Source organism: Rhodococcus sp. MS16, assembly GCF_013277795.1.
Taxonomy (GTDB): Bacteria; Actinomycetota; Actinomycetes; order Mycobacteriales; family Mycobacteriaceae; genus Rhodococcus_F; species Rhodococcus_F globerula.
This window is the reverse complement of record NZ_VBTM01000014.1, coordinates 172,400-344,384: the sequence shown is the minus strand read 5'-3', so window position 1 is coordinate 344,384 and position 171,985 is coordinate 172,400. Positions and strand designations below refer to the sequence as shown.

153 protein-coding genes (1 of these 153 only partly in view) are annotated in these 171,985 nt (G+C 62.5%); 66 read left to right on the top strand and 87 right to left on the bottom strand.

Annotation, left to right across the window (positions count from 1 at the left end; genetic code table 11):
• Positions 1 to 295 precede the first annotated feature (295 nt).
• Positions 296 to 703: a VOC family protein gene (locus FEZ60_RS26860; protein ID WP_033236742.1), complete on the top strand. Its 408-nt coding sequence runs from the start codon at positions 296 to 298 to the stop codon at positions 701 to 703.
• A 69-nt stretch (positions 704 to 772) separates the two neighbouring features.
• Here the strand turns inward: FEZ60_RS26860 and FEZ60_RS26855 are convergent, their stop codons facing one another.
• Positions 773 to 1,747: a sigma-70 family RNA polymerase sigma factor gene (locus FEZ60_RS26855; protein WP_172937466.1), complete on the bottom strand. Its 975-nt coding sequence runs from the start codon at positions 1,745 to 1,747 to the stop codon at positions 773 to 775.
• Between the two features lie 174 nt (positions 1,748 to 1,921).
• Here FEZ60_RS26855 and FEZ60_RS26850 point away from each other — a divergent pair, with 174 nt between their 5' ends.
• A complete protein-coding gene (locus FEZ60_RS26850; RefSeq protein WP_172937465.1) occupies positions 1,922 to 2,623 on the top strand; it encodes an HD domain-containing protein in 702 nt (233 codons plus the stop codon).
• Between the two features lie 683 nt (positions 2,624 to 3,306).
• Positions 3,307 to 8,793 (top strand): carboxyl transferase domain-containing protein, encoded by a 5,487-nt coding sequence (locus tag FEZ60_RS26845; protein WP_172937486.1) that lies wholly within the window; start codon positions 3,307 to 3,309, stop codon positions 8,791 to 8,793.
• 54 nt (positions 8,794 to 8,847) lie between these two features.
• Here the strand turns inward: FEZ60_RS26845 and FEZ60_RS26840 are convergent, their stop codons facing one another.
• Together FEZ60_RS26840 and FEZ60_RS26835 are read right to left on the bottom strand one after the other, a co-directional pair.
• Positions 8,848 to 12,711, bottom strand: a complete 3,864-nt coding sequence (locus tag FEZ60_RS26840) for a cation-translocating P-type ATPase (RefSeq protein ID WP_172937485.1) — start codon at positions 12,709 to 12,711, stop codon at positions 8,848 to 8,850.
• Between the two features lie 2 nt (positions 12,712 to 12,713).
• Entirely contained in the window at positions 12,714 to 13,151 is a 438-nt protein-coding gene (locus FEZ60_RS26835) for a hypothetical protein (protein WP_141486220.1), read from the bottom strand.
• Positions 13,152 to 13,345: 194 nt separating this feature from the next.
• On the opposite strand from FEZ60_RS26835, the gene FEZ60_RS26830 reads away from it, so the two are divergent.
• Positions 13,346 to 14,293, top strand: coding sequence for an aldo/keto reductase (locus tag FEZ60_RS26830; protein WP_084702989.1), 948 nt, complete (start codon positions 13,346 to 13,348; stop codon positions 14,291 to 14,293).
• Between the two features lie 16 nt (positions 14,294 to 14,309).
• Here the strand turns inward: FEZ60_RS26830 and FEZ60_RS26825 are convergent, their stop codons facing one another.
• On the bottom strand, positions 14,310 to 15,086 hold the full coding sequence (locus tag FEZ60_RS26825; protein WP_172937464.1) for a hypothetical protein: 777 nt from the start codon (positions 15,084 to 15,086) through the stop codon (positions 14,310 to 14,312).
• 148 nt (positions 15,087 to 15,234) lie between these two features.
• Positions 15,235 to 16,482, bottom strand: coding sequence for a hypothetical protein (locus FEZ60_RS26820; protein ID WP_242484835.1), 1,248 nt, complete (start codon positions 16,480 to 16,482; stop codon positions 15,235 to 15,237).
• Positions 16,483 to 16,582: 100 nt separating this feature from the next.
• Between FEZ60_RS26820 and FEZ60_RS26815 the strand changes: the two genes are divergently transcribed.
• A complete protein-coding gene (locus FEZ60_RS26815; RefSeq protein WP_346343418.1) occupies positions 16,583 to 17,896 on the top strand; it encodes a DUF5691 domain-containing protein in 1,314 nt (437 codons plus the stop codon).
• A 60-nt stretch (positions 17,897 to 17,956) separates the two neighbouring features.
• Here the strand turns inward: FEZ60_RS26815 and FEZ60_RS26810 are convergent, their stop codons facing one another.
• The 5 genes from FEZ60_RS26810 to FEZ60_RS26790 all read right to left on the bottom strand — a co-directional run bounded on the left by FEZ60_RS26810 (position 17,957) and on the right by FEZ60_RS26790 (position 24,207).
• A complete protein-coding gene (locus FEZ60_RS26810) occupies positions 17,957 to 19,087 on the bottom strand; it encodes an acyl-CoA dehydrogenase family protein (protein ID WP_172937463.1) in 1,131 nt (376 codons plus the stop codon).
• Positions 19,088 to 19,095: 8 nt separating this feature from the next.
• A complete protein-coding gene (locus FEZ60_RS26805; RefSeq protein WP_033236736.1) occupies positions 19,096 to 20,271 on the bottom strand; it encodes an acyl-CoA dehydrogenase family protein in 1,176 nt (391 codons plus the stop codon).
• 104 nt (positions 20,272 to 20,375) lie between these two features.
• On the bottom strand, positions 20,376 to 20,822 hold the full coding sequence (locus FEZ60_RS26800) for a hypothetical protein (protein ID WP_045069580.1): 447 nt from the start codon (positions 20,820 to 20,822) through the stop codon (positions 20,376 to 20,378).
• Positions 20,823 to 20,894: 72 nt separating this feature from the next.
• On the bottom strand, positions 20,895 to 23,429 hold the full coding sequence (locus tag FEZ60_RS26795; protein WP_033236734.1) for an FtsX-like permease family protein: 2,535 nt from the start codon (positions 23,427 to 23,429) through the stop codon (positions 20,895 to 20,897).
• Between the two features lie 4 nt (positions 23,430 to 23,433).
• Complete coding sequence (locus FEZ60_RS26790; RefSeq protein ID WP_033236733.1) at positions 23,434 to 24,207, bottom strand: ABC transporter ATP-binding protein; 774 nt, start codon at positions 24,205 to 24,207, stop codon at positions 23,434 to 23,436.
• Positions 24,208 to 24,478: 271 nt separating this feature from the next.
• On the opposite strand from FEZ60_RS26790, the gene FEZ60_RS26785 reads away from it, so the two are divergent.
• The 4 genes from FEZ60_RS26785 (at position 24,479) to FEZ60_RS26770 (ending at position 29,096) form a co-directional block, all read left to right on the top strand.
• The gene (locus tag FEZ60_RS26785; protein WP_172937462.1) at positions 24,479 to 26,041 is read left to right on the top strand and encodes a long-chain-fatty-acid--CoA ligase; all 1,563 of its coding nucleotides are present in this window, start codon (positions 24,479 to 24,481) and stop codon (positions 26,039 to 26,041) included.
• 22 nt (positions 26,042 to 26,063) lie between these two features.
• Positions 26,064 to 26,465 (top strand): YchJ family protein, encoded by a 402-nt coding sequence (locus FEZ60_RS26780; protein WP_033236749.1) that lies wholly within the window; start codon positions 26,064 to 26,066, stop codon positions 26,463 to 26,465.
• Positions 26,466 to 26,520: 55 nt separating this feature from the next.
• On the top strand, positions 26,521 to 27,108 hold the full coding sequence (locus FEZ60_RS26775) for a hypothetical protein (RefSeq protein ID WP_033236731.1): 588 nt from the start codon (positions 26,521 to 26,523) through the stop codon (positions 27,106 to 27,108).
• An 89-nt stretch (positions 27,109 to 27,197) separates the two neighbouring features.
• The gene (locus FEZ60_RS26770; protein ID WP_172937461.1) at positions 27,198 to 29,096 is read left to right on the top strand and encodes an ABC transporter ATP-binding protein; all 1,899 of its coding nucleotides are present in this window, start codon (positions 27,198 to 27,200) and stop codon (positions 29,094 to 29,096) included.
• Between the two features lie 77 nt (positions 29,097 to 29,173).
• Here the strand turns inward: FEZ60_RS26770 and FEZ60_RS26765 are convergent, their stop codons facing one another.
• Positions 29,174 to 30,937: a DEAD/DEAH box helicase gene (locus FEZ60_RS26765; protein WP_172937460.1), complete on the bottom strand. Its 1,764-nt coding sequence runs from the start codon at positions 30,935 to 30,937 to the stop codon at positions 29,174 to 29,176.
• Positions 30,938 to 31,039: 102 nt separating this feature from the next.
• Between FEZ60_RS26765 and FEZ60_RS26760 the strand changes: the two genes are divergently transcribed.
• The 4 genes from FEZ60_RS26760 to FEZ60_RS26745 all read left to right on the top strand — a co-directional run bounded on the left by FEZ60_RS26760 (position 31,040) and on the right by FEZ60_RS26745 (position 35,297).
• Positions 31,040 to 31,867, top strand: a complete 828-nt coding sequence (locus tag FEZ60_RS26760; protein ID WP_092807304.1) for a carbon-nitrogen hydrolase family protein — start codon at positions 31,040 to 31,042, stop codon at positions 31,865 to 31,867.
• Between the two features lie 55 nt (positions 31,868 to 31,922).
• On the top strand, positions 31,923 to 32,564 hold the full coding sequence (locus FEZ60_RS26755; protein WP_045069571.1) for a phosphoribosyltransferase family protein: 642 nt from the start codon (positions 31,923 to 31,925) through the stop codon (positions 32,562 to 32,564).
• A 108-nt stretch (positions 32,565 to 32,672) separates the two neighbouring features.
• Positions 32,673 to 33,371 (top strand): hypothetical protein, encoded by a 699-nt coding sequence (locus FEZ60_RS26750; RefSeq protein WP_033236748.1) that lies wholly within the window; start codon positions 32,673 to 32,675, stop codon positions 33,369 to 33,371.
• A 138-nt stretch (positions 33,372 to 33,509) separates the two neighbouring features.
• On the top strand, positions 33,510 to 35,297 hold the full coding sequence (locus FEZ60_RS26745; protein ID WP_045069568.1) for a long-chain fatty acid--CoA ligase: 1,788 nt from the start codon (positions 33,510 to 33,512) through the stop codon (positions 35,295 to 35,297).
• 75 nt (positions 35,298 to 35,372) lie between these two features.
• On the opposite strand, the gene FEZ60_RS26740 is transcribed toward FEZ60_RS26745, so the two are convergent.
• Both FEZ60_RS26740 and FEZ60_RS26735 read right to left on the bottom strand, forming a co-directional pair.
• Complete coding sequence (locus tag FEZ60_RS26740; RefSeq protein WP_141486228.1) at positions 35,373 to 36,743, bottom strand: FAD-linked oxidase C-terminal domain-containing protein; 1,371 nt, start codon at positions 36,741 to 36,743, stop codon at positions 35,373 to 35,375.
• Positions 36,740 to 37,441, bottom strand: a complete 702-nt coding sequence (locus tag FEZ60_RS26735; protein WP_045069564.1) for a GntR family transcriptional regulator — start codon at positions 37,439 to 37,441, stop codon at positions 36,740 to 36,742. The genes FEZ60_RS26740 and FEZ60_RS26735 overlap by 4 nt, the downstream gene beginning before the upstream one ends.
• A gap of 82 nt (positions 37,442 to 37,523) precedes the next feature.
• Here FEZ60_RS26735 and FEZ60_RS26730 point away from each other — a divergent pair, with 82 nt between their 5' ends.
• Positions 37,524 to 38,141: an isochorismatase family cysteine hydrolase gene (locus FEZ60_RS26730; RefSeq protein WP_141486230.1), complete on the top strand. Its 618-nt coding sequence runs from the start codon at positions 37,524 to 37,526 to the stop codon at positions 38,139 to 38,141.
• A gap of 1 nt (position 38,142) precedes the next feature.
• Here the strand turns inward: FEZ60_RS26730 and FEZ60_RS26725 are convergent, their stop codons facing one another.
• Positions 38,143 to 38,784: an alpha/beta fold hydrolase gene (locus FEZ60_RS26725; protein ID WP_033236722.1), complete on the bottom strand. Its 642-nt coding sequence runs from the start codon at positions 38,782 to 38,784 to the stop codon at positions 38,143 to 38,145.
• A gap of 82 nt (positions 38,785 to 38,866) precedes the next feature.
• Here FEZ60_RS26725 and FEZ60_RS26720 point away from each other — a divergent pair, with 82 nt between their 5' ends.
• Complete coding sequence (locus FEZ60_RS26720) at positions 38,867 to 42,310, top strand: TM0106 family RecB-like putative nuclease (RefSeq protein ID WP_172937459.1); 3,444 nt, start codon at positions 38,867 to 38,869, stop codon at positions 42,308 to 42,310.
• On the opposite strand, the gene FEZ60_RS26715 is transcribed toward FEZ60_RS26720, so the two are convergent.
• Positions 42,307 to 43,482 (bottom strand): amino acid deaminase/aldolase, encoded by a 1,176-nt coding sequence (locus tag FEZ60_RS26715; RefSeq protein WP_172937458.1) that lies wholly within the window; start codon positions 43,480 to 43,482, stop codon positions 42,307 to 42,309. The two genes, FEZ60_RS26720 and FEZ60_RS26715, sit on opposite strands and share 4 nt — an antisense overlap.
• Before the next feature lie 67 nt (positions 43,483 to 43,549).
• Positions 43,550 to 44,197 (bottom strand): TetR/AcrR family transcriptional regulator, encoded by a 648-nt coding sequence (locus tag FEZ60_RS26710; protein WP_033236720.1) that lies wholly within the window; start codon positions 44,195 to 44,197, stop codon positions 43,550 to 43,552.
• 78 nt (positions 44,198 to 44,275) lie between these two features.
• On the opposite strand from FEZ60_RS26710, the gene FEZ60_RS26705 reads away from it, so the two are divergent.
• Entirely contained in the window at positions 44,276 to 45,589 is a 1,314-nt protein-coding gene (locus tag FEZ60_RS26705) for a D-arabinono-1,4-lactone oxidase (RefSeq protein ID WP_172937457.1), read from the top strand.
• Positions 45,590 to 45,599: 10 nt separating this feature from the next.
• Here FEZ60_RS26705 and FEZ60_RS26700 read toward each other — a convergent pair whose 3' ends face one another.
• From FEZ60_RS26700 to FEZ60_RS26685, 4 genes are all read right to left on the bottom strand, one after another.
• Complete coding sequence (locus tag FEZ60_RS26700) at positions 45,600 to 46,562, bottom strand: adenosine deaminase (protein ID WP_045069556.1); 963 nt, start codon at positions 46,560 to 46,562, stop codon at positions 45,600 to 45,602.
• Positions 46,563 to 46,568: 6 nt separating this feature from the next.
• Positions 46,569 to 47,330, bottom strand: a complete 762-nt coding sequence (locus FEZ60_RS26695) for a crotonase/enoyl-CoA hydratase family protein (RefSeq protein WP_045069554.1) — start codon at positions 47,328 to 47,330, stop codon at positions 46,569 to 46,571.
• A 37-nt stretch (positions 47,331 to 47,367) separates the two neighbouring features.
• A complete protein-coding gene (locus FEZ60_RS26690) occupies positions 47,368 to 48,561 on the bottom strand; it encodes an AMP-binding protein (RefSeq protein WP_033236716.1) in 1,194 nt (397 codons plus the stop codon).
• Positions 48,562 to 48,657: 96 nt separating this feature from the next.
• The gene (locus tag FEZ60_RS26685; RefSeq protein ID WP_172937456.1) at positions 48,658 to 49,458 is read right to left on the bottom strand and encodes an enoyl-CoA hydratase/isomerase family protein; all 801 of its coding nucleotides are present in this window, start codon (positions 49,456 to 49,458) and stop codon (positions 48,658 to 48,660) included.
• Positions 49,459 to 49,500: 42 nt separating this feature from the next.
• Here FEZ60_RS26685 and FEZ60_RS26680 point away from each other — a divergent pair, with 42 nt between their 5' ends.
• The gene (locus tag FEZ60_RS26680; RefSeq protein WP_172937455.1) at positions 49,501 to 50,859 is read left to right on the top strand and encodes an FAD-linked oxidase C-terminal domain-containing protein; all 1,359 of its coding nucleotides are present in this window, start codon (positions 49,501 to 49,503) and stop codon (positions 50,857 to 50,859) included.
• 164 nt (positions 50,860 to 51,023) lie between these two features.
• On the opposite strand, the gene FEZ60_RS26675 is transcribed toward FEZ60_RS26680, so the two are convergent.
• On the bottom strand, positions 51,024 to 51,767 hold the full coding sequence (locus FEZ60_RS26675) for a hypothetical protein (RefSeq protein ID WP_172937454.1): 744 nt from the start codon (positions 51,765 to 51,767) through the stop codon (positions 51,024 to 51,026).
• 149 nt (positions 51,768 to 51,916) lie between these two features.
• Between FEZ60_RS26675 and FEZ60_RS26670 the strand changes: the two genes are divergently transcribed.
• The 4 genes from FEZ60_RS26670 to FEZ60_RS26655 all read left to right on the top strand — a co-directional run bounded on the left by FEZ60_RS26670 (position 51,917) and on the right by FEZ60_RS26655 (position 55,423).
• The gene (locus FEZ60_RS26670) at positions 51,917 to 52,063 is read left to right on the top strand and encodes a hypothetical protein (RefSeq protein ID WP_172937453.1); all 147 of its coding nucleotides are present in this window, start codon (positions 51,917 to 51,919) and stop codon (positions 52,061 to 52,063) included.
• 10 nt (positions 52,064 to 52,073) lie between these two features.
• On the top strand, positions 52,074 to 53,504 hold the full coding sequence (locus FEZ60_RS26665; RefSeq protein WP_045069544.1) for an MFS transporter: 1,431 nt from the start codon (positions 52,074 to 52,076) through the stop codon (positions 53,502 to 53,504).
• A gap of 73 nt (positions 53,505 to 53,577) precedes the next feature.
• Positions 53,578 to 54,105 (top strand): carboxymuconolactone decarboxylase family protein, encoded by a 528-nt coding sequence (locus FEZ60_RS26660; RefSeq protein ID WP_045069541.1) that lies wholly within the window; start codon positions 53,578 to 53,580, stop codon positions 54,103 to 54,105.
• Complete coding sequence (locus FEZ60_RS26655; protein WP_172937452.1) at positions 54,089 to 55,423, top strand: MFS transporter; 1,335 nt, start codon at positions 54,089 to 54,091, stop codon at positions 55,421 to 55,423. The genes FEZ60_RS26660 and FEZ60_RS26655 overlap by 17 nt, the downstream gene beginning before the upstream one ends.
• Positions 55,424 to 55,438: 15 nt before the next feature.
• Here the strand turns inward: FEZ60_RS26655 and FEZ60_RS26650 are convergent, their stop codons facing one another.
• Positions 55,439 to 56,923: a DHA2 family efflux MFS transporter permease subunit gene (locus FEZ60_RS26650; RefSeq protein ID WP_033236711.1), complete on the bottom strand. Its 1,485-nt coding sequence runs from the start codon at positions 56,921 to 56,923 to the stop codon at positions 55,439 to 55,441.
• 2 nt (positions 56,924 to 56,925) lie between these two features.
• A complete protein-coding gene (locus FEZ60_RS26645) occupies positions 56,926 to 57,549 on the bottom strand; it encodes a PadR family transcriptional regulator (protein ID WP_172937451.1) in 624 nt (207 codons plus the stop codon).
• Positions 57,550 to 57,676: 127 nt separating this feature from the next.
• Here FEZ60_RS26645 and FEZ60_RS26640 point away from each other — a divergent pair, with 127 nt between their 5' ends.
• A complete protein-coding gene (locus FEZ60_RS26640; protein WP_172937450.1) occupies positions 57,677 to 58,378 on the top strand; it encodes a GNAT family acetyltransferase in 702 nt (233 codons plus the stop codon).
• 25 nt (positions 58,379 to 58,403) lie between these two features.
• Entirely contained in the window at positions 58,404 to 59,429 is a 1,026-nt protein-coding gene (locus tag FEZ60_RS26635) for a glutathione S-transferase C-terminal domain-containing protein (RefSeq protein ID WP_033236708.1), read from the top strand.
• A gap of 19 nt (positions 59,430 to 59,448) precedes the next feature.
• Here the strand turns inward: FEZ60_RS26635 and FEZ60_RS26630 are convergent, their stop codons facing one another.
• Positions 59,449 to 59,817 (bottom strand): VOC family protein, encoded by a 369-nt coding sequence (locus tag FEZ60_RS26630; RefSeq protein ID WP_172937482.1) that lies wholly within the window; start codon positions 59,815 to 59,817, stop codon positions 59,449 to 59,451.
• Positions 59,818 to 59,963: 146 nt separating this feature from the next.
• Here FEZ60_RS26630 and FEZ60_RS26625 point away from each other — a divergent pair, with 146 nt between their 5' ends.
• The 5 genes from FEZ60_RS26625 to FEZ60_RS26605 all read left to right on the top strand — a co-directional run bounded on the left by FEZ60_RS26625 (position 59,964) and on the right by FEZ60_RS26605 (position 70,300).
• The gene (locus FEZ60_RS26625) at positions 59,964 to 60,722 is read left to right on the top strand and encodes a hypothetical protein (protein ID WP_045069533.1); all 759 of its coding nucleotides are present in this window, start codon (positions 59,964 to 59,966) and stop codon (positions 60,720 to 60,722) included.
• Between the two features lie 54 nt (positions 60,723 to 60,776).
• Complete coding sequence (locus FEZ60_RS26620; RefSeq protein WP_172937449.1) at positions 60,777 to 61,817, top strand: ATP-binding cassette domain-containing protein; 1,041 nt, start codon at positions 60,777 to 60,779, stop codon at positions 61,815 to 61,817.
• A complete protein-coding gene (locus tag FEZ60_RS26615) occupies positions 61,814 to 62,587 on the top strand; it encodes an ABC transporter permease (RefSeq protein WP_172937448.1) in 774 nt (257 codons plus the stop codon). Before FEZ60_RS26620 ends, FEZ60_RS26615 begins: the two co-directional genes overlap by 4 nt.
• 41 nt (positions 62,588 to 62,628) lie before the next feature.
• Positions 62,629 to 66,378 (top strand): ABC transporter ATP-binding protein, encoded by a 3,750-nt coding sequence (locus tag FEZ60_RS26610; protein ID WP_172937447.1) that lies wholly within the window; start codon positions 62,629 to 62,631, stop codon positions 66,376 to 66,378.
• 169 nt (positions 66,379 to 66,547) lie between these two features.
• Complete coding sequence (locus FEZ60_RS26605) at positions 66,548 to 70,300, top strand: multifunctional oxoglutarate decarboxylase/oxoglutarate dehydrogenase thiamine pyrophosphate-binding subunit/dihydrolipoyllysine-residue succinyltransferase subunit (protein WP_033236703.1); 3,753 nt, start codon at positions 66,548 to 66,550, stop codon at positions 70,298 to 70,300.
• A 73-nt stretch (positions 70,301 to 70,373) separates the two neighbouring features.
• On the opposite strand, the gene FEZ60_RS26600 is transcribed toward FEZ60_RS26605, so the two are convergent.
• On the bottom strand, positions 70,374 to 70,991 hold the full coding sequence (locus FEZ60_RS26600; RefSeq protein ID WP_033236702.1) for a TetR/AcrR family transcriptional regulator: 618 nt from the start codon (positions 70,989 to 70,991) through the stop codon (positions 70,374 to 70,376).
• A 71-nt stretch (positions 70,992 to 71,062) separates the two neighbouring features.
• Between FEZ60_RS26600 and FEZ60_RS26595 the strand changes: the two genes are divergently transcribed.
• From FEZ60_RS26595 to FEZ60_RS26585, 3 genes are read left to right on the top strand one after another with little or no spacing between them, the layout of a single operon-like run.
• Positions 71,063 to 72,637 (top strand): NAD(P)/FAD-dependent oxidoreductase, encoded by a 1,575-nt coding sequence (locus FEZ60_RS26595; RefSeq protein ID WP_172937446.1) that lies wholly within the window; start codon positions 71,063 to 71,065, stop codon positions 72,635 to 72,637.
• Complete coding sequence (locus tag FEZ60_RS26590) at positions 72,634 to 73,464, top strand: SDR family NAD(P)-dependent oxidoreductase (RefSeq protein ID WP_045069520.1); 831 nt, start codon at positions 72,634 to 72,636, stop codon at positions 73,462 to 73,464. Before FEZ60_RS26595 ends, FEZ60_RS26590 begins: the two co-directional genes overlap by 4 nt.
• A 34-nt stretch (positions 73,465 to 73,498) precedes the next feature.
• Complete coding sequence (locus FEZ60_RS26585; protein ID WP_172937445.1) at positions 73,499 to 74,431, top strand: alpha/beta hydrolase fold domain-containing protein; 933 nt, start codon at positions 73,499 to 73,501, stop codon at positions 74,429 to 74,431.
• Here FEZ60_RS26585 and FEZ60_RS26580 read toward each other — a convergent pair.
• Positions 74,425 to 75,321 (bottom strand): glycine betaine ABC transporter substrate-binding protein, encoded by an 897-nt coding sequence (locus FEZ60_RS26580; protein ID WP_172937444.1) that lies wholly within the window; start codon positions 75,319 to 75,321, stop codon positions 74,425 to 74,427. The genes FEZ60_RS26585 and FEZ60_RS26580 overlap by 7 nt on opposite strands.
• Positions 75,322 to 75,474: 153 nt before the next feature.
• Here FEZ60_RS26580 and FEZ60_RS26575 point away from each other — a divergent pair, with 153 nt between their 5' ends.
• Genes FEZ60_RS26575 through FEZ60_RS26560 form a run of 4 tightly spaced genes read left to right on the top strand, consistent with a single transcriptional unit; the run spans position 75,475 to position 78,941 of the window.
• Positions 75,475 to 76,416 (top strand): ABC transporter substrate-binding protein, encoded by a 942-nt coding sequence (locus tag FEZ60_RS26575; RefSeq protein ID WP_141486246.1) that lies wholly within the window; start codon positions 75,475 to 75,477, stop codon positions 76,414 to 76,416.
• 5 nt (positions 76,417 to 76,421) lie between these two features.
• On the top strand, positions 76,422 to 77,567 hold the full coding sequence (locus tag FEZ60_RS26570) for an ATP-binding cassette domain-containing protein (RefSeq protein WP_045069515.1): 1,146 nt from the start codon (positions 76,422 to 76,424) through the stop codon (positions 77,565 to 77,567).
• A gap of 4 nt (positions 77,568 to 77,571) precedes the next feature.
• Positions 77,572 to 78,255 (top strand): ABC transporter permease subunit, encoded by a 684-nt coding sequence (locus tag FEZ60_RS26565; protein WP_033236696.1) that lies wholly within the window; start codon positions 77,572 to 77,574, stop codon positions 78,253 to 78,255.
• Positions 78,252 to 78,941, top strand: coding sequence for an ABC transporter permease (locus tag FEZ60_RS26560; RefSeq protein WP_172937443.1), 690 nt, complete (start codon positions 78,252 to 78,254; stop codon positions 78,939 to 78,941). Before FEZ60_RS26565 ends, FEZ60_RS26560 begins: the two co-directional genes overlap by 4 nt.
• Positions 78,942 to 79,010: 69 nt before the next feature.
• Here FEZ60_RS26560 and FEZ60_RS26555 read toward each other — a convergent pair whose 3' ends face one another.
• The 4 genes from FEZ60_RS26555 to FEZ60_RS26540 all read right to left on the bottom strand — a co-directional run bounded on the left by FEZ60_RS26555 (position 79,011) and on the right by FEZ60_RS26540 (position 82,375).
• On the bottom strand, positions 79,011 to 80,204 hold the full coding sequence (locus FEZ60_RS26555; protein WP_045069512.1) for an NADP-dependent malic enzyme: 1,194 nt from the start codon (positions 80,202 to 80,204) through the stop codon (positions 79,011 to 79,013).
• Between the two features lie 297 nt (positions 80,205 to 80,501).
• A complete protein-coding gene (locus tag FEZ60_RS26550) occupies positions 80,502 to 80,906 on the bottom strand; it encodes a hypothetical protein (RefSeq protein WP_033234421.1) in 405 nt (134 codons plus the stop codon).
• Between the two features lie 3 nt (positions 80,907 to 80,909).
• Positions 80,910 to 81,521 (bottom strand): MarC family protein, encoded by a 612-nt coding sequence (locus FEZ60_RS26545; protein ID WP_045069511.1) that lies wholly within the window; start codon positions 81,519 to 81,521, stop codon positions 80,910 to 80,912.
• On the bottom strand, positions 81,521 to 82,375 hold the full coding sequence (locus FEZ60_RS26540; protein WP_033234423.1) for a PHP domain-containing protein: 855 nt from the start codon (positions 82,373 to 82,375) through the stop codon (positions 81,521 to 81,523). The genes FEZ60_RS26545 and FEZ60_RS26540 overlap by 1 nt, the downstream gene beginning before the upstream one ends.
• Positions 82,376 to 82,495: 120 nt before the next feature.
• Here FEZ60_RS26540 and FEZ60_RS26535 point away from each other — a divergent pair, with 120 nt between their 5' ends.
• A complete protein-coding gene (locus FEZ60_RS26535) occupies positions 82,496 to 83,566 on the top strand; it encodes a magnesium and cobalt transport protein CorA (RefSeq protein WP_045069510.1) in 1,071 nt (356 codons plus the stop codon).
• 136 nt (positions 83,567 to 83,702) lie between these two features.
• Entirely contained in the window at positions 83,703 to 84,155 is a 453-nt protein-coding gene (locus tag FEZ60_RS26530) for an SRPBCC family protein (RefSeq protein WP_033234597.1), read from the top strand.
• Between the two features lie 19 nt (positions 84,156 to 84,174).
• Here FEZ60_RS26530 and FEZ60_RS26525 read toward each other — a convergent pair whose 3' ends face one another.
• From FEZ60_RS26525 to FEZ60_RS26510, 4 genes are all read right to left on the bottom strand, one after another.
• A complete protein-coding gene (locus FEZ60_RS26525) occupies positions 84,175 to 84,759 on the bottom strand; it encodes a suppressor of fused domain protein (protein WP_033234425.1) in 585 nt (194 codons plus the stop codon).
• Positions 84,760 to 84,830: 71 nt separating this feature from the next.
• Positions 84,831 to 85,937 (bottom strand): crosslink repair DNA glycosylase YcaQ family protein, encoded by a 1,107-nt coding sequence (locus FEZ60_RS26520; RefSeq protein ID WP_172937442.1) that lies wholly within the window; start codon positions 85,935 to 85,937, stop codon positions 84,831 to 84,833.
• A gap of 32 nt (positions 85,938 to 85,969) precedes the next feature.
• Entirely contained in the window at positions 85,970 to 86,464 is a 495-nt protein-coding gene (locus FEZ60_RS26515; protein ID WP_033234426.1) for a general stress protein, read from the bottom strand.
• Positions 86,465 to 86,570: 106 nt separating this feature from the next.
• The gene (locus FEZ60_RS26510) at positions 86,571 to 87,533 is read right to left on the bottom strand and encodes a CoA ester lyase (RefSeq protein ID WP_033234427.1); all 963 of its coding nucleotides are present in this window, start codon (positions 87,531 to 87,533) and stop codon (positions 86,571 to 86,573) included.
• 90 nt (positions 87,534 to 87,623) lie between these two features.
• Between FEZ60_RS26510 and FEZ60_RS26505 the strand changes: the two genes are divergently transcribed.
• The 5 genes from FEZ60_RS26505 to FEZ60_RS26485 all read left to right on the top strand — a co-directional run bounded on the left by FEZ60_RS26505 (position 87,624) and on the right by FEZ60_RS26485 (position 93,223).
• On the top strand, positions 87,624 to 88,910 hold the full coding sequence (locus tag FEZ60_RS26505) for a CBS domain-containing protein (protein ID WP_033234428.1): 1,287 nt from the start codon (positions 87,624 to 87,626) through the stop codon (positions 88,908 to 88,910).
• A complete protein-coding gene (locus FEZ60_RS26500) occupies positions 88,907 to 89,455 on the top strand; it encodes a DUF1003 domain-containing protein (RefSeq protein ID WP_045069506.1) in 549 nt (182 codons plus the stop codon). The genes FEZ60_RS26505 and FEZ60_RS26500 overlap by 4 nt, the downstream gene beginning before the upstream one ends.
• 114 nt (positions 89,456 to 89,569) lie before the next feature.
• Positions 89,570 to 91,030 carry a lytic murein transglycosylase gene (locus FEZ60_RS26495; protein WP_346343417.1) on the top strand — a complete coding sequence of 487 codons (1,461 nt, stop codon included), beginning with the start codon at positions 89,570 to 89,572 and terminating at the stop codon, positions 91,028 to 91,030.
• 171 nt (positions 91,031 to 91,201) lie between these two features.
• Entirely contained in the window at positions 91,202 to 92,062 is an 861-nt protein-coding gene (locus FEZ60_RS26490; protein WP_092807244.1) for a lytic murein transglycosylase, read from the top strand.
• 24 nt (positions 92,063 to 92,086) lie between these two features.
• The gene (locus FEZ60_RS26485; RefSeq protein ID WP_033234431.1) at positions 92,087 to 93,223 is read left to right on the top strand and encodes an Mrp/NBP35 family ATP-binding protein; all 1,137 of its coding nucleotides are present in this window, start codon (positions 92,087 to 92,089) and stop codon (positions 93,221 to 93,223) included.
• Positions 93,224 to 93,233: 10 nt separating this feature from the next.
• Here the strand turns inward: FEZ60_RS26485 and tatB are convergent, their stop codons facing one another.
• The 4 genes from tatB to sigE form a co-directional block, all read right to left on the bottom strand.
• The gene (tatB, locus tag FEZ60_RS26480) at positions 93,234 to 93,668 is read right to left on the bottom strand and encodes a Sec-independent protein translocase protein TatB (protein ID WP_033234432.1); all 435 of its coding nucleotides are present in this window, start codon (positions 93,666 to 93,668) and stop codon (positions 93,234 to 93,236) included.
• A gap of 73 nt (positions 93,669 to 93,741) precedes the next feature.
• Positions 93,742 to 95,241, bottom strand: coding sequence for a trypsin-like peptidase domain-containing protein (locus tag FEZ60_RS26475; protein WP_095888539.1), 1,500 nt, complete (start codon positions 95,239 to 95,241; stop codon positions 93,742 to 93,744).
• Between the two features lie 90 nt (positions 95,242 to 95,331).
• Positions 95,332 to 95,667: an RNA polymerase subunit sigma-70 gene (locus FEZ60_RS26470; protein ID WP_172937440.1), complete on the bottom strand. Its 336-nt coding sequence runs from the start codon at positions 95,665 to 95,667 to the stop codon at positions 95,332 to 95,334.
• A 34-nt stretch (positions 95,668 to 95,701) separates the two neighbouring features.
• Positions 95,702 to 96,301: an RNA polymerase sigma factor SigE gene (gene sigE, locus FEZ60_RS26465; RefSeq protein ID WP_033234434.1), complete on the bottom strand. Its 600-nt coding sequence runs from the start codon at positions 96,299 to 96,301 to the stop codon at positions 95,702 to 95,704.
• A 300-nt stretch (positions 96,302 to 96,601) separates the two neighbouring features.
• Between sigE and FEZ60_RS26460 the strand changes: the two genes are divergently transcribed.
• Entirely contained in the window at positions 96,602 to 97,237 is a 636-nt protein-coding gene (locus FEZ60_RS26460; RefSeq protein ID WP_045069498.1) for an O-methyltransferase, read from the top strand.
• Positions 97,238 to 97,244: 7 nt separating this feature from the next.
• Here the strand turns inward: FEZ60_RS26460 and glgC are convergent, their stop codons facing one another.
• Entirely contained in the window at positions 97,245 to 98,459 is a 1,215-nt protein-coding gene (gene glgC, locus FEZ60_RS26455; protein ID WP_033234436.1) for a glucose-1-phosphate adenylyltransferase, read from the bottom strand.
• A gap of 109 nt (positions 98,460 to 98,568) precedes the next feature.
• On the opposite strand from glgC, the gene glgA reads away from it, so the two are divergent.
• The gene (glgA, locus tag FEZ60_RS26450) at positions 98,569 to 99,744 is read left to right on the top strand and encodes a glycogen synthase (RefSeq protein ID WP_172937439.1); all 1,176 of its coding nucleotides are present in this window, start codon (positions 98,569 to 98,571) and stop codon (positions 99,742 to 99,744) included.
• Here the strand turns inward: glgA and FEZ60_RS26445 are convergent.
• From FEZ60_RS26445 to dapE, 10 genes are all read right to left on the bottom strand, one after another.
• Positions 99,728 to 100,597, bottom strand: a complete 870-nt coding sequence (locus FEZ60_RS26445) for a putative RNA methyltransferase (RefSeq protein WP_095888538.1) — start codon at positions 100,595 to 100,597, stop codon at positions 99,728 to 99,730. The genes glgA and FEZ60_RS26445 overlap by 17 nt on opposite strands.
• 110 nt (positions 100,598 to 100,707) lie before the next feature.
• The gene (locus FEZ60_RS26440) at positions 100,708 to 100,875 is read right to left on the bottom strand and encodes a DUF3117 domain-containing protein (RefSeq protein WP_003945169.1); all 168 of its coding nucleotides are present in this window, start codon (positions 100,873 to 100,875) and stop codon (positions 100,708 to 100,710) included.
• Between the two features lie 149 nt (positions 100,876 to 101,024).
• Positions 101,025 to 101,597, bottom strand: coding sequence for a DNA-3-methyladenine glycosylase I (locus FEZ60_RS26435; RefSeq protein ID WP_095888537.1), 573 nt, complete (start codon positions 101,595 to 101,597; stop codon positions 101,025 to 101,027).
• A complete protein-coding gene (locus FEZ60_RS26430) occupies positions 101,590 to 101,958 on the bottom strand; it encodes a DivIVA domain-containing protein (RefSeq protein ID WP_172937438.1) in 369 nt (122 codons plus the stop codon). The genes FEZ60_RS26435 and FEZ60_RS26430 overlap by 8 nt, the downstream gene beginning before the upstream one ends.
• A 32-nt stretch (positions 101,959 to 101,990) precedes the next feature.
• Positions 101,991 to 102,932 (bottom strand): glucosyl-3-phosphoglycerate synthase, encoded by a 942-nt coding sequence (locus FEZ60_RS26425; protein WP_033234441.1) that lies wholly within the window; start codon positions 102,930 to 102,932, stop codon positions 101,991 to 101,993.
• The gene (gene folP / locus FEZ60_RS26420; protein ID WP_051730498.1) at positions 102,929 to 103,828 is read right to left on the bottom strand and encodes a dihydropteroate synthase; all 900 of its coding nucleotides are present in this window, start codon (positions 103,826 to 103,828) and stop codon (positions 102,929 to 102,931) included. Before folP ends, FEZ60_RS26425 begins: the two co-directional genes overlap by 4 nt.
• A 30-nt stretch (positions 103,829 to 103,858) precedes the next feature.
• A complete protein-coding gene (locus FEZ60_RS26415) occupies positions 103,859 to 105,631 on the bottom strand; it encodes a long-chain-acyl-CoA synthetase (protein WP_033234442.1) in 1,773 nt (590 codons plus the stop codon).
• Between the two features lie 85 nt (positions 105,632 to 105,716).
• A complete protein-coding gene (locus tag FEZ60_RS26410; RefSeq protein WP_033234443.1) occupies positions 105,717 to 106,274 on the bottom strand; it encodes a TIGR00730 family Rossman fold protein in 558 nt (185 codons plus the stop codon).
• Entirely contained in the window at positions 106,268 to 107,071 is an 804-nt protein-coding gene (locus FEZ60_RS26405; protein ID WP_033234444.1) for a TIGR00730 family Rossman fold protein, read from the bottom strand. The genes FEZ60_RS26410 and FEZ60_RS26405 overlap by 7 nt, the downstream gene beginning before the upstream one ends.
• Positions 107,072 to 107,088: 17 nt before the next feature.
• A complete protein-coding gene (dapE, locus tag FEZ60_RS26400; RefSeq protein WP_230590146.1) occupies positions 107,089 to 108,159 on the bottom strand; it encodes a succinyl-diaminopimelate desuccinylase in 1,071 nt (356 codons plus the stop codon).
• 49 nt (positions 108,160 to 108,208) lie between these two features.
• Here dapE and dapD point away from each other — a divergent pair, with 49 nt between their 5' ends.
• Both dapD and FEZ60_RS26390 read left to right on the top strand, forming a co-directional pair.
• Positions 108,209 to 109,162, top strand: coding sequence for a 2,3,4,5-tetrahydropyridine-2,6-dicarboxylate N-succinyltransferase (gene dapD / locus FEZ60_RS26395; protein WP_033234446.1), 954 nt, complete (start codon positions 108,209 to 108,211; stop codon positions 109,160 to 109,162).
• Complete coding sequence (locus FEZ60_RS26390) at positions 109,162 to 110,574, top strand: amino acid permease (protein WP_172937437.1); 1,413 nt, start codon at positions 109,162 to 109,164, stop codon at positions 110,572 to 110,574. Before dapD ends, FEZ60_RS26390 begins: the two co-directional genes overlap by 1 nt.
• Before the next feature lie 22 nt (positions 110,575 to 110,596).
• Here the strand turns inward: FEZ60_RS26390 and FEZ60_RS26385 are convergent, their stop codons facing one another.
• Positions 110,597 to 111,436 (bottom strand): hypothetical protein, encoded by an 840-nt coding sequence (locus tag FEZ60_RS26385; protein ID WP_172937436.1) that lies wholly within the window; start codon positions 111,434 to 111,436, stop codon positions 110,597 to 110,599.
• A complete protein-coding gene (locus tag FEZ60_RS26380; RefSeq protein WP_202026520.1) occupies positions 111,433 to 114,654 on the bottom strand; it encodes a hypothetical protein in 3,222 nt (1,073 codons plus the stop codon). Before FEZ60_RS26380 ends, FEZ60_RS26385 begins: the two co-directional genes overlap by 4 nt.
• A 361-nt stretch (positions 114,655 to 115,015) precedes the next feature.
• Here FEZ60_RS26380 and FEZ60_RS26375 point away from each other — a divergent pair, with 361 nt between their 5' ends.
• Positions 115,016 to 116,284 carry an HNH endonuclease signature motif containing protein gene (locus FEZ60_RS26375; protein WP_242484834.1) on the top strand — a complete coding sequence of 423 codons (1,269 nt, stop codon included), beginning with the start codon at positions 115,016 to 115,018 and terminating at the stop codon, positions 116,282 to 116,284.
• Here FEZ60_RS26375 and FEZ60_RS26370 read toward each other — a convergent pair.
• Complete coding sequence (locus FEZ60_RS26370; RefSeq protein ID WP_045069480.1) at positions 116,281 to 116,535, bottom strand: helix-turn-helix transcriptional regulator; 255 nt, start codon at positions 116,533 to 116,535, stop codon at positions 116,281 to 116,283. The genes FEZ60_RS26375 and FEZ60_RS26370 overlap by 4 nt on opposite strands.
• A gap of 54 nt (positions 116,536 to 116,589) precedes the next feature.
• Between FEZ60_RS26370 and map the strand changes: the two genes are divergently transcribed.
• Positions 116,590 to 117,351, top strand: coding sequence for a type I methionyl aminopeptidase (gene map, locus FEZ60_RS26365; protein ID WP_033234450.1), 762 nt, complete (start codon positions 116,590 to 116,592; stop codon positions 117,349 to 117,351).
• On the opposite strand, the gene FEZ60_RS26360 is transcribed toward map, so the two are convergent.
• From FEZ60_RS26360 to pruA, 4 genes are all read right to left on the bottom strand, one after another.
• The gene (locus tag FEZ60_RS26360) at positions 117,348 to 118,943 is read right to left on the bottom strand and encodes a substrate-binding domain-containing protein (RefSeq protein ID WP_045069479.1); all 1,596 of its coding nucleotides are present in this window, start codon (positions 118,941 to 118,943) and stop codon (positions 117,348 to 117,350) included. The genes map and FEZ60_RS26360 overlap by 4 nt on opposite strands.
• Positions 118,944 to 119,040: 97 nt before the next feature.
• Positions 119,041 to 120,459, bottom strand: a complete 1,419-nt coding sequence (locus FEZ60_RS26355) for an acyl-CoA synthetase (RefSeq protein ID WP_172937435.1) — start codon at positions 120,457 to 120,459, stop codon at positions 119,041 to 119,043.
• A gap of 44 nt (positions 120,460 to 120,503) precedes the next feature.
• A complete protein-coding gene (locus tag FEZ60_RS26350; RefSeq protein WP_172937434.1) occupies positions 120,504 to 121,445 on the bottom strand; it encodes a proline dehydrogenase family protein in 942 nt (313 codons plus the stop codon).
• Positions 121,442 to 123,076, bottom strand: a complete 1,635-nt coding sequence (gene pruA, locus FEZ60_RS26345; protein ID WP_172937433.1) for an L-glutamate gamma-semialdehyde dehydrogenase — start codon at positions 123,074 to 123,076, stop codon at positions 121,442 to 121,444. Before pruA ends, FEZ60_RS26350 begins: the two co-directional genes overlap by 4 nt.
• 102 nt (positions 123,077 to 123,178) lie before the next feature.
• Between pruA and FEZ60_RS26340 the strand changes: the two genes are divergently transcribed.
• Both FEZ60_RS26340 and FEZ60_RS26335 read left to right on the top strand, forming a co-directional pair.
• A complete protein-coding gene (locus tag FEZ60_RS26340) occupies positions 123,179 to 123,955 on the top strand; it encodes a cyclase family protein (RefSeq protein WP_172937432.1) in 777 nt (258 codons plus the stop codon).
• Positions 123,952 to 125,604, top strand: a complete 1,653-nt coding sequence (locus FEZ60_RS26335) for a thiamine pyrophosphate-binding protein (protein WP_172937431.1) — start codon at positions 123,952 to 123,954, stop codon at positions 125,602 to 125,604. The genes FEZ60_RS26340 and FEZ60_RS26335 overlap by 4 nt, the downstream gene beginning before the upstream one ends.
• Here FEZ60_RS26335 and dapC read toward each other — a convergent pair.
• The 5 genes from dapC to FEZ60_RS26310 form a co-directional block, all read right to left on the bottom strand.
• Positions 125,601 to 126,710, bottom strand: coding sequence for a succinyldiaminopimelate transaminase (gene dapC / locus FEZ60_RS26330; protein ID WP_033234455.1), 1,110 nt, complete (start codon positions 126,708 to 126,710; stop codon positions 125,601 to 125,603). The two genes, FEZ60_RS26335 and dapC, sit on opposite strands and share 4 nt — an antisense overlap.
• Positions 126,711 to 126,715: 5 nt before the next feature.
• Positions 126,716 to 127,039, bottom strand: coding sequence for a ferredoxin (gene fdxA / locus FEZ60_RS26325; protein WP_033234456.1), 324 nt, complete (start codon positions 127,037 to 127,039; stop codon positions 126,716 to 126,718).
• 59 nt (positions 127,040 to 127,098) lie between these two features.
• Positions 127,099 to 127,857 (bottom strand): hypothetical protein, encoded by a 759-nt coding sequence (locus tag FEZ60_RS26320; RefSeq protein ID WP_172937430.1) that lies wholly within the window; start codon positions 127,855 to 127,857, stop codon positions 127,099 to 127,101.
• The gene (locus FEZ60_RS26315) at positions 127,857 to 130,409 is read right to left on the bottom strand and encodes a bifunctional FO biosynthesis protein CofGH (protein WP_172937478.1); all 2,553 of its coding nucleotides are present in this window, start codon (positions 130,407 to 130,409) and stop codon (positions 127,857 to 127,859) included. The genes FEZ60_RS26320 and FEZ60_RS26315 overlap by 1 nt, the downstream gene beginning before the upstream one ends.
• A 95-nt stretch (positions 130,410 to 130,504) precedes the next feature.
• Complete coding sequence (locus tag FEZ60_RS26310) at positions 130,505 to 130,693, bottom strand: hypothetical protein (RefSeq protein WP_172937429.1); 189 nt, start codon at positions 130,691 to 130,693, stop codon at positions 130,505 to 130,507.
• An 81-nt stretch (positions 130,694 to 130,774) separates the two neighbouring features.
• On the opposite strand from FEZ60_RS26310, the gene FEZ60_RS26305 reads away from it, so the two are divergent.
• Together FEZ60_RS26305 and FEZ60_RS26300 are read left to right on the top strand one after the other, a co-directional pair.
• Complete coding sequence (locus tag FEZ60_RS26305; RefSeq protein ID WP_172937428.1) at positions 130,775 to 131,278, top strand: PH domain-containing protein; 504 nt, start codon at positions 130,775 to 130,777, stop codon at positions 131,276 to 131,278.
• On the top strand, positions 131,275 to 132,822 hold the full coding sequence (locus FEZ60_RS26300; protein ID WP_172937427.1) for a PH domain-containing protein: 1,548 nt from the start codon (positions 131,275 to 131,277) through the stop codon (positions 132,820 to 132,822). The genes FEZ60_RS26305 and FEZ60_RS26300 overlap by 4 nt, the downstream gene beginning before the upstream one ends.
• On the opposite strand, the gene FEZ60_RS26295 is transcribed toward FEZ60_RS26300, so the two are convergent.
• From FEZ60_RS26295 to typA, 5 genes are all read right to left on the bottom strand, one after another.
• A complete protein-coding gene (locus FEZ60_RS26295) occupies positions 132,782 to 133,627 on the bottom strand; it encodes a uroporphyrinogen-III synthase (protein ID WP_033234462.1) in 846 nt (281 codons plus the stop codon). The genes FEZ60_RS26300 and FEZ60_RS26295 overlap by 41 nt on opposite strands.
• A 14-nt stretch (positions 133,628 to 133,641) precedes the next feature.
• On the bottom strand, positions 133,642 to 134,067 hold the full coding sequence (locus tag FEZ60_RS26290) for a hypothetical protein (protein WP_172937426.1): 426 nt from the start codon (positions 134,065 to 134,067) through the stop codon (positions 133,642 to 133,644).
• A complete protein-coding gene (mshB, locus tag FEZ60_RS26285) occupies positions 134,064 to 134,945 on the bottom strand; it encodes an N-acetyl-1-D-myo-inositol-2-amino-2-deoxy-alpha-D-glucopyranoside deacetylase (RefSeq protein ID WP_172937425.1) in 882 nt (293 codons plus the stop codon). The genes FEZ60_RS26290 and mshB overlap by 4 nt, the downstream gene beginning before the upstream one ends.
• Positions 134,942 to 136,729 (bottom strand): ABC transporter family substrate-binding protein, encoded by a 1,788-nt coding sequence (locus tag FEZ60_RS26280; protein WP_033234465.1) that lies wholly within the window; start codon positions 136,727 to 136,729, stop codon positions 134,942 to 134,944. Before FEZ60_RS26280 ends, mshB begins: the two co-directional genes overlap by 4 nt.
• Positions 136,730 to 136,883: 154 nt before the next feature.
• Positions 136,884 to 138,791 carry a translational GTPase TypA gene (gene typA / locus FEZ60_RS26275; RefSeq protein WP_033234466.1) on the bottom strand — a complete coding sequence of 636 codons (1,908 nt, stop codon included), beginning with the start codon at positions 138,789 to 138,791 and terminating at the stop codon, positions 136,884 to 136,886.
• Between the two features lie 336 nt (positions 138,792 to 139,127).
• Here typA and FEZ60_RS26270 point away from each other — a divergent pair, with 336 nt between their 5' ends.
• On the top strand, positions 139,128 to 139,304 hold the full coding sequence (locus tag FEZ60_RS26270) for a hypothetical protein (RefSeq protein WP_092807195.1): 177 nt from the start codon (positions 139,128 to 139,130) through the stop codon (positions 139,302 to 139,304).
• Here FEZ60_RS26270 and FEZ60_RS26265 read toward each other — a convergent pair.
• Positions 139,282 to 139,725 (bottom strand): (deoxy)nucleoside triphosphate pyrophosphohydrolase, encoded by a 444-nt coding sequence (locus FEZ60_RS26265; protein WP_051730499.1) that lies wholly within the window; start codon positions 139,723 to 139,725, stop codon positions 139,282 to 139,284. The two genes, FEZ60_RS26270 and FEZ60_RS26265, sit on opposite strands and share 23 nt — an antisense overlap.
• 16 nt (positions 139,726 to 139,741) lie before the next feature.
• On the opposite strand from FEZ60_RS26265, the gene FEZ60_RS26260 reads away from it, so the two are divergent.
• From FEZ60_RS26260 to FEZ60_RS26250, 3 genes are all read left to right on the top strand, one after another.
• Complete coding sequence (locus FEZ60_RS26260) at positions 139,742 to 140,041, top strand: 4a-hydroxytetrahydrobiopterin dehydratase (protein ID WP_172937424.1); 300 nt, start codon at positions 139,742 to 139,744, stop codon at positions 140,039 to 140,041.
• A 262-nt stretch (positions 140,042 to 140,303) separates the two neighbouring features.
• Positions 140,304 to 141,065: a hypothetical protein gene (locus FEZ60_RS26255; RefSeq protein WP_033234469.1), complete on the top strand. Its 762-nt coding sequence runs from the start codon at positions 140,304 to 140,306 to the stop codon at positions 141,063 to 141,065.
• A 79-nt stretch (positions 141,066 to 141,144) separates the two neighbouring features.
• Positions 141,145 to 141,444, top strand: a complete 300-nt coding sequence (locus FEZ60_RS26250; RefSeq protein WP_045069448.1) for a hypothetical protein — start codon at positions 141,145 to 141,147, stop codon at positions 141,442 to 141,444.
• Here the strand turns inward: FEZ60_RS26250 and FEZ60_RS26245 are convergent.
• Positions 141,435 to 141,926, bottom strand: a complete 492-nt coding sequence (locus FEZ60_RS26245) for a MarR family winged helix-turn-helix transcriptional regulator (protein ID WP_045069445.1) — start codon at positions 141,924 to 141,926, stop codon at positions 141,435 to 141,437. The two genes, FEZ60_RS26250 and FEZ60_RS26245, sit on opposite strands and share 10 nt — an antisense overlap.
• A gap of 75 nt (positions 141,927 to 142,001) precedes the next feature.
• Between FEZ60_RS26245 and FEZ60_RS26240 the strand changes: the two genes are divergently transcribed.
• Together FEZ60_RS26240 and FEZ60_RS26235 are read left to right on the top strand one after the other, a co-directional pair.
• On the top strand, positions 142,002 to 143,465 hold the full coding sequence (locus tag FEZ60_RS26240) for an MFS transporter (RefSeq protein WP_051730500.1): 1,464 nt from the start codon (positions 142,002 to 142,004) through the stop codon (positions 143,463 to 143,465).
• A gap of 246 nt (positions 143,466 to 143,711) precedes the next feature.
• Positions 143,712 to 144,212 (top strand): nuclear transport factor 2 family protein, encoded by a 501-nt coding sequence (locus FEZ60_RS26235; RefSeq protein ID WP_033234471.1) that lies wholly within the window; start codon positions 143,712 to 143,714, stop codon positions 144,210 to 144,212.
• On the opposite strand, the gene FEZ60_RS26230 is transcribed toward FEZ60_RS26235, so the two are convergent.
• Positions 144,199 to 144,963 carry a DUF1906 domain-containing protein gene (locus tag FEZ60_RS26230; protein WP_033234472.1) on the bottom strand — a complete coding sequence of 255 codons (765 nt, stop codon included), beginning with the start codon at positions 144,961 to 144,963 and terminating at the stop codon, positions 144,199 to 144,201. The genes FEZ60_RS26235 and FEZ60_RS26230 overlap by 14 nt on opposite strands.
• Positions 144,964 to 145,804: 841 nt before the next feature.
• On the opposite strand from FEZ60_RS26230, the gene FEZ60_RS26225 reads away from it, so the two are divergent.
• A complete protein-coding gene (locus FEZ60_RS26225) occupies positions 145,805 to 146,032 on the top strand; it encodes a PLDc N-terminal domain-containing protein (RefSeq protein ID WP_172937423.1) in 228 nt (75 codons plus the stop codon).
• On the opposite strand, the gene FEZ60_RS26220 is transcribed toward FEZ60_RS26225, so the two are convergent.
• The 6 genes from FEZ60_RS26220 to FEZ60_RS26195 all read right to left on the bottom strand — a co-directional run bounded on the left by FEZ60_RS26220 (position 146,020) and on the right by FEZ60_RS26195 (position 151,888).
• Positions 146,020 to 146,979 carry an antibiotic biosynthesis monooxygenase gene (locus FEZ60_RS26220; protein ID WP_172937422.1) on the bottom strand — a complete coding sequence of 320 codons (960 nt, stop codon included), beginning with the start codon at positions 146,977 to 146,979 and terminating at the stop codon, positions 146,020 to 146,022. The genes FEZ60_RS26225 and FEZ60_RS26220 overlap by 13 nt on opposite strands.
• Position 146,980: 1 nt before the next feature.
• Positions 146,981 to 148,381, bottom strand: coding sequence for an amidohydrolase family protein (locus FEZ60_RS26215; RefSeq protein WP_172937421.1), 1,401 nt, complete (start codon positions 148,379 to 148,381; stop codon positions 146,981 to 146,983).
• A 51-nt stretch (positions 148,382 to 148,432) separates the two neighbouring features.
• Positions 148,433 to 149,182 carry a type II CAAX endopeptidase family protein gene (locus FEZ60_RS26210; RefSeq protein ID WP_287159992.1) on the bottom strand — a complete coding sequence of 250 codons (750 nt, stop codon included), beginning with the start codon at positions 149,180 to 149,182 and terminating at the stop codon, positions 148,433 to 148,435.
• A gap of 121 nt (positions 149,183 to 149,303) precedes the next feature.
• Positions 149,304 to 149,777, bottom strand: a complete 474-nt coding sequence (locus tag FEZ60_RS26205) for a VOC family protein (protein WP_033234476.1) — start codon at positions 149,775 to 149,777, stop codon at positions 149,304 to 149,306.
• Positions 149,778 to 149,847: 70 nt separating this feature from the next.
• The gene (locus FEZ60_RS26200) at positions 149,848 to 150,855 is read right to left on the bottom strand and encodes an alpha/beta hydrolase family protein (RefSeq protein WP_045069438.1); all 1,008 of its coding nucleotides are present in this window, start codon (positions 150,853 to 150,855) and stop codon (positions 149,848 to 149,850) included.
• Between the two features lie 10 nt (positions 150,856 to 150,865).
• A complete protein-coding gene (locus tag FEZ60_RS26195) occupies positions 150,866 to 151,888 on the bottom strand; it encodes an alpha/beta hydrolase family protein (RefSeq protein WP_092807379.1) in 1,023 nt (340 codons plus the stop codon).
• A gap of 172 nt (positions 151,889 to 152,060) precedes the next feature.
• Between FEZ60_RS26195 and FEZ60_RS26190 the strand changes: the two genes are divergently transcribed.
• A complete protein-coding gene (locus FEZ60_RS26190; RefSeq protein WP_033234479.1) occupies positions 152,061 to 153,758 on the top strand; it encodes a fumarate hydratase in 1,698 nt (565 codons plus the stop codon).
• A 60-nt stretch (positions 153,759 to 153,818) separates the two neighbouring features.
• On the opposite strand, the gene FEZ60_RS26185 is transcribed toward FEZ60_RS26190, so the two are convergent.
• From FEZ60_RS26185 to FEZ60_RS26155, 7 genes are all read right to left on the bottom strand, one after another.
• A complete protein-coding gene (locus FEZ60_RS26185) occupies positions 153,819 to 154,169 on the bottom strand; it encodes a hypothetical protein (protein WP_172937420.1) in 351 nt (116 codons plus the stop codon).
• Positions 154,170 to 154,221: 52 nt separating this feature from the next.
• Entirely contained in the window at positions 154,222 to 154,785 is a 564-nt protein-coding gene (locus FEZ60_RS26180) for a mismatch-specific DNA-glycosylase (protein WP_172937419.1), read from the bottom strand.
• Between the two features lie 12 nt (positions 154,786 to 154,797).
• Positions 154,798 to 156,135, bottom strand: coding sequence for a WS/DGAT domain-containing protein (locus tag FEZ60_RS26175; RefSeq protein ID WP_172937418.1), 1,338 nt, complete (start codon positions 156,133 to 156,135; stop codon positions 154,798 to 154,800).
• A 32-nt stretch (positions 156,136 to 156,167) separates the two neighbouring features.
• On the bottom strand, positions 156,168 to 156,644 hold the full coding sequence (locus FEZ60_RS26170) for an SRPBCC family protein (RefSeq protein WP_092807175.1): 477 nt from the start codon (positions 156,642 to 156,644) through the stop codon (positions 156,168 to 156,170).
• A 79-nt stretch (positions 156,645 to 156,723) separates the two neighbouring features.
• Complete coding sequence (locus FEZ60_RS26165; RefSeq protein ID WP_172937417.1) at positions 156,724 to 157,086, bottom strand: VOC family protein; 363 nt, start codon at positions 157,084 to 157,086, stop codon at positions 156,724 to 156,726.
• Positions 157,087 to 157,088: 2 nt separating this feature from the next.
• On the bottom strand, positions 157,089 to 157,472 hold the full coding sequence (locus tag FEZ60_RS26160; protein WP_033234484.1) for a phage holin family protein: 384 nt from the start codon (positions 157,470 to 157,472) through the stop codon (positions 157,089 to 157,091).
• A 40-nt stretch (positions 157,473 to 157,512) separates the two neighbouring features.
• A complete protein-coding gene (locus FEZ60_RS26155) occupies positions 157,513 to 158,478 on the bottom strand; it encodes an L-lactate dehydrogenase (RefSeq protein WP_033234485.1) in 966 nt (321 codons plus the stop codon).
• A gap of 109 nt (positions 158,479 to 158,587) precedes the next feature.
• Between FEZ60_RS26155 and FEZ60_RS26150 the strand changes: the two genes are divergently transcribed.
• Entirely contained in the window at positions 158,588 to 159,430 is an 843-nt protein-coding gene (locus FEZ60_RS26150; RefSeq protein WP_033234611.1) for a PE-PPE domain-containing protein, read from the top strand.
• Between the two features lie 26 nt (positions 159,431 to 159,456).
• On the opposite strand, the gene FEZ60_RS26145 is transcribed toward FEZ60_RS26150, so the two are convergent.
• The gene (locus tag FEZ60_RS26145; RefSeq protein ID WP_172937477.1) at positions 159,457 to 160,383 is read right to left on the bottom strand and encodes a glycoside hydrolase family 43 protein; all 927 of its coding nucleotides are present in this window, start codon (positions 160,381 to 160,383) and stop codon (positions 159,457 to 159,459) included.
• Between the two features lie 518 nt (positions 160,384 to 160,901).
• Between FEZ60_RS26145 and FEZ60_RS26140 the strand changes: the two genes are divergently transcribed.
• The gene (locus FEZ60_RS26140) at positions 160,902 to 161,873 is read left to right on the top strand and encodes a pseudouridine synthase (protein ID WP_172937416.1); all 972 of its coding nucleotides are present in this window, start codon (positions 160,902 to 160,904) and stop codon (positions 161,871 to 161,873) included.
• A gap of 85 nt (positions 161,874 to 161,958) precedes the next feature.
• Here FEZ60_RS26140 and ychF read toward each other — a convergent pair whose 3' ends face one another.
• Positions 161,959 to 163,038 carry a redox-regulated ATPase YchF gene (gene ychF / locus FEZ60_RS26135; protein ID WP_033234488.1) on the bottom strand — a complete coding sequence of 360 codons (1,080 nt, stop codon included), beginning with the start codon at positions 163,036 to 163,038 and terminating at the stop codon, positions 161,959 to 161,961.
• A gap of 70 nt (positions 163,039 to 163,108) precedes the next feature.
• The gene (locus FEZ60_RS26130; RefSeq protein WP_033234489.1) at positions 163,109 to 163,552 is read right to left on the bottom strand and encodes a CD225/dispanin family protein; all 444 of its coding nucleotides are present in this window, start codon (positions 163,550 to 163,552) and stop codon (positions 163,109 to 163,111) included.
• A gap of 91 nt (positions 163,553 to 163,643) precedes the next feature.
• Here FEZ60_RS26130 and FEZ60_RS26125 point away from each other — a divergent pair, with 91 nt between their 5' ends.
• The 3 genes from FEZ60_RS26125 (at position 163,644) to FEZ60_RS26115 (ending at position 167,803) form a co-directional block, all read left to right on the top strand.
• Positions 163,644 to 165,221: a glutamate synthase-related protein gene (locus FEZ60_RS26125; protein ID WP_172937415.1), complete on the top strand. Its 1,578-nt coding sequence runs from the start codon at positions 163,644 to 163,646 to the stop codon at positions 165,219 to 165,221.
• A gap of 102 nt (positions 165,222 to 165,323) precedes the next feature.
• The gene (locus FEZ60_RS26120) at positions 165,324 to 167,606 is read left to right on the top strand and encodes a carbon starvation CstA family protein (RefSeq protein WP_033234490.1); all 2,283 of its coding nucleotides are present in this window, start codon (positions 165,324 to 165,326) and stop codon (positions 167,604 to 167,606) included.
• Between the two features lie 2 nt (positions 167,607 to 167,608).
• Positions 167,609 to 167,803, top strand: coding sequence for a YbdD/YjiX family protein (locus tag FEZ60_RS26115; protein WP_045069418.1), 195 nt, complete (start codon positions 167,609 to 167,611; stop codon positions 167,801 to 167,803).
• Positions 167,804 to 167,810: 7 nt separating this feature from the next.
• On the opposite strand, the gene FEZ60_RS26110 is transcribed toward FEZ60_RS26115, so the two are convergent.
• Positions 167,811 to 168,215 (bottom strand): hypothetical protein, encoded by a 405-nt coding sequence (locus FEZ60_RS26110; RefSeq protein ID WP_045069408.1) that lies wholly within the window; start codon positions 168,213 to 168,215, stop codon positions 167,811 to 167,813.
• Between the two features lie 156 nt (positions 168,216 to 168,371).
• Between FEZ60_RS26110 and FEZ60_RS26105 the strand changes: the two genes are divergently transcribed.
• Positions 168,372 to 169,568: an AI-2E family transporter gene (locus FEZ60_RS26105; protein ID WP_045069406.1), complete on the top strand. Its 1,197-nt coding sequence runs from the start codon at positions 168,372 to 168,374 to the stop codon at positions 169,566 to 169,568.
• Here FEZ60_RS26105 and FEZ60_RS26100 read toward each other — a convergent pair whose 3' ends face one another.
• A protein-coding gene (locus FEZ60_RS26100; protein WP_172937414.1) for an AAA family ATPase crosses the window boundary here: on the bottom strand, positions 169,569 to 171,985 show its 3' portion. Its footprint extends 562 nt past the window's final position; 2,417 of the gene's 2,979 nt are visible here — the last part of the coding sequence; its start codon lies beyond the right edge, outside the window — the gene reads right to left on this strand; its stop codon occupies positions 169,569 to 169,571.

Sequence of the window (171,985 nt, the reverse complement as noted above, 5' to 3'; positions counted from 1 at the left end):
GGCGCAAACCGGGCTGATCTTCATCAACTAACTGGAGTGTTCGCCAGGCACTTCGTACAACCTCGTGTCACTCGCTGTGAAGCGGGAGTCGGTGTCCGTGTCGCTCTGACCTGGAATAAGTTACGCGAAGATCAACACAACACCAAATCGCCTGGTCACAGCGCTGCGAATAGTTAACAGAGGGAAATACTCAGCAAGATCCCCGCTCCCCCGATGATTTTCTGCGTCTCGGATGGTCTGCATCTGTGAAAGGAACCAAACAACAGCGGTTCCACCCGACAGCAAGGAGTACCTGATGTCCCGACTGCTCTTCGTCAACATGCCTGTGAAGGATGTTTCCGCCACCCGCTCTTTCTTTGCCGGGCTCGGCTTCGAGTTCAACGACATGTTCAGTGACGAGAACACCGTGTCGATGATCGTCAGCGATGCGGCGACTGTCATGTTCCTGAACGAGCCCCGATTCGGCGACTTCATCGCGGACGACATCTGTGACACGTCGAAAGCCCGCGAAGCCCTCATGTGCATCTCTGCAGAGAGCAGAGAAGAGGTGGACAGCTTTGTCGATGCAGCCATCGCGGCCGGCGGCACCAAGTGGATGGAGCCTCAGGATCACGGCTTCATGTACGGACGTGCATTCCGCGACCTCGACAATCACGTCTGGGAGGTCATGTGGATGGACCCGGCTGCGGCAAATCCCCAGTAGTGGCGAATCCGCAGTAAGACTGCAACCGTCAGGGGTTGTGCGCGGGTTTCGCGTGCAACCCCTGATTTATTACAGCTCGGCCGGTAGACCGAACCTGGGAAACAGGCTGAGATCGAAGAAGCAGGTCACATGCGATATCCCCGACTCGGTGACGTCGAGAACATGCAGCTGGAAGGCATGGTGAATGCCGTCGTCCTGACGCATGTAGAGCCCGAACGCCGGCTGACCGTTGGCCGATGTAGGTAGTAGACGCATTGCCCCTGGCCCGTCGGCCGGGCATTTGTCCCCGATGAGCTGGCCGATCGCCTCGGGGCCGCGGTACCAACCCTCGAACGGCGGCATTTCCCAGACCGCGTCGCGCGTGAACAGCGCGACGATGGCGTCGACGTCGTAGCTCTCGAAGCTACGGACGTATTCACGCAGCAATGTTCGCGCTTCCCCGGAACTGGGTTCGATGAGAGTGTCTTCGGTAGGCGCGATATTGCTGATCTGTGCGCGCGCTCGTTGTAGAACGCTGTTGACCGCGGTCGTGGTGGTATCGAGGGCTTCGGCTACCTCTGCCGCTTTCCACTGCAACACGTCGCGCAACACCAATACCGCTCGCTGCCTCGGAGAGAGATGCTGCAGCGCCGCGATCAATGCCAACCGCACCGAATCTCGCTGCACCACCATGACGGCCGGATCGTTCACATCACCCAGCGACGAGTCGGCGATAGGTTCGAGCCAGGCGATCTCATTGCGCTCGATCAACTCGTCGGATGGATCCGAACTGGGCGCACCCAACCCTGTCGGAAGTGGTCGCTTGGCGCGCCCTTCCAAGGCGGTCAAACACGTATTCGTCGCGATACGATAAAGCCAGGTTCGAAACGACGATTGGCCGCGGAAACCGTCGAACCCCCGCCACGCGCGGATGAATGTTTCCTGGACCTGGTCCTCAGCATCATGGATGGAACCCATCATGCGATAGCAGTGCGCCAGAAGCTCTCGCCGATACGGATCGGCAAGTGTCAGAAAATCGCTGTCCAACGCCTGATCGACTGTCATTTCCTCAGACTAGTTGCCAAAGCCGAGATACACAGGAGGACTCGAGGCAACAACACATGTCATTTCCTGCCCCACAAACGAGAGGTTCCTATGCACGACACCACATCGATCAGCCGCACTTTCGACGCTATCGCTCTCAAAGAGATGGACCCAGCACTCCTTGCGCTCGCAGTCTTGGAGGCAGCGGAGCGGGCGTCCATTTCCGTCGAAGCCTTGCAGCAAGCGATGAATGTAGCCGCGCTCGCTCACATCGACCAGAACCGCAAGAACGGAATCAAAAACCCGGAGGACCCCTATATCGTCCACCCGTTGCGCAATGTTCTCAGGCTCCTCCGATACGGATGCGTCGATGCCGACGTTCTGGCGGCCACGGCTCTCCACGACACGGTGGAAGATCAACCCCGCGCCGTTATCGAACTGTTGTCCGGCCACCCGACCTCCGAAGAGGACAAATCCTTACTCCAACAGTTAGCGTCACAGGCCATTTCGAATACCTTCGGCAGTCGAGTAGCGAATATCGTTGCAGCCGTTACTAATCCGATCAACGACAGTCAAGATGGAAATACTGTCAGTTATCAGGATCATGTCGTGGCGGCAATTGAAGATCCCGCCGTATTTCTCGTCAAATTCAGCGATTTCGTCGACAACGCGGGCAGCGTGAAGCATCTCGGCGAGCCGACGCGAACAAGGCTGTCCGCCAAGTACGCCCCCCTGGTCCGGTATTTCCGCACGGGGGCAAGCACACTCGGTAACCAGTTGAATCTTCCCCAGTCCGGACTTGACGACATCACTCACCATCTCGACGAACTGGAGGCTCGACTTCCGGTTGAGAGCTCAGATCCCCGCGAGCCCGAAAGCACTTCTACAGCAACGTAACTGGCAGTCATCGCAGTGAGGCCTGGGTTGAACCCTTGCCGCGAGTCACTCGGGGCCGCGCCGGGGTAGATCCGATTAAACCTGTGAGACGCAATTTCCTTGCTCTGCATTTGCGTGGCGTTAACGTACTCGCCAGTAGTACCGACGGGTAACACTGGCCAGTAGCATAGGGCAAATTCAAAACTACTGCGCCAGAATCGAATTTGTTACCCACGAGTATTCGTTTTCGGCCCCGACTCGGCGCTCCGTGATCCGCATCACAACGCCGAAAGTGTCTGTGGCACAGCCAATTAAACGATAAGCGTTACCGCAGTTCACGTTGACTAATATTCTTGAATTCGCCCAGGTGACATGTGGGCGCACATACTGCATCCTTAGATAAACCAGGGACTCCCTGGAGGCAGAAACACTATGTTGCTATTTCGTGATTGGAGCGGTTCTGAGTCCATGCCACAGGCGTGACGCGTGCACTCGGCGTCACCGGACTCACGAACCCACATGGCAAACACCTGCAGATGCGTATCCGGGGGCTAGCAATTCGCATCACCGCAGTTTTTGTCACAGCAGCAGTGCCCACAACCCGGAGCAAGTCAAAACCACAGCATGACGGTATGTGACGCACGATCAGCCCATATCGCGTCGTACGCGACGTATGAATCTCATCAAGGACGGTGGCAGTGACAATGTTCAAACGAATCGCAGTGGTCAATCGAGGTGAGGCCGCAGTCCGCCTGATCAGGGCAGTACGCGAACTGAATGCTGAACACGACTACGGCATTCGCGTCATTGCACTGCACACAGAGGCCGAGCGTCGGGCCATGTTCGTTCGCCAGGCAGACGAGGGCGTAACGCTGCGCAGCACCGGAACCGGCAGTCCGTATCTCGACTACGTCGAACTCGAACGGGCGTTGCTTGCAGCCAAGGCCGACGCAGTCTGGGTCGGCTGGGGCTTTGTCGCCGAAGATCCGGCCTTCGCGGAGATCGTGGCAAAACTTGGCATCACGTTCATCGGCCCCAGCGCCGACGCCATGCGACTGCTCGGCGACAAGGTTGCCGCGAAGATCCTCGCCGAGAAGGTCGGCGTCCCCGTCGCGCCGTGGAGCGGTGGGCCGGTCGACACGCGCGCCGACGCTCGTCGTCACGCACAGGCCATCGGCTACCCGCTGATCATCAAGGCTCGCAGTGGTGGTGGTGGACGAGGAATCCGCAAGGTCTGGGCCGAGGACGAACTCGAAGTTGCACTCGAGCGCACGCAGGGTGAGGCCGAACGTTCCTTCGGCGATCCCGTCGTATTCCTCGAACGCCTGGTCACCGACGCACGCCACGTCGAGGTGCAGATCATCGCCGACAACCACGGCAATGTCTGGGCCCCCGGCGTCCGCGACTGCTCGATTCAGCGTCGCAACCAGAAGGTCATCGAGGAATCTGCCTCCCCCGTCCTGACCGAAGAGCAGTCGGATCACCTCAAAGAGGTGTCGGCAGAACTCGTCAAGGCTGCGGGATACCAGGGCGCAGGCACTGTCGAGTACCTGTACCAGCCCGAGAACAAGCTGTTCACGTTCCTCGAGGTCAACACACGCCTGCAGGTCGAGCACCCCATCACCGAGGTCACCACGGGCATCGACCTGGTCAAGCTGCAGATCCTTGTTGCCAGCGGTGAGGAATTGGTCGGCGATTGCCCGCCCGCATTCGGTCACGCCGTCGAGGCTCGTCTCAACGCCGAAGACGCCGACAACGATTTTGCGCCGGCACCCGGCACCGTCCAGTTGCTGAAGTTCCCCCTCGGCTCGGGCATCCGCGTCGACACCGGAATCGCGGCTGGCGACGTCATTCCTCCCGACTACGACTCGATGGTCGCCAAGGTCATCGCCTGGGGACGCACCCGCCCGGAAGCCCTCGCACGCCTGCGCACGGCGTTGCGGGAAACCACCGTCGTACTCGACGGCGGCACCACTACCAAGTCGTTCCTCCTCGATCTTCTCGATCGTGACGAGGTCATCTCGGCGTCCGCCGACACCGGTTGGCTGGACCGCACCGGCGCTCTGGATTCCACGACGCGTCGCGCCGATGTCGCGCTTGTCGCCACCGCGATCGACGCCTACGACGCCGAGGAATCGCTCGAGCGCGCAGCATTCCTCGCGTCCGCCCGTGGTGGCCGTCCCCGCGCCAACCACGCGATCGGCCGCACGGTCGAGCTGAACTACCAGGGTCAGGCGTACAAGCTGACCGTCGGCCGTACCGGTCCGCACAGCTATCGCGTCGACGGCGATGCCGGTGATGTCGAGGTGGACGTCGATCGGCTCGGCGACTTCGAGTCACGCCTTGTCATCGGTGATCGACGTTTTCACATCGTCTCCGTCGCAAGCCCGTCGCGCTACCTCGTCGAGGTCGACGGCATCAGCCACCAGATCAGCCAGGACGACGCCGGTGTGGTCCGCGCGCCCGCTCCCGCTGTGGTTGTCGCAGTGCCGGTTTCCGTCGGTGACGACGTCGAAGCCGGTTCTACCCTTGTGGTTCTCGAATCCATGAAGATGGAAACCGCGGTTCGCGCGCCGTATGCCGGAAAGGTCCGCGAGGTCCTTGCGACGGTCAACTCGCAGGTCGACGCGGGAGCACCGCTGCTGCGTGTCGATCAGGTAGGCGACGAAGCTGTCACCGAGAAGGCTCCGCGCGTCGAATTCGATCTGTCCGCTTCGACTTCCGGTTCGGACACCCGCTCCGACGCTCTGGCCCAGCTCGAAGCCCTGACCGCGATGATCAGCGGTTACGACGTCAGCGGCAAGCATGCCAATGCGGTTCTCGCCGAGTACGACGCACTGCGCAGCGCTCTCGAGTCTGAAGATCGCGAACTGGTGCAGGCGGAACTTGCCGTTCTGACCACGTTTGCCGATATCTGCGAGCTCTCCCGCAACAAGCCCACGTCAGGCGAGACGGAGAAGGACGAGTCCGTCCACAGCCCGCGCGAGCATTTCCACACGTTCCTGCATTCGCTGGACGTCGAACGTGAGGGCGTCCCGGCGTCGTTCCGCACTCGCCTCGAGCGCGCCCTGCGCCACTACGACGTCACCGATCTCGACGATCGCGTCGCCGTCGAGGAAGCTGTCTACAGACTCTTCCTCGCGTTGCAGCGCATGGAAGCCCAGATCCCGGTCATCGCAGCACTTCTCGAAGGCTGGCTCGCAGGCGACAAGGCACCCGGTTGCTCGGCGCAGGAACTGAACGAGGTCCTCGACCGGCTGATCGTGGCAACGCAGGTGCGCTTCCCGGTTATCGGTGACGTCGCCCGCAACCTTCGTTTCCGGTTCTTCGACGAGCCGCGCATCCGCAAGGTTCGCGAAGACGTGTACGACGGTGTGCGCGGAAACATCGCGTACCTCGAAGAGCAGCCGGACGCCGCGGACCGCGACCAGCGGATCGCCAATCTCGTGGCAACACCGGAACCGCTGCTCGATCTCTTGGGCCGCAAGATCGGTCTGGGTAGCCGTGACGGCGGACCGTTGGTCGAGGTCATCACGCGTCGGTACTACAAGATTCACTCCTTCGAGGACGTGCGCGCATTCGAGCATGTCGACCGCCGCTTTGTCACCGGTAACTTCGACCTCAAGGGTGACGGTCTCCATCTGGTCTCGACCGTAGCCGAATTCGACGCTCTCGGAACCGCTCTCGACGACGTCACCACGATCGCGCAGGACGCCCCGGCCGGTCGCGGTCTGGTGATCGACATCTACCTCGACTGGCCGAATCAGCCGGCCGACGGTGACACTCTTGTCGAGACACTCCGAACTGCGCTCTCTCGCAACGAAACCGTCAACCGCTCACGCCGCGTGACGGTCATCGTCTGCAACCCGAACGGTGATCCGGTCCGCTGGGTCACGTTCCGTCCCGTTGACGGAGAACTGGTCGAGGACCAGATCATTCGCGACATGCACCCGTTGACCGGTCAGCGTCTCGACATGTGGCGTCTGAAGAACTTCAACGGCAAGCGCCTTCCCGCCCCGGAGAACACCTACCTGTTCCACCTCTCCGCCAAGGAAAACCCGTCGGACGAGCGTCTGATCGCGCTGGCCGAGATTCGCGACGTGACACCGCAACTCGACGACGAAGGCCGGATGGTTGCGCTTCCCGCAATCGAACGCACCCTCGCCGCGTGCCTCGACGGTATCCGCCGCGCCCAGAGCCAACGCGGCGACAAGCGTCGTCTTGCCGCCAACCGGGTTGTTCTCTACGTGTGGCCACTTGCCGACGTTCCCGCTGATCGATTCTCCGTGATCGCACAGAACGCCGCCCGCCTGACCGTCGGCGCCGGAATCGAAGAGATCACCTTGATCACGCGTCTCAAGGATCCCAAGGGCGGAGCGCCCGAAGAAGTTGCGTTGCGCTTCTCGTACCGCGCCGGCGCCGGAGTGGTCATCAACAAGACCACCCCGCCCACCGAGCCGCTGCTCCCCCTCGACTCCTACGCCCAGAAGGTGCAGAGCTCACGCGCTCGCGGCACCGTCTACCCGTACGAACTGGTGCCACTCCTCACCGGCAACAAGGGCACGTTTGTCGAGCACGATTTCGACGACGCCGGAGTTCTGGCTCCCGTCGACCGCCCGTTCGGCCTCAACAAGGCCGGAATTGTTGTCGGACTTGTCAACACGCCGACGCCTCGTTACCCCGAGGGCATGACCCGCGTCGCGCTGTTCGGTGATCCCACGAAAGCACTGGGAACTGTTGCCGAGGCCGAGTGCTCCCGCGTTGTCGCTGCCATCGACCTGGCGGAAAAGCTGAACGTGCCCGTCGAGTGGTTTGCACTGTCCTCCGGTGCCACCATCTCCATGGACAGCGGCACCGAGAACATGGACTGGGTCTCCCGCGGCCTGCGCCGGATCATCACGTTCACGCAGAACGGCGGCGAGATCAACATCGTTGTCACCGGCATCAACGTCGGCGCGCAGCCGTACTGGAACGCCGAAGCCACGATGCTCATGCACACCAAGGGCATTCTGGTGATGACCCCGGACAGCGCCATGGTTCTGACCGGCAAGCAGTCACTGGACTACTCCGGTGGTGTCTCGGCTGAAGACAACTTCGGCATCGGCGGCTACGACCGCGTCATGGGCCCCAACGGCCAGGCACAGTACTGGGCACCCGACCTCACGGCCGCGTGCGAAATCCTGTTCCGCCACTACGCGCACTCGTACCTCGCTCCCGGAGAACGCTTCCCGCGTCGGGCGAACACAGCCGACCCGGTCGACCGTGACGTGCGTAGTTTCCCGCACACCCACCCGTCGAGCGACTTCGAGACCGTCGGCGACGTCTTCTCGTCCGTCAAGAACCCGGATCGCAAGAAGCCCTTCGACATTCGGACGGTCATGCGTTCGGTGGTCGACCAGGACCACTCCGTGCTCGAGCGGTGGGCCGACATGGCCGGCGCAGACACCTCCGTGGTGATCGACGCGCACCTCTCCGGATACCCGGTCACCGTTGTCGGCATCGAGTCTCGCGCAATTCCGCGTAAGGGACACTTCCCCGCCGACGGTCCGGACACCTGGACGTCGGGAACGCTGTTCCCGAACTCGTCGAAGAAGACGGCCCGCGCCATCAACGCTGCAAGTGGCAACCGTCCGATCGTGGTGCTGGCCAACCTGTCCGGCTTCGACGGCTCCCCCGAGTCGCTGCGCAACATTCAGCTGGAATACGGCGCCGAGATCGGCCGGGCCATCGTCAACTTCGACGGCCCGATCGTGTTCTGCGTCGTCTCCCGCTACCACGGTGGCGCGTTTGTGGTGTTCTCCGGAGCACTCAACGACAACATGGAAGTTCTGGCCGTGGAAGGATCGTTTGCGTCCGTCCTCGGCGGCGCACCCGCCGCAGCGGTGGTGTTCACTCGCGACGTGAACACCCGCACCAACAAGGACCCGAAGGTTCAGCAGCTGGAATCGGATCTTGCCGCAGCGAAGGACGACACCGAAAAGGCACGCCTGCGAGTCGAACTGAGTGCCCAGCGCATCGCAGTGCGCTCCGACAAGCTCGGCGAGGTGGCATCGGAGTTCGAGGCCATCCACAACATCCAGCGCGCCCGTGAGGTCGGATCGGTGGATGCGATCGTGCCTGCCGCCGAACTGCGTCCGCAGATCATCGCGGCCGTCGAGCGTGGCATGAAGCGCGCAGTCGCGCAGCAGTAATCACAGCAGACAGATGGCCCCCGTCGGATAATTCCGGCGGGGGCCATCTGTGTTTCAGCTCTTGTTCTCGGGCAGCACCAACCGCTCGATGACGGGCGAGGCGACGGCCGCTAGAGTCGTTGCGCCGCACGCACATCCGATTGCCTGTGCCCAGGCAAGCGGACCGAGTGGAGTGCAACCGAGGAACTGGCTCACGACCGGGGTACTGACAAGAATGCTGAGCACCCCAACAGACCCCACAGCCGTCGCGACTACCAGTGGACTTCTCGATTCGATCAAGGTTTGACCGAGCTGAGTACCCACCAACGCCACCAGAGCCACCGTCGACGCACGCCGCGCTCGACCGGTCATCCGGGCAAGAATCCACGCGGACAGAGCACCGGCCGCGGTTGCGCCGCCGCGGACGGCAATGGTGCGCCACAAAGCGTCTGCGTCCGTGGCCGGCGTATCGCTGCGGCCCTCGGCAGTCGGCGTACTCACTGCCAATGCCGCGGCGGGCAACGCATCGGTCATAAGATTGACCAGCAACATCTGCCGCGCATTGAGCGGAGATATCCCGGACAAAGCGCTACCCATCAAGGCAAACGCCACTTCACCCGCGTTACCGCCGAGCAGGACACCCACCGCGGAGCGCACCCGCTGCCATAACTGCGCTCCTTCGTCGAGCGCGTCGATCAGTCCACTGACCCGACCTTCCAGAAGGACGATGTCCGCGGCGCCCCTGGCAGGATCGCTTCCGCTGGACGCAACTCCGATACCCACGCTGGCAGCGCGGATCGCTGCAGCGTCGTTAGCGCCGTCACCCACCATCGCGCACACCGAGCCACTGGACTCCAGAGCATGGACAACCTGCACCTTGTGCTCAGGTGTCATCCGCGCGAACACGGTTCGTTCCGCGACCGCTGCCTCCTTTTCGGTGTGGGACATGTTCTCCCACTCCGAACCGGTGAGCACGTCATCCGGGTCCACGTCCAACCCCAACTCCCCCGCAACCGCTGCCGCGGTCAGTGGATGATCGCCGGTAATGACCCGCACGCCCAGTCCCCGATCGCGAAGTTCCGCGACAAGTTGCCCGGCATCGGAGCGGAGGGTGTCGGAAAGCCCGAGCAGTCCCACCGGCTCCAGATCATGTGCGCAGCACTCTTCCAGAAACTCGGGATCGTGCGCAGCACGCTGCGCGGCCGACTCGGACAGCTCACGCTGAGCCACCGCGATGACCCGGAGTCCGCGCTTTGCCATCTTCTTGACATGCCCTGAGGACACACGCTTTTTCGATGCGGCTGCATGCGAAACGAACTCGGGTGAACCTTTGAGGGCAATCCGATGCCCGATCAGCGCGGCAGAATACGGCCGGCCGGATCGGAACGGCACCATCGCCGACGCTTCCGCATCCTCGAATACAAGTGGATGCGCCAAAACGTCGTCGGCTGCACTGACAACAGCCGCGTCGGTCGAGTGAAAGACCTGATCTCCACTGTTACTCAAGGCACTTCGCGCGGCAACTTCCAGAATCCGATTTCCCCGCCATCCGTCGACCCGCTCTACTGCCGCGACGTGCAGATGGTTCTCGCTCAGCGTTCCGGTTTTGTCGAAGCACACCACGTCCACACGACCCAGCGCTTCGATCGAACGCGGTGAACGTACCAGCGCTCCCACCGAGGTCAGTCTGCGCGCAGCGGCCTGCTGCGCCAGCGTGGCAACCAACGGCAGACCTTCCGGCACAGCGGCAACGGCAACAGCGACGCCACCGGTCACCGCCTGCCGTAGCGCTGTGCCACGTAGCAGTCCTAGCGCGGTCACCAACGCCCCGCCGCCGAGACTGACGGGGAGCGTTTTTCGGGTGAGATCTCGGAGTCTGTGCGTCAATCCCACTTCGGGGCCACGCTGCGGTGCCCGGACATCGACTTTGCGCGCTTCGGTCTGCGAGCCCACGGCGGTCACCACTGCGCGAGCCGCGCCGGCAACGACGGTTGTGCCAGCGTAGATCATGCAGCTTCGCTCGGCCACCGGCACTCCTGGAGTGGGGTCGGTCTGTTTCTCGACCGGCATGGATTCTCCGGTCAAAGAGGATTCGTCGACCTCGAGCGAATCGACGTCGAGAAGCCGAGCGTCGGCAGGCACCACATCTCCGGATTCGAGAACGAGGATATTGCCGATTCTCAATTGATCTGCCGGAACCCGCTCAGGCTCCGACCCGTTCGATACCCGTCGCGCCAACGGCTCCTGCACCCGAAGTAGTTCACGAACAACATGTTCCGAGTGCAGTCGCTGGATCGCAGACAGAGTGGCATTGCCGGTCAATACGGAGCCCACCAGAAATGCATCGATCGGCGAGCCCAGAATTGCACTGGCCGCCGATCCCGTCGCCAGCACCGGCGTCAAGGGATCCGACAACTCGGATCGGACCGCATCCAGAACGTCACGGCCCACCCGGACCGGCGCAGCGACGCGCGCCAAGCTTCCGGATCGTGTTTCAGCCGGCGCCTTCTCGTCGGGCGACGGTAGTTCGTGTAGCACTTCGTCGGTACCCAGTTCATGCCAGTCGTTACGCGAGGAACCTTCGGGTCCTTCGACACCGACTGCCGAGCGCGCCAACCTGAACCCGGTCCACAGCGCGGCGCCGGCCCCGACCGTAATCGGCCCCGGCCCGCGTCCGCGTACGCCGGGAAGCATGACCAATGCACCCAGGACCGAAGCACCGCTGGATAATTCGACGCCGCGTCTCGTCGCCGCCCGCGCCGCCGGCAGAGCATGCAGCACGCGCCATACTCCGGCAAGGTCGTGTTCGAGGATATCCGCCGACGGCGGCGCCCGATCAGGCTCGGCCACACCGATCCTGAGCACAGCGGGCCCGGAGAGGCGGACTGAACTGACCACGCAGACATGTGCGCGGGCTTCCGACAGCGTCGTCAGCGCCGATTCCAAAGCCCGGTCGACCTCTCGGTCGCTGTCGCCGGGAACCTCGAGGAGTTCGTCGAAACCGCCGCGCAGAGACCCGAGAGTGTCGACATCGAGGCTGACGGCGCGCACCCCAGCAATCCGCAATTCCGCTACTACGGCTTGTGCCAACGGTTTGCGGGTGGGACGCACAAGCACATCCGCGCCGCCGATCCGATGCCAGCCAACAGTAAGCTTGTCGTTTCCCAGTTTTCGCCGCGAACGGTTCCAGATATGAACCCGGTCCGAGTCCGCGACACCGCGGATGTCTGCCACCCGAAGCTCCTGTGTGAGGAGTACACGCGGATCGATCAGAACTGTGTCGACCCGGTCGAGCCGCCGAGCGGCACCGGGGTCGACAACCAGCGATCCCTCGCGCTGCCACAGCTCCCTCGTCAGTACTGCGGCAAACGCCTCTCGGGAAATCCGCAACGCCCTCGGCGCCGCAACGCGCACTGCCGTCGATGCGATCTCGGAATTCTGTGTGACAGCACCGATCACAGCACCACTTGCCAACTGGGCCAGCGCTACTCGCTCCGCGTGACGCTCACCTTGCCCGCGGCTCTCACCGTCCGGCACCTCCGACGACACGGCAACACCCCACTCCTGCGATGCATTACGCAGGCTCCAGGCCTCGCCGAGCAGCAGCGACCGCATGCCGAGATCAACCGTCAACGCCGCAGGGGCCTGTGTCACCACGTCGGTCACCGACTTGGCCGATTCGAGGATCAGATCGGTCAATTCGCGCCCGAGCATACGTTCCAACTGCTGACGCAGAGCCGGTTGATGATGCAGGACCGAGACGCCGGCCGCGAGCAACGACGATCCAGGCAGGTTCGGTACCCGCGTCACCGAACCTGCCAGTGCCGGAACAATTCCCGCGGCCGCAATGGCCGTACTGAAGGCCCGTCCGATCAATTGGCGCTCGGCCGTGGATCGAAACGGCGTGGACAGAAGCCCGGTGAGTCCGGCTGGGAACATACTCACGCCACCGGTCCCGGTTTGGTCGTATATTTTTCCGGCGTGCCCACACCTGCCACCTGCGCAGAACCAGGCGTCTGGGCGGCACCCAGTTCCGCTCTCGCAGTCTTTTCGATTTTCTTCGGCTCACCTTCTCTCTCACCGTGACGATCCCGCTCACCGTCGGGACGATCCCACTGCCGTAGCACGACGGCCGCGCCGCCCACGCCCAGTAGGATCGGCCACTCGACCAAACCGGCAGCACCCATCGCCGCGAGCGTGAGAACAGCCGTCGGCGTCGACTTGCTACCCGCTCGCATACCGTTGCGCATGCCACCAACCGCGCCCCGGATTCCGCCGTTCACTCCTCCGACAACGCCACCACCCACGGCTCCCACCGCACTGGTGGTCACGCTCGCCGCGCCCGTTACTACCCGCGTCGCTTCACTGACCATCGACATCGGACTCTCCTTCTCACAGTCCGTCGAACAAGGTTCATTACCAATTGGCCATACCCCACACCGCCAGAGGCAATCACGAACAGCAACGATTTCGACCCGCTCTCCGGACGCCACACCCCCTACGGGACTGCTACGCGGTACGGTTCGAACGTCGGCGAATGGCGTCGACGTTGCATTGACGGGAGTTCTGCGCAGTGGCGAAAATCGGCAGCTCGGATATCGACATTTTTCGGTTGTCCTTGGGCGGCAACCCCTTCGGGTGGACCGCCGACGAGGCGACGTCCTTCGAGATACTCGACGCCTTTGCCGAATCCGGCGCGAACTTCATCGACACCTCGGACTCGTACACCGCCTCCGCTCCGGGTAACTCCGGCGGAGAATCCGAAACCATCATCGGAAAGTGGATCACCGATCGTGGCCTCCGGGACGACATAGTCGTTGCCACCAAGGTCGGCAGCCACCCCGATTTCAAGGGGTTGAAGGCAGAAACCATCGCCGCGGCAGCGGACGCGTCACTTCGCCGCCTCCAAGCCGACCGCATCGATCTGTACTACGCACACTTCGACGATCCGAGTACACCGCTCGAGGAAACTCTCGAAGCGCTCAACGCACTGGTCGAGAGCGGCAAGGTTCGATACCTCGGAATCTCGAACTACACCCCCGAACGCGTGCGCGAATGGTTGCGAATCACCGAGGAGAACGGGTACGCGCGACCCATAGCGCTGCAGCCCCACTACAACCTGGTGCACCGGAAATCGTACGAACCGGAGCTCGCGAAGATCGCCACCGACAACAACATCAGCGTCTTTCCCTACTTTGCACTCGCGTCCGGGTTCCTCACCGGAAAGTACCGAACCCGCGCGGATATCGACGGAAGTCCCCGCGAACGCATCACGGCAAGTTACTTCAGCGACGCAGGCCTGGCGGTGGTCGACGCGATTGCCGAGATCGCCGAAAATCACACCTGTGAAATGTCGACCGTCGCTTTGGCCTGGCTGCTGACCCGGCCCGGTATCACCGCGCCCATTGCCAGCGTCAGCCGAGTGGAACAGCTTCCGGCGCTACTCGACGCACCGGATCTGGTGCTCACGTCGGATGAGCTCGACCTGCTCGAACAAGTGTCTGCAGCAGTGGGAGCTTAGGCGCAGTGACGGGAGCTTAGGCGCTTCGGCGGTGCCGCGAACCCAACGCGGCGCCGTCGACAGTCCAGAACACCCAACCGTCGTAGCTCTCGACATCTCCGGAAATATGTCCGGTGACAGCATTAGCAGCAGCTGTCGGGTTGGGGAACCTTCGTCCCTCCATGGGGCCACGCATGATTTCGAGTACACCGCTCGTTTCGTCGAATCGACCGATCCAGCGGTACCCGTGGCAATCGGCGCTCACTTCGACGCGCAGATCGATCACCGGGATCTCGTCGTCGGCGGCGCTCGCACGACGCTTCTTGACGACAACCGCTGCCTTCGCGCGCTTCGGTGCTACCGGCGCTGCAACCTGGATGCTCGGATCCTTGACCGCAGCGACGCCCAGAACGTCCCAGCGGTCATGACCGTGGGCAACTCGTCCACGCGCAATTGCGTGATGCCCCGTCCGGGTGCGACCAGGGGTGTCCATCATCCACAGATCGACCTCGGACCGGATATCGTCCGCCACCTCCACCGACGGCAGCATGAAGAACTGGTGAGGCGTAATCGCAAGATCGACAAAAACCCAGAACTCGGAGCGAGTGTCGTCGCTCTCGATCGACTCGTCCTGGCGCCTGGCCTGCCAATCACCATCGAGCTTGGACCGAACCCGGACGATGCGGGTACTGCCGTCATTGCCCGTCACCTGCACCGGGTTGCGGCGCGAATGCGTCAACCGCACGGCCTGGCCCCCACGCTGGGTTACTTCGGAAATGAACGCGTTGATGCCACGACTTGCGGTGTCTTCCATGGTCGACTTTCTTGAAGCTGTTGCGCCCGGTATCGCCAGATCGGCCTGCGGGTGAGGCGCCAGCGAACAATTGTCGCGTCCAACGCCCGGCGAATCCGGCTCACGGCCGGCTACTTACCTCGACCTTACCGCGCCCTCGCTTCAACACCTAAGGTGCGGGCCGCTCGTTCCCAGAGGTCAGAAGTGCGATGTCGCCGTACAGCGCCGCACGGTGGGCGAACATCAACTCCTCGACACCGTCGAATTGATCCCCGACATAGTGCGTGTTGGCTGCCGACAACTCCCGCGATCCGGACCGCGCGAGCAGGTCGTCGATGCGGCTGTCCAAGCTCGCGGCATGTGCAACCGCGCGCTGCGAACTCAGCTGATCTTCGGCCCGGGAGACCAGGTCACCGATCCGCGCCAATGCCGCAACTCGCTCGACCAACTGATCCCACACTGCGCCGAGGGCCCGTATTCGCGAGTCGATCGACGCTCGGGTTGCCTCGTCGCGCGCAAGGTCAGCGGCCTCGTCGAGTTCGGCGAGAATCGACCGCAACGCAACCGTATCCACGGATATCTGGGTGATCTCGTCGGCAAGGTCAAGTTGATTGCGTTGGACGACAAAATGATCGGAATGCCAGGCATTCGATGACTCGATGCGGTCGTACACGTTGCCGGCCAGATAGAGCAGCGCGTCATATTTCCCGGCCAGGCCGCCGTCGTCGTGTGGCGCCAAGCCGTCGAGCACCTCGGCCACACGACGGCCGGCATCGGCGAGGACTCCGGAACCCTCGATACTTCCCAACCGTCCGGCGAGTTTGTCGAGTGCCGCGCTTCCGCTACCGGCAACGGAGCCCAGTCCAGTAGTCGACTTCGCCGGAACCGGCGTACGCGTGAGTCCGACGAACAGGGCTTCGCGCTGCTCCACGTCGAGATGTAATCCGTCACGCCGATCCTTGCGAATAGCGCGGACGCTGCTGGCAAAATGGCGATTGGACCGAACGACCGCCGAGCGCGCGGTGTTGACGCGTTTCTCCAGGGCCTGCACACGTCGTTCCAGAACAACCTGCACCGGACCGATTCGGGCAGCGCTCAGCCGTCGACATGTTCGCGTGTACTCGTCCGTCAGGTACCTCAGTTCGGACCAACCACCGATATCCGGGAACGACCGTCCGACCGCGCGGCGATCGGCCATGATCGCCCGGGTCTCGTCGTCGACGTAGCCACCGGCCAACAACAGCGCGACTTCGGTGGACAACTCAGGGCGATTCGATTCGACGATTCCTGCTTCACACCAGGTTCGAACATGGCTGGAAATCAGGGCACGACGTTCGGTGACCGACACATCTGCACCACTGTTAACTTCCGCCCCACTGGTTCCATCACCCACCGTGACGCCGTGAATTTCTGCCATGTCAAGCCTCCCAGGTGCCGAGGTCCACTCTCCCAGAATCTCGACATCCGCGCCGATACCCCGAGTGAAAGTCGACACACCCCTGCCTTACCGTAGGCAAGTGACCTCGCTGCGATCCGCCGGAACGGCAGAGCGTCCGACGCTCCCCGCGTCGGCGATCACGCACATGACGTCACTGCTCGAGACACGGTCACCGTCATTACCCGAGTGGTTCGAGGTTGCCGAGACCTACCGATACGTTGCCCCCGCACCAACTGTTCCCGCGCTCATGGAAGCGGCGCGCACCCACCTCGAACATCGCGAGGCACTCCTTCGGCTCGCCGGCCCGCGCGGACAGTATCTTGCAGACCACAATCCTGCTTGGGCGCAATTGCGTCGGGTCGGATCACGCCGCGACGAACTGTGGCTCTCACCCGACCCGGACGACCGCCTTGCCTGGTTCGACTACATCCGAACAGTTGACCCCGCACTCGCAACGGAAGAACTCGACATCGCGTGGGACAACGAACCCGCAGATTTACGGCGTGAGTTCCTGAGCCGGTTGAGCGTCGGCCTGGGCGAGCACGACTACGACATTCTCGAACGCGGACTCGACGATCCGTCGCCGCCGGTCCGTGAGCGTTCGATCCAACTGCTCCGCCAACTTCCCGAGTCCCCGTTTGCCGAACGTATGGCTACCCGGGCTCACACCTGGGTGCGGCTCGAGACCAAACCCCTGCGGCCTCGCCTCGTCATTCGGCTGCCCGGTTCACTCGACGACAAAGCCCCACGCGACGGTATCGAAGATGTCGGGGCCCAGTACAAGGGAATCGGCAAATGGTGGCTGCGGCAAGTGGTCACGGCTACTCCCTTGGCATTATGGGAAGCGATGATCGGTTCACCAGACGACGTTCTTCGCATTCCCATCGAGAAACAATGGCACGAAGTGATGACCGAATCGTGGACCGCCGCAACAGTTCTGCAGAAGAACCCGGCCTGGGCATCGGCTTTACTCGAGCGGGACGGCCGAAACACCGACCGCCGCGTCGTCGCAATTGCACATCCCCGCGAACGGATCGCGTACATCCTTGCCGGCCATGCCGACAGCTACCTTCTCGGCGTCGACGGCAGTGCCCTGCTGGACGGCATCGACCGCCCCTGGCCTCTGGCGATTGCCCACAAACTTGTCAGCGCCCTCGAATGCGAAGCCGCCAAACACGCTGCCTCCGGCGAAGAACTGGGCATCCACTCTCGCCACAGCCATTACTCGACGCTGCGAAGCGCGCAAGCCAGGTTCCCCCTCGAGGCCGGTGCACTACTGCTGGACGCGGCCGAGCGCACTGCGTCCACCGACTGGCAACGGGCGTTCACCGAGACCGCCGCACACATCGAAGCGCGCCGAATCCGGTTGGACGTGCTGCGGGCCGGACAGTGACAAAATCGGGGCCGCACCCCGCGACTGCGGAATGCGACCCCGATCAGCTCTCGTGAAAGATCAGACCGCAGTGACCATTTCATGGTCGGCAACGCCCGCAGCCAACACACGCAAGTGATCCTCGGTGCTGCCGAGAGTGTGTTCGATGGCAACAAGCCTGCTGACGTAATGACCCACCGGATACTCCGCCGTCATACCGATGCCGCCGTGCATCTGAATTGCTTCCTGACCGATCAGCCGCGCCGATCGCCCGATCTGCAACTTGACCCGAGACGCGATGACCGGATCGACCACACCGTCGGCCAGCGACATAGTCGCGTACAAACTCATGCTGCGCGCCAACTCGAGTGACACGTACAGGTCTGCTGCGCGATGCGTCAGCGTCTGGAACTTGGCCAGCGGAACCCCGAACTGCTTGCGGGTCTTGAGGTATTCGGTGGTCAGGCGCAGTGCCTCTTCCATCGCCCCGACAGCCTCGGCACACAAGGCGGCCTGCTCACGGATCTGAGCGGCCTGGATCAGAGCCGAAGCGTCGCCGCCCTCACCGAGCGCCTCGGCGGGAGTATCGGTGAACTCGACCTGCGCACCACGCAAACCGTCGTGAGTTGCGTACGACTTGCGCTCCAGACCCGATGCGTCACTCTTGACCAGGAACAGGCCCACTCCGCCGCTCGGCAAGCTCGCGCTCACAACCAGGATGTCCGCAGTCCCACCGTGGCCGACCGGATTCTTGATGCCGGTGATGATCCAGCCGTCACCTGCTGGCGTTGCCGTCGTCGCGCGCTGCGTTGCAGGCCAACGAATTCCAGGTTCCTGATCGGCAAACGCCAGGAACGTGACACCTTCGGCGACTCCAGGAAGGATGGACGATCGCTGCTCGGCGCTGCCGCCTTCGGAGATCAGGCCACCCGGCGTCACGACTGCGTCCAGAACCGGCTCGGGCGCAAGTCTGCGACCGATCTCGGTCATGACGGCACCGATCTCGACGGGACCCGCGTCCATTCCGCCGTCGTCCTCCGAGAACGTCAGACCAAGTAGTCCGACCTCCGCCAACTGCTTCCACACCTGCGGGCTCCACCCAGGGGCTGCGTCGGTAGTGGCATTTCGCTTTTCCGCGTCGTAGCTACGTGCGAGAAGATCCTTGGTGGTGTCACGAAGAAGCTTCTGTTCGTCATTGAGTTCGAAGTCCATGCCACGCCTCACAATCCGAGGATCGAGGAGGCGATGATGCTGCGCTGCACTTCGCTCGATCCGCTGTAGATGGATACCTTGCGGTAGTTCAGGTAAGCCGGGGCCGAGTGCTGTGCCCAGCCCGCCGACGCGATGTCGGTGCCCGCGTCGAACGGCAGCGAATCGGGGCCGGCGACGTCCATCAGCAACTCGGTGCTGGCCTGCTGTAATTCGGAGCCACGCAACTTCAACAAGGAGGAAGCCGGGTTCGGCTTACCGTCCGCGGACCCGGCGACAACACGCAGTTGGGTGAGCTCCAGCGCAAGCAACTCGTTTTCGAGCTCGGCCAGGCGCGCGGCGAACAAGGGGTCTTCGAGAAGCGTCCCGTTCCCGACCTTGACTTCGGCTGCACGCGCTTTTGCCTGAGCCACACGAACTTTGGAGAAACCGACGCGGGTGACGCCGGTGCGCTCATTGCCGAGCAGGAACTTGGCGTAGCCCCAGCCCTGATTCTCCTCGCCGACCAGATTCTCGCCCGGAACGCGGACGTCCTCGAAAAAGACCTCGTTGACCTCGTAGCCACCGTCGATCAGTTTGATCGGACGGACCGTCACACCCGGCGTCTTCAGATCGACCAGGATGAACGAGATTCCCGCTTGCCGCTTGGGCGCATCGGGATTGGTGCGAACGAGGCAGAAGATCCAGTCTGCGTGCTGACCGAGCGTGGTCCAGGTTTTCTGGCCGTTGATCACCCAGTCGTTACCGTCACGGACTGCGCGGGTCTTGAGCGACGCGAGATCGGAACCTGCCTCTGGCTCCGAAAATCCTTGGCACCACCAGATATCGAGGTTGGCCGTCGCGGGGAGGAACTTCTCTTTCTGTTCCTGCGAACCGAAAGCCGCGATGACCGGTCCGACCATGTTCGCGTTGAACGCAAGTGGCTCCGGAACAGACGCCAACTGCAGCTCGTCGAGCCAGATGTTGTGCTGAACCGGAGTCCAATCCTTTCCGCCCCACTCGACCGGCCAGTGCGGCACGGCCAGGCCGTGGGCGTTGAGGATTTGCTGCGACTCGACCATCCGGTCGCGCCCCAGCTCTTCCCCGTGTGCGTACGCGTTCCTGGTCGATTCAGGAATCTGTGTGCGGAAGAAAGTCCGCATTTCGTCCCGGAACGCCAGTTCCTCGTCGGTCAACGCCAGATTCATCGTGATTCCTTCGCACTCGAAACCGGATTCATGTTCGACTCGACCGTACCCCGATCGCTCACGACAAGGCTAGGACACCCGGAGAAAAGGCGGACCGAATCCGACTACACGGTTTTCAAAACCAAAAGGAACCCACCACCAGCTGGGTCGATGCTCGTTTCGACGTTCAGATCCGGGGCCAATCGCGAGAGCCGATCGAGCAACCACTCCGACGCGTCCTGGGCGTCGTCCTTGCCGGGGCAACGTGCAACCGCGACCCGGCCACCTTTACGTTCGAGTTGCTCCACAACACCGATGATCGGCGCGGGATCAACCACGAACAACCGATCCGGCCACGCCACAACAGGTTTGACAGCACCCTTCTTGGTGTTGCACGCGCGGTGTGCGAGTCGCTCCACACCGCCCTTGGACTTGCCGCCCTTCTTGGCGGTGTTGATGCTGTCGACACTCGGGCCACGAGGATCGTTCACCGACATATCGGGGTCGACGGGCTCGTCACACAGCCAGCAGCGCCAGGATTCACGATCGCCGACTTCTTGAAGAGTAATCATGGGTAGCAACGCTACCCGTGCGCACTTTTGGCAGCGTGAACAGCCAAAAGTGCGCACGTGCGGCTCCGCCGCCTAGAGGTCTGCGATCGCCTCCAGCGGCTTCGTCTTGGCCGCTCGATTGGCCGGCCACAGTGCCGCGAGCACACCGACGATGCCGGAACCGACCAGCATCAACGCAACCTGACCCCACGGAATCGTGATCTCGCCCAGGCCCTGGTCCCGGAGCGTGCTGACGAATCCCCAACCGAATCCGATGCCGAGCACCACGCCGACGGCCGCGCCGTAGACCGCGATGAGAACGGATTCGAGGTAGATCGTGCGCCGCATCTGAGCCCGCTGCATACCGACCGCCCGCAGCATGCCGATCTCTCGACGGCGTTCCACAACCGAAAGAGCCAAGGTGTTGATGATGCCCAGAATCGCGATCACCACCGCCAGCGCCAGGAGTCCGTACAAAATCGCAAGCAACGTATTGATCTGCTGCCCTTGGGTTCCCTTGAACTCCTCACGATCCTGAACCTGGACAACCACGTACTTTTCCGTGGCCTGCTCGAGTTCGCCGCGCAAGGCCGTCACATCGGCACCCGGCTTCGCTTTCACCAGAACCGCAAAATCAGGCAGGCTGGTTACCGGCATCAAGGCCTGATACGCCTCGTCCGAGACGATCCACGAACCGATCAGCTGGTTGTCCTCGAACACTCCCGCAACAACAACCGGGTACTGGGTCCCGTCCGCGCCGACCAACGTCTGCGTCGATCCGACTGTCCACCCGTTGTCGGTCGACGTGGTCTGCGAGACCATCATGTTGTTTCCGGACAGGTCGGCTGTTCCGTCGACGATGTTGTAGTCGAGCACCCCGTCGATCGGACCGTCCAACGACGCACCCTGCTCGTCCTGCCCGTTCACGGTCGCCCGAACCCCGTGCAGCGACGTTGCACTCTGCACATCCGGGAGCGCGCGCACTGCGTCGGCTGCGCCTCGCGGCACGCCCACCGCATTGGGACCCGTCAGGATGTAATCCGCGGTCACGCCCACGTCGATCAGTGCATTGATACTCGCCTTGGCCGAAGAACCGAACACGCCGATGACTGTCACCAGCATCAAGCCCAAAGTCAGGGCAAAGGCCGTGGCCGCGGTACGACGAGGATTGCGGACCGCATTGGTACGCGCCAGACGGCCCACCGAGCCGAACGGTTTCGCGAAGACAACACCGAGCGCACCCACGATGGGCTGCGACAGCGCAGGAGAACCGAGCAGAACTGCGATGATCAGCGCAAAGGCTCCGCCGCCGACGGTCAGCGCCGCACCCTGACCGGTGCCCCTCGAACCGACAACCACCAGGACGACGCCGAGAACACCGAGAATTGCGCCGATCAGCGTCCGGACACGGAGCGAGTCACCGGTAGAAGCGAACTCCTCGCGCATCGCGGCAACCGGCGGAACCTTGGACGCCCGCCGCGCAGGCGCATAGGCACTGAGCGTCGTCACGACAACGCCGACAACCAGCGCGACAACAACCGTCCGTGGGCTGACCTGCAGCGAGCCCTCCGGCAATCCGACGTCGAAGGCATTGAGCAACCCGCGCAACCCGTAGGCCAGTCCGATACCGGCCAGCAATCCGATGACGCTGCCGATCAATCCGACGATCAGCGCTTCGGTGACGACGGATCGGCCGACCTGAGCCCGGCTCGCACCCACGGCACGCAACAGTGCCAATTCACGCAGCCGCTGCGCCACGATCATCGAGAAGGTGTTGTAGATGATGAACGTGCCGACCAAGAGAGCAATAGCGCCGAACGCCAGCAGGAAGTAGTTGATGAAGCTGAGCGCGGTATCGACCTCGGCCTTGGTCTCCTCACGGACCTCGTCTCCGGTCTGCACCTGCAAGTCCGGGAAGACCTGCTCCACCCGTTGCTGCATCTCGGTCTGCGACAGACCGGTACCGGCTACGTCGATGTAGTCGACATGCTTACCGTCCGTGAACAGGCTGCGTGCCTGCTCGTCGGTGAACAACGCTCCGATGAAACCTCCGGTGTCACTACCGGACCCCTCGTAGATACCTGTCACCGTGACATCGACGATTCCTCTTGCCGGCACCAGTATCCGAGCCTGGTCGCCGACCGACAAACCCGCCTTCTCCATCGCACTCGCATTCAATGCGATATCCCCGGCAGCCTCAGGTGGGCCACCTTCCGAGTACGGATCGGGCGGTGTGATCGCCCGCTCTGCCGGCAGGTACGACGTACCGATGCTCGGAGCGCCGCCTGTTTGCACGGCACCACCGTCTGCGTTGATCAGAACGATCTGTCCACTCACCGCAGGTGCCACGGCACGAACTCCGTCGATGGCTGCCAGCTTGTCGACATCCTCGATCGGAACGCCACTGGTGTTGCGATCCGGCATCGACACCCGGACGTCGACGCCCTGAGCGGTGTTCTCGAAAATCGAGTCGAACGTCTTCTGCAACGTATCCGTGAACACAAACGACCCGGCGACAAACGCCGTACCAAGCACCACCGACAACACGGTGAGCGCCAACCGCACCTTGTGCGCCGCCAGGTTACGCAACGACACCTTGCGCATCGGCGAATTGGTTATCGAAGCCATATCGTCAAGCTCCGGCTTCTACGTTGACCGGAACCTGCGGAGCATCCAGACGCTTCATCCGATCCAGAACGGAATCGGCCGTCGGCTCACGCAGTTCGTCGACAATCTTGCCGTCCGCCAGAAATACGACGCGATCCGCATACGCAGCAGCGCGCGGATCATGCGTCACGATCACCACGGTCTGACCGAACTCGTCCACCGCGGACCGCAGAATCGACAGAACCTCACCGGAGGAACGCGAATCGAGATTGCCCGTTGGCTCATCACCGAAAATGATCTCGGGCTGACCGGCTAGAGCCCGCGCACACGCAACACGCTGTTGCTGCCCACCCGACAACTCACCCGGCCGGTGATCCAGGCGGTCCTTCAAACCGAGCTTCGTCAGTACATTGTCCAACCACGCCGGATCGGCCTTGCGCCCCGCGATATCGAGCGGCAACGTGATGTTCTCGAGTGCCGTCAGCGTCGGCACCAGATTGAACGCCTGAAAAACGAATCCGATGCGGTCGCGTCGTAGCGCCGTCATCTGTTTGTCCGACAGTCCGGTCAATTCGGTGTCACCGATGAGCACCGAACCGGAACTCGCCGAATCCAGACCGGCCAGGCAATGCATCAGCGTCGACTTCCCCGAACCCGACGGGCCCATGATCGCCGTGAACTCACCCCGAGCAAAATCGGCGGATACAGCGCTGAGTGCATGCACCTGGGTATCCCCGGTGCCGTACGTCTTGGACAGGCCGACAGCGCGGGCCGCGACATCTTGGGCGTGCGAACTCATGATCGCCTTTCGTCTTCACTTCGGTGGGTCTTCGTCGGTGGAACTTCTTCGATGGAACTTCTTCGATGGAACTTCTTCGATGGATCCAGCACCCCACAGCACGCGGGCGCCAACTGGCACTGCTCCATCCTGTCGTCTACTCGGCGCCACCGCTATCAGGGACCACCCTGATTTCCACAGGGACTCCCCTGAGTTGTCAACGGAAAACACACATGCGGACGCCAACCGCCCACTAGCCTTGTGACACACATCACTCGAGAAAGGTGGTCCGATGTCCGACGCCGCCACTGCAATCATCTTCGATCAACTCGAACACTGGGCGAGCGTCAAACCCGAAGAACCGGCCGTGACGTTCCAGGAAACCACCTATACGTGGGCCCAGTGGCACGGTCGCATCCTGCGCATCGCGGGCGCACTCGCCGAATCCGGGATCGGACCGGGAGACACCGTCGCCTTCCTGGACAAGAACCATCTCTCCTGTCTCGAAATCACTTATGCCGCTTCACTACTCGGGGCCGCAAATGCCATTCCGAACTGGCGGCTCGCCGGCGAGGAACTCGACTACATCCTTGGCGACTGCGGGGCACGCATCCTATTTGTCGGTAACGAACTCCTCCCTCAGGTCGTTGCCATGCGCGATCGCCTCACCGCCGTCGAACTGATCATCGCCGTCGGTAGCGAGAACGACGAATTCGAACCGTGGCTCGACGAAGCCCCGCCGTTGGCAACTCGTCCCGTAGTCACCGCCGACAGCACAGCCCTGATCCTCTACAGCTCCGGAACGACCGGACGCCCCAAGGGAGTTCAACTAACCCACCGAAACCTGTTCGCGCACAGCAACAATGTCCTCGAACTCCTACCGAAACACGATGACGACATATTCCTGGTCGCCATGCCGATGTTCCACGTCGGAGGAACCTGCTACGCCATCATGGCAATTCACGCAGGCGGACGCTGTTATTTCACCCGCGAAGCTGACGGACCGTCGATCTTCGCCGGCCTCGCCGCAGGCGCAAACATCGCATTCCTGGTGCCACCCGTCATCGCCGGAGTCCTGGCAGCAGGCGATCAGGCCGTCGCCGCCTTCCGCGCCTTCAAACGCATCACCTACGGCGCGGCACCTATGCCTCTGCCTTTGCTGCGAGGAGCGCTGGCGGCCTGGCCGGACACCGAGTTCGTCCAGGTCTACGGCATGACCGAAATGGCCGGTGTTGTCACCGCTCTCATGCCTGACGTCCACCGCGACGAATCGCAAGTCGAACGCATGGCATCGGCGGGCACTGCCATTCCGGGGGTCGAGATGCGCATCGTCGATCCCGTCACTCTCGAGGACACCCCCGCCGGAACCGTCGGAGAACTCTGGTGGCGATCGGAGCAATGCACGCCGGGATATCTCAACAAGCCCGAAGCCACTGCTGAAACAATCACACCGGACGGTTGGCTGCGCAGCGGCGACATGGGCCGCGCCGATTCCGAGGGATTTGTCTTCATCGAAGATCGCCTCAAAGACATGATCATCACCGGCGGAGAGAACGTCTACTCACCCGAAATCGAACGAGTCCTCGTCGAGCACCCCGCCGTCGCCGAAGTCGCCGTAATCGGCGTACCGGACAACCGGTGGGGCGAAACCGTCAAAGCCGTGGTCGTCCTGCATGCCGACACCCAGATCGCCGAAGCCGAACTGATCACGTACACCCAGGGGCGTCTCGCAAAGTTCAAGTGCCCCACCAGTATCGATATTGTCGAGATACTCCCGAGGAATCCGACGGGCAAGATCCTCAAACGAGATCTTCGTAAGCCGTACTGGGACAACCACGAAAGCAAGCTGGTCTGAGCTCGCGTGCTGTAATGGGGTGGTGACCTCACGCCGCCCCATTACCGCCCAACTCTGCCCGTGTGGCACCGGCAATTCCGTCGCCGACTGCTGCGGCAAATATCTCGAGGGTGGTGCGTCCGCACCGACCGCTGAAACTCTCATGCGCTCGAGGTACACGGCATTTGCCCTCATGGACACCGACTATCTGAAACGGACCTGGCATCCCGATCACCGTCCCGCCACATTGGATCTGGACCCGCACCAGCGTTGGACCGGGCTCGAGATTCTTTCCACCGAGCGCGGAAGCCTGTTCGATTCCGACGGCACAGTCGAATTCCGCGCCCACTACTCCTACGGGACCGAACGCGGAAACCTCCACGAGCGCAGCAGATTTGCTCGAATCGACGGCCGCTGGCTCTACGTCGACGGCGATATCGGTTAGGTAACTCCGCGCACGCCGTCGCAGAGCCACGGACTGAGAGTCCTACGATCGAACCATGACAACGAACCGGACTAAATCAGTTGCCGCCATCGCTGCCATCATCGTGGGGGCCGGCCTGACCGCGTGCTCACAGACCGCAGAGACCACACCGACCGCCGTCACCACCTCGGTCTCCGCGACCACGAGCGCCGCAGCCGCAGAACCCGCGCCAACCGACAGCTCGGACAAAACCGCCGCAGCCGTCGCAGAATCGAAGCTGACCGTCACCGACGTCCGGATCGGCTCGCACGAGAACTTCGACCGCGTCGTGTACGAGATGGGTGGAACCGGAACCCCCGGATGGCGCGTCAAGTACGTCGACGCGGCTGTTCAAGAAGGCAGCGGCAAGCCCATGGAGATTGCCGGCGGCGCAATAATCCAGGTGCTGATCGACGGTTCCGCCTACCCGTTCGACAGCGGCGTGGAACAGTACTCCGGCCCGAACCCCGTCCCCGGAATCGCTGGTGGAGTTGTCACCGAAGTCAACGGGTCGTCGGTCTTCGAAGGTGTCACACAGTCGTTCGTCGGCGTAACGGAAAAGCAGCCATTCTCGGTGACGCTGCTGACGAACCCCACGCGTGTGGTGGTAGACGTAGCCAAGTAGTGGGCTTGACCTCAAGCACACTCGAGGTTTTACCTTCGTGTCGTACCGGCCGCGTAATCTTCGTGGCCGGCGACCGAAGGGCCTGACACATGAGTATGGAAGTCACCGCGTGGAACGCTATGTACAACGCGATGCACGCGCAAGACGACAAGCGGCCTTTTTCGAAGGCGACGCTGAAAAGAATCGCGACGTTCGCGATTCCGCAGAAACGCAACCTCAGCTGGTACCTCCTTCTGAGCGTGGTGACGGCGGCACTCGCCGTCGCAACACCGGTCCTGGCAGGCCGGGTGGTCAACGCGATAGTCGGCGGCGACGCCGTCAAGGTTGTGGTCATCCTGGCGGTGTTGATCGCGATTGTGGCGATTCTCGAAGCCGCACTCGGACTGCTGACACGCTGGCTCTCCGCGAGTATCGGCGAAGACCTGATCTTGCTCCTGCGGACCACGGTGTTCGACCACGTCCAGAAAATGCCTATCGCGTTCTTCACCCGCACGCGCACGGGAGCTTTGGTCAGCCGCCTCAACAACGACGTCATCGGCGCCCAACGCGCGTTCAGTGACACCTTGTCCGGAGTGGTCAGCAATCTGGTCACGCTGGTGATCACGCTGATCGTCATGCTCGGCATCTCCTGGCAGATCACCGTCCTCGCACTACTGCTCCTGCCGATCTTCGTGATTCCGGCCAGGCGCATGGGTGCCCGGCTAGCGGCTCTCAATCGTGAAGCCGCCAACCATAATTCGGTGATGAGCACCCAGATGACCGAGCGTTTCTCGGCGCCGGGCGCAACGCTGGTCAAACTGTTCGGACGCCCGACACAAGAGTCGGTCGAGTTCGCGGTGCGTGCCCGACGCGTGCGCAACATCGGCGTGCGGACGGCCATGCTTCAGTCCGTTTTTGTCACGGCCCTGACACTCGTCTCAGCCTTGGCTCTAGCCCTCGTCTACGGTCTCGGCGGCTACTACGCCTTGCGCGGGCAGTTGGACGCCGGTGCCGTTGTCTCGATGGCGTTGCTGCTGACTCGGCTGTACTCCCCGCTGACGGCTCTCGCGAGCGCCCGAATGGACGTCATGAGCGCCCTCGTCAGTTTCGAGCGAGTCTTCGAAATACTCGATTTCGCGCCGTTGATCACCGAGAAGCCCAACGCCGTCGCTGTACCGGACGGGCCCGTGTCCGTCGAGTTCAAGAACGTGAAGTTCGCGTATCCGTCGGCGGACAAAGTATCCCTCGCATCGCTCGAGGAAGTGGCGATCCTCGACAGTCGCGGCGGCGAGAACGTGCTCCATGACCTGTCCTTCCGCACCGAAGCCGGCCAGATGGTTGCGCTCGTCGGAACATCCGGCGCCGGTAAATCCACCATCGCCCAAATGATTCCGCGCCTCTACGACGTGGATTCGGGTTCCGTCGAACTTGCCGGCGTCGACGTCCGCGACCTCAGCTCCGATTCCATTCGCGAAACCGTCGGTATGGTCACCCAGGACGGACACCTGTTCCACGAGAGTCTCCGGTCCAACCTGCTACTCGCACGACCTGGTGCATCCGAGACCGAACTCCGCGAGGTCCTCGAGCGAGCGCGCCTCACCGCTCTGGTCGCGTCACTGCCGGAAGGACTCGACACGGTTGTCGGCGAGCGCGGCTATCGACTATCCGGCGGTGAGCGTCAACGCCTGACCATCGCGCGGTTGTTGCTCGCCCAACCTCGCGTTGTCATCCTCGACGAAGCCACCGCCCATCTGGATTCGACCTCCGAAGCTGCGGTTCAGGAAGCACTCGGTGAAGCTCTTGCCGGCCGGACAGCAGTCGTGATCGCGCACCGCCTGTCCACCATTCGCGCGGCCGATCTCATCCTGGTTGTCGAAGCGGGCCGCATCATCGAGCGCGGAACGCACACCGAACTGCTCGCTCACAGCGGTCGGTACGCCGAGCTGTACCGAACCCAATTCAACACCGGCAGTAAAGATTCCCACGATCTCGAGCCCAGCACCCTCTGATACAGAAACAGGCTACAAAAAACAGGCGCTGCTCCCCTTGAACGGGGAGCAGCGCCTGTTAGTTTTCGAGAAGAAGATCAGCTGTCGTAGCGATCGCGTCCGCCACCACGACTGTCGCGTCCACCACGGTCGTCACGACCACCGCGGCCGCTCGGGCGTCCCTGCGGCGGGCCGAAGTCAGGCTGCAACTGGATCAGGACGCCGGAGATACGCGTCCGTCGCAGAGCCTCGAGGGTCTCGTTGGACAGATCTGCCGGCAACTCCACGATGGAGTGATCGGGACGAATGCTGATGTGTCCGAAGTCGCTGCGACGCAAGCCGCCCTCGTTGGCGATGGCACCGACGATGGCACCCGGCACTACGCGATGACGCTTACCGACCGCGATGCGGTACGCCGCCAACTCCTGGCCCTCGGGTCCACGCGAACGCGGAGCCGGACCGTCGTCGAATCGGCGCGGCGGACGCGGTTCGCGCGGCTCACGCTCACGACGCGGCGGTGCCGGCGGCTCGGGAGCGAGCAGGAAGGCGTCGCCGTCACGCGACTGCACTGCCAAGGCGGCAGCGATGTCGATGAGCGGAACATCGTGTTCCTGGTCGTAGTCCTCGATCATCTTGCGGAACAGCGCCAGGTTCTCGGATGCCAGGCTCTCGGTGATGGAGTCACCGAACTTGGAAACACGCTGCGCGTTCACGTCGTCGACGCTGGGCAACTGCATCTCGGCCAGCGGCTGGCGGGTTGCCTTTTCGATGGACTTGAGCAGATGACGCTCACGCGGAGCGACGAACAGCAGAGCGTCACCCTGGCGTCCGGCGCGACCCGTACGGCCGATGCGGTGGACGTAGGACTCGGTGTCGTGCGGGATGTCGTAGTTCACGACGTGCGAGATGCGGTCGACGTCCAGACCACGCGCAGCGACGTCGGTGGCCACGAGGATGTCGAGTGCACCGTTCTTGAGCTGACCGATGGTCCGCTCACGCTGCGTCTGCACGATGTCACCGTTGATGGCGGCAGCGGAGTGCCCGCGAGCGCGCAGCTTTTCTGCCAGCTCTTCGGTGGCCTGCTTGGTGCGGACGAAGATGATCATCGCCTCGAAGTCCTCGACCTCGAGGACACGGGTCAACGCGTCTAGCTTGCGCTGGTGCGCGACCTGGATGTATCGCTGCGTGATGTTCGACGCCGTCGAGGTCTTGGACTTGACCGTGATCTCGACCGGGTTGTTCAGGTACTGCTTCGAGATGCGACGGATGGAACCGGGCATCGTCGCGGAGAACAGGGCAACCTGCTTCTCGCTGGGGGTGTCGCGGAGGATGCGCTCGACGTCCTCCTGGAAACCCATCTTGAGCATCTCGTCGGCCTCGTCGAGAACGAGGTACTTGAGGTTGGTCAGGTCCAGAGTGCCCTTTTCGAGGTGGTCGATGACACGACCGGGCGTACCGACCACAACGTGCGCGCCGCGCCGCAGGCCGGACAGCTGGACACCGTAGCTCTGGCCGCCGTAGATCGGCAGGACGTTGAGGCCGGGGATGTGCGCGGAGTACTTGCCGAATGCCTCGGCAACCTGCAACGCGAGCTCACGTGTCGGAGCCAGCACCAGTGCCTGCGTCTGCTTGATCGACGTGTCGATCCGCGACAGGACGGGAACCGCGAAGGCCGCGGTCTTACCGGTACCGGTCTGGGCAAGTCCGACGACGTCCTTGCCTTCGAGCAGCGGCGGAATGGTGGCAGCCTGGATCGGCGAGGGCGACTCGTAGCCCACGTCAGACAGTGCCTTCAGTACCCGATCATCGATGTCGAGGTCGGCAAATGTTGGGGGTTCGGGGTCACGCTCAATATCACTCATTTGACCAGCAGTTTAGCCGAAGGAGTATAGACACGAGAACCGACCTGCTGAACTATTCCGGTGTATCCGCGTTCACCGGGCGTTTCGCCTAGCGTAAGAAGCATGACTGAAGACGCCGCCAACAGCCCCTCTCGGACCGTCGTTGCCGTTGCCCAGTTCGCCCCCGACATGAACAAGGAGGCGAACCTGAAGTCACTGCGCACTCTGGCGTCCGATGCCGCTGGTCAGGGTGCAAAAGTACTGGTCGCTCCCGAGTACTCGATGTTCACGCCGCCGCGCAGCGACGAGCGCCTGATCGAGTCCGCCGAGGACCTCGGCGGAGACTTCGGAACCGGGCTGTCCGCCATTGCCGCGGAGTTCGGGATCTTCGTCGTCGCCGGAATGAACGAACGTCTGCCCAACGTGAGCAGGATCTCCAACACGCTTGTCGCGATGGACCCGCGCGGCGAATTGGTTGCCACGTATCGCAAGCTTCACCTCTACGACGCGTTCGGCTACCTCGAATCGGCAGTGATCGCGCCTGGCGAGATCGAGGACCCACAGACCTTTCAGTGCGACGGCTTCACATTCGGTCTCCAGACCTGCTACGACCTCCGGTTCCCCGAAGTCACCCGCAGGATCGTCGACGCCGGCGCTGACGTCCTGCTCCTACCGGCGCAGTGGGTACCCGGGCCGTTGAAGGAAGACCACTGGACCACGCTGATCCGAGCGCGCGCGATCGAGAACACCATGTACATCGCCGCAGCGGATCAAAGCGCCCGCGGCGGCGCCGGTGCCAGCATGATCGTCGACCCCATGGGTGTGGTGCTGTGCTCTCTCGGCGAGCAGGTGGGTGTGGCGACCGCGCAGGTCAGCCGCAGGCGAATCGACGAGGTACGCGAAAAGAATCCCGCCCTCTCACTGCGTCGGTTCACAGTTACCGAACGGTGACGGGAGAACCGAGTAGCGTCGGAAGTATCGGGGTCACACCTCAATCAGGACAGCTATGGCACAGTACCGAGACCGATTTGCCGCAGGCCGGGCCCTTGCTGCGATGTTCGCCCGGTCGCTGGACGCCGCGCGACTCCACGATCCCGTCGTTCTCGGACTGCCGCGCGGCGGCGTTCCTGTCGCGATCGAGGTCGCGTCGGCGCTGGATGCACCGCTCGACATCCTCGTAGTACGCAAACTCGGCTCCCCCCGAAATCCCGAACTGGCTCTCGGTGCCATCGGCGAAGGTGACACCCGCGTACTCAACCACGACGTGATTGCCGCCGAGCGGGTATCACCGCAAGCGCTGGCCCGGGTCGAAGAGTCCGAGCGAGCAGAACTCGAGCGTCGGGCACACCTCCTCCGGGCCGGCCGCCCGGCAGTTCCGCTCAGCGGGCGAACGGCCGTCATCGTCGACGACGGAATGGCGACGGGAGCGAGTGCCGCTGTGGCGTCGGCATGTGCCAGGGCGCAGGGTGCAACGGGAGTGATCGTTGCCGTCCCCGTCGCATCACCGGAATCGATCCGCCTGCTTGCCGATTCGGCCGACCGCGTCATATGTCCCTTCGTTCCGGCGATACTCGGTGGGGTCGGCGCGGCCTTCGACGACTTCCATCAGCTGACCGACTCCGAGGTCGTTGACCTGCTCGAAGGATGAACTTCTCGACTTTTCAGAAAACTTGTGTGATGTGTGCAACATTTTGCGCCTCGGTGCCGATAGCCCGTGTGGAGCAGAAACGACACAGGCAGTTTTCTGGAGGACATCGTGAGCATCTCGACCGATACCGTCGACGTAGTCGCAGCAGCATGCCGCGACCGATTAGGCGACCCCTCTGCATGGGTGGCTTCCGACGCCTACCGCGCGAGCCTGGCCCTGTGCATCATCGAGTCCGTGCAGTCCAGTTGCGGCCACAGCGAAGTTGCCGTCGTCGACCGGTACCTCGCCTACCGGCAAGCTCGTGAATCCTTACCAGTGACCGACGGCGCACGTGAACTCCTCCGAACCTTCGAAGAAGCGGGCAGTTCCGACCAATGGGCCGGCAAGATCGGCTCGTACAAGCGTCGATACACCGCGACCGGCGTTCCGATCGAGGCACGACACATCCAGCAGGTCGCCGAGCGCTTGCATCACCTGCACATCAACTCTGTCGAAGATCTTCTCGCCGCCGCTGATTCCGATCACTCACTCGACGCCGTCCGGCAAGCGTGGACCGAAGCGTGCGGCGACGACGCGGAAGTCACCTGGGCACATCTGCTGATGCTGGCAGGTATCCCCCACACCGATCTGGGCACCGCCGCCGACACGTTCATCAGCACAACACTCGGCACGACGGAACCTCTGACGGACGCGGCCGAGATACTCGCAGCAACCGCGGAGCAACTGGGAGTGGATTCAGACAGATTGGACTACGCAATCAGGCGCTGGCTGTCGATCCACGGGCGGTCGTTGGAGCGCGCCGCATAAGTAAACCGCAACATCGAGTAACACTAATTCCCTGGTCGGGGCCCAACTGGATCTACCGAATAGTAACGACAGTGCAAAATAACGACTAATGTGATGCAATGCACATCGAAGTTATCGGTAGTCACTGGAGGGGTCAAAGTGCGTGAGTTTTCAGTTCCACAGACGTTCACAATTCCGGAGAACGCGTCAATGGCGGATTCGGTGTTCCGGCACGCCAGCGAAGACCCCACATTCGTGCCGTTCCAGCGACTCGTCAACGGCGCGTGGGTCGATGTCACAGCAGCCGAATTCGCCAAGCAGGTCTCGGCCGTAGCGAAGGGGCTGATCGCGTCCGGAGTCGAGCTCGGCGACCGCGTCGCTATCCTCTCGGCAACACGCTACGAGTGGGTTGTCACCGACTACGCGATCTGGACAGCCGGCGGCTGCACCGTCGCCATTTACGAAACCTCTTCCCCCGATCAGGCGCAGTGGATCCTCGAGGATTCGGCTACGTCTCTGCTGATCGTCGAGACTGCCGATCACGCCAAAAACATCAAGGACGTCACCGAAGCCGCCGCGGCGCTTCGTGAGGTCCTCGTCATCGAATCAGGCGCTCTCGAAGACCTGACGAGTCGCGGTGCCGCAATCACCGACGAAGAACTCGAAACCCGTCGTCACCAGGTCACGGCCGCATCGCCGGCAACGTTGATCTACACCTCCGGCACCACTGGCCGCCCCAAGGGCGTCCAGCTGACACACGCCAACTTCTACGCAGAGTCCGCCGCGTGCCGCCTGGCCATGCCGGAATCCATGGTTCCCGGCAAGAAGACCCTGATGTTCCTGCCGCTCGCTCACGTCTTCGCGCGGGCAATCTCCTTCGGCGCCTTCGACTCCAAGGTCACCGTTGGCCACACGTCGGACCTCACGACACTCCTCGAGCAGTTTGCCGTGTTCAAGCCGACCTTCATTCTCTCGGTTCCGCGAGTATTCGAGAAGGTGTTCAACTCGGCACGCCAGAAGGCAGTCGACGGCGGCAAGGGCAGCATCTTCGACAAGGCAGCAGCAACGGCCATCGAGTACAGCGAAGCGCTCGAAAAGGGCGGCCCCGGCATCGCACTCAAGCTCAAGCACGCTGTGTTCGACAAGCTTGTGTACTCGAAGCTGCGTGCGGCCCTCGGCGGCGACTGCGAACGTGCGGTCTCCGGCGGCGCTGCACTCGGAGCCCGCCTGGGTCACTTCTTCCGTGGCGTCGGCATCCCGATCTACGAGGGCTACGGCCTCACCGAGACCAGCGCCGCCATCACGGTCAACACCTCCGCCGCGCAGCGCGTCGGAACCGTGGGCAAGCCGATCAACGGTCATGCCGCTCGCATCGCAGACGACGGTGAACTCCTGGTGCAGGGTCCGGTGGTCTTTGCCGGCTACTGGCACAACGAGAAGGCCACTGCAGAGTCGATCATCGACGGCTGGTTCCACACCGGTGACCTCGGATCGATCGACAACGAAGGCTACGTCTCGATCACCGGGCGCAAGAAAGAAATCATCGTCACCGCAGGCGGAAAGAACGTCGCACCGGCCGGTCTCGAGGATTCACTCCGCGCTCACGCTCTGATCAGCCAGTGCCTCGTGGTCGGTGACGGCCAACCATTCATCGGCGCACTGATCACACTCGACCTGGAAACCCTGCCCGGTTGGGTCGAGCGCAACGGCCTGCCGGCCGGAAGCCCCATCGCCGATCTGATCAAGAATGCCGATCTGATCGCCGAAATCGACTCCGCGGTCGCGGACGCGAACAAGAAGGTCTCGAACCCGGAGCAGATCAAGAAGTACACGATCCTCGAGGTCGACTTCACCCAGGAGGGCGGCGAACTGACCCCGACGCTCAAACTCAAGCGAAACATCATTCACGAAGCACACAAGGGTGCGATCACGGATCTGTACGCCTGATCTCACAGCAAGCATGTGGCCCGGTTCGCCAATGATTCACATCGTTGGCGAACCGGGCCATTTCTGTATGACTGCTCAGATACCGCGACCGGGGTTCAGGATGTTCCTCGGGTCGAAGGCGGCTTTCACCGAGAGCATCAACTCACGTTCGACCGAACCGATCATGTCGGACATGTACGGCGCCTTGAGAACTCCGATGCCGTGCTCACCGCTGATCGTGCCGTCCAGTTCGAGTGCCGCGTGCACGATGTCGTCGAACGCCCCACGCGCGCGATCCTGCGCGCCCACTTCCCCGGCGTCGAACACGATGGTGGGATGGAGATTTCCGTCTGCCGCATGACCGAAGGTTCCGATGGTCACCGAGTGCCGCTCAGCCGCGTCCTGGATACGTTCGAGCATTCGGGGCAACGCCGGTACCGGGACGGCAACGTCGTCGAGTAGCACGGTTCCCATCGCCTCGAGCGCCGGCAACGCCATGCGACGCGCGGCGGTGAACGCGTCACCTTCCTCGGGATCGTCGGTGTGGAACACCTCGGTTGCGCCGACGCGCGTGCAGGCCGCCGCGCAGTCTGCCGCTTCCTGCACGGCAGATCTACCGTCGCACTGAATGAGAAGCATCGCCCCTGCCGATTCGTCGAGACCCATTCTCGTGAAGCGGTTTACAGCGTCGATGGTCACTGCGTCCATCAACTCCAACTGACACGGTTCGGCAACCGCGGCGACGGCCAGGACCGCCTCGATCGCTTTCTCCGCCGAGTCGAAGAACGCAACAACCGTGGTTGCAGCCGTGGGCGCGGTCCGCAGCCGCATCGTGGCTTCGACGATGACGGCAAGCGTCCCCTCGGAACCAACCAGGAGATGGGTCAGGTCCAGACCTGCCACATTCTTGCGAGTCTTTGCTCCGGTGCGGATCACGCGACCGTCGGCGAGAACTGCGGTGAGCGCCGCGACATGGTCGCCGGTGACTCCGTATTTGGCGCAACAGATACCACCGGCATTGGTGGCCAAGTTACCGCCGATACTCGAGATTGCCCGGCTACCGGGGTCCGGAACATACCAAAGTCCTTGTGCGCGAGCCGCCTCCGCAAGATCGCCGTTGATCACACCAGGCTCCACTGTTGCCGTGCGGGCCGCGGCATCTATGTCGAGAATGCGATTCATACCCGCAACGCTGAGCACAATGCACCCGTCGAGAGCATTGGCAGCACCGGCCAAACCGGTTCCCGCGCCGCGGGTCACGACCGGAATGGAGAGTTCGTGGGCAACCGTCATCGTCGCGGCGACATCATCGACGGACGTTGCCTTGACCAGAGCCGCCGGAACACCGGCGGTGGTCAGCAAGGATTGGTCCCGGGTATAGGCGCCCATCCGATCGGGATCCGTGGTCGCCTTCTCCCCCAGCACTTCCCGCAGTCGGTCTCCCAACATGTCCACCGTTGTCGTCATTTCGAGTGTCCTTCGTAGAAACCTCGCACATGCTTCTCGACAAGCTGTGCCGCATAATCGGATTCACCGGCCGCAATCGCATCGGCGATCGCTTCGTGCTCCGCGAGCAGTACCCCGAGAGTGGCCGCCGAGTCCTCGACCGCCTCGAGTTCACTCATCAGATAGCCGGCGATAGACTCGCGCAGAACCGTCATCACCAGCGCAAAGGCGCGGTTCCCACCGGCACCCGCCAAGGCGACGTGAAAGTCGACATCCGCGTCGTGGAACGCGGACGCGTTGTTGTTCTCGGTGGCGCGACGCATCTCCTCGATGGCAACGCGCGCAGCACCAGGAACCTCACGGACACCGCGCAGTGCCGCGGCTTCGAGGAGCACCCGCAATTCGACCAGGTCCGGAAGCGGAACGGCACCCACCTGCACAGCCGTGCTCAACGCCGTGGCTGCAGAATCGGCTGTGTTCTCGTGCGTCACCTTGGGACGCGCTGTCGACACGGTGTCGGCACCGGTCACCAACCCTTGCGCCTGAAGTACGCGCAGCGCTTCGCGGACGGTGGAGCGGCCCACCGAAAAAGCCTGTGCCAGTTCCTGCTCCGTTGGCAAGGACTCGCCGACCGGTAGAGACCCGTCGAGAATCGCGTCTCGGAGCCTGCCGGACACCGCAAGGCTCAGCGGGATACGCGAGAGCGGAGTTATGTCCATGTCGTCGACGCTACCTCTTGCCTGCTTGTCAGACAAACTGTTTAATGGAAGTGGCCCGAAACACACAACCAAAGGTGTCGACATGACCGAAAAGCTCGAGTTGGACCCCGCAACCACCGCAGTCGTGCTCATCGAATACCAGAACGACTTCACCACCGAAGGCGGCGTCCTTCATGACGCTGTCGCCCCCGTGATGGAATCGACCGGACTACTGGCGAACACCACGGCACTGGTCGAGGCCGCTCGCTCCGCCGGCGTCACAGTTATGCACGCGCCGATCACGTTTGCCGAGGGATACAACGAGATCACCTCGCACCCGTACGGAATCCTCAAGGGCGTCGTGGACGGAAAGGCATTTGTCAAAGGCAGTTGGGGAGCCGCAATCGTCGACGAACTGACTCCACAGGACGGCGATATCCTCGTCGAGGGCAAGCGCGGCCTCGACACTTTTGCAAGCACCAATCTCGATTTCATCCTGCGCAGCAAGGGAATCCGCACGATCATCCTCGGCGGATTCCTGACCAACTGCTGTGTCGAGTCCACCATGCGCACCGGCTACGAAAACGGTTACCGCGTCATCACTCTCACCGACTGCGTCGCTGGAACCTCAGCAGCAGAACACGAGAACGCCATCACCTACGACTACCCGATGTTCTCGCACCCGGTGACGTCCAAGGATGTGCTCGACGCACTCGCCTGATTCAACGACTGTGCGCGAGAAGGAAATCGCGGCTCACGGCAGTGACGCTGGTGTGTACCTTCTCGTGCAACAGGTCGTGGCCCGCATCCTCGAATTCCCGCATCTCCACATTCGGCAGTGCCGACGCCCAGGTGCGCACCGGCTCGATCGGTGCCATCCGGTCGTCGACGCCGTGCACCACCAGAACCGGGATCCCGGAATCGGCCAAGTCCGCCCACCCGCTCTGGGCAACCGCGTTGCGCGGGATTCCACACAGGACAGCCGACACAAAATGATGATCCTGATGCGTCAGCATCGACAGCGCGGTCACGGCGCCGAGGGAATGCCCCATGACCGCCTGTGGGATACCTGGTAGCGCTTCGCGGGCGATATCCGCCAAGGTCGCGGCATCAGCCGCGAGATCGGACAACGGCGCCGCCACGCCCGGTTCCCCTTCGGACAGTCCGTGCCCGGTGTGGTCGATCGCCCAGACCTCGATGCCGGAAGACGTGAGAGCGTCCGCAAATCGGTGGTACTGACCGCTGTGTTGCCCCAGCCCGTGCAGGAACACCAGTGACATCGCCAGCGACTCGTCGCAGGAAGCGGGCCACCGCCGAAAATGGACCTGACCGCGTCGACCGTCAAAAAAGGGCATGGTGGACATTCTGCCTGGCTCACGGGCATTGCGACGTGCCTGACATGTCCAACCCGCCGTTTTGTCGGTCATCGCTGGCACAATCGCCCCTGTGTTCCTCCTCGATGATCAGATCATCTACAGCGCCAGTGACCTCTCGGCGGCCGCTACATGCGAATTCGGCCTACTGCGGCGACTCGACGCGCGGACCGGGCTGATCAAGGCGGAGGGCGTCGACGCCGATCCGATGCTGGAACGAACGTCCACGCTCGGTCAACACCACGAGCGCGAACAGTTGGAGCGGTTCATCGCCGAACACGGCGACGGTGTGGTTGTCATGGAACGGCCCGAACACACCCGCGCCGGGCTTACCGAAGCAGCACTCGCCACCGTCGAAGCCCTACGCTCCGGTGCCCCCGTCATCTACCAGGGAACATTCTTCGACGGCCGGTTCCTGGGGTTCTGTGATTTCCTGGTGCGCGAGGGCGATCGGTACGCGGTGTACGACAGCAAGCTGTCGCGGCACGCGAAGGTATCGGCACTCCTGCAGTTGGCCGCCTATGCGGACGCGCTGGGCCGCAACGCAATCGCCGCCTCCGACCAGGTGCATCTGATGCTCGGCGACGGCAGCACGTCGTCCCACGACATCGGTGACATCGCGCCGGTGTTCTCGGCAAGCCGAGCCAAGCTAGAGCAGGTTCTCGACGAACATCACGCCGAGGGAACACCCGCCGAGTGGCTCGACGGCCGGTACCTGCGCTGCGGACGGTGCGATACGTGCAGCGTGGAAGTCGAGAACTATCGTGACCTGCTCCTGGTCGCTGGTCTCCGTGGCAATCAGCGGATGCAGTTGATTGCCGCCGGCATCGGGTCGATCGATCAACTGGCCGTCAGCACCGAACCCGTCGACGGTATCCGCCGCGACACTCTGGACAAGTTGCGCGCGCAGGCTGCGTTGCAGTTGCGCCAGGAACAATCCGGCGAGGCCGAGTTCCACATCTACAACGCGTCCGTGCTCGGGGGGCTACCCGTGCCGGACGACGGAGACATCTTCTTCGACTTCGAGGGTGATCCCCTGTGGGCGGAGGACGGTTCCACCGACTGGGGGCTGGAGTACCTGTTCGGCGTCGTCGAAGGTCCGGCGGAGAACTACGTGTTCAAGCCGTTCTGGGCACACGACCGCGCCGGTGAACGCCAAGCGCTCGTCGACTTTCTCGACTACGTGACCGCGCGGCGCGAGGCTCATCCGGGCATGCACGTCTATCACTACGCGGCCTACGAGAAGTCCGCACTTTTGCGACTCGCCGCGCGTCACGGCGTGGGCGAGCAGGTAGTGGACACGCTGCTGCGCGAGAGTGTGCTCGTGGATCTGTATCCGCTCGTTCGCTCGGCCATGCGAATCGGAGCTCGCTCGTACAGCATCAAGAAACTCGAACCGCTGTACATGGGGGAACACGGCCGCGACGGCGACGTCGTCAATGCCGCGGCGTCCGTGGTTGCGTACTCCGACTACTGCGAGCTACGCGAGCGTGGCAAGGACGACGAAGCCAGTGAACTGCTGCAAGGTATCTCCGACTACAACGAGTACGACTGCGAATCGACTCTCCGACTGCGCAATTGGTTGGTCGATCGCGCAGCCGAACACGACATCACCTTGCGTCAGCCAACAGGACAGATCGCCCTGCCGGTCGAAGACCTCACCGAAACCGAAATCGCATTGCGTGAATTCGCCGGGCACAAAGCCGGCCCGACGCGAACCGCCGAGCAACACGCCGCAGCCCTCCTCGCTGCGGCGGTCGGGTACCACAGCCGAGAGAAAAAGCCGCACTGGTGGGCGCACTTCGATCGCTTGTCGGCCCCCATCGAAGATCTTGTCGATGTCCGTGACGTGATGGTGGTCGACGTGCCAGACATTCAAGCAGACTGGCACAAGAACACCGCCAGGCAGAAGCCGCGACGACACATCCAGTTGACGGGCACCCTGGGCACCGGCACGACGTTGAGCCCCGGCACCGACATGTTCGCGCTGTACGACGTTCCCTCTCCCGACGCCGTTGCCGGCGACAATCCGGCGCAGCGCGGCACCAACGGCGTGAAGATAGTCTCGGTCGAAAAATCCGGCAATCTCGACGTTGTCACCATCGAGGAACTACTCCGAGGTGACGAGTTCTCCGAGACTCCCGTTGCGTTGGCTCCCGGACGCCCTATTCCGACGGTGCCGATGGAAAAGTCCATCGCTGCAGCGGCATCAGAAGCCTGCGACGGATTGCCCGGGTTGCCGCGCCGCGCGGCGGTCGACATTCTGCGTCGACTCACGCCTCGAACCCTGTCCGGCGACGCGCTTCCACCGGTCGGCGAAGGCAACGACTACGCGTCCGCGATCACGGCTGCCGTCCTCGATCTGGACGACTCCTATGTTGCGGTGCAGGGCCCACCCGGCACCGGTAAGACGTACACCGGGGCGCGAGTGGTCAAGGCTCTGGTGGAGCAGCACCAGTGGCGTATCGGTGTTGTTGCGCAATCGCATTCGGTGGTGGAGAACATGCTGGGCGGCATAGTCAAGGCCGGCCTCGATCCGGCGCTGGTCGCGAAGAAGGGCAGCCGGAGCCGAATTGCGGAGTGGACCGACATCACGCCCCAGGAGTTCCCCCGCTTCCTGTCCGAAGCGGAATCCACTGGCTGCGTCATCGGTGGCACCGCGTGGGATTTTGCGAACACCGATCGAGTGCCCCCTGGCAGCCTCGATCTCCTTGTCGTCGACGAAGCCGGACAGTTCGCGCTGGCCAACACCGTTGCCGTTGCCGTCTCCGCTCGGAATCTGCTGCTGCTCGGCGATCCGCAACAACTGCCGCAGGTCAGCCAGGGAACTCATCCCGAACCTGTTGACGAATCCGCTCTCGGCTGGCTGGCCGAAGGGCACGGCGCCCTGCCGCCGGAGTTGGGATACTTCCTCGAAAAGACGTGGCGGATGCACCCCGACCTGTGCGCGCCGGTGTCGGCGCTGTCCTACGAGGGCAAGCTGCTGTCCCAGGAATCGGTAAGCGCTGCACGGAAACTCGACGGTCTGGCAGCGGGCGTACACACGGTGTACGTCGACCATTCCGGCAACTCGACGTATTCACCCGAAGAGTCTGCCGTCATCGTGACGCAGATCCGCGAACTCCTCGGCACGCCATGGACCGATCCCAGCGAGTTCGACGGCACCCGGCCCCTGACCGAGGCGGACATTCTGGTGGTCGCGCCCTACAACGCCCAAGTGGGCACCATCGAGCGCGATCTCACCGAAGCGGGATTCACCGATGTCGAGGTGGGTACCGTCGACAAGTTCCAGGGACGTGAAGCGGCAGTCGCCATTGTGTCGATGGCAGCGTCCGCAATCGAGGACGTTCCACGAGGCATGTCATTCCTACTTTCGCGCAACCGCCTCAATGTTGCTGTCTCACGCGGAAAATGGTGCGCCATCATCGTCCGGTCGTATGCACTGACGCAGTACATGCCGACCACGCCGGCGGGACTGGTGGAACTCGGCGCTTTCATGCGCCTGACAGCCGGCTAGCCGAAGCACTGCCCGTCGCCGCGATACGTCGGTACCGCGGTGGCGGTGCCGTCGGCATCGACCAGATTCACGTGGTCGAAACGCTCACACAATTCGCCGGCCTTTGCGTGGCGGAACCACACTCGGTCACCGATCGCGATGTCGCCGGCAACCCGTCCTGTGACCGGCGTCTGCACCTCGCCTGCGCCTTCGTTGCGGAGCAATTTCAGACCAAGTGGGCGCATCGGTTTCGGAACCCTCGCGGCGCCGGCGGGGCCGGAAGCTATGTATCCACCGCCGAAGAGGGTGGTGACCTTCGGGGTCGGCTTGCGAACCGCGGAGAGTGCGAAGAACAGAGCGGGGTCCGGCCGGAAGGCGCGGTATCTGTCGAAGAGTGTTGGCACATACAGCCCCGAACCCGCCGTCACCTCGGTGACCACCGGATCGGCAGAACTGACTTCGAGTGATCCGGTACCGCCACTGTTCACGATCTCGAGGGTGCCCACCGCATCCGTGACCGCAGAAACGACAGCACCTCGCCGGTGCGACAGTTCCCGGGCGGAGGCCTTCTTGACCCAGCCGATCGGCGCGCTGGTGTCCGGTAGTCCGGCGATCTGCGCTTCGTAGAACATGACACCGACGACGGAAAATCCACGGGACCGCGCACGCACAGCCAGTGCGGCAACATCATTCGGTTCGCGGAGCGGAGAGCGTCGTACCCCCAGGTGAATCGGCCCGATCCGCAGGGACGCGTCCACGTCGAGGCACACCCGAATCGGCGCAGCGCCGGGCGCAGCTGATCTGATGACATCGAACTGAGCGTCGTCGTCGATCATCAGCGTGATCGCCGTTATCGCAACCGGATCACCGGCGAGTTCGGCCAACGCTCCACGATCCACGGTGGGATATCCCATCAGGATGTCGCGGGCGCCGAGACCGACCAACCACAATGCCTCCCGCAGTGAGTAGGCCATGATTCCGCGAAAGCCACCCTGCTCGGTGAGCCCACCGCCCAGTGTTTCCTCGAGAACGGCGCGGCACCGGACCGACTTACTCGCAATGCGCACTGGTGTTCCCCCGGCCCGGCGAATCAGATCGGCGGCATTGCTGCGCAGAGTTGTCAGGTCGAGAGCGGCCAGGGGCGGGTCGAAATCAGCAGTAGCGGATGTCAGTCGATCCAGTGTTGTGGTCACGTGTGTCCCATCGTCGCGGCGTCGCGGTCAAGTCAACACCTGAATTGGACGCATGTCCATGACGGGGTCAGTGCTGCGCCTCGATCGCCTTGCCGGCGATGACCTGAACCATTTCGCCGAATTCCGCAATGGTGGCGTCGGAATCACGATCAACCAGCCAGCGCAAGACCAATCCGTCGATCATCGCCAGACTCCATCTCGCCAACGACTGCAAAGACTCTGTCCAGACAGTTCCGGAAATCGTGGCGCATTCTTCGAGAAATGCAATGGCATGCTCGTCCATGATCCGGTACTGATCGCTGGCGACGGCACCGGCACGCTCGGCCCCGAGGTTGCGGCTACGCAGAGCTTGCGCGGTGATTTCGTAGGTCAGCAACTGCCGATCAGGCGTCACCTCGATGAGCGGCCACATCCCGGTCAACCCGATGTGCAGCAGTTCCTTCAGCCCTTGGATCCCGGTCAGATCAGGCGCGTGGCGAACCTGCCCGAAGGCATGCTGGAGCGATTCGCTGAGCTGAACAATCAACGTCTCGCCCATCGCGGCGATGAGCTCCTCTTTGCTCTCGAAACAGTAGTGAACTACGCCGAGCGATACGCCCGCCTCTTCGGCTACAGCACGGACCGTCACTGAACTCACGCCGCGCTGTTCGGCAATGGAAATGGCGGATTCGATCAATTGTGTGCGGCGCTCGTCCGCCGGAAGCCTGTTGAGCATCCCATGATGTTAGAACGGAGATCGGAAAAACTAGGCACAATGCTTGCTTGGACGAACGTCCAAGTACATGATTGTCCAATGGCTTCGGATATCTGGCAGAACTGGGCGGGCACTCAGAGGGCTTCACCACGACAATGGGCAACCCCGCGGAACACCCGTGAACTCGCAGCACTTGTCGTCGAAGCCGCAACACGAGGGTGGCACGTGAAGCCAGTCGGAGCGGGCCATTCCTTTACCGGTGCGGCGGTCACAGACGGAGTTCTTGTCAGCCTCGACAACTTCTCCGGGATCGAATCGATCACCCCCACCGACGACGGGGCGCTGGTCACGGTTCTCGCAGGCACGCGCCTGCGCGCCCTCAACGAGGCGTTATGGCAACGCGGGTACGCCATGACCAACCTCGGCGACATCGACGCCCAATCTCTCGCGGGAGCCCTTGGCACCGGAACCCATGGAACCGGCGCCGCGTTCGGAGGACTTGCGACGCAGATTCACGGCCTCGAAATCGTGACAGCCGACGGAGCAATCGTCACCGCGTCCGCGGATCAAAATCCGGAACTGTTCGAAGCTGCCCGCATCGGCCTTGGCGCGATCGGCATCATCACCAAGGTCACCCTCGCGTGTTCGCCTCGGTTCACATTGCGCGCCATCGAAAAACCCGACACGCTGTCCCACATTTTGGACACCCTGGACGACGAGTGCAGGACCGTCGACCACTTCGAGTTCTACTGGTTCCCCCACACTGATCGGGTCCTCACCAAACGGAACACACGCCTGCCCGGCGACACACCGTTGAAGCCCGTCAGCGCGATCCGAACCTTTGTCGAGGACGAATTCATGTCGAACACGCTCTTCGAGGGCGTCAACCGCATCGCCACCCTGGCGCCGGCCGCGATACCCACCATCAACCAGATATCGTCACGCCTGCTCGGCGCCCGGGAATTCACCGACCGCAGCTATCGGGTCTTTGCATCGCCGCGTCGCGTGAAGTTCAAGGAAATGGAATACGCCGTCCCGGTCGAACACGTCAAAGGTCTACTCCACGAGATCAATCAGTGGCTGGAGCGAACCCGAACCAACGTCGCGTTCCCCGTCGAGGTTCGTTTTGCCGCCGCTGACGACCTCTGGCTTTCCACCGCCAACGGACGCGATACCGCATACGTCGCCGTGCACCAGTATCACCGCCGGTCCGAGACCGAGTACTTTGCCGCAGTCGAAGCGATGGCAAAGGCCGTCGACGGCCGGCCGCACTGGGGGAAAATGCACAACCGGACCGTCGACGACCTACGCCCCACGTACGCAAAACTCGACAACTTCATTGCTGTGCGAGACAAGTACGACGCGGATCGTGTGTTCGACAACGACTACCTACGCCAAGTGCTCGGCGCCTGAGTTCGCTTCGCTAACGCAGCAATTCCGCTTTCCTCGATTCGCTGGCAAACGACGCCTTGATGGAATTGCGGGCCAACGTCTCACGTTCGGACTCGGTCAGCCCGATTGCTCGACCGAGTTCGGCGAAGTTGTCGTCGACGTACCCGCCAAAATATGCCGGATCGTCGGAGTTGACCGTCACGATCAGCCCGAGGTCGAGCATCGTCCGCAACGGATGATCCTCGAGCTTGTCGAACACCCGAAGACGAACGTTCGACAACGGGCAGACCGTCAGCGGTATCTCCTCGTCTACCAACCGCTCGACCAGCGCCGGATCTTCGAGCGCGCGGACGCCATGGTCGATACGTTCTGCACCGAGGATGTCGAGCGCCTGCCAGATGTACTCCGGCGGGCCTTCCTCACCGGCGTGGGCAACCACGTGAAGCCCCTCGGCGCGAGCCCGCGCAAACACGTCCTCGAAGAGTGACGGCGGGTTACCCACCTCCGCAGAATCGAGGCCCAGACCGACAATCGGGGCCTGCAACCGGATGATCTCCGAGAAGATCTCCTCGGCATCTCTGACGGGTTGATCGCGCAGAATCGCGGCAATCGCGCTGCTGCTGAGTCCGAACTCCCGCTCGCTCGATGCAACGGCGTCCATGATTCCGTCGAGAACCTCGGTCAACGGAACACCCCGGACCACGTGCGCTTGCGGGTTGAAGAAGAACTCGGCGTGCGAGACCCCCGCAGCGGCAGCACGGCGGAAGTACGCCCGCGTGAGATCCGCAAAATCCTCGGCTGTGCGCAGAACGGCCATGTTGGCAAAGTACAGATCGAGGAACGACTGCAGATCCGAGAACTCGTACCGGGACTTCAGATCTTCGATGTCCTTGTACGGCAAGTCCATTCGATTTCGCTCGGCGAGGCGGTAGATCTGCTCGGGCTCTAGAGAACCCTCGATGTGCATGTGCAATTCGGCAACTGGTGTAGCCATGTCGTGTTACCGACCCTTCCATACCGGCGCGCGCTTCTCGGCAAAAGCCGTCGCGCCTTCACGTGCGTCCTCGGATACGAAAATCGGTGCCAACAACTGCATCTGGTTGGCAAATGCCTCGTCGTCCGACCATCCGGCGGCCTTGACCATGATCTCTTTGGTGACCGTGACGGCGAGCGGACCGTTACGGCTGATGCGGTCGGCGAGATCCAGCGCACCGTCCAACGCCTGACCTGGTTCTGTCAGTGTGTTCACCAAACCGTACGAGTGCGCTTCCTCCGCCGTGAAAGCGTCTCCGGTCAAGGCGTATTCCAGGGCCTTCTGATACGGAATGCGCTTGGGTAGACGGAACAATCCGCCGGCGCCTGCGACCAGACCCCGCTTGACCTCGGGGATACCGAACTTGGCTTCGCGAGAGGCAACCACCAGATCGGTGGCCAGCACCAACTCGGTGCCGCCTGCCAAGGCAAAGCCCTCGACCGCCGAAATGATCGGCTTTCGCGGCGGCCCCTCGGTGAAACCGAGACCGCGGCCCGGAACCAGCACGTTCTCGCCGGCCACAAACGCCTTGAGATCCATACCGGCACAGAAATTTCCGCCCGCACCGGTCAGCACTGCCAACGACAACTCGTCGTTACCGTCGAGTTCTTCGACAGCTGCTGCCAATCCGTGGCTGACCGCGGCGTTGATCGCGTTTCGTGCCTCGGGCCGGTTGATCGTGATGATCAGCGTCCGCCCACGCCGCTCGGTGAGAACCTCGTCTGCCATGCATCTCCCTCTCGTAGTCTTTCGACACCGCGCATGCTCATGCTGCGTTTCGTTCGACAATACGGACGAAGCCCTCCGCATCGATCTGTGCGGTGTCATGGGTGCAGAACCAGCCCTGCATGAAACGCGACGACGTCACTTCCGGCGAATTCCAGTACCGACGCGCGACACTCGGCCCGCGGCACCACAGTTCGCCGTATCCCCCCGGTGCGTCGGGGCCGTACAACGCGACTTCCATTCCGCCAAAAGCGATTCCCACGCTCCCCAAATGTGTCGAAGCCGATTCGATCGGCAAGATCAGACCTCCGCCACACGTCTCGGTCTTTCCCCAACCCATCACATGCTGAGCGGCCGGAAACGCCGCCAGTAGCTTGTCTTCCTGCTCGGCCGTTACCGGAGACCCACTGCAGTCCACCCACTTCACCGATCGCGAGGCTGCTCGCGCCGCCGGACCCACCGCAAGCAATCGTGGTTCGAGGAGATCCTCGGGGCGCCCGGTGAGAATGTCGACGGTATGGGCGGACTCACGCCAAAAATCACCCGCCACAACAACGGTGCCGCCGATCACCAACGTGGCGAGCACATGAACAAGCTCCCGGACGGATCGAAAATCGCTGTCCACCAGAAGATTCCGCACACCCTCGACGCCGTAGTCACGCGAATGCAGAAGCCCTTCGATTGTCGAGAGCACATTCTCGTTGCTCAATTCGACGCCAAGCATCGCGCCGGACGGATCCGCCGTGTACGCCAGAACCGCCAACTCGTCCGGCGCAGCACCGTCGTCGATGAACGGAACCCCGTGCGGCAATTCCCCATCGAGCACCAACACCGATCCACTATCCGCAATCACCGCGGAAACCTCCGCGTCGCCCCACGCCATGCCGAGAGACACCGGAACCCCACCGGCCAGAATGACTCCGAGGCACGCTTCCAGCCACCGAACGCCGGCCGCAAACCGGATGGCCACCCGATCGCCGATCTCGATTCCCCGCGACTTCAACCCGCCGGCCACCCGAGACGCTTCAGCCCACAGTTCGGCGTAGGTGACCTGTTCTCCGTGTACTTCCTCGACTGCCGTTCGCCCGGCGAACCGGTGCACCGCAACGTCGAGTAACTCCGACAACGACGGATCCAACTGCCGGTAACGCAGCAGACCGTCCGTCGCCCGACTGACCCGCGTATCCGTGAGCAGCCCATTCGAACAGTGATACTCCACAAGCCTCGACCGCATCTGTACCTCCACAGACCGTGACAAACCCACACCCGCGCCATTCGACTATATGACGTGAGTCACAGGTAGTGGAGCACTCTGGCGATACCCGTGTGCTTACTTGCCTGTGTAGACGGCCTTTCCTGGACCTACATCGAGGAAGCTGCGCACAGCGCCGCGAAGGTCCTCGGTCTCGAACAGCGCCCCCGACACTGTCGGTGTCACCGCATCGGCATGAGCGATACCGCCGGAACGCCACGCCGACACGATCTGCTTGGTCGCATCATGTGCCCGCGTCGGCCCGTCAGCCAACCGCGCAACCAATTCCCGCGCCGCCGCGTCGACATCGTCGTGAACGGCATTGACCACACCCCATGATGCAAGCGTCGCCGCGTCGTACAGATCGCCCGTCATCACCAGTTCGCGAGCGCGTCCGGAACCCGCACGCTCGGCCAGGCGTTGCGGCCCACCCATCGACGGCGTCAACCCGACCACTGTCTCCACCAAACCGAACTTCGCCTTGGGCGCGGCGAGAATGATGTCGCAGGCCAGCGAAATCTCGAACGCAGCCGTCAGCGTCAACCCATGCGCGGCGTAGACCACCGGACACGGCAGTGCCTCGAGTGGATGGCAGATCTGCGCAAAAAGCTCGCGCCATAACTCGGCGCCCTGCTCGGCAGTCAAACCGTCGAAAACATGGACGTCGACGCCGGCCGAGTTGACTTTGCCCTCGGCCCGCAGCAACACCGCGCGCGGCGGCGCAGCCGTCAACGACGCGATATCCGCGATCACTGCGTCGAACATCGCCTGATCGAACAAATTGAGCGGTCCGTGAGCAAACGTAAGCACGGCAACCTCGGCACCGCCATCGGTGATGATTCGCTCGAGACGGGTGGGATGCGTTTCGGAAGCAGTCATGGCCGTCACCTTGCCACACCGTGAGCGACATACGATCAGGGAGTGGACGGTCTGAGAAAAGCGCTTGCCGACGTTGTGGGACAACGGTTCGTCACCGACGATCCCGATGTTCTGCGCTCCCGCTCGGTCGATCACACGGGCAGATACAGTGGACGTGCCCAGGCCCTGGTCCGCCCGGCCGACACCGCCGAAGTAGCCGCAGCACTGAACGTCTGCCGACAATTCGGCGCACCCGTCACCGTGCAGGGTGGACGCACCGGACTTGTCGCCGGAACCGTGCCCGAACACGACGACGTCCTGCTCTCCACCGAGCGCCTCACGACGATCGGCGAGGTCGACGCCGCCGCGGGGAGGATCACCGTCGACGCGGGAGTGACACTCGCACAAGTACATTCCGCTGCTGCCCATGCCGGACTGAAGTTCGGCGTCGATATCGCGTCGCGTGATACCGCGACAATCGGCGGTATGGCTGCCACCAACGCTGGTGGGCTGCACACGGTTCGATACGGCAACATGGCCGAGCAGGTCACCGGACTCGAAGTTGTTCTTCCAGACGGCACCACCGTGCGCCGTGAGGTTGCCGTCCGCGTCGACAACTCCGGCTACAACCTGCCGGCGCTCTGGGTGGGCAGCGAGGGAACTCTCGGGGTGATCACACGCGTCGACCTGGCACTTCACCCCGTGCCGAGACACCGCGTCACAACACTCACCGGGTTCGATTCACTGGGCGCCGTTGTCGACGCGGGACGCATTCTGCGCACCGTCGGCGGCGTCGACGCGCTTGAACTACTCGACGGCCGCGGATTGGAACTTGCTGCGAACCGACTTGGCGCCGGCGTTCCGACGGGACGCCGATGGTATCTGCTGGCAGAGGTATCCGGCGCCCACGACCCTTCCGAAGACGTGAGCGCAATCATGGACCGGATCAATCCACCGGATGCGCCCGCCGTAGCGCTCGACACGGCCGGTTCGGCCCGATTATGGTCTGCACGTGAATGTTTCGCAGAAGTCGTAGGATTGTTCGGACCACCTCTCAAGTTCGACGCGGCACTCCCCCTTGACACACTGGCGGCATTCGCGGACTCGGCGGTCGACGTTGTCGCAGAATACGCACCGGAAGCGATCCCGATCCTGTTCGGTCATGTGGCCGAAGGAAACATCCATCTGAACGTCCTGAATTGCCCCGACGCCGACGCCGTCTACCTCCGTATTCTCGAACTGGTGCGTCACTACGGCGGAAATATCAGTTCCGAACACGGAGTCGGCTCGCTCAAACGCAATTACCTCGACATGGCGCTCACGCCGGAGGACATCGGCGCGATGTGGGCAATCAAGCGAGCCTTCGATCCGGACGACTTTCTCAATCGTGCAGTGATGTTTCCCGACTCCCTTCGGCGCTGACAACTAGACGCTGTGAACCTTTCGGCTTTGGTTGTCCTGCAGGGCAGTCAGCGCGCACCTTGCCGCACAGCGTGCCGCGGCGAGAACCACAGGATGCCTGGCTACCGTCCACGCCCGTCTGGCAATTGACGGGGCAGTCTCATTCTGCATGTCGGCGTTCGAGTTCAGTGCCCGTGGTGAGCGTGTGCGTGCTCTGACACGGGCGCGGTCGCATTGTCGGCAGTCAGAGTGAATTCGGCCGTACGCACCACTCCGTCGTGTTTGAAGTCCAAGAACAATCGGTAATCCTCAGCGCTCGACATGGTGGCGTAGAAGGTGATTGCCGGTCCGGCCGGGGTAACACCGTCACCGGGATGGCCGTCCGGGTGGACGTGGAGATACGCGAGGTCGGAGGCTCGCAGCGCAACCAGATGCCCATAGGCGGCAAGGTAGGGCTGCAAGTCTGTGACCGGGTGACCGCCTCGGCTGACCGAGAGCGTGAGCTTCGATGTCTGGCCGGCGTGGGCTGCGCCGTCGAGGGAGACGATGTAGCCGTCGACCGTCGTGGTGGCGGCCGCAGCAGGCAACGGCCGGGGGTCATAGGCGCCGGAAACGTGTACATCCGCACTCAGCGTGATTCCGTCGCCACCGTCAGGAGTGAAGTCAGCGAAGACCCGATACTCCCCTGCATGCGCGAAATCTACTGAAACATGCCAGGTTCCAGACGCGTCCAGTTCGGGATGCACGTGCTGGAATCCGGTCAGGTCGCGGCCGACCACGATCAGATGTAGCTGCTTGTCGTGAGTATCCGTGTACCGGATCAACGGAGATCCGGTCGCATCCACGATCCGGAACTGCAGGGGTACGCGACTGCCGACGGCCGCCTCCGACGTTGCCAATTCCAATGTGTAGCCGTTTTCGCTGAACATCTTGCCCTCCAAAGGTTGGGTCGACAGCACTTCCGTTGCCGTCTGTGCAAGGTTCCGCTCTCGCCGAACCTATTGCAATTTTTACCATACCCCCCTAGGGTATGCAACGAACAAAACAAATCACCCCGAATTCACTCGAAGGAGATCCGATGCGCACCTACGCCGAGCGCCGGCCGATCGAGTTCGAAAAGCGCATTATTTCCGGGCATTTCATCGATCCGCAGCCCCGATGTCGCGACGCCTCGACTATGACACTCCCAGACCTCGCAAACATCACATATACCCCGTACCCGTAAGGAAACTAGAATGTCCACACAACCTAGATCCACCCGTAAGTGGTGGGCGTTGGCGTTGATCGCCGCCGCTCAGTTCATGGTCATCATGGACACCTCGATCATCGGTGTCGCTCTCCCCCAGATGCAGAGCGATCTCGGCTTCTCCCAGGAAGGCCTGACCTGGGTCTTCAATGCCTACGTCATCGCCTTCGGCGGGCTGCTCCTCCTCGGCGGGCGTCTGTCGGATCTGTTCGGCGCGCGCCGAGTGTTCACCGCCGGTTGGCTGATCCTGCTGATCGGTTCCGTCGTCGCCGGTGCCGCCGGCAACGTCGCCGTCGAACTTGCCGGTCGCGCAGTTCAGGGTGCCGGAGCAGCACTCATCGCGCCGTCGGCGCTCACCTTGCTGATGATGCTGTTCGGCAGCACGCAAAAGGAGATGACCAAGGCGCTGTCCATCTACGGTGCCGCGGCGCCGGCCGGCGGTACTGCCGGAGTGTTCCTCGGCGGCGCCATAACCGAATACGCCAGCTGGCCTTGGGTTTTCTATCTGAACATCCCCATCGCAGTCATCGCATTGATCGCTACGCCCATCCTGATGCCGAATGCACCGGCACGCACCGGATCGATCGACTTCCTCGGCGCACTGGCGGTCACCGCAGGCCTCGCCGTCGGAGTCTTCGGCATCGTCAGAGCACCTGACGTCGGTTGGGGATCCGGGCAGACGTGGCTTGCGCTCGCCGTCTCGGCCGCATTGTTGGGCGCATTCGTGTTGATCCAGTCCAAGCGTCGGGAACCACTGGTGCGGCTGGGAATCTTCAAGGCGCCCAACCTCGGTGCCGCGAACGTCGCTCAGCTCGTCCTCGGCGCGGCCTGGATACCGATGTGGTTCTTCCTGAACCTGTACCTGCAGCAAGTGCTCGGATACAGCGCCTTCCCCGCCGGCGCGGCTCTGCTGCCGATGACGATCTTCGTCATGCTCGGCATGATCGTCGTCGCGCCACGGGCCATGGCGCGGTTCGGTGCAAAAGCAATGATCGTCGCCGGTTTGCTGGTGCTGGGAATCGGATTGGGGTGGATGTCGTTGATCCGGCCCACCGGTAACTTCTGGGTCGACGTGCTGCCGGCATCGTTGGTGGCCGCGGCCGGTATGACGCTGGCGTTCATTCCTTCACTGGGTACGGCGATTTCGGCCGCGCGCCCGGAAGAAGGCGGATTGGCTTCGGGCATCGTCAATGTCAGTTACCAGGTCGGCTCGGCTGTCGGTCTCGCGGTGATGACTGCGATTGCAGCGGTGTTCGGCGCCGATCAACTCGGCAATCCGACCGAGCTGACGAACGGGTTCTCCGCAGTGTTCTTCGGTGCCGCCGTCATCGCAGTGGTGGGCGCAGCAATCACCGCGGTCGTGATGCGGTCGACCAAGGTCGAAGAGCCTGAAACCGTTCACTCCACCGTCAATTCTTGACCAACTCCGGTGGTGGGTTCGGCCGGCGATCACCGGCCGAACCCACCACCGGCGGAACGACTTAGGACTCATTATGTCGCGCCTTGCATCTCTCACACCGGCCACCGCTGTCGGTGCATCGAAAGACCTTCTCGCCGAACTCGTCAACCGTCACGGACAGGTCGGTGACATGGTCGCCGCGATGGCTCATTCGCCCGCCGTACTGGGTGGCTATCTGCAACTCAGCCGGGCAATGAAGCGAGCGAAACTCAGCCGCAAGATCACCGAGCGAATCTCGATCGCCGTGCAGGTCCAGCAAGGTTGCGCTGTTTGCCTCGAAGCCCACGTTGCCGCCGCCCACGCCAACGGCGTCGAATGGGACGAGATCGAGCGTGCCCGCACGGGCACATCGGCCGATCCCGCCATCACGGCAATGATCGACCTCGGACTTCGCGTCTATCGGGAGCCTGCCTCGATTTCCGATGAACACATCGCGGGCCTTCGGGCGTACGGCTACGGTGATCGCGAGATCGCCGATGTAGTCGGGATCGTCGCCCTCAACGTCCTGACCGGAGCTTTCAATCTTGTCGCGGGAGTGAAACCAGATGAACCGGACCGCTAGAACCGCACCGGAACGGAACAGCCTGCGTCTGTTCGCGATTCGCGACTACCGCCTACTCTTCAGCGCCCAGATCATCGCACTGTTCGGCACTGGGTTGGCGACGGTGGCACTCGGCCTGCTCGCGTATGACTTGGCGGGACCGTCCGCAGGGGCGGTGCTCGCCACCGCGTTGACGATCAAGATGTCCCTGTACGTCCTGATCGCCCCACTCGCGGCGGCGTACGTCGACCGATTGCCGAGACGGGCTTTCCTCGTCGCACTCGATGTCATTCGCGCGTCGGTGGTGATCGCGTTGCCCTTCGTCAGCGAGATCTGGCACATCTACGTGCTGGTGGGTGTTCTCCAAGCTGCGTCGGCAGCGTTCACACCCACATTCCAGGCGGTCATCCCGGACATCGTGACCGACGAGGCCGATTTCACCCGCGCACTGTCGGCATCGCAGGTCGCTTACACGATGGAAAGCCTGCTCAGCCCTGTTCTCGCAGCGGTAGCGCTGTCCTTCATGACGTTCAACCTGCTCTTTGTCGCCACCGCCGTGGGCTTTGCCGTCTCCGCGCTGCTCGTGCTGGCCACCCGAATCCCCAACGCCCGTCCCAGCACTCACCGAAACGCGTGGGACCGGATCGCGTCGGGAGTGCGGATCTTCGTGACCACGCCGCGACTGCGCGGCATCATGGCACTCAATCTCGTGGTGGCAGCAGCGGGCTCGATCGTCGTGGTCAACACCGTCAACTACGTCCGCGACCAACTCGGCGGAACCCAATCCGACGTGGCCTGGATGCTGGCCGCATCGGGTAGCGGTACGTTGCTGACCGCGCTGGCTCTTCCCCGCGTCCTCGACCGAACCGCCGAACGCACCGTGATGACAGCAGGTTCCGTCGTCCTGGTCTTCAGCGCAAGTGCGGCAGCGTCCCTCGCCGTTGCCGGTGTGTTCACGTGGATTCTCACCGCCGCGGTGTGGGCGCTCATCGGCGCCGGGATGGCCATGATCGTCACCCCGACCGGAAAGGTGCTTCGACGGTCAGTAGACCCCGCAGGTATTCCGGAAGTGTTCGCAGCCCAATTCTCCCTGTCGCACCTCGCCTGGCTGTTCACCTATCCGATTGCCGGATGGGTTGGCACCAGCGCGGGATTCGCGCTCACCTGGAGCATCCTCGCAGCCCTTGCCGCGGTGGGAGCCGCCTCGGGATGGGTGCTGTGGCCTCGCGAGGCGAGCACCGAAATGCCCGCCCCGTCGACCGCCGGTGCAACGCACGACGCTACACAAGGAGAATGCACCTTGGCCGCAACCCAGTGCGCCTGCGCTCGCCCCATCTGAGCCGGGACGACTTTCTCAATCCTTCAGTGATGTTTCCCGACTCGCTTCGGCGCTGACAGCCATCGCCGTGTCATGAGCGTCGCCGCGCTGCGGCCGTTCGAAGCACACCGACGCCACGAATCCGACGAGGAGTACCGCGGCCGGGAGCCACACGGACTGCGACATCGCGGTGCTGAACGGTTCGCGGACTACCTCGGGCAGATGTCCGACGCCGGCTTCGGAACTGCCGCCGGTGAGGCCCTGTGCAGCCAACCTCGCGGTGATCAACGCGCCGATCGCGGCGCTACCGAGAACCGCACCCACCTGGCGTGTGGTGTTGTAGACACCGGCTCCGGCACCCGCTTGCAGGGGCGGCAGATTGTGCGTGGCTGTGGCGGCCAGCGGCGACCAGATGCACGCATTCGCGAATCCGATGAGGCCGATCGGCAGCAACAGCTCCCAAATCGCGACATCGGGGGTCATCACCATCGCCAGCCAACCCAGTGCGATGGCAAACAACGCGAAGCCGGTTCCGGCAATGTAGCGAGGGTGCGTCTTGTCGACGAGTTTGCCGACGATCGGCGCAAAAATACCCGTCAGCACGGCCATCGGAACGAGCAGCAGTGCCGATTGTGTCGGCGAGAGTCCGCGTACCGCCTGGGTGTAGAACATCAGCGGCAGCACCATCGACGTGATGGCAAAGCCCATTGCTGTGATGGCGACGTTGGCGAGTGAGAAGTTGCGATCCTTGAAGAGTCCGAGCGGCAGCAGTGGTTCGTTCTTGTTGCGTGACTGGTAGAAGACGAACACGACGAGCAGCAGCACGCCCGCGCCGATCAGGCTCCACACAAATCCGTTCCAGTCGTACGAGCTTCCCTCCTGGATTCCGAACACCAGCAGGAACATGCCCGCTGCACTGAGAATCACCCCGGGGATGTCGAATTTGTGTTCGCTCGTGGGCAGCGACGGAACCAGCTTCCACGCCAGCAGGAAGGCAATCACACCAACCGGGACGTTGACGATGAAGATCCATTCCCAGCCGAGATTGTCGACCAGAACGCCACCGGCGAGCGGTCCGACCAGGGTGGCAACACCGGCAACGGCGCCCCACAGACCCATGGCCGCGCCGCGCTTGTTCGGCGCAAAGGTACGGGTGATGACGGCCATCGTCTGCGGCGTCATCATCGCGGCACCAAAGCCCTGGAAAGCCCTTGCAACGATGAGAAGTTCGACGCTGCCGGACAAACCGCACCACAATGAAGCGGCGGTGAACAGGACGAGTCCGATCATGTACAGGTTCTTGGGCCCGAACCGATCACCCAGTCGGCCCGTAACCAGTAGCGGCACAGCGTAAGCCAGAAGGTAGGCGCTCGTTACCCAGACCACCTTGTTGATGTCGGTTCCGAGGTCCTCCATGATCGCCGGATTGGCCACCGCAACGATCGTGCTGTCCACGAGAATCATGAAGAACCCGATACACAGCGCCCATAGCGCGTGCCAGGGATTGACCTGCTTTTCCATCTTCAGTCCTTAGATAGTGTGGACGAGCCTGCTGAGCCGGCCAGCCGGTCGAGAAGTTCTTGTGAGAGCCAGGGCATTTCGCCGCTCTCGATGTCTGTCACCAACACGCCGATCCACTCTCGTTCGGCGACGGTCAGTGCGTGGGCGTAATCGGCGCCCACCGTGAAGATTCGTGGCTTTTCCGCGGCCTTCAACGCTTCGTAGTCGGCCTCGAATTTCGCGATCGTCTCGTCGAGATGCGCGAGACGTATCCGGAGCATCTGACACGCAGTTGCGGCGGACAGGTTATGCATTTCTGCGAGCGCAAGAGGCAGGCGCGGATACTCCCGGACCGGAACCGCCAACATCTCACGCAATTGGTGCTCGAGGGCGCTCCGGCCTCGATCGGTGATCTCGTACGTCGTCCGCTCCGGCCGATTGCCTTCACGATCCGTCCCGATCGAAGCGAGCAGTTCCTGCTTTTCCAGCCTGGAAACCGTGTGATAAAGCGAGCCCGGCTTGATTTTCACCAACTGGTCCCCTCGGCGGACCGAGGCGAGTTGATACATCTCGTACGGGTGCATCGAACGCTCGGACAGCAGGCCCAGAACGGTGATTCCCAAGGGCGTCAATGAGACGTCACCCATGAGATCCCCCTTCCTGACAAGCCGCAATTGACGATTTCTTGACTATTCCACCCGAAATAGTCCACATGGAATATACGACGCGGGGCCATCTCGATCAACCCACCCGAGCCGGACTAGCGTGTAGCGAGTGGACGACCATCATCTCGACATCATCCGACTCGCGTGGGCCCGAGAACTGGGCTTGGGCGACTCCGCATTGCGTCCGGCGCATACCGCGCGAGTCGACGACGATCACAACGATCTGATCCACGTACTGCAACTCGCCGAGGCAGCAGCCGTCGTCGGACCTCGATGGTTCACGCTGCGCACCGCGAACGAGGACGCCGCCTCACTGCTCGAACCGACCCGACTTCTCGAACTCACCAAGGATCACGGCGGCCGACTCACATCGCATACCGAGCTCGCATTCCTTCCCGACTACACGGATCACACACCCGCAGAACAACTTCTGATCAGCCGCGAGCGATCCGACGCAATGAGCGTGGCCAGATCCTGCCCACCCGACGACGTCACAGTTGCCGATCTGAGCGCCATGGACCAGTGGTTCACAGCACTCGGGGATGATCACCAACCCCTCGCTTGCGCGGCCTACCGCGAGTTCCAAGGATTCGTCGCGGATCTCACGGTGCTCACCGATCCCGCGCAGCGGCGGCGCGGTTTGGCTTGCGGAACAGTCTTTCTCGCCGCCGAAGACGCTCTCGACGCCGGATTGATACCGCAACTCCGCATCCCGAGCGGACATCTCGGCGGCGCTGCAATCGCACGCGCACTCGATTTCACCGTCCTGGGAATACACACCACGGCGCAGGTCCAACGACGTATTGTGTAGAGACACGCGATCGAGAGGAATCTCCATGAACGCGGATAATTCTGCAACATTTGTCGAAGAAGGCCGCGAATTCACTCGCGACACCAACTACATCGCCGCACGTATCACCGAGGACGGCCGCGACGGATATCCCGTCGAACCGAATCGCTATCGATTAATTGTCGCGCGCGCCTGCCCATGGGCGAACCGCGCCATCATTGTCCGCCGGCTCCTCGGTCTGGAAGACGTTCTGTCGATGGGAATCTGCGGACCGGTCCACGACAAACGCAGTTGGACTTTTGATCTCGACCCCGGCGGCGTCGATCCGGTTCTGAAAATCCCCCGACTCCAGGACGCATATTTTGCCCGCGACCCCAATTACTCGCGCGGCATCACGGTGCCGGCGATGGTGGAGATCGCGACCGGCAAGGTCGTCACAAACAACTTCCCGCAGATCACACTGGATCTGTCCACCGAGTGGAAGAAGTACCACCGAGAAGGGGCACCGGATCTGTATCCGGAGGCTCTCCGCACCGAAATCGACGATGTTGCAGAACAAGTGTTCCGCGACGTCAACAACGGTGTCTATCGCTGCGGCTTTGCCGGATCCCAGGAAGCCTACGACAAGGCATACGACCAACTGTTCGCGCGACTGGACTGGCTGACGGAACGCCTTGCACGGCAACGTTTCCTAGTCGGCGACACCATTACCGAAGCGGACGTCCGACTGTTCACTACGCTAGCCCGATTCGATCCCGTCTACCACGGCCACTTCAAGTGCAACAGAAGCAAACTCACCGAGATGCCGGTGCTGTGGGACTATGCCCGTGACCTCTTCCAGACCCCCGGGTTCGGCGACACCATCGACTTCACCCAGATCAAGCAGCACTATTACATCGTCCATTCCGACGTCAATCCCAGCCAGATCGTTCCCAAGGGACCCGAACTGACGCACTGGCTCGAACCACATGGCCGCGAACAACTCGGCGGCCGGCCGTTCGGAGACGGCACACCGCCACATCCCCCGATCCCGAGCGAAGTAGTGCCGCAAGAACATTGGGCGACACGGTAACCCGAGATCGGGTAAAGAACTACTCCCCGCCGTACGTTCCGAAACTCCAGAACACGCCCTCAGGATCACGACAGGTGAAACCGCGCGAACCGTAATCTTCGTCGCGAAGACCCTGCGTGATCACGGCACCGGCGGCAACAGCCCGATCGTGGAGGCCGTCGGCATCGTCGACAACGATGTACACAGAACCCACTCCCGGCGGTAGACCGGCAATCGACGAATCGGCACGGGGCGAACCCAGCATGATCCCACCACCACCGGGCCAGTCGAGCTGAGCATGCGCAACGACGTCACCGTCGGCGTACAGCGCTTTCTCCACAAAGCCGAAGGCCTTCACAAGAAAATCGACAGCCGCTCGGGCATCGGCATACACCAGCGTCGGCCACACTACGGTTCCCACAGCAGTCCCCTTCCCTCTAGTACTACACAGCACAAGCCTATGGCGCAGGCCGCCTGCTCCGCTGTAAAACTTCACCTATCCTCGACAGCGAAGTTCACCGATTGCAGAGTGGACACCTGTGGAGGGGCAGAGCGATGGCCAAGTCGATCGACAACGCAAGCAGCAACGACGCCGGGCGGGTCGAGAAAATCCTCATCTCGGTACTCGACAACGGCAGCCGCCTCCAGGCGCCGGCCGTCGCCAAATACGTGGAGCACGTCAGGCACTCGCATCCGGACGAGTCTCCGGCCCAGATCATCGATCGACTCGAGAAGATGTTTCTCCTGGCCGTCACAGGAAGCGGCAGCGCGGTCGGCGCCACAGCCGCAATCCCCGGCGTCGGAACTGTGGCATCGATCGCCGCGGTCGGCGCGGAGTCGGCATTCTTCCTCGAAGCATCGGCACTTCTCACTCTGGCAGTCGCGTCGGTCCACGGAATCTCCATCGAGAACCACCAACAACGACGCGCCCTCGTCCTCGCTGTCGCCCTCGGCGAATCCGGCATGGAAATCGTCCAGAAGGTCACCGGGGTCACCGCCAAGAACTGGGGCACCGCGATCACCAGCAAAATCCCGAGTTCCACGATGCGCGGAATGAACAGCACGCTGGTCCGCAAGTTCGTGATGAAATACGCCGCAAAGCGAAGCGCACTCATACTCGGCAAGCTGGTCCCCGCCGGGATCGGCGCGGTCATCGGTGGCGCAGGCAACCGCGTCATCGGTAAGGGCGTCGTCAAGAATGCGCGCGACGCCTTTGGCCCGGCCCCGGTGCGCTGGACCGATCACCTCGTCATACTCCCCGAGGACGACTTCGCGCCCGATCCCGCCACCACCACTCGGGTACTCCGCGGATAACAGCCGAGAACGTAGGCTCGACACAACACAACGTCCGTCGACGCGGGAGCATCTTTGACCAGTAGTGCACCGGGGCGGGTCTCCGCGCCCATCGAAGTTCGCGGTTTGACCAAGACGTTCAAAGCGGCACGGGCGGTCAACGACCTGAGCTTCGACGTCCACGCCGGCTCGATCACCGGCTTGCTCGGCCCCTCAGGCGCCGGAAAAACCACGACTCTGCGCATGCTGCTCGGTTTAGTGACGCCCAGCGATGGATCCGCGACGATCAACGGTCTCCCCATCTCGAAATTGGCATCGCCCGCCCGGACTGTGGGTGCCGTCCTCGACACACGTGGCCTCCATCCAGCGCGGACGGCGCGCGCTCACCTCGACATCTACGCTGCCGCGATCGGCCTGCCCGCCCAGCGAGCGACACAGGTTCTCGCGGCAGTCGGACTCAGTTCGGCGTCCGACCGGAGAACCGGACTTTTCTCATTGGGAATGCAGCAACGGCTCGCACTTGCCACCGCGCTGCTCGGGAACCCGGAAATCCTGGTGCTCGACCAACCCACCCACGGACTCGACCCCGAAGGCACGGCCTGGTTACAGCAGTTCTTGACGACGTTTGCCGAGTCCGGGCGGACCGTGCTGATCACGGGCCAGGCGCTGCGCGAGGTGGAACCCGTCGTGGACAACCTGGTGCTTCTGAGCGCCGGTTCTCTGGTCTACGACGGCAGTGTCGAGGCCCTCCGCGCATCACATCGGAGTCGACTGATGGTCTCGTGCTCCAACCCCGCGCTGTTCGCGACGGCGCTGGCCGCCCGCGGGATCACGGCGGCCACGATCGCACCGGACGGCCGACTCGCCGTCAGCGGTACCGACAGCGACGCACTTGCTCCGGTTGCGGCAGCCTCCGGCGTCACGATCTTCAGTGTCGTCGCTGATCACGCGGATCTCGAGCAACTGTTCGTGGCCATGACCACACCGCACTATGCCACCGGCCATCCCGGATACGGTCCGCCATCCAGCCATTACGGCCCGCCATCCGGTCACTACAGTCCACCGTCGGGCTACTACGGTCCCACCGCCTACGGACCGTCGGGAGGCCACCGGTGACGACGCTCGCACAAGCAGAAATCAAGAAGGTCCTCTCGCTGCGCTATTGGTGGGCACTCGCTGTGGCACCAGTCGTTGTTGCGCTCGCGGCCGCGTCGTTCACTCGTCCGATTGTCGAGGCCATTGCCGAGCGAGCCGACACCGCGTTCGACGTGAATCTCGTGTCCACTGCCATCGCGGTTGGCGGACCCACCACCATCGCCCTCGTCTTTGCGGCGTTGTTCGGTGCAACCGCCGCGGGCAACGAATTCACCTACGCCACATTCACCACGACATTCCTCACCGCCCGCGGACGCGACGCGGTGTTGGCCGCCAAATTGGGTGTTGTTGCCGCATTCGCGGTCGGATACGCACTGGTAGTGCAGGTCGTTGCCGTCGGCGCGATGATCCTGTTCACTCGCGACTTCAGCTTCACCGCGGATCTGTTTGCGATCTGCGGCGTCGGAATAGTCGCCTGCGCGCTGTGGGCACTGATCGGTGCAGGCGTCACACTGCTCGCCGGCTCACAAGTGGTCGGCATGCTGTCCGTGGTCGGCTGGTTCGTCTTCGGTGAATGGATTCTGCGAGCCTTGGCCTTTGCCGTCGGTGCCGACGGTATCGGCAAGGCACTGCCGGTGTCGGCCACCCTCGGAGTGCTGGTCAATGCCGCGCCTTCGATCGACATCGACGTGTTGAGTTCCTGGCCGGGTGCAGCGATGATCCTCGCCGCATGGGTCGTCGCACTCGTCGGGGGCGGCTGGCTGCGCACCAGGATGCGCGACATCACCTGAGTGATCAAGCGTGTCTGCCCCCGGGTCTACCGTGGATCGAGATGAACACGATCGCTGACAACCCGGGGTGGATACGCCGACTGGTCCATGCCTGCTGGCTGCACCGCCGGCTGGCAATCGGCGCGCTCACCGTGACGGTGGTCGCCGCAACCATCGACATTTCCTTCCCACTGCTCACCCGCTATGCCCTCGATGCGGCCGGTGAGCAGAACGCCGGCACCGTCATCACACTCACCGCACTTGCCATCGCCGGCTTGGCGATCGTGCGCTTCGCCTGCCAGTACGGCCGACGAATGCTGGCCGGTCGTCTCTCACTCGACGTCCAGCACGACTTGCGACTCGCGTTGCTCGGTTCCTTGCAGCGACTCGACGGCCGCGGGCAGGACGACATCCGCACCGGGCAGGTCGTCTCGCGCTCGATCTCCGATCTGCAACTCGTGCAGGGTCTGCTCGCGATGGTCCCGATGTCCGCCGGCGCCCTGCTGCAATTTGTGCTGGCCATCGGCATCATGACGTGGCTCTCGCCCCTGCTCACCCTCATCGCGCTGGCGATCATCCCCGCTGTCGGGCTTGTGGTCTTCCTGATGCGACCGACCCTCTACGCCGCCACCTGGTCGGCGCAGCAGCGCGCCGCCGACCTCGCCCAGCACGTCGAGGAAACCGTCACCGGGGTTCGGGTGGTGAAGGGATTCGGGCAAGAAGAACGAGCAATCGATCAACTCGAGAAACACGGCCGAACGCTCTATGGCGAACGGATGCGCGTCGCCCGGATCAACTCCCGTTTCACGCCGACGATGGCCGCACTACCCCAACTGGGACAGGTGGCAGTGATCGCTGTCGGTGGCTATCTTGCACTCCACGGCCAGATCACCATCGGTACTTTCCTCGCGTTCGCGACCTACATCGTGACGATGACCGCGGTCACGCGCACGCTGTCCTCCGTCGTGGTGATGGCACAACTCGCCCGCGCTGCCGTCGAACGCGTCTACGACGTAATCGGCGCGGGGCCCGACATCGCCGAACCCGACCATCCGCTCGATCTCCCCGACGGACCGCTCGGGGTCACGTTCGACGACGTCACTTTCGGCTTCGATTCCGACCGCCGTGTCTTGTCCGGTCTCGACCTGCAGATCAAACCAGGCGAGACCGTCGCCGTCGTCGGACCAGCCGGTTCGGGAAAAACAGCACTGTCGCTGCTGCTCCCCCGCTTCTACGCGCCCGAGTCCGGGACCATCAGTCTCGACAGCGCCGACGCGTCGCTGCCGATCAGCGAACTTCGCAGCGAGCAACTCCGCGCTGCAATCGGCCTGGCCTTCGACGAGCCGTTCCTGTTCTCCGACACCGTCGCCGCCAACATCGCCCTAGGCCGCGCGGACGCGTCCGCCGACGACATCCGCGCAGCGGCCGCAATGGCCCACGCCGACGAGTTCATCGAGGCGCTTCCGGACGGTTACGACACCGTTGTCGGTGAACGCGGTCTGACGCTCTCAGGCGGGCAACGTCAGCGCATCGCGCTCGCGCGCGCCCTACTCGTGAACCCTCGAATCCTCATCCTCGACGACGCCACCTCGGCCGTCGATGCTGCCACCGAAGCGGTGATCTTCGACGCGTTCCGGGCCAGGCGGAGGCAGACAACTCTCATCCTTGCGCACCGCCGATCGACCCTGACCCTGGCTGATCGAATTGCCGTCCTCGACCAGGGGCGGATCATCGACTCCGGGACGGTCGACGAGTTGGAAGCGCGGTGCCCACTGTTTCGGGCCCTTTTCGCCACCTCGAGCGATGAGCCGGCAGCCATCGACCCTGCACTTACCGACATCGAACCATTCGATCCAGACCACTCCGAACCCACTGCCGAGCAACTGTGGCCTGCGGTATCGCCTGCCGATTCGGCAGGTGCGGCCGGTGCTCTGGCCATCACGCCGTCGTTGGAGGCTGCGCTCGACGCGTTGCCACCGCTGCGCGAGGCTCCGACCACCGACACCGCACAACTTCGCGAGTCCGATCCGCAGTTCTCACTTCTACGGATACTCCGTCCAGTTCGCTGGATTCTGGCGGCAGTCGTCGTGTGCCTGACTCTTGATTCCGCTGCGACGATTGCCTTCCCGTCACTGGTTCGGTACGCCATCGACCACGGGGTTGTCGACAAGAACTCAGGGACTCTCACCGTCGCGGCGATACTGGGCGCGCTGCTGGTGGTGGCGGGCTGGGCGATAGTCGCTGTGATGACGGTCCTCACCGCCCGAGCGGGCGAGCGGGTCCTGTTCGGGCTACGTATCCGCAGCTACGCACACCTGCAGAGGCTTGGTCTCGACTACTACGAGCGCGAACTGTCCGGGCGGATCATGACCCGGATGACCACGGACGTCGACGCACTGTCGTCATTCATCCAGACCGGAATGTCGACCGCAATCGTGAGTGTCCTGACGATAGGCGGCATCGCGATCGCCCTCCTCGTCACCGATGTGACCCTGGCGTTGGTGGCGCTCGCCGTCATTCCGCCGCTCATCATCTCGACCCTGATCTTCCGAAAGTTCTCCGCAGTGGCGTACAGCCAGTCCCGCGAGCGGATCTCCATGGTCAACGCGGATTTCCAGGAGAACATCACCGGGTTGCGGGCAGCGCAGGCCTACCGCCGGGAAGAGGGCGCGGCACGCCGATTTGCCGAGCGCGCCGAAAGCTACCGCCGGTCACGGATGCGTTCACAGCGGGCAATTTCGCTGTACTTCCCGTTCATCGCGTTTCTCTCCGATCTCGCGCTTGCGGGTGTGGTCTTCGTCGGAGCCCGTCAGGTGTCCGACGGCTCGACGTCCGCGGGTGTTCTGATCGCCTTTGTTCTGTACCTCGGCTTGTTGTTCGGACCGATTCAGCAACTCTCACAGGTGTTCGACGGTTACCAACAGGCAAACGTCGGGCTCAAGCGAATCGGGGATCTTCTCCGGACGCCCAGTTCCATCGAAACAGCCGACTCCGCGGACCTGATCTCCCTCGACGGACACCTGGACGGCGACGTTCATCTGCGGGATGTCGGCTTTCGATATTCCGGCGCCGAGGTCGACGCCCTCACCGATATCGACCTACACATCCCTGCCGGAACAACCGTGGCGCTGGTCGGACGGACGGGCGCCGGGAAGTCGACGGTGGTCAAACTTCTGGCCAGATTCTACGATCCGACCAGCGGATCAGTGCAGGTCGACGGCACCGACATCCGTGATTTTCACCTATCGCAGTACCGCCACAGGTTGGGCGTCGTACCGCAGGAAGCGCATCTGTTCACCGGCAGCGTCGCGGAGAACATCGCCTTCGGTAGACCTGACGCGTCGAATGTCGATATCGAGCAGGCCGCACGCGCCGTCGGTGCACTGCGCGCGATCGCCGACATGCGCGGCGGCATGAATCATCCGGTCGGGGAACGCGGGCAAGGACTGTCGGCCGGACAGCGACAGCTCATCGCACTCGCGCGCGCCGAGTTGGTCGACCCGGACCTCCTGCTGCTCGACGAAGCGACCGCGACGCTTGATCCCGCGACCGAGAAAATGGTCCTCGAAGCAAGTCGGTCGGTCACCCGGAAAAGGACCTCGATCGTTGTTGCACACCGCCTCGCGACGGCCGCACGTGCCGACCTGATTGTCGTAGTTGACCGGGGACGTATCGTTGAATACGGCCCGCACGCGCTCCTGCGGTATGCCAATGGTCACTACTCGAGACTCTGGGATGCATCTAGGGCGCGCGAAGGGAATAATCTGTCAGCGAGAACTGTCGTCGAAGGTAACCCCGTCGCACGGCAGTAGTGACAGATTTGTACCGCCGAGTGGCGTCGCGAAGTCGAAAGATTACGCGCCGCCGTGAGACAGATCACAAATTGTGTGCCGCACAATTGCTGGTCACACGCTCGGGCTAATCTCATGTATATAGGCGCTCTGATCGGGTACCGAAATAGAAACGAGGCGAACACCTGCCGTGAGCAGCAGTTCTACATCCCAATTCGGACAGAACCAGTGGCTGGTTGACGAGATGTACCAACGCTTCCAGGACGATCCGTCGTCCGTGGATCCGAGTTGGCACGAATTCTTGACCGATTACTCGCCGGAGTCGGCGAACACGGGGGGTGGAAACGGAACTGCCACGAACGGCAACGCAGCCGCCCCCGCCGCTGTGCGCACTCCGCCTGCTGCTCCTAAGGCCGCTCCGCCCGCACCCCCGGCTCCACCGAAGGCCGCTGCGCCCGCGGCCAAGCCCGCCGCAGCGCCCGCGGCCAAGCCCGCCGCAGCGCCTGCGGCCAAGCCCGCCCCGGCCGCCAAGGCCGCTCCCGCGAAGCCGGCTCCGGCCGGCGGCGCGGAAGAGACGAAGGTTCTTCGCGGCGCGGCAGCCGCAGTAGTCAAGAACATGTCGGCCTCGCTCGAGATCCCGACCGCTACCAGCGTTCGCGCGATCCCCGCGAAGCTGATGTTCGACAACCGCATCGTCATCAACAACCACCTCGCGCGCACTCGCGGCGGCAAGATCTCGTTCACCCACCTGCTGGGCTACGCGATCATCCAGGCCGTCAACGCGTTCCCCAACATGAACCGCCACTTCGCCGAGATCAACGGCAAGCCGCATGCGGTCACCCCCGAGCACACCAATCTCGGACTGGCGATCGATCTTCCCGGTAAGGACGGCAACCGCTCACTGGTCGTCGCCGCTATCCGGAACACCGAGGCGATGAACTTCGTCCAGTTCCACGCCGCGTACGAGGACATCGTCCGCCGCGCCCGTGAAGGCAAGCTCACCGGCGAAGACTTCACCGGCGTCACCATCTCGTTGACCAACCCGGGCGGCATCGGCACGGTTCACTCCGTCCCCCGCCTGATGAAGGGCCAGGGTGCCATCATCGGTGCCGGCGCGATGGAGTACCCCGCCGAGTTCCAGGGCGCAAGCGACGAGAAGCTGGCCGAGATGGGCGTCGGCAAGCTGATGACGCTCACGTCGACGTACGACCACCGCATCATCCAGGGTGCCGAATCGGGCGATTTCCTTCGCACGATCCACAACCTGCTGATCAGCGACGAGTTCTACGACGAGATCTTCCACGCACTCGGCAACCCGTACGAGCCGGTTCGCTGGCGCAAGGACGTGCCGGAAGGCGCGGTCGACAAGAACACCCGCGTTCTCGAACTGATCGCGGCCTACCGTGACCGCGGCCACCTCATGGCCGATACGGACCCCTTGCAGTTCGTCAAGGACAAGTTCCACAGCCACCCCGACCTCGACGTCATCAGCCACGGCTTGACGCTGTGGGATCTGGACCGTGAGTTCAAGGTCGGCGGCTTCCACGGCAAAGAGAAGATGAAGCTGCGCGACGTGCTCAGCGTGCTTCGCGACGCGTACTGCCGCCACGTCGGTGTCGAGTACACGCACATCCTCGAGACGGATCAGCGTCAGTGGATCCAGGATCGCGTCGAAGGACATCACGCTAAGCCGACGGTTGCTCAGCAGAAGTACATCCTGAGCAAGCTCAACGCTGCCGAGGCTTTCGAGACCTTCCTGCAGACCAAGTACGTCGGTCAGAAGCGCTTCTCGCTCGAGGGTGCCGAGACCGTCATTCCGATGATGGACGCCGTCATCGACCAGGCTGCCGAGCATCAGCTCGACGAGGTTGTCATCGGCATGCCGCACCGCGGTCGCCTCAACGTGCTGGCCAACATCGTCGGCAAGCCGTACTCGAAGATCTTCACCGAGTTCGAGGGCAACATGAACCCGGCCGCCGCTCACGGCTCCGGCGACGTGAAGTACCACCTCGGCGCTTCGGGCACCTACATCCAGATGTTCGGTGACAACGACATCGCCGTGTCCCTGACGGCCAACCCGTCGCACCTCGAGGCCGTCGACCCGGTTCTCGAAGGCCTGGTTCGCGCCAAGCAGGACATCCTCGACAAGGGCGAAGAGGGCTTCACCGTTCTCCCGCTCATGCTTCACGGTGACGCGGCATTTGCCGGTCAGGGTGTTGTCGCGGAAACGTTGAACCTCTCGCTGCTGCGCGGATACCGCACCGGCGGCACCGTGCACATCGTCGTGAACAACCAGGTCGGTTTCACCACCGCACCGGAGCACTCACGCTCGTCCGAGTACTGCACGGACGTCGCGAAGATGATCGCCGCACCGGTATTCCACGTCAACGGCGACGACCCCGAGGCATGTGTCTGGGTTGCTCAGCTGGCTGTCGACTTCCGTGAGAAGTTCGGCAAGGACGTTGTCATCGACCTCATCTGCTACCGCCGCCGCGGTCACAACGAGGGCGACGACCCGTCGATGACCCAGCCGGCGATGTACGACGTCATCGACACCAAGCGCAGCGTTCGTAAGAGCTACACCGAGTCCCTCATCGGTCGCGGTGACATCTCGCTCAAGGAAGCCGAAGACGCACTTCGCGACTACCAGGGCCAGCTCGAACGGGTCTTCAACGAGGTCCGTGAGCTCGAGAAGTTCCAGCCCGAACCGTCGGAGTCCGTCGAACTCGACCAGACTCCCCCGGCTCGCCTCACGACGGCTGTTGCTCCCGACGTTCTCGAGCGCATCGGCGACGCGTTTGTCAACGTTCCGGAGGGCTTCACCACCCACCCGCGTGTCAAGCCTGTCGCGGAGAAGCGACGCGAAATGGCCCGCGAGGGTCACGTCGACTGGGCGTTCGCCGAGTTGCTCGCGTTCGGTTCGCTGGCCGAGCAGGGCGCACTGATTCGCCTTGCGGGTCAGGACTCCAAGCGTGGAACGTTCACGCAGCGTCACTCTGTGCTGATCGACCGGAAGACCGGCAACGAGTACAGCCCGATCGCCGAGATCGCTGCCAACGCCGGCAACGGTGGCAAGTTCATGGTCTACGACTCCGCACTCACCGAGTACGCGGGTCTGGGCTTCGAATACGGCTACTCCGTGGGCAACCCGGACGCTCTTGTGCTGTGGGAAGCGCAGTTCGGTGACTTCGTCAACGGCGCGCAGACCATCATCGACGAGTTCATCAGCTCGGGTGAAGCCAAGTGGGGTCAGCTCTCCGACGTCGTGCTGCTTCTGCCGCACGGCCACGAAGGACAGGGCCCCGACCACACGTCCGGCCGCATCGAGCGTTTCCTCCAGCTGTGCGCCGAGGGTTCGATGACGGTTGCCGTTCCGTCCACCCCGGCAAGCTACTTCCACTTGCTGCGTCGCCATCACCTCGACGGCATCCGCCGCCCGCTGGTGGTCTTCACGCCCAAGTCGATGCTGCGTAACAAGGCTGCGGTCAGCAACGTCGAAGACTTCACCACCGGCAAGTTCCGGTCTGTCTTCGAAGAGCCGAACATCGAGAGCGGCGAAGAGTCGCGCGATCAGGTCAAGCGCGTTCTGCTGGTCAGCGGCAAGCTGTACTGGGAGCTCCTGGCGAAGAAGCACAAGGACAACCGCAACGACGTCGCCATCGTGCGCGTCGAGCAGCTGTACCCGGTGCCGAAGCGTCGCCTGCAGGAAACCTTGGACCGGTACCCGAATGCAACCGAGTACCGCTGGGTTCAGGAAGAGCCGGCCAACCAGGGCGCATGGCCGTTCCTCGGCCTGGCTCTGCCGGAACTCCTGCCCGGCACGTTGAGCGGTATCCGTCGCATCTCGCGTCGTTCGATGTCTGCACCTTCCTCGGGTTCGAGCAAGGTTCACGCCGTCGAGCAGCAGGAAATCCTCGACGAGGCATTCCTGCCGACCAACTGATTTCTTGAAGTAGGGGCCGGGCCTCACATTCCGTACGGAGTGTGAGGCCCGGCCTTTTCTCTGTTCGCCGGTGCTATCGCAGCAGTTCCGGCGTGACGGTCAGCCCTGCGGCAGCGGACGCAAGAGCGGGCAGAGCGTTCACCGTGAGCTCGATGAGTTCTTCGCGGCTGATTGCCGGGGATCGGAGCCAGCTGATGGTTGCTTCCTCGACAAACGCGATCCAGCCTCGTACTGCCAGCTCGACCTGCGGTGTTCTCGGCAACCCGATGGTGGGTAGCTGATCGAGAGTTCGCGCCGCCATGACGTCGCGGGTCTGTTCGAACACTTCTCGCATGTGCGGATCTCCGCTGGCGGTTCCCCGCAACAACGAGACATACGTAGTGCGATTTTCAGTGACGTAATCGACGTACGATGCCAGAACCGACCGTAATGTCGCGATCGGATCATCGGTTTCGATTGGCTCGGTTCGGGCGAGCATCTGTTGGCTGGTGTGCCGGACTATCGCTAGGTGGAACTCGCTTTTGGACGCGAAGTAGTGGAACAGCAAGCCTCGGGAGACACCGGCTTGATCGGCAATGTCTTCGACCGATATCTGTTCGAGTGGCCGTTCGGCGAGCATGCGAGCGCCGAGGTCGATCAGTTGCGCTCGGCGTTCGTCCGGACTCAGTCGCGTGCGCTTGGCTCCGTCCATAATCGACAGACTACTGAATAAACGTCAATAAGCTATTGACCGTTCGTCAACAACGGCATATCGTTCCATACATGAGTCTCCCAGTTACAGATACTTCAGCATCTGCCGCGGATACGCGCTACGTGAACACGCTGATCATCGGCAGCGGTTTTGCCGGTCTCGGCGCTGCCATCAAACTGGCGCAGGCCGGGATCACCGACTACGTAGTTGTCGAGCGAGGCAACGACGTCGGCGGAACCTGGCGTGACAACAGCTACCCGGGCGCTGCGTGCGACGTGCCGTCGCATTTGTACTCGTACTCGTTTGCACTCAACCCCGAGTGGACGCGTTCCTTCTCCACTCAGCCCGAGATCTACAAGTACATCCAGTCCGTCGCAAACCGTCACAAGGTACTGGACAAGCACATCTTCGGCTGCGACGTTCTCTCCGCGCACTGGGACAACGATCGCGCACACTGGAAGGTCTCCACCACCAAGGGCGAGTTTGTCGCCAAGATCGTCGTGTCGGCTGTAGGCGCTCTGTGCGAGCCCGCCCTCCCCGACATCAAGGGCATCGACGGCTTCAAGGGCGAGATCTTCCACTCCTCACGCTGGAACCACGACGCCGACCTGACCGGCAAGCGCGTCGCCGTTATCGGCACCGGAGCGTCGGCCATCCAGATCGTCCCGGCCATCGGCAAGAAGGTGTCACAGCTCGACGTGTACCAGCGCACCGCGCCGTGGATTCTGCCCCGCGCAGATCGCGAGTACACCAAGATCGAGCACCTCGCGTTCAAGTACCTCCCCGGTTTCCAGAAGCTGTGCCGCACCGGCATCTACTGGATGCGCGAGACCCAGGTTGTCGGCCTGGCAAAGGCGCCGATCTTCATGAAGCCCCTGCAGTTTGCCGCCGAGCGTCATCTCAAGGCCCAGATCAAGGACAAGGCCCTTCGCAAGAAGGTCACCCCCAACTTCCAGATCGGCTGCAAGCGCATGCTGATCTCCAACAACTACTTCCCCACCCTTGCCCAGGACAACGTCGACCTGGTGACAGAAGGAGTCGAGGAAGTTACCGCCACCGGCATCGTGTCGAAGACGGGAACCACGCGTGAGATCGACGCCATCGTCGTGGCCACGGGTTTTCACGTCACCGACTCCCCCACCTTTGCGGGAATCTTCGGCAAGGACGGACGCTCGCTCGCCGAGGTCTTCGAGGACACCGGCATGCAGGGATACAAGGGCGCAGCCGTTGCCAACTTCCCCAACATGTTCTTCCTCGTCGGCCCCAACACCGGTCTCGGCCACTCGTCCATGGTGTTCATGATCGAATCGCAGCTCAACTACCTCGTCGACGCGATCGCCACCATCGACAAGTACGACATCGGCACCATCGAGGTTCGCAGCGACAAGCAGGAAAAGTACAACAATGACCTGCAGGCAGCGATGTCCAAGAGCGTCTGGAACAACGGCGGTTGCGCCAGCTGGTACATGGACAAGCACGGAAACAACACCACCCTGTGGCCCGGTTTCACCTTCCAGTTCCGCAATGCCACCAAGCATTTCGACCTCGCGGCGTACCGTAGCGTCGCCACGTCCGATCTCGGCGCAGTCGGCACCGGAACCACATCACAGATCGACCTCGACGACGAGAAAGCAGTAGCACAATGAGTGATTTTGTTGGCAAGGTTGTTGTCATCACCGGAGCGGGATCGGGTATCGGCCGCGCACTCGCACTGAACCTGGCCGGGCAGGGTGCGAAGTTGGCGATCTCCGACGTCGACACCGTCGGCCTCACCGAGACCACCCGCCTCGTGGAAGCTCTTGGTGCCCAGGTAAAGTCGGACCACCTCGACGTCACCCAGCGCGAAGCGGTTCTCGAGTACGCCGACGCGGTTGCCGCCCACTTCGGCAAGATCAACCAGATCTACAACAATGCGGGTATCGCGTACCACGGCACTTTCGAGAAGTCCGAATTCAAGGACTTCGAACGCGTCATGGATGTCGATTTCTGGGGAGTTGTCAACGGCACCAAAGCATTCCTGCCGCATGTCATCGCATCCGGCGACGGCCACATCATCAACATCTCGAGCCTGTTCGGCTTGCTGTCGATGCCCGGTCAGAGTGCATACAACTCGGCAAAGTTTGCAGTTCGCGGCTTCACCGAGTCACTGCGCCAGGAGATGCTGATCGCCAAGAGCCCGGTGAAGGTGACCTGCGTGCACCCCGGCGGAATCAAGACGGCCATCGCGCGCAACGCCACTGCCGGACCTGGCGAGGACCTCGCGTCATTCTCCGAGTTCTTCGATCGTAAGTTGGCGCGCACCACTCCTGAGGATGCAGCCAAGACCATCGTGAACGGGGTTCGCAAGGGTAAGCCACGCGTCCTCATCGGCATGGACGCCATCGCACTCGACGCCTGGGTCCGCCTGGTCGGTTCGGGATACCAACGCGTCGTGGCCACCATCGCCGGCCGCGTGATGCCCAAGTCCCACTGAGCTTTCCACTTTCACACAGTCAGGAGCCCTGCCGGTGAGCACGTTCACCCTTCCGCTACCCGTTGTCGCTTTCTTGTTGAAGCCGTACTTCCGTCTGGCCTTCAACTCGCGACTGCCGTATCGGGTTCAGCGTTTACTGCTCGAGGCCGGAGCTCCCCTGCAGCAGATTCCAGCGGGCGCCGTTGTGCGTCCGCTGGAACTCGCCTGCCGACCCGCCGAGCGGATCACGGTCGGAGCAACCGAACGCCCGTCGGCAGTGCTCTACTTGCACGGCGGCGCCTACACGCTGGGCTCGCTGAGCACACACCGCAGCCTGGCAGCACATCTGGCACGCGAATCTTCCCGCGCTGTCTTCACGTTGGATTACCGGCTCGCTCCCGAGAATCCTTATCCCGCAGCGCTCGACGACGCCGCAGCGGCGTACATGCAACTGATCACAGAATTCGACTACCGGCCCGAGCAGGTTGCCATTGCCGGTGACAGCGCCGGCGGCGGTTTGGCGGTCGCAACGGCACTTCGCCTCATCGAGCGTCACGGCGTACAGCCCGGGGCGTTGGCACTGATCTCACCCTGGGTGGATCCCGGGGATCGCAGCGCCGGGAAGAAAGCCGATCTGGTCGTCAACACCGGCTGGTCGTTCGACGCCGCCGACGCCTACCTCGGACACGGCAACCGCACAGATCCCGGCTACGCACCCATACATGGAAACCTCGAAACACTGCCGCCCACAAGGATTCACATCGGATCGGGCGAAGTCCTCTACCCTCAGGTCGTGGAGTTCGCAGACAAACTCACCGCGGCCGGCGTCGACGTGTCACTGGTCGAATACGCACGGTTGTGGCATGTCGCGCACGCCCAGGCGTCGCTGGTCACCGAAGCCGCCGACGCGGTAGCCGATCTGGGGCAATTCCTGGAATCACACGGAGCCAGGGCAGCGGACAATTCAGCCGATGCGGCCAGTCATTGACGGGTGTCCCACCAGGATCGCGCCACCGCTGACGGCGTCGCCTGCCCGCGTCGGACCTGGTCGATCATCGCGGCAAGGTCTGTCGTGGACAGTTCACCCGCAACAACACTGAGCGCTTTGACTGCGGGATCACTCAATGCACCGGTCCGAAACAGTGGAACGACGTTCTGCGCAGCCAGGATGTGATCCGGATCGGCCAGCACTGTGACAGCGGTTGACTGAGCCAGAGGCGAGAGCGTCGTAGTTCCGAAGGCGGTGGGTTCGGTCGCAGCAGTGTCCGATATGTCGGCTGCCGATTGCTCGACGCGCGCAAAAGTACAGTCAGCGCCTTCCGCTAATTGTTCCAGTGCACCATCTTCGATAAACCGTGGTGATACAACGGCAACGGTCAAAGCGCACGAGGGTGCAAATGCCCCGAGGGTGCGCGACTGAGTCCCCGATGCGGAATCGCGTCCCAACGCCACGACGGCCCGGTCTTCTGCGGTTGCATAGTCTGCAACCGAAAGACCCTCAGGCAGAGAACGACTCAACGCTTCGAAGACGTCGTCGGCGGCGCGGGCCGGATTCTGCGGTTCGTAGTAAGTCAGTAGCGAACCGGTGAACTCGGGTACCAACGTCACACGCGCGGCATCGAGCGCAGCAAGTGCGTCCGACCGTCCGCCGGTGAGTTCCTCGACTCGACTTGGCACCCCCGACGACGCCAACACGGTTGCGTACACTTCGGCCAGGACCGAACCCTCCACCGACTCCCCCGACGCCACGACTACCTGCTCGGTCGGGGCACCGGCGTCGTTCCCTATCACCGAATCGCTGGTGCTGCATCCGGTCAGAACGGGCAGGACCAGCACTGCTGCAACAACTGTCGAATACCTCGCGCGTGCAGATAGCACCGAACCCTCACATTCCGTTCCCACTGATCGAATACCGTGCCTTGTCGGTACCTATCGTTACACTTGCCTGGCGATGCGCGGTAACCAGTCCTACTCGAGTGACACTCGGGTGACGGGAATGGTTGTCGACGCCCGAAACACGGAAGGACGCACATGCGCACCTCACGATTTCGTTCCAGCCGTCTGCTCGTAGCAGCGGCAACTGTCCTCTCACTCGCTGCGCTCACTGCGTGTGGCAGCAGTGACAACAGCGACAGCAGTTCGGACCCCAACACCGTCGTCGTGGGTTCGGCAAACTTCACCGAGTCCGAGATCATTGCCAACATCTATGCGGAAGCACTTCGCGTCAACGGTTTCGACGTGTCCACTTCGTTCAACATCGGTAGCCGCGAGGCCTACATTCCGGCGTTGAAGGACGGCTCGATCACCCTCATCCCCGACTACACGGGCAATCTTCTGCAGTATCTCGATCCCGCTGCCACCGCGACCAGTTCCGAGGACGTCCTGGCGGCTCTGCCGGCGGCATTGGGTAGCGAATTGGCCATCACCACGCCCGCGTCGGCGGAGGACAAAGATGCCGTAGTCGTCACCAAGGAAACGGCCGACAAGTGGAACCTGAAGACCATCGCCGACCTGGCGCCGCATTCCGCCGAGGTCAAGTTCGGCGCGCCGGCCGAATTCCAGGAGCGCCCCGTCGGCCTGCCCGGGTTGAAGGCAAACTACGGACTCGACATCTCGGCCTCCAATTTTGTCCCGATCGCGGACGGCGGTGGCCCGGCAACGGTCAAGGCACTCGCATCCGGTGACATCACCGCCGCAAACATTTTCACGACGTCGGCGTCGATTCCGGCCAACAACTTTGTTGTCCTCGAAGACCCGAAGAACAATTTCCCCGCCCAGAACGTCGTGCCGGTGCTGCGCGCATCGGCATCGTCCGACAAGCTCGCAGCCGTCCTCGACGCGGTCTCGGCAAAGCTGACCACCGAGGAACTGCTCGATCTCAACGTGGCGGTGTCCGGCGACGCCAAGACGGAACCGGCCGCAGCAGCCAAGGCGTGGATCTCGGCGCAGGGCCTCGACAAGCCGGTCTCGTAACCCACGTGATCACCTTCGAGGGAGTCACCAAGCAGTTCCCGGACGGCACCACCGCAGTTGATCGACTCGATCTCACCATCGAGGCCGAGTCGTTCACGGTGTTCGTCGGTCCGTCCGGGTGTGGCAAAACAACGTCGATGCGGATGATCAACCGGATGATCACGCCCACGTCGGGCACAATCCGCGTCGACGGCCGCGACATCTCGCAGACCGACGCGGTGACCTTGCGACTCGGTATCGGCTACGTCATCCAGAATGCCGGGCTGTTGCCGCACCGGACCGTCGTCGACAACGTCGCAACGGTTCCGGTGCTGCGGGGTGAATCTCGCCGCGCCGCACGTAAAGCCGCACTGGGTGTTCTCGAACGCGTGGGTCTCGATCCGTCACTGGCGACGCGCTACCCGGCGCAGTTGTCCGGCGGGCAGCAGCAGCGAGTGGGTGTCGCCCGCGCGCTGGCTGCCGATCCGCCGATTCTGTTGATGGACGAACCCTTCAGCGCCGTCGATCCGGTGGTTCGTGAGGACCTGCAAACCGAAATGCTGCGCCTGCAAAGCGAACTGAAGAAGACCATCGTCTTTGTCACGCACGATATCGACGAAGCCGTCAAACTGGGCGACCACATCGCGGTCTTCGGCCCGGGCGGTCGACTGCAGCAGGTGGCGGCGCCGCGCGACGTATTGGCCGCGCCGGCTACGGATTTCGTGGCCGGTTTTGTCGGACGTGATCGCGGATATCGAGGACTGTCCTTCCGCAGCGCGGACGAGGTGCCGCTGCACTCCATCCGGACGGCCACCGAGTTGGAACTGACATCCCTGAGACTCGAATTGGGTGAATGGGTGCTCGTTGTCAGCGAGTCCGGTTCACCCCTAGGCTGGATCGATGTCACCGGTGTCGAGGGCATACGCGCCGGACACACTCTGGCACAGTCGACGTCAGCCGGCGGCTCTCTCTTCGGCCCGGGCGGCGATCTTCGGCAGGCGCTCGACGCGGCCATCTCGTCACCGTCCGGAATCGGTGTTGCCGTGGATGCCGAAGGTGCGGTGATCGGCGGCATTCTGGGCTCCGAGGTTGTGGCCAAATTGGCCGAGCAACGTCGGCGCGAGGACCAGGAACGCAATCGACTCGCCTTCACCGAAGGATTCGGGGTGTAGCGGCGTGCGCTGGCTCATCGACAATTTCTCGACGGTTCTGGATTACACACGAACACACCTGTATCTCGCACTGGTGCCGTTGGCGGTGGGCTTGGTCATTGCCCTTCCCGTCGGCACGGCAATTCGGAATATCCGATGGCTGCGCCGAATCACGTTGACCTTGGCCAGCATTGCGTTCACCATTCCGTCATTGGCACTGTTTGTCACCATCCCGCAGATTTTCGGACTCAAGACACTCGATCCGCTCAATGTCATCATCGCGCTCAGTGTGTACTCCACCGCACTGCTCGTCCGCGCGGTCCCGGAAGCATTGGATTCGGTACCCGCCAACGTCATCGATGCCTCGACGGCCATCGGCTTCACCGCGCTGCGCCGGGCGTTGACCGTCGAACTTCCCCTTGCGCTGCCGGTTCTGATCGCAAATGTCAGAGTGATTGCGGTGACCAACATTTCGCTGGTGTCGGTGGGCTCGCTGATCGGAATCGGCGGTCTGGGAGTTCTCTTCAAACAGGGCTACGACCGGGACTACCCCGACCAGATCGTGGCCGGCATCATCGCCATCGTGGTCCTGGCACTGGCCCTCGATTTGATCCTGTATCTGCTCGGCAGGTTCCTGACCCCGTGGACCAGAACTCCGTCCGCATCGAAGGTCCCCGCGATCGTCACGGCCGAAGGTGAGCCGGTATGAGTATCTTCACCGGCGCCTGGGAGTACCTCACCAATCCCGACAACTGGAGCGGCGACACCGGAATCGGCACCCGAATCCTGCAGCACCTTTGGTACAGCCTGCTGGCCGTCGCCTTCGCCGCGGTGATCGCGGTCCCGATCGGCCTGATCATCGGGCATCTACGACGCGGTCAGATCGTGGTGGTCAGTCTTGTCAACGCACTGCGCTCACTACCCACGCTCGGCTTGCTGACGTTCCTCGTCCTGCTCATGGGACTGGGAGTGATGCCCCCGATCCTCGCACTGGTCATCCTCGGCATTCCGCCATTGCTAGCCGGAACGTATGCCGGCATCGCCAGTGTCGACCGTGACGTCGTCGACGCGGCGCGCGCAATGGGGATGACCGAGACGCAAGTACTGCTACGCGTCGAGGTTCCCAATGCGCTTCCGCTCATTCTGGGTGGGCTCCGAAACGCCACACTGCAAGTCATCGCGACCGCGACTGTTGCCGCCTACGTCAATCTGGGCGGCATCGGACGGTACATCTTCGACGGAATCGCGCTGTACAAGTACGACCGCGTTGTTGTCGGCGCAATCTTGGTCGCGGTGGTTGCGCTTGTCGTGGACGGCGTACTTGCACTGGTCGTGTGGGCTTCCGTCCCGGGAACCGGCAGACTGCGACGCACCCCGAACCTCGCACGCGTGTAGCTGCCCACGCAAAAACCCCGACCGAAACCTTGTGTGCGGGTTTCGATCGGGGCTTTCGAGGAGTCCCTCTTAGCTGGTCACGCCCTCAGCGTGCGCTGCGGCCGCGACGGCTTCCGCAACTGCGGTCGCCACGCGAGGGTCGAGTGGGCTCGGAACAATCTTGTCCACGGCCAACTCGTCGCCGACCACCGACAGGATCGCCTCGGCGGCAGCGAGCTTCATACCTTCGGTGATGCGACGGGCGCCGGCGTCGAGCGCGCCCTTGAACACACCGGGGAAGGCAAGCACATTGTTGATCTGGTTCGGGAAGTCACTGCGGCCGGTAGCCACGATCGCCGCGTACTTCGACGCGGTCTCCGGGTGAATCTCCGGATCCGGGTTCGAGAGCGCAAACACGATCGACTCGGGAGCCATCGACGCGATGAGCTCCTCGGGGATCTTGCCCGCCGAGACACCGAGGAAGACGTCCGCTCCGGCCAAAGCCTCGACGGCACCGCCGTGGACACTGCGCGGGTTGGTGCGCGACGCCAGCTCTACCTTGATCTCGTTGAGGTCGCTGCGCTCGCTCGAGATGATGCCCTTCGAGTCGAGCACGACGACATCGCTGATACCGGCGGCGAGCAGAATGTTCGCACACGCGACACCCGCTGCACCCGCACCGGAGATGACAACCTTGAGCGTGGTGATGTCGCGGCTCTGCACCTTCACGGCGCCCTTGAGCGCAGCAAGAACCACAATCGCGGTGCCGTGCTGATCGTCGTGCATGACGGGGCAGTCAAGTGCCTCGATGACCCGCTTTTCGATCTCGAAGCAGCGCGGCGCCGAGATGTCCTCGAGGTTGACCGCGCCGAAGCTCGGACGCAGACGGATCAGGGTCTCGACAATCGCGTCGGGATCGGTGGTGTCGAGCACCAGCGGGATGGAGTTCAGTCCGGCAAAGCTCTTGAAGAGAGCGGACTTGCCCTCCATGACGGGCAACGATGCGCGGGGTCCGATATCGCCCAGACCGAGAACCGCCGTGCCGTCACTGACGACGACAACCAGTCGGTTGGTCCACGTGTAGCGATCGGCAAGGGTCTCGTCAGCGGCGATGGCGCGGCTCACCTGAGCCACACCCGGCGTGTACGCGATCGACAGAGCGCGCTGCGTATCGAGCGGCGCGGTGGTCTCGACCGACAGTTTGCCACCGACGTGAGCGGCAAAGATTTCTTCGTCGGTCAGCTCGACCTTGGGTACGTTGATGGCTTCAGTCACAAGGGACACAATGACACTCCTGATATGACCAGCCGCACTCGGGGCTGGGTTACTGGGAAGTAGTGATCTGACGGCCGAAACAGAACGTTAGCAACGGTCAGAGTCTTTTCTTCCGTGAACAACTGCAGAGAAGAAGAGCATTCGGGTGCGCAAGAAAGTTGGCCGCAATACATCCGAAGCGTCATGGTGTTGGGCGGGTGAGCCCTGGCAGATCCATGCAATTTCTTCATGGCCGGGCTGTGGCGCCGCCTACGAAGTCCCTCCAGTTTGCCACCTGCGCGCGATCACAATCAAATCCTTCGGTCCCTAACCCCACCACTGCGTCACCAGCAGCACCCCGGCAGTTACGAGCACAACCACGGACGCGGCTATTGCGGCAACGCCGCGGCGACGGTCACAGAAGATCTGTGCGACCAGCGCCACTACCGACGCCACGATGTGCGCGGTGATCGATGTGGTGCCCGGTCCGGGAAAGCCCCGATTGCCTCCCAGATACGCCGACGCGATCACCACGACTGTGAGAACAACGATTCCAGCCGCGACGGTCCCACTGAGCGCACGCAGACCACGAATCAACGCCCACTGCTTGGTGTCCGGAGCATCGTAGTAATCGTCATAGCGGTCGTCGTAGTCGTACGAGTTGTCGTAGGCATTGTCGTCCCGGTATGCGTCGTAGCTGTTGTTGTCGTAACCGTTGTTGTCGTAAGTCACGATCTACGCTCCCGTGATGAATCCGCGGACGGACTCCGCGATGAGTTGAACGGCGATGGCGGCAAGCAGCAAACCTGCGATGCGGGCCAGCAGCGAGATTCCGCCAACACCGAGCACACGGATCAATGCGGTCGAGAATCGCAGCACTATGAACAGAACGAGATGAATCGAGATGATCGCCAAGGCGATCGCAAAGTACGACGCCGCGTCACCGTCTGCCTGGGCGACAAAGACGATGACCGCGGCGATCGCGCCGGGGCCGGCCATCATGGGCGTACCCAGCGGAACCAGGGCCACGTTGACGTCGTCGGCGCCCTGCGGACGGTTGGACGTCTTGCCGGTGAGTAGTTCGAGAGCGATCAGCAGAAGGAGCAATCCGCCGGCGCCCTGCAACGCGGGTATTCCGATGTGCAGATAGTTGAGGATTGCCTGCCCGCCGACCGCGAAGACGGAAATAACGGCGAGTGACACTGCCGGGGCCTGCCACGCCGCGCGATTACGGTCGGCACGGTCCTTGCGGCCGACCAGGGACAGGAACACCGGAATGACTCCGGGCGGGTCCATGATGACAAAGAGAGTGATGAAAACCGTGAGGTAGAGCGTCGTGTCCAACATCAGTGTTTCAGCACCTCGACGCCTGTTGCCGCCGACATCAATTCCTCGAAGTCGGCGGGGTCGGTGAGCTCGTCGCCGAGGTCGATCGTCTTGTTGTCTCCGTGGTAGTCCGATGATCCGGTCACCGCGAGGCCGAGTTCGCCGGCCAGTCCGCGAAGGAGAGTCCGATCTGCGGGCGCATGATCCGGGTGATCGACTTCGAGTCCGCCGAGTCCGGAGGCCGCCAGATCGCGAATGTGGCCTAGAGCGAGAACACGACCACGGGTGCGCGCACGACCGTGAGCGATCACCGTCACTCCCCCGGCCGCTGCGACCAGTTCAACGGCGTAGTCGATCGGCGTGTCGTATTTCGGGACGTCGTAGCGCCCGCGGGTTGCCAACAAGTCCTTGAAGGCTTCACCGATGCTCGAGACCACGCCGGCCCGCAGCAGAGCCGCTGCGATGTGCGGACGCCCCACAGAAGGACCAGCCGACGCGAGGATTTCGTCCGGGTCGATCGGCAGCCCGTCGCGGGCCATCAGAGTCGCCATCGTGCGGATTCTTTCGACCCGTTCGCCGCGTAGCCGCTCGCGTTCCTTGGCGAACTCGGGGTGGTCCGGGTCGAACAGGTACGCCAGGAGGTGCACCGCGACCGGCCACCCGTCCTCACCTTCGCCTTCGCACGACATTTCCATGCCACGGACGAGTCCGAGCCCGGCAGGCAGTGCGCGCTCCGCCTCCGCCCAGCCGGCGGTGGTGTCGTGATCGGTGAGCGCGACAACGTCGAGTCCGGAGTGGGCAGCAGCGCGCACCAGTTCGGCGGGGGTGTCCGTGCCATCTGATGCGTTTGAGTGGGTGTGAAGGTCTATTCGCACCGCTCCAGTCTGTCAGCAATCCGCAAGACCATCTCGCTCCGGTCGATTGCCTGAGATCCTGACGTACGATTGCGCGGCAGCAATAGTGCGCTTCGCCTATCTGCGGAGGGAGTAGACACAGTGCCGTCACTACCGAACTGGTCGAACGGCAAATCAGCTCCGCCACCGTTGCCGAGGATTCCCGTCCCCGCAGCTCGTGCCATTGTGGATTGTGCTGTGTACGTGGACGGCACCAGGCTCCCGGGAAAGTTCACTCACAACGCCGCTCTCGATGAAGTGCGCCGACGCGGAAAGGGATTCGTCTGGGTTGGGATCCATGCTCCCGACGAATCCCAAATGCAGGACGTGGCAAAGACTTTCGGCCTACACGAGTTGATGGTCGAGGATGCCGTCCACGCACACGAGCGACCCAAACTCGAACGCTACGACGACGTCATGTTTCTCGTCCTTCGAACCGTTGTCTACGTTCCGCACGATTCCGTGGAGACGGCTAACGAAATCGTGGAGACCGGCGAGATCATGGTGTTCGTCGGTCCGGACTTTGTCGTCACTGTTCGGCACGGTGACCATTCCGAACTGGCGAGTGTCCGCAAAGCCCTCGAACAGCTACCCGAGCGTCTCGCCATGGGACCGTGGTCCGTTCTCCATGCCATCACCGACCACGTCGTCGACACGTACCTGTCGGTGACACAACTGGTGGAGCAGGACGTCGACAACATGGAAGAGTTGGTGTTCAACCCACGTAATAGTGTGGCGGTTGAGCACATCTACCTGCTGAAACGGGAAATCGTCGAACTTCGACGGTCGGTCACCCCGCTCGGCATGCCACTCCTGCAACTGACACAACCCGCAGGCGGGTTGGTCCCCAAGGAGATCAGACGCTATTTCCGCGACGTCCGAGACCATCACACCATCGTCTCCGAACGCATCTCCGAGTACGACGAAGTACTGAGTTCGCTCGTGGACGCTGCTCTGGCAAAGATCGCGGTGCAGCAGAACACCGACATGCGCAAGATTTCGGCATGGGTGGCTATCGCGGCCGTACCGACCGGAATTGCCGGCATCTACGGCATGAATTTCGAGAACATGCCGGAACTGGGTTCGCAATACGGATATCCGATGGTGATGGTGTTCATCGCGTCGGTATGCGTCGGGTTGTTCTTTCTGTTCCGCCGAAACAACTGGCTCTGACTCTGTACTTAGCCACAGTGCAAGCGGACAATGAGTTGTGGGTACCAACACGTATCACGTGTACCCGCGGGTCCCTCGCATCGAAATCACCGCACCCGAAAAATACCTTGCCACAAGCAAATTCGGAGGAGCTACGATGCCTACAGTTGAGCAGTCAGTAATCGTTTCGCGCCCGGTTCCAGAAGTCTTTCAGTACCTCAGCACCGCTGAGAATTGGCCGAACTGGGACAACTCGATTGTCGAATCCCGGCAGATCACGGACGGCCCGATAGGAGTGGGGACCCGCTGGCAGGGAGCCAGCCGAATACTCGGCAAGCGCATCGACTGGACCGCCGAGTTCACGGAATACGATGCGCCCAAGCGAAGTTCGGCAAAGTCTGTCAAAAGCCCCGTCGCTTTCACGCTGACCACAACGTGCGAGGAAGTCGAGAAGGGCACGCGCGTCACCTATCGACTCGACAGCGAAAGTGGCCTTGGCGGAGTGTTCGGCAGAATGGCAGACCCGCTTGTCACCAAGGCATTCGGCCGATCCCAGCAGGCCAGCCTGGAGAATCTGGCCGACCTTCTCGATAACGAAGCCGCACAATAAGATCGGAGCGACGCGGCAGTTAGAGCGACGCCGCCGCTCGGTGCGGATCTCGAACGTCGATGCCCGCCTCAGCCCAGGCTTCACGTAGTGCACCTGCACCGCGCAAACGGACCCAGGCTGCTTCGGTTCCGGTTATGGGGACCACGGCGAGGAACCGAACCGGATCCATCGGCTCGGGGAGCGTCAGATCTTCAATCCCGCTGTCACTGAGAAGGACTGCAGTAAAAGCTGCGCCCTTCCACAGGGGCTCCCCGAGGTCGAGCAGCGCATCGTCGAGCAACACGATGCCCTCGACCGACGGGGCCGCCGCCAGAACAGCCAAGGTGCGCGCGATTCCCGACGCAATACCGGTGCCGCCGCGCAGCGAGAGCACCAGTTCCGCCCGAGGTCCGCGTGTGGGATCGGCGACCAGATCACCCGGATCGCCCATGGGGTGCCGCGAGCACCCCAGTGTTGCGTAGTGCACCACTGAGTCGGGAGATTCGAATCTGAGCACGTCCAGCGGCTCGACACCCAGGAACGTCACCGAGGCCGCAGCCGGCTCCGGCCCCTCGATATTGGCAACGAGGTGCGCGCGGACGGAGGACACAACACTGTCAGACACGCGTCCATCTAAGCACCATCACGGCGCTGATCGCAGCGCAGAGGCCGGGGCGCTTCAGAACGCCTGTTTTGCTAGGTGAGAATTTCGACGGATATCTCGTGCTTGGAGATCGCCGGATGCAGAAATCGCAGCAATGAACGCGCTTCCCTCTCGATGGATGACATGGCGGTTTTCGACTGCTGCGAAAACAGTGACACCGTCAATCGCGCGGTATCACCTTTCGCGGATTCTGCGGCGAATCCCACAACCTTCCCTCGTACCAGCACGGCGGGTTTGATTATTCCGTTCACCGTGAAGACCCGAGTTCGGTACTGCTCATCCATGATTCGCGAGCGATCCGCATGCGAGAGCAAAATGTTGTCGAACGGAGCCAAGATCCGGACGGGTGGTGTGCCGTCGTCCGGGCGTGGAGCGCCTGGCAGGTCGAACAGTTCCGTCCCCTTCTCGTTCACGAACGTCATCAGGTTCGGACGTAGTCGCTCGAAAACCTCTGCCAGCCTGGTTAATCCCGACCACGCCTGGGCGTCCTTCACACTCGCCGGACCGAAGGCAGCGAGATAGCGCAACACCAGGGCGTCTGGAACAGGAGTCGAATCCAGCTCTGTGCCCAGCCAACTCTCCAGCGTGGTCAACGCGGGCGGTCCCGATCTACCCCACAACCCGCGAGGCGGTACCTGGACCATCGGCAAGAGTCCCCTGATCCCGTGCGCGAGTCCTTCCGGAGAGCGCCCTGGAAAGCGTTCGGCCAGAAGCGGCCTCATCTGCATCTGCGTAAGTGGCCCCTCGGAAACAAGTTCGCGGCCGGCCTGCGCAAGAGCGGCCAGATCCATTCCGCTCAGCGCCGCCCGGTGCGCGGTGTTGGTGTGCAGATCACGGTCCATAATCGACTGAACCGTGCCACGGAAGGATGCGGCATCAGCGGCCGACATCACAAATACCGTTCCGCGCATCGCAACCAGACGCACCACCTGCCGACGCTCGATCAGTGTCGACAACTCTTCTGCCGCAAAGTTTTTGACACGGGCCCACAGAGCAAGGTACGGCGGCGTCGGGGCCTGCGCCTGCAGACCGGCCAGGTGTTCGACGGCTTCGAGGGCAGTGACGTCAGCCCGCTCCAGCAGGAACTGACGCGCAAGGGTCGCCCGACCGAGGGCGCGATCGGTCAGTACACGCGTCACGGTTCCCTCGCGCTCACCGTGCACTGAACCGATCAGATCGCGAGCTTCGCGAGGAGATCGCGGGCAGCCTCGGCGGTCTTCGGCTCACACAGCACGTCGTACCGACCGGCCACCAACTGCATGGTCGAGGCAAAATCTCGCTGGCCGCGCGTCGCTGCGTACGGGATGGTTGTTGTGATCACGCCGAAGATGATGCCGCCGACGATGCCCGTGATCAGTGGCCCGATGAAGCTGGTCGTGAAAAGACCCAGGAGAAGGCCGAAGAACACGCCCAGCCACGCGCCGGACACCAGACCGCCGCCGATCACCTTGGGCCACGTGAGCCGGCCGAGAACCCGTTCGACCTGCATCAGATTCACACCGACGATGGTGACGTCCTGGACCGAGAATTCCTGATCGGACAGGTAATCGACGGCGCGCTGCGCCTCCGCGTAGGTGGGGTACGACCCGATCGGCCAGCCCGAAGGTGGTGTCGGCAACGCTCCACGGCGCGACCCATTCGGCGATTGTGCGAGCGGATTGGACATGGGTGATCGTGCTCCTTGTTTCGGGCGCGTCATCCGTGACTGAACAACGCGAGACATACAAACCTATTGTGCCCTTTACCTACCCGATTTGTTCGACCACGGCTGATCAGGCGTGTTCTGGTGGAGTGAATTCCGTTGTCCGGGCCATACCCGCTGCCCGGCCTTTCGCGGAAATCACCAGCGCCATCTTGCGACTTGCCTCGTCGATCATCTCGTCGCCGAGCATCACGGCTCCCCGCCCACCGCCGGCCGCGGAGGTGTGGAATGCGTAGGCGTCCAAGATCAATTCAGCGCGATCGTAATCTGATTGCCTCGGGCTGAACACCTCGTTGGCCGCTTCGATCTGAGTCGGGTGCAGTACCCATTTGCCGTCGAAACCCAATGCTGCAGTGCGGGCAGCGCTGCGCGTGAACGCCTCGACGTCACGAATCTGGAGGTACGGACCGTCGATGGCCTGAACCCCGTGCGCCCGCGCAGCCATCAGAATGGTCATCAGGATGTGGTGATAGGCGTCACCACGGTCGTAGCCGTCCGGCTGCTCTCCGACCACCAGGGTGCGCATGTTCAAGCTCGCCATGAAATCTGCCGGCCCGAAGACCAACGCCTCGACCCGCGGGCTGGCCGTGGCAATCGCATCGATGTTGGTCAGGCCGATCGCGTTCTCGATCTGGGGTTCGATGCCGATTCGTCCCACTTCGAGGCCGTTGGCCTTTTCCACCTGAGTCAACAACAGATCAAGTGCCTGCACGTGGCTCGCATCGGGAACTTTGGGCAGCAGAATCGCGTCGAGGTGAGCACCCGCCCGGCCGACAACCTCGACAACATCGGCGTACGTCCATTCGGTGGTCCAGTCGTTCACCCGAACCACCTTGACCTGCTTGCCCCATCCGTCCTCGGCCAGCGCGTCACCGACGGCTTCGCGTGCGGCCTGCTTCGCCAACGGTGCGACCGCGTCTTCGAGGTCGAGGAAGATCTCGTCGGCCGGCAGTCCCTTTGCCTTGTCGATCATCTTGCGACTGCTGCCGGGAACGGCGAGAACTGATCGGCGGGATCGGTTACGTGATGTCATCTCTTTTGAGTGCCCTTCAGAGGTATCGACTCGTACGTTTTCGGCGTCTCTGTTGCAGATAATGACGCGTGAGGAATTAGCCTTGCAATCATGGCAGCAGCAGGCAAGGTATTTGCAGCCAGGCTGGCCGGCCTGGTTGTCCTCGGCCCCGACGGTGAGTCGATCGGGCGAGTGCGCGATGTCGTGATCACGGTCCGCATCGGTCGCCAGCAACCGCGGGTGCTCGGTTTGGTGATCGAAATGTTCACGCGCAAACGCATTTTCGTGCCGATGTTGCGTGTCACCGCGATCGAACCGAGTGCCGTCACACTGACGACCGGCAATGTCAGTATCCGGAGATTCACCCAGCGCCCCGGCGAAGTTCTCGCTCTTGCACAGGTACTCGATTCACATGTGCGAGTGGACGACCCGGAGTTGACCGAACTCCACGGCGTCGACGCCGTTGTTGTCGATCTGGGTATCGAATCGAGGCGCACCCGCGATTGGGTGGTGTCGAAGGTGGCGGTCCGTGGCCATCGCGGACGCCTGGGCCGCCGGGCCGCGATCCACATCGTGGACTGGCAGCACGTTGCCGGCCTTACCCAGAGTGACCTGTCACTGCCGGGGCAGGGCGTCGCCCACCTGCTGCTGCAGTACGAGGGCATGCGTCCGGCCGACGTCGCCAACGCGATGCGTGAACTTCCGGAAAAGCGCCGACACGAGCTAGCCGTAGCTCTCGACGACGAGCGTCTCGCCGACGTCGTGCAGGAACTGCCTGCCGACGATCAGACCGATCTCCTCATGCACCTCGAAGTGGAACGCGCGGCCGACCTCCTCGAGGCGATGGACCCGGACGACGCCGCCGACCTCCTGGGCGAGTTGCCCGAAACCGAGGCGGAATCGTTGCTGCAGTTGATGGACCCGCAGGACTCGGAACCGGTGCGCCGACTCCTCGAACACTCCCCCGATACGGCTGGTGGTTTGATGACGCCGGAACCAGTGGTGCTGACGGCGTCGACCACGGTGGCGGAAGCTCTCGCCCGGGCCCGCAATTACGACGTCACGCCCGCGTTGTCCAGCATGGTATTTGTCGTGCGCCCGCCGACGGCCACGCCGACCGGACGCTACCTCGGGTGTGTTCATCTGCAGAAGTTGTTACGTGAACCGCCGGCAAGCCTGGTCGGCGGAATTCTGGACAGCGACCTACCCAGTCTCGGCGCCGACGATTCGCTTGCTGTCGTGACGCGATACTTCGCGACGTACAACCTGGTGTGCGGACCGGTGGTGGACGACGAGAACCACCTGATCGGCGCGGTCACCGTCGACGACGTTCTCGATCACCTTCTGCCCGAGGACTGGCGCGAAGACGATTCCGACGACGAGGGGTTGGTCCGATGAGCGATCGGTCTTCCAGCGCCCGTCAGCGCCTAGAGACTCCCCGTGGGAGTCGGCGGTTCCACATCGACTTCGATGTCGAAGCGGTGGGCCGGGTCAGCGAGCGTATTGCGCGTTTCCTCGGCACGGGTCGCTACCTGGCGATTCAGACGATCATCGTCATCGTTTGGATCGCACTCAATGTCTTTGCGGTCAGCTTGCAGTGGGATCCCTATCCGTTCATCCTGCTCAACCTGGCGTTCTCGACGCAGGCCGCGTATGCGGCACCGTTGATCCTCCTGGCCCAGAATCGGCAGGAGAACCGAGACAAGGTCTCGCTCGAAGAGGACCGGATTCGCGCCGAACAGACCAAAGCCGACACAGAGTTCCTCGCCCGGGAACTCGCTGCTCTGCGTATCTCCCTCGGCGAAGTCGCGACTCGTGACTATCTGCGACGCGAACTCGACGAGATCAAATTGCTCCTCACCGCCGAACACGAACCGCCCCAGAAGAAGAAGCATCGCGAATCAGGTTCCTCGAAAAAGAGTCTCGACAGCCGGGATTCTTAGCTGAGGGTTTACTGAGTTTTGCTGCATAGACCGAGACCGATATGTAACGTAAGTCACAGACTCTTATATATATCGGTGGGTACTCCGAACCCGGGCTACCAGCAAAGGGGAATCGTGCGCGTACGAGGATTGATCGCAGCGTCCACGCTACTGGGGGGCCTACTCGCGGCCACCGGACCGGCAGCCCTTACCGCAGGTAGTGCCCCTGCAACGGGATCACCGATACCCATTGCGCTCGCAGGTAACGCCGTGAACGCAGCGGACAGCCCCGATTTCCTTCCGACACCTCGCACGGTGCGAACGCAACGATCGGCACCACCGAGCACTACCGCAACAACCACCGCACTGGACCCCGCAGCCGCAACAGTTGTCCTGACCTCACTGGGCATCCCCGAGATCGTCCTCAACGCCTACCGCTCCGCGGAACTGGTGATGATGACGGAGGCACCAGGCTGCGGCGTCCCGTGGCATCTTCTGGCCGGTATCGGCCGAATCGAATCGGGCCATGCCAACGGTGGACGCACCACCCCTGTCGGCACCACTGTGACGCCGATCTTCGGCCCGGTGCTGGACGGCCGCCTGGCCGGCAACCAGATCATCACCGACACCGACAAGGGCCTGATCGACGGCGACCCGACCCACGACCGCGCCGTCGGCCCCATGCAGTTCATTCCGTCGACGTGGGCGCACTACGCCAGTGACGGCAACGGCGACGGTGTTACCGATCCCAACAACGTGTTCGACGCGGCACTCTCGGCGGCCAAATATCTCTGCAGCGGCGGGCTCGATCTCCGCAACCTCGATCAGGAGACCAAAGCCGTTCTCCGATACAACAATTCCGCGGCGTACGCCGCAAACGTGATCATGTGGTCGACGGCGTACAAGAGTGGAGTCCTCCCGTCCGGATCGCTGCCGTACACCGGCGGAATCAACACCGGGAGCATCAACGCCGGTAGCTCCGACGCCACGTCCACTGCGGCCATTCTCGCTGCTGCGGCGGCAGTCGATCCGACGGCCGAGAAGAAGGACGGCGATCAGGCAACGTCCGCAGCTACTCCCGCGCCACTACTCCCCGGCCTGCCTGACATGCCGGCACTCTCGCCGGATCTCCAAGCGCTGATCCCACCCGGAGTACTCCCCACCACACCGAACCCGTCAGCACCCGGGCTGGCCTCACCCGCCGCGCCCGGTCCTGCCACCAACCCACAGGCTCCGACCGGACCGATCATCCCACTGCCCGTACTCACGTCACGCGGCCTCGTGTGGCCGATTCTGACGCCGACAGGCTGGACGTGGCCAGACGACATGTGCGTGATCCTCCCGGATCCCGTAGCACTCGCGCAGTTGCAGCCCGGAATCCACCTGCCGTGCGCCATGCCGACCGCTGAGGCGTCGACCACCGGGCCGGCCCCCGCCACCGACGCCACGACAACATCTCCGTCGTCCGTCCCGGCGACTACATCCGACGCCGCGCCCGCTGCCGTGGCGCCCTCACCCGCTGCCGCACCGGCACCCGCGCCCGCACCCGCACCCGCACCACTGCTGCCGGGTTTGCCGTTCATGCCCGTCGCATAACGGTCACGTCGCGATAACGCTCGCGCCGGAAAAATCACGATTGAACTGCGTCGACGGCACAGATCTGCCCACTTAGATCACGGTTGAGTAACGGAAGTGCAACAAATCAGGTAGCCTCGATTCCGTCATTGAACGGAAAACCCCGATTTCGGGGTCCAGGAGGCAGTAACAGTGGGTCGGCACAACAAGAAGACAGATTCGCACATCCGTCGCAACTCGGTCATCGCGCTTTCCGGCCTCATTCCTATCGGTTTGGTTACAGCAGCGAACTCCGCCGGAGCGGCATCCGATATGCCTTTCGTCAATGCCGCCAGCGCCGAAACCGCCGTAGGGTCACTCGAGACCCCGGCCACGCAGGAGCCGCAAGCTCAGATCCTTCCCGTCGCCGACCTGGCCGCAGCGCCGGTAGTTGCCGAGCCCGCCCCGCTCGCACCGGTCCAGGCCACACCCCCACTGCCCGCTTCGATGGCCGAAGGCGCCCTCGGCATCCCCAGCGTGAGCGTCGCCGCCTATCAGAACGCCGAGCGCATCCTCGCTGTCGAGAACCCCACCTGCAACATGCAGTGGACCCTGATGGCCGGAATCGGCCGCGTCGAATCCGGCCACGCCCACGACGGCAAGGACGCCGACGCAAACGGCAACCTGTTCGAGCCTGTCATCGGACTGCCCCTCAACGGCAGCCTCCCCGGCCAGGCCGTGATCATGGACACCGACGGCGGCGCACTCGACGGCGACACCGTCTACGACCGCGCAGTCGGCCCGATGCAGTTCATCCCGTCCACGTGGACGCAGTACGCCGGCGACGGCAACGGTGACGGCATCTCCGATCCGCAGAACCTCTTCGACTCGGCACTGACCACCGGAAAGTACCTGTGCGACGGCGGATTGAACATGCAGGACCTCACCCAGGCTGCCAAAGCAATCCATCGCTACAACAACTCGGCTGCCTATGTCGCCAACGTCCTGGCCTGGACTGCCGGTTACTCCACCGGCATCGTGCCCGCCGCATCGGACCTGCCTCGCATTCACTGATCTGCCGACACCTACCATGGAGTCATGTCCGCACTGACCGAGTCCGACGTTCGCTCCGCGCTCGCGCGAGTTCTCGACCCTGAGATCCGCAAACCCATCACCGAATTGGGGATGGTCAGGAACATCACGCTCGCGCAAGACAACAGCGTCGACATCGGGATCTACCTCACCACCGCAGGGTGCCCGATGCGCACCGAGATCACCGAGCGCGTCACCAAGGCAGTTGCCGACGTCGCCGGTGTTGGTGCCATTCGCGTCGAACTCGACGTGATGGACGACGCGCAGCGCACGGAACTTCGCAAGTCGCTGCGCGGCGACTCCGCCGAACCGGTGATCCCCTTCGCCCAGCCCGGCTCCCTCACCCGTGTGTACGCCGTGGCCTCCGGCAAGGGTGGCGTCGGAAAGTCCAGTGTGACAGTCAATCTCGCGGCGGCACTAGCAGCACGCGGCCTGTCCGTCGGTGTTCTCGACGCCGATATCTACGGTCATTCCATCCCTCGTATGCTCGGTACCGACGCCAAGCCAACGCAGGTCGAGAAGATGATCATGCCGCCCGTCGCGCATGACGTGAAGATGATTTCCATCGCCCAGTTCACTCAGGGCAACACCCCGGTCGTGTGGCGTGGCCCGATGCTGCACCGCGCGCTTCAGCAGTTCCTGGCCGATGTCTTCTGGGGCGATCTGGACATCCTTCTGCTTGACCTTCCGCCCGGAACGGGTGACATCGCCATCTCGGTGGCCCAGCTCATCCCGAGCGCCGAGATTCTGGTGGTCACCACTCCGCAGCAAGCAGCCGCCGAGGTTGCCGAGCGCGCCGGTGCCATCGCACTACAGACCCGTCAGCGTGTTGCCGGCGTCGTCGAGAACATGTCGTGGCTCGAACTGCCGGACGGCACCCGCATGGATGTCTTCGGAACGGGCGGCGGCCAGACGGTATCCGATCGCCTCACCAAGGCAGTCGGCGCGAAGGTTCCGCTGCTCGGCCAGATTCCGCTCGATCCGTCGGTTCGTGAAGCCGGTGACGCCGGCACGCCGATCGTGCTGAGTGCACCGGAGAGCGCTGCCGCGAAGGCATTGACGGAGATCGCGGACAAGTTGGCCGTCCGTCAGCGCGGACTCGCCGGAATGTCGCTCGGCATCAACACTGTGCGCAATATGTAGCGGGTTGCGCTCAGGTTGCGTCGAGGTCGACCGGTGGTCGCTCTCCGGCTGCGAGAGGCTTGTCCTTCGTGAGTGACATCGGTTCCTGAGCGCCACTCTGGGGCTTCACACCGCTGCCGCCCTGGGGCTTGACACCGCTTTGGGACTTCTTGTCGAAGTCTCCGGTGAAGAGGGAGTCGTCTCCGTCGAGAAGATGCTGGGTGATCACAGCGCGCGGGGTCATCCCGCGCAGCTTGTTCAGATCTGCGAGTGGTTTACGCAGATCCTCGAAGTCGGTGCCCAGTTCTTCCTTGAGCTGATTCTGGGCTCCGGAAGCATATTCACGTACCTGCCTCAGTGATCGTGTAACCCAGGAGACCGCGCCCGGAAGCCGCTCAGGTCCCAAAATGACCAGAGCCGCTACGAGGAGGATCATGAACTCGCCCCAACCGATGTTGCCAAACACAGGGCAAGCCTACTGTGTGTCCGGTTGTTGCGCGCAGGTCCGGATCAACCTCACAGCAACCTCGTAGGTTCCCTCAGTCCGAAACCGGCGTGACCGATATGTCTACCTGGCGTCCCTCGCGGATCAACGCGACGTTGACCGGCTGACCGATCGACGCGGCGTTGACCGCCACAACAAATTCGTCGGCGCCTGTCACTTGCCTGTCCCCGACCTTGACGATGACGTCACCCTCGACGATTCCGGCTTGTTGCGCCGGGCTTCCGTCACGGACGTTGGCGACCGCAGCACCACTGGTGGCGTCGTTGACGACGGTGCGAACATTGACGCCGATATCCGGGTGGCGTACCGAACCGTCACGGATGATGGCCTGCGCCACCTCGGTGACCGTGTCGATCGGGATCGCAAAACCGAGACCGACGGAACCGCCCGATTCGCTGAGCATCGCGGTGTTGATACCGATGACGCGGGCTTCCGCATCCACCAGAGCGCCACCGGAATTGCCGTGGTTGATGGCTGCATCCGTCTGGACGGCGTCGATCACCGCGTTGGTATCGGTGCCCTCTCCGGACAACCGCAACGGGCGATTCAGGGCGCTGACGATTCCGCGTGTCACAGTCTTGCTCAAACCCAACGGGGAACCGACGGCCACGACGTCGTCACCTACCTGGACGTCTTCGGAGCGCCCGAGTTGTGCAACCGTCAGATTGCTCGCCGACACCTTCAGCACCGCGAGGTCCGTCTTCACGTCGCGGCCGACAATCTGAGCGTCGGTCTTGGTGCCGTCGGAAAAGATGACCTGGATCCGAGCGTTCTGGGCCGGCGGAGCGGCCGAAGAGATCACGTGGTTGTTGGTGACAATGTATCCCTTGTCGTCGATCACGACGCCCGAACCGGTGCTTCCCTGATCGCCGACGGCAACTTGGATGGAGACAACGGACGGCAGCACCGCGTCGGCGACCTTCGCGACGTCGGATTGCGGCTGTTCACCACCACCGGATTGCACCAACGTGACGTGCGAACTGGTGAGGGAACTTCGGTCGGCAGTGATCACCGTCGCGAGCAGTCCGCCCACCAGGGCAATCACAAGTGCCATTCCGGCGAGTGCAGCCAGCGCGGATGGCGCGACCTTACGCCCGAACAGTACGTCTCGGACATCCAGTTTCGGTGCGGGAGGCAAACTTTCGGGTTGGGTTTCCTGCGCGGGCGAACCAAGAGCCACCGACGACGCCGGATCACGCCACGGGTCGTTCGGGACTTCGTCTTCGGGTTCGGATTCCGTGTCGGCTTCGGGATCACGACCGATGGATTCCGTGGCGCCCTCGGGGCGACCGAACGCCTCTGCGAGAACCGGATCGGGCGAACCGACTACAACACCGGGCGTCTGCACGCTCCGGGCAGCGGCCTGGGAGAAGGAACCGTCGACGCCGCTCGGCCTACTGAATGCCTGCTGCGACGCCGGATCGATCTGCGGCCGATACACCGGGCGGGGTTCCAGAACAGGCGCGTCTGCCGGTCGATCCACCGAACCGTTTGCCGAAGTAACCGAACCGTTCGCCGAAGTATCGGTATCCACGCCGGAATGCCCCCTCTGTCCGTCAGTCACGCGTTCCAGTATCACTGATCGGCGGATGCACGGCGTCGCTGACTGGGCCGAAAGGACAGGTCATTTACGCCAGCGGCGTGAAAGGCGTTTGCCGATAGCGCCGAAACCGGCGTCCGATCCCGGTGAGGTATCGGCAGTATTGGTGGTGCAGGTCGGAATTGCGCTGAGCAGTCCGACAAGCGACAGTGGCATCGTCATCTCGCCGCTCCGCCGGAGCGCACCACGGGCCTGTTGCTGTGCATCGACTGCAGCCGCGCATTCAGCACACAGGGAGATGTGGTGTGAGGCCCGAAGGTAGGCCTGCATGCGAAGTTCTCCGTCGACGTAGGCGGCAATTGCCTCACTTGCCAGGTGTTCGGTCGAACCGAACTGGCGGGGTGCCCGCGCCTCCGTCATTCGTCCCTCCAGATGATTGACCAACGTTCCCCCGTCAGACGCCGACACGTTCGGAATCACCGGCGCGTTGTGCTGCTGCCAGATGATCGCGAATCGCTTGTCGTCCACGGTGGATACGGCTCCGAACCGTTCCGAGCTTGACTCCCAGTGTGGCACCGATTTCTTCGTACGACAGACCTTCGATGTCACACAGCACAACAGCGGCCCGGAAATCCGGTGCCAAGGAGTCCAGTGCGGCCTGAAGATCGGCGTCGAGACGGGCGTCGTGGTAAATCTGCTCGGGGTCCGGACCGGCCGACGGTACGCGGTCGTAGTCCTCCGGGAGCGCTTCCATGCGGATGCGGTTGCGTCGGCGAACCATGTCGAGGAACAGGTTGGTCGTGATGCGGTGCAGCCAGCCTTCGAACGTGCCCGGCTGGTAGTCGGAGAGGGAACGGAACACACGAATGAACGTGTCCTGGGTCAGATCTTCTGCGTCCTGCGCGTCGCCTGACAGGCGGTACGCAAGGCGGTACACGCGGTCACCGTGTTGGCGGACGAGTTCGTCCCACGACGGCATGGCCGACTTCTCACCCGTTGCGTCGAAAACAGCAGTACCGATCAATTCGGAATCCACAGCCGATTCCGTCGTCATTACTTCCGACTCTCGAGGGCGAGGCTCGTCGTTGATCTGGAAAATAAGTGGATCCTCCTGGTCTTTTCGCACCGCGCGGTCAGCTAACGTGATGATTCGAACAACCGAACACCGAGGTGTTTTGTTCCCGGATCACCTTTGATCAGCTCATCCATCGCCGCCGGATGTTCCGTGCACTTCCGGCGATGTACATACCCTCTCGTACCGCGGTGTGCATGCCATATGAAGAGGCTGAGGGATTCCTGAGAATCTGTCAGGGTGCGCGCCTTGCAGCGTCAATGCGACCGGCCCGATAACCTCATGAGCGTGACCCACGCCGAACAGATACTCCGCCACGTCGAGGACGTTGTTTCCGAGGACGAGATTTTTACCGCGGCGCGGGACCGAGCGTTGGACCTCGGCACCGCACCCGTGACGCCCGCAGTCGGCGCGACACTGGCGATGTTCGCCCGCATGCTCGGCGCGAGGACGGCGGTCGAGGTCGGTACAGGAGCCGGTGTGAGCAGCCTGTGGTTGCTGCACGGTATGCGCGACGACGGTGTCCTGACCACTATCGACAGCGAGCCCGAGCATCAGCGCGCAGCCAAATTGACGTTCCGTGAAAGTGGAATCGCTCCCGCTCGCACCCGGTTGATCAACGGCAATGCACTCGACGTGTTGCCGCGCCTCGCCGACGGTGGATACGACTTGGTCTTCGTCGATTGCACCCCGGTCGATCAGCCGCACTACGTGCGTGAAGGTATCCGGTTGCTGCGTCCGGGCGGTGTGATCGTGCTGCACGACGCTCTTGCGGGTGGTCGCGTCGCCGACCCGTCGGCCCGTGATGCCACGACGGTGGCCGTCCGCGAAGCCGCCAAGGCCATCGCGGACGACAAGCGTCTGGTTCGGGTGTTGCTTCCGCTCGGTGAAGGACTGCTCTGCGCCAGCAAGATCTAGCCTCTAGCTAGATCCAGACACCCTTACCGATTGCGACGACTCCACCGGAGCTGATCGCAAATCGTTCGCGGTCTCGTTCGAGGTCGACGCCGATGATTTCGCCGTCACCGACAACAACGTTCTTGTCGAGGATGGCTCGGCGCACGACTGCTCCCTTACCGATGCGCACTCCTGGCATCAGGACGCTTCCTTCGACGGTGGCGCCGTCCTCGATCATCACGTTCGAGCTGAGAACCGAGTTGCGCACCGTGGCGGCGGACAGGATCGATCCGGCGCCGACTATCGACTCCTGAGCGAGGCCGCCCTTCACGAACTTGGCCGGTGCCAGGTTCTCGGTGGCGCCGCGGATGGGCCAGCGGCGGTTGTACAGGTTGAAGATGGGGTGGACGGAGACGAGGTCCATGTGTGCGTCGTAGAAGGCGTCGAGGGTACCGACGTCGCGCCAGTAGCCGCGGTCGCGGTCGGTTGCTCCTGGAACGACGTTGTCCTTGAAGTCGTATACCGAGGCTTCGCCGGCTGCGACGAGGGCGGGGATGATGTCGCCGCCCATGTCGTGATCGGAATCGGAGTTCTCGGAGTCTGCGCGGATGGCGTCGACCAATACCTTCGTGGTGAACACGTAGTTACCCATGGAGGCAAAGGTGGAATTGGGGTCGTCGGGGGTGCCGGGCGGATGAGCCGGCTTCTCGAGGAACTGCGTGATGCGCCCCGACTCGTCGCTGTCGATGCAACCGAAGGCAAACGCCTCACTGCGCGGCACCCGGATACCGGCGACGGTCACTCCCGCACCGGAGTCGATGTGGTGCTGCACCATCTGCTCGGGGTCCATGCGGTACACGTGGTCGGCGCCGAACACCACGATGTACTCGGGGTCTTCGTCGTAAACGAGGTTGAGCGACTGCAGGATTGCGTCGGCGCTGCCGGTGTACCAGCGCGGCCCGAGTCGCTGCTGCGCCGGGACCGGGGTGATGTACTCACCCGCAAACCCGGACAACCGCCACGTCTGCGATATATGTCGGTCGAGTGAATGCGACTTGTATTGCGTGAGCACACAGAGACGCAGATAGCCCGCGTTCACCAGGTTGCTCAACACGAAGTCGATCAGTCGATAGGCGCCGCCGAACGGCACCGCTGGTTTAGCTCTATCCGCCGTCAGCGGATAGAGACGTTTGCCCTCGCCCCCGGCGAGCACGATTCCAAGCACATGCGGCTGGCTTCTCACACGCTTAACCTATCCGCACTCCGGTAGTCCCGCTAGCGAAGCGGTCCGCGACACTCTCGAAGTGCGCCGGCCGGTAGCCGGATCGACCACGGGCGGTTAGGTTTAGCCGGTGCGAGTCGCGATGATGACCAAGGAATACCCACCGGAGATCTACGGCGGTGCAGGCGTGCACGTCACCGAGCTGGTCGCTCAGTTGAAACGGCTCGTCGACGTCGACGTTCACTGCATGGGAGCGCCGCGCGACGACGCGATCGTCCACTCCCCCGATCCCGCGTTGGACGGCGCCAACCCCGCGTTGACAACGCTGTCCACCGAGCTTCGGATGGCTGCGGCCGCAAGCGGTGTCGATATTGTCCATTCCCATACCTGGTACACCGGACTGGCCGGGCATCTGGCGTCGGCGCTCTACGACGTCCCCCACATTCTGACCGCGCATTCGCTCGAACCCCGGCGTCCGTGGAAGGCCGAGCAGTTGGGCGGCGGCTACCGCGTCTCGTCGTGGTCCGAGCGCACGGCCGTGGAGCATGCCGACGCTGTCATCGCGGTCAGTGCCGGGATGCGCGCCGACGTCCTCGACGCGTACCCGTCGCTCGATCCGAGCCGTATCCATGTGGTTCGCAACGGGATCGACACGAGTGTGTGGCATCCCGGTCCGGCCGGAACCGGCGAAGCGTCTGCGTTGACGGCGATCGGCGTCGATGTCAGCCAACCGATCGTGGCGTTCGTCGGCCGCATCACACGTCAGAAGGGCGTCGGCCACCTGATCGCGGCGGCACACGATTTCGACCCGTCCATCCAGCTTGTCCTGTGTGCTGGCGCTCCCGATACACCGGAAATAGCGGCCGAGACGGAGCAGGCAGTAGCGGCCCTCGCCGCGCACCGCGGCAACGTGTTCTGGGTTCGCGAGATGCTGCCCACCGAACAGATCCGCGAAATACTTTCGGCCGCAACAGTCTTCGTTTGCCCGTCGATGTACGAGCCGTTGGGGATCGTCAACCTCGAAGCCATGGCCTGCGAAACCGCTGTTGTCGCTTCGGATGTGGGCGGAATCCCCGAGGTGGTCGACGACGGCGTGACCGGGCGACTCGTCCACTACAACGCGTACGAGCCTGCTGCCTTCGAGGAATCCTTGGCCGCGACGGTCAACGAGGTTGTTGCCGACAAAACGGGTGCCGACGCGATGGGGCGGGCCGGCCGGGTCCGCGCGATCGAGCATTTCTCGTGGGCCGAGATCGCCAGACAAACCATCGACGTCTACGACGACGCGATCAGACGCCGTGGTTGACCTTGCGGTAACTGGAGATCGTCGCAGACGCGGTGATCGGTGTGAGTTCGGGCAGTTCCGCTACCGAGGCTTCGAGTTGCTGCGCCGTAAGATGCCGCGCGGAAGGCCCCATGCCCACCAGATCGAGAACCTCGTCGTGCGTGAGGTGCATGGTGAACTCGACGCCCTCGGAGTGTTCACGCTCGAACAGTCCGGCCATGGACGATCCGAGCCGTTCCACTTTCTTGTCGTCGACGCGAACCATGCCGAGCAACTCGATCAGCTCACGCAGATGCCTGTCCGTGGGCGTCAGAACCACGAGAACGCCCTCGTCGGCCAGAACGCGGTGGGACTGCTCACCGTTGCGCGGAGCGAACACACAGAGCACGTGAGAGAGCACGCCGTCACGAATCGGCAGGGGCTGCCACACGTCCGCGACGATCGACCCGATTCTGTCGTGGACCTTGGCTGCTCGCCGGGCCGCGAATTTCGAGACGTCGAGGGCAATTCCCCGAGAATCCGGGAGTCCGCTGATCACATGCTCGAGATATTGTCCTGTGCCGGAACCGATTTCGACAATCCGCGCCGGGTCGACACCCCCTGAGCGAGCACACGCCGCCGTAACCGCTTCCATCAGCGGATCAAAATGCCCACTACCGAGCAGCCTGGATCTGGCCGCAATCATCTCGGCGCTGTCGCCGGTGAATTTGGTGGACCCACCGCTGATCAGGGAAACGTAGCCCTGCCTGGCGATGTCGAATCGGTGGCCTCGGGCACATTCGAGGGCGCGGTCGATCAGATCGAGTTCAAGACTGCACTGCTGGTCCACATAGCACTGCGGGCACGCCAGCAGATCGATCACTTCGGCAAGCACACAACTGCCCTTCCGGCTCGACTCGTACACGCGCCCAGACCAACACACACTTCAGGCCCCGCACCGAAGATCGGTTGCGGAGCCTGGGTGCATTTCCTACCTGGACCCGACTAGCTGGTGACGTTTGTAAGTTCCACACCCAGCGCAGCAGCTTCATCCGGGGTCAGCTCGACGACAAGGCGTCCGCCACCCTCGAGTGGAACCCGCATGACGATTCCTCGTCCCTCTTTGGTTGCTTCGAGGGGACCGTCCCCGGTCCGGGGCTTCATGGCCGCCATCCTCTGCTCCCTCCAGATCTGCGCTGCACTTCACTGCGCGTCGACAAAACGGTGCGCCCCGCCAACGATCAGCGAGGCTCGTAGCCTCCATTGTTCCCTATCCGCCCCCGAACCGGGAATCTGAGTCACATTTACGCGTGTCCGCACTACTACGGCACTACCGGTGGAACCCAACATTCGGCAATGTGATCGTCAACCATTCCGGTGGCCTGCATGAGCGCATATGCCGTGGTAGGGCCGATAAACTTGAAGCCAAGCCGTTTGAGTTCCTTGGCCATGGCGGTTGATTCTTCGGTGATAGCGGGAACGTCTGCAATTGAAGCGAGTCGTGCGGTGCGGCGGGGCGGTGCAAACGACCAGAGCAACGCATCGAGATCCAATTCCGGTGAATTCACGAGAACTCGCGCATTGGAAATTGTTGCCTCGATTTTGGCCCGATTGCGAATTATCGAGGAATCCGCGAGCAAGCGGTCAACGTCCGCTTGGCCGTATTCGGCGACTTTCCCGGGAACAAATCCGTCGAACGCCGATCGGAAAGCCTCACGCTTTCGCAAAATCGTGATCCACGACAATCCTGATTGAAATGCTTCGAGTGCGAGTCGCTCGAACAGGGCGTCACGACCGTGGAGGGGTTGCCCCCATTCCTGGTCGTGGTAATCGCGGTACAGCGTGTCTCCAGGTGATTCGATCACCCAGTCGCAGCGAACAATTCCGTCAGACATCGTCCGGGCGCTCACTCACGGTCGCCGCCGCCGAGTCACTCACGGCCGCCACCTCCTGGTCCTCCACTTCTGGGGCAGCATCCGATCTTGCTTCCAATTGCGCACGGAGAGAGTCGATTTCCATCCCGAGCCGGTGCAGGGCCCAATCCACTTCACTGGCCTTGTACCCGCGCAGAACCTGCTGAAATCGTAATGCGTCGACGTCGGCGCTTGTCACACCTTCCGCGGGAAGCACAGCCGCTGTGGTGCCGGGAGGAAGCGGCGGCAGTTCTTCCGAGCGCCCGAATACTGCACTCGCGGCAAGGAAAATCATCCCGCCGACAAGCGCCATGACAATCAGGTACAGGAGGATCGTCAACATGCCCCGATACTCCCATACACGTTCCGCTGCGGTCAGACCCCCGCGCTGCGGATAATCGAATTCATCGGCGGTCGGTCGAGCAACGACACCTCGGTGGTAGCCGGTGCAAACGAATCACCGTCGACCAGGAACTGCGTCAATCCGGCGCCGGAATCCTCGATGCCACAGCGCCGCAGCATCGTCCCGATGATCTGCCGACTCATCACGCCCAGATCGGCAAGCGGCCGATTGCGATGTTTCCGGACACCGAGATTGACCTGACCGATCGCGCTGAGCCCCAGGGTGTCGTATGTATCGAGCAACAGCCCGATCTCGACTCCGTAGCCGGGTGCGAACGGCACGGCGGAGAGCAGCTCCCGGGTTCCGGCGTACTCACCGCCCAGTGGTTGCAGAACGGCCGTGAGTTCTGGTCGCAAGGCAGCCAGCATCGGCCGCGCCACCAACTCGGTGACCCGCCCACCACCGTTGGCGTCTTCTGTCCCGCTGACGCGCAACGGACGCCGGTAATACCCCTTCACCAGGTGAATACCGTCGACGGTGAGCAATGGACCCAACAGCTTCGGAACAAACGCCGGGTCCGGATTGATGAGATCGGAATCCACGAACGCGATCAGATCACCCGTGGTGGCCGCGATGGAACGCCACAGGACTTCGCCTTTGCCGGCGGCGGGAGGGAGCGACGGCACCGCGGACTCGCGGCTGATCACCCGTGCGCCTGCGGCCCGTGCCCGCTTCGCGGTGCGGTCGGTAGACCCGGAATCTAGGACGACAAGTTCGTCCACCAACCCGCCGAGCAACGGATGAATGGTGTCGACCACCGATGCGACGGTCTCCTCCTCGTTGAGCGCCGGAAGCACCACGGAGACGGTGCGGCCTGCTTTGGCTCGCTCGAGTTCCTCGACCGTCCAACTGGGGTGATCCCAACTGTTGGCTTCGGACCACGTGCGCGTGGACCCAGTGCCGGTAATGCTCATGCCAGCCCCCGAACTGTTCGAACAGGGGCGCGTCGGCCCTGAATTGCCGCCACCATGTCGACCACGCGGCGCGTAGATGCCACCTCGTGCACCCGGAACACTCGGGCACCGCCCGCCGCGGCCATTGCTGTCGCTGCCAATGTTCCCTCCAGCCTCTCGGAAAGCTCTACCCCCAGAGTCTCCCCGATAAAGTCCTTATTGCTCAGCGCCATCAGCACTGGCCACCCGGTGTTTACAAGAATGTCCACTTTTCGCAACAACTCGAGCCCGTGAAAGGTGTTCTTGCCGAAGTCGTGGGTCGGATCGATCAGAATCGCATCGCGTGGCACGCCTAATGCAAGGGCTCGTTCGGCGGCGGTGACAACCTCGCTCACCACATCGGCAACCACATCGGTGTATCGGACGCGGTGCGGACGCGTCCGCGGCACCGCACCGCCGGTGTGTGAACACACGATGCCCGCACCGGTTTCAGCAGCGACCATCACCAATTCCGGATCGGCGCCGGCCCAGGTGTCGTTGATCAGATCGGCACCTTCCTTACGCGCGAGACGGGCGACGTCGCTGCGCCACGTGTCGATGCTGATCAACAAATCCGGGAACTTGTCCCGGATCGCCGCGACAAAGGGAATGACGCGCCTGACCTCCTCGTCGGTGTCGACCAGATCGCCGGGGCCGGCCTTCACTCCCCCGATATCGACCAGATCGGCGCCTTCGTCGACCGCCCGATCCACCGCAGCCATCGCGGCAGAATCCGAGAACGTCGCACCTTTGTCGTAGAACGAGTCGGGTGTTCGGTTGACGATCGCCATGACCAATGCACGGTCGACCGCGACCGGTCGACCGCACAGAGTGGGCGCCGGATCTGACTGCGCGGATGAACCGGCCAATGAAGACATGCCTTTCATACTGGCATGACGGAACGCGGTCTAGCCCTTGGGTACCGAGCCTGCGGCCACCTCGTCGACGTAACCGTCGTACGAATCGCTGTAGCCGCTCTCACGGCCGGCGAGGACGTGCAGGGTGTCTGCGCCGACGTCGTATCCGTCGTTGCGCAACTCCACCTTGCGCGATTTGAACGTGCTGGTGTGTTCGAGGGAGTCGACGATGCGAACGAACAGCGGCACGGCGTAGCTGGGGAGCTTTCCGTACAAATGGGTGGCGATGTCACCGCCGTCGAAGGAATGACCGTCGCGCAGGGTCACTGCTGCCATACCGGCCCGCCCGTCGGTACCCGGGATCTCGACGCCGTAGACAACGGCCTCTTCGATCACCGGATGTGAACTGAGCGCACCCTCGACCTCGGTGGTTGCGACGTTCTCACCCTTCCACCGGAATGTGTCACCGAGTCGATCGACAAAGGCCACATGGCTCCACCCCTGCTTGCGCACGAGGTCGCCGGTGTCGAACCAGGTGTCACCGTCCTTGAAACCACCCCGCACCAATTTGCTGTTGGTCGCGGCTTCATCGGTGTACCCGTCGAACGGAGCTCGGTCGGTGATTTTGGAAAGCAGTAGTCCAACGGACCCCGTCGAGACTTTGCGCAACCGTCCGTCCGGACCACGCAACGCCTTACCGGTTTCCTCGTCGAATTCGACGACGGCATGCGGCAACGGGCAGATTCCGGCCGTCCGATCGACGTTGAGCGCGTTCACAAAGGCGATATTGCATTCGCTTGCACCGTAGAACTCGGCGACTCGCGCAATACCGAAACGCTCCGTGAACTCCTTCCAGATTTCCGGCCGCAGCCCGTTTCCGACCATCAGTTGAACGGAATTGTCACGGTCGGTGGGCTTCTCGGGCTGATTGAGCAGGTACCGGCACAATTCTCCGATGTAGGTGAAGGCCGTGGCTTTGTTGAGCGCGATATCGTCCCAGAATCTCGACGCCGAGAACTGCCGGCCGATGGCAAGCGTCGCACCCGAAGCCAGCACCGAAGACAACGACACCGTCAAAGCATTGTTGTGATAGAGCGGCAAGCAGCAGTACAGCGTGTCGGACGGACGTAACCGGACACCCATGAGCCCGAGACCGGACATGGACTTGAGCCAGCGGAAGTGAGTCATCAAGCTGGCCTTGGGCATTCCGGTAGTACCCGAGGTGAAGATGTAGAACGCTTTTTCCTTCGCAAGAATCTGGGCCGTCACAGCCGGATTGGTTGCGTCGGCCGTTTTTGCCAGGTCGTCGAGCTCGCTGACCAGAAGTTGCGGCGGTCCGGTAAACCCTTCCGGCAATGATTCGAGCGCTTCTTCGCTCGCATCGGCGACAACGAGCACGCGTGCGCCGAGCAGCGTAAGACTGTGTGCAAGAACGTCATCACGCTGGTTGTAATTCAGCATTCCCGCTGCCGCACCGAGTTTGACGGCAGCCAAGGCGATCAGCAGCGATTCCGGAGTGTTCTTGCCGAGGATCGCCACGACGTCGCCGCGTTGGACGCCGCGCGTGCGCAACACGTCGGCATATCGGTTGACCTGCGCGTTGGCGTCGTCGTAACTTGTTGCATGGCCCTCGAACCGGATAAACGGACGAGTCGGATGTGCTGCGGCGTTCTGCTGGAGAATGAGTCCGATGGACATCGCGGCCGAAGGCTTGCGCAGCAGGCCGGACGCCCCCTTCAGGAGTATCGGCACCTCGGTGATCATCGACGGGAGTTTCACCGCCAGATCCAGCATGCCAACTTTGTCGCGTGCTTCCGAACTCATGTCTCCCCAATCACGTATCCGGCGACTCGACGGCCACCCCCGGGGCCACCTTACTCCACGGTAAGGTGGCCCGTCACGCACTTGGTCAGGAGTTCACACAAGCGTCGAGCGCAGCCTCGACATCAGTCCTGACCAGCAACGTATCCAAAGCTTTCCGGCCCACAAACCCCGTGCCGTCCAATTTGTCCAACCATTCGAGCAGTCCGGTGTAGTGCCCCACCGGATCAAGCAGGACCACAGGCTTGCTGTGCATCCCGAGGTAGCCGGCGGTCCACGTTTCGAACAACTCCTCCAACGTCCCGATACCGCCGGGCAAGGTGATGAACGCGTCCGCGTTGTCTTCCATCAACTGCTTGCGCTGACGCATCGTGTCGGTGACGATCAACTCGTCCGCGTCGACGTCCGCAACTTCCTTGTGCACCAACGCCTTCGGGATGACGCCGACGGTCCACGCGCCCGCAGCCCGAGCCGACTCCGCGACAGCACCCATCATCGAGACGTTGCCACCACCCGAAACCAACTGCCACCCACGTCGACCGATCGCGGTGCCCACCTCGGCGGCCAAAGCCAGGAACGACTCGTCCACCGGACCCGACGCACAGTAGACGCAGATCGAGTACTTCTTGTCGGAATCGGTCACCATTCTTCTTCTTTCCCCAGATCGGCGGCCTCGTCGACGCCTAGATTGGCTTCGGCGACTATCCGGACTGCTTCTTCCACACTGTCAGTGACGTGCAGCAGATTCACATCACCTTCGGAGATCTTTCCGTCATGCTCGAGTGTGTTTCGGATCCACTCGACCAATCCGGACCAGTACTCCGTGCCGAACAGGACAATCGGGAAGCGCGTGACCTTATGGGTCTGCACCAAAGTAAGAGCTTCGAACAATTCGTCCAGCGTTCCGAAGCCGCCAGGCAAGCAGATGAAAGCCTGCGAGTACTTCACGAACATCGTCTTGCGGGCAAAGAAGTACCGGAAGTTGATGCCGAGGTCGACCCACTCGTTGAGCCCCTGCTCGAACGGCAACTCGATGCCGAGTCCGATCGAGTAGCCACCGGCCTCGCTGCAACCGCGGTTGGCGGCTTCCATGACTCCCGGCCCACCACCGGTGATGACGGCGTACCCGGCTTCGGCCAACGCCGTTCCCAGCTCACGGCCGGCCTGGTATTCGGGATGATCGAGAGCGGTGCGTGCCGAACCGAACACGGTGACCGCACGAGGGACCTCAGCGAGCGCCCCGAAACCTTCGATGAATTCGCTCTGGATGCGCAGCACACGCCACGGATCGGTATGGACCCAGTCGGTGGGGCCGCGTTTGTCGAGCAGACGCTGGTCCGTGGTGGTTTTCTCATCCTTGCGTTTGCGTCGGAGTTGAACAGGACCGCGGTGCTTGATCGACGAACTGTGCTTCTTGGAGGCTGAATTCTTCTCTGGTGCCATGCACGCAAGGCTAACGCTCAGGCCGACAAATACTTCCTCAGCACGGCCGCGACGTCGGTGATCTGCTGCACCGGGACGTGCTCGTCACGCTTGTGCGCCAGGTTCGGATCGCCGGGGCCGTAATTCACCGCGGGAATGCCGAGAGCCGAGAATCTGGACACATCGGTCCAGCCGTACTTGGCCCGGAACTGTCCGCCCGCAGCCTCGATCAACGCGGCCGCCGACGGGTTCGCCAGGCCAGGCAGAGCGCCGGGCGACGAGTCCGTGATCTCGAATCCGAGATCCAAGCCGTCGAAGACTTCCCGCACGTGAGCCTCGGCCTGCGCCTCACTGCGATCGGGTGCGAACCGAAAGTTGACGTCCATCTCGGCTGCGTCCGGCACCACGTTCCCCGCGACGCCGCCGGAGATCCGCACGGCTGAGAGCCCCTCGCGGTAGACACAACCGTCGATATCCACCGAACGCGGCGAATAGGCCGACATCCGCTCCAACGCAGTACCGAACTTGTGAATCGCGTTGTCCCCCAACCAGGACCGGGCCGAATGCGCCCTGGTACCTGACGCGGTCAAGCGCACGCGCATCGTTCCCTGACACCCGGCCTCAATGAACCCGGCCGTCGGCTCGCCCAGAATCGCGACATCCGCCGCAAGCCATTGCGGGATCTCGCGTTCGATCCGTCCGAGGCCGTTGTAGGCGGCGGCGATTTCCTCGCAGTCGTAGAACACCAGCGTCAGGTCGTGGGCCAAATTCTCGATCGTCGCCGCGAGATGCAGGAACACTGCGTCGCCGGATTTCATGTCCACGGTGCCGCACCCGTGCAAGATGTCACCCTCACGACGAGACGGAACATTGTCCGCAATCGGAACTGTGTCGAGATGACCGGCAAGCATCACCCGACTCGGCAATCCGCGCGACGTCCGGGCCAGAACCGCATTGCCGTTGCGAATGATCTCGAAGCCGCTGGTCTGCTCGCGCAACGCAACCTCGACGGCGTCCGCGATAGCGGATTCGTCGTGGGAAACGCTGGGAATGTCGACCAGAGCGGCCGTCAGATCGATGGGGTCGGAGGCAAGATCGAGGATGCTCACGGCCACCAGCCTAAGCCCGCAGCCAGCGCACCCAGTAATCTCTAGTCCTGTGAGCGCACACGGAGCATCAGCAGTAGGTATCGCCAACGTGACCGCGGACGGTACCGTCCTCGACACCTGGTTCCCCGCACCGGAGCTGGGAACATTCGAGACGACCGGTACCGAGAACGTCGAGGGAACTGACATTCCTTCCGATCTCGCACTGCTGGCGGGAACCGACGAGGCACGCGAGGTTTCGCAGGTCATCGTCCGCACCACCATCGCTGACCTCTCCAAGGCTCCCGTCGACGCGTACGACGTCTACCTGCGCCTTCACCTGCTTTCCCACCGCCTCGTTGCGCCGCACGGCGTCAACCTCGACGGCCAGTTCGGCCTCCTCGCCAACGTTGTGTGGACCAACTTCGGGCCCTGCGCTGTCGAAGGCTTCGAGCAGGTCCGCTCGCGTCTGCGCATCCGCGGCGTTGTCACCGTCTTCAGCGTCGACAAGTTCCCCCGCATGGTCGACTACGTCGTCCCCTCGGGTGTCCGTATCGCCGACGCCGACCGTGTCCGCCTGGGCGCACACCTTGCCTCGGGCACCACTGTCATGCACGAAGGCTTCGTGAACTTCAACGCCGGCACACTCGGTAACTCCATGGTCGAAGGCCGCATCTCCGCAGGCGTTGTCGTCGACGACGGTTCCGATGTGGGTGGCGGCGCGTCCATCATGGGCACCCTGTCCGGTGGCGGCAAGGAAACGATCTCCGTCGGCAAGCGTTGCCTCCTCGGCGCCAACGCCGGACTCGGCATCTCCCTCGGGGACGACTGCGTCCTCGAAGCCGGTCTGTACGTCACCGCAGGCACCAAGGTCACCGGCCCCGACGGAACCGTCGTCAAGGCATTGGCTCTGAGCGGCAAGTCCAACCTGCTGTTCCGTCGCAACTCCGTTTCTGGTGCCGTCGAGGTCGTGCCGTGGAAGGGCACCGGCGTCGAATTGAATGCCGCACTTCACGCCAACGACTGATGAGTAATACCGACGCCCCCGAAGAAACGACCACCGCTCTCGGCCAGGGTCTCAAGGTCCGCCATCTGACGATGATGGGCCTGGGCTCGGCCATCGGCGCCGGCCTGTTTCTCGGAACGGGCGTCGGTATCGCGACGGCCGGTCCCGCGGTCCTACTGTCCTACATCATCGCGGGCGCCGTAGTCGTCTTCGTGATGCGAATGCTCGGCGAGATGGGTGCTGCGATTCCCGCCAGTGGTTCGTTCTCGCATTACGCGCGCCTCGGGATCGGCGAGTGGGCCGGTTTCGTGATGGGCTGGCTCTACTGGTTCATGCTCATCATGGTTCTGGGCGCCGAGATCACCGGGGCGTCCGCCATCGTCAACGAATGGCTGCCGTCGATACCGCAATGGATGATCGCGCTGGTCTTCGTGGTGTTCTTTGCCATCGTGAACCTGGCCAAGGTCAGTAACTTCGGCGAGTTCGAATTCTGGTTCGCGGCAATCAAAGTCACCGTCATCATCGGCTTCCTGATCATCGGTGTACTGCTGGTGTTCGGCCTGCTTCCCGATACTGACCCGGTGGGAACCTCGAACCTCTTCGGCCAGGGCGGGTTCATGCCCAACGGGTTCTCGGGTGTCGCTGCCGGCCTTCTTGTTGTTGCCTTCGCGTTCGGCGGTATCGAAATCGTCACCATCGCCGCGGCGGAATCGGAGAATCCGGAACGCTCCATCGCGCTCGCCGTCCGCAGCGTCGTCTGGCGTATCAGCGTCTTCTACATCGGCGCTATCTCGATCATGGTGTTGGTTCTGCCGTGGAACGATCCCGATCTCGAGACAAGTCCCTTTGTCTCCGTCCTCAATCTGGCCAACATCCCCGGTGTTGCCGGCTTCATGGAACTTGTTGTGGTTGTTGCCTTGCTGTCGGCTTTCAACGCCAACATCTACGGCACCTCACGCATGGCCTTCTCTCTGTCACGACGCGGCGACGGCCCCGCATTCATGGCCAAACTCTCGAGCACGGGAGTTCCGACCAATGCGGTATTGCTGTCCGTGTTCTTCGGCTTCGTCTCCGTCATGCTCAACTGGCTTCTGCCAGACGACCTCCTCGGCATCCTGCTCAATGCAGTCGGCGCCGCTTTGCTCGTCATCTGGATTTTCATCGTGATCTCCCACCTTCGGCTGCGGAAGCAACTCGAAGCCGAAGGCAAACTGACCATCCGCATGTGGCTGTTCCCGTACCTGAGTTACGCCACACTGGCGATGCTCGGAGCGTTTGTTGTCCTCATGCTGTTCGACGAAGACGCCCGGGATCAGTTGATCTCGACGGCAGTCCTTTTTGCGGTGATCGCCGCGCTTGGATACGCAAACTCGCGGTGGCGCAAGGATCAACATCAACCCGACTGTTCTCACAAGCGGAGATCCGCACGCTAGAGAATTCTTCGCACCCATCTGATCAACGAGATGGCCGGACAGTTTGACGGACTACATCCGCTCGGTCATGGACAGCTCCAAATCGCGAAGTCGCCACTTTCCAAGTCTCCTCCACTCTGAGGAGGAACTCATCGCCTGTAAGGTTAGTGGATGCCTGGACCGAGTAAGCCATCAGCAACGCCGCCGATGCGTTGCTCGCGCCGATGAGGCCGAGTCTGTCTAGAATTTCGACATACGGTACAGGCAATGAAATGGACTGAGCGACAATCTCCTCGACGCAGAAACCCTCTGTAGCAACACGTGTGTCTACATCTGCGCGCAGACGCTGAACACGGTTCGTCACATTACGAATCAGCCTCTTCTTGTTAGCTACAGAGAAGCGAACCTTGAGGTCGTCACATACGGCCTCGAATATCGACGCGGGTTCGATGGATGCCCGACTTTTCCACGCCTCGGTAAGTTCCGAATCTCGCCGCACAAGGTTGCTCACTACCACCAGTTGCAAAAGCGCATTTGTAAAGCAAACAGCCAAGGCTTCGGCCGCAGTTTGAAATGTCCTAGTGCCGGTCCAACTATCATAGAAGGCAGTTGCTTTCGGATTGTCTGTATGCTGCTTCGCCGTGCGCAGTAGATATACTGCGTTGTCAAACTCGACGACTTCACGCTTTCTCTCAATTGACAAGAGAAAGGCGACATCCCCGCGCATATTTTCGCGAAACAGCGTGTAGTACTCCGTAACCAAGGCATCAAAGTCAGCTACGGTCGGCCGTTTCGGGTTCAGATCGGGCGGCTTGTGGTATTCCAATTCCACACCGCAGCAGAGCAGCTTGTTTCTGGCGACTACGCTGAACGGATCGGTCATCGCTGCCGCTCATCTCGATACATATTACGTGGTTCGGCGACAGGTCCGCGTGTCAGTTTGAAACCAATAATGAAGGCTGGTAGTTGTTGGTTTCTTGCGAACTCCTGTGAGGCGGAAAATAGACGTGGCTCAAAAGCAACACTCGTTCCGAGTTCGTTTACCCAAACTTCGCCACGACGAGTATCCGCCCATTGAACCCGACCTGTGAAAATCCTTGGCACACCCGACGGTTCAGCTAGGAGTACTTGCGTGTTAATGCGTTTGGCGAGCTGCTGAGTCAGCCGGTTTACTTCCCGAAACGTGCCGGTCGCATCCGAATAGTAGCCTAGCGTGAACTGTACTAGTGCCTGTACGAAGAGCAGCTTGTATCGATCCGGCAGATCTGCGTCACTGAGTTCGACAGTTAGCTGCATCAAAGTTTGAAGGTCCACGTCTGAAAGATGGACCGGTACACGCTCACCACCCAGCAGCCGTTTTCCGGTGATTCTGCGCCACGTCAATTCCAGAAGCATCTGCGCGCAGCGCCAGTCAAGGCGTGTGATTAACGGCGCGCTCTGCAGGCGGTTGAGCGCGGCAACCTCCCCTGCAAGACCGCTCTCCGCTTCGAACTTCGCTAAGAAGTAGGTCGCCGCTGGGTCCGTATTGCTCTCCAAGCGGCTGAGATGCGCCCAAACCGCATCGTCATCACTCAGAAGTGTATTGAGTTCTGCGCCACGTCTATCTAATTTGGCCCGCTGCCGTTCGCTAATCGATTCCCGGTCGATTGAGTCAAGGGTAGCAACGGCGTTCGCGAGACGGTTAAGTCGATCACGCGGCGACAGCGCCTCAGTCCTGATCGCATCACGCGTCGACCACGCCAATACGTCGACGGGGTGCAAATTTCCTGGATCGATTGCCCTCGCCCGGAGAACTGCCGTAAGTATGTCGTCAAGGCGGCCTACAAGACCTGACGTTCTCGCGGGAGCGGAGTCCTTAGAAATCTCGTGCATTATTGCGCCCAGGGTCGAAGCCAGTTCGACAGTGAGCGATAGGCGCATCATGGCAGAGAACGTGCTGTCCGACAGAACCTCGTCAAGCAGATCACGGTTGTGCTCAAGGTCGGCAATGCGGTCATCAGACGTGCCGTCACCAACCTCATTTCGCCAATGGACATAACCCCGTGCAAAATTCGATTCTTGGAGAACCAAACGTGGGTGGACAGCACCCGTCTGCTCTCGTCGCACACACAACGCCTCAGATATCGCACCGTAGTAGGGCCTATACTGTGCGGCCTGCGCATTCGGACTGATTCGATCCAGCAATGAAACAACGAATTGAACCTCGTCGGCTGCGCCGCCGTGAACCTCGTGCACTCGAACGTTCCGTATCGCCTCAGTGATGACCTCGATCTCGACCTCAAGAGAGATCTCGTGGCGAGCGAGAAGTTCTGCCTCCAGGTGCGACCGAGCACTCAAGAAATATTCGCCATTATCGTCGTCAATATCGCGGATGATATCGAACGAATGAAGTGCATCCCGGATACTCTGCGAACCCTCCCGACCGAGTATGCGCAGTGCAAGGTCGATCGGAACCGGCACTCCGTGACGGCCAGCCACGAGCACCAACGTAGTCACTTTTTGGATCGAACTTCGCTCCCCAAAAGCCTGTTCCCTTAGGGGCTTGTCACCATCCGCGGTGCTGGGAAAGAGAGTGTCAAGTTGGAGCCCTGCTGCCTGGAGCGCTGCAGCCATAGTTGTAAGTCGGTCGCCGGGCGAAACATTCGCACCACGCTCACGAACGAGTACCTCCATCCCTACTTCTGCAGCACGCATCTCGTGAGCTAGACCCCTGCGGAGAGTGAAATGCGACTCAGGGAGGGCGTGGTACAGAAAGGCAAGGAAGCTAGTGTCCAACCGAAACTTGGGCGTTGGTACATCCACGTCAAAAGTCTTCAGAAGCGCTCGCAGTTGGGTCGATTCGCTTTCGGTGAGCTCCGCCGAAGCGTCGATTGGAATTGAGCTGTCAAACTTAGCGAGATACGCCGAACCAACTATCAAAACCTTGCGACCCCGACTGCGTAGCTGACGCCAAAGAGCGGAATACTCATCCGGGTGTACCATCCCGTCCCACACGAGCACTGTCGCTTTCGCGCCCCGCGCCTCCGCCCATGACGCGTAAGAGTCGATATCATCGAGTGTAGGCCTCGCGGTATGACGAGATTGGTGCAAAACGGCTAGGTTGCCTGTTCGCGCTAAATCCATTGCCAACGCTGCTAGAGCAACGCTCTTTCCTGTCGCGGTCTGTCCACGTACAACAATTGGCGGTGTGAGATCCCGTTCTTTCAATGCCTCGGCGACTTTGGCCGCCAAAACTCTCTCGAAGTCCCGACGAATATTCATACCTGCCGCGATACCACGCCATCGAGGCAGTCCTTCCGTAGCACCCGCGAAGCTGCGAAACTCGTGGTAACGCGCCGCTTGTGAGCTGAAAACCGGTGGCGTAAGTAACTCAAGATCGATTGGACGTGCCGACCTGCGGATCTGGTTCCATGTGTGAATATCGATCTGAACGAAACCATCACCGAGGGCAATAACGTGTTGTGCGCCACGGGTGGACCCTGTCGTGGCCACAGTTGAGATCGCACCCGCTTCAGCGAGCTCGGTAAAGGCCTCATCGAGCGACTCTCGATGCAACACCAACTGGCCAGCCTTCACGAGGCTCACGACAAACGGGTCGCCAGACCACACTGCTCCCGAAAAGAGATGAACCTGTTCGGGGCCGAGATCACGCAGACTCGGTATCAAGTCACTATTTGCAAGTCGATCGCCGGGGGTCCAGCCATCGATTACAATTACGCCCCTAGGCGTAACAGTCTCGCTAACTAGGCGTGACAATTCATGGATGCAGCGCATACGCGCGTCCGCTTCTTCGAGCGGATCTGACGGCGGCCGCTCACCTTCAGGTAGGTGTCGCCCGCCAAATAGATAGCGAATCTGCAAATCAGTCTGGCTACGCGACGGTGGGGATGACATTGCACCTACGGAGGTTGCCGTCCGCCACTCCGCCCGGAACTCGGCTGCAATTGCCTCATCGACTTGCGAAGTGTAGACGCCGCTCCAACTGTAGTTAATGCCGAGACTCTCAGGGTGCAACTCCGAGCTTTCACCGATAATCAGGAAAGCTGGCCCCTGGGCAAGTCGAGCCGCGAACTCCCTCAGATTGGGCACGGGCTCCGTCATCAGACTCCTCCACTCAGGTTTATTTCCAGCTCGCCTACATTAGCCTGAAATACACCAATCACATGGAATTAAGTCTCAGTACCCCGAGAACTCACCCACACCAAAAATTAGGCACGGAGAACAAACCGTGACATCGTCGCAACGCGGGGCATTAAGAATCTTCTAACACGATGCAGTTTCGCTCGGAGTTAGATCGGCGCGGGATACAAAACCCCTGAGGGAGTCGCAAAATGTACGTGCGCGCAAGCGGCATGATCGCGCGCCCACTTTGATCCAAACAGATCAGCAAGCCAAAACTATTGCGCAGGTGGATGTTCGACGGTAAGATCGAATGCACGTTCGACATTACCGGGGGGCAATGATGACGACCGCAGTTTCCGACCACACGATTACACAGTTTCGTTCAGTACTGATCGACATGGATCGTTCCGTCGACAATGCAGCACGAGTTGACTTGCTGCGTGCACTCGAGGAACTGAAAGCCAGTTGTGCAGGCGCACAAGCATTGCTAGCTGCTGATCTGGATGCTTCCACTCGCAAAGACCGTGGCGAACGCGGCGTTCCAGTTGCACATCAGGGTCGCGGAATCAACGCCCAAGTTGCTCTCGCTAGACGCGAATCAGTCTGGTCGGGCACTCAACACCTGAGCCTTGCACGCGCACTGAACGACGAGATGCCCTACACACTCAGACTCCTGATCTACGGCGCCATCAACGAGCAGCGGGCCACCATCCTCATGCGCGAAACCGCCTGCCTCACAGTCCAAGATCGCGCCGCACTCGATCGCGAGTTCTGCTGCGACGCAGATAACCTGGCCGGCTGCGGAGACCAACAATTGACCGCCAGAATCCGCGCACGCACCGCCGAGGTAGATGCCGAAAGCGTAGTCCGGCGCGCCCGCAAAGCCGTGGGTGACCGCCGGGTGACATCACGCCCGGCGCCCGACACTATGTGCTACCTCAGTGTTCTGCTCCCGGTCTCGGAAGGGGTTGCCGTTCACGCCACATTAATGCGAGATGCAGATTCCATCCTCGCGCGTGGCGATGATCGCACTCGCGCTCAGATCATGGCGGATCTCCTCGTCGAGCGAGTCACCGGAATCGGGCGCGCAACGCCCACACCCGTCACCGTGAATCTTGTGATTTCCGACCAAACACTCTTCGGCGATGCCACAGACCCCGCACACGTCAACGGCTACGGGCCTATCCCCGCCGGCATTGCCCGAGAGTGGATTGCGCAGTCCGGCAAAGACATCCGGAGGCTCTATGCCTGCCCCTCCACGGGAGAGCTGACAGCTATGGAGTCCAAGTCCAGAATCTTCCCGAAGGGACTGGCGCAGTTGATCGACCTCCGCGATCGAAGCTGCCGCACACCGTGGTGCGACGCACCCGTTCGTCATCGCGACCACATTCGCGACCACCAGAGAGGCGGCGCCACCAGCGCAGTCAACGGTGCAGGACTGTGCGCGGCATGCAATTACGCCAAACAGGGATTGGACTGGTACGCCGAAACCGACGATCACGCACCCGGCACCAGGCACTCCTTCACGACCACAACGCCTACCGGCCACCGGTATTCGTCGGTCGCCCCGCCACTTCCGATACCGTGGGTCAGCCCCGAAGCCGCCTAAACAGTCACGCGGGCGAGGCAGATCCGGGCAAGCTCATCGAGTGGCACCGAGAGCACATCGGCGAGTGCGGCAATCGTGACAAACGCCGGCGTCGGCATGCGCCCGGTCTCGATCTTGCGCAGTGTTTCCGGCGAAATCGCGGCGGCCTCCGCCACATCGACAAGCGTGCGACCACCGCGGGCCTGACGCAGATAGGCGCCCAACTGCTGACCGACAGCAAGCTGGGCCGGAGTTAACGGAAGTCGCACCATGCGACCAGAGTACCGTATGGTGGTATTTTAATACCGGCCCGAAAGGAAATTCCTGTGGTGGAACTGAAAACAACCAACGAGATCGAAGCAATGCGCGTCACCGGCGCGTTCATCGCCGAACTACTCGCCGATCTCGCTGCTCGCGCCAAGCCCGGAGTCAATCTCCTCGACCTCGAGCACCGCGCCCGCCACCTGATCGAAGAACGCGGCGCCGTGTCCTGCTACTGGGACTACTCACCGTCCTTCGGACGTGGACCCTTCCGCAACGTCATCTGCCTTTCCGTCAACGACGCAGTGCTGCACGGACTTCCGCACGACTACGTGCTACAGGACGGCGATCTGCTGACCATGGACATCGCGGTCTCCATCGACGGGTGGGTTGCAGACTCGGCGCGCAGTCTCATCGTCGGCGTTCCCCGCGCCGAGGACCAACGCCTCATCGAAGCCACCGAACGTGCCCTCACCGCAGCTATTGCAGTCGCCCGGCCAGGCAATCGCCTCGGCGACATCTCCGCTGCGATCGGCGCTGTCGCAGCCGATTACGGCTACCCGGTGAACACCGAATTCGGTGGACACGGACTCGGCCGCACCATGCACGAAGATCCGCACATCCCCAACATCGGACGCGCAGGTCGCGGCATGAAACTGCGACGCGGACTGACCCTCGCGATCGAACCGTGGTTCGCTCTCACAACCGACAAGATCATCTTCGACGACGACGGATGGACCATCCGCTCGGCCGACGGATCACGCACAGCGCACAGCGAACACACCATTGCCGTCACCGACGGTGATGCGCTCGTCCTGACGCGCTAAGCGCCGCGGTGAGCCAATGCGTTGACAAACACGCCGGAAATTTCCGACGGATCACGGGCGATGTAGGTGGACCCGCCGGTCACCCGTGAAATGTCTGCCAGCGCAGCCGCATCGGCGTCGTCGGTGATTCCGATGGTCACGATGATCACCGGTCGCGCTGGGTCCTGCTCCCGTTCGAGCACGTCGAGCAACTGCTCGCGCGTGATGCTGTCGGGATCCTCGTTGGCACCGTCGGTCAGGATGATCACACTGTTGACCGCGCGCGGGTCGTACGATTCCTGAACCTTCCGAAACGCCGCGAGTGTGGTGTCGTAGAGGCCCGTTGCGCCGCGCTTGAGTTTCGTCAAGGTCTTGGTCTGCTCTGCCATGAGGCTTCGCTGCGTTAATCCACCAACCATGGTGTCGTAGCGGCGAATCGGAACCAGTTCCTGGTAGTCCTGGGTTCCGTTCATGCCCTGGGAGAAGGCCCAGAGTCCGGCTGCGACACTGTCCGGGAACACCTGGTTGCCGGTGAGCGCGGCAGCTGTCGTGAGGTCCATGCGGGTCTTCCCACCGGCGGCCGGGAAGTCCATCGACGACGACACGTCGATCGCGACGAGAGTACGGATCGGTTTAGCCAACAATGCCCAGGATCCGAGCGTCTTGTCGAGTGCGGCTTGGTCCGGCACCGGCAAGGCCTGGACAGCTCCGACGCCCCCATCTACCTGTCCCTGGCCGGACGGGTCGCGAAAACCGTTGCGAGCCAGTATTTCCTGTGACTCCGGGCTCTCGAAGAGCGTCGCGAGGACTTTTGCTTTCTGCGCCGCGGCGTAATGACGATCGGGCGCCGAGGCACTTACCACCAACGGATAGTCCATCAGCACAGTTCCGGTGGACGGTACCGTCGCGCTGATGGCGGTGTTTGCGAACTGGGTGACCTGCTGTTCGGTCGACACCCCTACCTTGCCGGTAGTGACAAGTTCGGTCAGCATCTTCGCGCCGACAGGCTGGTCCTCGGCGCGCACACTTTCGGCCTGGGCGTGCGGCACCAAAGCCGTGCGAACAGCATCCGCGCCGCTCCCGCTCTCGGCCAGTGCAGCCTGGATCGGAGCGGACGCGATTCCGGTGGACAGCGGATTGCCGAGCGCAAGATCGGGCACTTGGAGCACCGACAGCCAGTCGGCAAACTCCTCACCTCCGGATGCCAGCACCACTGGAGACGTCGCGATGGAACCGCCGGCGGCGGCAACCGGACCGGCCGCAGTGAGAGCTGCTTTGCTGATCCACGACGTGGAGTCCGGAATCCACAGATCCGGTGCATCGGCGCCCTTACCCAATCGTCCGACCACGTCGCCTGGCAGTGCTGCTTCGACAACGACGTGCATGCAGTCCGTCTGCTCCGGGGTGGTTCCGGCCAACACCTCGGATATCGACGGCGCTATGGACGGGTCTGCTGCCAGGGTGAAGTCTTCGACGCTGTCGCAGGTATCGGGTTGCACGGACTTGAAGACGACAATTCCGGTGGCAACGAGCGCCAGCGCAACCATCCCGCCGACTGCGTAAAAACCGAATGATCGCCCGCTGTCAGCGCTCGAATGCCGTCCGCCCGCCATGAAACCTGTCCCTCCGATGCCAGTTGCGCACGCAACTGGAGCAAGTCTTACCGGCGGGTAGTGTAGCGAAAAACACAGAAAAACCAACCAAACAAGATTATTCGGGCAGTAACAAGCGCTTTTGCACCTTGCCCATCGCGTTCCGCGGCAGGGTGTCGACAAACCGAATTTCGCGTGGACGCTTGTGCGCGGACAACTGCGCACCCACCAGATCCACGAGGTCCGGTTCTGTGACCTCGGGTGTTGAGGGCCGCCGAACAACCCATGCCACGATCCGCTGACCGAGGTCAGGATCGGGAACGCCGACAACCGCGACCTCAGCGACACCGGGATGCCCCAGGATGGCCGTCTCGATCTCGCCGGCCCCCACTCGGAAGCCGCCCGTCTTGATCAGATCGATGGATTCACGGCCCACGATGCGGTGGAATCCCCCCTCGTCGACGACCGCGACGTCACCGGTCTTGAAGAAACCGTCCTCGGTCCACGATTCGGCAGTGGCATCAGGGCGATTGAGGTAGCCGTCGAACAGCATGGGTCCACGAACCTGAAGTCCACCGATGCTCTCGCCGTCGTGAGGCACGTCGTTGCCGGCCTCGTCGCGCAACCGGGTCTCGACCCCGCGCACCGGTAAACCCACCCAGCCTGGCCGACGCTCGCCGTCCGCACGGGTGCTGAGGGTCAGCATGGTCTCGCTCATTCCGTACCGCTCGATAGGCGCGTGGCCGGTGAGGGCGCGCAGCTTCTCGAATACCGGCACGGGCAGCGGTGCGCTACCGGAGACGAGCAGCCGGGCCGAAGCCAACGCCCGCGCCGACGCTTCGTCGTCGGCAATTCGCGACCACACCGTCGGCACCCCGAAATAGAGGGAGCCGCCGGCGTCCGCGTAAGCCTGCGGTGTCGGTTTCACAGTGTGGACCAACCGGCTGCCCACTCGTAGTGGTCCGAGCACGCCCAGGATCAGTCCGTGGACGTGAAAAAGAGGCAATCCGTGGACAACGGTGTCTCGGTGTGTCCACTGCCAGGCCTCCGCCAAGGCATCGAGACCTGCGGCAATTGCCCGCCGACTCAGCAACACACCCTTCGGCGGTCCGGTCGTTCCCGAGGTGTAGAGGACAAATGCAGTGGACTGCGGCGCCGGTTCCGGGTAGCTGTGCCACGAACGGGCGTGCAGGCGAACCGGAACTACCGGCAGGCCGACGCACAATTCGTCGGTCTCCCCCAGCCACGCCTGGGCGCCGGAGTCCTTCAGTATGTGTTCACGTTCGGCTGTTCCCGAATCCGGTGGCACAGGCACAACAGTGACGCCTGCGATGAGCGCTCCGACTACCGCCAGAATGGTCTTTGCCGTGGGAGTCGCCAGCACCGCAACACGCTCGGCCTGCGCAACCCGCTCTGCAACCGACGTGGCAGCGCCGAGAATATGGCTGCGCGAGAGAACCGTATCCCCGATGGTGATCGCGTCGTCGACGTCGTCGCCGCGGGCGATGGCAAGGGGATTCAGTGATCGAAGCAGCATTTTGACAGCATCTCACAACGCAGAAATCCCACTGCGTCGCAGCATCACTGTCTGGCCACGACCGAGCGCAGGAAGAACGCAAGATTCGCCGGCCGTTCCGCGAGCCTGCGCATGAAATACGGGTACCACGCGGAGCCGTACGGAACATATGTCCGGACATGCTGCCCCTCGGCAACCAGCCGTGCTTGCTCGGGTTCCCGGATACCGAACAACATCTGGTACTCGAATCGCTCGACACCACAAAACATCCGCGCCGCCGCCGCGATCACCACCGGATCATGCGACGCCACCATCGGGTATCCCGTTCCCCGGCACAGGATATCGAGACACCGCAGGTACGACGCCGTCACATCCTCGCGCCGGATATAGGCCACCGCCTCGGGCTCGTTGTACGCACCCTTGCACAGCCGGATCCGCGCATCATCGAAAGTGAGGCAATCCGATTCGGTGCGCCGCAGGTAGGCCTGCAGGACAGTGCCCAGCCACGGGAAATCGGCGCGCAACGATCGCACGGTCGCGAGCGTCGCATCGGTGGTGGTGTGGTCCTCCGCGTCCACGGTCACCCACACCCCGGCGGACTGCGCTGCCGCGCAAATAGTTCGAGCGTTTTCGGCGGCTACGTCGGTATTCAACTCTGCGCCCAACGACGACAGTTTCACCGACACCTCGACCCGCGGTACCGGAGCAAGCGCGCCGGAAAACTTCCCCAATTCCTCGATCAGCGACAGATATTCGTGCACGGTTGCCCGCGCCGACCCTGCGTCCGTCACGTTCTCTCCCAGGAAGTCGACGGAGACGTACCGGCCGTCGTCGAGTAATCGGCTCACCACCGCTATCGCGTCGCTGCGCTCGCGGCCAGCGACAAACCGGTTCACCACTTGACAGCTGAGCGGCGCCCGGGTAATCGCATGCTCGCATCGAGGAGAACGAGCGGCCGCCAGGATGACGGGGCGTAGCGAATTGGTAAGCACAGCAGACGGTTTCACGTCTCGTTCCCCTGGTGCGGATATCGGTAGTCCGTCGGAGCGACAAAGGTTTCCTTGACCGTACGGGCCGACACCCAGCGCAACAGGTTGATGGGCGAACCCGCCTTGTCGTTGGTGCCGGATCCGCGGGCGCCACCAAAAGGTTGTTGCCCCACTACCGCTCCGCTCGGCTTGTCGTTGACGTAGAAATTGCCGGCCGTGAATCGCAATGCGGCGGTTGCCTGAGCTACTGCCGCTCGGTCGGTGGCAAAAATCGATCCCGTCAACGCGTATGGCGTCGCAGCATCCACCTCTTCCAGGATCTGGGCAAAGGAATCGTCGTCGTAGACGTGAATCGAGAGGATCGGACCGAAATACTCGTCGGTCATGGCCTGGTCACGTGGATCGTCCACCAGCAGGACCGTCGGCCGCACGAAGTATCCGACGCTGTCGTCGGACTTGCCGCCGACCGCGATCGTGATACCGGCGGTGGCCCCCGCCCGTTCGATTGCCGCCGCACTCTTGTCGAACGCCCGACGGTCGATGACGGCGCCGCCGAAGTTCTCGAGATCGTTGACGTCGCCGTAGCTGATTGCGTCGACCTGCCCGAGAAAGCCGTCCCGCATCGATGTCCACAGACTTCGGGGGATGTAGGCGCGTGAGGCCGCCGAACACTTCTGACCTTGGTATTCGTAGGCACCTCGGATCAGCGCAGTCGTGAGGATCTCCGGGTCCGCCGAGGAATGCGCGACAACAAAGTCCTTGCCGCCGGTCTCGCCGACCAGACGCGGATAACCTGCATATTTGTCGATGTTCGCACCTACCTGCGCCCACAGTGACTTGAATGTTCGGGTCGAACCTGTGAAGTGAATTCCCGCGAGACGTCGATCCTGCAGTGCCACTGCGGAAATGTCCGGGCCGTCGCCGGTCACCAGATTGATCACGCCAGGAGGCAGACCCGCTTCTTCGAGCAGTTGCAGCGTCAGATACGCCGCCACGCTCTGAGTTGGTGACGGCTTCCAGAGAACGGTGTTGCCCATCAGCGCCGGGGCGGTCGGAAGATTGCCGGCAATCGCGGTGAAATTGAACGGCGTGACTGCGTAGACAAACCCCTCGAGCGGCCGGTAGTCCATCCGATTCCAGACGCCCGGCGACGACTGCGGCTGTTCCTCCAGGATCTGACGCGCGAAGTGCACGTTGAATCGCCAGAAGTCCACCAACTCGCAAGGAGCGTCAATCTCGGCCTGCTGCACCGACTTCGACTGACCCAACATCGTTGCCGCCGCGATCCGCTCGCGCCAGGGCCCGGACAGAAGGTCGGCAGCTCTCAAAAGCACGGCAGCTCGGTCGTCGAACGACAGTTCGCGCCAACCCGGCGCTGCTGCGGACGCGGCCTCGATCGCCCGGGCAGCGTCTTCGCCGGTGCCGTTCTGAAACGTGCCGAGGACGTGGGCGCGGCGGTGCGGTTCGACAACATCAACCGACGCACCCGAGCCGCGCACCTCCACTCCACCGATCACATGCGGTATCTCGAGGTGCTCGTCGGACACAGTCCGCAAAGCCGATCGGAGCCTTTTCCGCTCGGGGCTGCCGGGCGCATAGGAATGAACCGGCTCGTTGGCCGGAATCGGAACTGCGGTAACGCCGTCCATATCGCCCTCCGTAACCGAAAAACGCCTACCTTCAGTATCTCCCCTGGAATGCCCTCGATAGTGTGCGAATACACCCGCAGCGCTCGAATCGAAGGATGGCTCATGACCACACTGAACGACCTGCTCACAAAAATCGGTTCACAGTCCATCCAGATCGTCGACCTCACCGCCCCCTTGAGTTCCACCACCCCGGTCCTGTCGCTGCCCGAGCCGTTTGCCAACACCATCCCCGCCAGCCTCGAACCCGTCAGCAATTTCGACGACGCCGGACCGATGTGGAGCTGGAACAATCTGCATACCGGTGAGCACACCGGAACCCACCTCGATGCGCCGACGCACTGGGTGAGCGGCCGCGACGGCCTGAGCGTCGATCAGATCCCGCCGAACCGGTTGATCGGCCCCATCGCCGTCATCGACGTCACCGCCGAGGTCGAGAAGAACGCGGACTTCGTGCTCGAACCCGAGCACATCGAAGCCTGGGAATCAGCGAACGGGCCCCTTCCCGAGGGCGCGTGGCTGATCCTGCGCACCGGATGGGGTTCGCGGGTGGGCGACCCGGAGCGCTTTGCCAACGCCGACGCCGACGGCCCGCACACACCGGGTATCTCGGCAGCGGCAGCGAAGTGGCTGGCCGAATCGAGTCCGATCAGCGGTTTCGGAGTGGAGACGGTGGGAATCGATGCCGGCGCCGCAGGCGGTTTCGAGCCGATGTTTCCGGCGCACTACTACCTGTTGGGCAACAACAAATACGGACTCACCCAGTTGCTGAATGTCGACAAGCTGCCGACACTCGGCGCCGTGCTGGTTGTCTCACCCCTGCCGATCGTCGGGGGAACCGGCAGTCCGGCCCGGGTCTTTGCATTGGTCGAGCGCTCGTGACGCTCGTGAATACCGTTGCCGACCTCGTCGGACGCACCCTCGCAGAGTTGGGCGTCGGGTATACGTTCGGGGTAGTCGGCAGCGGAAACTTCACCGTCACCAATGCGCTACGGCGGCACGGAGTTCCGTTTGTCGCCGCCCGGCACGAGGGCGGCGCTGCCACCATGGCCGATGCCTACGCGCGCATGTCCGGAACGGTCGCTGTGGTCACCACCCATCAGGGATGTGGTTTGACCAATGCTCTGACCGGCATCACCGAAGCCGCCAAGAGTCGCACCCCGCTCATCGTGCTGACCGCCGATACCGCCGGCGCGGCAGTGCAATCCAACTTCAAGATCGACCAGGACGGTCTCGCTCGGAGCGTAGGCGCAGTGGCCGAGCGGGTACACAGCGCGGATTCTGCTGTCGCGGATACCGTTCGAGCGTTCACTACCGCTTGGCGCGAGCGCCGCACCGTCGTACTGAATCTTCCGCTCGATGTGCAAAGCCAGATCGCGGCCAGTGCAAACATGCCACCCAATGCGCCTGCACTCCAACATATTCGGCCGGATGGGATCGCGCTCGAAAAGTTCCTCGAACTACTTGCCGCCGCCGACCGCCCCGTTTTCGTGGCCGGACGCGGTGCTCGTGACGCCGGACCTGAGATCGCGGAACTTGCCCGCCACACCGGCGCGTTGGTTGCGACATCTGCCGTTGCTAACGGCTTGTTCCACTCGGATCCCTTCTCCCTCGGCATCTCCGGCGGGTTCTCGTCCCCTCGATCCGCGGAACTCATCGCCGGCGCCGACCTTGTTGTCGGATGGGGATGCGCGCTCAACATGTGGACCATGCGCCAGGGACATCTGATCGGCAAAGACACGACGGTTGTTCAAATCGATCTCGACTCCGCCGCACTGGGTGCCCACCGGCCGATCCATCTGGGCATCGTCGGCGACAGCGCGGCCACGGCCATCGACGCCTTGGACGCACTCGACAAGGCACCCGTCCGGGTCGGCTACCGCACCGATGCAGTTCGGGATTCAATTGCGACCGAATCGAAGTGGAGTCAGGTTCCGTTCGAGGATCTCAGCACCGAGCACTCGATAGATCCCCGGTTGCTCTCACTCGAACTCGACACCATCCTCCCCACGGAGCGCACGGTGTCCGTGGATTCGGGGAACTTCATGGGATACCCCAGCGCCTACCTGTCGGTGCCGGATCACTTCGGGTTCTGTTTCACGCAGGCTTTCCAGTCCATCGGATTGGGATTGGCCACCGCTATCGGCACCGCGTTGGCGCAGCCGGATCGTCTGCCCGTCGCGGCCCTCGGCGACGGCGGCTTCCTGATGGGCATTTCGGAGCTGGAAACCGTTGCGCGGCTGAAACTTCCCCTGCTGATCGTGGTCTACAACGACAGCGCGTACGGGGCCGAAGTCCATCATTTCACCGACCCAGACACTGACCGCACTACCGTGACCTTCCCGGACACCGATCTCGCGGCCATTGCCCGCGGTTACGGCGCCGACGGCCTCACGGTACGCACGGCCCGAGACCTGGACGCCGTGCGTACATGGGTAAGCGGGCCACGTAGTGGCCCGCTTGTCATCGACGCCAAGATCAGCAGCGACGGCGGATCCTGGTGGTTAGCCGAAGCCTTTAAGGGCCACTAAAGGCTTGTCGTCAGCCGCTTTGCCGCAGCGGCAATCCGCTCGTCCGTGGCGGTCAGTGCGATCCGCACGTGCTGACCGCCGGTCGGGCCGTAGAACTCGCCCGGCGCAACCAGGATGCCTCGCTCCGCGAACCAGGCAACAGTGTCCCGGCAGGCCTCGCCCCGCGTAGCCCACAGGTACAGGCCGGCTTCGGAATTGTCGACGGTGAATCCTGCACTGCGCACCGCGTCGAGCAGGATGGTCCGACGCTCACGGTAACGCTCACGCTGCACATTCTCGTGCAGATCGTCGCCGAGCGCGGCTTCCATCGCGGCCTGGATGGGCAGCGGCAGAATCATTCCAGCGTGCTTGCGGACCTCGAGAAGTTCCGCGACCAATGCCGGATCTCCGGTGACAAAACCGGCGCGGTAGCTCGCGAGATTCGACGTCTTCGACAGTGAATGCACGGCCAGCAGACCGGTGAGGTCACCGTCATTGACGCGGGGATCGAGGATGGACAGTGCGTCCGATTCCCAGGTCAGGCCGAGGTAGCACTCGTCGGATACGACGATGGCTCCGCGCTCACGTGCCCACGCCACCACCTTCTGCAGGTGCTCGAGACCGAGAACCTTGCCGGTGGGGTTGGACGGTGAGTTCACGAAGATCAGCGACGCCGATTCGGGACCGAGCTTGTTCAAGCCGTCGGCCCGCAAGATCCGAGCGCCTGCGAGCTTCGCGGCAACCTCGTAGGTGGGGTATGCCAACTCCGGAATGACCACAAGATCGTCGCCGCCCAGACCCAGAAGGGTCGGCAGCCACGCGATCATTTCCTTGGTACCGATCGCGGGCAGCACTGCCGCCGGATCGATATCGGGGATGTTGTATCGCCGATCGAGTGACTCGGCGATCGCCTCACGCAGGGAGAGGGTGCCGTGGGTGGTCGGATAACCCGGAATCTCCGCAACGGATGCAAGAGCTTCCTGGATGAGCGGGTCCACCGGATCCACCGGGGTGCCCACCGACAGATTCACGATGCCGTCGGGATGTGCGTGTGCCGTGGCTGTGACATCCGCCAGGGAATCCCAGGGAAAATCGGGAAGCCCGGCGGCCACCGGAGTACGAGACAAGATCTCTATTCCTCACCCATGGGAGGCAGCGCCTTGATGAACGGCGTGTCGTAGTCGACCTTGCCGAGCTTGGCGGCTCCACCCGGTGAGCCGAGGTTGTCGAAGAAATCGACGTTTGCGCTGATGTAGGGGCTCCACTGCTCCGGAACGTCGTCTTCGTAGAAGATCGCTTCGACAGGGCAGACAGGTTCACACGCGCCGCAGTCGACACATTCGTCGGGGTGGATGTAGAGCATGCGTCCACCCTCGTAGATGCAGTCGACGGGGCATTCTTCGATACATGCCTTGTCCATCACATCTACACACGGTTCAGCAATCGTGTAGGTCACTGCCTTCTCTCCCTGCCTTCCAGAGGTGCGCCTGCTGCGCGCAAGCGACTTAACACATTTCAGCCTACTGTGGTGGCGTTCCGCGACCGAATCGCGATCCACTTCTCGCCCGCGGATGCTGCCCGCACAAGCGCGCCGCGCTCGCCGAAATAGTCCGCGACCACGCCGATCACCGGAATCTTTCCGACGATCTCATACGGTTTGGTGCGCAGGGGGCGCTTATGCAGTTCGTCGCCGATTGCTCGAAAAGTTTGTGCGGTTTGCCACAGCGTTCCGATCAGAGCGAATGGTCGCCATGTCCCATCTGTGCTGGTGACAGCCTTTTCGGTGAAGTCCTCATCATTCAGCAGATCGCGAGTGCTGACTTCTCGGCGACACAGAACGGATGCCAGGAGATCAACCTGCTGATCACGTTCCGTCACGCCGTGCTCGCGGGCGACGGCCACCAGGACGACAGCCTGGTTGGCAAAGGCCAGCAAGTCCTGGATCGGAAACCGGTTGAGCAAAACCCCGAAAATTCCGGGAAATGCCACAGCGACCGTGTTGAGGGCGCCAAGGCGGGTGGTCCACCACTTCGATCGCTGCCCATCAGTCATGACGGACCACGCCGCGGTTCCGGGGAACTTGATCACGTCCAGAACCCAGGCAACGGCGTCGAGAACTGCCTCTGCCGCGCTGCGCTCGGGATCCGTGGGTTCGAAACTACGACGCTTGATGCCGAACGGATCGCTGTACGCGAGGTCGAGCACGGGGTTGATGCCCCAGACCGCTCGGTCGAGTACCTCGACAACTCGGCGATCACCCAGGATGTCTGGCATCAGACGGCCACCCCGTCACGACGCGCGTGCGTGGTGGTGCGCTCACGAGCCGGTCGACCGATGCCTTCGGCGATCGCCCGCAGTTCTGCGACGGTCTTCTCGCTGCCGTGCTCGGACCCGGCCATCCGGGAGATGGTCTCTTCCATCAGGGTTCCGCCGAGGTCGTTGGCGCCGCCGTTGAGCATCATCTGCGTTCCGGTGATACCCAGCTTGACCCAGCTGGTCTGGATGTTGGAGATCCGCCCGTGCAGCATGATGCGGGCAAGCGCGTGCGCCGCGCGGTTGTCGCGAATGGTCGGGCCGGGACGGGACGCACCCGCCAGATACAGCGGGGCGCTCTGATGCACGAAAGGCAGCAGCACGAACTCCGTGAATCCACCTGTACGGTCCTGGATTCCACGCAGCACGTTGAGGTGGCCGACCCAGTGGTGCGGCTGATCGACGTGCCCGTACATCATGGTCGAACTCGATCGCAGGCCCACTTCGTGCGCCGTGGTGACCACTTCGATCCACTCGGCCGTAGGCAATTTGCCCTTGGTCAGGATCCAGCGCACCTCGTCGTCGAGGATCTCCGCCGCGGTGCCGGGAATCGTGTCGAGACCGGCTTCGCGCAGCGCAGTGAGCCAGTCGCGGATGCTCTCACCACTACGTGAAGCACCGTTGACGATTTCCATCGGCGAGAACGCGTGGACGTGCATCGACGGCACGCGCTTCTTGACCGCACGCACCAGATCCGCGTAACCGGTGACCGGTAGTTCCGGGTCGATTCCGCCCTGCATGCAGACTTCGGTGGCGCCGGCGACGTGCGCCTCCCACGCCCGGTCTGCTACTTCCTCGGCCGACAGCGTGAAAGCGTCGGCGTCGCCCTTGCGCTGCGCAAATGCGCAGAATCGGCAGCCGGTGTAGCAGATGTTGGTGAAGTTGATGTTCCGATTCACGACGTAGGTGACGTCTTCGCCGATGGCATCCTTGCGGAGCGCATCTGCCAGTGCCACAACGGCTTCCAGCCCTGGGCCCTCGGCGGTGGCCAGCGCCAGGTATTCGTCGTCCGAGCACCCGGCGGGATCACGCTCGGCACTGCGCAGTGCCGCAAGAAGATCCGTGTCGACGCGAACCGGAGCACTCAATTCCAGAACCTGCTCACGCACGGTTTCCCAGTCACCGAAGGCACTGCCCAGGTCGCTGCGAGTCTCGGTGTTGCGGCCGTCGGTGTCGATCTCGGTGTTGAGGTCGACTCGTCCGCTCGACTCCCAGGATTCGTCCGGTTCCTGCCACGGCCGGCCCACCGGCTTGGTGTCGAGTTTGGCCAGTCCGGTCTTCGGATCGGCAAGTGCCTGAACGTGACCGGCGATCCGCGGGTCGATCCAGGGAGCACCGGCCAGAACATAGGCGGGCTGAGCGGCGGTGCGTTCGGTGAGCGTGAAGCCGCCTTCCGCACTGATCGCTGCCAGAGTCTCGAGGTTGGGCCACGGACGCTCGGGGTTGACGTGATCCGGAGTCAGGGGCGATACCCCGCCCCAGTCGTCGACGCCCGCGCCGAGAAGCGCAAGGCACTCGCTGTTCGAGACCAGATTCGGCGGACTCTGAATCCGCATCGACGGACCGAGCAGCAGACGCGCAACGGCGATCGCAGCCAGGAACTCGTCAAGCGAGGCGTCCGGGGAGTCTCGCATCGCGGTATCGGGCTTGGCCAGGAAGTTCTGGATGATGACTTCCTGAATATGACCGAAAGCCTTCTGCGACTTACGGATCGCCATGATCGACTCGGCCCGCTCGGCAAAGTTCTCGCCGATGCCGACCAGAATGCCGGTGGTGAACGGCACGTTGAGGCGACCGGCATCGGTCAGGGTCCGCAACCGGACGGCCGGGTCCTTGTCCGGGCTGCCGTAATGGCATTCACCCTTGTCCATGAACAGCCTGGTAGCGGTGGTCTCGAGCATCATGCCCATCGACGGCGCCACCGGCTTGAGGCGCGAAAGTTCCTGCCAGCTCATCACACCGGGGTTCAGGTGCGGAAGAAGTCCTGTTTCCTCGAGCACCCGAATCGACATCGCCCGCAGGTAGTCCAGAGTCGAGTCGTATCCACGCTCGTCGAGCCACTGCTTTGCTTCCGGCCAGCGCGCTTCCGGACGATCCCCCAAGGTGAACAGCGCTTCCTTGCAACCTAATTCAGCGCCCTGACGGGCAATCTCGAGGATCTCATCCGGTTCGAGGTACATGCCGCGTCCCTCGGCCCGCAACTTGCCAGGGACCTTGACAAACGTGCAGTAGTGGCACTTGTCCTGGCACAGGTGGGTCAGCGGAATGAACACCTTGCGCGAGTACGTCACCGTATTCGGGCGGCCGGCGGCTAACAAACCCGCGTCCCGAACCTTGGCCGCCGACGCGCACAGGTCCGCGAGGTCGGTTCCCCGGGCCTGCAGCAGCGTCGTTGCCTCGTCCACGTTCAGCGTCGCGCCGTCGCGAGCGCGGCGCAGCACGCGTCGCATCGCTGATGGGCTAGGCGACGCGGTCCCAGTTGCCGACGCGGACAGTCCAGGCATCGGAAGCATGGTGGGTTTGACGGAGTCATCACCAGTTCGGTTCACCTAGCGATCATGCGCCATACCCGACGACTACTGCCACTCGGTGCCGGAAGTACCAGGACTCAACTAGGTGGATACTCCTCGTCGATCGCAACTTCACGCCGCTGATCGACAACATCGGCCGCCGGTGCGTCGAGCGGAATATCGGTCAGGTCAGGTTCGTCGGGAGTGTTCGGATCTACCGGTGTTGCCTGTTCCAGAGCATCGGACTCCGGTGCCTCCGCGCTGAATGCCGAATCTTGTTCAGTCATCACGTGCTCCCTTCATGGTCGCCACACTCCACCATAGGGTGGTTGTCGACAGAACGCCTCAACTCGACCAAAGTAAGCACCATGACCGCGTCTAACACCATCACCATGGCCGATCCGCTGTGGCGTCCGAGCACCAAAGCACCCAGATTGTGGGCCATCACCGCAGCGCTTTTCTGGGCGCCGGTCATCATCGCCGAAATTGTCTGCGCGATCCTGATCTCCGGCCTGCCGACCTGGGTGGTGGGGGCGGTAGGTGCGGTCACCGTGTTCTGCGCAGCGGTACACATTCTGATGGTGCCGATGTGGCGTTACCGGGTGCATCGCTGGGAAATCAGCGACACCGCCGTGTACACCCGCACCGGCTGGTTCACGCAGGAACGACGCATCGCCCCGATCTCGCGGGTCCAGACCGTCGACACCGAACGTGGCCCCATCGACCGGATGCTGGGGCTCGCTACCGTCACCGTGACGACTGCGTCGTCGGCAGGTGCCGTGAAGATCTCCGCCCTCGATCAGGACGTGGCCGACCGTACAGTTGCACAACTGACTGCAATCGCCGGGACCAATTCGAGCGACGCGACATGAACGAAATCGACAAACTCATGATCGACATTCCCGACGAAGCAGAATCCGCAGCCGCCGAGGCCGCGGAGCAGGAACAGCCGTGGCTTCGCCTCGACCGACGGATGCTGCTGGTCCATCCGATCAACGAAGTGGTCAAACTGCTTCCGGTCCTGCTGATTTCCTTTGTTCTCGGCAGCCAGAGCGGCAACCACTACTGGGGATTCGGTGTTGTCACGCTGCTCGTGATCTACGGCCTCCTGCGGTATTTCACCACCACCTATCGCATCGGCCCCGTCCACGTTCAGCTACGCACCGGCGTCTTCCAGAAGAAGCTGCTCTCGGTGCCGCGCAGTCGCATCCGGTCTGTCGATGTCGAAGCCGGAGTCCTGCACCGCGTGTTGGGGCTGTCGATCGTGCGAATCGGCACGGGGCAGCGTGCCGGAAACGGCCACGATTCCAACAAATTCGAGCTCAACGCACTCTCGAGTGCGCTGGTTCCGGATCTACGCGGAGCCTTGCTGAGCGAGTCTCGGGGCACGCCCACACCCGATACACCGACCGCGCCGGTGTCCGCGGACGTCGAAATCGGGCACTGGCACGTGAGCTGGGTTCGGTTTGCGCCCTTCTCGTTCACCGGCATCGCGATCATCGCGGCAATCGTCGGCATCGCGTTCCAATACGGAATCGGCTCTGCGATCGCGAAGTCGTCCGCGGTCACCGGAGGCGTCGAATCGCTCGAAGGCCTCGGCATCACCGTGCTGGTCATTGTTCTGCTGGTCGCACTGCTCATCCTCTCCAGCGCCTTTGCGTGCATTCAGTATCTGATCGCGTTCGGCGACATGACGCTCACCGACAACGGTCGCATCCTGCACGTCAGCCACGGGCTGCTCAAGACCAGGGCGACAACGTTGGACCGGGCCCGGCTGCGCGGTACGACGCTCAAAGAACCGCTCCTGCTTCGACTTGCAGGCGGTGCGCGCCTGGACGCGATCATGACGGGAGTGAGTGCGGAGAAAAAAGAATCCTCGCTCCTGCTGCCGCAAGGCCCACGGGCCGAAGCGGAACGCGTCATGGCAACGGTCATCGGCGACAGCCGGCAGGCGTCCGTTCCGCTCATTCCCCACGGCGGGGCGGCCCGCCGCCGCCGATACACCCGAGCCCTGTTCCCTGCTGTGGCCGTTGCGGTCGCGGCAGTGGTCTGCCTGATCTTCGGAGTTCACGTGCCCACCTATGTCTGGGTCGCCGTCGTCGTGCTCGCTGTGGGCGGAGCGGGGCTTGCCTACGACCGGTACAACGGACTGGGCCACGCAGTACTACCCGGCTGGCTCATCACCCGCAGCGGCTCCCTCGACCGCAAACGGCACAGCCTCGAAGCCGACGGCGTGATCGGCTGGACGGTTCGTGAAACGTTCTTCCAGCGACGCGCCGGAGTTGCCACCGTCATCGCCGCAACCCCGGCAGGCACCGGCGGCTACGACGTAATCGACCTGCCCGCCGAGAGCGCGTGGGGTCTGATCGAAGCCGTCACGCCCGGAGCGCGCGACGTCTGGGCAAATCCTCGATGATCAACCGCGCCAACGCACCGAGGCGCGAGCGTTCCGGTTGGATGGTGGGCACGCCCAGAAGTTCCAACGGTGCGGCCGTCACCGGGCCGACGCAATAGGTGGGCACGTTGTCTCGCATCGCCGCGACGAAGCGTTCCAACTCCCCCATCTCCTTGGCCGTGCTGAGCATGGACGACACTGCCGGGGCGCTGGTGAAAGTGAGCGCGTCGATACTGCCTGAACGCACAGCGGAGACCAGTGCACGCACCTGCGACTGATCCGGCGGCCGAATCCACCGGTAGACCGAGACTGCCGTGACCACCGCGCCGATGTCGGTCAACGACGCACTCAGATCGGTCAGCGGTTCCCATTCGGTGATGATCCCGTGCAGTTGAACGGCCACGCGAACGCCGTCGACGCCCTCGCCGGCCAAGTGCGTCAGCACTTCCTCGGACGACTCCCCCGACGGCGACCATTCCTCACGCAAGCCCGCGCCGCGGATCGCCCCCATCGCCTTCGGACCGCGAGCCACGATGCGAGTCCGGTTCAGCGCGCCGAGAAACTGCTCCGTCAGATCCCACGACTCCACCGCCTCCAGCCAACCGCGGAACCCGATTCCCGTGCTGATCACCACGAGTTCCGGCGGATCCGCAATCAATGCCTCGGTCTGAACTCGCAGATCAGCGTCGTCGACCAGAGGAAGCACATGAATCACCGGGGTCCGGACCGTCTCCGCACCTCGCCGTTCGAGGAGCGTCGCAAATTCTTCCGAACGACGCTCCGCGGTCAGGGCGATGGTGACGCCCGCAAGATCTAGTTCAGCCACACTGCAAGTGTCCCTTATGAACGCTTCGAAGTATCGATAGACGCGAGAGCCTTGCCTGCCACTCGAAACAAAAAGACGATCGCCGGTGCCAGCGCGCCGACAAGCAGCAGGAAAGTGAGCGGCGACGACAACACCAGAACGTCGCCGCCTGGCCCGCCAACCATGCAGAAAAGGAATCCGGCGATCCAACCGGCCAGCGGAAGCGCTGCCTTACCGGTTGTCGTCACTGTCCGCGCCGCGATGACCAACCCGAGGTTGAACACGGCTGCCACCAGGATGCTGACCGGAAACGGTGTGGTGCCGAGGTAGCTCGGGAGAAAAATCACCGACAGTACGGCGCACAGAAATCCGTCGAAGATCAAGACGCCGAGGATGACCGGGTCGAGAAACGCAAATCTACCGTCGGGTGTTTCGACTGCGTCCGGTGAAGCACTGGTCATGAGATCCCACCGAAGAGGTCGCCCTCACGGCCGTCTGCATCAACCGGGCCCAACTCGCCGCGGACAAGCACAAAATGCTCGACCGGCACGATGGGCTGTACGACGTTGTTGGACAACGCGAACTCGGTGCGGCTCGGCGCGACAGTCACCTGCGTGGCGTGCGCGGACAGCGCGGCGGCCTTGGACTCGACAACGGCGCTCACATCGATCGCCGTCGTGACGTCCGCGTCGACCACACAGGGAAGCTCACCGGGCTCAGGTAGCCGCCACTGCGCCGGCACCTGAGCGATCGACGCGATTGCCCGCTCCAGAGAGCTACGTTCGGTCACGGTCCAGTAGAACTTCTGAGGGCTCCACGGCTCGCCGGCCTCGGGATAGACCGATGTTCCGGCCGCGGCAACGGCAGCGGTTGTGATGGCATTGGCTTGAATGTGATCGGGATGGCCGTACCCGCCGTTGGTGTCGTACGTGATCACCACATGTGGGCGCAGTTCCCGGATCACCTCGACCACGGCGCGAACCGCAACGTCGAGATCGGCGTTGACGAACGCCCGCGGATTGGCAGCTGACGGTGTCCCGGCCATTCCGGAATCACGAAAGTGACCGGCTCCCAGAAGGAATCGGGGTTCACTCACACCGAGACGGGACAACGCCGCGGTCAGCTCCGCAATCCGGTAGCCGCCGAGTTGATCAGCGGCGTCGGCAACCAGTCCGGCCCACCGATCACCGATTACCTCCCCTTCCTCACCCAACGTACAGGTCAGGACGGTCACCTCGGCACCTTCGTCGACGTACCTGGCGATGGTGCCGCCGGTGGTGATCGTTTCGTCGTCGGGATGCGCGTGAACCAGCAGCAGTCTCTTCTTTACGACGGTCATTCCTTCACCCTCACCCAGTTGGTTGCGTCACCGAATATTCCAACCTGAACCGGACTGGTCAGGGTGACACCTTCGACGCCGGTTCCGAGTGCGGCCAACGTGCGGTCCTGCACGATGGGCAGAACCGCCGCGAGATCCCACAACTTGGGCTCGGCGTCGGCGATCAGCGCCCCGAAATCACCGATCCCGCTGAGAGCTTCGTCGATCCGCGGCTGCAGCGAAGGGTCGCACAGTCCTGAAATATTGCTCGGCGCTTCCGAATCGGACTCGCGGGCCGTAGTCGGCGTCGGCGCGGTAGACGTCGACTCCGGAGTCTCGGTAGTGGTTACCGGCACGGTGGGAGTCAGGGGGCAACTGAACCGAGACGCCAACGACGTGGCAGGGTCGACGCCGGCGCGGATCCAGCCGACCACCATGTCTACGCTCCCCGTCGTGAGCTCCTTACCGTACAGCTCTTCTGCCGGAAGGGATTTCACGGTGGCCGCAATTCCTGCGTCCCGCAGTTCATCGGCAGCGGTGTTGGCCACCGCGATCGCGATGTCGTCGTTCTCCGGCGCCCCGAGCGTCAGTTCGAGCGGCTTGCCGTCACGGACGACGCTTCCGTTTGTTCCCCCGACCACGACCGGTCCCGCCGGCGGCACGACGACGTAGCCGGATTCCACCAATTGCTCCATCGAACGCTCACGACTCTGCTTGGGCGGCGCCGTCGGTACGTAGCCGGGATCGGACGGCGAGAGGATCTGCGCTTTTGCCGGAACCGCAGCAGATTCACTGCCCGCGGCCACTACTGCCAGAAGATCGGAATCCAGAAGTCCCAGAACAGCTTTGCGGACCCGGACATCGGCAAACATGGCACTGCGTCCGTTGACCGTCATGTCGAGGGTGCGCGGCACAAACGTAAAGGCCGTACTCACTCCCGGAACCGCCGACAGCTGAATGTCGGTAGCACTACCCGCATGAATCTGCGCGATCTGCGAATCGTCGGTGCGCATCGCTTCAGCCAACTGCGCAGCCGACCCGGCCCGGCGCATCACGATCTGATCCGGGTCCGACGGCTCTCCCCAGAACCTGTCATTGCGTTCGAGGATGATCTCGTCTCGGCCACGGTCGACGGAGCGCACGTGGAAGTGCGCCCCCGACACCGGAATTCCCTCACTCAAACCGGTACTGAAACCGCCGGGGGTGTCCTTCACAAGGTGGGATGGAAGAAGATCCGTGAAGAGTTCACGCCACGCCGGATACGCCGCGCGCATCACGACGTTCACGGTCTTGCCTCCACCGGACGAGGTGACGTCCGAAATCAATTGGTACCCGGCCGGGTTCACAACACCGGGAACCGAAATCATCTGCTGCCACAGGTAGCGGAAATCCTCGGCGGCGATCGGTGCGCCGTCGGACCACTGCGCTTCGTTGCGGAGCTGATAGCGAATCGTGAACGGCGCCTCCGAGACAACTTCCGCGGAAACGGCCAACGAGTCGTCGAGGACCCACTCGGCCTGGCCGGGCTGCACGGGCGAGCTGATCGGACGAAATACGCTGGGCAACACCAAGTTACCGACGGCAGAGTTCACCGGGGACAAATCGGCGAGGAGGTGGGGATTGAATCCGTCACCCACCTGGTCGATAGCCACCGACACCACCCGCATTGCCGGCGTGACGGGCGTCGTAGTCGGCTTGACCGTCTCGGTGCTCTCGACAGGCGGCGGTGGATCAGCAGTGCACGCCGTCAGAGACAACGCTGTCACCGCCACGGCCAACGCCAGGTACCGACGTCCAGCAACCACAGAGATATCCTTCCGTTTTCAGGCACGCGCAGCCTGAGTCCACGGTTTCCCAACCAACACGATGCCTGGAAACCATGAAGGCGAATGTACCTTTTGCCGGAAGAACACCGAGCAAAAGGCACATTCGCCTTGTCATGATTGTTACTGCGAAAGACTACAGAGAAGCCTTGTCGCGGGACTTGCTGCGTGAACGCTCACGAGCGCGCTCGGTTGCGTTGAGGTGCACCTTGCGGACGCGGACGTCCTCCGGGGTGACCTCGACGCACTCGTCGCCGGAGCAGAATTCCATGGCTGCTTCGAGTTCGAGCTTGATCGGCTTTGCGAGGGTCTCCATCACGTCTGCGGAAGACTGACGCATATTGGTCAGCTTCTTCTCGCGGGTGACGTTGATGTCGAGGTCTTCCTGACGCGGGTTGATGCCCACGACCATGCCCTCGTAGGTGTCTGCGCCGGGCTCGACGAAGAACGTTCCACGGTCAGCCAACTGGATCATGGCGAACGGGGTGACGGAGCCGGAGCGGTCCGAAACGAGCGAACCGGTGTGGCGCGCACGGATCTCGCCGGCCCACGGGCCGTAACCGTCGAACACGGCGTTGGCGATACCGGTTCCGCGGGTATCCGTGAGGAATTCCGTACGGAAACCGATGAGCCCACGCGAAGGAACGATGAACTCCATGCGAACCCAGCCCTGGCCGTGGTTCGACATCTGGACCATCTTGCCCTTGCGGTTTGCGAGTAGCTGCGTGATGGCGCCGAGGTATTCCTCCGGGCTGTCGATGGTCAGCTCTTCGAACGGCTCGTGGACCTTGCCGTCGACGACCTGGGTGACAACCTGCGGCTTACCGACGGTGAGCTCGAAGCCCTCGCGACGCATCTGCTCGACGAGGATGGCGAGAGCGAGCTCTCCACGACCCTGGACCTCCCATGCATCGGGGCGACCGATGTCGAGGACCTTGAGCGAGACGTTACCGACGAGCTCCTGGTCGAGGCGAGCCTTGACCATGCGCGAGGTCAGCTTGTGACCCTTGACGCGGCCGACGAGCGGCGACGTGTTGGTGCCGATCGTGACCGAGATGGCCGGCTGATCGACGGTGATGCGGGGCAGCGGCACCGGGTTCTCGAGATCAGCGAGGGTGTCGCCGATCATGATGTCCGGGAAGCCTGCCACTGCGCAGATGTCGCCTGCGTAGGCAACCTCTGCCGGAACGCGCTCGACACCGATGGTGGTGAGCAGTTCGGTGATCTTGGTCTTGGTGATGACGGGCTCGCCGTCGACCTCGCGGCACCAGGACACTGTCTGGCCCTTGCGCAGCTCACCGTTGTGGATACGAACCAGCGCGAGGCGGCCGAGGAATGCGGACGCGTCGAGGTTGGTGACGTGAGCCTGCAGGGGTGCGTCGGACGTGCCCTTGGGGGCCGGGACGTACTCCATCAAGACCTGGAAAAGTGCGGTGAGGTCTTCAGCGTCGGGTGCCTGGCCGTTTTCGGGCTGCACGGTCGAGGCCTTGCCCTCACGGCCGGAGGCGTAGAGGACGGGGAGACCGAGCGCGAGCTCAGCGGCTTCGGCGGCTTCGTCGGACAGGTCCGATGCGAGGTCGAGGAGCAGATCCTGTGCCTCTGAGACAACCTCTTCGATGCGGGCGTCAGGGCGGTCGGTCTTGTTGACGACCAGGATGACGGGCAGCGACGCAGCAAGCGCCTTGCGCAGCACGAAGCGTGTCTGAGGAAGCGGGCCCTCGGAAGCGTCGACGAGCAGAACGACACCGTCGACCATGGACAGGCCGCGCTCGACCTCTCCACCGAAGTCGGCGTGGCCGGGGGTGTCGATGACGTTGATGACGGTGATCGAGCCGTCGTCGTTGCGCTTGTGTACGGAGGTGTTCTTCGCGAGAATCGTGATTCCCTTCTCGCGCTCGAGGTCTCCTGAGTCCATGACGCGATCGACCAGCTCGGCGCGCTCCTCGAAGGCGCCGGACTGACGAAGCATGGCGTCAACGAGGGTGGTCTTGCCGTGGTCGACGTGTGCGACGATGGCAACGTTACGGAAGCTGGTGGTGGTCACGCGATGGCTCTCCTGGCTGAGTAATTCGGCTAAGTAATCGGCCACGCGAAACTCGCATCGCACGGCTCTTCTGGTGGCCGCTGCACGAATGTGTGATCCGAGTACGTGCACGAATCGCCTCGAGAAGGCACCGCGGCCTAGTAAATACTACTCGCTCCGAAGACCTGCTCGCGCAAAGTGCGTCCTCTATCACGGCCACGACCTGCAGATAGTGATTTTCGCCACTACTGAAGCAGGTAAATCTTTTGCTGGCAATTCAGCGCTTTTAAGGTTACGCTAACCTTGTCTGCAGTGCGGTTCTCCGCCATCGCCGTTGAAGGAAAGACGCAGTGCCACATGGGAAAAGTTAAGCCAAGCAAAGTTTCGCAGCTCAAGCCCAAGAAGAAGTGCTGCCGCAAGAAGACTCGCTGCGTGAAGTGCCCGGTTGTGATCATGCGGATGCGGAAGCTCGAGAACAACGGCGCCTCCAAGAAGGAACTCAAGGTCGGCCTCAAGATGGCTCGGGCAGCCTGAGCCTGCGCAATTCGGTGAGCAGATCCGGTATCCACGCCTGATCGTTCACCACCATGTCGAACTTTTCCAGATCGTCGGCGTCCACCCACGCAAGCTGCGCATGATCCAGTGCCGCGGGCTCCCCGGCCAGGATGTCCACTCGATACGCTCGCAGAACTCGTCCGCGACCCAGTGCAACGTCGACGCCGATTCGACGCCCGCAGCGGACAACAACACCTAATTCTTCTGCCAGTTCTCTCTCGAGAGCGTGTTGCGGCGTCTCGAACGCCTCGACTTTGCCACCCGGAAGCTCCCACATCCCCGCCAACTCCGGCGGGCGGATGCGCTGCGCCAGCAACAACCGGCCATCACGGAAGATTGCACCGGCCACTATCTCGTACTCGTCGGGAGCCCCGCCACCCCTTGCAGCCTCGTCGCTCATGACACCATGATGGAGTATGGCTTCCGTGATGTCCGATTCCGCGATCGACGCTGCTCTCGCGGAACTGCCCGACTGGCACAGATCCGATAATGCAATCGCGCGGGTGGTCGAATCCGCGACATTTCCCGAAGCCGTCGCGCTGCTTCAGTACGTCGCCGCAGCTGCCGAAGCCGCCGATCATCATCCCGACATGGACGTCCGGTGGCGGAAAGTCACCTACACACTGTCGACACATTCGGCGGGCGGCATTACCGAGCTCGACGTGAAGTTTGCTCGGAAGATCGATGCGCTCGTCGCAGATTCGGCAAAAAACTGACGTCTGAAACCGCCTGAACCGACATAACAGTTGCATCAATATTCACATTGATCACTTCTGTCACAGGGTATGGTCTGCAAGCAATCATTTCGAGGCCAGTCATGTAATAGACTCCACCGGGATCCGTAGCTGCTCAGAAACTGAACGGCTGTACAACCCGGGGCTCTCTTACATAGAGTGACCCCTCGAGCCGTCAACGCGGTCGCTACGGCGCCTGCGCGGTCTGACTAAGGATGGGGAAACAGTGCTTCGAACCCGAGGTATGCGTAAGGCGTTCACCGCCGTCGCAATTGCCGCAGCAGCAGGACTGGCTTTGCCGGCACAGGCAATGGCCGATCCGGCTCCCGCCCCCACACCGGACAGTGTGCCGATCGAGTTCCTGGCATCGTTTGCTCCCGCCATCATCGGCGCAGCCGCAGGACCCGTCGACGCCCAGGGCGTCACCCAGGTTGCCGGCAATCCGCAGGCCGATCTGCTCGCACAGGCTCGCGCGATTCTCAATTCCGCCGGACTCCCGCCCGAGATCAAGGCGACGCTCGAGAAGGTCATCACCTTCCTCGACGGCAGCGGCGGCGGCGGACCGGCGATTCCGGACGAGAACGCACCCGTCATCGCACAGTTCCTGTACCCGACTCTTGGTAAGGGCTGCATCTCCGCGACGGCTGATTCCGTCGGCACCGCACTTGCCGTTCCCGGCCCGGCACACCTGCCGCCTCCGGGACCTGCCGCAGGTCAGGCCGGGTTTGTCTTCACCGCGCTCGGCACTGCTCCGGCCACCGATGACCAGCCCGTCCCGCTGACGGTCACCTGGATCAACATCGACAACGGTCGCAGCGCTACGCAGAATCTCACCACGGCCGCTCGCATCAACCCGGACGGCCCCGCCACCCTGTCGGCTATCGCCGACACCGGCCCGGGACGCGTGCTGTCCGTGATCAGCGGTTCGCTGACCACCCAGCCCGAAGGCGCAGATCGCATCACCTGCAGCTTCCTGCCGACCGTAGGTATGTTCGCAGTGGCTTGATCCACAAACGACGCAAAGAGGCTCGCCGAATTTTCGGCGGGCCTCTTTTGTGTGTGCAGTGCTCGTGATAGACCAAGGAATGGGACATTCCAGATCAATTCTGTCGATCCGCTCCGAAGGATCGATTCTTTCGATCGGTAGCACTCACTCGATCTTGTCGATCGGCAGCGCCTTCTCGATACTGTCGATCGGCAGCATCGGTTCGGCCGGGTCGATCCTGAGCTCTGGTTCCTTTGCCAGTCTCGGATCGGCGTTTTCCGCGCTGTCTCGGTGGTCACTGATGTCGTGGCGCGGAAATCACTCGTCGCCGGACGACCGGCCGAAACTGGTTGTGATTGCGCCCGAACCGGATTCGACGCTAGCTCACACTCAGACGTGATCGTCGGGTGCCGGCCGCGGCCAGGTCCGACCTTCGAGTTCTTCCACCGATTGGTTCAAGTGCCGCAGTAGGTCACCCAACGCCCGACGCGACTCCGGCGTCCAGTTTCGCACCACCTTTGCCACACCGGCAGTCGAATGTTCACGGTCTGCGCGCAGTTGTGCCAGACCGGACTCGGTGGGGCGGACCTTTCTCGCGAGTCCGCCGTCCGGGTCTTCGACGCGTTCGACCAAGCCTTGGCGACGGAGAGCGCCGATCTGCCGATTGATGGTCGAGATGTCCAATCCGAAGGCGCAGGACAGCTCTTTCAAGCTCATCGGTTGTTGTAGTTCCAGGCGCCCGAGTAGCAGGTATGCCGAGCGGTCCAGATGAAGTTCGGCGCGCTGTGCCAGGGCGTGATACCGCGACAACAGCGTCAACTCGTATTCGATGTCGACAAGGTCGCGGTCTGGGTCCGGCTTTTGTCCGTGCGCATTCGTCACGTTGTGCAGGATACACAGAATGTGTAGCGTGCACAGAATAGGTGGCAAGCGCTACCCACATACTTCGGGAGCCGAATGTCCGTTCACGCCCATCCGTCGAACGCGGATACAGCCGTCGACGCGACAGTGTCCCCGCGCCCACGATTGATCCTCACTGTCCTCGGCCTGTGCGGGATCGTCGTCGCCCTGATGCAGACGCTGGTCGTCCCGATCATCCCTCAGCTACCGAGCCTGCTGAACGCGTCGCCGGCCGACACGTCGTGGGCCATCACCGCTACGCTTCTCGCCGCTGCTGTCATCACCCCGATCAGCGGCCGCCTCGGCGACATGTTCGGCAAGAAACGCATGATCCTGGTCAGTCTCGGCCTGGTGGTTCTCGGTTCCGTCATCTGCGCGCTGTCGTCGTCGCTCATCGTGCTGGTGATCGGGCGCGCGCTCCAAGGCGCCTCCGTTGGTGCCATCCCGCTGGGCATTGCCATCCTGCGTGACGTTCTGCCACCGAAGAAGGTGGGCGGCGCGATGGCCGTCATGAGCGCCACCCTGGGCGTCGGCGGCGCTGTCGGCCTTCCCATCGCCGCGCTCATCGCTCAGAGCGCCGATTGGCACTTCCTGTTTGTCGTGTCCGCGGCTCTGGGTTGCCTCTGTATGTTGTTGGTGTTCTTCGTCATTCCCGAGTCATCCGTCCGCAAGCCGGGACGTTTCGACTTCGTCGGCGCCCTCGGCCTGGCCGCTGCCCTGATCGCCCTGCTCCTGCCGATCACCAAGGGCGGCACATGGGGATGGACCGATCCCAAGACCCTGGGGCTACTGGCGTCGTCGGTCGTCATCTTCGTGGCGTGGGGCTTCTGGGAGCTCAGACGCAGTGCGCCGCTGGTGAATCTGCGAATCGCGGCACGTAAACAAGTGCTGTTCACCAACCTCGCATCCATTGCCATCGGCTTTTCGATGTACGGGAATTCGCTGTCGCTGCCACAACTTCTCATGGCTCCGAAGGACACCGGCTACGGATTCGGATTGTCGATGGTGACCACCGGCCTGGTACTCGCACCCGCCGGATTGGTGATGATGGCGCTCTCCCCCGTTTCCGCCCGCATCTCGGATTGGAAGGGTCCGCGCATCACCTTGCTGACCGGATCGCTGGTCATCGGACTCGGTTACGTCGCCGCCCTCTTCGCGACGTCCGCGGTGTGGCAAGTCGCGCTGGCCGGAATGGTGATCGGAGCTGGTGTGGGACTGACATTCTCGGCGATGCCGGCCCTCATCATGAGCTCGGTTCCGATCACGGAATCGGCTGCCGCGAATGGTTTGAACTCACTGATGCGGTCGATCGGAACCTCGAGTTCCGCCGCCGTGGTGAGCGTTGTGCTTGCCGGTGCCACCATCATGGTCCACGACCGCGTCTACCCCACGCTCGATATGTTCAAAGCCACGTTCGTGATTTCGATTGTCGCGGCGGCCGTAGCGATGATCTTCGCGTGGTTGATTCCCAAACGGAAAGCGCCGCACAGGGAATCAACCACGTCGCGGCCGCAAGAATGACACGGCCGTAAGAACTGCGGGAGGTACTACTTCTCCGAAGCGCCTTCGATGCTGCCGGCAATCTGCAGCTTCGACAGCAGGGTGTAGATGAAGTCGATGAGAAACTCCATGAAAATATTTCCTCTCGCAAATACGGGTCCCGACCCGTCAACGACGGTACCGCAACACAAGATCGGCCGAATCCGCACCTCTCGGACACGAGAACATGTTCTAATTTGACTCGGTCGTCTACCCGAGGAGTCACACATGGCATGGACACGCGCTGAACTCGATCAGGCCTTTACGGGTTTCCAGAACACCGTCGTCGAATGCACGCGCAGCGGCGATTGGAATGCGTTTGCCGACATGTTCACCGAAGACGTCGTCTACGTCGAGCATGCCTTCGGGACCCTCAACGGCCGTGAGGCCGTGCGCAAGTGGGTCACCCGCACGATGACCGAGTTCCCGGGAAAACGCATGACGGAGTTCCCCGCAAACTGGTACGTGATCGACGAGGAGCGCGGGTGGATCATCTGCGAAATCGACAATCCTATGGAAGACCCGGGCGACGGATCCACTCACGGCGCCGCGAACATCACGATCCTGCACTACGCCGGAGACGGATTGTTCTCCCGCGAGGAAGACGCATACAACCCGATGAATTTCCTGGCGATGACCAAAGCCTGGTGCTTGGCCGCCGAAGCCGCGGGCAACCTTCCCGAGGATGCCCGCGCCTGGTTGGCAAAATTCGGCGCTATGGTGCGATAGAGCCGATCGGAATGTTGGGCACGATCGAACCGGCCAATGACCACTGCCCGTAGTCGAGGGCAAGGATCGAATTCAGGTCGACGCCGATACCGTCGACCGTGCGCTTGTCGATCTCGAACTGATGCAGGTGCGCCCGAGGATGGACGTAGCCCTTCGGCGAGCCCCAATTATGTTGCCAGTACCAGGTTCCGACCCCCACGCCGATCATCGCGTCGAGCACGCCGGTGTTTCCGTAGATACCAAGATTCTGATTGCCGACCACCGACGCCCATCCCTCGAGATAGGGCCTGATGAGGTTGTTGATCTCGGCCGGCGACGGGTTGTCGTCGATGGACGCGTAGATCGGACGCCCCTCGGGTCCACCCGCTTGGCGGTGCAATTCGAGGCCCCGTGTTGCATGCCTCTTGCCGCCTTCGCGGCCTTCACGCCAATCGGCCGTCGCACTTTTTCCGAACTGATAGCAGGACACGACCTGCAGTCCCGCTGCTGTCAGAGCGTTCACTTCACCCGCCTTGACTGGCTTCCCCACCATCCAGTTTGCGTCAGGGCGGCGGTCGGATACGTAGCGGATCGCGCCCGCGTAGCCGCCCGCCCGAATCGACTGCGCCGACGGGACCCCGGCGGAGTAGTCGAGCAGAGTTCCGAGCGAGCCGGCATTGGCCACCGTCGCCGTGCCACTGAGCGCGGCCAGTCCAGCGGCGGCAGAACCTGCGGCCGCGTACTTGAACAAACTTCTTCGTGAGACGTGCACACTGCTCCGATCATCGGCGTATCCCGCCCGATCTAGGCGGAAAGTCGAGTTTCTTTATTCACTCGATTGCACCACAGTCACAAGGCCACTGCCTTGCACTTGACCAACACCAGCCACACCACCGCCGTGACCAGCGACAACAAAAACGATGGCCCCCGAAACTTTCGTTTCGAGGGCCATCGTCATCGGCCGTAGCGGCCGGAAGTTATCAGCTGAGCGACGTGAAGAACGTCAGAGCACTGAACAGGTCAGATGCGTTGCTGAGGAAGTCGGTGATGAAAGAGAACTGGCCCGAGAGTTCAGCGCTGGTCATGTGTTAACTCCTGTCGAAGATGAAACATCAGTGGTCTAACAGGCCCTCTTGCTGACCTGCTGGGCTAAGACTAGAGGTCTTCCGTTACTTCCGCGACACCAAATGTGTCCGGGACGTTACATCTTCGGACCTAGGCGGCAAACGCATATTCACAGGTAACGCCCAGGAGGCGTGATCCGATCGAGATAATTCGCCCTATTTTTAACGATATCCGAACACGGTTTCCATTAGTGGTTACTACTTCGCAATCTCTCAATTCGGCCAAATGATGTTGGTAAGCCTAACTTAATTGTTCCTGTTTCAGCACTAGCGCCGCCCTGACCAGGAATGGGACGATTCCCCGCGAGGCCGATCGGCGCACGGACGCCATGCCGCGCAACTCTTCAGCCACGGCTGCGATTAACAGAACATTGATGCCTGTCGAGGCCGATCGAAACGAAGCCCGAAACAAACCCGACCTCCCAGAACGTGATGCTATTCACACCAAATGTCCGGGCCGTTGCAGACGCATCGGGCACAGTTGATGTCATGAGCCGCAACAAGAAGTCATGGAGTGAACTCTCACCGCGCCAACGACGCATTGTGATCGTGATGGGGTCGATCCAGTCGATTCTGGCAATCGCCGCCTGGGCCGATCTCGCGAAGCGCGATCGTGCTGCGGTCAACGGCAGTAAGGCCAAATGGGCATCGATCATCGCGATCAACTTTTTCGGACCGATCACGTACTTCCGGCGCGGCAGGATTCAGTCGAAGTAGTCCCAGAACTGCAACCACTTCACGGAAGCGAACAGCCCGAGCGTCCCGGCATATATCGCCAGGACAGCGGCGGTGCCGAGGACGTTCGTGCGTAGTTTCGCTCCGTCGAACGGGTCGAGCCATCGACCGAACCGACGCGTCGCCGCCGGCATCAGGAACCACGTCATCGCCCCGACGCTGACGATCTGGCTCAGCCACATCGACAGCCAGGGCGGTGCGCCGATCCCGTCGAGCACCGGACCGAGAAATCGCGACAACGTCATCACTGTCGGGTAGAGGACCAGAAGAATGATCATCGCGGTCTTCCAGTTCGGAGTCGCCCGCGTCTGCCCGTTCTCGGTGCGCAAGATCGTGCCGAAAGGGGTGGAGCGCACGGATTCGGTGAAGTCTTCCGCCAACTCCTCGCGAAGCGCAGGCAACACCGCCGCCCGCTGCTCCGATCGCATCCACGCGGACAGTTGCGGTTCCGTCCGGAAGCGCAGAACCGATTGCCACCGCGTCGCATCGGCAGTCGAGCACAGCAGCAATGCACTCTCGTACCCCGAGAAACGCGAACTTTCCGCGATCAGGCGATGCTGGGTCCGCAGAAATTCGTCTTGCCGTCCGGCGACAACCGTGTGGTCGTACACGCCGATGCCGGGCGGCGGCACGGCATCGTCCACAAGGACAAGGTCCGAACTCTTGGCCCGGACCCCGCGCGCCACACCGTCCTTCACGACGCGTGCATGCTCAGGAGAGTCGAGCCAGCCATGCAGCTCGTCGACGCCGGAAAAGGTATGGGACACACCGTAATCGGAAAGCTCTGAACCGTCACTGACTGCGCTGCCGAGATAACCCCGAGCCGATTTTGCCGTTACGACGGCCTGAGCGGCCCACTCAGCGAACAGCTCGTCGCCACCGTTCTCGGGGCGGTGATAGGCCGTGACAACCGTCGCCGAACCGGACACGTCAGGTCGACACCCTGCGACCCTGGACGTACACGTGCGAGATCGCCGGCTCACGCATCGCCATCAACAATCCGAACAGAGTTTGATCACGCGCCAGAATCGGATCAGGCGACCGCGTGCCGAAGTTGATCAGACTGCCCAGCGCCGGCCACCCGGCCGGATCAACGACGAGGAAATCTGCCTCTTTACCGGCGTCGAGGTTTCCGATGCGGTTCTCCATGTCCAGCGCACGCGCTCCGGCCAGTGTTCCCGTGAACAGCAATTCGGCCGGGTGGAGCGAAAGCGCGCTGTCGCCCTCCTCCGAGATGTGCACTTTGAAAGCGTCGCCCAGAACCCGCGACAGGAGGAATTCGTCGCCGCCGCCGAAGTCCGAACCGATCGCGATGTTGACTCCCGCCGCCACCGTTCGCTTCCACGGCATCGTGCCGGAACCGAGGAACTGCTGCGACGTCGGGCAATGAGCAATCGACGTTCCGGTCTCCGCCATCCGAGCCAATTCGGAATCCTGGCAGTGGACGGAGTGCGCAAGAATTGCGCGGGGTCCGAGGAAAGACTTGCCACCGACTTCGGAGCCTGGCAGGAACTTGCCGTCGTACGTATCGAGGTACGACTGAACCTGGTAACGCTCGAGCGTCGTCGCCACTTCGCCTGTGCCCGGCCTGTTGTTCTCGTTGAGGTGACTGTGGAAGTACACGCCACGGCCTCGCACCGAGTCGTACAACTCCCCCAGATTCTTCAAGGTCTCCGTCGTTACGGCCAGGGAAAACCGCGGTACGACGGCAACGTGCAGGAGAGCAGTGTCAACGTCACCGGTGTCCGCACCGTGCCACCGATCGATCTCGTCGCGGGTCAGCGTGATCGCGTCGTCCTCGGACGTGATGAGCGCGGCTGCAGATTCGGGCCCCGTGGTTTGGATGCCACGGCCGCTGACGAGGCGAAGCCCGGTTCGCTGAGTTTCCGCGAACAACGCGTCCTGCGCGTGCGGAAAAGCGGAACCGAAGACCATTGCCGCGGTAGTTCCGGTGGCTATCCGGCGAGCGCAGAACGCGGCAGCGGCGTGCGCGGCAAATTCCGGATCGGCCAATCGTGATTCCGAGGGGAACACGCAGAGATCGAGCCACTCGAGTAGTTGTCCACCGCCGTAGGCGTCACCGGCGTAGATCTGCGGAAAGTGAACGTGAGTGTCGATGAATCCGGGGAGCAGAAACCCTGGGCGATGATCGTGGACGTCGCCGCCGTGCAGATGCTGCGGCAACGCGTCGAATTCACCACAGAAAGCCACAACACCGGCGTCGTCGATCGCGAGCACACCGTCGGGGAGGGAGACGAGCGCGTCGGCCGTGCCCTCGACCGTCGGGCTACCGGAAATGTGGAAGATATGGCCCCGATGCAGCTGTATCACTCATTGAGCAAATCACAGTCGCGGCGATACCGCGCGTTCGAATTGTCCGGATCAGTTCATGGTGGCGTGCCACACGAACGCTGCGGCCAAAGCGCCCGCGCCGTTCAGGGACCAGTGCAATGCGATGGGCGCAAGAAGACTGCCACTTCGATGGCGAAGCCACGTGAAGACGAGACCGGCCGCTGCGGTGGCCAGAACCGCGCCGAGAATACCGGCGATCTGGCCGACGACCCCATTACCGAGGAAGCCGGACAGCCCCGCGTTTCCACTGGTCAGACCCATCGACGACGCGATGTGCCACAGCCCGAACGTCAACGAACCCGCTGCAGCGACGCCCCGGAAGCCACTGACCCGGTTAAGCGTCCCGTGCAGGACACCGCGGAATGCCAATTCCTCCGGAATGACGGTCTGCAGGGGAATGATGATCATCGACGCGATGATGGCGCCCGAAATGGTTGCGTAACGATCAGCCATGAAGAACGGCCTGGTCAGCGGCAGCAACGCGCCGACGGCCACGACAGTCAGAACCAGTCCGACTGCGATGAGTGCGTACTTCGAACCGCTTTTGAGATGCTTCGGGGACAGGCCCAACTCCGCCCAACCCAGCCCTCTGCGCTTGCTCATCGCGAGGAGCACAAGCGCCGAGATCGGAACCGTCGCGATGCTCGCCCACACCGTGGTGAAGTGCGCAATCAGATTGGTTCCCACCAGGACCGCGATGACCACTGCGATGTCGATGTACGCGTGGACGCGAGGACGCGAGGTAGACGGGGCCGTGTTCAGAACAGCAGCATCAGACACGGTTGAAAAACTCATATAAGGCCGTCACCCATCTCCGCAGTTAGCTGAAAATTCACTCATTCAAGTGTACCGACGCTGCTGACCTGCCCGCCAGGTTTGCGTCGACACTCACAGTCGACTCTCAGAGTGCGGCACGTTCGAGTTCTGCCACGTCGATCTTCTTCATCTGCATCATCGCGTCCATCACACGCTGGGCTTTTGCGCGATCGGGATCCTGCATCAATTCGATCAATCGGTTCGGCACCACCTGCCACGACAGACCGAACTTGTCCTTGAGCCAACCGCACTGGCTTTCCTCACCGCCCTCGGTCAGAGCCGACCAGTAGTGGTCGACTTCAGCCTGGTCGGCGCACGGAATCTCGAACGACACCGCCTCCGAGAACGTGAACATCGGTCCGCCGTTCAACCCGGTGAACCGCTGTCCGTCGAGTTCGAACACCACCGTCATGACCGACCCTGCCGGTTGACCGGACGGCGATCCCTCGCCGTATCGCTCGATTCCGATGATTTTCCCTTTGCCGAAAACCGAGATGTAGAACTGTGCTGCTTCCTCCGCTTGCGTGTCGAACCACAGGCACGGGGTGATCGAGGGCATGACTACTCCTTAGGTCGGGACGGTCTTCACAGGGATAGACCGTCGCGGCCGCCGGAAATCATCGGGTAGTTCAGTCGAACAGAGCCGACTCGATCACCGGCCAGGAACGCGCCAGTTCGTCGGACCAATACGGCCAACCGTGTGTGCCCACCGGTTGCGCGCTGCGCGTGACGTCGACGCCGTGACTGCGGAGCACACCGGAAATCTGATCGGTACACAGATTGGCGCCGAGTTCCATGACACCACCGACGACAACGACCCGAGCAAGGTCGGGCGTCTCGAGTGTTTCGTGGGGACCCGGCAATCCTGTGCCCGATGACAGGTACACCTTTGTGCCGCGAAGCTTGTCCGCGTTGGCAAAGATGTCGTGCTCGCGCCACGCGGGGCTGTCCACCGGACCCCACATCTGCTCCGATGTGGCCATTCCGTTGATGACAACAAGATCCGTCAGAGCCTTACCGAATCCACCCACCGTCGTGTAGCACCCACTGTAGGCAGCTACCCCGTCGTACAGATCCGGTGCCCGCTGGGCAAGCATGAGCGCGGCCTCGGCCCCCATCGAGATGCCACCGATCGCGTTGCGCCCACTGGTGTCGAACGCCCCGTCGATCAATGGCGGCAATTCCTTGGTCAGGAAAGTCTCCCACTTGAGCTTGCCGAATTTCGGGTGGTCTTCCTGCCAATCGGTGTACATGGTTCCGGTTCCGCCGATCGGCGCAACCACAAAAACGTTCTTGTCCGCGAAGAACTCCCGAGCATTGCCCTTCGTCGGTTCGAACCAGTTGTTGTCCTCGATCTGGCCCGAGTTTCCGTCGAGCAGGTACAGAACGGGCCGAGGCTCCGAACTATCGGCCGGGAGAAACACCCGCACGGCCATCGTGCGGCCCATCGCCGGACTGTCGACGTCGAGCAGCACTTCCCGCTCCGACACCGACGTGGTCGCGGCGATTCGCGGCGACGCATCGGCGGACACGGTTTGTGCCGGCGGCGCTGCTTCGTCCGCGCTCGCAACGATCGGGAGAGCCACTACCGACGCCAGCGACACGGCGCACGCCAGTGCGATCTGAGACATACGCATGCAAAAGTCCTTACAAGCCGAGGGACGCGGCAAACATCGGCCACGAATCGTGCAGGTCGTCCTGCCAGTAGCCCCACGAGTGGGTACCGGCCGGTTTGATGTTGTATCGGATGTTATCCATGCCCAGTGCGGTGGTGCGATCCGCCAACTGCATTGTGCAGAAATGTGTCGCAGCCTCGATGCCCCCACCCAGAGCCAGCGTCGCTGCCAGCACCGCGACGTCGTTGTCGATTCGCGGATCTGCCAACGTGTCGTACGGGCCGGGGATGCCCGTTGCGGTCGTGATGTACATCGGAATTCGCGGTAGCTTCTCCGCATTCACCACCGGATCGTGTGCAACCCACGCGGGGTCGTTGTACGGCCCCCACATGTTCTCGGGGTTACCCCCACCGATCCCGACGACCACTTTGACGAAATCCTGTCCCGGACCGGGACTGGTCATCGCGCAGCCACTGAACGAAGCGACGCTGTTGTAGACCGTCGGCGCACTCATCGCCAGATTCAACACAGATGTACCCGCCATCGAGATCCCCCCGAGTGCGTTCTCGCCCGTCGTATCGAAATACTCGTCGATCACGTGCGGCAGTTCCGACGTGAGAAACGTGGTCCACCTGTTCACGCCGTTGTTGTCGTTGATCTGTGCGAGCCCCGGATCCGGCCGCAACCAATCGGTGTAATAGCTGAACGCCCCGTCCAACGGAGTGACCACGTTGACGTGCTTGTCGGCGAAGAACTCCGGCACGTCGGTACGTACCGACCATGTCGCGTCGTTCTTCCCACCATCCACCCCGTTGAGCAGATACAGCGTCGGCGCGGGCGTCGACGTGTCGGCCGGGCGAAGCACCTGGACCGGAATTCCGCGATCCATCGACGGTGAATACACGACGACGTCGACGAGGCGGCCTTGCGCGGGTACGGCGCTGATCACGCGTGGACCGCCCGTCTCGGCCACTGCCGGCGACGACACGACAAAGAGAACGGTTGCGGCCGTCGCAGCACCGATCAATGCACGCGCTATGCGGATACCTCTCATGAAAACGTCCCTCGAGTTGCCGAGCACAGATGGACATTATTGCCCGAAATGTTCCGTTTCGAGGGCAAACGACCCAGTCACGACTACCGTCCGACCGCCCGGCGTAATCGAGGAAAACCCCCAACGATAACCTGAACGAGACCTTCGCACGCACCCTTGTTCAGGAGAAAAGATGGCCGACTTCCTCTATGAGGACCTGTTGCCGATCGGTGAGGACACCACCGAGTACCGACTGCTCACCACTGAAGGGGTGTCGACAGTCGAAGGCCCGGACGGTCGGACCTTCCTGAAGGTCGAGCCCGAAGCGATGCGTCTGCTGACCGAAACGGCTCTGCACGACATCTCCCACTACCTGCGCACCGACCACCTGACGCAGCTGGCGAGCATCCTCGACGATCCCGAAGCGTCCAACAACGACAAGTTCGTTGCTCTCGATCTCCTGAAGAACGCAAACATCGCAGCCGCTGGTGTTCTCCCGATGTGCCAGGACACCGGTACCGCAATCGTCATGGGCAAGCGCGGACAGCACGTATTGACCCCCGGTGATGACGAGCAGTCCATCGCCCGCGGTGTGTACGACGCCTACACACGCCTCAACCTGCGTTACTCGCAGAACGCCCCCATCACGATGTGGGACGAGAAGAACACCGGAAACAACCTCCCCGCACAGATCGAGCTGTATGCCGATACTGCTGCCGGACACGAGAACTCGTACAAATTCCTGTTCATGGCCAAGGGCGGCGGCAGCGCAAACAAGTCCTACCTGTACCAGGAAACCAAAGCGATCCTGAACCCCGACTCGATGATGCAGTTCCTCGAGGCAAAGATCCGCTCGCTCGGTACCGCAGCGTGCCCGCCGTACCACCTCGCGATCGTCGTCGGCGGCACGTCTGCCGAGTTCGCGATGAAGACGGCCAAGTACGCGTCCGCGCACTACCTCGACGAGCTCCCCACCGAAGGCGCCATCACGGGCCGCGGCTTCCGCGATCACGAACTCGAGAAGAAGGTCTTCGAGCTCACGCAGAAGATCGGCATCGGCGCACAGTTCGGCGGTAAGTACTTCTGCCACGACGTCCGCGTCGTCCGTCTCCCCCGCCACGGCGCTTCGCTGCCCGTTGCCATTGCCGTGTCGTGCTCCGCAGACCGTCAGGCCAAGGCCAAGATCACGCCCGAAGGTGTCTTCCTCGAACAGCTCGAATTCAACCCGGGCCGTTTCCTGCCCGAGGTCACCGACGCGCAGCTCGACTCCGAAACCGACGGAATCTCCGGAACCGGCAAGGGCGCAGCGGTCAAGATCGACCTCACCAAGCCCATGGCCGAGATCCTCGCCGAGCTGTCCAAGCACCCGGTGAAGACGCGTCTGTCGCTCACCGGTCCGTTGGTCGTGGCCCGCGACATCGCGCACGCCAAGATCAAAGAGCGCCTCGACGCCGGCGAGGAAATGCCGCAGTACCTCAAGGATCACCCGGTGTACTACGCCGGACCTGCCAAGACTCCGGATGGAATGGCCTCCGGTTCGTTCGGCCCGACCACGGCCGGCCGTATGGACTCGTACGTCGAGCAGTTCCAGGCCGCCGGTGGCTCGATGATCATGCTGGCCAAGGGAAACCGGTCCAAGCAGGTCACCGACGCGTGCAACACCCACGGCGGTTTCTACCTCGGATCGATCGGTGGACCGGCGGCTCGTCTGGCACTCGACTGCATCAAGAAGGTCGACATCCTCGAGTACGCCGAACTGGGTATGGAAGCCGTCTGGAAGATCGACGTAGAGGACTTCCCCGCGTTCATCGTCGTAGACGACAAGGGCAACGACTTCTTTGCCCATACCGGTGAAGTAACCCTGACGATCGGCAAGCGTCCGGGTCTGTAGACAGTTCAATGCAAAGAGCCCCGGCGAATTCCGATTCGCCGGGGCTTGTTTGTGGGTTTGTCAGGTCCAGAGAGCAGCCACAAAAACAGTCACGACGGACAGTCCACCGACCACGTGTACCAGGTTGGGGTTTGGCTGCCCCTTCTTCTGCCTGGCCCGCGTGATCTCCGCCAACGCGACGATGGCCAGTGAAAGTACAAGCTTCACAGCGATCTTCGCGTGAATGTAGTTCTTGTCCAGGGCACCTTCGCCGAGTCCGACGATGATGAGACCGGACAGGAACTGGATGCGCGCGCCCCAGACCATGACCTCGGTGATCTTCGGAGCCTTCAGGACTGTGAAATAGCTACCGACAAGGGCCGCCATACCGAGCAGGTGAATAACTACAAAGATATTGTAAAGAAATGACATATCTGCACTGTAGCGCCTAGTTCACGCCGCTTTTACCGAACTCCGCTATCAGTTACAGGATTCCGGCGTCCCGGGCCGCATCGCGGTATTTAGCGGCGAGCGTATCCACCGTTTCGTGCGCATTGAGCCCACTCGGATTGGGCACGATCCAGAGTTTCGCCCCCTCGAAATCATGGTCCTGATGGCCGGCCTTGGCCTTCTTGTTGCCGAAAGCTGTTCGATAGGCGGTGATCCCGGCGAAGGCAACAACAACAGGCTTGGTGTCCTGCACGACGTTTCGCACCCGAACTCCACCCGCTGCCAGCTCCTCCGGCGTCAATTCATCGGCGCGCGCCGTTGCCCGCACAGCGAGATTCGTGATGCCCACTCCCCGATCGATCAGGTGTTGTGTGTCTGCTGCCGACATACCGTCTGACGGATCAATCGGGCGTTCGATGATGCCTGCCCGCAACAACGCCGGATAGAAACGATTACCCGGCCTCGCAAAATGCGCACCAGTTGCCGCCGTCCACAATCCCGGGTTGATACCCACGAACAGCAATCGGCAACCCGGCCCGATCAGATCGTCGATCTCGGCGTCGCGATACGACTCCAACTCCGCGCGCGTGAATCCCATAGCGCCAGTACATCAGACCCGCCGCGCAAAGGTATCGCGCACCTCGTCGATCGCGTCGTGCATCAACTGTTCGTAGTGATCGATATCCGCAATCGCCGACGGACTGGTTGTGATGCTGATGGTCACGGTGTCACCGATTCCATGGACACCGTGAGTGAGTGACATGACCGGCGACAGGCTCGGAAACCCTGCCGTGAATCGCACCGCTGCGCCGCCGAACACCAAGTCCGCGGCTCCGCGAGCAACACTCGACACCACCGTATTACCCGTCACCGTCTCGGGAATCGCGGTGAAGTCGTATTGCTGCACGCCCCAACGAATCAGCGGCCCCGGAACAGCCTCGAGTGCCCGGTCCGACGCCGCGCTGGACGGGTGTGCTGCTCGCACCCGGCGCTCGGCCAGGGATTCGGTGATGCGGTCGGCGCGCTCTCGAAGATCGGTCACCTCCGGAAACAAACCGACACCTGCGTTGCGGAAGTGGTTGCGCGATTTCGGTTTTCCGTCCTTCGCGATAGTGACCTCCGCGCCCAACTCAGGAGGAACGACGCCATCGGCGGCCAGCAGGTACTTGGTCATGGCCACCGAGATAGCCGTCATCGCCCCCACTGTCACGGAGACCCCGTCGGCTCGGAGATCCGCCGCGTCGCGCACGACCATCCGAACAAGCCTGTGCGCATCCGGGGCGATGTTCGAGGTAACCTTCGGACGGTTCGGGGCCTGCGGCGCAACAACTCCCGACTCGGTATCGGCCTGGAGTTGCAGCTGAGCCTGATGACCCGCGCGGCCGTCGCGAAACAGTCGGTAGATCTGGCTGGGCAGGCGCAGTGCTGCCCGGGCGAGTATTTCTACCGAACTGATCGAGCGTCTGTCGATCTCTGTGCTTTTCGGCTCGTCTGCCGAGAACAGCGTGCGGGCAACAGCACTCGCCCGCTTGCCGTCCGCCAGCGAATGAGCCACTTGCAGAACGGCAATCAACGCAGGGCCGTCGCAGCGCGGTGCGCCGCGCACGCCTTCGAAAAGATGCAGCAGCCAGGGTGTCGCGCGCGGATTGACGTGGTTCTCGAGCAACACCTCGATCGCGTTGATGCACTGCTCCCACGAAGAGTCGGGAAGTCGATGCGTCACGACCAACGACTGGTCGACCGGCATCGGTTCCCACAGCGGATAATCCAGATGCCACGGCACTTCACGAATCCGCACGCACAGATCCGGAATCGACGACGCGCGATCGAGGACCGCGCGTCGTACATCCTCGAGCGATTCCGATTGCCCCTCGAAGCAGTACAGCAGGAGTTGATCGTTGGGGATCTTTTCCGAAATCCAGAAAGTTTGGGCGTCGGTGGGCGTCATCCGTAACACCGGGTGACGGTACCACCGCGGCATCAGCCCTTTTCGGCTTCGGCTTTCAACTGTGCAAGGCCCTTCTCGAAGTCCTTGCCCACCATCTTGTCCATGCTGAAAACGAATCCGAAAATCTTGAAGAAGAAGTTCTTCTTCCCTGTCATTTGCCATGTCACCCGAGTCGAACTGTCCTGCGGTTCGAGAAGAAACGTCGTGACGTTCTGCGCTTTGAACGGTTTGAGGAACGAAAGATCCAAGACAACACGGCTACCCGGCACCGATTCGGTGATCTTCATCGAGCCTGAACCGGCCTTCTTGTTGCCAGACCAGGCGTACGACGCACCAACACCGGAATCCGGTCCCGAGTATGTCCGCTGCATCGCCGGGTCCAGTCCTTCCCACGGGGACCAGGTGGTCCAGCGGTGGAAGTCGTTGATCAGATCGAAGACTGTGGCAGCCTCCGCATTGATCACAGCGGAGCGTTCGACAAGAAACTCGTCGGAATTCGGTGAAGCCATAGTCGTCTCTCCAGAAGTTCTCGGGGCGATCAGTCTGACGGAATTATCCACCGTGACGCTGCCGCCGTCGAGACAGAACTCAATCGCGCAGGCACAGGCAGAAGTGATGGCCGACCGGGTCGCGGTAGACCCGGAAAGTCGGATGCTCAGCAATCCCGTCGACGCGTTGCGCTCCGAGGCTCAGTACCCACTCCTCGGCCGGGTCGAAAGCCTCTACCAGGAGATCGAGGTGGATTCCCACACCCACCTTCGGCCAGTCCACCGGAACAAAACCCAGGGCAAGTTGAAACGCGAGTCGTTGACCTGGCAGGCCTTCGATGACGTGCCAATCATCCTCCGCGCGAACAATTCTCCATCCGAGAACCTGTTCGTAGAAGCGTGCCAGCGCAGCCGGATCCGGACAGTCCAGGACTGTGTAGTCCATTCCGATATCCGGGTGCATCGCTAAGCCTTCTTCTCCGCAACTTTCTTACGCACGAAGATGAGTGGCAGCAGCAGAGTCGCGAGGGCCGTGACAAGCCACACGAGGACCGTGCTCATAATCCACGTCGACACACCGGTGATTGTCAGCCCGCCGAAAATCGATGCGATCAGCAGAGCGACGAAAGTCGAGACCAACCCGATTCCGCCGAGGAATGCCGGCGCGTGGCGCTTAGCCATTTTGGCGATGAACGGCGACAGGACCGACTGCGCGATCGCAAAGATGACAACCGCCGTGATGAAACCCGACGCGCTCACAGAAAACCCCGAAAGCAACCACGTCGCAACAAGAAGTCCGACCGCGGCAGACCCGAGGAATATCGCGGCGCGAATCAGAAAACTAATCATTAACCGATCCTATATGCCCGATATACGTCACGGCAGCACTTCACAATCCGAGAGAATCCTGAACGTCGCGCAATGCCCGCGCCGACGCATGCAGACCCTCGCGTTCACCTTCCGACAACGGCACCTCCAGCACTCGGCCGGCTCCGCCGCCACCAACCAGCGTTGGCAACGACAGACATACCCCTTCGAGGTCGTGCACCCCGTTCTGCAGGGTCGAAATCGGCAGCACCCGCTGCTCGTCGCGCAACACCACCTCCACCATGAAGGCGCTCGACAATCCGATGGCCAGATTGGTCGCGCCCTTGCCCTCGATGATCTGATACGCGCTTTGCACCACCGCGGTCGCGACCTCGTCACGGATCGCGCTGTCGAGTGTGTTCCCCGAAGGACCCACAAATGCCGTCGCCGGAACCCCGCCGATGGTGGCGCTGGACCACAACGGAATTTCGGAGTCCCCATGCTCGCCAACGATGAAGGCGTGCACATTCTCGACCGCCACGCCCAACTTCGACGCCATGAGAAAGCGCAGACGTGCTGTATCCAACACCGTCCCGGATCCGAAAATCCGGTGACGGTACGGCCGACCCGCGGCCTGAACCGCCGCGTACGTCGCGATGTCGACGGGATTGCTGACAAAAAGAATGATTGCTTCGGGCGACTGCGAGAGAAGTTGCTCCGTCAAGGTCTGCACGATCTTGACGTTGACCGCCGCCAACTCGAGACGGGACTGGCCGGGTTTCTGTTTGGCTCCGGCTGTCACTACAACCAGATCGGACCCTGCGGTGACCGCGATGTCGTCACCACCGTCCACCGAACACGGTGGGGTGAACTGAGTGCCGTGGTTGAGATCGAGCACTTCCGCTCGCACCTTCGCGGCGTTTGTGTCGTAGAGGGCCAGTACGTCCGCTGATCCGCGAATGAGGCACGCATAGGCGATAGCCGTGCCGACACTGCCGGCGCCGACGATGGAAACCTTCTTCTTCCGAGAGCGATATGCCGTCGTCATAGCTTTGATGGTGCGCCCTTTATAACGATTCTGCAGGATATCGGGATTGCCAGCGTTCTCTCAGGCTTTGATCGCAGACCTCTCAGAATTGCCGTAGACCATGGTGAACATGACAGAGGTAACGGTTTTTGCAGTCGGCGGCACCGGCGAGTCGTACGACGGTGACACCCGCACCCACGTTGTCGGACTACTGAGCGCTGTCACACGTGAACTCGACGATCGGTTCGACGCGAAGTGGGTGAGTTACCCCGCATCGTACGGACCTGTTGCCGACGGCGGCTCCAGTTTTCGCCGGAGCACCGAAATGGGCGCCCGGGCACTCTTGGCAGCTCTCGCCGAGGTCCGCGGACCCGTCATGCTCATCGGATACTCCCAGGGATGCTCGGTTATTCGCGCCGCCCTGCCAGAAGCGAACGGCAGCAACATCATCGGGATCGGGCTGATCTCCGATCCGCAGCAACCAGTGGGGGTTCTCCCAGGTTGCGACGGGTACGGCGTCGCCGGCGACGGACCGGAAATTCCGTCCTGGATTCCGGCCAAGTGGATCGGGCATCCGCAGGACTTGATCTGCAATGCCAGCGACGACAGCTACATTCGTGATATCGCCGACCTCACCGGCTGGATGTCCTTCACCCAAGCGCGAGTTTGGGCGAACAAGGTGTGGGAACTACTCCGCAGCAACACATTTCAGAACGCGCAGAAGACTCGCTTCAGCCCGAGCCAATGGCGCAAAGATCTACGGCGCCTACGCACCGCCTTCCTCGAAGTCCTCGGATACCTACCGAGCCTTGTGAGCTGGCGACGCTTTCAGATCCGGAACCCCCGTGGCGGCCGGCATGTCAGCTATGCGAGCGAGGCCTTCGACGCCAGCGGACGCACGGGCTGCCAAGTGCTGGCTGATTGGATGACGGCACAGGCGCAGGACGTCAGGGAGCACGTCCCCGCAGCCTGAATCTGCAGCCCTGCGGGTAGGCGCCGCTACGCCGGCTCTCTCATCACTCCGATATGGCGCACCGTCCCGGACAGGCCCGGAAGCTCTTGCGCGTCAGACCACGTGCTCAACCCATCCGTGCTGTCGGAATAGAGATACTTCCCCTCGGTATAGGCGTCGAGATAGAGCCGCCAGGTGCCGTCCGGCAACTGGGCCAAGGCTGGGCCCTCCACCAAGGTGCCCCAATTTCCCGGCGGGACAAAGGAATAGGGCCCCGTCGCCGACGGCGCGACCGCATGCTCGACAACCTTCTTCGTCTCGTTCTTGGTGAACGCATGATAGGTCGATCCCACCTTGACCACGGTGGTGTCGATGTGGTCCGCACCGATCCCGGCGAGCGGAACAGGCAGGCTCCACAACCGCAGCGACGGTTCCAGCGCCGTCATCAGATACGGCACAAATCCTCCACCGGTCGACATCGACACGATGACGTTGACGCGGCCGCCGTCGACGAACCACTCGGGCGCCCAGGCTTTGGTGACGAACGGTGACAACGACGGGCCGTCGCTGAAGCCGGCCGACCCCGAGAAACCCGGCGGGCTCGCTGAACCCGTGCCGTCCCCGGTGCCTGGCATGAAGGCACAGCAGAACGGGAGTGAATAGTTCGCCAGAGGTGTCCAGGTGATGCGGTCGCTACTGCGTGCGAAGCCGATACTCGTTCCGCCCGTTGTGTAGGTGAGGTAATACATTCCGTCTGTATTCCGGAAGATGCTCGGATCACGTACCAGCCCGGACGGGGGCCGATACGCCGACGGTTTGACGAGTTGGAATCCAGTGCCGTCCGCGGACTCGAATACATCCATGTCGCGATCGCTGGCATTGCTGAACGCCACCATTGTGTATCGCCAGGCGGGCGGTTCGGCGCCGCTGGCCGGGGCTGCGACGAGCAATCCCGCGACAACAAGCATCACCATCGATACAGCAGAAAGGACGGTCCGTTTTGTCGGATTCACCGGTGAAGTATCTACGACAACAGGCGAACCATGCGCAACTTTGACCGCAGGTGTCGCTGGATCGTTACCGACGATGGCGAGGACGCCGTTATAGGTACCTGGATAGGTAGTTCAGCGGATGTCTCCAGCCGTCCCCCGCCCGCATTCTGAATCGGTACTTATTCAGGCGATGAAAGGCGACTTCAGGTGATGACCTTGGCGGATCAGCTGGACAACTGTGAATACCTACTGGCTGACGCGGAACTCACCGGCAACGGTGATGCAGTCCGGAGGTTCAGGGAACATCGCCTCAGGTTGGTCGAACAGCTGTCCCGGCTGAGGGCCTCGGGTCGTCGCGTGTAGGAATCGGACGCGCACTTCGGATTTTCCTGAACCGAGAATCTCTGGGTGGCCACCGCTCCGAGATGGATCCCGGCGTCCCCGCGGGGACGTCTCCGTCAAGGCCCACACCGAATCACCGCTGATCAGCAGTCGATGGGATGATGACCTGCGTGTCCATGTCCCCACCGCTGCCCGTCAAGAACGGAGTTGGCCCGACGCGCCTACACATCCCACCGTCCGGGCCGTGGGCGACGATCGCCGAGTACGTCGTGGCGAAGTTCGACCATCTGGACGCCGAAAACCTGTATCGGCGGTTCGACGACGGCGAGTTCGTGGGTATCGACGGCCACCCGATCTGCCGGAGCACCGAGCTCAGCGCGCACCGGTTCGTCTGGTATTACCGCGAGTTACCGGCGGAGGACCCGGTGCCGTTCCACGAAGAGATCCTGCACGTCGACGACGATCTCGTCGTGATCGACAAACCACATTTTCTCCCGACCACCCCCAGCGGGCGTTACCTGCGCGAGTCGGCGCTCGTCCGACTGCGAGTCCGCCTCGACAACCCAGATCTGACCCCGATCCATCGACTCGACCGCGGCACCGCAGGAGTGGTGATGTTCTCGGCCCGCCCCGCGACGCGCGGCGCGTACCAGTCACTGTTCGAGAAGCGGCAGGTCACGAAGGTCTACGAGGCGGTGTCGGCGCGACCGCCCCGGTGGGTCCAGGGCGCACCGGGGCTCAGCGAATCCAACGGTCCCCTCGTCTACCGCAACCACATCGAAGCTCGGCGCGGCGAGTTGCGGGTCCTCGTCGACGACAGCCGTGAACCTAACTCCGAGACCATGATCGAGGCGCGAGGGACGGGCGTGAGCGCCTCCGGACGTACTGTGCTGCACACGGTTCTACGTCCGCACTCCGGACGGATGCATCAGTTGCGGGTGCATTTGGCGGCTCTCGGCGCCGGGATCCTGGGCGACCGGCGATACCCCGACCTGTTGCCCGACGCCCCGGACGATCATTCCCTCCCACTCCAATTGCTCGCGCGGGAACTCGAATTCAACGATCCGTTGTCGGGGAAAGCGCGTCGGTTTGTCACACGTCGGACGCTCAGCGAAATTCCAGCAGGGTGAGGACCAGACGCCGCAGGGCGATTATGCATACGCGCGGCTGATAACCCACGCGAGCGCATAATCGCCCTGCGACAGTACAGAGGATTTAGACGTTGAAGCGGAACTCCACCACATCGCCGTCGGCCATGATGTAGTCCTTACCCTCCATGCGGACCTTGCCGGCAGCCTTGGCTGCGGCCATGGAACCCGCCTCGACGAGGTCGTCGAAGGACACGATTTCAGCCTTGATGAAGCCTCGCTCGAAGTCGGTGTGAATGACGCCGGCAGCCTGGGGCGCGGTATCGCCCTTGTGGATGGTCCAGGCGCGCGCTTCCTTCGGACCAGCCGTCAGGTAGGTCTGCAGTCCGAGGGTGTGGAAGCCGGTGCGCGCGAGAGCGTGCAGGCCCGGCTCGGTCTGACCGATCGAGTCGAGCATTTCCTGGCGGTCTTCCTCGTCGAGCTCGAGGAGTTCCTGCTCGACCTTTGCATCGAGGAACACGGCGTCGGCCGGAGCGACGGATGCGCGCAGTTCTTCGACCTTCGCTGCGTCGGTGAGCACAGACTCGTCGGCGTTGAAAACGTAGAGGAAGGGCTTGGTGGTGAGCAGGCTCAGTTCACGCAGCAGCGAGAAGTCGAGCTTGTCCTTGACGCTGAAGAGCGTCGTGCCCTCGTTGAGGAAGGCCTGAGCCTTGAGTGCCTCGTCGTGGGCCGGCTTGAGCTCCTTGTTCTTGCGAGCTTCCTTGTCCAGACGCGGGAGAGCCTTCTCGAGTGTCTGCATGTCTGCGATCACGAGCTCGGTCTCGATGACCTCGATATCGGAGGCCGGGTCGACCTTGCCGTCGACGTGAATGACGTCGTCGTCGGCGAAAACGCGCACTACCTGGCAGATTGCGTCAGCTTCACGAATGTTGGCGAGGAACTTGTTGCCAAGGCCTGCGCCCTCGGAGGCGCCCTTCACGATTCCGGCGATGTCGACGAACGACACGGTCGCGGGAAGGATGCGCTCGGAGCCGAAGATCTCGGCAAGCTTCTGCAGCCGCGGATCGGGCAGCTCGACCAGGCCGACGTTGGGTTCGATGGTCGCGAACGGGTAGTTCGCAGCCAACACGTCGTTGTTGGTCAGTGCATTGAAAAGGGTGGACTTGCCGACGTTGGGCAGTCCGACGATTCCGAGGGTAAGGCTCACGGTCTGTGGATTCTACGGCCTCGCGGCGACGCGACGGGTACTCGCCCCACCGTCACGTCGCCGCAGGTGATCAGTTGTAGTTGTAGTTGTCGACGGACGCCACGACCGCGACCAGGAAGATGACGTAGAACGCGATCAGCAGAATCCATCCGATGACGGCAATCAAGAGCGCGATCTGTCCGAGCTTCTTCACCCGCTCCGACGCGTACTGCGCGCCCTGGTGATCGCCCATCGCCCACTTCGGGTAGATATCGTGCAGATGATTGAACGCGGCAAACGCGACGGGCCAGAAGAAGATGATCGCGGCGACGGCCCAGCCTGCATTCGATTTCGGCGGACCGTATTGAGGCTGCGCGTAGGACTGCGGGGCGGCGTACTGCTGCGGCGTGCCGTACTGCTGACCTGACGGATACTGCTCGGTCGGGTACTGCTGATACTGCTGACCGGCGTTGCCCGATTGGTCGTAACTCGGTGTCTCGCCGTAAGTCGGTTTAGGTTCCTGCGGTTCGGTCATCAATCCCCCAAAGATTCGGTTTCGGTTCTCTACTGCAGAACCTAATGGAAGCGCGCGTCGCTGTGTCGTGGTGAGCGCCTACGCTCTCGAAGTGACTCGGATGCTGATTGTGCTCGCCATATGGATTGTCGGACTCGGAACGGCGACGCTCGCGAGCGTCGTCTCGCCGGGATGGTGGGTGATCGCGGTTGTCGCGCTCGCTGTGGCAATGGTGGGCACCTACGACCTGAGTCAACGGCGGCACAGCATTCTGCGCAACTATCCCGTCATCGGACACGCCCGCTTTCTGCTCGAAAAGATTCGACCGGAGATTCAGCAGTACTTCGTCGAATCATCCACCGATGGAACGCCATTCGATCGCGAGACACGCGATCTGGTCTACGAACGCGCCAAAGGCACTCTGGCCGAGGAACCGTTCGGGACCGAGCGCGACGTCAATGCAATCGGCTACGAGTTCATGACACATTCGATCCGGGCCCGCAAGGCCCCCGACACTATTCCGCGAGTGCGTCTCGGCGGACGCGATTGCACCAAACCGTACGACATCGCTCTTCTGAACGTCTCCGCGATGAGCTTCGGGTCGTTGTCCGCCAACGCAATCGAGGCACTCAACGCCGGCGCCGCGAAGGGCGGATTTGCCCACGACACCGGCGAAGGAGCCATCAGTCCGTATCACCGCAAACACGGCGGCGATCTGATCTGGGAAATCGCGTCGGGATACTTCGGGTGCCGAACCGCTGACGGGCAATTTGATCCGGACCGCTTTGCCGAGCGTGCGGCTCTTGACCAGGTGAAGGCCATCTCGATCAAGCTCTCGCAAGGCGCCAAGCCCGGATTGGGTGGGGTACTTCCCGGAGTCAAGGTCACCCCCGAAATCGCCGACACCCGAGGCGTTCCCGTCGGCCAGACCGTCATATCGCCGCCTGCGCACACCACATTCAGCACCCCTGTCGAACTGGTCGACTTCGTTCACACTCTGCGGACATTGTCCGGCGGCAAGCCGGTCGGACTGAAACTCTGCGTGGGCTCGCGTCGTGAGTTCCTCGGCATCTGCAAGGCGATGATCGAGCGCGGCGTCACGCCCGACTTCATCATCGTCGACGGTTCCGAGGGCGGAACCGGAGCAGGTCCGGTCGAGTTCGAGGACCACATGGGTATGCCGCTGACCGAGGGATTGATGTTGGTCCACAATGCGTTGGTGGGGACGGGATTACGGGGTCTCGTGAAGGTCGGCGCGTCCGGCAAGGTTGCCAGCGGCTCCGACATCGTCAAACGCATCATTCAGGGAGCCGATTTCACGATGGCCGCCCGCGCCATGATGTTTGCCGTTGGCTGTATTCAGGCCCAGATGTGCCACACCAACCGCTGTCCCGTCGGCGTTGCGACTCAAGACCCGGCCCGCACCCGCGCCCTCGACATCCCCGACAAGAGCGAACGCGTGTATCGATTCCAGAAGGCAACCGTCGCAAGCGCGCAACAGATGATCGCGTCGATGGGTATCGACTCCTTCGATCAGCTGGAACCGGCGATGCTCAACCGCCGGATCGACGGCCTCACAACCCGGACGTATGCCGATCTCTTCGACTGGCTCATGCCCGGCGAACTCCTCGACTCGCCGCCACAAAGCTGGCTCACCGACTGGATCGACGCCGACGCCCATCGATTCTGAAATACCGGCCAGGTGCCGCGCGGATTCACTCTTCTAGTCCTACAGTGACAGATGGCCCGCTGTGACGGCGGCCACATCTGCACTAGTGGACGGAGTTCGACGATGAGCCTGACGACGGCGCCGGAACCGAATGTCGAGTACCTGAAAACAGACCCTGACCTGCCACCCGTCGGCGTGGTGGACCGCACCCCCATCTCACCGACTGCGCGCTTCGTGTTCCTGGTCATCGGACTGGTAGGCGGCCTCGCCTGGTACATGATCGCGATAGTGCGAAACGAACACATCAGCGCCGTCTGGTTCGTGTTGGCCGCAATCTGCACCTACCTGATCGCCTATCGGTTCTACGCGCGGTTGATCGAACGCAAAATCGTCAAACCACGCGACGACGTCGCCACCCCTGCCGAAATCATGGAAAACGGCGCGGACTACATGCCGACGGATCGACGGGTTCTCTTCGGTCACCACTTCGCAGCCATCGCGGGCGCCGGCCCACTGGTCGGTCCGGTCCTGGCCGCGCAAATGGGTTATCTGCCAGGCACTCTGTGGATCATCATCGGAGTCGTCTTTGCCGGTGCCGTACAGGATTTCCTGGTTCTGTGGATCTCGTCCAAACGACGCGGCCGCAGCCTCGGTCAGATGGCTCGTGAAGAACTCGGCCTCGTCGGCGGCGTCGCGGCACTGATCGGCGTTTTTGTCATCATGATCATCCTCATCGCCGTTCTCGGACTTGTGGTTGTCAACGCGCTCGCCGAAAGTCCCTGGGGCGTCTTCTCTATCGCGATGACCATCCCCATCGCACTGTTCATGGGCGTCTACCTGCGTTACCTTCGCCCCGGCAAGGTCTCCGAGGTGTCGCTGATCGGCGTGGTCCTGCTGCTGCTGGCCATCGTCTCCGGCGGCTGGGTCGCCGATACCGGTTGGGGCGCAGACTGGTTCACGCTGTCCAAGGTCACCATCGCGTGGCTGATGATCGCGTACGGATTTGCCGCCTCCGTCCTGCCCGTGTGGCTTCTCCTCGCACCCCGCGACTACCTGTCGACGTTCATGAAGGTCGGCACAATTGCCCTGCTGGCCATCGGAATTCTGGTTGCGCGACCAGCACTGAACATGCCTGCCGTTACGCCCTTCGCTTCCAACGGAGAGGGCCCTGCCTTTGCCGGCGCGCTGTTCCCGTTCCTGTTCATCACCATCGCCTGCGGCGCACTCTCGGGGTTCCACGCACTGATCGCGTCGGGAACCACACCGAAGCTGCTGGAGAAGGAAAGCCAGACCAGGATGATCGGCTACGGCGGCATGCTGACCGAATCGTTTGTCGCCATCATGGCCCTGGTTACCGCCTGCATCCTCGATCAGCACCTGTACTTCGCGCTCAACGCTCCCGCCGCACTGACCGGCGGAACACCGGAAACCGCAGCAGAATACGTCAACAACCTGCCCCTCGGAATCGCTCCCATCTCCCCCGACGTCCTGTCTCAGGCAGCTGAGGCCGTCGGAGAAGAATCGATCATCTCGAGAACGGGCGGCGCTCCGACGCTGGCGTTCGGCATGTCCGAAGTCCTCAGCGACGTGTTCGGTGGTGACTCACTGAAATCGTTCTGGTATCACTTCGCGATCATGTTCGAGGCGCTCTTCATTCTCACGACCATCGACGCCGGCACCCGAGTTGCGCGGTTCATGCTCTCGGACTCACTGGGTAACTTCGGCGGTCCCGCAAAGAAGTTCAAGGATCCGTCGTGGCGCATCGGTGCGTGGCTCTGCTCCCTGATCGTTGTTGCGGCCTGGGGCGCAATCCTGCTGATGGGCGTCACCGATCCACTCGGCGGCATCAACACGCTCTTCCCCCTGTTCGGAATCGCCAATCAGCTACTCGCAGCCATCGCACTGACAGTGGTCATGACGATCGTGATGAAAAAGGGACTGTTCAAGTGGGCCTGGATCCCCGGAGTTCCGTTGGTATGGGACTTGATCGTCACCATGACGGCGTCGTGGCAGAAGATCTTCTCCGACAATCCGGCAATCGGATACTGGGCTCAGCACAACGTGTTCAAGGACGCAAAAGCCGCCGGCGAGACGTCGCACGGCTCCGCGAAGACTCCCGAAGCAATCGACGCCGTCATTCGCAACACGTTCATTCAGGGCACGTTGTCGATCATCTTCGCGTCACTCGTCATCGTCGTGGTTATTGCCGGAATCATCGTGTGCATCAAGGCAATCAGGGCCGGCGGCCTACCCACTACCGAATCCCCCGAGGAGCCGTCGAAGATCTTCGGCCCCGCGAGCTTCATCCCGACACCGGCAGAAAAGGAAGTTCAGAAGGAATGGGACGAGCTCATCAAGGCCGGTAAAGTTCGCGCACCCGGCGCCGCACATGCGGGTGGGCACTGATCATGACTGCACACGTCGCAACAACCCTGCGCGGCATCCTGTGGTGGATCCGTTCGGTGATGGGCGATCTGGACTACGCCCGGTACGTCGAACACACACGGCGGAACCACGCCGATGCGCCGCTTCTGAGCGAGCGCGAGTTCTGGCGTCGACGTCACGCAGCAGCGGACAGCAATCCTGGTGCCCGCTGCTGCTGACTGACGATCAGGGGCAGGCTGCCTTGGCCAGAGAGAAAATGTGGTCGGCCTGCTCCTGAGTCGGAACAGTTCCGTTGTTTTCCGCCAGAGTGATGATCTCTGCCTTCACTTCTGCCTCGTCGGTGCCCTTGGCGACTTCGTCACACGTTGTCGTCAGGATCTTCTCGATGTCCGCGTCATCACGATCAGCCGCCAACGGCGCGTACGCACCGCGGAACGTTGCCACGAACAGGGCAGATTTTCCCTGATCGATGGCATTGCCCGCTGACTCTTTTGCAGTCTCGAAAGCCTGCTGCCCACTGGTGATCGCGCTGTTGACCTTGTCCTGTGCATCGTTCGTCTGTTCCTCACTGCACGCGGTGAGACCCAGAACGACGATTGTTGCTGCCACAACTGCTGCTGCAATTCTCATAACGGAAATGGTAGCCGCGCACCGTCGCCGCCAGATACCGATCAACCGTTAGCGTCGCGCGTACTGCACCAAATCGGACAGCGTTACGATCAGGCAAGCGGAACCACGTCAATTACATCGGCGGGGAGAACCCCACGCCGACCGAAAGGACGATCAGTGAGCGAGCAAGGCAACGAGGTAGCTGGGCCGGCTCCCGCGCGTACACGCGACCGCGGCGAGATCATCGGACAGGGCGGCCTGTGGCTCGCCAAATGGTCATTGGTCTTGGCATCCATTTCGATCGGCGCATTGATTTTCGGCTGGCTCGTCGAAAAGCTGTGGGTAATCGTGCTGCCCGTGGCTCTGGCGATTGTCCTTGCGACTGTCATGTGGCCGCCAACTCGCGAAATGGTCAAACGCGGATTACCGCCGGCAGCGGCCGCCGGCATCACCCTGCTGCTGTCGATCGGAGTGCTCGCCGGTGTGATCGCCGGGATCATCCCGTCGGTAGTCGGGCAGGCCCCTGAACTCGCGAACAAGACAACCGAGGGCATCAACCAAGTTCAGGACTGGCTCCAAGGACCGCCGCTGAACTTGCAAGACGATCAGATCGACAACGCCATCCATTCAGTTGTCGCCAAGGTCCAGGAAAGTGGAACCGCTATCGCCTCAGGCGTTTTCAGTGGCGTGAGTACCGCTGGTTCCCTTCTCGTCACCCTGGGCCTCGTTCTGGTCCTGTCGTTCTTCTTCATCAAGGACGGCCCGCGGTTCATCCCGTGGCTCCATGCGGTGGGCGGCGGAAAGGCCGGACGGCACCTCGAAGAAGTTCTGACGCGCATGTGGGACACCCTTGGTGGATTCATCCGCACCCAGGCTCTGGTGAGTCTGATCGACGCAGTGTTCATCGGCGCCGGACTGTTGATCCTCGGCGTCCCTCTGGCACCCGTGCTCGCGATTCTCACCTTCATCGGCGGCTTCATTCCGATTGTGGGCGCATTTGTTGCCGGCGCCCTTGCGGTGTTGGTTGCGTTGGTAGCCAACGGCCTGACCACGGCGATCATCGTGTTGATCATCATCCTGCTGGTGCAGCAAATCGAAGGAAACGTCCTTCAGCCTGTCCTGCAAAGCAAGTCGATGAAGCTCCATGCCGTTATCGTGCTTCTCGCCGTCGCGGCGGGTAGCTCCCTCTACGGAATCATCGGCGCATTCCTCGCAGTCCCCGTGGCCGCTGTCGCCGCCGTCGTCATCCGCTACATCGGCGAGCAGATCGACGAACGCGCAACCGACAACGAACCTATGCCGAAGGGCGACGCGGCCGATCTGGTCGAACAGTCCGAGAACGGCGCAAACACCGCCGGAGACCAGAAGGCCTGATCAGCCGGCAATCAGTTCCACCGAGGAGCCTGCACGTCCCCGAATGACGTGCAGGCGACTCGGGATTCGCTGTCGCATTTCGTCGACGTGACTGACTATCCCGACAACACGTCCACCGTCGCGAAGTTCGTCCAGAACACCCATCACCGAGTCGAGTGTGTCTGCATCGAGCGTTCCGAATCCCTCGTCGATGAACATGGTGTCCAGCACAACGCCACCGGATTCAGCCGCGACAACATCGGCAAGCCCCAATGCCAAAGACAGCGACGCCAAGAAGGACTCACCGCCCGACAGCGTTTTTGCCGACCGCACGACGCCCGTGAAATCGTCACGGATATCAAGCCCGAGCCCACCGCGGCGACCACGGGATCCGGCTTCGTCACTGTGAACGAATTCGTATCGTCCACCGGACATTCGACGCAGGCGAACCGACGCGGACAGTGCAACTTCCTCGAGTCGCGACGCCAACACATACGACCGCAATGACATCTTGCGGTTGTTCTGCCCCTTGCCCGCGATCACGTCTGCCAGCGCCGCCAACTCGTCGTGGCGCGCACGCTGCGGCGCGATTGCCTCGTAGGCTTTCTCGAGCTGGCCGTTGAGCCGCTCGAGGTCCGAAACCCGATTCTCGGCCAAGGACGCCGCTGCCACAGCCTCGTTGACCGCCGCCGCACATTCACGCGAAACCAGCGCCGGTCCATCCACGTCCACAGTCGCAACATCAGCCGTAGCAGCAACCTCCGGATCGTCGAGAACTGACCTCGCGGCTACTCTGCGATCACGTGCCCGGGCAACCTCAGCCTCTAGAGCCGCGATGCGTGCCGGCGTCCGAACAGCTGCCAGCGCGGCCGGAGCCGACTCGAAACCAGCGGAGCGTGCCGCATCCACCAGTTTTGCCGACAACTCGACAGCTCGAGCTCGAGCTCGGGCCGCGTCGTCGCGGGCTTCCGAAGCCGTCACAGCTGCGTTTGCCCAGGTCTCGAACCGGGCCCGCCTGGCGGAGATGCTCGAATCCTCGCCCGCTGCCGAGACAATCGCGGCGCGAATCTCCTGCGCTCGCAGCGTCAGAGCAGAGATACGCTCGATGACTGTGGCCGCTTCCGTGGCCAACGCTGAGGACTCCTGCTCGAGTGTGTTGTCGCGGCCGCTGAGTTCCGCTGCCTTTGCAGCCAAATCGGCTGCCCGACGCGCCATGGATGTTGCACTCTCGAGCGCCGCTTGTGCCCGCTCTCGCACTGCCTCGAGTTCCGTGACATCACCGTCGCCGCCGCGGGCGATCAAACGCTCGATCTCCAACGCCAGAGCGCTCTCCTGCTCGAGAACGACCGTCAAAGCACCTTCTGCGGCGCGTTCGAGAACTACCGCTTTCTCCACGTCCACCTCGGTCACGGTGTCGGTTCCGGGCTGCGCAAGTGCGGGATGCTCCGGAGAACCACACACCTGGCACGCGTCACCCGGTTTCAGTGAACCGGCCAGTTCCGCCGCCATTCCCTCGATACGCGTTTGCACGCGATCAAGCCAGCGACCGCGCGCCGCTTGATGGGCGTCCCGCGCATCAAGCACTGTGCCGCGCATTGCCTCGGCCCTTGCCCGCACACCAACGATGTCGCGCGCAGCCGAAGCACTGTCCGCCGCCGCTGCATAGGCAGCTCGAAGGCCCGGCAACGACGCTTCGCAGCGCTGCGCATCGGCGAGTTCCGATGCGGCAGAGCTCAATTGTTCCGGCAGCTGCGCGCGCTGGCGGGCGATATCCTCGGTGCGGGCGATCATCTTGGCGTGCCGCGCCGACAGTGTGCCGATCTCCGACTCCGCCGCATCCGCGATCCGCGCCTGCTCTGCCACCGAATCCAGTCGCACGATCTCGTCTCGCCAGTCTCGGACCTGGGCCAAGACCTCGCCGCGCTCACCGTCTCGCGCCGGCCACCCTCCCCCACCGAAGATGTCGGGACCGCCGTGCTCGGAGTAGAGCGTCACCGCCTTCTCAGCCTGTGCGAGTGCCGACGCCATTGCCCGTTGCGCCGAATCCGAATCCTGAGAGATTACCGAAACCGGTTGCGCCCGTGTGGCTGTAGCCAACTCGTCTGCAATGACCGCCAGGTCTGCCGACCCCTCGTCCAGTGCAATGATCTCTGCGCGCGCACGGTCTCGACGGCGCACCAAATCCGCAGTACGCTCGGCAACCCCGAGAATTCGGTTTGCCTCCGCTGCAGCAGCTTTGGACTTCTCGAGTACTCCGTTTGCCAGATCGCGGCCGTCTTGCGCCTCCGCGAGCAACTTGCGCGACCATTCGAGCGGATGCGCTTCCGCTCCCACTTCCAAACCCGCCGCAGTCTCGACGCGCGCAAGTAAGACCTGCACGGCCTGCTCTTTGTCGGCGAGAGCGCTGGCACTGGCTTTCTTCTTCTCGTCGAACCACG

Bases quoted from the DNA above. Each gene is read 5' to 3' on its own strand.
- FEZ60_RS26175 (WP_172937418.1), bottom strand. From the start codon at position 156,135: ATGACGCCCACCGACGCCCAAACTTTCTGGATTTCGGAAAAGATCCCC.
- FEZ60_RS26240 (WP_051730500.1), top strand. From the start codon at position 142,002: ATGTCCGTTCACGCCCATCCGTCGAACGCGGATACAGCCGTCGACGCG.
- FEZ60_RS26760 (WP_092807304.1), top strand. From the start codon at position 31,040: ATGACTGAAGACGCCGCCAACAGCCCCTCTCGGACCGTCGTTGCCGTT.
- FEZ60_RS26270 (WP_092807195.1), top strand. From the start codon at position 139,128: ATGGGAAAAGTTAAGCCAAGCAAAGTTTCGCAGCTCAAGCCCAAGAAG.
- FEZ60_RS26140 (WP_172937416.1), top strand. From the start codon at position 160,902: ATGATGACCTGCGTGTCCATGTCCCCACCGCTGCCCGTCAAGAACGGA.
- FEZ60_RS26775 (WP_033236731.1), top strand. From the start codon at position 26,521: ATGACAACGAACCGGACTAAATCAGTTGCCGCCATCGCTGCCATCATC.
- FEZ60_RS26290 (WP_172937426.1), bottom strand. From the start codon at position 134,067: ATGACCAGTGCTTCACCGGACGCAGTCGAAACACCCGACGGTAGATTT.
- FEZ60_RS26300 (WP_172937427.1), top strand. From the start codon at position 131,275: ATGAACGAAATCGACAAACTCATGATCGACATTCCCGACGAAGCAGAA.
- FEZ60_RS26690 (WP_033236716.1), bottom strand. From the start codon at position 48,561: ATGCGGTCGAGGCTTGTGGAGTATCACTGTTCGAATGGGCTGCTCACG.
- FEZ60_RS26670 (WP_172937453.1), top strand. From the start codon at position 51,917: ATGCGCACCTACGCCGAGCGCCGGCCGATCGAGTTCGAAAAGCGCATT.
- FEZ60_RS26375 (WP_242484834.1), top strand. From the start codon at position 115,016: ATGACGACCGCAGTTTCCGACCACACGATTACACAGTTTCGTTCAGTA.
- FEZ60_RS26600 (WP_033236702.1), bottom strand. From the start codon at position 70,991: ATGGACGGAGCCAAGCGCACGCGACTGAGTCCGGACGAACGCCGAGCG.
- FEZ60_RS26635 (WP_033236708.1), top strand. From the start codon at position 58,404: ATGAACGCGGATAATTCTGCAACATTTGTCGAAGAAGGCCGCGAATTC.
- FEZ60_RS26820 (WP_242484835.1), bottom strand. From the start codon at position 16,482: ATGGCAGAAATTCACGGCGTCACGGTGGGTGATGGAACCAGTGGGGCG.
- FEZ60_RS26440 (WP_003945169.1), bottom strand. From the start codon at position 100,875: ATGGCGGCCATGAAGCCCCGGACCGGGGACGGTCCCCTCGAAGCAACC.
- FEZ60_RS26790 (WP_033236733.1), bottom strand. From the start codon at position 24,207: ATGAGTTCGCACGCCCAAGATGTCGCGGCCCGCGCTGTCGGCCTGTCC.
- FEZ60_RS26590 (WP_045069520.1), top strand. From the start codon at position 72,634: ATGAGTGATTTTGTTGGCAAGGTTGTTGTCATCACCGGAGCGGGATCG.
- FEZ60_RS26390 (WP_172937437.1), top strand. From the start codon at position 109,162: ATGAGTAATACCGACGCCCCCGAAGAAACGACCACCGCTCTCGGCCAG.
- FEZ60_RS26835 (WP_141486220.1), bottom strand. From the start codon at position 13,151: ATGTCGATGGTCAGTGAAGCGACGCGGGTAGTAACGGGCGCGGCGAGC.
- FEZ60_RS26645 (WP_172937451.1), bottom strand. From the start codon at position 57,549: ATGGGTGACGTCTCATTGACGCCCTTGGGAATCACCGTTCTGGGCCTG.
- FEZ60_RS26160 (WP_033234484.1), bottom strand. From the start codon at position 157,472: ATGATTAGTTTTCTGATTCGCGCCGCGATATTCCTCGGGTCTGCCGCG.
- FEZ60_RS26205 (WP_033234476.1), bottom strand. From the start codon at position 149,777: ATGCCCTCGATCACCCCGTGCCTGTGGTTCGACACGCAAGCGGAGGAA.
- FEZ60_RS26265 (WP_051730499.1), bottom strand. From the start codon at position 139,725: ATGAGCGACGAGGCTGCAAGGGGTGGCGGGGCTCCCGACGAGTACGAG.
- FEZ60_RS26110 (WP_045069408.1), bottom strand. From the start codon at position 168,215: ATGAGAATTGCAGCAGCAGTTGTGGCAGCAACAATCGTCGTTCTGGGT.
- FEZ60_RS26260 (WP_172937424.1), top strand. From the start codon at position 139,742: ATGGCTTCCGTGATGTCCGATTCCGCGATCGACGCTGCTCTCGCGGAA.
- FEZ60_RS26805 (WP_033236736.1), bottom strand. From the start codon at position 20,271: ATGAATCTGGCGTTGACCGACGAGGAACTGGCGTTCCGGGACGAAATG.
- FEZ60_RS26195 (WP_092807379.1), bottom strand. From the start codon at position 151,888: ATGAGAGGTATCCGCATAGCGCGTGCATTGATCGGTGCTGCGACGGCC.
- FEZ60_RS26735 (WP_045069564.1), bottom strand. From the start codon at position 37,441: ATGGACATAACTCCGCTCTCGCGTATCCCGCTGAGCCTTGCGGTGTCC.
- FEZ60_RS26810 (WP_172937463.1), bottom strand. From the start codon at position 19,087: ATGGACTTCGAACTCAATGACGAACAGAAGCTTCTTCGTGACACCACC.
- FEZ60_RS26610 (WP_172937447.1), top strand. From the start codon at position 62,629: ATGAACACGATCGCTGACAACCCGGGGTGGATACGCCGACTGGTCCAT.
- FEZ60_RS26145 (WP_172937477.1), bottom strand. From the start codon at position 160,383: ATGGTGATGCTTGTTGTCGCGGGATTGCTCGTCGCAGCCCCGGCCAGC.
- FEZ60_RS26710 (WP_033236720.1), bottom strand. From the start codon at position 44,197: ATGCTCAACAGGCTTCCGGCGGACGAGCGCCGCACACAATTGATCGAA.
- FEZ60_RS26560 (WP_172937443.1), top strand. From the start codon at position 78,252: ATGAGTATCTTCACCGGCGCCTGGGAGTACCTCACCAATCCCGACAAC.
- FEZ60_RS26845 (WP_172937486.1), top strand. From the start codon at position 3,307: ATGTTCAAACGAATCGCAGTGGTCAATCGAGGTGAGGCCGCAGTCCGC.
- FEZ60_RS26575 (WP_141486246.1), top strand. From the start codon at position 75,475: ATGCGCACCTCACGATTTCGTTCCAGCCGTCTGCTCGTAGCAGCGGCA.
- FEZ60_RS26185 (WP_172937420.1), bottom strand. From the start codon at position 154,169: ATGTCATTTCTTTACAATATCTTTGTAGTTATTCACCTGCTCGGTATG.
- sigE (WP_033234434.1), bottom strand. From the start codon at position 96,301: ATGACGACGGAATCGGCTGTGGATTCCGAATTGATCGGTACTGCTGTT.
- FEZ60_RS26150 (WP_033234611.1), top strand. From the start codon at position 158,588: ATGACAGAGGTAACGGTTTTTGCAGTCGGCGGCACCGGCGAGTCGTAC.
- FEZ60_RS26660 (WP_045069541.1), top strand. From the start codon at position 53,578: ATGTCGCGCCTTGCATCTCTCACACCGGCCACCGCTGTCGGTGCATCG.
- FEZ60_RS26685 (WP_172937456.1), bottom strand. From the start codon at position 49,458: ATGACTGCTTCCGAAACGCATCCCACCCGTCTCGAGCGAATCATCACC.
- FEZ60_RS26505 (WP_033234428.1), top strand. From the start codon at position 87,624: ATGGCAGCAGCAGGCAAGGTATTTGCAGCCAGGCTGGCCGGCCTGGTT.
- FEZ60_RS26370 (WP_045069480.1), bottom strand. From the start codon at position 116,535: ATGGTGCGACTTCCGTTAACTCCGGCCCAGCTTGCTGTCGGTCAGCAG.
- FEZ60_RS26385 (WP_172937436.1), bottom strand. From the start codon at position 111,436: ATGACCGATCCGTTCAGCGTAGTCGCCAGAAACAAGCTGCTCTGCTGC.
- FEZ60_RS26855 (WP_172937466.1), bottom strand. From the start codon at position 1,747: ATGACAGTCGATCAGGCGTTGGACAGCGATTTTCTGACACTTGCCGAT.
- FEZ60_RS26740 (WP_141486228.1), bottom strand. From the start codon at position 36,743: ATGACGACAACGGTGGACATGTTGGGAGACCGACTGCGGGAAGTGCTG.
- FEZ60_RS26470 (WP_172937440.1), bottom strand. From the start codon at position 95,667: ATGACGGAGGCGCGGGCACCCCGCCAGTTCGGTTCGACCGAACACCTG.
- FEZ60_RS26695 (WP_045069554.1), bottom strand. From the start codon at position 47,330: ATGGCAGACGAGGTTCTCACCGAGCGGCGTGGGCGGACGCTGATCATC.
- FEZ60_RS26705 (WP_172937457.1), top strand. From the start codon at position 44,276: ATGGCTTCGGATATCTGGCAGAACTGGGCGGGCACTCAGAGGGCTTCA.
- FEZ60_RS26130 (WP_033234489.1), bottom strand. From the start codon at position 163,552: ATGACCGAACCGCAGGAACCTAAACCGACTTACGGCGAGACACCGAGT.
- FEZ60_RS26545 (WP_045069511.1), bottom strand. From the start codon at position 81,521: ATGTTGGACACGACGCTCTACCTCACGGTTTTCATCACTCTCTTTGTC.
- FEZ60_RS26200 (WP_045069438.1), bottom strand. From the start codon at position 150,855: ATGCGTATGTCTCAGATCGCACTGGCGTGCGCCGTGTCGCTGGCGTCG.
- FEZ60_RS26650 (WP_033236711.1), bottom strand. From the start codon at position 56,923: ATGGAAAAGCAGGTCAATCCCTGGCACGCGCTATGGGCGCTGTGTATC.
- FEZ60_RS26410 (WP_033234443.1), bottom strand. From the start codon at position 106,274: ATGGTGACCGATTCCGACAAGAAGTACTCGATCTGCGTCTACTGTGCG.
- FEZ60_RS26360 (WP_045069479.1), bottom strand. From the start codon at position 118,943: ATGGCGGGCGGACGGCATTCGAGCGCTGACAGCGGGCGATCATTCGGT.
- FEZ60_RS26305 (WP_172937428.1), top strand. From the start codon at position 130,775: ATGACCGCGTCTAACACCATCACCATGGCCGATCCGCTGTGGCGTCCG.
- FEZ60_RS26485 (WP_033234431.1), top strand. From the start codon at position 92,087: ATGTCCGCACTGACCGAGTCCGACGTTCGCTCCGCGCTCGCGCGAGTT.
- FEZ60_RS26530 (WP_033234597.1), top strand. From the start codon at position 83,703: ATGCCTACAGTTGAGCAGTCAGTAATCGTTTCGCGCCCGGTTCCAGAA.
- FEZ60_RS26415 (WP_033234442.1), bottom strand. From the start codon at position 105,631: ATGAGTTCGGAAGCACGCGACAAAGTTGGCATGCTGGATCTGGCGGTG.
- FEZ60_RS26435 (WP_095888537.1), bottom strand. From the start codon at position 101,597: ATGTCTGACGGAATTGTTCGCTGCGACTGGGTGATCGAATCACCTGGA.
- mshB (WP_172937425.1), bottom strand. From the start codon at position 134,945: ATGACCGTCGTAAAGAAGAGACTGCTGCTGGTTCACGCGCATCCCGAC.
- FEZ60_RS26235 (WP_033234471.1), top strand. From the start codon at position 143,712: ATGGCATGGACACGCGCTGAACTCGATCAGGCCTTTACGGGTTTCCAG.
- FEZ60_RS26340 (WP_172937432.1), top strand. From the start codon at position 123,179: ATGACCACACTGAACGACCTGCTCACAAAAATCGGTTCACAGTCCATC.
- FEZ60_RS26825 (WP_172937464.1), bottom strand. From the start codon at position 15,086: ATGGAAGACACCGCAAGTCGTGGCATCAACGCGTTCATTTCCGAAGTA.
- FEZ60_RS26155 (WP_033234485.1), bottom strand. From the start codon at position 158,478: ATGACGACGGCATATCGCTCTCGGAAGAAGAAGGTTTCCATCGTCGGC.
- FEZ60_RS26225 (WP_172937423.1), top strand. From the start codon at position 145,805: ATGAGCCGCAACAAGAAGTCATGGAGTGAACTCTCACCGCGCCAACGA.
- FEZ60_RS26170 (WP_092807175.1), bottom strand. From the start codon at position 156,644: ATGGCTTCACCGAATTCCGACGAGTTTCTTGTCGAACGCTCCGCTGTG.
- FEZ60_RS26675 (WP_172937454.1), bottom strand. From the start codon at position 51,767: ATGTTCAGCGAAAACGGCTACACATTGGAATTGGCAACGTCGGAGGCG.
- FEZ60_RS26250 (WP_045069448.1), top strand. From the start codon at position 141,145: ATGGGACATTCCAGATCAATTCTGTCGATCCGCTCCGAAGGATCGATT.
- FEZ60_RS26840 (WP_172937485.1), bottom strand. From the start codon at position 12,711: ATGTTCCCAGCCGGACTCACCGGGCTTCTGTCCACGCCGTTTCGATCC.
- FEZ60_RS26730 (WP_141486230.1), top strand. From the start codon at position 37,524: ATGACCGAAAAGCTCGAGTTGGACCCCGCAACCACCGCAGTCGTGCTC.
- FEZ60_RS26625 (WP_045069533.1), top strand. From the start codon at position 59,964: ATGGCCAAGTCGATCGACAACGCAAGCAGCAACGACGCCGGGCGGGTC.
- FEZ60_RS26310 (WP_172937429.1), bottom strand. From the start codon at position 130,693: ATGACTGAACAAGATTCGGCATTCAGCGCGGAGGCACCGGAGTCCGAT.
- pruA (WP_172937433.1), bottom strand. From the start codon at position 123,076: ATGGACGGCGTTACCGCAGTTCCGATTCCGGCCAACGAGCCGGTTCAT.
- FEZ60_RS26315 (WP_172937478.1), bottom strand. From the start codon at position 130,409: ATGCTTCCGATGCCTGGACTGTCCGCGTCGGCAACTGGGACCGCGTCG.
- FEZ60_RS26770 (WP_172937461.1), top strand. From the start codon at position 27,198: ATGAGTATGGAAGTCACCGCGTGGAACGCTATGTACAACGCGATGCAC.
- FEZ60_RS26700 (WP_045069556.1), bottom strand. From the start codon at position 46,562: ATGGCTACACCAGTTGCCGAATTGCACATGCACATCGAGGGTTCTCTA.
- FEZ60_RS26655 (WP_172937452.1), top strand. From the start codon at position 54,089: ATGAACCGGACCGCTAGAACCGCACCGGAACGGAACAGCCTGCGTCTG.
- FEZ60_RS26380 (WP_202026520.1), bottom strand. From the start codon at position 114,654: ATGACGGAGCCCGTGCCCAATCTGAGGGAGTTCGCGGCTCGACTTGCC.
- FEZ60_RS26795 (WP_033236734.1), bottom strand. From the start codon at position 23,429: ATGGCTTCGATAACCAATTCGCCGATGCGCAAGGTGTCGTTGCGTAAC.
- FEZ60_RS26115 (WP_045069418.1), top strand. From the start codon at position 167,609: ATGACTGCACACGTCGCAACAACCCTGCGCGGCATCCTGTGGTGGATC.
- FEZ60_RS26785 (WP_172937462.1), top strand. From the start codon at position 24,479: ATGTCCGACGCCGCCACTGCAATCATCTTCGATCAACTCGAACACTGG.
- FEZ60_RS26190 (WP_033234479.1), top strand. From the start codon at position 152,061: ATGGCCGACTTCCTCTATGAGGACCTGTTGCCGATCGGTGAGGACACC.
- FEZ60_RS26405 (WP_033234444.1), bottom strand. From the start codon at position 107,071: ATGGCACCAGAGAAGAATTCAGCCTCCAAGAAGCACAGTTCGTCGATC.
- FEZ60_RS26180 (WP_172937419.1), bottom strand. From the start codon at position 154,785: ATGGGATTCACGCGCGCGGAGTTGGAGTCGTATCGCGACGCCGAGATC.
- FEZ60_RS26430 (WP_172937438.1), bottom strand. From the start codon at position 101,958: ATGTTGACGATCCTCCTGTACCTGATTGTCATGGCGCTTGTCGGCGGG.
- FEZ60_RS26800 (WP_045069580.1), bottom strand. From the start codon at position 20,822: ATGATTACTCTTCAAGAAGTCGGCGATCGTGAATCCTGGCGCTGCTGG.
- FEZ60_RS26725 (WP_033236722.1), bottom strand. From the start codon at position 38,784: ATGTCCACCATGCCCTTTTTTGACGGTCGACGCGGTCAGGTCCATTTT.
- FEZ60_RS26165 (WP_172937417.1), bottom strand. From the start codon at position 157,086: ATGCACCCGGATATCGGAATGGACTACACAGTCCTGGACTGTCCGGAT.
- FEZ60_RS26860 (WP_033236742.1), top strand. From the start codon at position 296: ATGTCCCGACTGCTCTTCGTCAACATGCCTGTGAAGGATGTTTCCGCC.
- FEZ60_RS26765 (WP_172937460.1), bottom strand. From the start codon at position 30,937: ATGAGTGATATTGAGCGTGACCCCGAACCCCCAACATTTGCCGACCTC.
- FEZ60_RS26595 (WP_172937446.1), top strand. From the start codon at position 71,063: ATGAGTCTCCCAGTTACAGATACTTCAGCATCTGCCGCGGATACGCGC.
- folP (WP_051730498.1), bottom strand. From the start codon at position 103,828: ATGTCTTCATTGGCCGGTTCATCCGCGCAGTCAGATCCGGCGCCCACT.
- FEZ60_RS26120 (WP_033234490.1), top strand. From the start codon at position 165,324: ATGAGCCTGACGACGGCGCCGGAACCGAATGTCGAGTACCTGAAAACA.
- FEZ60_RS26500 (WP_045069506.1), top strand. From the start codon at position 88,907: ATGAGCGATCGGTCTTCCAGCGCCCGTCAGCGCCTAGAGACTCCCCGT.
- FEZ60_RS26355 (WP_172937435.1), bottom strand. From the start codon at position 120,459: ATGCTGCTTCGATCACTGAATCCCCTTGCCATCGCCCGCGGCGACGAC.
- FEZ60_RS26255 (WP_033234469.1), top strand. From the start codon at position 140,304: ATGCGTAAGGCGTTCACCGCCGTCGCAATTGCCGCAGCAGCAGGACTG.
- FEZ60_RS26665 (WP_045069544.1), top strand. From the start codon at position 52,074: ATGTCCACACAACCTAGATCCACCCGTAAGTGGTGGGCGTTGGCGTTG.
- FEZ60_RS26515 (WP_033234426.1), bottom strand. From the start codon at position 86,464: ATGTCCAATCCGCTCGCACAATCGCCGAATGGGTCGCGCCGTGGAGCG.
- FEZ60_RS26755 (WP_045069571.1), top strand. From the start codon at position 31,923: ATGGCACAGTACCGAGACCGATTTGCCGCAGGCCGGGCCCTTGCTGCG.
- FEZ60_RS26425 (WP_033234441.1), bottom strand. From the start codon at position 102,932: ATGAGCATTACCGGCACTGGGTCCACGCGCACGTGGTCCGAAGCCAAC.
- FEZ60_RS26320 (WP_172937430.1), bottom strand. From the start codon at position 127,857: ATGCCAGACATCCTGGGTGATCGCCGAGTTGTCGAGGTACTCGACCGA.
- FEZ60_RS26510 (WP_033234427.1), bottom strand. From the start codon at position 87,533: ATGACATCACGTAACCGATCCCGCCGATCAGTTCTCGCCGTTCCCGGC.
- FEZ60_RS26460 (WP_045069498.1), top strand. From the start codon at position 96,602: ATGAGCGTGACCCACGCCGAACAGATACTCCGCCACGTCGAGGACGTT.